The organism is Ilumatobacter sp., from assembly GCF_039969435.1.
Taxonomy (GTDB): Bacteria; Actinomycetota; Acidimicrobiia; order Acidimicrobiales; family Ilumatobacteraceae; genus Ilumatobacter_A.
This window is the reverse complement of sequence record NZ_JBDVNU010000028.1, coordinates 1-230686: the sequence shown is the minus strand read 5'-3', so window position 1 is coordinate 230686 and position 230686 is coordinate 1. Positions and strand designations below refer to the sequence as shown.

The window sequence follows — 230686 nt, the reverse complement described above, 5'->3', positions numbered from 1 at the left end:
CCATCCCGTCGACCATCGCAGTGACCCCTTTGCCGTACCGCCGCACGTATCGATGGTGCCACTGATGCGACGACGAGTCATCGGCGAGAATCGCGACCGTTCTGTCCCAGTCGTCGGGGTGGATGACGAGATCGATGTCACCGAACGTCCTCAGCGCTGGGTCGGCGAAGTCGAGGTGTGCGACCGCGGGACCCTTCGTGACCAGCCACCTGATGTCCGCTGCGTCCATCTGCTCGGCAACACGCACGAGGAGTGCCTCGAGTAACACGCAGGCGTGGAGTGCATCGTGCCAATCGTCGTCGATGGACGTCGCGATGTCGCCGGGTTCCTGCGCAGTCTCGATCACGATCTCGCCCGAACGCACCGCGTCTGCGAGCAGACCGCTGATCCGATCCGTGCGACAGAAGACGCGAACACCTTCCAGGTCATCCTCCTCGAGCACCACGGGTCGAGCAGAGGCGACGCCGCCGAACTCGGGGAGCGCGTGTCGAGCGGCCGCGATCACCGCGGGATGGTCACGGTTCGCGAACTGCACAACCGATCTCCTCCCATGCAGCGAGAGTCCGCAACGTGTCGGCTCGCACCTCGTCCTCGTCGGCCCGATACTCGGCGGCGAGTCGCGTCACGATCTCGTCCACGTCGATCGGTTCGGCATCAGCGCTCGGCAGCAGGTTCCACACCGCAGTGGCGGAGCCACTCGCACGGACACTTGTGCCGTCGATCGACGCCACCGTCACGAACCCCGGCACTGCACGCCACACCACGTCGCTTCCACGCCTGGTGCGCCCCCGGGTCACGACTCCATCATGTCCCCGGCTCATCGACTTCCCACGCTACTGACAGTAGAGTTGTCGGAAGTATGGGCTCGTCCGACACCCGCGAGATCGACCGTCGCACGCTCCTCGGGAAGCTTGCGGCCGCTGGAGCTGTGGGCTGGGTTGCTCCGACCATTCTCAGTAGTTCGCCGGCGGCCGCCGGCATCTTCACCGCCAAGTGTGCGCCCGGCAACGTCACGGCGACGAACGCGTTCGTCCCCGTCAATTGTCTGAACAACGGAAGCAACGTCACGATCACCATCACCTTCAACGGACCCTGCCCGTGCGGCGGTACGAGGATCTGGTGTTCGCAGCGCAACACGCCCACCACGTCCGCGAGTTCGACCGCCACGGTGTTGAGCTTCCTCCAGTTCGTACCGATCGGATCGGTCACGATCACCGGCAGGGTCGCGCTCGGCTGCACCGACCGCGACGGCGACACCCAGTTCGCACGCTACGACTGGTCGATGGTCGCGTTCGACAACGGGAACGCGTGCAACACGGCCATCAACTCGATCTCGGGGATGACGTTGAGCAACCGAACACTCGTCACCCAGCCTGCGTGCGCAACGATCGTGACCGCCGCTGCCGCACGTTCGGCTCAGGGTGAAGCTCCGACCGGCGCCACCCGACAAACCATCTGATTCTTCGGAAGCCAAGAATTCACCAGGAGGTCGCCGACGTGGCACGACCATCGCTCGCGCTGCCGAATTGCGAGGAGAACCTATGTCCTTGTGGGTGACATTGCTACCGTCTCATCGTGGATTCGGTGCAGGGAAGAGAGTTGGATCGTCGGGAGGTGCTGCGCCGACTCGCCGCAGCGGGTGCAGTGGGTTGGGCATCACCGATGATCATCAGCAGCCCCGCTTCCGCAGCGGGAGTGTTCACCGCCAAGTGCGCTCCCGGCGTCGTCACCGCAGGAGCACCCTCGTTCTCCCAGACCGGGTGCACGGGCACCGGGACCACGATCACCGTCACGATCACCTTCGCCGGACCGTGTCGATGCGGCGGCGTCTCGACATGGTGTGTGCAGAAGAACTCGCCCGGTGGTGTGGTGTCCTCGACCACGCCGACGATCTCGTTCTCCGTCTCGGTACCGATCAGTCAGACGATCACGATCAACGGCCGGGTCGCCCTCGGGTGCACGGATCGTGACGGCGATCGTCAGTTCGCCGTCTACAACTGGACGATGACCGCCCGGGACAACGGCACCGCGTGCACGACCGCCAGTTCGGTCACGCCGGTGGTGTTGACGGGTCGAACACTGGTCACGTCGATCGCGTGTCCATCACTCGCGTCGATGATGCCGACCTCCGCGCCAGCAACGTCGACGACTCGCTCCACCGGGACTCGACCACCCGGTTGACCCGTCGGCACCAGCCAGTCATCGCTCATCGAGCGCCGTACCGGACACTGCAGACCTCTCGCGGTGGCGGTGACACTACAGTGAGTGAACATGGAGCCGCCGGAGCGCATAGACCTCGACCGTCGGCAAGTGCTGCGCCGACTCGCCGCAGCCGGCGCAGTGGGGTGGGCATCCCCGGTCATCCTGAGCAGTTCACCTGCCGCAGCCGGAGTGTTCACCGCCAAGTGCGCTCCGGGCAGCGTCACGGCAACGGCTGCGGTGGAGTACACCGCCTGTCCCCTGGTGCTCGGAGACTTCACGTACAGAGTCACTCTGACGTTTATCGGATCCTGCCCGTGTGGCGGACCTTCGACCTGGTGCGCTCGCAAGGAGGCACCCGCACCGTTGGTTTCCTCAACGACCAACATTCTCGTGTTCAGTGCGAGTGCGCCTCGACTCACGACTCGCCCATACAGCGGTCGGGTCGCTCTCCGTTGCACCGACCGAGACGGCGACACGCAGTTTGCGATCTACAACTGGTCGCTCAATGTTCAGACCGGGCTCACGTGCATCCTCTTCGGAAATCCCACGGTGACGGTTCCGTCGGTCACCGGCCGGACGCTCGTGGACTCCGCGACGTGCCCCCTCACCTGACGGAACATCCCGTGCGATGTTGCGCACCTCCACTTCGAGGTGATGCGTCGGCAAGCCAACCTTCGTAGCGATTCGCGATGCCGTCGTGGACCAGACGACGGTCGAAGTGCTCCTCGACGTGCTCGCGTGCAGCGATGCCGAGTGTCATCGAGCGCGCGGGTTGCCCAGCGACATCGACCAGCGAGTCCCCGAGCGCCTGCCGGTCACCCGTCGGCACCAACACACCGGTGACGCCGTCGACCACGGCGTCGACCGTTCCGGTCGCGGCGTAGCCGACGACCGGAACGCCCGACGCCTGCGCTTCGAGCGGCGCGTTCGGCAGCCCCTCGCGATACGACGGGAACGCGAGCACGTCGGCGGCTCGGTACACGTCGCGGGTGTCGACGAGCCAGGTCACGTGATGGATCCGCTCGTCGCTGTCGATCGCCCGACGAGTCACGGCATCGAGTGGATCGGCCGACTCGAAGTCACCGACGAGGAGGAGCGACACGTCGTCGCGCCCGTCAAAGCGGGTCGTGAACACGTCGACCAGGTCGGCCACACCCTTGTCCTTCGTCAGCCGGCCGACGAATGCGATCACCGTGCCGTCGAGCCCGAGCGACGCACGTGCGGCGACACGCTCGGCCGGCGTCGATGGCGTGAACCACTCGACGTCCACGCCGTTGCCCGAACCGGCGCCGATCACCTCCCCCACGCCTGACGGCACGACGCCCTCGTCACGAGCGGCCCACAGCACGCTCTCGCTGTTCGCGACCACGTGAGTGGCGCACCGCACCGCGACCCACTCGGTCCCCCGCAGGATCCGGCGCTGCCATCCCGACGCCGTCTCGAATCGCAACCCACGGATGACGTACACCCGCACCCGCACCCGACAGAGCCGGGCCGCCACCGTGCCGAGGAGACCCGCCTTGGGAGTGGACGCGTTGACGATGTCGGGCCGCACCCGACGCAGGAGCCGGATCGTGGCGACGAGCGCCCGAAGATCGCGGAACACCGACATCTCCCGCACGAACGGGACGTGCTCGACGCACACTCCTGCGCCCCACCCGGGCGCGGACGAACCACCGACCGGCCCGGTGCAGGCCACGCCGACGGTCACGTCGAACCCGCGCTCCACCATGAATCCGAGTTGCCCGCGGACGAGGACACTCGAGATGTCGCTCGTCAGCAGGTGGACGATCCTCGGGCGTGCGCCGTCAGAGGACGTCGCCACGGAACTCCACATTGCGGAGGTGGTTCTTCGCGTCGAACACGAGCGGCGCGTGCTCGGCGATCACGTCGGGTTCGAACTCGGGGTGGTCGACGAGCACGACGACCAGATCCGAGTCGCCCAACTCGGCCGAGTCGAACGCCACCAGCGGGAAACGCAGTCCGGACTCGTTGATCTGCGGGATGTGCGGATCGCAGAACCGCACCTCGGCGCCGCTCGCGGCGAGACGATCCGCCACGGCCACCGACGGGCTCTCGCGCCAGTCGCTCGTCGAGCGCTTGTATGCCAGGCCGAGCAGCAGGACGCGACTTCCGTTGACCGACTTGCGCCGCTCGTTGAGCATGGCGGCCACCCGGTCGTGCACGTAGTCGGGCATGTGCTGGTTGACGTCGTTCGCCAGTTCCACGAACCGGAACGACCGACCCAGATGCTGCTTCACGCGCCAGGCGAGGTAGCTCGGGTCGATCGGCAGGCAGTGCCCGCCCACGCCGGGCCCCGGCGTGAACCTCATGAAACCGAACGGCTTCGTCGCCGCGGCGTCGATCGCACTCCACACGTCGACACCGAGCTCACGGGCGAACATGGCGATCTCGTTGACCAGTGCGATGTTGACGTGGCGGAACGTGTTCTCGAGCAGCTTGACCAGCTCGGCCTCGGCACACGAACCGACGGGGACCGTCGTGTCCACGAGCGTCGAGAAGAACGCATCGACGACCGCGAGCGAGTCGGCGTCGGTCCCACTCACCACCTTCGGCGTGTCGACGAGGCCGTGGTCGAGGTTGCCCGGATCGATCCGCTCCGGCGAGTACCCGAGGAAGAAGTCGCCGACCTCGACACCCGACGACGCCAGGAGCGGGCCGAGCACCTCGTCGGTGGTGCCGGGATACGTCGTGCTCTCCAACACGACGCACGCTCCGGGGCGGAGGCGTTCGGCCAGCATCGCCCCCGCCGACTCGACGGCCGTGAGATCCGGCAGACCGTCGACGAGCGGGGTCGGCACGCTGATCACCGCGACGTCGAAGTCGGCGAGCGACGCCGGGTCGTCGGTGGCCACGTATCCGGCGGCGAACGCACGCGCCAGGTGGTCGTCGCTCACGTCACCGACGTAGCTGTGTCCCGACCGCAGCGAGGCGATCCGGTCCTCGGACACGTCGAAGCCGACCACCTGGAAGCCGACCTCGGCGGCGCGGAGCGCGACCGGAAGCCCGACGTAGCCCTGCCCGACGACCACGACCCTGGCCGACCGGTCGGCGATCCTGCCCAGCGCCAGGTCCCTCATCGCGCTCCGTCCGATCGATCGAGTCGCACCGCGGGAACGCCCACCACCGTCGCTCCAGGATCGACGTCGCAGATCACGACGGCGCCCGCACCGACGAATGCGCCTGCGCCGATCGTGACCCCGGGCAGCACCGTCGCCCCCGACCCGATCGTCGCCGCATCACCGATGCGGACCGAGCCTCCGATGGTCGCACCGGGGAACACCGAGACGTGGTCGGCGAGGATCGAGTCGTGGCCGACGACCCCGTTCGTGTGGACCTGCACGTGATGGCCGAGCGTGACCGCATTCGAGATGCGTGCCCCCGGGAGGAGCAGCACGCCGCCGCCGATGATGCAGTTGCCACCGATCGTCACCGAGGCATCGACGATCGTGGCCCATGCGACCCGGGCCGGGCCGAGCCGCGCCTCGATCCGCGACGCGATCGACCGACGCGCCGCACCGTCGCCGATCGCGATGACGAGGGAGACATCGGGGCCGAGCGGCGTGTCGATCGGACCGAGCACGTCGGCCTGGAGTCGGGCGGCCGCTCGCGGATCGACGCTGTCGTCGAGATACCCGAGCAATCCGTCGACCACACGGGACGACACGGCGGCGTCGTAGGCCTCGCGACCGACCCCGCCGGCACCGACGATCACGAACTCGCCGGGCTCGGTTCTCGGCGACATCGGCAACAAGCTACCGCCGCCCCGCGGACGGTCGGAGGCCGGCGTGCTGCGCACCGGCGACAGTACGATCGGCGTCGAGATGACCGCCTGGCTCGCATCACCGTTGCGTCGTTCCATCGACGCAACCCTCGCCACGTCGCTCCTCGTCGTGCTCTCGATCCCGATGGTCGCCGTCGGACTCGCCGTGCGGATCGTGCACGGCAAGCCGGTCATCCTGCGTCAGACCCGAAGTGGTCGCGGCGGGCAGCCCTTCGTCGTCCACAAGTTCCGTTCGATGACCGACGAGCGGGGCCCCGACGGCGAACTGCTCGACGACGAACGGCGTCTCACCCCGTTCGGGACGTGGCTGCGCCAGAGCAGCCTGGACGAACTCCCCCAGCTCTGGAACGTCGTGCGCGGCGAGATGAGTCTGATCGGGCCGCGCCCGCTCCCGGCCGGCTACGACACCCGCTATTCGGCACACCAGGCCCGACGCCTCGACGCACTCCCGGGGATGAGCGGGTGGTCCCAGGTGAGCGGTCGCAACGAACTCTCCTGGCCCGACAAGCTCGACCTCGACGTGTGGTACGTCGACAACGCCACGTGGCGCATCGACGTCGACATCCTCCGGCGAACCGTCGGCACGATCGTCCGTCGAGGCGGCGTGAACGCCCTGGGGCACGCCACCGCTCCGGAGTTCCTCGGCGACCCGGTGGTGGCCGAGGACCCCCGGGACACGCTCACCCGGAGCTGAGCGCTCGGGTCATCGTCTCGATCACACGCTCCAGGTCGGCGCCGCCGAGCCCGCTCCCGGACGGCAGGCAGATGCCCCGATCGAAGATGTCCTCGCTCGTGCCGTCGAGACGCCCCGGCGCGGACGCGAAGGGTGCCTGCAGGTGCATCGGCTTCCACAGTGGACGCGATTCGATGTCGGCGGCGTCCAGCGCCTGGATCACCAGGTCGCGTCGCCGAACGTCGGTGAACGTGGCGCACGTGAGCCAGCCGTTCCAGTCCCCCCACGGAGCGAAGGGCATGAACGTGATGCCCTCGTCGTGGGCGAACGCCGCCCGGTAGCGGTCGGAGATCTCGCGCCGCCGCCGGATCATGTCGGTCAGCCGGGCGAGCTGCGCCCGACCCATCGCTGCGAGGAGGTTGGACAGCCGGTAGTTGTACCCGACACCGTCGTGCTCGAAGTGCCGGGCGGCCACCCGCGACTGGGTCGCGAGGTGCCGAGCGCGATCGGCCGTGTCCGTCGACGGAGCGATCAGGGCTCCACCGCCCGACGTGGTGACGATCTTGTTGCCGTTGAACGAGAAGACGCCGACGTCGCCGAGCGTGCCCGCCGCCCGGCCACCGTGCGTCGAGCCGAGCGCCTCGGCGGCATCCTCGATGATCGGCACCTCGTACCGCCGACACAGCGGGACGATCCGGTCGTAGTCGGCGCACTGCCCGTACAGGTCGACGACCATGACCGCAGCGGGCAACTCCCCGCGCCGGGCCCGCTCGTCGAGTTCCACCTCCAACAGGTCGGGGCTGATGTTCCACGACGTCGTCTCGCTGTCGACGAAGCACGGCCGCGCGTTGACGTAGCGCACCGCGTTGGCCGAGGCGACGAACGTCGCCGTGGGCACGAGAACGTCGTCACCGTCACCGACCCCGACGGCCAGCAGCGCGAGGTGCAGCGCAGCGGTGCCACTCGACAGTGCGACCGAACCCGGCCACCCGGTGAGCGCTGCCAGGTCGGACTCGAACGCCGTGAGTTCGGGCCCGACGGGAGCGATCCAGCCCGAATCGAACGCTCGCAGCAGGGCGTCCCGCTCGAGTGGCCCGACGTCGGGCGCACTGAGATGGATCCGCTCGATGCTCACGCGCCGCTCGTGGGACGCAGCCACGTCAGCGTCGGAGACGACGCGATCGACCGGATCTCCTCGGCGGTGATCCCCGTGCCGACCTGCAGGACCCGACCGACGCCCAGCGGCGGCACGACGACGTGACTGATCGACGGATGCACGCGCTGCTCGCCGATCTCGTCGCAGCCGATCAGCACCTCGTGCAACTTCTCGTTCTCGCGCAGACCCGTGAACACGATCTCGAGCGGCGGTTCGTGGCGACTCGCGAACCGCTGCGCCACGTCGAGGATCCGGACCGGCTCGCCCATGTCGAGCACGAGGACGTCGCCCGATGCGCCGATCGCACCGGCGAAGATCGTCAAGCGGGCGGCCTCCCCCACCGTCATGAAGTAGCGGGTCACGTCGCGATCGGTGACCGTGATCGGCCCGCCGCGCTGCGCCTGCGCCTCGAAGGTGGGCAGGAGCGATCCACTCGAACCGAGCACGTTGCCGAACCGGACGGACACGCACTCGGTGGGCCCGACACGCGCCGCGTCGGCCGTGAGACGTTCGGCGATCCGCTTGGTGCAGCCGAGCACGCTGATCGGATCGGCGGCCTTGTCGGTGCTGACGTTGACGAAGCGTCGCGTGCCGTGCGTGCGGGCCGCTTCGAGGAGGGTGCGGGTGCCCCACACGTTGGTCTTCCAGGCTTCCTCCGGGTTGCGTTCCAGGAGCGGGAGGTGCTTCAGCGCCGCAGCGTGGAAGACGACGTCGGGGCGCCACTCGGCGAACACGGCGTCGATCCGCGCCGGATCACGGATGTCGGCGAGGATCAGCGTCGGGTCGTCGAGCAACGCCGATCCCTCGATCGAGAGCTGCGTCGCGTGCAACCCGCCTTCGTTGCGATCGAGCATCAGCAGCGTCGACGGCCGGTAGGCGACCAGTTGGCGGCACAGTTCGCTGCCGATCGACCCGCCGGCGCCCGTGACCAGCACGCAGCGGCCCGTGATGTCGGCGGCGATCGCGGCGTGGTCGATCTCGGCGGGTCGACGCCCGAGGATCTCCTGCTCGGTGACCGGGTGGATGTCGGTCAGGCGCACCTGACCGAAGAGCTGCTCGACGGGCGGCAGGGTGTACACGTCGAGTCCCGCCGCTCGGCACCGCTCGGTCACCGCGGCGACGAACCCGGTATCGGCGGAGGGGACGGCGAGCAGCACCGCCGTTGCGTTCTTCGACTCGGCGATGCGGACCACGTCGTCGACGCGCCCTTCGACGCGCACGCCCCCGATGCGCAGGTTGCGCTTCCTCGGATCGTCGTCGACCAGCGCCACGGGGACGAAGGGGGTCTGGACGTCGGCCACCATCGTGCGCAGGACGAGGCCACCCGCATCACCGGCACCCACGACCACGACCCGCTCCACATCGGCTCGACCCGATCGCCGACGTCGCTCGGTGTACAGCCGCCACATCGAGCGGATGGTCACCTGGCCCAGCAGGCTCAAGCCCGCAGCGATCAGCGGGATCGACCGAGGAACGGCACGCTCGGCCGCACCGAGTTCCCACAGCCCGGCGGTCATCAGCACACCGACGACGAGAGTGGTGACGGCCACCGCCCCGACCTCGTCGAAGGTGCCGTAGCGCCAGCGGCGCCGGTACAACCCGCCGACCAGTCCGGCCAGCCCTTGGAGCACCACCGCAGCGACGACGGCGATCGCGACCTCGGCCTCCCAGACGTACGTGAATCCGATGTCGTAGCGCAGCACCACACCGACGGGCACGGCGATCGCCCAGATCGCGGCATCGACGACGAAGTGGACGAGCGGGATCCGGCGCTGTGCCCGCGCCAGCAGCGTCGCTCTGTTCGTGTCGTCGGTCACTTCAATCACCACGGGTGACGGTATCGCCGCCCGCCACGTCGAACCCGATGAACCGCTCGACACCCGACGACGTCCCCGCCGACACGATCATCTCACGACCGTCGGCGTCGACCACGGTGATCGACCGGGTCTCGTCGATGACGAGTGGCTGGGTGAACGCGACCAACCGGTGGGCGCCCGGTGCCGCCGACGGGAGTTCGCCGGCGAAGTCGATGGCGACCTCGAGGGTCCCGCCCGGGGGGATCGCGAGCGTGAGGGAGTTGACCGTCCACCCACCTTCGGTGCCGACGCGCATCGACACCGGTGCTCCGTCCACCTCGGCATCGACCACCGGCAGGGCGGAGAACACCGACAAGCGGGTCCGGTTGGTCCCGACCGGATCACCGGCGTAGTTCCCGATCGCTCCCTCGAGGAAGCCGCTCGTCGGCGCATCGTTGGTGACGGTGATGACGGCCGTGCCGTTCACCGCTCCGGTCTCCTCGTCGACCGTCGACCGGTACGACACCTGGCGGCCGAGGTAGGCGTCGAGCTTGTTCGCACCCACGTTGGTGAACACGACGCCGAGTCCGTCGCCCCCGTCGAGCGTCGGCAGCTCGCCGCTGAGGCCGATGTCGCGGAACAACTGCTGCTCCTCGGGATCGGCGGACCAGCCGAGCAAGCGACTCTCCCTCGTCAGCGGCGCGAGGTCACGGGCCACGACCGCGGGGTTGGGCAGTGCGCCGGCGAAGATCCGGGCGATCACCTCCTCGGACACGTCCTGGAGCAGGTCGACCCGGGCGTCGTCGTCCTCGGCGGCGTACTGGTCGACGAGCAGGAAGTCCACGACGTTCGAGGAGTCGAGTGACACGTCGGACCCGTCGACCGTGACCGGCCCCGTGTAGCCGAGCAGCGCACCGATCACCTCGGGATCCAGCGCGAACACGCCGTCGACCTCACCTCCCCCGCTCTGCGGATACAGCTCGGCGATCACCTGCGCCGTCGACGCGAAGTCCGCCGACAGCGTGATGTTCGACCACGGGTCCGCCGCCGTCGCCCCGTCACCGCCGGAGTCGAAGCCGAACCGGCCGTACTGGTCGAGGAAGTCGGTGGGGCCGGTGACCGTTCGTTCGTCGTCCCCGGCGCGGTTGAGGTCCCGTGTGCGACCCGACCGGGCGATCGAGAGCCGACCCTCGTTCGCCGACAGTTCGATCCAGTTCCCCATGAACCCCGCGATCCCGCGTGCCTCCGCCGGCGTCGTGACCGCCACGAAGTACCGGCGCTCACCCTCGCCGCCCAGCAGGCGAGGCGCCAGCGCCACCGCGTCGACCGCTGCATCGAGGCCCGGTCGGTTCGCGTCGAGATCCTCGCGCAGGTCGGCGAGGCGGGTCTCGATCGGTTCGACCAACCAGGGTGATCCGATCGACTCGATCGACTCGTCGAGTGCCGTCAACTCGGCCCGGATCGTCTCGAACGGTGCGCCGAGGATCGCCACCACGTCGAGGTCGAGGCGGCCGCCCTCCAGACGGAGTTGCTCGGGGTCGACGACGGCGAGGGCGGCGGCGAGCGCCTCGGACGCAGATGCGGCCCGGTCGGCCAGGTCGGTGACGGCACGACGGTTCTGGGCCACGACGGGCACGGCCGAACCGGCGGCCGACCACGGCGTCGTCAGCGAGTCGTGAGCACGCTCGAACTCGACGGAGGCGGTGGCGAACGACGCCGACGCTTCGAGGTAGTCCCCGCGTTCGACCGACGCGATGGCCTCGGTCGCACGGGCCTGACCGCTCTCCAGGTCGTCCTGCGCGGCGCGCGCACCCATCCCCGTGCCGATCGTGGCGGCCACCGCAGCGACGCCGACCACGGCGAACCCGACGGGGATCGATCGGCTCACGCGGTTGCGTCGGCGTCGCAGACCCAGGACGAGGAGCGGCAGGGAGGCTCCGATCCCGATCAGCGCCGACAAGCCGTGGAAACCGACCACGTCCGACGACAGCAGCACGACACAGGCGACCGCGGTGATCACCGACCGCTGCACCGACAGGTCCCGACGCTCCGACCCGACCCACCAGCTCGCAACGAGTGCGCCGAGCGCGACGGGGATCGTGATCCACGTCGTGGACAGGGCCACCGCGGCAGCGGCGAGGATCGAGATCGTCCACCACGGCGCCGTGCCGGCGGCCCACACCGTCACCGCCACGGAGACACCGACGATCACGACGTCGATCACCCTCGAACCGGTGGGCGCAGCGTCCGTCAGGCAGGCCACGACCACCGCGACCAGCGTGACGACACCGACCGCCTGTTCGTTGACGCGGTGGCGCTGCATGACGCGCGTCAATGTAGCCGTGCGGGCCGAGTGCGTCGGCTGCGCGGCGTGCTATGGTTCACGTCGTGATCGGAACGAACTTCGGCCTCCTCCTGCTTATGTAGGGCGATCGCTGTACTCACGCGCTCGCCCGCCCCCGCCCCTCCGGCCGGGGGCTCTTTCATTTTTCACGGCCTCGTTCGCTCACCCGCCAGCACCCGATTCCACTCCGGAGAACCCCATGCCCACCCAGACCCGCCCCGTTCCCACCGCCACGACGTCGATGCCGTTCGACAAGTACGCACCGTTCGTGCCGATCGTGCTCGAGGACCGCACCTGGCCGAACGTCACGATCACCACGGCGCCGACCTGGTGCTCCGTCGACCTGCGTGACGGCAACCAGGCGCTCATCGACCCGATGGACCCCGCCCGCAAGCTGCGTATGTTCACCGAACTCGTCGCCATGGGCTTCAAGGAGATCGAGATCGGGTTCCCGTCGGCGAGCCAGCCCGACTTCGACTTCCTGCGTCAACTGATCGAGGAGGACCTGATCCCCGACGACGTGTGGATCCAGGTGTTGGTGCAGTGCCGCGAGGAACTGATCGAACGCACCTACGAGGGCCTGGCCGGAGCACCCCGTGCGATCGTCCACTTCTACAACTCGACCAACCCGCTGCAGCGCGAGGTGGTGTTCCGGATGGACCGCGCCGGGATCAAGCAGGTCGCCGTCGACGGAGCGACGATGTGCAAGGCCGCCGAGTCACGCCTGCCCGCGCTCGCCGACGGATCGGCCACCGAGATCCGCTACGAGTACAGCCCGGAGAGCTTCACCCTCACCGAACCCGACTACGCGATCGAGGTGTGCGAAGCGGTGATGGACGTCATCGCGCCCAGCACCGACGACCCGATCATCCTCAACCTGCCGGCCACGGTCGAGTGCTACTCCCCCAACGTGTACGGCGACGTGATCGAGTGGTTCGGCCGCACGATCAAGGACCGCTCGTCGGTGCTCGTCTCGCTGCACCCGCACAACGACCGGGGCTGCGCCGTGGCCGCCGCCGAGTTCGGGGTGATGGCCGGCGCCGACCGCGTCGAGGGCACCCTGTTCGGCAACGGCGAACGCACCGGCAACGTCGACGTGGTCAACCTGGCGATGAACCTGTTCATGAACGGCGTCGACCCCGAACTCGACATCTCCGACATCGACAAGCTGCGCCGCGTCGCCGAGTACTGCAACCGGCTGCCCGTGTCGCCGCGGCATCCCTACGTCGGCGATCTCGTGTACACCGCCTTCTCCGGCAGCCACCAGGACGCGATCAAGAAGGGCCTCGACGCACTCGACGCGAAGCGCGACCCCGACACGGGTGAGTACGACATGTTCGCCGTGCCGTACCTCCCGATCGACCCCAAGCACGTGGGGCGCAGCTACGAAGCGGTGATCCGGGTCAACAGCCAGTCGGGCAAGGGCGGAGTCGCCTACGTCATGAAGACCGAGCACGGATTCGACCTGCCGCGTCGCCTCCAGATCGAGTTCTCCAAGACCATCCAGCACATCACCGAGGACACCGGCACCGAGATCGGGCCGGGCGTCATGTGGGACAACTTCCAGGCCGAGTACCTGCCGGCCGAGCCTCGCTTCGTGCTGCGCTCGCACGAGTTGAACACCAGCGCGTCCGACGACGACGGCCGGACGGTCATCCAGGCCCAGGTCGAGGTGGACGGCGCGGCATCGTCGATCCGCGGCGAAGGTGACGGACCGGTCGAAGCGTTCGTCGCGGCGCTCGTCGCCGAGTTCGGTGACAAGGTCGGCGACGACTTCGACGTGCTGGACTACGCCGAACACGCCATCGGCCAGGGAGCCAACACGATGGCCGTCGCCTACCTCGAGACGGTGCGCGCCGATGGCGAGATCCGCTGGGGGGTCGGGCGCAGTGCGAACATCACCACGGCATCGCTGCGCGCCGTGCTCGCCGCATTCGAACGCCAGACGTCCGACACCTGATCGGCTGCGGGTCAGGCAGCGAAGGTCTGACCCGCAGCGACCCGACCCGGTACTGTCGCAGTGATGGCATGGCTCACCACCGCACTCCGTCGCTCGCTGTTGCTCGTTCTGATCGCGGCGGCGGGCGGCGCGCTCTGGTCGTGGCGGCGCGACGCCGCCGACGCGTCGCCTCCGGGCCCCGCCGAGTGGCCGCCGCTCCCGCCACCGACCACGACGGCCGGACCCGACACCTCGAGCGAACCAGCCGCTCCGAGCGAACCAGTCGCTGCACCGACCGAGCCCGTTGCGTCGGTGGCCTCGTTCGTGAACGCGCTGGTGGACGCTCCCGACGCGCGAACCACCGACGGGGCCGTGGGCGGGTGGGCCGACCCGCTGGAGGACGGCTCGTGCCCCGACGGGTATCCGATCAAGGCGAACGACAACTCGGGCATCTTCCACGTGCCGGGCGGGCGCTTCTACGATCGCACGAAGCCGGAGCGCTGCTACTCCGACGCGGTAGCCGCCACGCGCGACGGCTACCGTCGGGCCAAGAGCTGACCCGTACGGCGTCACCGAACACTCACCGCAACACAGGGGCACACACCATGAAGGTTTCCGTCGACTTCGATCTCTGCGCTTCGACCGGCGCGTGCATGCAGGTGTGTCCGGAAGTGTTCGAGGTCCGCAGCGACGGCTACCTCTACGTCCTCCAGGAGGAGCCGCCGGCCGAACTGGCCGACAAGGTCAACGAAGCCGCCGACATGTGCCCCACCGCCGCCATCACCGTCACCTGATCATCCAAACGGTGTCAGACACCGTTTGACCGATCCGGACAGGCACCGGTTGTTTCCCATCGGACGGGCTTCGTCGGGTACGGTGTGTCGGCGGGCACACACCGATCGGGGATCGAACATGAGGGGTACACGCAAGATCGCGGCCATCGTCGCTGCATTCGCATCGGTCGCGCTGCCGACGGCGCTGACCGACGTCGGGCCGGTCGTCCAGGCGTCACCCGGCAACGGGCCGAAGGCGATCGTGTCGCTGGGCGACAGCTTCATCTCGGGTGAGGCCGGCCGGTGGAACGGCAACAGCGACAGTTCGTGGAAGACACGCAACGGAACCGACCGCGCCTACCGCACGTCGGGATGGCTGGGTTGGAAGTACGACAAGGAAGCCGTCTACCCCGGAACCGTGCAGAACGCATGCCATCGCAGCGACGTGGCGCCGATCCGTTCGAACACCATTCCGGTGCAGAACAAGATCAACCTCGCCTGTTCGGGAGCCGAGACCTCGGCGATCATCAACCAGACCTACAAGGGCGAGGCCCCGCAGGCCCAGCAGCTCGTACCGGTCGCGCAGGCGAACGACGTCGAGATGATCGTGCTGTCGATCGGCGGGAACGACCTCGGCTTCTCCGACATCATCGTGTCCTGCACACTGCAGTTCTCCACGTCGCCCAGCGCGAACCCGAACTACTGCAACGACGACCAGCAACAGGTCGTCGACCAGAACATGCCCGCAGCGATGGCCGGCGTGAACGCCTCGATCGCCTCGATCCGTGCGTCGATGAACACCGCCGGCTACGCGAACACCGACTACCGACTCGTTGTCGTCTCCTACCCGTCGCCCATCCCCCGCGGCGCCGAGATCCGCTACCAGCAGAGCGGCTACAGCCGACTGACCACGGGTGGCTGCCCCTTCTGGAACGCCGACGCCACGTGGGCCCGTGACAGCCTCGTCCCGCAGATCTCCGACAACCTGCGTGCGGTCGCCTCGGCCAACGGCGCCGAGTTCCTCGACTACCGCGACGCCTTCCAGGGCAACGAGAACTGCTCCAACCAGGCGCAGCGAGCGGGATCGAACGGGCCGAACGGCGCCACCGCCGAGTGGACGCGCTGGGTCGGGTCCGGAGCCCTGCAGGGCGACCTCGAGGAGAGCGTCCACCCGAACGCATACGGCCAGCAGGCCATGGGTCGCTGCCTGTCGCTGCTCTGGTCGCAAGCTCCTGGCGGACAGTTCCGCTGCACCAACACCCCGAACCAGGGTCCGAACGCCATGGTGCTCTCGCCCTGGTGAACCACGTCCGTCATCCGGTGGTCTGTCATCCGGTGTCTGACACCGTCTGACAGACACCGTTTGGTTCGACGGGTAGGTTCCTGGCGTGGGATTCCATGCGCAACTCGACCGGTCGTGGGCGGCGGCGGGGTCGATGCTGTGCGTCGGGCTCGACCCGGACCCGACCCGGTTTCCCGAGTCGATCGGCAACGGACCCGATGCGATCGAACGGTTCTGTCGGGCGATCATCGACGCCACCGCGGACATCGCCTGCGCATTCAAACCCCAGATCGCGTACTTCGCGAGCGTCGGGGCCGAAGGACCGCTCGAACGCATCTGTGAGTACATCCGCAGCGACCACCCCGACGTGACGCTGATCCTCGACGCGAAGCGTGGCGACATCGGCTCGACGGCCGACCACTACGCCCGTGAGGCGTTCCAGCGATACGGGGCGCACGCCGTGACCGTCAATCCGTACCTCGGAACCGATTCGATCGCGCCGTTCTTCGACCCCGCCAACAACCCCGACGGCGGTGGAGCGATCCTGCTGTGTCGGACGAGCAACCCCGGCGGCGACGACTTCCAGTCACTCGTGAGCGACGGCAGACCCCTGTACGTCCACGTCGCCGAGCGGGCGGCGAACGAGTGGTCCGACATGGGCGAGTGCGGCCTTGTCGTGGGTGCGACGTATCCGACGGAACTGGCCGACGTCCGCTCGATCGTGGGCGACATGCCGCTCCTCGTGCCCGGCGTCGGGGCCCAGGGCGGCGACGCGGCGACGGTGAAGGAACACGGGGCGTCGGCGCGCGGCCGGGGTCTGATCGTCAGTTCGTCGCGGGCGATCCTCTACGCAGGCAGCGGCGACGACTTCGCCGACGCCGCGCGGGCCGAAGCCGAACGCACCGCCGCATCCCTCGCCTGCTGAGCAGTCGGCCACGAGGTCCACACCGCATCCCAACGGCGTCCGACACCGAAAGCATCCATCCGGTGTCTGACACCGGATGGATTGACGCCGGATGGGTTCAGGCGTCGAGCGTGACGACTTCGATCATGCCGGGGGCGGCGCGCAGGGCAGCGAGTGCGGAATCGTCGATGCGGGCCGTGGGCGCGATGAGCATCACGGCGTTCTCGGTCTCGGGCACCCGGCTCACGGCCATGTCGGCGATGTTCACGCCGGCGTCACCGAGCAGGGTCCCCATGATGCCGATGACGCCCGGGCGGTCGTCGTTGGTGATGACCACCATGTGATCGGCCGGCGGCACGTCGAACGGCACGCCGTCGATGTTCACGATCCGCTGCTCGGCCTTGGGACCCGCCAACGTGGCGGCGATCGAGTGGCCGCCGCCGCGTACGGTCAGCAGGTTGACGTAGTCGGGCGAGGTCGCGCTGTTCACCTCGCGGACTTCGAGCCCGGCGTCCTTGGCCATCTGCGGCGCGTTGACGTAACTCACGGGATCCTCGGTGATCGACCCGAAGAAGCCCTTCAGGACGGCCAGTTCGAGGATGCGGGTGTCGTAGCCGGCGATGTCGCCCTCGACGCAGACCTCGAGCACGTCGGGTGCCGCACCGACCAGGGACTGGAACAGACTTCCCAGACGCTCGGCCAGCGGCAGGTACGGGCGGATCGTCTCGTTCGCCTCGGCCGCGTTCACGTTGACGGCGAAGGGGACGAAGTCACCGGCGAGAGCGAGCTCGACCATCGATGCGATCGTGTCGCCGGCCTTGTCCTGGGCCTCGCGGGTACTGGCACCGAGGTGCGGCGTGACCACCACGGACGGGATCGAGAACAACGGTGATTCCGTCATCGGCTCGGTCGAGAACACGTCGAGGGCGGCGCCCGCGACGATGCCGTCGTTCAGACAGTCCGCCAGGTCCTGCTCGTGGACGATGCCGCCGCGAGCGACGTTGACGATGCGCAGCGACGGCTTGGCCTTGAGCAACAGGTCGCGGTTGATGATGCCGAGCGTCTCGGGGGTCTTGGGGAGGTGCACGGTGAGGAAGTCGGCCTCGGCCACCAGTTGGTCGAGTTCCATCAACTCCACGCCCATCTGGCGCGCGCGTTCATCGGAGACGAAGGGGTCGTACGCCACGAGGCGCATGCCGAAGGCCTTCGCGCGATCGGCGACGAGCTTGCCGATGCGACCCAGCCCGACGACGCCGAGCGTCTTCTCGAACAGCTCCACGCCTTCCCACTTGCTGCGTTCCCAGCGACCGTCGACGAGTGCGGCGTGCGACTGCGCGACGTTGCGCGCCGACGCCAGGAGGAGCGCCATGGTGTGCTCGGCCGCCGACACGATGTTCGACTGCGGTGCGTTCACGACCATCACGCCCTGCACGGTGGCCCTCGCCACGTCGACGTTGTCCAGTCCGATCCCGGCGCGACCCACGACCATCAGGTCGGTGCCGGCGGCCAACACCTCGGCGGTGACCTGCGTGGCGGAGCGGATGATCAGCGCAGCGGCACCCGGGATGGTGGCGATCAGCTCCTCCGGCGACAGACCGAGCTGCACGTCGACCTCGTGGCCGGCGGACCGCAGACGATCGAGTCCTCCCTCAGCGATTTCTTCGGTGACCAGGATGCGTGCCATATCCGACATGCTTATCGCCGTTGCGGTCCGGCTTCCCACCCGTTGTACGAACCGTCAAGAGCAACGGTGTCACAGCTCCCAGGATCTACATTTCGCCTGATGAAGATCGGCGCTCGAAGATCCGGTGATCGCCGCGCCGTCGAGGGCTCGGGCGCAGCAGCCGACACGTCGCCGCCGACACCGTCCGACGCCACCCGCGCCGCCCCGGATCTGCGCGACATCGAGCACTGGTTCGTGGTGCGTGGCGTTCCGCACTTCGTCGAACGCAAGACCGACGGTTCGATGCTCGACGCCTGGACCCGGGCACTGCCGCTCCTCGTCGTGGCGTACCTGCTGCTCGGCCTCAACGCGCTCGACCTGGCCACTCAGACCCTCACCGAGAACCTCGTCGCGTCGGCGGCGGTGGTCGCCATCCTGATCGGAGCGTGGGCGATCAGCAACCGGCTCCGTGGCGTCCCCACCTTCGCCCGGCCGACCGACATCGACGCTCCCGAGCTCGCGCTGTTCCTGCTCGGACCAGCGATTCCCGCACTCGTCTACGGTCAGTACGGCGACGCCGCCCAGAGCGTGATCACCGCAGCGATCCTGTTGGTGCTGATCTACGTGTGGTCGGCGTACGGCATCGGGCCGCTGCTGCGGTGGGGGTCGCGCCGGGGCAGCCGGCAGATCGCCAGCCTCGGGTCGCTGGTGGCGCGAGCGCTTCCACTGCTCCTGCTGTTCAACACGTTCCTGTTCATCAACGCCGAGGTGTGGGAACTGGCCGGCACGCTAACCGGTCCGGCGTACTTCGTGGTGCTGTTCACGTTCTTCGCCCTCGGCGCCGCGTTCGCCCTCAGCCGGGTTCCCGGCACCATCCGCTCCGTGAACACCTTCGAGTCGTGGAGCGACATCGACCACCACGTGGGGGCCACTCCGGCCGCCAGGTTGGCTCCGGTGCGTCCGGGCGGCACAGCGATCGACGACCTCGGACCACAGGACCAACTCCGACTGCGCCAGCGCTTCAACATCGGGCTGGTCGTGCTGTTCGGCCAGGCCCTGCAGATCACACTCGTCACCGTGTCGCTCACCGTGTTCTTCGTCGGCTTCGGATTCTTCGGGATCACCGAGTCCACCTCGGTGGGTTGGACGCGACTCGACGACATCCACATCCTGTTCCAGGCGTCGTTCGGTGGCCGCGAGCTCATCCTGTCCGAACCGCTGATCCGCGTGGCCGCGTTCCTCGGCGCCTTCTCCGGCATGTACTTCACCGTCGTCCTCACGACCGACGACACGTACCGAACCGAGTTCAGCGACGACGTCGGCCCCGAGATTCGCGAGGCGCTCGCCGTGCGCACCGCGTACCGTGTTGCCCGTGGCACCTACCAGAGCGATCACGACGCAGGCCGGGGCGGTCGACCCGGGCGCGACACCGGAGAGGCCAGGCCACTGACATGAGCACGATCGATCTCGACGGATCCGGTGGGAACGAACCCATCGACCCGCACTCCGACACGACCGCCTCGCCACTCGACGGCATCGAGATCCGCACGCTGCACACCGCCGACGAGATGATCGAACTCGGCGAGGTGTTCCAGCAGGTGTGGGGGTCGGTGACCCAACTCGTCACGATCGAGATCCTGATGGCCGTCACGCACTCGGGCGGATACGTCAGCGCCGCGTACGAGACCCGCGGAGACGGGGAGCGGATGCTCGGAGCATCGGTGGCCATCCTCGCGCGGCATCACGGCAAGCCGGCCCTGCACAGCCACATCACCGGGCTGCTCCCCGGCGCGAGACGGTCGGGTCTCGGGCGGGCGATGAAGATGCACCAGCGTGACTGGGCCGCGACCAACGACATCGACTGGATCGTGTGGACGTTCGACCCGCTGGTTCGTCGCAACGCCTGGTTCAACCTGTCGGTGCTGGGCGCCGAAGCGCACGAATACCTGCCGTCGTTCTACGGGACGATGACCGACTCGATCAACGCCGGCGACGACTCGGATCGCCTGCTGCTCGCGTGGGCCGTCGACGGTGCCACACCCGGACCGATCGACCCCGCCGAGGTCGAGGCGAGCGATCATCTGCTCGTGCCGACTCCCGAGGACATCGTCGCCCTCCGTCGCACCGACCCGACCGAAGTGGCCCGCTGGCGTCGCGAGACGCGAGCCGCGCTCCAGTCGGCGCTCGACGGCGGCGGCCGGATCATCGGGTTCACCACCGCGGGCGAGTACGTGGTCGTCCCGAGCGACGCCGCGGAGCAGCCGTCGTGACCGAACTCGACGTGCTGCCTCCGGTCCGCGTCGAGCGGATCGAACTGCGACGCATCGCGATGCCGCTCGTCACGCCGTTCCGGACGAGCTTCGGTGTGGAAGCCGATCGGGACATCCTCCTGGTCAACGTGCTCGGCACGGTCGGCGGTGTGGCGGTCAGCGGGTGGGGTGAGTGCGTCGCCCTCGCCGACCCCACCTACTCCGCCGAATACGTCGACGGCGCCCAGCACGTCACCGAGGGCCATCTGCTCCCTCGCCTCACCGCCGTGCCCGAGCTCACCGCCGCCGACGTCGGCCGCATCCTCGCGCCCGTCCACGGGCACCCCATGGCCAAGGGCGCGATCGAAGCGGCCGTGCTCGACGCCCAACTGCGCGCCGCCGGCCGATCGTTCGCCGACCTGCTCGGCGTCGCCGCCGCCGACGACGGCTCACCTCGACGCATCCCGAGCGGCGTGAGCGTGGGCATCTTCGACGACGTCGAGGACCTGCTGGCCGCGGTGCAGGGCTACGTCGACGACGGCTACGTCCGGATCAAGTTGAAGATCGAACCGGGCGCCGACATCGACCACGTGGCGGCCGTGCGCGACCTGATCGGCCCCGACACGCCGCTCCAGGTCGACGCCAACACGGCCTACCGTCGCACCGACGGGCAGCACCTCGCCCGTCTCGACGAGTTCGACCTGCTGCTGATCGAGCAGCCGCTGCCCGAGGAGGACATCGTCGGCCACGCACGGCTGGCCGCCGAGGTCGAGACGCCGATCTGCCTCGACGAGTCCCTCGTGTCGGCCGCCGGCACCGCCGATGCGATCGAACTCGGAGCCTGCGAGATCGCGAACATCAAACCCGGCCGCGTCGGCGGCTACCTCGAGGCGATCCGCATCCACGATCTGTGCGTGCAGCGAGACATCCCCGTCTGGTGCGGCGGGATGGTCGAGACGGGCATCGGCCGGGCGGCCAACGCCGCTCTCGCGGCCCTGCCGGGCTTCACGTTGCCGGGCGACATCAGTGCGTCGACCCGGTTCTACGCGCAGGACATCGTCACCGACCCGATCCAGATCATCGGCGGCCACGTCACGGTTCCGACCGTGGCCGGCATGGGCTTCGACATCGACCTCGACGTCCTCGACTCCGTCACCACCTCCACCACGACGATCTCGTTCTGAGGAGCATCGAGCTCGACGTCGCGACCCTCGACGGAGGCACCCGCACATGAGGATCCCGTTCATCCCGAAGGTCGACGACCTCGCCGAGTCGGGCGTGGACCGTGGGCTCTGGACCTACATCGAGGACTCCCGAGGCGGAAGCGCGTTCCTGTTCGCCGGAGCGATCTTCTGGTTCGCCGTTTCCGCGACCGCTCTCCTCGGCGACGACGAATGGGTGAACGTCCTGCTCTACGGCGGGGTGTTCGTTCCCGTCGTCGGTTGGGCGATCGCCCGGAGCCAGGGTGCGCGGTTGTTCTCCGATGTTCGGTACGCCTCGCTTGCGGCACTCGCCGTGGCCACCGAACTCGCCGCACTGCCGGTCATGTTCCTGCTCCGTGACACCCGACCCGGAGTGCTCGTGGCGATCCTGATGATCGCCGACGGTGCTCATCTCCTGATCTTCATGTGGCTGCACCTCGACTACTGGTACTTCCTGGCGGCGAACACCAAGATCGTGCTCGGCGTGACGTTCCTGTTCGGTGCCCTGGTCGAGGACTCACCGGCAGCACAGGCCACCTCGAGCGGTGTCGTGTCCCTGGTCGTCGCACCGTTGATCTGGCGAGACAGTCGGCGCACCTCGACGCTGTACCACCGACGTTGACCTGACGGGCGTCGACATCGACGTCGCCACGTCGCTCGAGGTCGCCGACGCCGTGCTCACGCAGCGGTGTTCAGCCGCACCCTTCGAAATTGGCCTCGGTGCCGGCCAGGCCGAGTTCGCGGGCGCTCTCGCGAATCGACACGAACTCGGGGTAGCGGTCGAAGAATGCGTACTTGTCGGCGAGCGCCGGGTCGACCACCACGTCGTACACGTAGGCCGAGAAGGTCTCGGCGAAGTCCTCCTCGGGGTGGACGGCGGCGTACGAGCCGACGTAACCGGCATCGAGGTCGCACCGCTCGGACGCCTCCTCGGGGGTGCCGACGGAGCCGTCCGACGGCAGCGTGTCCCGGATCTCAGGCGGCCAGAACTCCTGGATCCAGGCCCACATGTAGGAGCCCCGGGTGAAGCAGCCGGCGCCGTTGAAGAACGTGTCACACCCCGCAGCGCTGGACACGCCGATGTCGAGTTGCTCCCCCGGCTTCTGGTTGAACACGTGGCTCAGCTCGTGCATCATCGTGAGGCGCAGTTCCTCGGGGTCGTCGGTGCCCGACACCACGTCGACCGCCAGGAGGAAGAACGTGGACTCGTCGTCGAGCGTCGTGACGAACGCCAGGGTGTCGCACGTCGAACACGGTTCGTACCCGGCGACCAGGCTGATGTCGGAGACCAGTTCGATCGGCGTGATCGCCACGAGCGACTCCCACGCAGCCACGAGTCGCGGATCGTCGTCGATCACCACCGGGTCGACATCGTCGCCTTCACCGAGTTGGTCGACGTAGCACGGCGACTGGAGCTGGCCCTGGACGACGAAGTGCATGGCCGTGACGATCCCGTCGTCGCGCACGTCGTCGGGGTCACAGAACCCCTGGGCAGCCAGGTCGGCGAGGAGCACGTCGATCTCCGCCTGAGTGAGCGGGGGCTGCTCGCCCCCCATGTCCGGCACATCGGTCGCCACGTCGTCGGGGACCCGAGAGTCGTCCTTCGGAATCGTGGACTGGCGACCCACGTCGGGCTCCGACGCGACGGGTTCGGTCGGGGCGGGTTCGGCCGGGTCCGGCGGGTCGGGAACCGCGACCGGGACCGACGTCGTGGTGGTCGTGGTGGTGGTGATCGCCTCGGAACGCGACGCGGTGACCCCCACGTCGGTGGACGTGCACGCAGCGACCGCCATGAGCAGGAGCGCAGCCCACCGTTGCGGGGCCCGGGTCGGTCGGCTCGCGCTCGATCGGCGTCGCCTTCCCGTACTCGCCCGTGCCGCCACGGCGCCGACGGTAATCGAGCGGGATGGCGATATCCCGCCGGATGAGTACAGTCGGGCCGCATATGGCGCACCCGTTCCTGTCACACGAATGGATGGACGCGGCACGCGCCATCCGCGAGAAGTACGCCGACGAGGTCCCCCAGGTCGATGCCGACCTGCGGATCAACGTCGCGGTCACCGACGTCCCGTTCGACGACGAGACCGTCCACGCCTACCTCGACACCACCTCGGGTGCGGTCGTGATGGAACTCGGAGCGCTCGACGAACCCGATGTGACCGTCACCACCGACTATCCGACCGCCCAGGCGCTGTTCGTCGACCAGGATCCGGCCATCGCGATGCAGGCGTTCATGAACGGCAAGGTCAAGGTGCAGGGCGACATGATGAAGCTGATGGCGATGCAGACGTCACTGCCCAGCAACGACTCCTCCGAGAAGATCGCTCAGGAGATCAAGGACATCACCGAACGCCCGCCCGCAGCGGACTGAGGCGGCCACGGCGCCCCGTGCGTTCAGGACGGGTTGGCCAGGGGCGCGAGTGCGGCCGCCAGGGTGTCGACGGTCCACCGCTCGGACTGCTCGACCGTCTCGGCCATCGCCCACGGCTCGACACGCTTCACCACTCCACCCTGGGAGAAGAACGTCTCGCCGTTGAACGGACACGTCTCGCCGCTGAGGTACGCCACGAGCGGCGACACGTTGGCAGGATCCCACTCGTCCAGCCCGCCCGCGGCCGGTGCCATGATGTCCTCGAGGCCCGGCGTGGCGAGCGTGAGTCGGGTGCGAGCGGCCGGAGCCACGCAGTTGCTCACGACGTCGTAGCGGGACAGTTCCTTCGCAGCGATCTGGCTGAACGTGGCGATGCCCGACTTGGCCGCCCCGTAGTTCGCCTGCCCCGGGTTGCTGAACAGCCCCGACGTGCTCGCCGTGTGGACGAGGTTGCGTCGCTTGGTGCGCCCGGCCTTGTGCTCGCTGCGCCAGTGCACCGCTGCGTGTCGCGTCGGCGCGAAGTGACCCTTCAGGTGGACCGCGATCACGTCGTCCCACTCGGCCTCGGTCATGTTGACGATCGTCCGGTCGCGCAGGATCCCAGCGTTGTTCACGACGATGTCCAGGTCACCGTATGCGTCGATCGCCGTGGCGACGAGGCGACCCGCACCGTCCCAGTCGGCCACGTCGTCGTCGTTCGCGACGGCCTCGCCGCCGGCGGCGCGGATCTCCTCGACGACCTCCTCGGCCGGCGACGCATCACTGCCCGAACCGTCGTTGTCGCCACCGTGGTCGTTGACGACGACACGAGCCCCGAGCGAAGCGAACAGCAGTGCGTGCTCGCGCCCGAGCCCACGGCCCGCTCCGGTGATGATGGCGACTCGCCCGTCCAGTGACGTCATGCGAGCACCGTAGTGACCCGCCCCGATCGATCCGCAATCCCGCGACGACCCCGACGGCTCATCACCGGCGACGCTCAGAGGAAGATCAGGTCGACGACCTGCTGTCGTCGGAACAACGCGCCCACCGCAGCGTCCTCACCGTCGACCGTCGCCTGAACGAACGTCCCGTCGGTGGTGCCGAGCAGGTTGCCGATCGCGAAGCCGTTCTCGATCAGGAGTGCCTCGGCATCGGCGTAGGTCAGCCCGTCGAGGTCGGGGAAGGCGATGCGGTCGGGGCCCTTGGACACCTGCACGGTGACGGTCCCACCCCGTTCGATCGAGGAGTCCGCAGCGAGGTCCTGGCTGACGATCACGCCGACCGGGACGTCCTCGCTGAACACGTCCTCGCCCTGTGACAGATCGAGTTGCACCGCCTCGAGCGCTGCCGCGGCCTGCTCGATCGTCTGACCGGCGAGGTCGGGCACCACACGCGGTTCGGGACCCATCGAGAGGGTCATCACGATCGTCTCGCCGGGGAGGATCTGGGCACCGGCGCGCATGCTGGCGTCGGCATCGCCCTGGACCTGCCAGGAGATCACCGCGTCGGGCGGCACGGTCTCGGAGAACTGCCGCTCGGGCGCCTCGATCCCCACGAGGCCGAGTGACGCCAGTTGCGTCACCGCGGCGTCGAACGTCACTTCGTCGAGTTCGGGGAGGATCCGGAACTCGGGTCCGGCGCTCAACACGAGGGTGAACGGCTCGCCTTCCTCGAGTTCGACCCCGGCCGCAGGGTCCGTGCGGATGACGGTGTCGGGCACCGGGAACGAGTCGCTGCGTTCGGTGACGACGGAGATCTCCCACTCGTTGCCGGCGATCTGGTTCATGGCTTCGTCGTCGGGCACGCCGGCCAACACCGGCACCTCGAACGACTTCGGCTGCAGGAGAAGTGAACCGGCGTAGCCGAGCGCACCGAGCCCGGCGAGGAGCAGCACGACCAGCAGGGCGACGGACGCGCGCGGACGCCGACGACGCTCGTCGTCGTAGAGCACCGGCTCCGACGGATCGACCGTGTCGTCGTGGGCGGCCACGACCGGAGCGACCGTCGTCGGCTGATCGGCGATCCTCCGACCATCGTCATCGTCATCGTCATCGTCATCGGCGTCGTCATCGTCTTCGGCATCGGCGTCGGGATCGGGATCGGGATCGTCCCGAGTGGTGGCGTCGGTCGTAGCGGCCACGCCGAGCACCGGACCGAGGACGGTCGGCGGTTCGGGAACGGTCGGTGGTTCGGGGACGGTCGACGGTTCGGGAACGGTCGGTTCCGCCACGACGACCGACGACTCGAGTGGGTCATCGGATGGTCGATCGGGACCGGTGGCCGACTCCGCGACCTCCGCGTCCGGTGTGTCCGACGCAACAACCTCTGCGGCAACGACCTCGCCTTCCCCCTCCGGTTCCTCGAGCGTCTCGGCCGACTCCGACGCAGCGGCGGTGTCGACGGGTTCAGCGGCCGACGTGGCCGCAGGCGCAACGGTCGTGGTCGCCGTCTCGGTCGTCGGTTCGTCGTCGGACTCCAGGCCGGGTTGAGTGAGGATCCGGTCCGACTCGGGCGGTCCGACGGTGGCAGCAGCGACGCCGGCAGCAGCAGCGGCGACTCCCGCAGCAGCGCCGATCGCCACGCCGGATTCGTCCACTCCGGACAGCCCGGGAACCGGAGCGGGCCGTTCGACGCCACCCGTCGGGTCGGTGGGGCGACGCATCGCCGTGGTGTCGAACCTGCCGCTCGTGATGATCGGGATCGGCTCGGGCTTGGACAGCCGCGGTGCAGCCTGGACGAGGGCCCTCCCGAACTCGGCGGCGGTGAAGCGATCCGGCGATTCCGGTCGGCCGGCGCGCTCGAGGACCGAGGCCAACGCGCCCAGGTCGGCCGACACCGGTAGCAGCTTGTCGACGCGCCCTGCGAGGGTCGCGACGGTGGAGTCGGCAGCGAACGGCACCACCCCGGTGACCGCCTCGATCATCACCAGCGCCAGGGCGTACACGTCGGTCTTCGCGTCGATCGGGAGCCCGAGAGCCTGTTCGGGCGACGCGTAGCGCGCCACGTGCGTGGGAACGGCGGACGCGTCGACCCACGCGGGTTCGGCGAGCAGCCGTGCCATGCCGAAGTCGACGACGCGCAGTCTGCGGTCGGCACCGAACACCATCTTCGACGGCGTGAGCTCGGTGTGGAACAGACCCTTCTGGTGTGCAGCGTCGAGCGCACGACACGCTTCGAGTCCGATGACGAGCGCCTGACCCGGCTCCAGCAGCCGTCCGCGATCGAGCAGATCGCGCAGGCTGCCGCCGCCGAGCGCATCGACGGTCCAGAAGACGGTGGACTCACCCGACAGTTCGATCTCTCCCCAGTCGGTCACCGACGCGATGTTCGGATGCGTGAGGGCGTTCGAGATCTCGGCGAGCCTGCGGAACTTGCGCCGGAACTCGGGTTCCACGGCGTGTTCGGGCCGCACGATCTTGACGGTGACCGGGCTGTCGGACTGGATGTCGATCGCGTCGATGATGACGGTGTTCGCTCCGGTGGACACCACACGGGCGACCCGATACCGGCCTGCGAGCACGTGCCCGTCGAGGGCGCCGCCGCTCGACTTCTCGCGTTTTCCGTCCACGTTCTCCACCTCGCGAGACGCTACCGCCTGCACGAACTTCGACGGTCCCAGGCACACTGAAGGTGTGAGCGACACGGACGTAGATCCCGTCGAAGGCGCCGACACCGACATCGGCACCGACGCAGCGGTGCCCGCCGTCCCCGACCTCGACGGCGACACCACGCCCGACGACCAGGGTGCGGAGCCCGGAGCGGCTCGTCGCCGCATCGACTGGGGACTCCTCGTCGCCTGTCTCGTGATCGCCGGTGGCCTCGTCGCCATCGCCTGGGGCGTCGGCTCCGCGATCACCGGCTCCGACGGCATCGACCGTCCCGACGCCATCGAGGACCTGTCGCCTGTCGAGAACGCACAGCAGGCGTTCCAGCAGGAACAGATCATGGTCGACCTCGAGTTCGGGTACGAGGCCGAGTTGATCGTCGACGGAATCGAACTCCCGACCTCCCGGATCGGTGAGTTCTCGGGCGACCTCACGCCCGAGAGCGCCGGGACGCAGGTGTCGGCCCCGCCCACTGCGGTCTTCGACCCCGGCAACTCGATCATCACCTTCCGCCCCAGCGACGATGCGCTGATCCAGAGCTACAGCGAAGGCCGGCACACGGTGCAGGTCGTCTTCTGGAAGACCGACGAGGGGCGCGAGAACGCTCGCAGCTACCGCTGGTCCTTCGACGTCGTCTGACCAGGATCTGCCTTGACAGCACTGCACCACGGCGTGATCCACCGACATTTGGATCGTGATACGATCCATTCTTCGTGCCGAGATCACTCCCCCGCGACCAACTGAACAGGTTCTTCGGGATCAGGTCCCGCACGGTGGCGCTCATCGTGGTGATCGGGTTCGGCGGCGGCGCGCTGGGCGCGGCGTACCTCTTCGTCCTGGACGTGCTGTCGGAGCACATCGGCCCCGAACAGTGGAACGATGGCGGTCAGATCGCCGTCCTCGTCGTGACCGGCGTGATCGTGAGCCTGCTCGTCAAGCTGCTCGGACGGACCGCCGACGTGGAACTGCTCGTCGGCAACATCCACGTCCCGGGCACGACCGATCCCGGGACGAGCGCCTCCGGTCCGGACTCCGGCGGGCGGCTGCGGGCGCTGATCCCCGTGTCGTTGCTCTGTATCGGTGCCGGTGGAACGCTCGGGCCCGAAGCGCCGCTCGTCACGATGACGGGCACGCTCGCCAGCCGCCTCGCTCGCCGATCGGGGCTGAACACGTCGGACCGGCGGGTTCTCGCCATCACCGGGATGGCCGCCGGTTTCACCGTGCTCTTCGGCGCTCCGCTGGGCGCAGCGGTCTTCGCCCTCGAGATCCCCCACCGCCGTGGGCTCGAGTACTACGAAGCGATCGTCCCGGCCGTGATCGGTGCCCTGTGCGGCTTCGCCGTCTCCACCACCTTCGGCGGGTTCGGCCTCGAACCGCTGTGGAACCTGCCGAGCGTCAACATGGTCGACGGCGTCGATCTGGCGTGGGCGGTGGTCGCCGGCGTCCTCGGCGCAGCGATCGGTCTCACCTTCACCCTGCTCGTCGGTGTCCTCCGACGTGTCACGATGCGGGTCCCTCCGTCGGTACGACCTGCCGCCGGTGGCCTCGTGCTCGGCACACTCGCCCTCGTGAGCCCCGGCGCGCTGACCAACGGCGAGGTCCAGATCATCGCGCTCGGTTCGACGGACCCGCTCACGGCGACGCTCTTGGTGGCGGGTCTCGCGAAGCTCGCAGCGGCAGCCGTGGCGCTGGTCACCGGATGGCGTGGCGGGTTCATCATCCCGCTCTTCTTCACCGGCTACACCCTGGGGCGGGTCGCGGCCGACTGGCTGGGGATCGATCACACGTGGATGTTCGTCGCCGCCACGATGGTCGCAGCCAACGTCGCGGTCACCAAGACGCCGATCGGCTCGACGCTCGTGGTCACCGAGATGTCGGGGCTCACGCTCGGCCCGGTCACCATCATCGGCGCCCTCACGAGCCTGGTCCTCACGTCACCGATCGGTCTCATCGACAACCAACGTCGGCGCTTCGACGTCTACGAACCCATGGGCGGCGAAACCGAATCGAGCACGGCGTGATCGATGCCGACCGGAGCGGGCACGACGAGGAACCGGGCGATCCGGGTGACCGGCTGCCGGTCGACCACGATCCGGCACTGACCGACGACGACTACCGATCCCTCGCCGAGTTCCGCCACGCACTGCGGCGGTTCCTCGCCTTCTCCGAGCGCGCCGCGCGCGATCACGACATCCCGCCCGCTCAACACCAGCTGCTCCTCGCGATCCGGGGATCCGCGCCCGGACGACACCCCTCGACGAGCGACCTCGCCGAGGTGCTCCAACTGCGGCTCCACTCCGTCGGCGAGTTGATCGACCGCGCCGAGTCCAACGGATTCGTCGAGCGTCAGGAGGATCCCGACGACGCGCGCCGCTCGCTGCTGGCCCTCACCGAACGCGGCCGGTCGGTGCTCGGTGCGCTCTCGGTCCTGCACCGCAGGGAGCTGCGAACGTTCCGCACCGAACTCGCGGCGATCCTCGACCAACTCGATTGAACGGGCACGCCCGACCCGACCTCACCGCGTGCCCGAGTGAACGCGTGCCCGAGTGCCGCCGGTCGACCGGGGTGGACCTGGCGGAGCGCACTCGGTTCCGGGAATCGATCGGCCCAATTGTCAGTCCAGCCTGACACGACGGTTGACGATGTCAGGTCAACCTGACATCCCGGTCATCAGGTACCTGGAGGTGAGGGCTCCTGGCGGGCGGAAGCAGTGTCGGGCTGATCTGGCAGCGAGTCGTCGGTCTCGTCGGTCTGATCGGGCGGGGCGTCGGCGGTGTCGGGGACGGCGTAGCGGTCGGGGAGGTCGCCGGTGTCGAGCAGCACGACGAACTCGGCTTCGTCGATCACCGGGACGCCGAGCGACTCGGCCTTGGTCATCTTGCTGGCCCCCGCCGATTCACCGGCCACGAGAGCGAACGTCTTCTTGCTCACGCTGCCCGGGCTCTTGCCCCCGCGCGAGGTGATCGCCTCGGCGGTCTCCTCCCGGTTGAAGCCCGAGAGCGTGCCGGTCACGACCACGGCGCGTCCTTCGAGCGTCTGCGGAATCGCCGCACGGGCGGCGGCTTCGCGTTCGGCCGCGTCGGGATCGCCGAAGTTGACGCCCGCCGACCGGAACTTCTCGATGTACGCCTGGTTGGCCTCCTGGGAGAACCATTCGGACACGGTCGTCGCGATCACGCCGCCGACCCCGTCGACCGCCGCCAACTCCTCGACCGACTTGGACGTGATCGAGTCGAGCGTGTGGAACGCGCCGGTCAGCGCCGCGGAGGCCGATGGGCCGAGGTGGCGGACGCCGAGCGCCGTGAGGAACTTGGGAAGCGGACGATCGACCGACTTCTGGATCTCGGCGACGAGGTTCTGTGCGCTCGTCTCGCCGACCCGGTCGAGCTCGACCAACTGTTCGACCGTGAGCGAGTAGAGGTCGGCGGAGTCGCGGACCAGCCCGGCTGCGGTCAGCTTCTCGACCATCTGCTCGCCCAGCCCCTCGATGTCCATCGCGCCGCGTGAGGCAAAGTAGGCGATCTTGCCGTCACGGGTGGCCGGGCAGTCGGGAGCCAGGCAACGGGTGTCAGCCTCGCCCTCGGGCTGGGTGAGCGGCGTGCCGCACGCCGGGCAGTCGTCGGGGAACCGCCACGGGACACTCCCCTCCGGTCGCTCGTTCGTGGCGGCCGGGCCGACGACCTCGGGGATCACGTCGCCCGCCTTGCGCACGATCACGGTGTCACCCGGCCGGACGTCCTTGACCTGCACCTGCTCGCGGTTGTGGAGTGTCGCCATGCCGACCGTCGAGCCGCCGACGAACACCGGATCGAGCACGGCGAACGGCGTCGCCCGTCCGGTCCGTCCGACCGACACCTGGATGTCGAGCAGCGTGGTGGTGCGTTCCTCGGGCGGGAACTTGTAGGCGATCGCCCAACGCGGCGCCCGCGAGGTGAACCCCAGGACGTCACGCTGGCGCAGGTCGTCGACCTTGATCACCACCCCGTCGATCTCGTAGTCCAGATCGTGACGATGCTCCTGCCAGTGCAGGCAGTGGTCGGCGACCTCGTCGACGGTGTCCAGGAACTTCACGTGCTCGTTCACCGGGAAACCGAGCGCACCGATGAACTCGAGTTGGGACCCGTGGCTCGCCAGATCGGGCGCATCTCCCGGCGGGTCGAACACGAGTTGGCCGAGTTGGTAGCTGAAGAAGGACAGCTCGCGGGCTGCGGTCTTCGCCGCATCCTTCTGGCGCAGGCTGCCGGCGGCGGAGTTGCGAGGGTTCACGAACGGCTTGTCGCCCGCTGCGGCGGCCCGTTCGTTCAACCGCTCGAACGCCGACTTGGCCATGTAGACCTCGCCGCGCACCTCGAGCACCCGTGGCGCCGGATGCTGCGCGTCGCCGACCTGGTGGGGGACGTCGTCGATCGTCCTGACGTTCGCGGTGACGTCCTCGCCCGTGCGACCGTCGCCTCGCGTGGCGGCGCGCACGAACGCCCCGTCCTCGTAGCGCAGACTCATCGCCAGGCCGTCGAACTTCAGCTCGCACACGAACCGCGGTGTCGAGCCGTCGAGCCCCTTGACCACACGGTCGGCCCACGAACGCAACTCGTCGCGGTCCATCGCGTTGTCGAGGCTCATCATCGGCACTTCGTGCTGCACCGGCTCGAACGTGGCGCTGATCGCTCCGCCGACCTGCTGGGTCGGCGAGTCCGGCGTGATGAGATCGGGGTTGTCGGCTTCGAGTTCGCGGAGCTCACGCACCAGCGCGTCGTAGTCGGCGTCGCTGATCTCGGGGTCGTCGAGCGTGTGGTACCGCTCGTTGTGGTGGGCGATCTGCGTGCGGAGGTCGTCGATCCTCACGGCGGGCTCGGGGCTCATCGGAGCCGACGGTACCTCGCCGATCGAGTCGCCCGTTCAGGCGCCGAGGGCGAGCTTGCTCGACGTCGCCTGAGTGCTGACCTTGTGACCGAGTTCCGATGCCAGGCGCGCCACTTTGCGAGCGCTCGACACCTGATGCCGGGAGAGTCCGCACTCGGGGGTCACCAGGGACTGGCGTCGGATCCGTCCGGCATCGACGCCGCGCTCCACCAGTTGACACCACACGTCGCTCAGTTGGTTCCAGTAGCGGTCCACGCGCACGGTGATCGGGCCGGTGGTCGGGATCGCCCCCCAGGCGACGACGCCACCCGTGTCGAGGAAGCGGCCGATGTATCCGGCGTAGTCGACGAGGTCGGTCGAGGCCGAGATCGAGAGCACCTGCGGCCCGGTCTCGAGCATCGTGGCGATGTCGGCGCGTCCGCAGCAGTGCACGCCGACGGCGACGTCCGGCCCGACGGCGGCCATGCCGGTCGAGACGAGATCGACGGCGACATCGGGCGGGATCGGGAAGTCGGGAGACATCAACTCGGTCATCCACGGTTCGTCGAGCAGAAGCAACTGCGGGCTGTTCGGCAGCGCCTCGCGCAGCGCGTCGGCGATCTGGCTCACGTGGTGGCGCACGGCGTTGGCCGCGATCGAGAAGGCCTGCGCGTTGCGGACCCCGGCGCGCTGGAGAGCCACGCCGAGCGTGACCGGCCCGACGAACTGCCACTTGATCGGCTGGCCGTCGAGGTTGATCTTCGCGGCCAGGTCGAGGAACGCGGTGAGCCCCGCGAAGGCGTCGGTGCCGAGACCTGTGGTGATCGGAACGTCGACGGTGAGGCCGACCGGGTCGATCGCGAAGCTGCCGTACTGGCCGAGCGACACACCGGGCAGCCCGGCGATCGCCTGCGCGATCATCCCCTCGGCCGGCGAACGCGTCGGCAACGACGGAACGGTCGCGATGTCGAACTCGGCAACCGAGAACGCTGCTGCGGCCGCTGCGTCGCGATGCGGCAAGCTGCCGATGCCCACCGACTTGCCGTTCGCGAACGCCGCGACCGATGCAGGCGCGTGCGCACCGACGGGTGCCGGGATCGGCGCGTTCGGCGACGTCATCGACACACGTTGCCCCTCGGGTGCCTCCGTCACCAAACTGTGGGATGGCCGATCCCCGATCCCCGTCGCAGTCCACGCCGCCCGGCCACGCCGGCGCGGACCGCAGCACGGGCCCCGGGCCGGGCACGTTGTCGGCACGTGTGGTCCCGTGGGCAGCGCGAGTCGCGTGGGTGCTGGTCGCCGTGGTCGGCGGCAGCGCCCTCGAAGCGGCCGTCGACGGGCGGAGTACGGCCGTGCGGTGGACCGTCGCCGTGGGCGGCTGGGGCGTGTTCGCGGCGATCGCCGTCGCGTTGTCGATCCCCTCGGTCCGTTCGCTCACCGTGGCCCGTCTCGGAACACCGCTCGCGCCGGTTGCGGCGGTCGTCGCTGCGGTCGCCGGGGCGCCCGGCGTCGACGTCGCATTGCTCGCCGCACCGGCGACCATCGCCGTGATCGCCGCGTTCAGTGCCGAGTTCGGCCGGTGCATGGTCCAGGCCTCGGCCTACGGCGACGAGGACCGACTCCCCTTGCGCAGCCCGGTGCCCGTGGGCACCGCCGCCGTCGCCTCCTGGGTGATCTGGGCCGCGGCCGTCGTGGCCGCCCCGCTCCTGCTCGCCGCGAAGAACTGGATCGGTGGCGTACCGCTCGCGGCACTCGCCGTGGCGGCGACCGTGCTGCTCGGGCCGCGCTGGCACAAGATGTCGCGGCGGTGGCTCGTGCTCGTGCCGGCGGGCATCGTCGTCCACGACCCCGTGGTGCTCGCCGACACGTTGATGGTCCGCACCGACCAGTTGCTCGGCATCGGACTCGCACGAACCGACACCCAGGCCGCCGACCTCACCGGCCCGGCGAGCGGCTACGCGGTGCAGATCGACACGAGCGAGACGGTGTCGACGGTCTTCGCCTTCACGCCACAGGAGCCGAACGGCAGGGCGATCCACATGACCGGCTTCCTCGTGGCTCCGAGTCGCCCCGGCGAGGCACTCCGCCTGGCCGCGGCCCGTCGGATCCCGATTCGCTGAGTCGTCGGCCCGCGTCAACGATCGACGACGCGCCACGCCGCGGGGAACAACACGCCCGCAGCCAGCATCTTCACCACGTCGCCCGCCAGGAACGGCCGGACACCGAGCGACCACGCCGTGGGATCGGAACCGAACACAGGGACGTCGACGACGTGGGCGAGCCACGCCGCACCGATCACGTACACGGCGAGGTTCGCGACGACGACCGCCGCCACGAACGTGACGACGTTGCGGTCGCGACCGCGTTCGGCGGCCGCGCCGACCAGCACCGCCATGAGCGGATACGCAACGAGGTATCCACCGGTCGCCCCCGTGAAGTACTCCCATCCGCCGTTCGCATCGGCGAAGAACGGGAGCCCGACGATCCCGGCGATCAGGAACAAGCCCATCGACGCGGCGCCGCGACGTGCGCCGAGCGACCCACCGACCAGAACGGCGACGAACGTGGCGAGGTTGATCGGGACGGGCGTGAAACCGAGCGGGATCCGCACCTGCGAGGCGGCGGCCATCAGCATCGAACCGGTGACGACGAGCAGGAGGCTCCGTTCACGCAGTGTGGGGATGACGTCGGCGAGCACGCTGGGTGCACGCGTCGGCAGAGGGAGGGTGGTGTCGGCCATGTCGAATCTCCTGGGGGGAGGGAGGGGGTGGGGGTGACGGATCGAAACTCTCAGGCGAGCGGTGTCCGCTCCAAATCCGTCGACGCCATGGACAGATGGTCAGAGACAGATGCCGCCGCCGAGCACCCGACGGTCGGTCTCGTCGTAGAACACGACGCTCTGGCCCGGCGCGATCCGACGCTGTGGCTGGTGCCACCTGACATCGACCCCGCCGTCCGACGACGGTGAGATGTCGGCGATCCGGGTCGCCCCGTGCGCACTCGCCTGCACCCGTACCCGGCCGTGCACCGCGCCGTTCACCCAACTCGTCCTGGTGACCTCGAGCGCCGGCCGGAGCAGATCGGCGTCGTCGCCGACCGTCACGACCTGATTGGCGACATCGACGTCGACGACGTACTGCTTCGGGCCACCGCCCGGCAGACCGAGGCCCTTGCGCTGGCCGATCGTGACCATCTCGACGGACTCCACCGCACCGACCCGGGTCCCGGCCGTGTCCACCACGTCGGCGGGGCGGAATGCGATGCGATCACCGAGGAACGACTCGCGTCCGTCGGACTTGGTGATGAAGCAGACGTCCTGGCTGTCGGGCTTGTCGGCGGTCCGCAGGTCGATCTCGGCCGCTCGGGCGCGGACCTCGGACTTGTCCATCCCACCGACCGGGAACATCGTGCGGGCCAGTTGCGTCTGGTCGAGCATGTGCACGACGTAGCTCTGGTCCTTCTTCGTGTCGTGTCCACGCTCGAGGGTCAGCGTGCCGTCGTCGAGCGAGCCGATCGCAGCGTGGTGACCGGTCGCCACCGCATCGAAGCCGAGCAGTTCGGCTCGTTCGGCGAGACGCGCGAACTTGACCTCCCGGTTGCACTCGATGCACGGGTTCGGTGTGACGCCGCTCGCATGGGCACGCACGTACGGCTCGACCACGTGGGTGTCGAAGTCGTCACCGAAGTTGAACACGAGGTGGTCGATGCCGAGTTGCTGGGCGACGCGGCGTGCGTCGTCGACGTCGGACACCGAGCAGCAACCGGTGTCGGAGGTGCCACCCCACAGCTTCATGGTGACTCCGACGACCTCGTGACCGGCCTGCGTGAGGAGGAGCGCGGCAACCGAGGAGTCGACTCCCCCACTCATCGCGCACATCACCTTCATGCCGACCAGGCTACGAACCATTCGGCGCCAGACACCGGCAGGTCTCGGGCCGGGACCGATCCCGGGGAACCGAACGGGCTTGCCGAACGTCACATGGGAGACGACGATGTACGTGCGCCGAACGACAGGACCCCGATGACCTTCGAATTCGATTCCATCACCAGCGAGCCCGAACGACCGGCCCGCCGGAAGCCTCGGGCACTCGCCGTGCTCGGCGCGTCGATGCTCGTGGCCGGTGCGGGCGGCATCGGGTTCGGTCTCGGGCACTCGGCCGACGACGCGGTGGCCCCGAGTGCCGCTCCCGTCACCGACACCGCAGCGACAGCCGACACTCCCGACGAACGTGCGCCCGAGACGCTCCCGCCGATCGAGCCGAACACCACCGGCGTGGCCGAGGGGGTGCCCGGGGTCGTGACCGTGGTGACGTCCGAGGAGATGGCCGGGGGCATGGACGGGGAGGTCGCCGGCGATGCCGTCGTCACCGAATCGTCGGGTGGTGGCGGGTGGACCATGTTCGGCGGCGAACCGATGACCCTCCTCACGGAACGCACCACGGATTCCGGTGTGGTCCTGCGCGCACACCTCGGGCAGGTCTGGGAACAGGACTTCTCCGGGTACGACGACTTCGGTGGGCCCGAGGGGTGGCGCCCTCCGGACTGGTGCTTCGAATCGGCTCAGGTGCGGATCGCGATGGGCGGCGGCGAGGCGACCGGCACGAGTGTGATCGACGTCGGCTCGGTGAGTTGGTGGACGACCCCGTTCGGCGGTCGATCCGTGAGTGCGCTCACGATGGGCACCGCCGACGCCAACCCTCATCGCGTCGTGTTCGTGCAGGCCCCGGCCTCGGTCGGCAACGTGACCGTGACGTTCGGTGACGGCGCATCCGACTCGACGGCACCGGTCGACGGCGTGGCGATCCTCGCGGTTCCCGGAGCGGGACCGTCGACGGACACGGGCGACGGCTGGGTCGGTCCGCCGACCGACTTCGACGTCGTGTTCGACGACTCGGCGGCCGAGGACGTCGTCGTCGACGGATCCCGCACCGGGTACAACGACCCCGAGTACCAGCAGTCCTGCTCGCCCCCGCCGCCGGCACTGCCCGAGCCGGGCGAGCAACCCGCCGACCCCGCCGCCGACGAGGCGACGATCGTCGACCTGATGGTCACGATCTACGGCGACGACGACGGCGGGAACGAGGCCCGCATCGACGACCCGACCGGCGTGGCCGAGGCCAGAGAGCAGGTGCGCGAGGGCGGTTTCGAGGAGGCCGCTGCGAACGCCGAGGCGATCGTCGAGGAACTCGTGTTCACGTCGCCGACCGACGCCTGGTTCCGCTATCGGATCGAGACCACCACCGGGATCTTCCCGGAGCGCTTCGGCATCGCGGTGAACGTCGACGGAACCTGGAAGATCACCCGGGCCACCATCTGCCAGGACCTGTCCCTCGCCGGCGGCAACTGCGGCAACGACACCGGTCAGATCCGCCCGCCCGGAAGTTGACCCGCCCGGTCGGCCGCAACAGGATTCCAGCGTTCTCCTACGGTTCGACGTCGCTCGGCGACGTCAGACCGTAGGAGAAGGCGACGTCAGCGGCGGAGGCGGGTGACGGCGCCCGTCACGGCGTCGATCCCGCGGTCGACGTCGGCCTCGGTGCTGGCGTGGCCGAGGCTGAGACGCAGAGCGCCCATCGCGACCGAGCGGTCGACGCCCATCGCCGCGAGCACGTGGCTCGGCTCCATCGCGCCACTGGCGCACGCCGACGCCGCCGATGCGCACACCTCGGCTTCGTCGAGCAGGAAGAGGAGCGACTCGGATTCGACGCCGGCGATGCACACGTGCGCCGACCCGGCGACCTTGTCCGCACGCGGCACGGTCTCGACCACGTCGTCGAGGCCGTCGAGCAACCCGTCGACCAGCGCGTCGCGCAGCGCGGCGATCCGGGGGATCTCGGTCGTCCGCTCCTCGTCGGTGAGTCGCAGCGCCGTCGCCATCGCCACGATCCCCGCGACGTTGTGGGTGCCGCTGCGTCGCTCTCGCTCCTGGCCGCCACCGATGATCAACGGGTCGATCCTCGGACCGCCGCGTTCGACCAACACGCCGACGCCCTTGGGCCCGCCGAACTTGTGCCCCGAGAGGGCGAGCAGGTCGACGTGGGGCGTCACGTCGCGCAGGTCGATCCAACTGGGCGCCTGCACCGCATCGGTGTGCACCAGCGCACCAGGTGCGAAGCGACGCACGATGCGCGCCACCTGTGCGATGTCGTTGATCGAGCCGACCTCGTTGTTGACCGTCATCACGCTGACGACCGCGACGTGGCGTCCCGCGTCGACGGCGTCCTGCAGCACCTGAGCCAGCAGGTCGAGATCCACGCGTCCCACCCCGTCGACGCCGACCACCAGACCACCGTGGTGTTCGACCACCTCGAGCACGGCGTGGTGTTCGTCGGCCGCGCACACGGCGACGCCCGGCGTCCGGGCGAGCGCCCCCGTAATGGCCATGTTGTCGCTCTCGGTTCCGCACCCGGTGAACACGACCTCGTTCGGTCGACACCCCAGCACCGATGCCACGACGTCGCGGGATTCGTCGACGGCCTTGCGTGCCTCACGTGCGAAGCGGTGCGAGCCCGACGGGTTGGCGTACGTGCCGGCGAGGAACGGCATCATCGCGTCGATCGCCTCCGGCCGCATCGGTGTCGAGGCGGCATGGTCGAGGTACGTGAGGGTCATCCGGGAATCGTGCCCGCCGACGACGCCGTCGCCACGTCCTTCACCGTCACGTCCTTCACCGTCACGTCCTGCGTCGGCACGTCCTGCGCCGGCACGGGCGTCACTGCCACGGGCCGGTCGTGACGGGTCCCTGGTACGCGCCGGGAGCCGTGGGCATGCCCGGATGGACGGGTCGGGACATCGACGCTGGTGCACCGGTGGCCCGGCCGGGTCCGTTGCGACGCTGGTACCGCGCCATCGCACAGATCAGGAAGACTTCCGGTGCGACGAAGTGCGGCGACTGATGACGGATCCGGGCGGCGAGACGGTTGGCCAGGTCTCGAGCGAGGGTCGCGCGGATCGGCGCCGACAGCGACGAGCCGCGTGTGAGGAACGAGCGGATCACGGTGTACTGGTCGACGGTGATCGAGGTGGGGTCGATCGTCTCAGCGTACTGCTCGAGGCCGGGTGGCGCACTGAACCAGAGGGCCGGTGTGCTCACGAACTTCTCCGGGTCGCGCACCACCATCGTCCCGGCGATCAGGTCACCGAGCCGTTGGTGTCGCGGCGTCAACATGACGAACAGTGCACCGGTCACGCCGCCGGGCGGGAGCAGTCGGTCGACCACTCCACCCATCGCCCGCAACGTCGCCTCCCGGAGCCGGATCGGTGCACCGTCGATGGTGACCGCCCGCAGGCCGAGCGCCATCTTGCCCGGCGTCCTCCCCCGCAGCCAGGTCTCGAACCCGATCGGATACCCGAACAGGACGAGGAACGTGGAGATCGCGAAGGCCGTGAGGACGCCCGAGTCGTCGCCCAGGAACGCGAGTGCGAGGAGGACGCCGATCATGAGCAGGAGCGCGAGCTGGATCACGAGGTCGAGCAGTCCGGCGAGGATCCGCGACGCGTACCCGGCCGCCTCGATGTCGAGCACCACGGCTTCGGGCGTGACGATGCCGCTGCGGAACTGATCGGGGGCGCCTGCGCCCTGCACCACGACGACGCTCATTCCAGCACTACCGTAGGCGGCCAATGGACATCGATGCGTTCGTCGCGACGCACCAGTACTCCTGGACACGCCTCGGCGACCTGACGCAGCGCGCCCGCAAACTGAAGTCCGTCTCCCCCGACGAACTCGACGAACTCGTCGGGCTCTACCAGCGGACCAGCAGCCACCTCGCTCACGCACGACTCGCCTACGGCGCCGACGACGCGATCGTCGGCCGGCTCACCTACCTGGTCGCCGGCGCCAACGGGATCCTGTACGGACGCCGCGAGACGAACGTCCGCCAGTCCGTCACCCGCTTCCTGGTGCTGACGTTTCCGGCGGCGGTCTGGCGGATCCGACGCTTCATCGTCGTCGCCGCTCTGCTCACGATCGTGCCGTGGGCCGTGATGCAGGTGTGGATCGGCGTCTCCCCCGACGCTTTCGACCTGACCGGCGACCCCGCCGTGACGGAGAGCTACATCGAGAACGACTTCGAGGCGTACTACTCGAGCCAGCCGGCCCAGAACTTCGCCGGTCAGGTCTTCCTGAACAACGTCCGCGTCGGAATCCTCGCCTTCGCCGCCGGCGCACTGCTGTGCGTGTTCACGGCCTTCATCCTCGTCTACAACGGCGCGAACGTCGGGATCGCCGGCGGGCTGTTCACCCACGTCGGCGAGTGGGAGCGCTTCTGGGGTCTGATCCTGCCCCACGGGCTGCTGGAGATCTCGGCGGTGATCGTGTCCGGCGCGGCCGGTCTGCGGATCGGTTGGACGGTCATCGCGCCCGGCGACCAGACCCGCTGGCAGGCGCTGTCCGCGCAGGGCCGCGACGTCGGCAACGTCGTGATCGGGCTGGTGGTCGCATTCGCGGTGGCCGGGCTGATCGAAGGGTTCGTCACGGGTCGCCCGTGGCCCACCTCGATCCGCGTCGGAATCGGAGCGATCGCGTTCGTCGCCTTCTGGGGGTGGACGATCCTCCACGGGCGCCGCGCCGACCAGATCCTCTCGGCCGAAGGCCCGCACACCTCGACGTGAGCCACACCCCGCCCTGGAGCGGGATCATCCTCACGCCGAACAGGGTGCCGACCTCGACGTGAGCCACGCCCCGCCCGGGAGCGGGATCATCCTCACGCCGAACAGGGTGTCGGGGGGTGGGGTGCGGAGTGGGATCGATGTCGAGGTCGTCGCGGCGGCTACTCGGGCGAGATGACATCGGGGCTCAGGGCTCGCAGCGCGACCGGATCGACCACGCGCGTGCGGCCGCGACCGAGAACGATCAGGCCCTCCTGCTCGAGCCGCTTCAACACGCGGTTCGCCGTCGGTCGGGTCGTTCCCGCCAGCGACGCCAGGTCCTCCTGGCGGACCGGGACGTCGACATCGCCGCCGTCGCCCCGATCGAAGAGGTCGGTCAGACGGATCAGGCTGCGGACGACGCGGTCCTCGACGGGCACGTAGAGCACCTCGAGCATCTGCTCGCTGAGACGACGAACCTGGCTCGCGAGGAGGCGGACCAGGAGGCCCTGCACGCTGGGCCGCGTCCGGCACAACTCGTCGAACGCCCGGCGATGCAGCATGCGCGTCTCGACCGCATCGAGTGCCACGACGCTCGCCGTGCGACGTGCGTCGTCGTTGATCAACGCCTGTTCGCCGAAGAAGTCGCCGGCTCCGAGGACGGCCAAGGTCAGTTCGTCACCGTCGGGGGTCGCAGTTCGCACGGCGACGCGACCTCGCTCGATGATGTGCAGGCTGTCGCCGACGTCTCCCTGGAGGAACAGCGCCTCGCGCATGGCGAAGGAGCGACGGACCAGTTGCCCGGTGACCAGGCGGCGATCGTCGTCGCTCAGCCCGCCGAAGAGGTCGATCGCCACGACTCGACTGTATGCAGCGTCCGGGTCGGCCATCGATCCGTGCGATCGATGGGGTTGTGTGTCGACGGCGACGGAACGTCGCTGCGGAGAAGCGGACACTCGACACATGCCTGCCATCGGATCGCTCCCGTCCCCACGCCTGACGCTGCGACGTCCCCGACGATCCGCCGTGGCCGCGCTCACCGCGATCTCGCTGCTGAGCGGCGCGACGGTCGCCACCGTCGTGCTGACCGATCAGCTCGCCTCGCCACCGGTCGCCCAGGCGCTCGACGCACCGATCGACTTCACTCAGCCACTGTCCGACGACTCACGCCGCGGCACCTATCTCGGGTCGCTCGACGACCAGCCCGACGTCTTCGTCTCGATCACCACCGACGAGGGACTCGTGCGCATCTACATCTGCGACGGCGACGAGTTCGGCCACTGGTTCGCCGGTGAGGTGTTCGCGAACTCGTTCGACATCACCACTCCGACCGGCGGACGAGTGACCGGCGCGTTCGCGAACGGTCGGGCGGTCGGCCTCTTCCACGCCACGGACGGCACCGTGTCGTCGTTCACCGCGTCGCTGCCCGAAGGAGACGGCGGCGTGTTCCGAGCCGATCAGACGGTCGGCGACCAACGCGTCGTGGCGGGTTGGATCGTGCAGGACGACGGCGACGTCCGCGGCGTGTCGACCGTGGTCGCTCCGGACGGCACCACCGTGACCGAGCCCGCTCCGGAGGTCGACGCGACCGACCTCCGCGTCGACCCGACCCAGACGATCCCCGTCGTCGACGAGGTACCCGTCGTGGAGATCACCCCCGAGAGCCTCACCGAAGCCGTGCCGACGGAGGCCTCGGCACCGGACACGCCGCCGGCCGAGGAAGCGGCCGAACCGCCCGCTCCTCCGCCCCCGCCGCCGGCTCCCACCACGACCGCGAGCGGCCCTGCCCCGACCGCCCCGTCCCCGGTGCTGCCGACCCAGAGCGACACGCCGCCGTCGTTGAGCTCGCAGTTCCGGCCGGGAGTCGTGGCGTCGGGTGGTACGTCGACGTGGACGGGCACGCTGTCCAACCCCGGCAAGGTCGACCTCGTCGACGTCGCCTTCGGGCTCGCGTTCCCCGATCCTGTCGTGCCCGACCTGACCTCGGTCACCACCACGTGCGCCGGATCGTTCGTGCCGATCGACCCGAAGCGCCGACTCGCCGGGGACCCCCAGGTCGTCGGGTCCGGCATCGTGCTGGCGCCCGGCGCGACGTGCACGCTCACGATCGACGTCGTCCCGGGTGACGGGGCGTTCACGGTGGTCTCCGGTGCGCCCGTGGCAGCGAACGCCCCGGGCGCCGGTTCCGTCGCCGTCGCGACGATCGAGGCCGCGAAGGTCACCGAGGCAACCCAGGTACTCGAGGAGTCGGCCGAGGAGTCGACTGGCGAGGACGGCGAGGTGCGAGGTCAGCCGGCCCCGGTCGCCCCGATCGCGATCGGCGAACCGCGTGAGCCCGACGCCCGCACGGCCGCCATCGAACCCGCACCGACCGCCGCCGCTGCCGCTGCGGTGGACTGGAACGCCTCCGTCGAGTTCGGGGTCACTCCGCTCGCGGTCCAGTTCGCTCCGTCGGAACGAGACGCCACACGCACGTTCGACAGCTGGACCGTCGTGTTCAGCGACGGCACCGGCCAGACCCGAGGGCGCGGCCCACTGACCACCGTGCCACACACGTTCGTCAACGACGGCGACGAGCCCGTCGTCTTCCATGCCGACCTCACCGCCGTCGAAGCGGACGGGAGCGTCACCCGCAGCCGACGATCCGTGACCGTGCTCCCGAAGGGATCCGACTCCGCGACCGTGGTCGCGGACACCTCGACACCGGCGACCCGTGGCGAATCCATCACACTGCCCGTGCTCGTCGTCAACCCGGGCACGAAGGTCCTCGAGGCACCGACGCTCACGCTGAAGGTGTCGGACGGGACACAGATCACCGCGAGCGCAGACGGCTGGCAGTGCACGGGCACCACCTGCACGACCGACGACGTTCCCCCGCTCGGATCGAGTCCGGTCCTGGACGTCACGCTCGGACCGATCCCACTGGCCGCACCGCCGACGATCCGGATCGATTCCGCTCTCGAGTCCCCCGGGCTCACGACCGTCTCGGGAACGATCCACCTGCGCGTCGAAGGTTTCGACGCCGACGCCGGACCCGATCAGACCGTCGACGCGACGCAACCGTCGAACACGGGCGAGCCCGTTGCCACGACCGTGATCCTCGACGGCAGCGGGTCCACCGCTGCGGTGGGGCGGCCGCGCACGTTCACCTGGCGCCAGACCGACGGACCGACCGTCGTCGTCGACACCGGGGCCGACCCCAGTGGGCAGCGCGCCCGCTTCACCGTGCCGGATCCCCTCACCGAGAACGCCACCTTCGTCTTCGAACTCACCGTGAGCGACGGCGTGAGCACCGACGTCGACACCGTCACCGTGACGGCCCTGCGCTCGAACGCGGCGCCGACGATCGCCATCGGGACCGGGTCGGCGAACCCCGCTGCGAACGGGGCGATCGTTCCACCCGTCCTGCTCGGCAGGATCTCCCTCACGGCGCAGGTGTCGGACCCCGACGGTGACGACGTGACGGTCACGTGGACGGCGGTCGGCGCACCGGACGTCCGACTGACCACGGCGGGCGACAACGTCTCGCTCCCCTGGCCGATCCCCGGCCGACCGTTCGTGTCGATCGAAGCGAAGGCGACGGATGCGTTCGGACTGACGAGCGTCGACACGATCTCGATCGGCACACCTCCGGTCCCGGTCACCCTCGCCGTCACCGCGTCGACCACCCAGGCGCCGGGCGGTTCGGTCGTCACGATGACCGCCCTGCCCAGCCGCACGAACCGTGTCACGATCGCCTGGACCCAGGTGAGCGGACCGTCGGTCACACTTCCGCGAACTGCCCCGTCTCCGCAGCGAGGTGCGACGGCACGGGTCACCCTCCCGAGCACGGTGCTCGGGCCCCAGACGATCGTCATCCGAGCCACGGCGACTCCCGCCGACGGCGCATCGCCGGCGAGCAGCGACATCTCCCTGCTGGCCACCCCGGCACCGCCGCTCTCGGTCGTCCTCGCACCCACGCAGCCGGTCGACCCCGGCCAGGAGGTGACCCTCGATGCCGTGATCGGTGGCCCCCAGGGTGCCACCGTGCAGTGGTCGCAGCTCGCCGGGCCGACCGTGGTGACGACCCGTCCGACCCAAGCCTCCGCCACGTTCACCGCACCCGACGCCGACACGCTCGTGGTCATGCGGGTCACGGTGACCGCCGGTGAACGGGTCGTCACCGCGGACCAGGCGATCGACGTCGGCACGCTCGAGCCCGCCGCACCGGTCGCCGGATGCGCAGACGGGTCCGTGCTCCAGCGCGTCGCCGACGGTGAGCGAGTGCTGCTGCTCGGGTCGAACTCGACGGTGCTGCTCGGCGACGTACCCGATGGGGGCGACGACTGCGATCCGGCGGCAACGCTCACCCACGAAGGGACCAGCGTCAACCTGTTCGACTTCATCCTCGGCGACGACCTGGCCGGAACCATCGACGACACGAAGGTCTGTTTCACGTCGGGCACGGTGCGACTGGCGTCGAAGTTCGACCTCCCCCCGATCACGATCGGCGCCATCCCGCTGTGCGTGGTGTACGCCTCGGTCGGAGGAGTGCAGAACCCGACACCGCAGGGGCTGGTGCGTCCGGCCGGTGAGCGGGGCCGAGTCGCGCAGCAGACGCCGTGTTCGTTCCCGCTGCTCGGTGATCTCCGCTGGGAAGGCGAGGTGCCGTTCTTCGACCTGCCGTCGGGTTTCACGCCCGGCACGACGATCCTCACGATCGAGTGCGACCGGCTCGCCCTCACGTCGGATGCAACGGTGGACGCAGCGGGTCGTCTCGAGTTCGCCGGCGAGATCACCGCCGACGGCGGCGGATCGACCCGTGTGACGGCGTCCGGCATCGAGCTGTTCGGAGGTTCGCTCGACGGTGAACTCCTGCTCGAGTACGACGGGTCCCTGGACGTGTCGGGAACCCTCGACGTCGTGGACCCCGACCTCGGCGTCGACGGACTGGACGTCGAACGGCTCGGCCTCTCGCTGGAGGACGGAACGCTTCGCCTGACGGGTCGGATGCTGCTCGGCGAGGCCGCGCCCCGCCTCGGGATCGAAGTCGACGGCAGCTTCACCTCACTCGACGAGTTCAGCGTCGCCGTCACCGCTGCGACCACGGAGCCGTGGGAGCCGTCGCCCGGGGTGGAACTTCCGGCCGGACAGATCGCCGGTGTCCTGGCACGGACCACCGATGGAGTCACCGTCGACATCGCCGCCACCACGAGCACACCGTGGTCGGTCGCCGCCGGTGTCACGGTCCGACAGATCGGTGTGCGCATCACCAACGCCGTCGCCCCGGACGAGTGCCCCACGATCGAGGAGGGCTCGCTGTTCATCACCCTCGGCGGCACTGCCGAGATCGAGATCCCCGATCGCTCCACGCTCACGTCCCAGGTCGAGGCCTGCCTCGGGCTCCCGTCGAACGACGACCCGGCGTTCAGCCTCCGGTCGGTCACGGCGCTCCCGCCGCTGTCACCGGACCCCGCGGTCGACTTCTCGATCGACCGCCTCGAACTGAGCGTGGAGTACGTGAGCGGTGAGATCGAGGCGAGCCTGCGAGGTGATGCACGGGTGCTGGGCATCTCGCTGTCGGCCAAGCTGCTGTTCCGCACGAGTCCGACGGGCGACGTGCTCGTCGCGCTCGCGACCGGTGACGTCCGGCCACTCGGTACGCCGATCTCGACGGGCACGATCGTCTTCTCGACGGCGAACCTGAACGACGTCGAGATCGACGACGGCCTCGTCGTGGACGTCGACGCCGGACTGTCGCTGATCGCCACCATCGACCTCGGCGAAGGGCAACGCCAACTGCTGAACGACGTGCTCTCGCCGCCGACCCCGATCGAGGGCACGCTGATCGTGTCGGCAACCCTCGGCGGATCGAGCCTCACGTTCACCGCGGCGATCGACTTCGGAGCGGACGGCATCGAGCTGTTCACGACGTGCCCGACCGCCCCGTGCGACCCCGATGCGGTGACCACCACCCGCTTCCAACTGAACTCGGGCTTCCTCAAGCTGCGGGTCGGGACGTCGGGCTTCCAACTCGGCGTCGGCGGCGAGGGTTCGCTGTTCCTCCCGCCCGCCGAGATCACCCCGACCGCCGAGCGCAGTCGGCTCGATCTGGCCGTCGAGGCGTTCTTCCGGCCACCCGCCGAGGTCGGCCTGTCGTTCTCGCTGCTCGCCGACGACGGATGGCCCGACGCCGTGGGGATCCCCGGGCTGACCGTCAACGCCCTGGTCGCTCAGGGATCGATCGACTTCACGGTGCCCAATGCCCCGGTCCCCTCGATCGGCATCCTCGCCGAGGTCAGCCGTCTCCCCGATCCGCTGGCGGAGCTCATCGGCTACACGAACAACGGTGAACCGGTCCGGATGGCGATCAACATCGCCCCGAAGAACCCGATCGTCGACATCTCGGTCGGAGTCCGTGACGAGCGTGCCGTCCTGAAGCCGCTGGCGGCGATCGACGGTGACGCCACCGACCTCGACGACGCCCTGACGATCGACAACGCGTCGATCGTGTTCGCCCCGCTCGGTGGGTCGATCGGATCGATCACGTACGAACCGGGGGTGTCGATGAGCTTCGGCGCCACCCTGCTCGGCACGCCGATCCAGGTCGACGCCAGCGTCGACGTCCCCGGGCTGCGGATCCAGGCCTCCGTCTTCGTCGGCACGTTCGAGATCAACGGCATCACCGTGAACGACACCGACGTGCTGTTCGATCTGCAGCCACTCGGATTCCGAGCGCGGATCTCCGGCGGGGTCGACATCCCCGACGGCCCGAGCGTCGCTGCGACCTTCGACGTCCAGGCGGGTGTACTCGAAGCGCTGGCACCCGCGTCGGCCCCGCTGCCGAGTACATCGCTCCCCCGACCGACCGCCGGACTCTTCGTGATCGTCGACATGGGCGCGGACACCTGGAACATCGCTCCGGGGACGTCGCTCCGGAACTTCGAGCTGCACGCAGAGGCCTCGCTCGACGCAGTGGAAGCCACGTTCGATGCGTCGTTCTCCGCACGGGCCGACGCCACGGTGATGGGCCAGGAGATGGCCTTCGAAGGTGAGGCGACGTTCGCCGACGGCAGCTTCGAGGAGATCCACATCCGTTTCAACCCGGGCAACATGAGCGTCAACGGCGTCGTGATCTTCGGCGACGGCCGCTGCCAGACCTCGCTGGTGGGAACTCCACCCCCGACGACCTCGACCGGAGGGCGAGGCGCTTTCAACGGACCGTTGACACCCACCGCTCCACCACGGCTCGGCACCTCCGGCGCGTGTTTCCAACTCGACTACGTCGCCGCCGCCAGTCCGCCGATCGCGATCGGTTTCAACGGCGAACTGGCAGCCGGTTCGGTGAAGGCCCAGGTGAAGGCGCTCGTCGACGGCCGGCTCGCGAGCTTCGAGGGAACCGTGGCCCTCGGCGCCCTCGGGAGCCTCGACGTCGACGGCACGCTGTTCCACGGTGCCGACGCTCTGCTCGCCGACCAGCGGGTGAGGGTGAAGGACGCCACCACGACCGTGCGGCCCTCGCCGGGGTCGTGGCGGATCGACGGACGATTCGACCAGGGCCGAGCACTCGGCGGCGTGTCGGCACCGTGGGCCTTCTCCGCCGGATCGGTCGACCCGTTCGGATCGCCGACCCGCACCACGTGGGGCCAACTCTCCGGAGCGGTCTCGCGGCCGGGGTTCAGCGTCACGGTCAAGGGTGACATCGTCTTCGTGAACGGCCAGATGCGGTACACCCTCGTCGGTCAGTCGGCACTCAGGGTCGACGAGAGCGCCCACGTCATCAACTCGAACCCCGACCCCAATCCGATCACCGGGGGCGACGCCGCAGCCAACTCGCTCCACTCTGCGATCCGATTGGCCGTGTTCGCAGCGGACCCGGCGCCGCCGTCGCATCAGAACGGTCCGTTGGAACAGGTCGTCGGACGCTTGTACGGCAGCGCGAGCTACCGGCTCGAGATCGAGGTCCGACACGACCGTGCGCCGAGATTCGACTTCGAAGGGGCGTCGGAGATCCTGTACTCCGAAGCCTTCAAGCGGGGTTCCTCCACGAGGTTCGTCGAGGAGACTCGGACCCGGTGGAACGCCCCGGTGAGTTTCCGGGTGGCGGTCAATTCCGCCACCGGCAGAGCCTGCTTCCGATGGGGCGAACCCGGCGACTTCGCCACCCAGCAGTGGGGAAGCTGCTGACAGTGCCGGGATTTCCCCGTTGTGTGTCGGGCATGACGGAACGTCGACTCCGCCGGGAGGACGATCGTTCCATGTCGGTCCTGCGCCCTCTCGCCGTGTTCCTCTTCGTCACCGTCGGGGTGTCGATCGCGCCCATCGCCGAGCCGATCGCCTCGGCGGCTCCCGTGTGCACCACCACCTGGGTCGGCCCCACCACCGGCGTGACGCCACTGACGACGCCGTCGTCCTGGAGCACCGGTGTGGCGCCGACGCCGGCCGACGTCGTGTGCTTCAGGTCGAACACCGCGATCCGCGTCCTGGGAGCAACGCTCACGGTGGCCGGGTGGGACATCACGGCGGGAGGTTCGGTTCGCCTCGAGAACGGATCCAACGTGACCGTCACCGGCGAGGCCGACCTCGGCGGCCTGACGCTCGCGAACAGCCGCGTGGTGCTCGGCGCCGATGCGTACGTCGAGAGTGGCGAGACCCTCGTCGCCGCCGCCAATCCCGCCAACATCGAGGCGACCGAGTCCGGACCGACACTGACGGTTCGCGAGGGTGGCCGATTCACGGTCGATGCGATCGCGAGGGCCGGCGTCGACATCGTCAACCAGGGGACCGTGACCGTGAACGGCCGATTCGCCCGCATCGGGATGCGACCCGGCACCAGCCTGAGCAACAGCGGCACGCTCGCACTGAACGGACCGACCACGATCAACGCAGAGCCCGGGTCGCCGGCACCGACGGCGCGCAACGAGCCCGGCGGCACCGTGCTCGTCGACGGTCCCGCATTCGTTCCGTTGTCGGTCGGTGGAATCGGAGATGCTGCCCAGTTCCTCGGCATCGGGTACACCAACGACGGCACGATGCACGTGCGCTCGGGGCAGGGTGCGCTCGGATCGGGCGGCACACACAACGGGACGTTCCGGGTCGACGCCGATGCGCAACTCGGCATCTCCGCTCCGTCGAACGTGTTCGGTCCCGACTCTGTCGTGGCGGGTGGCGGCACGGTCCGTGTCAGCGTGTTCGGCGTGTTGTCCGACACCACCTCGGTGACCGTCGATGCCGCGGCGGCCTTCGAGCCCGCCGAACTCCACCTGATGACCGGCCGGATGGTCGTCGACGGTGACCGGACCCTCCCGCTCGTTCGCATCGCAGGCGGCGCAGTGCTCGACGTGCGCAGCGACACCGTCGTCGGTGGTGGTCTCCTCGCGGTGCAGCCCGGGCAGTCGGCCGTCCTCGCCGGCACCGGTTCGGTGACGATCCCCGAGGGCTCGGCGATGACGCTGTCGGGCGGAAATGCGCTCTTCCTCCGTGACTCCGTCCGGTTGGTGAACGACGGCGAGATCCGTCAGGACGGTCCCACGATCGGCGTCGAAGGCTCGGCGAGAATCACCAACCGCGCGTCGTGGACGATCACGCAGAGTGCCGACGTGCGCTTGGGCTCCTCGACGGTCCTGCGCAACGAGGGGCGCATGACGATCGACGGCCCGGGCGACGCCCAGCTCGGTTTCTCGGGCACGCTCGACAACGTGGGGGAGATCGACGTGGGATCAGGACGCGTCGACTTCCGCTCGACGTCGGTGGCGCAGCATGTCGACGGGACCCTGGCCGGCGGTTCGTGGACGCTTGCCGAGGGGACGACCTGGTTGGGCTTCCCCTCCATCCGCACGATCGACGGTGCAACGGTGGCGCTTCGCGGTGACGCACGTCTGCTCCGCTTCAACGGCGGCGAAACCACCGCATTCGACGATCTCGAACGTATCGGACCCACGGGCCGCCTCGACCTGCTCGACGGCGCGACTCTCGACACGTCACGGCTCGCCGTGAACGGGCTGCGGGTCGACGGCGTGCTCTCGCTGTCGAAGGGTGCGACGGTGACCACCGACTCGCTCGCCGTCGGTATCGACGCCGGGATCCGACTCGAACTCGGCGAGACGTCGCCGGGCTCCGTCGCCGTGTCGGGAGTGGCCGACCTCGACGGTGCGATCGTGGCGACCCAGGGACCCGACGCGATCGTGGAGGCGACATACCCCTTCGTGACGTCGTCGTCGATCGTGGGCGCATTCGCCGGGGTGAGCGGTCCGGGTGATCCGCCGGTGACGGTGCGCCGGGTCGACTCGACGATCGAACTCGTCATCGGCGAGGCACCTGCACCGCCACTCCCCACTGCGTCGCTCGCAGGAGCGGTCGTCGACGAGGGATCGTCGTCGGACCCTGCGTCCGTGCGCATCGTCCTCGACGAACCCGCCGGCGTCGACGGCGTGACCGTCGACTACGAGACGTTCGATCCGGGCGACGCCTTCATCACCGCGGCGCGGCCCGGTGTCGACTTCGAGCCGGTCACCGCCGGGCGGGTGACGATCCCTCCCGGTGGCACGGAGGCGGCGTTGGCGGCGGTGGTGCTCGACGACGACATCCACGAGCAGCCGGAGCGACGCTCGGTCGGCGTCCGGGTGACCGGTGGAGCGACCATCGAGGTGGAGGCACAGGGCTTGCTCACCATCCTGGACGACGACCCACGTCCGCTGTTGTCGATGGACGACGCCGTGTTCACCGAGAGCGACGCCGACGGCGAGTTCACGCTGCCGCTCACCGGCGTCGGCGTCACCGACCGGGACCGATGCCTCACGGCGTTCGTCTTCTCGCCCGACCAGGGGACGATCACCGGCGACGTCGTCGCCGACGGCGGCGGATCGATCGGCGAGTTCTCGATCCCGGCGGGTGCGACCGCGGTCGACATCGGGGTCACCGTCGTCGGCGACGACGTCGCCGAGTCGACGGAATCGTTCGAGGTCAGGATCACCGATGGCTGTCCCGCAGCGGGCGACGACCCCGTGGTCGCCACTGCGACGATCGAGATCGTCGACGACGACGACGATCTTCTGGGATCGATCACCCCGTCCACGCTCACCATCGACGAGGGAACGGCAGCGACGTTCACGCTCGAACTCGTCGACGTGGCCCCGGCGGATCGCACGGTTCGCCTGGTCCTGTCCCCGCCGTTCTTCGGCTCCGTGGCCGACGCCGACGACTTCGATCCGCTCGCCGCCGACGGGGTCTTCGTCGTGCCCGCCGGTGCCTCGGTCGTCTCCCTCCCGACCCTGACGGCTCGCGCCGACGGTCGGTACGAGCGCACACAATCCACGTTCGTCGACGTCCTCGACGGCAACGCTCTCGTCGCCCGCGCCCGTCTCGACGTCGCCGACACCGATCCGCGACCGACGATCGCCGTCGTCGATCCTCGGCTGATCGACGGCACGGCGGACATTCGCGAAGGAACGTCGTCACTCGCCGGCGTGCGCGACTACACCGTCGATCTCGCCCTGAACATTCCGACCGAGGTGCCGCTGACGTTCGTGCTCGGACTGTCGAGAGGGACCGCGACGTCGCCGTACGACTCGACGTCGAACGTCGACTTCACCATTCCGACCGACGTCGTGTACTCCGTGCCCCCGGGTGATGGCCGGACCTCGATCACCATCGGGATCGTCGAGGACGGTCGGGCCGAGGCGGACGAGACCTTCGTGCTCGTGCCGGACCTCCTCCAGCCCGACCCGGAATCGGCCTCGGTCACCTACACGATCATCGACGACGACCCTCGGTTGCGCCTCGAGGAGTTTTCCCGGGTCGACGAAGGTGCGACGCTCCCCGTGATGCTCGACATCGGGTCACCGACAGATGTCGATCGGACGTTCGAGGTCAGACTCCTCGAGTCGGATGCGTCGGTGCCGGGGCTCGATCTGGACCTCGACGCGGAGCCCGACGACTACGTCGACACCGGTGGCGAGTTCGTCGTCCCGGCCGGCGTGACCGAGATCGAGCTCGCGTCGATCATCGCCGTGGCCGACGACATCGACGAACCGGTCCAGCGGTTCGACTACGTCGTGCTGGACGAGCAGAGGGCACTCGTCGACCTGCGCCGGATCGAGATCCGTGACACGAACCCGATCCCGACCGTGACGATCACGGGCACGACGAAGTTCACCGAGGGCAGCAGGGGTGTCACCCGGACGGAGGTCATCACGGCTCGACTGAACGGCGTCAGCGTCTTCGACGTCACGTATCCGGTGACGATCAAGGGCGATGTGATCCCGAACCTCCCGTCCTCCTTCCGGTTCCCTCCCGGCGTCACCGAGGCCACCCTGACGGTCGGCATCGTCGAGGACACCCTCGTCGAGTCCGATCAGTCGTTCACGATCGAGGCGACACTTCCCGAGACGCGGCCCGTCGACACGGCGACGTTCACGATCGAGGACGACGACGTCGAGGACCGCCCACTGCCGATCATCACCGAGGCGCGAGTCGAACCGGTGTTGCCTCCGGGCCAGGGAACCCTTCCACCGACGCCGATCGACAACATCGTGACCATCGAACTGACGAACCCGACGGGTCAGGCGATCGCGCTCGATGGACTGAGGTTGGCCGCAGCTCCACCCACCCTCTTCGACTCGGCGGCCACGGCAGAACTCGCAGTCGGTGGAACCTTGGGACCTGACGAATCGCGAGTGGTGTCCGTCGTCGTACGGGGGCCGGCCTCCGGACGCGTGACGAACGGAGTACTCGAGCCGAGCGGCCTCTGGTGGATTCACGTCGACCGCCCGAACACCGCCGCCTTCGCTGCGACGTTCCCCGTCCGCTTCGGAATCGGAATCGAGGGTGTCGAGCGACAGACACGCATGCGATCCGGGATGCGCGACCAACCCGCCGAGAGCATCGGGGCCTGCGTCATGCCTGCGTGTGGGGTGTTCACCGGGGTGTACGACGTCCGGCTCGGGGCTGCAATGGGCTCCCACCGGTTCGATCCCGACACGAGCGGTCCGACCATCGCCGTCCCACCCTCGATCTCGGTCGCTACGACATCGAACCAGGCCACCGTCCGTGTGAGCTATCCGTTCCCCGCACAGTCCGACGACTCCGAGATGCTCTTTCTCCTGCGCCCGCAGTGCACGCCGCGGTCGGGCTCGTCGTTCCCCATGAACGCAACGACTGTGGTCAGATGTACGTCCGAGGACATCTACGGCAACGTGTCGTCAGCGTCGTTCCCCGTGATCGTGAACCGCATCAACGCGATCGACCCCGGCATCACACCGGCCGGTCAGGTCATTCCGATCTCGGGCGGCGGATTCGTTCCGGGAGGTCGGGTGAGGATCGTGCTGCGCAGCGAGCCGATCGAGCTCGGCGACGTGACCGCCGATGGATCGGGACGGGTGTCGAGGACGGTGACGCTGCCGGCCGACACCGCGCCGGGCAGCCACACGATCACGCTGGAGGGCATCGCACCGGACGGCACATCCCGCCTGGTGGTCCACGAGATCGAGGTCGGTCGACCGTGCACGATCACGGGTTCGCCGCGGGCGGACCTGATCGTCGGCACGAACGGATCCGACGTGATCTGCTCCGGGAACGGAGACGACATCGTCTTCGCACTCGGGGGCGACGACCTGGTGTTCGGCGGGGCCGGCAGCGACATCCTCCTCGGCGGTGTCGGCGACGACCACGTCGATGGCGGAACCGGCCGCGACCTCGTGGTCGGCGGTGCCGGTCGAGACACGCTGATCGGAGAGGTCAGGGTGCAGTGAGTTGGTCGGCTCGGTTCAGCGGAGCGTCGGGCATCCACTCCGTGGCGCGGGCGATCACGGCATCGGCTCGTGGTTCCTCGCCGCGAGCGACGAGCAACTTCGCGAGTTCGAGCGAGACCAACCACCGCAGACCGGCACAGCCCTGCGTCGGGAGGCCGACGATCAGCTGCTCGAGTTCGGCGACCCCACGTCGCCGTCCCGGGATCGCATGGCGAGTCACGAACCGAGGGTTCCGCAGGACCGTCGTGAGCGGAACGGACACCTCGCGCGTCACGGCCCTCGCCCGGATGCTCGCCCGGTACACGCGGCCGAACGCCGCCAGGAGCAGGCTTCCGGCAGCCTCGGCCTGGGCGATGGAGTCGTCGAGTTGCGACATCCCTTCGGTCAGGTCTCCGTCGAGCACCGTCATCACTGCGAACCCCGACGAGGCCGCGAGGATCAGTCCGTCGAGGCCGAGCTTCGTACACGACTCGACGAGATCGGTGTGCAGCGCGCGTGCCTCGTCGACGGCGCTCGCTGCGACCAACCCGTGCACCGCCATCAACCGAGCCATGTCGCGATAGATCGGATCGGTCGCCGTCGCCACGGCGTCGCGTCCGAATCTGGCACTGGCCTCGGTGTCGGCGGTGACGGTGGCCGCCAGACTCAGGACCGACTGACCCATCGACGTCGCCCGGGTGCTTCCGGTCTCCGTGCCCGTCGCGATGAGCCAGTGGGCGGTCCGTCGAGCGTCGGCGAAGCGTCCCAGGCCGATGTGGGCGAGCCCCACGGCACCGGCGGACTTGATGCTGACGTACCGCTTGTCGGCGAGTCGGTCGAGCAACTCGTCGACGCGTTCGCCGTCGGCGAGAGCGCCTGCGTGCTGGCCACCGAGGAACCGCGCCCAGATGCGCCAGGTGTGAGCGTGCGCGAGCACCTCGACATCGTCGGCCTGTTCGCCGATGGCGACGGCGCGGTCGAGGAGCTCGAGCGCTTCACCGATCGAGGCTCGGGCGATCGCAGCGGAGAAACCACGCCAGGCGAATGCCATCCCCACCACCCGCGAGTCGCCACTCGCTTCGATGTCGACATCGTGCGTTGCGAGCAGATCGGTGGCGCTGCGCCACGTGCCGCGGTAGTAGTGGACGAGCACCCATTCGACGAGCAGCGAACCGAGATGCCGGTGCCGCTCCCCTCCGTCGGCCTCCTCGATCAGCATGCGATAGGCGATCGCGTACAACTGGTCGGCCTCGTCGATGGCGTATCGATCGAGCGCACGACGGGCAGCGATGCTCAGGTGCCGGACCGCCGGCTCGACGTCGCCGGCCAGGTGGTAGTGGAACCCGAGGACATCGGCCGACTCGATCGTTCGGCCCCCCGTCCGGGCCTCGATCGAGATCGCCGCAGCGCGGTGGAGCCGCCGCCGTTCGCCCTTGCTCAGGCTGCTCCGGACGACGTCGAGCGTGAGCGCGTGCTTGAACTCGTAGCGACCGGGAGCACCATCGGTTCCGCTGCCGCCCAGCGGCCGGACGAGGTCGGCACGGACCAGTGTCGCCAGAGCCTCCGACGGACTCGCGTCGGGGTCGAGGCTCCGCAGGTCCTCGGTCGTGAACGTCCGCCCGAACACCGCTGCGTGCCGTAGATGCGTTCGCGCCCGATCGGGAAGAGCGTCGAGACGTGCGGCGATCACCCCCTGGACGGTGCTCGGCACGTCGGCGTCGGAGGCATCGGCTCGGAGCACCCAGGTGTCGGACCGCTTCTCCAGTCCGGCCTGGTCGACGAGTCGGTTCGTCACCTCCTCCGCGAAGAACGGATTGCCGCCCGATCTCTCGGCGACCAGTCGGATCAGGTCGACGTCGGCTCTGCCTCCGAGCCGAGACTCGACCAGGGCACGGATCGATTCGAGGTCCAGATCGCGGAGCAACATGGCGACGTGGTCCTCGCCCACGGTGGTGGCGTCCGTGGGTCGACTGTTGAAGAGGAACAGGATGTGTTCGCGAAGTGACGGGACGACGGCACGCAGCAGCGCGAGCGTCGACGGGTCCACCCAGTGCAGGTCCTGCACGCAGACGACGGTCGGCCCCCGGCCGGATGCAGCGGTGAGCAACGCGGCGACGGCGTGGACGAGACGCGCCTGGTATCCCTCGCGGTCACGTGAGGCCTCGGTGGCGTCCTCGACGGCGAAGAGTCGGTTCAACGTACCGATCACGTCGTCGCCCTCGAGGTCGAGACCGGTGACGAGTCGAACGAGTCGTGACCGCAGTTCGTGGGCGTCATGACCCTCCTCGATGCCCGCCATCGATTCGATGATCTCGACGATCGGTGCGTAGGCGGTGGCGGTGGCCGTGGAGCGTCCTCGGCCCTCGTGCCAGGACACGTCGGCACCCCTTCCGGACGTGCACGAGAGGCGGACTTCGTGGAACAACCGCGACTTTCCGGCACCCGCTTCGGCGACCACCGTGACCGATGATCCGCGGCCATCGCCGACGAGCGACTCGACGGCGTTCGAGAGCGTCGCGAGTTCGCTCCCACGTCCGGCGAGCACGCTCAGACTCGGACCGATCGAGTCGGAGCGACGAAGTCCGACGAGCCGACTGACGTCCACCGGTTGTTCGATCCCCTTCATCGTGCGTTCGCCGAGCGATGCCAGCGTCGCGACACGCCGCACCAGGAGTGCGGTGGTCGGGCACACGAGGATCTCGTCGGCGCCGGCGAGCGACTGCAACCGGGCGGCGAGATTGACGACCGGCCCCATCGGCGCCGTGACACCCACCGGATTCCTCGCATCGGCGGTGACCGCCATTCCGGTGGCCAGTCCGAAGTGAGCGGTCTGGGCGCCGTCCCGTGATGCACCGAACGGCCGGAGCGAGTGCGTCGACGACCTGATGTCGACCGCAGCGCGCAGCGCACGCTCCGCATCGTCCTCTCGCGCGAGCGGGTCCCCGAACACCGCCAACACACCGTCGCCGAGGAACTGGTCGACACGCCCGCCCCACCCCTCGATCGCCTCGCGGGCGATCACGAGGAAGGAGTCGACGAGCGAGCGCACGTCCTCGGGTTCGAGCTGACCGGTCAACTCGGTGAATCCGCTCAGATCGGCGAACAGGACGGTCACCTGCCGTCGTTCCGGCTCGGAAGTCGACCGACCGGCCCTCGACTCGGCCGCGGTTCCTGGAACCGCACTCCCGTCGGAGACGCCGGCGCCGCACGAACTGCAGAACCGAGCGCCAGCGGTGATGACGGCGGTACAGGACGCGCATCGTTCGTTCGAGGCCTGATGGAACTCGGCGTCGCTCGACGGCTGGGTGTGCATAGAGGGGTGGAGGAAAACTACTCCCGCCACCCGGCCACGTCGACCGCCACCGCCCGCGCCCCGGCGGTCGGGCGAAGGTCGGAATCCACTCCGTCGGCGCCCGCCGTCGGGCGTAGATTCGTGCCGTGTCCACACCCGTTCTGCGTCCCGCCACGAGCGACGACCTGCCTGCGATCCACTCGGTCCTGCTGCGCGCCGAGGCCGCCGACGACGTCGCGCGGGTGATGGAGTTCGACGAGATGTGCGAGGAGCTCGACGACGCCCGCATCCCCTTCGCCACCCACGTCCGGGTCGCCGAAGTGCACGGTGACGTCGTCGGCTACGTGTACGCACTGCACCTGCCGAGCGAGGTCAAGGAGGAGCGGTGCTACCTGTTCGGCAACGTCGACCCGGCCCACCGCGGTCTCGGTGTCGGCCGCGCGCTGATGACCTGGGGCATCGGGCAGGCTCGCTCGCTGTTGGAGTCGACGGGGCGCGACCTGCCGCGCCACGTCCGCCTCCAGATCTCCGAATCGGCGACGTCGGCGCATGCGCTGATGGGGGCGATGGGATTCGGCATCGTGCGCTACATCGACGAGTTGATCCGCCCACTCGACGACGTGGCGGCGATGCCCGCACCAGCCGCCGTCGACGGGATCACGATCGTGCCGTGGCCCGACGGGCGTGACGAGGAGATCCGCCGGGAGAAGAACGATGCGTTCATGGACCACTGGGGCTCGACCCCCAGCAGCGTCGAGGACTGGCACGCGCAGGTCCACGGGTTCGGCGCACGACCCGACCTCTCGTTCGTCGCGCTCGACGACGAGGACCGAGTCGTCGCACACGCACTGAACCACCGGTACGAGGCCGACGACGAACTGCTCGGTCGCTCGGAGGCCTGGATCGACAGCCTGGGCACGCTCGAAGCGTGGCGCGGCAGAGGGGTGGCGTCGGCGTTGATCGTGCGATCGCTCCAGGCGTTCGCCGAGGCGGGCCTGACCCACGCTGCTCTGGCGGTCGACTCGGAGAACCCGACGGGAGCGTCGCGCCTCTACCGGTCGCTCGGGTTCGGGCCCTCGACGCGCAGCATCGTTCACGACCTCGCGGTCTGAACCCTGCCGACGGCCGTCGCGGTGGCGCCGATGGCCGGGAGCCGCAGGGTGAGGAGCCACGTGAGGACGACGGCCACTGTCGATCCGATCAGAGCGAGGGTGAGCCCTCCCCACAGGTAGAGCAGTCCCGAGAGCAGGGTGCCGACGAAACGACCGGTGGCGTTGGCCGAGTAGTAGAAGCCGACGTCGAGCGACACGTCGTCGTCGTCGGCATACGCCAGCACGAGGTAGCTGTGCAGTGACGAGTTGAGCGCGAACACGACACCGAACACCACGAGGCCACCCACGATCGCCACGGTCGTGGCGAACTCCACACCCACCGCGAGTGCGATGGCCGCCGACACGAGCGCCAGCACGAACGCCCACCGGCGGGCGGCGTGGATCTCGTCGAGGGCCACTCCTCTGCGTCGTCGCAACAGACGTGGAGCGGCGGTCTGGACGATGCCGTACCCGATCACCCACAGCGCGAGGAACGCCCCGATGCCCTGGTAGCTCCAGTCGAGTCGCTCGTCCAGGAACACCGGCAGGGCGACGACGAACCAGATGTCACGCGAGGCGAACAGGAAGAAGCGGGCGGCGGCGAGCCGGTTGATGGCCGACGACTTCGACAGGATCGAGCGCAGCGCCGGCTTGTTCTTCGAGCGACCGATGTCCTCGTCGAGCATCACCACCACCACGACCAGCGCGACGCCGACGAGTGAGGCGAGCGACCAGAGCGCCGCGTCGTAGCCGATCCAGGCGAGCAGTCCGGCCCCGATGAAGAAGCCGACGCCTTTCAACGCGTTCTTCGATCCGGTGAGGATCGCGACGAGCCGGAACAGCGCGCCGTCGGCGTCTCCGGCGACGAACTTGACGGCGCTCTTCGAACTCATCTTGGTCAGGTCCTTCGCGACGCCGGAGAGCGCCTGGGCTCCCATGACGAACACGACCGACACCCACTCGGCCCAACTCGTCTGCTGCACGGTGAGCGCGGCGAGCGCGATCACCTGCAGCCCGAGCCCGGCGACCAGCGTCCGGTTCAGACCGGTTCGCGCCCCCACCCAGCCGCCGACCAGGTTGGTGACGATGCCCATGAACTCGTACGCGAGGAACAGGAAGGCGAGTGAGATCGGCGAGTACCCGAGGTCGTGGAAGTACAGCAGCACCAGCATCCGCAGTGCGCCGTCGGTGATCGTGAACGCCCAGTAGCCGGCGGTGACGAGTGCGTAGTTGCGGACTTTCATCGGTCGCCGATCACAACGATGCTGCGATCTTCGAGGCGAGGTCGATCATGCGGTGCGCGTAGCCGTACTCGTTGTCGTACCAGACCAGCACCTTCACCATCCGGTCGTCGACCACCATCGTCGAGGCGCCGTCGACGATGCCGGACCGGGTGTCGTTGACGTAGTCGGCCGACACGAGCGGACGCTCCTCGAAGCCGAGGATCCCCTGCAACTCTCCGTCCGCTGCGTCGCACAGCAACCCGTTGACCTCGTCGACGGTGACGTCACGGACCATGGTGAACACGCAGTCGGTGAGCGATGCGTTCAACAGCGGTACGCGCACGGCGATGCCGTTCAGCTTGCCGGTCAGTTCCGGGTAGATCATCGTGATCGCCGTGGCCGATCCGGTCGACGTCGGGATCAGCGAGTTGAGCGCCGATCGTGCTCGACGCAGATCCTTGTGCGGTGCGTCGACGATGACCTGGGTGTTGGTGACGTCATGGATCGTGGTGATCGCGCCGCGCTCGATCCCGATCTGCTCGTGGAGCACCTTGACCACGGGAGCGAGGCAGTTCGTCGTGCACGAGGCAGCGGTGACGACGTGGTGCACCTCGTGGTCGTAGAGGTGGTCGTTGCAGCCCATCACGATGTTCAGCACACCCTCCGACTTCACCGGAGCGGCGACGATCACCTTGCGGACACTCTGCTCGAAGTACGGGTCGAGCGCCTCGGTGGACTTGAACCTTCCGGAACACTCGAGCACCACGTCGACGTCGTGGTCGCCCCACGGCACCTCGCCGGGCGACCCGTGCGACGAGTACGTGACCGCGTGCTCGTCGATCACCATCGACGAGCCGTTCGTGGCGACGCTGCCCTGGTAGCGGCCGTGCACCGTGTCGAACTCCAGCAGGTGCGCCGCCGTCGCCACGTCGCCTGCGGTCTCGTTGACGTGCGCGAGTTGCAGATCCGGTCGATCGCGCAGGGCCCGCACGGCCAGACGCCCGATGCGCCCGAAGCCGTTGATCCCGACCCGCACCGTCATGCCAGGATTCCGAGCGAGGCGATCAGGGCTTCGACGCGGGTCCGGATGTCGTCGCGGATCCCCGCGAGATCGTCGGCCGACCGTCCGGTCGGGCTCGGGATGTCCCAGTCCTGGTACTGCTTGCCGGGCAGGATCGGGCAGGCATCGCCGCAGCCCATCGACACGATCACGTCGACGGTCCGCACGACTTCGTCGGTCCACGGCATCGGATACTCCGTCGAGATGTCGATCCCGACCGCAGCCATCGCAGCCACGACGTCGGCGTTGCTGCTCGCAGCAGGCGTCGTCCCACCCGAGAACACGTCGACACGGTCACCGGCGAGGTGCCGCATCCAGCCGGCTGCGATCTGCGAGCGGCCTGCGTTGTGGACACAGAGGAACAGCACGGCGGGCTTGGTGGGATGCGAGTTGTCCAGCCGCGCAAGGGCGCGGAGTCGGTCGCGGGTGAGGCGTTCGACCAACACCGGGAGCCACATCGAGATCGTCGCCTGAGCGGTGAGCCGATCCTGGGACTCGACGATGAACCGTTCGATCGTCTCGGCGTTGAAGGTTCCCGCGAAGTCCCGCTGCAGTCGCTCGGCGGAGTGACGGACGAGGAGGACTTCGTCGGGGTCGAGGCTGACCCCCGTGGCTCGGTCGTTCGGTGTCGTCATGGCGTTGACCCTTTCGGTCGGTTTTCTGGTCGGCCCACCGGTGGGGGCCGTGGTTGGCGGTTGTGGTTCAGGTGGCGAGCGCGGCGAGGCGTGTCTCGATGTCGACGACGACCGCGTCGAACGCATCCGGCGTTCCGACGTCGACCGGATCCGAGATCGACCAGTGCCACCACGATTCGTGCGGATCGAGTTCTTCGTGCGCGCGGTCGCACACCGTCACGATCTGCACGCTCGGGTCGGCGGGCCCGAGTCGATGCGGTTGCGCTGCGGAGAGGTCGATCCCGACGCGCCGAGCGGCGGCCACCGCTCCCGGGTGGACTCGTTCGGCCGGATGTGTCCCCGCCGAGGCGGCGGGGGTGCCCACCCGGTCACGCCACAGTGCAGCAGCGAGCTGCGATCGTGCGGAGTTGTGCGTGCAGACGAAGAGCATCGATGTCGGCGCAGCGAGCGTCGGTGGGACGAGTGCGGACAGCGGCCCACGATCGAGGCGGACGTACCGACGGCGCCGATCGCCCGACGAGACGAACCGTTCGACGAGGCCGACTCGTTCGAGGACGTCGAGGTGGTGTGCGAGCAGATTGCCGGCCAACACGAATCGTTCGCAGAGCTCGCTCGGAGTGCGGTCGCTGACTCCCAGTTCGTCGACGATCGCCAGGCGCGTCGGATCCGCGAGTGCTGCGTGGACCGCGGCCCGGGTGTCGATTCGGTCGTCGTCCCACTGCCGCTTCACTCGTCCATCATTTCATCAATGAGTGTTGAATCAACGATCGCTGAATCGAATTCACCCGTTGTTCACCCGATCGAATGACCGCTCCTCGGTGCGCCGATGGCATAGGTTCCACACCAGGGGCCGACCACATGAGCAAGAAACCGACGATCACCAGAGCACCGTCCGTGGCGCGGTACGAGTACCGCGTCTGGGGCGAGCACCCCCGTGCCCGCAAGCTGTTGGAGCAGTTGGCGTCCACCGTGTCGGAGGAACGCGTGAAGGACTGCTACCTCCTCGCCGGCGACGGCTCCTGGAACGCCAAGGTCCGCAACAACCGACTGAAGGTCAAACAGTTGATCGCCGAGGACCGCGGCTTCGAGCGCTGGAGCGCCGACCGGCCGCGCTCGGCGGGTGACGCTCCACAACCCTTCGACGTGCTGTTCGAGCAACTCCGACTGGATCGGCCCCAGCGCGGCAAGTCCTACGATCTGTACGACGCCGTCGACCGGCTCGAAGCCGACCCGGACACCAAGGTCGTGTTCGTCGTCAAGCAGCGCAAGCGGTACACGGTGGGTCGGTTGCGCGCCGAGGCGACCGACATCGAGATCGTCGAGACCTCCGAGGTCATGCACACGCTCGCGATCGAAGGGGAGGATCTCGACGACCTGGTCGCCCTGCGCAAGAAACTCGGACTGAGCGACCAGCCGAATCTGGCCGTGCACACCGCGATCGCGCTGACCGGCGACTGATCAGTCGGTCGAGTCGGACGACCGGCTCCGCACGGCGATGATGCAGACGTCGTCGTCGGTGCGACCGTCGTCGGCCATGCGGTCGGCGATGCGATGCAGCGACGCCTCCAGATCGTCGTCGACACCGTCCATCAGTTCGCACAGTCGCGCCAGGCCCACGTCGAGGTCGGCGTCGGCGCGTTCGATCAGGCCGTCGGTGCACATCAACAGGACCGAACCGGGGGTGAGGTCGAACGTGGTGGACGTCCGGTCCGATGCAGCGATCTGGATCAGCGGCGCACTCCCCGCCGCCCAGACCACCTCGGCGTCGCGTCCGGGCCGTTTGACGACCGGCGGCACGTGTCCCGCTCGACAGAGTTCGACGGTGAGCGACTCGAGGTCGACGAGCGCGCAGATCGTGGTCGACGCGAACGCGTCGGGCACATCGGCCGCGTAGTCGTCGAGATGCGCCACCAGTTCGGCCGCCCTCGAGTGCTCCTTGGCCAACGCACGCGTGGCCGAGCGCAGCATCCCCGTGGCGCCGGCCGCCTCGACCCCTCGGCCCACGATGTCGCCGATCGTGAGGGCGAGGCGCCCGTCGGGCAACGTGAAGGCGTCGTACCAGTCTCCGCCCACGTCGACGTGGTCGGTGGCCTGGCGGTACACCGCCGCGATCTCGATGTTCGCGAGGGCCGGTAGTTCGCTCGGCAGCAGACTGCGTTGCAGGTGCTTCACCAGTTCCCGCTGGGTACCGACCGCGACACGCAGACGCGCGACCAGGCGCTCCTTGGTGCGCAGCGCCTCCTGTGTGCGCTCGTCGGCGGCCACACGCGCGGAGATGTCGATCGACGACAGGACGAGTGATGCGACCGTGCCGTCGTCGTCGAGGACCGGGACGATCTGGTAGTCGAACGGGACGATCGATCCGCTCACCGACGCCCGGATGTCGAAGCGACGGGTGGCTCTCGTGGCGATCGCCGTCTCCACCTCGGTACGCATCTGCTCGGCGACCTCGGCCGACCAGGTGACCGCCGGCGTCTCCCAGGCAGGTCGACCGATGACCAGATCCGGTGAGAGGCCGGTGGTCGAGGTGGACGTCGCGTTGAGGTCGACCAGGCGACCGTGCGCGTCGGCGAGGGCGATGTTCACGAACACCGAGTCGAGCACCGTGCGCAACTGAGCTCGCGTCGACTCGATCTCCTGACGTGCGATCGCCTGGCCCAGAGCCTGCGAGGCGAGGCTTCCGAGCGTGTACAACGCGAGACGCCGTGCCGGGTGGAACGCCGTCGGTTCGCGGTAGGTGAAGCCGAGTGCGCCGACAACGCCACCCGGTTCGATCAGCGGCAGCACCGCCCATGCGTGGTGCTCGCTCGATTCGATCGTCGAGGCGAAATGCGGATAGGACTCGACGAACGCTTCCCGTGACGTGAAGAACTGACCCGACTCGGACGTGACCGCGTCGGAGAACGGGTCGACACCGGGCTGCAACTCGAACCGCGCCCACGGCTCGACGAACTCCGCGGTGAGATCGGCGAAGTCGACCATCTCGAAGTGGTCGTCGACCCACCGCATCATCGATCCACCGTCGGCGCCGGCGACATGGAGTCCGTTGCCCATCAACTCCCGGCCGACCCGCTCGATCGATGCTGCGCCCACCAGCCCCGCCGACAGATCGCTCAACGCCCGCAGTTGCGACATGCCTCCGGCGAAGGCGCGGCCCTGCGGGCCGCGTTGCACGAGTGCGGAGATCTCGGTCGCGAACCTGACGGCAACGGCGATGTCGGGGCGACGGAAGCGGTCGACGGTGCCCGAGCCGAACACGAGAGCACCGACGCAACCGTCGTCGGTCACGATCGGGACGATCAGCGTCGACTCGACGTACTCCGCGACCACGTCGGGACCCGGCCGCCCCCAGATCGGATTCTCTCCCGACGGCGGCCCGATGAACGGCTCACCACTGCGCACGACCTGCGCATACGCGTGGTCCCCCGTGGTCTCGACGGAGAACGACGAGAACTCGGCGACGAGACGTTCGCCGATCGCCTCGTCGCGATGCGTGCCCGCCACCAGTTCCAGCCGACCGTCGACCTCGAGCCAGACCCCTGCACTGTCGGCGAAGCCCGCCGTGATCGGCCCGGCGCGTAGCGCATCGACAAGATTCTCTTCCGACCCGGGAGGGGTGCGGACCACATCGAGGGCCATTGCGCGGTGACCCTATTCCCCCGAAGTTCTCCGGGCAACCGGATCACGGAAGTGGCACCGGCCGTCGGATCACGCCGGATCGAGCGTGCACGTCGAGAGTCGCTCGATCCCGGCTTCGGTGACGAGGATCTGCTCCTCGAGTTTCACCGACTCCGTCCCGCCGGGCGGAGCGGCGAGCGCCTCCACGCACAACACCATGCCGGCCTCGATCTGGCCGTCGTACCCCCCCGTCGTCGAAGTGGTCACGGTTGAGGATCAACGGGTACTCGTTGCACAGCCCGATGCCGTGCGCCACGGCTGCGTTGGTGACCGAGTGGATGTCGTCGGGCGGAAGATGGCTGCGCTGCGAGATCTCCGCGAACGACGCCCCCGGTCGGAAGAGTTCCAGATTGCGCTCCAGTTGCTCGGTCGCAGCGTCGAACAGTCGCTGCTGGTCCGCGGTCGGAGCGACGCCGTCCGCGGTCCAGGTCCGCGAGATGTCCACCGAGTAGCCGCCGATCCCGACGAGGTCGGTGTCGAACGCGACGAGGTCGCCCGCTTCGATGACCTTGTCCGAGCACTCCTGGTACCACGGGTTGGTCCGCTGCCCGGACGTGAGGAGGCGGGTCTCGAGCCACTCCCCGCCTGCGGCGATGTTCGCGGCGTGCAACCGCGCCCACAGTTCCTGCTCCGTCATGCCCGGTGACATGTCGGCGCGCATCTGCGCCACCCCCGCCTCGCAGCCGGCGACGGCGGTGCGAATCAGCGCGAGCTCCTCGGGTGTCTTGATCATCCGGGCCCGGTTCGCGGTCGACTGGCCGTCGTGCAACCGGATGTCGTGGCGAGCGAGAGCATCGGCTCCGACAGGATCACACCGGTCGACGGTCAGGTCGCGAGCACCGGGGCCGAGCAGCGCCGCGATCTCGGCGGCCCACACGGTGGCGAACTCGGCGACCCGCGGCCCCGACACGAAGTGGTACCAACCGACGGCAGGGCGGACCTCGTCGACCATCGGATGCCCGATCGACAGGTGCTCGCACCCCTTGAACTCGAACAACACGATCGGGCCGACCGCCGGCACGAACACGTAGCGACACGCGTTGTGCAGCGAGTACACCTGCATGTTCGAGGTGCCGGTGGCGTAGCGGATGTTGACGGGGTCGTAGAACAGCCCGGCGTCGCACCCGTCGGCGGCGATCTCGGCGCGCAGGCGTTCCGCGCGACCGGTGTCGATCGCCGTGTGATCCCTGGTCGACGCAGCCCTGCTCGTCGCTGTGGAGCGCATCAGCGTGGCGGACGAAGCGCTCACAGGATCAGGCCGTCGGCCGACACCGCGGCCAGGGCCTCGGCCACCAGGTGCGCCTCGGTGACCCGTCCGTAGACCGCTCGGGTCCGATCGACCGGCCCGATCACCCCCGGCCGGTCCGCGTAGCTGAACACCATCACGTGGCGGTCGGTCACGCCGGCGGTCGGCGTGACCTGGTGCAGCGAGTACCGGCCGAGGAACAGTTGGAGGTCGCCGGGTTCGATCTCGACGGACCGGATCATCTCGGGGTGGTCACCCGACAACACGTCGGCCAGCCCCGCCAGGTTCTCGCTGTCCGGGCCGCGCAGGTCGGCGCAGTACTCGAACGTGCCGCCGACGTCGGGCTTGCGGGTCATGATCGTGGCGACGTACTCGTTGGTGTCGTAGTGCCACGGGTACGCGCCCGTCGGTGGCAGCACGGTGGCGACCAGGCCTGCCAACGGGTCGGCGTACTCGAACACCCGCTCGCGACGGGTGCATGCGGCGACGAACGCCTTGAAGTACGACGAGGCGTAGACCCGGTGTGCGACCGTGTACGGCGGGATCATGTCGCGTGTGACGTGACCCGCATGCCACGTCAGAGCTCGGATCCGCGGATCGTCGGCGGGGAGCGACATCTCGATGTCCTTGCGTGCGTACACGGTCGAGGAATGCCGACGGATGGAGACGTGCGATGCCATCTCGCCGATCTCCTCGGCAGCCAGTCGCAGCGCGGCGGGCAGGAGGAATCCGTCGAGCACGAGGCACCCGTCGTCGTCCAGTCGCTCGTGAGCCCGATCCAGCAGCTCGCACCACGCCCGGCTACCCGGTTCGTGGATCGGATACCGATCGAGATCGATCACGTCGGTCAGGTCTCCCGCCTCGGGGTTCGCCAACAGTTCGTGCAGAGTCGTCGTCATGTGATGTTCCTTCCCTTCCCATCTCATTCGCGGCGCCGTCCGACGCCACGGGTTCCAGTGAGACAGATCCGGCGACATGAGTCCAACGAATGCTGTGACATCACTTCCATGTACAGGATTCATGTATCGTCCAGGGGTGCCTCTCCAGCTCGACCTGCGCCACTACGAGACGGTCGTGGCCATCACCGAGCTCGGCACGATGACCGCGGCGGCGGAACTGCTGCACTCGTCGCAGTCGGCGCTCAGCCATCGCCTGGCCGAAGCCGAGCGCCGTCTCGGAACCGCGCTGTTCGAGCGCGGACCGCGGCGTCGGCTGCTGCCCACCCGGGCCGGCTTGATGGTGCACCAGGCGGCGGGCAGAGCGCTCGCAGATCTGGAGCGGACCGAACACCTGCTCCTGGCCGAGCAGCGGACGGTCACCGCCACGGTGAGGATCGCCGTCGGTTCCTACGACTGCTACCACTGGTTCCCCGCGTTCCTCCGCGACGTGCGGGCGCACCACCCCACGATCGACCTGCAGCTGGTCGTGATCGACGACCAGCCCTCCGCCCACCTCGCGACCGGATCGGCCGACCTCGTGATCGCGCCGGGCACGACCGAGGGGATCTTCGACACGCAGCCACTGTTCCTCGACGAACTCGTCCTGTGCGTGTCGCCGCAGCATCGACTCGCGGGACGCCGTTCGGTCGAGGCGACCGACCTCACGGACGAGTTCTACCTCACGTACAACCCCCGCCCTGCGCCGGGGTTCGAGTTCGATCGCTTCATCGGTCCCGCTGCCACGTACCCACGCACCGTCACCGTCGTCGAGCAGACCAATGCGATCGCCGAACTGGTCGCGGCCGACGCAGGTGTGAGCATCCTGAGCCGGTGGGCGTTGTCCCCGATGATCGACGCCGGACGCATCGTCGAGGTGCGCTGCGGCGAGGGTGGCCTGCCACTCGAGTGGAATGCGCTGGTGCGACCCAACGAGAAGGAAGGCTCACCGACGCGGCTGATCGCCGATGAACTCGCACGGCATCTCGACGACGTGGTCCTCCCGGAGCCGTGATCCCGACGGGTCAGCGACTCCAGGGTCGGTCGGCGTCGAACACGTGCAGGTCGAAGCCGTAGCCGTCGAGTCGCGGCGAGTACACCGCGAGGCCTCCCACCCCGGGGATCATGCCGACGATCCCGCCACGGCGGTGACCAGGATCGAACACTGCGGAAGTACACGTCGAGCGTGTCGTCCACCCGGTCGTCGATCACGCCCTGGTCGAGGAACAGGTAGGCGATGGCACGGTTGCGGTGCCCGGTGGATCGTTCGGATTCGAACACCCGTCGGTCGACGTCGGGGCGACGCCCGATGTAGCGCTCGACCAGTGACAGCACCACGTCGGTGCGCTCCCCCACATCGACACCCTCCACCATGATCGCGCCCGAGTTGACCATCGGGTTGGGAGCCGCGATGGAGGACGTCGTCGACCTCGATGGAGTTGAACGGGTTGCCCGTCGGCGCCACCCCGGCGCGCGCCAGGACGGCGTCACGACCGTGCGTCTCGAGGGCGAGGCCGTACAGCAGCAGCTTGGAGATGGACTCGACGGTGAAGGGAAGATCGTGGTCGCCCCGCAGCGTCGAGTCGCCGTCGAGGGTCACGGCGGCGATCCCGAACCTGTCCGGGTCGACACGTGAGAGTTCGGGGATGTACGACGCACATTCGCCGTCGGTGAGCCTCGGTCCCGATCCGCTGCCGCGGCCACGTCGGGATCCTCCGTGTGACGTTAGGCTTTCCTGACACGCCGCGACCACGGCCTCATCCCAGCTCGACCCCCCGAATGGAACCACCCGTGCGCCTCGCGATCACCCGACTCGCCGGCGGTGGCCAGCGAGGGTGGACCTCGGTCGCCGTCGTTGCCGCGATCGTGGTCGCCGTGCCGGTCCTGATGCTGGCGAGCAGCATCCTCACACCGAGCGGAGAGGTGTGGTCGCAGCAGTGGCGCACACGACTGCCGGGCGAACTGCGCGACACCGCGATCCTGCTCGTCGGCGTCGCCGTCGGAACCGTCGTGCTCGGGGCAGGACTCGCGTGGCTCGTGTCGGCGTACCGATTCCCTGGCTCGCGCCAGTTCGGGTGGATGTTGATCCTGCCACTCGCCATGCCGAGCTACATCCTGGGGTTCCTGACCCTGTCGAGCGTGGGACGCACCGGGCCGGTACAGGACTGGTGGCGCGACCGGTTCGGGACCGACGCATGGTTCCCCGACGTCGAGTCGCTCGGCGGTGCGATCGTGACCTTCACATTGGTGCTGTACCCCTACGTCTACCTGCTCGCTCGCGCCGCACTCCGCGACCAGGCCAGCGGCGCCTACCAGGCCGCGCGCACACTCGGCGCCACCCGGTCCGAAGCGAGTCGACGCATCGTGCTCCCCCTCGTCCGGCCGGCGATCGCCGCCGGGGTCGCGGTGGTGATGATGGAGACGTTGACCGACTTCGCCACCGTGCAGTACTTCGGCGTCGACACGGTGTCGGTCGGCGTGTTCCGGATCTGGCGGGGAACCTACGACCGCGATGCAGCGAGCCAGATCGCCACCCTCGTGCTCGCCTTCGCGCTGCTCGCGATCGGCCTGGAACGGGTCGCCCGCGGCCGCGCCCGCTTCAGTCAGACCGGCGCGACGGGCGCCGGCATCGAGCCGTCGAGACTTCGTGGGGGTCGCGCAGCACTCGCCACGGGCGCATGCACCGCGATGGTGCTCGCGGCCTTCGCCGGGCCGGTCGTCCGACTCGTCGTGTGGGCGGTGCAGGAGCAGCAGAGCGAACGCGGGACGCCCCTGATCGACCAATACCCGGAGTATCTGGCGAACAGCCTGCAACTCGTAGCGTTCACCGTCGTCGCCTGCATCGGCGTCGCCGTCGTGCTCGCCAACGCGCAGCGCTTCGGACGCCCGCGCATCACTCAGTGGGCCACGCGGGTCACCGCGATGGGGTACGCGGTTCCCGGGCCGGTGGTCGCGATCGGCGTCATCCTGGCGGTGGTGGGCCTCGACGAGCTGCTCGGTCGGGCCGGGCTGGCGTTGCCCGGTGCGGTGCGCACCGGCTCGTTGCTGATCCTGGTCTACGCCTACGTCGTGAGGTTCCTCGCTCCGGGGCTCACCGCGGTCGAGGCGGGGATGGGCCAGGTGAGCGAGGAGGTGACCGCGTCGGCACGCACCCTCGGCGCGCCACCGCTCGAGACGGCGCGTCGGATCCATCTCCCGCTCTCGCGGTCGTCGTTGCTGGCCGCCACCGTGTTGGTCGGGGTCGACGCACTCAAGGAACTGCCGATCGTGCTCCTCCTGCGCCCGTTCGGTTTCGACACCCTGCCCGTCTGGGTGTACAACCTGGCGTCGGAATCGCGTTTCCAACAGGCGGCGCTGCCGGCGCTCTCGATCATCGTGGTCGCACTGCTCCCGGTCGCACTGCTCGCGCGACGACTCGACCGGACCGACCCGTGAACCATCCCGCACTCTCCGTCACCGACGTGTCGAAGCACTTCGCCGAGGTACTGGCGGTCGACGACGTCTCGATCGACGTGGCCGATGCCGAACTCCTGGCGCTCGTCGGTCCCAGTGGCTGCGGGAAGTCGACGTTGCTGCGGATGATCGCCGGGCTGATCCCCATCGAGTCCGGACGGATCGAGCTCGGGGGCACGGTCGCCGACGACGGTCGCAGATCGCTGCCTCCCGAACAGCGCCACGTCGGGCTGGTGTTCCAGGAACATGCGCTGTTCCCCCATCTCTCGGTCGAGAGGAACATCGCATTCGGCGTGCGCACGACGAACGTCGAGCGTGCGAGCCGCGTCGCGGAGATGCTCGAACTGGTCGGGCTCGGTTCGCACGCCAAGCGGTACCCGCACGAACTGTCCGGAGGCGAGCGTCAACGCGTCGCACTCGCGCGAGCTCTCGCGCCCGACCCTGCACTCCTGCTCCTCGACGAACCGTTCGCGAGCCTCGACCCGAACCTGCGCGCCCAGGTGCGCAGCGAAGTGGTCGACGTGTTGCGATCCACCGGGACGGCAGCGGTGTTCGTCACGCACGACCAGGCCGAAGCGCTCGCCGTCGGCGACCGGATCGCCGTGATGCGCGACGGACGCACGTTGCAGGTCGACGATCCCGACGCGATCTTCCACCGACCCGCCGACCGCTTCGTTGCAGCGTTCATGGGCGAGGCCGACTTCATGACCGTGGCCGCCTTCCGCAGCGCCATCGCGCACACGGCCGATGGCACCGACGGCCTTCGGGGAGTCGCCGACGACGAGATCGTGATGCTCCGACCCGACGACATCGGCTTCGACGTCGACCCCACAGGACCCGCACGGATCGGCCACGCCGAGTTCCGAGGCTCGACGTGGTGCTACACGCTGGAACTCGCCGACGGCTCGACCGTGCGGTCGACGCGGTCACACGTCGACGCCTGTCCACTGGGCACGACGGTCACTCCGACGCTGGTGGCGCACCACCACCCGGTCGTCATCCCGACCAGGTGAGCTCCGGGAGTCGATCCGGGCGGTTGTCAGGCCGGCCTGACGCGAGGGGTGACGGCGTCAGGCCAGCCTGACAACTCGGGAATCGGAGACCCGGAACCGAGGGGCCGGAGCCGCTCCAGCACGTCAACCGGCGATCGCGGCGACCACGTCGCTCAGTCGCCGATCTGGGACTGGGTGTAGTTCTGGATTCCGATGTCGCGGATCATCGTGAGCTGGGTCTCGATCCAGTCGAGATGTTCTTCCTCGCCGACGACGAGGCGTTCGAGCAGGGCGTGCGTGCCCGGATCGCCCTCTTCCACGGAGAGCACCACCCCTCGCCGATACCGCTCGATCGCGGCGATCTCGAGGTCTCGGTCGACGTCGAGTTGCTCCTCCACCGTCTCACCGATGCGGACGCTGCCCAGACGCTGCATGTTGGGCATTCCATCGAGCAGGATGATGCGGTCCATCACGTGCTCGGCGTCACGCATCTCCTCGAAGGACTCCTCGCGGTACTTCTCGGCGAGCTTCTTCCACCCCCAGTTCTCGCACAGCTTGGAGTGGGCGAAGTACTGGTTGATGGCGGTGAGTTCAGCGGTGAGCGCTTCGTTGAGGAACTCGATGATCTTGGGTGATCCCTGCATGGCGACGAAACCTACCCGACGCTCAGGCGGCGACTCGGGCCACGACCCGGACCGGAGTGATCGCGTCGACGGAGGCGGATCGAACTGCGGCGGCTGCATCGAGCAACCGTTCGATCGATTCGTGACAACCGCCGCAGTGGCCACCGGCGCCGCAACGCTCGGTGACCTGCGCCACGGTCACGACGTCGCCGACGGCGATCTCCCGGATCGTGCGGTCGTTGACGAGTTCACAGTGGCAGACGACCATCGTCGACTCCTTCGGATGCGAGTGTGTCCGGGCACACCGTGATGCGGCGACCCTGGAGGCCGAGCGCCACGGCGATCCCGATCGGGACGGGGCGACAGTGAGGGAGGCGGTGACCGGTCACCTCCACCGAGGCGCTCCAACCGTCCGCATGCCGACAGAAGCGGATCAGGTGGACACGACGGACGCACCGCTCGAACCGTCGGGCACCTGACAGGGACGGGGTCGCCTCGAGGTCGAATCGGAGGGGCGCTCCGTCGGTCTCGACCGCCAACACGTACCGGTCCGGCGAATCGGTCAGTTCGAGGCGCGTCGAGCCGACGACGGTGGCGGTCAGCGTGGCCGCAGCGGACGACATCATGACCACATCGTAACGCGTGCTGATGACATCTGTAAAGGCGACCTAATGACGTCCCTTCGGGACCGACCGGACTCCGACCAGCTCCGAGCAGGGGCTTGACACCGCCGACCTGCATCCCTAACGTACAACCACATGGTTGTACGTGAAGCACTCTCCGACGACGACGTCGATCGCCTCTTCCGGGCGTTGGCCGATGCCACACGACGTGACATCGTGCGCCGGACCCTGGTCGACGACGCCTCGATCAGCGAACTGGCAGCGTCGTACGACATGAGCTTCGCCGCGGTGCAGAAGCACGTGGCCGTCCTCGGGGAGGCCCGTCTCGTGACCAAGGAAACTCGCGGACGCGAACGCATCGTTCGTGCCGACCCGGCCCGCATCGCACGCGCGCGCGAACTGCTCACCAGCCTGGAAGAGCTGTGGCTCGCCCGCTTCGGCCAGCTCGACGACGTCCTCGCCGGCCCCACCTGATCCACCACGACCCGCTCACACCACGACCCAGTCACACCACGCCCCACTCACACCAAGGAACCGTCATGCCCATCACCGATGTCACCTCCGATCCCACTGCGCTCACGCTCACCGTCACCGGCGAGTACACCGTGCCCGTCGAACGGCTGTGGCAGGCCTGGAGCGACCCCCGCCAGATCGAGAGATTCTGGGGTCCTCCGCAGTGGCCGGCGACGTTCACCCGTCACGACATGGTCGCCGGTGGGCGGTCCGACTACTTCATGACCGGTCCGGACGGCGAACGATCCGCCGGCTACTGGACCTTCGAGTCCGTCGACGAGGGCCGTGGCTTCACCGCCATCGACGGGTTCGCCGCCGACGACGGCACGGAGAACGACGAGATGCCCACGATGACCTTCGACGTCCACTTCGAGGCGACCGACGACGGCTGCCGATTCGTCAGCACGACCCGGTTCCCGAGCACCGAGGCGATGGAACAGTTGGTCGCGATGGGCATGGTCGACGGGGTGACGGCAGCGTGGGGTCAGATGCCCGACGTGCTCGCCGACCTCGCGTCGTTCGCTCACGGGGCAGGCACTCGGGTCGACGAGCTGACCGACACGACCGTCCGGGTGAGCCGCGTGGTGCGGGGCTCCGTGGAACAGGTCTGGCGCGCCCACCACGACGCCGAACTGGTCCAGCAGTGGATGCTGGGACCCGACGGTTGGACGATGCCCGTCTGTGAACCCGCACAGCAGGTCGGCGACTCGTACCGCTACGAGTGGGCCTCCGACGACGGCGAGAACCGGTTCGGTTTCGAGGGCGAACTCCTCGAATCCACGCCGCCGCGTCGCAGCGTGACCACCGAGGCGATGACCGGGATGGACGGCCCGTCCACGCGCAACGAGATGACGCTCACACCGGCATCCGGCGGCACGCTGCTCTCGATCGTGATCACCTATCCGACCACCGAACTACGCGACGAGATCCTCGCCACCGGCATGGTCGACGGGATGGAGACCTCCTACGCCCGACTCGAGACGGTCGTCTGATCCGGGGCGGACGACGTCAGTTCGCCGGTTGCCGATCCTCCGATCCGATCACGGTGACGACGACCGGGCAGCGAACCGGCGGCAGCTTCAGGCTACGTTCGCCGGCGATGCGACCCCGAGCCCACTCCCCCCGCCCGCCCACCGGATGGGGCGCCGTCGCCACGGCCGTCCTGGTGGTCGTGACGGCGTCGTCGGCGTGTTCGAGCAGCGATTCGACCGACGCGTCCGCCGTCGACCCGACCACGGCGGTGACCGACTCGACCGACCAGCCGACGACCCAGCCTGCTCCGGACACGACCGAGCCAGCCGCCGAGCCTGGTCGGGACACCACCGAGCCGAACGCCACCAACCCGGACACCGCCGAGCCCGTCGCCACCGAACCCGGCCCGGGGACCACCGAGACCGAACGGCCGGGGGTTGCTCCGGAGCGGTTCACCGGTACGGACGAGGAGTTCTACGCGCCGCCCGACCCGCTGCCCGCGGGTGAGCCGGGCGACCTGATCCGCATCATGGACCTCAGCGAGAACGACGGAACGGCGAGCGTCAAGGTGATGTACCACTCGCGCGACGCGCAGGATCGCGATCGGCCGGTGACGGGCGTGATCACGTACCCCACGGGCGAGGCGCCCACCGGCGGATGGCCGGTGGTGGCGACCGCTCCCGGCACCACCGGCATCGCAGCGCAGTGCGCGATCAGTCGCATCATCCAGGGCCAGCCGGCACCGGACTGGGGCGTCGACGGAGTGCGCGTGATCACGGACTACATCGGGCTCGGCCCCACCGGCGGCCCTCTGCACCCCTACCTGTCCAAGCCGAGCGAGGGCCACAGCGTGATCGACGGCGTGCGCGCCGCACGCAACCTCGCCGAGGCCCAGGCGGGCACCACCTGGCTCTCGGTCGGGCACTCCCAGGGTGGTCACGGTGCACTCTCGGCCAGCGAACTGGCAGCGGACTACGCCCCCGAACTCGAACTCGCCGGCACCCTCGCCCTCGCGCCCGCCGCGCTGCTCGATCGCGTGTACGGCGGCGCCGACCCGACCGTCACCGGGGTCCTCACCGCGATGAGTCTCTACGGCGGTGCGGGCGAGCACCCCAAGATCTCGATCGACGACTACGTCTCGCCGGAACTCGCGGCCGCCGCCGACGTGTTCGAGACCGGATGCCTCGCCGAGATCACCGGATCGCTGGCCGGACTCGCCGCCGGGGGACGACTCTTCACGAACGACCCTCGCACCACCGAACCGGCGAGTTCGGTGCTCCTCGCGAGCGACGTCGGCAACGTTGCCGTCGCGGCCCCGCTCTTCCTGGTGTCGGGGACGGCCGACGACCTCGTGGTCATCGACCGCTTCCAGGACACCTTCGCCCGGTTCTGCGCGGCCGGACAGGTCACCGAGTTGCTGGTGGTGGACGGAGCGACCCACGACAGCATCATCGGAGACACCGCCGATCAGACCGCAGCCTGGCTGAACGCCCGACTCGTCGACGATCAGCCCGTCGACTCCTGTACCGCACCCTCCTGATCGTCCACGGTCAGCCGGCTGCGACCGCGTCTTCCTCCGCGAAGTCGACCTCGTCGACTCCCAGCTTCGTGCCGGTGCCCGGTCCCCGAACGACGAGGATCACGAGTGCCACGGCGGCCATCACCACGCCGACCCACATCGACGAGACCCACCCGTCGACGAAGGCGTGCTGTGCGGCATCGATGATCCGCGGTGCGTCGGCGCCGGCGTTCTCGGCGGCGAGGTAGGCACTGCCGATGCCCTCGGACGCCTCTTGCACGACGTCGTCGGGCAACCCGACGAGCGACGGCGCGATCGCGCTGCGGTAACCCGAGCTGAGGATCGATCCGAGCAGTGCGACGCCGAGGGCGCCACCGACTTCGCGCGACGTGTCGTTCAGCGCCGATGCGACGCCCTGCTTCGCGGCGGGGAGAGTGGCGGTGATCGCTTCCGTCGCGGGCGTCATGGTGAGGCCCATGCCCAGGCCGATGATCATCAGGCCGGGAAGGACCGACAGATATCCGCCCTCGACCGACGCCCGCAGTGCGAGCGTGACCATGCCGGCACCGAAGATGGTGACGCCGGCCATCATCGTGCGCCGGGCTCCGAACCGACCGGCGATCCTCGGCGCGATGGTGGAGGTCGGCATCATCAGCGCCGCCATCGGCAACAGACCCGCCGCCGAGCGCAGCGCCGAGAACCCGACGACCGCCTGGAGGTACGGGAACAGCACGAGGAAGATGCCGAACATCACGGCGAACACGATCAGCAGCGTGCTGGAACCGGACGACAGGCCGCGGTCGCGGAATGCGGACATGTCGAGCAGCGGGTTCTCGTGCCGGCGTTCCCAGCGCACGAACGCCACGAGGGCGAGAACGCCGACGATCACGCCACCCAGGGCGATGGGGTCGGTCCAGCCTCGCTCAGGCCCTTCGTGGATGCCGAGCACGATCGCACCGATGGCCACCGCCGACAGGACCGAGCCGGTCAGGTCGAACCGGTGGCTGGACTCTTCGCGCGAGTTCGACACGAATGCGATCGTGGCCACGGCCGACACGACGACGAGCGAGATCGGCAGGACGAACAGCCAGCGCCACGTGAGCACGTCGACCATGAACGACGACACGAACAGGCCGAGGATGCCGCCGCTGCCGGCGAAGCCGGCCCAGATTCCGATCGCACGGGACCGGTCGGCGGGCGGGAAACTCGACGTGATGACCGACAGCGTGACCGGCATGATCATCGCCGCACCGGCACCCGCTGCGACTCGGGCGACCATCATCACGGCGACGCTCGGTGCGATCGCCGCCACGAAACTGGCGGAGCCGAACACGGCGAGGCCGGTGAGCAGGACGGGCTTGCGCCCCCAGCGGTCGCCGATCGCCCCGATCGGCAGCAGCAGGGCGGCCAGCGCGATCGTGTAGCTGTTGATGATCCACAGGATGCCGTTCTGGGAAGCGCCCAGATCGATCGCGAGGTCCTGCTGAGCGACGTTGAGACCCGAGACCGATGCGATCACGGCGATCAGCGCCGTACACATGGCGATGAGGATGTTCCGCTGTTCTCGCGGGTCGGTCGTGACGGTGCTGGAACCGCCCGATGCATCGATGGCTGACGACATGAAGGGATCTCCTGGAAGTGAAACGAAACTGTTTCGTAGCGATGCTACAGTGGACTTGCGCAACGTCAAGAGATTTCGTCAGTGTGTGACACGTGGCGCACGCGTCACGACGAAGGGAAGCGCACGCCCATGACCGACATCACCACCGACCGGAGCCGATCGTCCACCGAGACGTCGACGCGCACGTCGAAGAGTCGGCAGAAACTCCTGAGTGCGGCCACGGAATTGCTCGTGGAGTCGGGCCCTCGAGCGGTCACGGTCGACGCCGTGGCCGATGCGTCCGGAGTGGCCAAGTCCACGTTGTACCGGCACTGGTCGTCGCGCGACGAGATGCTCGTCGACGTGGTGCGATGCAATCTTCCCGACGACAGCGCACCCGACCTCTCGATCGGCTTCGAGGCGGCGCTGCACGCCTATGTCGCCGCTGCCGCCGACACCCTCGGCGATCCGCAGTGGTCGCGGATCCTTCCCGCGTTGCTCTCCCTGAAGACGAGCATGCCGGAACTGGCGGCGATGGTCGACGCCGACCGTGCCGCCAAGAGCGGAGCGCTCGTGTCGATCCTGCAACTGGGAGTCGCCGAAGGCGCTCTTCCCGCATCGGTCGACGCCGAGGACGTCGCGAGCCTGATGTTCGGGCCGCTGGCACTCGCGGCGATCACCGGCGACCACCATCGCGTGCGTCATCTCGCCGTCTACGTGGTCGACCGATTCATCGCCTCGTACCGGTCCTCGTAGGCTCGACACGGTGAAGATCCCCACCGCACCCGTCGTCGCCACCGGCCTGCTCGGCGGCTACCTCGTCGCCCGCGAGACCGAGATCCGCCCGCTCGGCGGTGCCGTTCTCGCCGCGGCGGGAGTCACCGCTGGACGACAGTGGCACCGGAGCGTCGGGCCGGTCGGCACCGCTCTGCTGAGCGCCGTGTACCTGGGCGGCTTCGGAGCCTCCCACCCACTGGCCAAGAAGATCGGTGCCTGGCCAGCCGTTGCGGCCGCGGCATCGCTCAGCGCAGGTGCGTCCTGGCTGATCTCCGACCGTCGCTCCTGATCCGGCCGGCGGGCTCGGACCCGGTCACGTCGTGATGGTCTCGAGGATCCCCAGCAAGTCGTTCGCGTGCTCCTCCTCGACGGCGAGGATCTCTTCGAGCATCCGACGAGTCGTGGGGTCGTTCGTGCCGAGCCACCCGATGATCTCGCTGTAGCTCTGGATCGCCACCCGCTCCGCGACGAGGTCCTCGCGGACCATGTCGAGCAGGTCGAGGCTGTCGTCGTACTCGGCGTGCGAGCGTGTGGCGAGGCCGGTCGGGTCGAAGTTCGGTTCGCCCTGCAACTGGGTGATCCGCAGTGCGATCTGATCTGCGTGACCCTGCTCCTCGGTGGCGTGCTGGAGGAACTCGGCCGCCACCGGCCCGGCGTTGAGCCCCGTCGCCGTGAAGTAGTGCCGCTTGTACCGCAACACGCACACCAACTCGGTCGCCAGCGCCTCGTTCAGGACGGCGATCACCCGCTCACGGTCGGCACCGTACGCGGACGTGATGGGACCCTGCTCGATGTTGGCCCGCGCCCGGGCTCGTAGTGTCTCCACGTCGGTCAGGAAATCAGCCATCGGATGCACCCTCCACGTCTCGGCCTCGTCGCGACGCACCGTAGCCGCCCGCGACGTCCATGTTCGACGTAGGGTCCGGTTGTCCGGACCAGGATGAGAACAGGGGATGCGATGACACTCGACCGGGACAGCCCGATGCCGCTCTGGGCGCAACTCGAATCGATGCTGCGAGATCGCCTCGACGCGGGCGAGTTCGAGGACCGGTTCCCGACCGATGCCGAACTCGTCGCCGAGTACGAGGTCAGCCGGCACACGGTGAGGGAGGCGATCCGCCATCTCAACGCCTCGGGCATCCTTCGCCGCGAACGGGGACGCGGCACGGTCATCAACCGGACGACGTTCGAGCAACCGCTCGGTGCGCTGTACAGCCTGTTCCGTTCCGTCGAGTCGTCGGGAGCGACCCAACGCAGTCACGTGCTCGAACTCCGCGAGGACCACGACCCGGTGATCGCTCGACACCTCGGGCTCGCGCCCGATGCGGCGCTGTTCCACCTCGCACGCATCCGCTGCGCCGACGACGAGCCACTCGCCCTCGACCGTTCGTGGTTGCCGCTCGAACTCGCACGCGGTCTCCTCACGAGCGACTTCGAGCGCACCGCGCTGTACGACGAACTCGAACGAACGGTCGGAACGCGACCCGATGCCGGCTGGGAGCGCATCTCCCCGGTGCTCCCGAACCCCGATCAGCGAGCGACGCTCCAGATGCGACGCGGCGAGGCGGCCTTCTCCCTCGAACGACTCGGCACTGCGAAGGGTCGGCCGATCGAGTGGCGCACCACCCTGATCCGCGGCGCCCGGTACCGATTCGTGTCGAACTTCGCAGCCGGGACGGCTCCCGCGATGACGGCGACGTCGAGCGACTGAGGAGTCGGTCGACGCGTCGGGTAATGTACGTACAATCGGCGGGCCCGCCCCGGAGGAGCAGACATGAACGTCATCACCATCGAGACCGCATCTCTCGGCGACCGGTCCTACGTCGTCCACGACGGCGAGGTCGCGCTGGTCGTCGATCCACAGCGCGACATCGACAGGGTGCTCGCCGCGGCCCACGCTGCGAGGGTCACGATCACCCACGTCGCCGAGACCCACGTGCACAACGACTACGTCAGCGGCGGGCTCACACTCGCTCGCGTCACCGGAGCCACCTACCTCCATGCCGCTGCGGAACCCCTGCGTTTCGACTACCACGCGGTGTCCGACGGCGACGCGGTGACCGTGGGCTCGATGCGCGTCGAGGTCCGCCACACGCCGGGCCACACCCCCCACCACCTCTCGTACGTCGTCACCGCCGACGGCGCCGCGCCGGCGGCGTTCACCGGCGGCTCGTTGCTGTACGGCACCGTCGGGCGCACCGACCTCATCGGTCCGGAGTCGACCGATGAACTGACCCACGCGCAGTACCGCTCGGTGCACGCGCTCGCCGACTCACTCCCCGACCAGACCCTCGTGTACCCCACGCACGGGTTCGGCAGCTTCTGTGCGTCGGCGGCGAGCGAGGAGGAGTCCGACGGCACGCTCGGAACGGAACGCACTGCCAACATCGCCCTCACCGCTCCCGACGAGGACCGCTTCGTCGCGCGATTGATCGCCGGACTCGACGCGTTCCCGAAGTACTACGCCCAGATGGGCCCGCTGAACACCGCGGGTGCCTCGGCCGCCGACCTCTCGGCACCCGCGGCCGTCGACCCGGTCGAACTCGCACGACGGATCCACCGAGGCGAATGGGTCGTCGACCTCCGCAACCGACGCGACTTCGCGGCATCGCATCTGGCCGGCACCATCGGCATCGAGCTCGCGACCAACTTCTCGACCTACCTCGGGTGGCTCCTGCCGTGGGGCATGCCGATCACGCTGCTCGCCGACTCCCGCGACGACATCGCCGAGGCACAGGCACAACTCGTGCGGATCGGCATCGACCGGCCCGCCGGCGCCGCCGACGGGGGGATCGACCGGTGGTCGCCCGACGCCGACCGCAGCGCCTACGCGGTCACCACCTTCGCCGAGATGACCGATCTCGACTCCCCCACGATCCTCGACACGCGTCGCAACGGCGAGTACGCGGCGGGCCACGTCGACGGGTCGACCCACATCCCGCTCCACGAACTCCTCGGCCGACTCGACGAGGTCCCCGCCGGCCTCGTGTACGTCCACTGCCAGAGCGGCTATCGGGCGAGCATCGCCGTGTCGCTTCTCGATCGCGCCGGCCACGACGCGGTTCTGATCGACGACAACTTCGCCAATGCCCGCAGCGGCGGCTTCACGCTCGTCGACTGAGTCGGTCGCAGGGCGACATCCGAACCCACCGCGAAACCGCCGCGAAACCACACGGTGTCCGACACCGAATGACAGTCGGGCACGTCGTGACTCCGTTGCCCAGATGCCGGCGTACCGTCACGATGCCGCCACCTGCCACGATGTCGTGGTCAGGACGACCGAAGAATGGACACGCGCATGAACGATCGACGTCAACCCGTGGTGACCGTGCTCGGAGGCGGGTCGTGGGGAACCACCGTGGCGTCGATCGCTGCGCGCAACACCCCGACGCTGCAGTGGCTGCGTGACGACGAGGTGGCCACGGCGATCAACGAGACGCACATGAACCCGCGCTACCTGCCCGACCTCGCACTGACGCCGACGTTGCGCGCCACCAGCGACCTCGAGTACGCGGTGTCCACCGCCGACGTCCTCGTCGTGGGCGTGCCGTCCCAGCACTACCGGTCGGTGCTCGAAGCCGCCGCGCCCTTCGTGCGGCCGTGGGTGCCCGTGATCAGCCTCGTCAAGGGACTCGAGCAGTCGACGCGCAAACGGATGACCGAGGTGGTCGCCGAGATCCTGCCCGGCCATCCCGCCGGCGTGTTGGCCGGACCGAACATCGCACGCGAGATCGTGCAGGGCTACGCCGCGGCCGCCACGATCGCGCTGCCCGACCACGGCACGGCGGTGATGTTGCAGAGCCTGTTCAACCACCAGCGGTTCCGCGTGTACACGTCGGAGGACGTGGTGGGCGTCGAGGCGGCAGGGGCGCTCAAGAACATCTATGCGATCGCCGTCGGGTTCGGCGACGGTCTCGGTGCGGGCGACAACACCCGCGCCATGGTCATCACCCGTTCGCTCCGCGAGATGTCGCGCATCGGCGTGGCGATGGGCGGCCGTGACGAGACGTTCTCCGGCCTGGCCGGGATGGGTGACCTGATCGCCACTGCGACGAGCCCGCACAGCCGGAACCGACACGTCGGCGTGGAACTCGGCAAGGGTGCGACCCTGGAGGAGATCACCACGTCGATGAACCAGGTCGCCGAAGGCATCAAGACCGCCGGTTCGGTCGTGGCCATCGCCGACGAGTTCTCGGTCGACGCGACGATCGCTTCCGAGGTCGACGCCGTGATCAACCACGGCCAACCCGTCACCGCCACATTCCGCGGCCTCCTGCGCCGCACACCGGGACACGAGGTCCACGGCACCGATTGGTGACCCGGAGTCGGAGGCGCTCGGAATCCAAATTTCTCCGGGATTTCTGTGCCGCTGAGGGGGCCGGAGCGGTCGGCTGGGCTGGTGTCGAGCCTCCAATCTCCGATCCGTCGATCGATCCCATCGTTGCGATCGCCGCCCGCGAGGCGGACGTTCGGACGGTCCTCACGGGAACGCGACTCCACTCGTTGCGTCGGTCGTCTCACGCGAGCATGGCGCGACCTGCTCGACCGCCGGTGCGAGACCTCGTCCGGCATCGTCATCGATCCGCACGCAGCCCTGCGAGCGATGATCCACGGCCGCGTGCGTCGCGTCGTCGTCGACTCGGACGGGGTGATCACCGATCTGGGCCGCTCGAGCCGACTGTTCGTCGGCACGCCTCGCGAGGCAGCCCAGTTGCTGGCGGTCACCTGCTACAAGAACGGCTGCGACGTCCCCGCCGAGTTCTGCGACGTCGACCATCTCCGACCGTGGAGCAACGACGGCCCCACCGACCAAGCCAACGGCGGCCCGCTCTGCGGCGTCCACGATCGCGAGAAGCACGCCAAGGGCCTCACGAGTCGGCACGCCGCCACCGGGCGGATCTACCAGATTCGCCCCGACGGCACGGTCGTCATGCCCGTCGGTGAAACGACTCCCGACTGGGCCGTTCCCGATCCGCCGGAGGCCCCGCCCCCGCAACCGCCAGCGGAACCCGAACACGATTTCGATCCACCGACCCGGCACATCGCGATGTTCGAGACCGTCGAATGGCGACACCGCCGACCTCTCACCCCGACGCTGAGCTTCACCGGGAGCGAAACGAAAGACTACCGTTTCGGAATGAGCCAGTCCGATGTCCTGACCGAGCCGAGCGCAGGGTCGTCTCCCACCGAAGCGGAGCGGGAGGCGATGCGGGAGAAGTACCGCATCGAACGCGACAAGCGCGTCCGGCCCGACGGGAACGAGCAGTACATCGAGGTCACCGGTGACTTCTCGAACTACGTCGACGACCCGTACGTCGACGCCCCCGTCGAGCGCGAACCGTCGACCCGCCTCGTCGACGTGGTCGTGGTCGGCGGCGGCTTCGGCGGACTGCTCGCCGCGGGTCGGCTCCGCGAAGCGGGCATCGACGACGTGATGATCATCGAGAAGGGCGGCGACTTCGGCGGCACCTGGTACTGGAACCGCTACCCCGGGGCGATGTGCGACGTCGAGTCCTACGTCTACCTCCCACTGCTCGAAGAGGTCGGCTACCTACCGACCGAAAAGTACGTCAAGGCTCGCGAGATCCTCGAACACAGCCGATCGATCGGCCGCCACTACGACCTGTTCGAACGGACGCTCTTCCAGACCGAGGTGACCGAGGCACGGTGGGACGACGACGACCACCGCTGGGTGATCGCCACCGATCGCGGTGACGCGATCCGGGCGCGCTTCGTCGCCATGGCCAACGGCCCGTTGCACCGACCGAAGCTGCCCGGGATCGAGGGGATCAACGACTACGCAGGCCACACGTTCCACACCAGCCGCTGGGACTACGACTACACGGGCGGCAACCCCGACGGCGGCCTCACCGGGCTCGCCGACAAGCGCGTCGGCATCATCGGCACCGGCGCCACCGCCGTGCAGTGCGTCCCTCACCTCGGCGAACATGCCGAACAGCTCGTCGTGTTCCAGCGCACGCCCTCGTCGGTCGACGTACGCGACAACCGTCCGACGGACCCCGAGTGGTCCGCCGGGCTGGAGCCGGGTTGGCAACGCGACCGGATGCAGAACTTCAACGCGCTCGTGTCGGGTCAGCCGCAGCGCGTCGACCTCGTCGACGACGGATGGACCGACATCGTCGGAAAGTTGATGACGATGATCCGCTCGGGCAGTGAGGTCGGCGACGAGCAGGCGCTGGGTGCGCTGATCGAACTCGCCGACCTGGAGAAGATGAACGAGGTCCGGTCGCGCGTCGAGGCGCTCGTCGACGACCCCGACACCGCCGAGTCGCTCAAGCCCTACTACCGCCAGTTCTGCAAGCGTCCCTGCTTCCACGACGAGTACCTCGACACGTTCAACCGACCGAACGTCACGCTCGTCGACACCGACGGACGCGGCATCGACCGCATCACCGAGCGGGGCATCGTGGCCAACGGTGTCGAGCACGAACTCGACTGCATCATCTTCGCCACCGGCTTCGAGGTGGGCACCGCCTACTCGCGTCGCGCCGGCTACGAGATCATCGGTCGCGACGACACGACGCTCACCCAGCATTGGGCCGATGGCGTGCGCACGATGCACGGCATGCACGTTTCCGGCTTCCCGAACAACTTCATCCTCGGTGCCGCTCAGGGCGGCTTCACCGTCAACTATCCGCACATGCTCGACGAGGTCGCGCAGCACGTCGCGCACGTCGTGGGCCACGCGCTCGACAACGACCTCGATCTGGTCGAGGTCACCGAGGAGGCGGAGCAGGCGTGGGTCGACGAGATCGTGGCCACCGCCCGGAACTCCGCCGCCTTCCAGGAGACGTGCACGCCCGGCTACTACAACAACGAGGGCCGACCCTCGCAGAGCGCTGCGCAGAACGGCGCCTACGGACGCGGTGCCATCGCGTTCTTCGAGATCCTCGAGAGCTGGCGCACGAACGGCGGGTTCGACGGACTCGACATGCGATGACCGACACCGCAGCCGCCCGGCCCGTCACCGAGCAGACACGAGGCACCGAGCACAGCCGCGGTCGCCCTCGCAGCGAAGCGGCCGATCAGGCGATCCTCACCGCCACGTTGCGGTCGCTCGCGTCGGTCGGATTCGCTGGGACGACCATGTCGGGGATCGCGCGGGAAGCAGGAGTGTCGACGGCGACTCTGTACCGCCGCTACGACGGCATCATCGCCGTGGTCATCGACGCGCTCGCCTCCCAGTCGCCGGACCGGCCGGTTCCCGACACCGGCAGCTTGCGCCACGATCTGGCCCTCTACCTCGACCGCCTCACTGCGTTCCTGGCATCGCGCCGCGGTGGGAGCCTGCTGTCGGCACTTCTCGACGAAGCGGGTCGAAACCCCGAACTCGCCGATGCTCTCTACGTGAACATCAGCCGACCGGCACGTGACCACCTCGCCACCGTGTTCCTCCGAGCGATCGAGCGCGGTGAGGCTCGTGGCGACCTCGACGTGGACCTGGCGATCGACATGGCGGTCGGGCCCCTCTACGTGCGGCGACTCGAAGCCGTGCGCCCGTTCGAGCCGGACCTGCCCGTACGACTCGCTCACATGGTCGCGGCTGCCGTGCAGTCCGAGCGTCCTGACTCCGAGTCGCCCTGACGTCTCACTGCGGCGCCGGAGACCGTCGCGCCGTCACCGGGCGCCGACCGGCGTGGCGAGTTCGCCCGTGAGCCACTCGATGCGCTCGCGCATCAGGTCGAGACCGGGCTGGGCCGGGCACTGCTGCACCGCCGAGATCGGTCGGTCGAACACCATGTGGCGCGGGTCGTCGACGTCGTACGCCGGCCAGTGCTCACGGCCCGGAGCATCGGGGACGCCGGTGGCGGCGAAGGCGAACCAACGATCACCCATGTCGCGAACGAGGAGGTGCGCATCCTCTGCGGCGGGAACGAGCGGGAACGACGTGTCGAACACGTAGAGCACCTCGGCTGCGTGGAACGCTCCGGCCGTCTGGCGCTTCGACGCCGGGACGGCACGGAAGTGGTAGCGGTAGACCGGGTGCCCCTGAGCCGCATGGCAGCGCGACGCATGGTCGACGTGAACTCCGAACATGTGGTCACCGGCGTGTCGACTGCTCGCCTCGAACTCTCCGGCTGCGAGACCCGGGTACTCCGCGAACAGACGGTCGACGTGTTCCCCGGTCGGGTACGAACGCTCGAAGGCCGCCCGGATCTGCGGCCGACCGACCGAGGCGCCGTCGGCGGGTGCCTCGAACTCCGCACCCGCCGGGTGCATGAACGTGGCGAGCAACGACCCCTCGTCGCTGTTGTACCCGATCAGCAACGGCACGTCGGCCTGGGCCCCGGCGGAGAACGCATTCATCGGCGCCGTCGGCAGGACGACGCCGTCGACGACTGGGTAGAAGTACCGCCCCAGGTCGGCGCGCTCCCGGTAGAGGTCGCTGAGCGCTTCGGGGTCCATCGCCCGAAGCCGCTCGACCTGGCCGCCACCGGCTCCGACCGCCGCGTCGGCGAACCGGCGACCGGCGTCGACGGCGGGATCGAAGTCGACGGCAGGGCGATCGAGATGGAGCCACCGTCCGCTGTCGCTCGGGCTCTGCGCGATCGCACGCTGGAACAACCCGCGGGCTCGCGGCGAGGTCATCAGGTTCAACACCGCCTCGCCACCGGCCGACTCGCCGAAGATCGTGACCGAACCGGGGTCACCACCGAAGTTCGCGATGTTGTCGCGCACCCATTCCAGCGCGGCGATCTGGTCGAGGAGGCCGTAGTTGCCCGACACCCCCTCGTCCGACTCCGCAGAGAGTTCGGGGTGGGCGAAGAACCCGAACAGCCCGAGCCGGTAGTTGATCGTGACCAGCACACATCCTCGCTCGGGGAACACGTTGCTCTGGTACATCGGCTCGGAGCCGCTGCCGTCGGTGTGGTCGCCACCGTGGATCCACACCATCACCGGCAGGCCACTGGCATGTGTGGGGGTGCGGATGTTCAGCGTGAGGCAGTCCTCGCTCTGCTTGGTCGGGGCGAGCTTGATCGCAGCGCCGAGCACCGTGCGTCGCACGACACCCAGACCCAGACCACGGACGAGGCCGTCGAAGAACTCCTCGAACCCGGCGACGCGCTGGTGAGCCGACGGTCCGAACCGCCGGCAGTCACGCACTCCCGACCACGGCTCGGCCGCGACGGGCGGCTTCCAGCGCCGATCTCCGATCGGTGGCGCCGCGTACGGCACGCCCTTGTAGACCGCGACCCGACCTGCCTCCTGAGCGGCACCGCGCACGCGGCCGGTGGTGGTGTTCGCTTCGATCCTGGTGCGTCCGAGTCTGCCCATCCGACGAGTCTTGCAATGTCGTCGCAGCAGCCCACGATCGAGTCGCCGGGTGTGCGAAGGCCACGAGGAACTCGGGATCCTCTTGGAGACACCTCGGGATATCCTGAGAGCCCAGTGCCCATCGATTCCCGAGATGGTCAGATCGGAACGGAAGATGAGTCACACGAAATTCTCAGGTGATTTCGAGGTTCAGCTGGGAACATTGCCGCCATGACACTGATCGAGATCGACCGGCAGCACCGCGCCGGTCGCGAGCGACTCGCACCGCGTGCGATCGCCACCCAGGCGGTGGTGATCACCTCGGCGTTCCTCGCCTACCTGGCCGTGCGCTGGGTCGCCAACGGGTCCGAGGAGGCGGCGTTCCGTCATGCCGCCCGCCTCCTCGACATCGAAGCCGCCCTCGGAATCGACGTCGAGAAGCAGGTGCAGGGCGCCGTGCTGCACCTTCCGGGTGTCATCGACTTCTTCAACTTCGTCTACGCCTGGACCTACTGGCCCTACATCATCTCGACGTTCGTGATCGCCTGGTTCTGGCGCCGGTCGGTGTTCACGCTGTACCGCAACGCGATGTTGATCTCGGGCACGGTCGGCTTGGTCGTGTTCTCCCTCCTCCCCGTCGCTCCGCCGCGGTTCCTTCCCGGCTTCATCGACACCGTCGGCCAATCGGGTGGGTCGGCCTTCGTCGGCCAACCCGACGGGTTCATCAACGAGTTCGCCGCTCTCCCCAGCTTCCACGTCGGATGGGTCGCGCTCGCCAGCGCGGCCATGATGCTCGGCACCGAACGCTGGTGGCTGCGGGTCGCACTGCTCGTGCCCGTGGTGCTCATGTCGGTGGCCGTGGTGGTCACCGCCAACCACTACATCCTGGACATCATCGTCGGCATCGGGCTGTCTCTGTCGTCGCTGGCCGTGGCGGCGAGACTCCAGCGTCGCTCCGCAGCACGCCGGGAGCCGATTCCCTGCGACGTCTGAGGTCGGCGCCCGGGTTGCCGGGTCAGGCGGCGGTCACCTCGACAGGGATTCCGTTGAGCGCACAGTTGCCCGACAGGTCGTCGAGCGCGGCGTCGTCGGTGAGTGCGTTCGAGTTGACACCGGGCTTGGTCTTCGCCGTGTGCATCTCGATGCCCGGCTCGTCGTAGCCCCAGCCGTGGGGAAGACACACCACACCGGGCATCACCTCGTCGGTCACCTCCACCGGAGCGACGACGGCTCCCACACGTGAACGGACGTTCGCCGATCCGCCGTCGACCAGCCCGAGCCGGGCGGCGTCGTCGGGATGGACCTGCAACGTGCAGTCGGTCCTGCCCTTGATCAGGACGTTCAGGTTGTGCATCCACGAGTTGACGGTCTTGAGGTGACGACGGCCGATCAGCACGAACTGCCCACCCGCCTGCTCACGCTGTGCGTCGTACTCGGCGAAACGAGCGCCCAGTCGCGCCATGTCGTCGACGATGGGGCGAGGGGCGAGTTCGACCGTTCCCGACACGGTCTTGATCGCATCGGGGAAGCGCGGCACGAGCGGCCCGAAGTCGGCGCCGCTGGGATGCTCGTCGATCAGCTTGCGCAACGTGAGCCCGTCGGGGTCGGCACCGAACGCGTCGCCGTGCTGTCCGACACGCAGCCGGAAGTCGATGATCTGCTCGGACCACTCCCACGGGGCGAGGGCCTCCAGGATCTCGGCCCGGTCGCGCCCGTGGATGCGTGACGACGCACGTCCCAGCTCGGCATCGACGAGTTGCTCCATCATCTGGTCGTGCACGATCACCGGGTCCGTGTCGACCGGCTGCCCCTGGATCACCAGCGCGAGGCGGCTCAGGATCTGCTCCTCGCTCGGGGCGTCCGTCTCGAACACCGCCGGCGAGTACTTCGCGAAGGATCGGATCATGTTCGCTTCGAATGCGAAGTCGTAGTGGCTGCGTTCGAGCGCCGACGTCGGCGGAAGGATCACGTGGGCGTGGCGACCCGTGGCCGTGACGTACGGGTCGACGACGACGAGGAGGTCGAGCTGTTGCAGTGCCTCGTCGATGCGTTCGCTGTTCGGGAACGAGCGGACGGGGTTGCACGCCAGCACGAAGAGCGCCTTGATGCCGTCACCCGGTGCGGTGATCTCCTCGGCCAAGGTGGCCGCAGGGAGTTCGCCCTTCACCTCCGGGCGACCCGATGCCCGGCCCGACCAGCGTCCGAGGGTGAAACCCCGGCCACCGGGTGTCGATGGAGCCATGTTCTGCGTCGGTGCGCAGTTGAACATCACTCCACCGGGTTCGTCGAGATTGCCGGTCAGCACGTTGAGCACGTCGGTCGCCCAACTCGCGATCGTGCCGAACTCGACGGTGTGCGCGCCCATCCGGCCGTAGACCGCCGCGGTCGGTGCCGCGGCGAGCTCACGGGCGATGCGCCGCGTCGTGTCGGCCGGGATCCCACAGCGTTCGGCCACTGCGTCCGCCGTGTACGCAGCGGTCATCTCGCGGACCTCGTCCACTCCGCTCACGTGCGATTCCAGCCGGCCGATGTCGACCAGGCCCTCGGAGAACAACGTGTCGATCAGCGCCATCAGCCAGTAGGCATCGGTGCCCGGAACGATCGTGAGGTGCTCCGACGCGTTCTCGGCGGTCTTCGTCCGGCGCGGGTCGACGACCACGAACGTGCCGCGTTCACGGATCGCTTCGAGGCGGCCGGGCATGTCGGGCGCGGTGAGCAGGCTGCCGTTCGATGCGTACGGATTCGCACCGAGCATCAGCAGGTAGTCCGTGCGGTCGAGGTCGGGGAGCGGGAACATGTCGGGTCGTCCCCACATCAGGCCGGCGCTGACGTGCTTGGGCATTTGATCCACGGTCGACGCGGAGAAGGCGTTGGTACTGCCGACCGCGGTCATCACCGGGCGGACGTAGAGCTGCCCACCCAGGTTGTGGGTGTTCGGGTTGCCGAGAACCGTGCCCAGCGCCTGACGCCCGTGCGCCTCCACGATCGGAGCGAGCCGCCGCTGGATCTCGGCGAATGCCTCGTCCCACGTCGCCTCCTTCCAGCCGTCGTCGGTGCGGATGCGCGGCGACGTGAGCCGGTCGGGGTCCTCGTGCAGCTGCTTGAGAGCAGACCCCTTCGGACAGATGAACCCCTTCGAGTACGGGTCGTCCATGTCGCCACGGATCCGCACGACCTGATCGCCCTTCGTGGTGATCTCGAGCCCGCAGCACGCTTCGCACAGTGGGCAGGAGCGATGGTGCGTCACCACCTCTTCGATCGTCGCATCGGTCACGTCGGCGGCAGGAGTTCCCATCCCGGCACAGTACGTGACCCGGTCGGAGAGGTTCCCAGTGGTGCACCGGCTTCCCCGCCGCACCACGGTCGCCGACCTCTCGGTGAACCGCACCTGCGAAGTACGGTGACGTGCCATGGACGGATCGCCACAGAGGGTCGTGACGTGACCGGTCTCGACCGTCTCGGGTTCTACACCCTGGCCGGAGCGCCCCGCTCGCCCCGCGATCTCATCGACGAGGTGCACGATGCCGAGCGTCTCGGGCTGGGCTGGACGTTCATCTCCGAACGGTTCAACATCAAGGAGGCGGCGACGATCTCGGGTGCGGTCGGTGCGGTGTCGTCGAAGATCAACATCGCCACCGCGGCCACCAACCACAACACCCGCCACCCGCTCGTCACCGCGGCGTACGCCACCACGATGCACCGCCTGACGGGAGGACGATTCACACTCGGCCTGGGCCGCGGGATCGCGCCACTCGTGAAGGCGCTCGGCCTGCCGGCGGTCACCACCGCTCAGCTCGAGGACTTCGCCGGGTTGATGCGGCGGCTGTGGCACGGCGAGACGATCCTCGACCACGACGGGCCCGCGGGGCGGTTCCCGTTCCTGCGTCTCGACAACGAGTTCGACGAGGACATCCCGCTGGGGATCACGGCGTTCGGCCCCAACACCCTCGAACTCGCGGGACGGGCGTTCGACCAGGTCGTCCTGCACACGTTCTTCACCGACGAGACGCTCCAGCGCTGCGTGCGCACCGTGAAGGAGTCGGCGGAACGGGCGGGTCGCGATCCGGCGTCGGTCAGCGTGTGGTCCTGCTACGCCACGATCGGCGACCACCTCCCCGAGCCGGTGCGGCTGAAGAAGACCGTCGGGCGCCTCGCCACCTACCTCCAGGCGTACGGCGACCTGATGGTGTCGACGAACGGCTGGGACCCCGCCGTGCTCGAACGGTTCCGGGCCGACCCGATGGTGGCCGGCTTCCGAGGTGCGCTCGACGACAAGGCCTCGACCGAGGAACTCGAACACGTCGCCACGCTGATCCCCGACGAGTGGCTCGCCCCGGCTGCGACCGGCTCGCCGGAGCAGTGCGCCGCCAAGGTCGGCGACCAGTTCGAGCTGGGAGCCGACGGCGTCATCCTCCACGGCGCCGCCCCGGTGGAGATCGAACCGATCGTCGACGCGTACAGCGCGCGGATCGGTCACGCACCGTCGACCTAGCCACTCGGAGCTGCGAGCGCGCCGTGGCCACTCCGATCGGAGTGTGTCCGCCGTCGGCGCACGGTCACGTCGCGAGCATTCCGCCGTCGACGGCGAGCGCGTGACCGGTCGTGAACGACGACGCATCGGAACACAACCACAGGGCAGCGTTCGCGATCTCGGACGGCTCGCCGAAACGCCCGAACCGACTCAACCGCTTCGCCACATCGTCGACGTCGCGACCTCGGCGCTCCATCGCCTGTCGCAGCATCGGCGTGTCGATCGCTCCCGGGCAGATCGCATTCACACGGATGCCGTGAACCGAGTAGTCCATCGCCGCGCTGCGGGTGAGACCGAGGACCGCATGTTTGCTCGCGGTGTAGGCGGGTTGGTCGTGTTGGGGCCTGAACGAGTTCGTCGACGCGATGTTCACGATCGACGCGCCGCCACCATGTCGTCCGCTCGCCGTGTCCAGCATCGCCCGCAGCTCGTGCTTCATCGACAGGAAGACGCCTCGGACGTTGACCGCCATCATCCGGTCGAAGTCGTCGTCGGCACAATCGGCGAGCGGCACCGTCTCGAACTCGATCGCTGCGGCGTTCACCGCACAGTCGAGTCGCCCGTGACGCGACGTCGCCTCGTCGACGACCGCAGCGACGTCGTCGGCGATCGACACGTCACCGGGGACGAACACGACACCGCCGGGCGCGTCGGCGGCGGACGCCAGCAGTGCGTCGGCGTGCCGATCGTCTCGATCGGTGGCGACGACGTTCGCTCCGGATCCGACCAGCGCGGCGACGATCGCCCGCCCCATTCCACCGGTCGCTCCGGTCACGACTGCGGTGCGACCGTCGAGGGTCGTCGTGCTGCTCATGGTTCGATTCTGTCAGTTGGTGGCGACGTGTCGTCCATGGGGGCGACGGCGACGACGCTCGTCGTCACCCGCCGGTCGGGGTGCAGCCTCCACCCGGCCGCCGATGATGCAACTCAGCCACCGACCCGCGCCGCCCAGCCGACGGATCCATCGGTGATCGCGTCGCCGACGACGTGGAAGCGACGGCCGGTCACCTCGACCGGGACGATGCGGACCCACGCCGACCGGTCGACGTCCACCCACGGGTAGAGCGCCAGCGTGTCGGCGTGCTCGATCTCCGGGGCGCTGTCGACGAAGCGACCGAAGCCCTTGACGAGGACGCTCCAGGCATCGCCGTGGCTCGGGTCGAAACCGTCGATCTCGAATGCGACGCGTTCGAGGCGCGGCGCGTCGTAGATCTTGCTGCCGGCGCGTGTACGGAACACGATCGACGATCCGTCGACCAGGTAGTTGATGGGATAGATCGCCGGTTGACCTTCGTGGTGGACGCCGAGCCGGCCGATCGAGGTCCGACGGAGACGCTCCCAGCACACGGTCTCGCTGAGGATCTCGCTGAGGATCTCGGTGCCGTTCTCTGAAGGTTCCATGCGTCGATCCCAGCACCGAACGCTCGCCACCGGAAGGGGCGAAGGTCCCGATCCGGACACGAGGCCGCTTCGCCTCCGGGGACCTTCGCCTCTACCGACGGGCCGGAACCGGTTCCATGGTGGAGTGATGCCCGAACGACCGACCGTGGATCTGGACCCGCTCTCCACCGGCGAGCGCGAACGGCGACCCGTTCGTCCCTTCGTCGTCGAGGACGTGGTGCGGGTTCCGCTCGACGAGACGTTGCGCGCCGTCGCCGTCGCACTCCGCGCCAGGGACGTCAGCTTCGCGGTGGTGGGAGAGGGTGACGACATCGACGGCGTGATCTCCGAGCGCGATCTGGTCGCAGCGATCGCATTCGGGCACGACCTCGATGCGACCACGGCGCGCGACATCGAGTCGCACTCGCTCAACTGGGCGTCGGCCGCCGCAGCGGTCGGTGACGTGGCCGAGGAGATGCTCGAGACCAACGTCCGCCACATCCTCGTCTGCCACGACGACGGCACGCTGGCCGGTGTCGTCTCGATGCGTGATCTGCTCGCTGCCCTCGTCATCTGACGGCAGGACCTTCGGCCCTGACGGTCGAGCGACGAGTCCGGCTGACTGGAGACGTGAGCGACGAACCGACCTCGACGAATGCAGATCATCCCGCGACCTCGCCCGGGTCCGGCCGTTGGATCGTGGGCATCGACGGATCGGAGTGCGGCCGTCACGCCGCCCTGTGGGCGGTGGCTCACGCGTCCGGGCGAGCGAGCGAACTGCGACTCGCCACCTCGTGGAGTCTTCCGGTGGCTTCGACCATGACCCCGATGAGTCCGCTGACGACCGCCGCCTCGTTCGACGGACTCGAGGAATCGGCGTTCGCGACCGTCGACGAACTCGCCGCACAGATCGAACCGTCGTTCGACGGTGTCGTGACCCGCTGCGTCGGCCGGGGAAGTGCTGCCTCACTGCTGCTCGACAGTGCCCGCGACAGCGATCTGCTGGTCGTGGGTTCGCGGGGTCGTGGAGGCTTCGCTCGGCTCCTGCTCGGATCCACCAGCGCGCAGTGCGCCACCCACTCCCCCGGTCCCGTGGCGGTGATTCCCGCCACGGCGGGCATCGGGCCGATCACGTCCATCTTGGTGGCCTTCGACGGGTCCGATCACTCGATCGCCGCGCTCTCCTGGGCGATCGGGTTCGCGTCCTGCGGCACGGTGATCGAATGCGCGAGCGTGTGGGACACCTCGCCCATCGCCGTCGGGAGCGACCGCTTCTTCTTCCCGGAAGCCACCGACCTCGCACGCCAACGCTCCGAACATCTCGTTGCCGCCACCGTCGATGCGAACGATCGCGACGACGTCGACGTCCGAGCGGTGTTCGTCGAAGGGCACCCGCGAACGGTGCTCGCGGAGCGAGCGGCCGACTCGGATCTGGTCGTGATGGGTGCCCGTGGTCACGGAGCGATCGGCGCCGCGGTGCTCGGTTCGGTGTCGACCTGGCTGCTCCACCACGTCGACGGTGCGATGGTGGTGGTCCGATCCTCGACCGCGGACGTCGCCGAGTCGGATCTCGTGGAACGATGACCGGACCCGGTCGGATCGCACCCCGTCGAGCCCGCTGACGACGGCGGTTCCGTCGCCGTCAGCGCTCGGTGGAGGCACTCCTGCTCAGCACGATCTTGAGAGCTCCGGTGTCGGCGGCACGCCCGAACACGTCGTACGCCTCAATCATGTCGTCGAGAGCGAAGCGATGAGTGACGAACTGGTCGGCGGCAATCTGCTTGCTGGTCGCCAGACGCAGCAGGGTGGGCGTCGAAGTGGCATCGACCAGGCCGGTCGTGATCGTGACGTCCTTGATCCACAGTGTCTCCAGGTGCAGGGTGACCGGCGTTCCGTGCACGCCGATGTTGGCGACGTGTCCGCCGGGTCGGACCAGTTCGGTGGCCAACTCGAACGTCGCAGGAACGCCGACGGCTTCGATCGTGACGTCGGCACCGAGCCCGCCGGTCAGTTCCCGGACGATCGCGAGAGCGTCGTCGGTGCTGTTGTTGATCGTGACGTCGGCACCGAACTGCTTCGCCGCGAGGAGCCGGGAGTCGGCCATGTCGATCGCGACGATATGACTGGGGCTGAACAGCCGAGCCCCCATGATGGCGGAGAGGCCGATCGGGCCGGCACCGACCACGACCACGACGTCACCGGGTCGGACGTGGCCGTTGAGGACGCCCACCTCGTACCCGGTGGGGAGGATGTCGGCCAGCATCAGCAGCGCTTCGTCCTCGATCCCGGCGGGTGCCGGGTAGGTCGAGGTGTCGGCGAACGGAACCCGCACGTACTCGGCCTGCGTCCCGTCGATCTCGTGGCCGAGGATCCACCCGCCGCCGCCGAGACACTGCCCCGGGCGTCCTTCTCGACAGAACCGACACGCAGCGCACGCGGTGATGCACGACACCAGGACGCGATCGCCGACCTTCGCGTTCTTCACGCCGGTCCCGACGGACTCGACGGTGCCGACGGCTTCGTGGCCGAGGATCCGGCCGTCGGTCACGGCGGGCACGTCGCCCTTCATGATGTGCAGGTCGGTTCCGCAGATCGTGGTGGCGTCGACCCGGACGACGGCGTCGGTGTCGGCCTGGACGCGGGGCTTCGGGACGTCCTCCCACGCCTTGGTGTCGGGGCCGTGGTACACCAGCGCCTTCATCGTGCTCGTGTCACCGGTCGGGCCGGTGGTCGGGTCGGTGGTCGGGTCACTGGTCATGATGTCCTCGTCGCTCGGGGGTCGGGATCGGGCTCCGGTTCGTCGCCCGCACCATCGACCCTCCACCCACCGACGGCCGTGCGCACAGTGCCGAAGGTCCCCCGATCGGCGCACACGGCCAGGACATCGTCAGGTCAGGTCTTTGTACCGTCGACGCCGACGCTCGATCGTGTGCAGTATCGAACGATGAACACGACAGCTCTCCTGGACGAGATCCCGATCGCCCGCGCCCAGAGGAGATGGCTCTACACGTTCGACGAGATCGACGAGGCGCAGGCCGACGTCGGCGGCGAGTGGGACGCGGTCCGATCGCTCCTGGGTGGCAAGGGAGCGAACCTCGGCGACATGACCCGGCTCGGCGTCCCTGTCCCACCCGGCTTCACGATCACGACCGCCGCGTGCAACGCCTTCTCCGACGGCGGCGGGGTCCTTCCTCCCGGGCTGTGGGACGACGTGATCGCGGCGATGGAGTACCTGGAGTCGACGACGGGCAAGGAATTCGGGGGCTCCGACGAGCCACTGCTCGTGGCGTGCCGTTCGGGCGCCAAGTTCTCGATGCCCGGGATGATGGACACCGTGCTGAACATCGGGCTCAACGACGACGTCGTGGAACGCATGATCGCGGCCACGGGCGACGAACGATTCGTGCTCGACTCGTATCGGCGATTGATCCAGATGTTCGGCGGCGTCGTGCTCGGCGTCGCCGACGAGCACTTCGAACACGTGCTGCGAGCGCGGCGTGACGCCGCCGGCGTGACCAGCGATGCCCAGTTGGCCGCCGCCGACCTGCGCGACGTGATCACGTCCTTCCACGCCGTGATCGATCGTCGTGCGTCGCAGCCGTTCCCGACCGATCCGTTCGTCCAACTGAGGATGGCGATCGAGGCGGTGTTCGAGAGTTGGCGCAGCAAGCGCGCCCACGACTATCGGGTCGCCGCCCACATCGATCACGACCTGGGCACCGCCGTGAACGTCGTGACGATGGTGTTCGGCAACACGGGCGACGACTCGGCGACCGGTGTGGCGATGAGTCGTGATGCGACGACGGGGGAAGCACGTCTCGAGGGCGACTACCTGATCAACGCCCAGGGCGAGGACGTGGTGGCCGGTATCCGCCCGACGCTGCCGATCGCACGACTCGCCGAGGACATGCCCGGCGTTGCCGCTCAATTCGCCGAGATCGCCGGCACCCTCGAACGGCACCACCGGGACATGCAGGACATGGAGTTCACGGTCGAGCGCGGTCGACTGTGGCTGCTGCAGACTCGCGACGGAAAGCGAACCGCTCAGGCCGCCGTTCGCATCGCGGTCGAACTCGCCGGCGAGGGGTTGATCAGCCGGGAGGAAGCGGTGATGCGGGTCTCGGCCGACCAACTCGACTTCTTCCTCCATCCGCAGTTCGATCGCGATGCGATCGCGTCGGCGACGGAGTTGACGACGGGGTTGAACGTCTCGCCGGGTGCTGCCGTCGGCGTGGCAGCATTCGATCCCGACCTCGCGCAACGCTGGGTCGAGGAAGGACGCCAGGTCGTGCTGGTGCGCCAGGAGACGAAGCCCGACGACGTCCACGGCATGCTGGCCGCCGCCGGCATCCTGACGGCGAGCGGCGGGCGGACCAGTCACGCCGCGCTCGTCGCCCGTCAGTTCGGCAAGCCCGCAGTCGTCGGTGCCTCCGAGATCGAGATCGACATGGCACTGCGTTCGTTCACCGTCGGCTCCACACAGGTGCACGAAGGAGACTGGATCTCCGTCGACGGGACGTCCGGGCACGTCTACTCGGGCCAGATCGCAACCGTCGCTCCGCACCTCGACGACGAGTGGGTCACGACCCTGCTCGAGTGGGCCGACGAGTTCCGCACGCTCGGCGTCCGGGCGAACGCCGACGACCCCGTCGAAGCGGAGCGGGCCCGTGCCTACGGGGCGACCGGGATCGGTCTGTGTCGAACCGAGCACATGTTCTTCGACCCCGAACGACTCCCCATCGTTCAGCGGATGATCACCGCACAGACGCTCGCCGAGCGCCGGGAGGCGGTCGACGCGCTGCTGCCGCTGCAGCGTGGTGATTTCGTCGGCATGCTCCGAGCGATGGCCGGCGATCCGGTGATCATCCGCCTCCTGGATCCGCCGCTGCACGAGTTCCTTCCCAGCTTCGACGATCTGAGCCGCTCGGCTGCCGATCTGCGGATCCGACTGGTGCACGCTCGCGACCTCCGACAGGTCGAGTCGCTGCTGGACGAGTTGACCGAGGTGCGCTCGATGCTCGACCGCGTCGACCGGATGCGGGAGACCAATCCGATGTTGGGTCTGCGTGGGGTCCGCCTCGGACTGCGGATCCCCGAACTGATCCGGATGCAGACCCGCGCGATCCTCGAGGCCGCGTTCCAGGTGCAGGCCGAAGGCGTCGACGTACGCCCCGAGATCATGGTTCCACTCGTCAGCCACGCCACCGAGATGGCAGCTGCTCGTGCACTGATCGAATCGGAGATGGCGGTGATCTTCGACGAGCAGGGAGCGACCCTCGACGTGCCGATCGGAGCGATGATCGAAGTACCACGGGCGGCCCTCACCGCCGGCGAGATCGCGGAGCACGCCGACTTCTTCTCGTTCGGCACCAACGACCTCACGCAGATGACCATGGGGGTCAGCCGCGACGACGCCGAGGCGAGCTTCCTGCTGGACTACCTGGCGAACGAGATCATCGTCGAGAATCCGTTCACCTCGATCGATGGCGCCGGGGTGGGCCGACTGATGGAGCTGGCCAGCGTCGAGGGTCGGGCGACGGACCCGAACCTCACCATCGGCATCTGCGGCGAACACGGCGGAGACCCCGCCTCGATCGCCCGCTGCCAGCGACTCGGACTCGACTACATCAGTTGCTCGGCCTATCGGGTCCCCGTCGCACGCCTGTCCGCAGCTCACGCAGCACTGTCGTCGTGACACGCGTCCCGGAGAGAGGGGCCACCGACGCCATCGCAGCCGGACCGGACGAAGCCATCGGGTCCACCGAGACCCACATCTCGCGTCTGTGGCTCTCCCCCGATCGCGTCTACAAGATGCTCAAACCGGTCGAGTTCGGGTTCCTCGACCTCAGCGATCGGTCGGACCGCCTGGCTGCTGCCGACCGCGAGTTGGAACTGAACCGCCGCTTCGCTCCCGACGTCTATCTCGGGTCGGCCGACGTCGTGGAAGAGGGTGACACCGTCGAGCGGATGATCGTCATGCGTCGACTTCCTGCCGACCGGCGCCTGTCCGCGATCGTGCACGATCCCGACTTCGACGCCTGCCTGCGTTCGATCGCTCGTCAGGTCGCAGGCTTCCACTCCGCGGCCGAACCGGTCGTCGACGCACCCATGGCAACCCGCGACCGGGTCGAGGCGAACTGGACGTCGAACTTCCTCACACTCGAAGCCCACGTGGGAACGATCATCGACCGCGACGAGTACGACCGGGTGCGACACCTCGCGACCCGCTACCTCGCCGGACGCGCCGACTTGTTCGACGCCCGGATCGCCGAGGGCTTCGTCGTCGACGGGCACGGCGACCTCACCGCCGACGACATCTACTGCCTCGCCGACGGACCGCGTCTCCTCGACTGTCTCGCGTTCGACGACGACCTCCGCATCGCCGACGTCCTCGCCGACATCGGATTCCTCGTCATGGACGTCCACCGACTCGCCGGCAGGCGAGCCGCGGTCCTGTTGATGGACGCCTACCACCAGTTCTCCAACGAGCAACACCCGTCGACGCTCGCCCACCACTACGTCGCCTACCGCGCTCACGTGCGAGCGAAGATCGCATGCCTCCGCGTGGCCCAAGGGGACACGACGCAGGTCGAACTCGCCCGCACCTACCATCACCTCGCACTGCACCATCTGGAACGTTCCCAGGTGCGGATGGTCCTCGTCGGTGGCGGACCCGGCGTCGGCAAGACGACCGTTGCGTCGGCGCTGGCCGGGCACACCGGCTACATCCACCTCTCGTCCGACGAGATCCGACGCGACGTCGCCGGCACTGCGCCAGGCGAGCACCACTTCGTCGAGCCGGGCACCGGCATGTACACACCCGAAGCAGTCGCCGACAACTACCGCGAACTCGAACGCGAGGCCGGAATCCTCCTGGCCGCCGGCAACGGCGTCGTCCTCGATGCGTCGTGGAGTCGCGAGGAGCACCGCCGTGCTGCTCGAACGATCGCCGGACGTCACGGCGCCGACGTGGTCGAGATCGAGTGCTCGCTGGACCCGGCCACGGCCCGCGAGCGCATCGCACGCCGGATGTCGAACCCCTGGGACCCCTCCGACGCCACACCCGACGTCGTCGACCACGTCGCGAGGCAGCACGAACCCTGGCCGGAGGCCGTGTCGATCTCCACCGCAGCGACGATCGACCACGTCACGGCCGTCGCGGTCTCGGTCGTCGACCGCTTGGCCCTTCCCGGTCGCGACGTCTCACCCCGGACGTCGGACGCGTTCCCGACGCCCGTTGTCACCCACGACGCATCTCCGTGATCGACGCCGGGAACCGAGCCTCGGGACGGGACCTCTGGCCCTGTCGCCGACGACGACGTCGGACGAATGTGGGACATGTCCAGGCGGTGCCTGGCAGCGACGAGGGAGCAACGAATGTCGAAAGTCCTGGACAACGAGAACCACGTGGACACCGCACCACCTCGCGTCGACGAGGTCGACCCCTCAGCCGGCGAACGGTCTCCGATCGAGTCGACGGTCGCGGGATACGCCGCAGCGGTGGCGCGACTCTCGATCGGCTTCGTCTTCCTGTGGGCGTTCCTCGACAAGCTGCTCGCGCTCGGGTACGCCACGGGAACCGATCGTGAAACCGGTGCGATCGATCGCTTCGGTGACGCCGCCTGGATCAACGGCGGCTCCCCGACGGCCGGGTTCCTGTCGGGCGTGAAGGGTCCGTTCCAGTGGCTGTTCGAGCCGATGGCCGGCCAGGCGTGGGCGGACTGGCTGTTCATGCTCGGACTGCTCGGCATCGGTGTCGCCCTGATGCTCGGCATCGGGATCCGGATCGCCGCCTTCAGTGGTGCACTGCTCCTGGTGTTCATGTGGATGGCATCACTCCCCCTCGACAACAACCCGTTCATGGACGACCACCTCGTGTACGCCGTGGTGTTGATCGGTCTCGCAGCGGTTCACGCCGGTGACGTCATCGGCTTCGGACACCGCTGGGGGCGCACCGGCCTCGTCGAACGCCATCCCGTCCTGCTGTGACGGCGGATGCCACGACCTCGACGTGAGACCGGGGGTGCCACCGGCGATCCGGTGGCACCCCCGATCCCTCGTTCGGTTCGCTCGGTAGGTTGACCCCGTGATCGACGGGCACAACGACCTGCCCTGGGCGATGCGCCGACACTTCGACGGAGATCTCGACGTCGCCGACCTGAGCGGGTCGGTCCCGGAGGTGCACACCGACATCCCCCGCCTGCGCAGCGGAGGAGTCACCGGCCAGTTCTGGTCGGTGTACGTGCCCTCGACGCTGCCTGGCCCCACGGCGGTGTCGACGACGCTCGCGCAGATCGACTTCGTCCACCGGATGATCGAGCGGTACCCCGACGACTTCGTCCTCGCGCTGTCGGCGAGTGACGTCGAGTCGGCGGCATCGACGGGACGGATCGCGTCGATGCTCGGGATGGAGGGCGGGCACTCGATCGACGAGTCGCTGTCGGTGTTGAGAATGATGTTCGATCTGGGGGTGCGATACATGACCTTGACGCACAACCACAACGTGTCCTGGGCCGACTCGGCCACCGACGATCGCGTGCTCGGCGGATTGAACGACTTCGGCCGCGACGTCGTTCGTGAGATGAACCGCATCGGCATGATCGTCGACCTCTCGCACGTGAGCACCGAGGTCATGCACCAAGCGCTCGAGACGAGCATCCGGCCGGTGATGTTCAGCCACTCGTCAGCGCGTTCGCTGTGCGACGTCGCACGCAACGTGCCTGACGACGTACTGGGCAGGCTGTCCACCAACGGCGGGGTCTGCATGGTCGCATTCGTCGCCGACTTCCTCTCCCCGGCGTTCGCCCGGTGGTTCGAGGAGTCCCAGGAGATGGTCGTCGCCGAGGGCGGCGATCCGCGACTCTCCGCCGACGTCGACGCCGTGATGGCCCGGCGCAGTCGGACGGACCCCCCGCCGACGGTCACGGTGCACGACGTCGCTGGTCACATCGAACACGTTCGTGACGTCGCCGGCATCGACCACGTGGGGATCGGCGGCGACTACGGAGGATCCACCCTGATGCCCGCCGACCTGCACGACGTGTCGACGTATCCGCTGCTGTTCGAGACGCTGAGAACGCGCGGTTGGTCGACACCCGACCTGGATCGTCTCCGTCGCGCCAACATCCTGCGCGTCATGCACGACAACGAACCGTCCTGACGCTGAGCCCGAGTCACCGGGACGATCGGTGTCAGGTCCGGTGTTCGTGCCAGACCATCGCCACGTAGGGCGACGTGGCGGCGCGCAGCAGGGCGGAGTACCCGGGCTCGAAGCGCACCGTGTCACCCGGAGACAACTCGGTACTCGTCCGCAGGACCAGATGATCGCTGCTCGCCGCGAGGACGGTCACGTCCCGTGCCGGGGTGAGGTCGCCGGGATCGATGTCCTGTCGACCGGCGGCGACGATCGTCTGCCAGATCTCGTCGGGATCGTCGGGTCCGCCCGTGCCCATCGGATCGGCGACGACACCGAATGCGGACTGGCCGGAATGACCGCGCGGCCTTGTCGGTTTCCGCTTCGACTCGATCACCTCGGCGACGAGGGTGACGGCATCGGTGTGGAGCCCGGCGATCGGGTCCCGGGTGAGCGGGTTCCGTCCGAGCACGATCGCCTCGCCGAGGCGGAGATCGTTCACCCGGCCGACATTCCCGGTGCCGCCCAGCCAGTCGAGGTTGGCCGAGTTGCCGCCCGAGACGATGTCGATCCCGATGCCGAACGTCTCCTCGACGGAGTCGACGAGACCGGAGAGTTCGGCCATGTTCTCGTCACCGGGTTCGATGCCGCTGCGGCACGCCAGGTTGGTTCCGACCCCGCGCAGTCGCAGCGTGGGCAGCGCCAGGACGTGACGCACCGTGTCCTGCAGTTCCTCGGGCATCACACCCTCGCGCAGATCGCCGAGCTCGACCATGACGACGACGTCGTGGACCCGACCCGAAGCCCGCGCGGACGCCGCCAACGCAGCGAGCACGTCGCGGTCGGTGTTGAAGCTGGTGCTGTTCGACTCGACGACTCGATCGATCTGGCTCGGCATCGGCGACCGGATGAGGAACATCGGCGCGTCGACGTCGGCGCGACGCATCCGTTCGATGTTCTCGAGACGCGAGTCGCCGATCCCAGTCACGCCGGCCGCCACGAGCGTGCAGGCGAGACGCGGTTCGCCGAGCAGCACCTTCGTGACGCCCGTGATCGACACGCCGCGCTGGGCCGCCCGGTCGACGAGATGCCGCGCGTTGGCACCGATCTTGTCCAGATCGATGTCGAGGCGGAGGCCGCTCAACGGGTGGCGGCCGTCCTCGCTCGGAGTTCCGGGAACGCAGCGAGCACCATCTCGACCAGCAGATCCGTGGGTCGCGTGAGGGCGTCGGTCGCCGGGATGCCGAGTTCGAGTTCGTAGAGCGCGATCGCAGCGGAGACCTCGCTGTCGGTCATGTTCTCGTGGTTGATCGTCAGCCCGATCACCTTGGTGTCGGCGAACGTCTCGATGAGTCGGATCTCGCTCGAAGGTGTCGGCATCGAGAAGGCGGGGAAGTCGCTGACCGTCGTGCGCGCCGGTGCGTGTTGGAGGATCACGGCTTCCGGACGGCTCCCGCGCAGGATCGCGGTCGAACTCAGATACGTCGGGTGGCTGAGAGCGCCCTGGCCTTCGACGATGATCACGTCGGGATCCTCCGCTTCGAACGCCGCCACGACGGCCGCTTCGAGTTCACCGGCGACGAACTGGGCCGGAACGGCGTCGAGCGCGACACCGTGGCGCGCGCCCTGGATCAGGCTGGTCTGACCGGTCCCGACCAGAACGGCGCAGACGCCACTCGCGTTGAGCGCTCGGGTGAGGATGGTTGCGGTCGTCCGCTTCCCGATCGCACCGTCGGTGCCCAGGACGGCGATCCGAGGGCACGCAACACCGAGGATGCTCCCGTCGAACATGTGCAGGTCGGCCTTGGCCTTGGGTCGTCGGACGTCGACGATCGCCACGTCGTTGATCGCAGCTGCGGCGGCGAACTCGGGATCGTCGTTCAGGAATTCGTGCAATCCGTTCACGATTCCGAGGCCACGGCTCATCGCATCGAGGAGGACCGCTCGCTCGATGGACGACAGCAGGCCGCTCGTCGGTGCGACCCCGACGATGAGCAGTTCCGGCATGAGACCGGCGGCTGCGATCGCTTCGTGGAGGTCGCTGCAGCACAGGATCCCGTTCGGTTCCGCGTCCAACACCTCCCCGGCGTCCCGGCCGGCCTGGGTGTGGTCGATGACGGCGATGATCTCGTACCGCTCGCTGTGTCGGACGAGGCCGTTCGCGGTCTTGCCGTCGATCCTGCCCAGCTGGGCGTCGCAGTAGACGATCGCTCGCGGTCGACGTGGGGCGGTGGACGCCGCTTCGGGGGTGCTGACAGGAACTTCGGACATGGGGTCTCCTCGAGATCGAACTCAGAGGAGGCATCGGATTGTTCGGCTCGGTCGATCGACGAGCGATGGAACCGGGTGTCAACGAGAAGTCCCCACCAAGAAGGTGGAACGCTCGTCCACGCTACGCCCATCGCGACCACAACGTCGCGGTCGTCGCATTCGGCGAGCGCCCCGGATCGGCTGCCGCCGAGGCCGTCGAACGAAGGGTTCGCTACGGTTCGACCGTGCAACGACGCCCCCTGACCACCGCTCTCCTCCTGACACTGGCCGGAGCAGCCGTCGCGTGCTCGTCGAGCGGTTCCGACTCGGACACCACCGCTTCCACCGGCATCGCACGCGGGACGACCGCAGCAATCGAGGTCACCACGCCGACCGAGACGGTCCCCGACTCCGTCTCGGGCCCTGCGCCGACCGAGCCGGTCTCGACCGACCCCGTCGTCAGCGAACCGACCAACACCGAACCCGTCGCGACCGAACCCACCGGCACCGAACCCACCGGCACGGAGCCGGGTGTCGAGTTCGAGTTGCTGACCTACAACGTCGCCGGTCTGCCTGCGGCACTCTCGGGCAGCGAGCCGGACGTCAACACCGCACTGATCGGCGAACGCATCAACGACTACGACGTCGTGCTGGTGCAGGAGTCGTGGCTCACCTTCGACGAGCCCGACGCTCCGGCGAGCACGTACCACCAGATCCTGCTCGATGCGTCGGAGCACCTGTTCACCTCCGAGTCCCTTGCCCAGCCGCGTGGCACCGACCCCGATCGTCCGACCGCTCAACTGAGCGACGGACTCAATCGGTTCAGCAATTTCGAGATCGGTGACGTCGAGCGCATTCGGTGGAACCAGTGCGGCGACGCATCCGCCGACTGTCTGTCACTCAAGGGCTTCTCGGTGTCGACGGTCGACATCGGCGGCGCCGAGGTCGATCTCTACAACCTGCACCTCGATGCCGGCCGGGAGGACTTCGCCGTGCGTGCCGACAACGTGGCCCAGTTGATCGCCCACATCGAGGCCGAAGCCTCCGGGCGGGCCGTGATCGTCGGCGGCGACTTCAACCTGCGTCTCGAACGCGACCCCGATGGAGACCAGTTCGCCGACCTGCTCGCGTCCGCCGGCCTCACCGACGTGTGCAGCGAACTCGACTGTCCGGAGCCCGGTCGCATCGACAAGGTGCTCTATCGCTCCTCCGAGGACATCGAGATCACCGCGCTCGAGTGGCGCAACGATTCCGAGATCTTCACGCGAGACGACGGCGCGCCGCTCAGCGACCACGATCCCGTCGTCGTGACCTTCGAGGTCGCGACCACCGACTGACGAGCGACCTCGTCGGGAATCACAGCACGCAGCGCGTGCGACGATCGGATCGGGAACCGGCCGGACGGGCGAGACGACGCCCGGCCGGTTCGAGAGGATCGGTCGGACGACTCGCTCAGTCGTCGTCGTCGTGATCGTCGCCACCGCCGTGTCCGGAGCGATCGTCTCCTCCGTCGTCGTCACCGCCACCGCCGTGTCCGGAGCGATCGTCGTCGTCGCCGCCACCGTGTCCGGAGCCGTCATCGTCGCCTCTACGTCCCCCGTGGTCGTCGTTCACGTCGTGACCGGCGCCGTCATCGTCGCCGCCGTGTCCGGAGCGATCGTCTCCGCCATGGTCGTCTCCGCCGTGTCCGGAGCGGTCGTCGTCGCCGCCGTGGTCGTCGATCGTGGTGCTCGGCGTCGAATTGCTCGGCACGGAGTTGCCCGGCGCGCTGTTGCTCGGTGCAGAGTTGCTCGGCGTCGAGATGCTCGGGGCGCTGTTGCTCGGCGCAGAGTTGCTCGGCGTCGAGATGCTGGGCGCGCTGGGGGGAGTCGCGACGTTCCGCACGGTGCGAGCCGGCCCGGTGGATGCCGGTGCGGTCGCCGGTGCCGTGGGCACGTTCGGTCGGCGGTTGACGAGGTCGTCGAACGACGTGTCGGACTGGTTCGCGGCGAAGACCGGAACGGCGAGGCCGATGGTGGCGATCCCGACGAGGGCGAAGGCGACTGGTTGTTTCATGGTGTGCTCCTGTGGTGAAGTGGTCGGACGGCTGTCCGTGATCTCCAGTCAGCCAGCACCGGTGGGCCGGTCGGTAGTGGACGTTGGTCCTAGGACCTCGGGCGGTGCAGGGCCGCGAGGTACTACGACCAAGGTCCACTGTCTCGCGATCGTCGAGGGCGTCAGAGTGGAGCCATGGCGATCAGGAGTTCGCGCGTCGTCGTGGCGGAATGCGCGAGCCGCGGCGGAAAGTACGGTGGGCACGATGTTTCCTCGCGGGCGTAACACGGTTGCTCGAGAGCCCGTGTCCGTGCGAGCGGTCATGCTGCGATTCGCGCTGACGGGGTTCGTCGCACTCGTGATCGTGTCGCTGGTGACCGCATGGGTCAGCCGCAGCGTGGGGACCAAGCAGGCCATCGACGACGCACAACGAGTCGCGTGGGTCAGCGCCCAGGGCATCGTCGCCCCCGTCCTCACCGATGACGTCATGGACCTCGACGCCGACGCGCTCGACGCCGTCGACGACGCGGTGCGCGAGTTCGTCCTGCGCGGATCGCTCGTGCGGGTCAAGATCTGGTCCGCCGACGGCACGATCGTCTACTCCGACGAACCCCGCCTGATCGGCGAACGGTTCGACCTCCCCGAGGACAAGCAGGAGGTCTTCGCCACCGGTGAGAGCCACGCCGAGATCTCCGCTCTCGACGGACCCGAGAACCGTTTCGAGGTCGAAGCGAAGTTGCTCGAGGTGTATTCGCCGATCTCGACCGTCGAGGGCACACCACTGTTGTTCGAGACGTACTTCCGCTACAGCGGGGTGACCGACGTCGGCCGCCGCCTGTGGGGCCAGTTCGCCCCGGTCGCGCTGGGAGCGCTCCTCGCGCTCCAGCTCGCGCAGTTGCCGTTCGCGTGGCGCATGGCAGCCCAGCTGCGCTCCGGGCAGGAGGAACGCGAACTGCTGCTCCGTCGAGCGCTCGACGCCTCGGATGCGGAACGGCGCCGGATCGCCAGTGACCTGCACGACGGTGTCGTCCAGGATCTGACCGGCGTGTCGCTCGGGCTCGCCGCTCTGGGACGGCAGGCACCGATCGAACCGGGCCAGGTGAACGATGCGTCGGCTGCGATCCGCAACAGCGTCAAGTCCCTGCGCTCACTGCTCGTCGAGATCTACCCGCCGAACCTCGCCGAGGAGGGTCTGGAGTCCGCCATCGGGGACCTGCTCAGCGGACTGCCGGCGCGCGGACTGGCGACCGACCTCGTGGTCGAACTCGGTGGCATCGTGCCCGGCGAGGACACTGCGGGCATCGTCTACCGAGTCGTGCAGGAAGCGATCAGGAACATTCTGAGCCATGCCGCAGCGAGTGCGGTTCGGGTGGAGATCCAGCGCACCGACGACGGTGTCGAGGTGCGCATCGATGACAATGGAAGAGGTTTCACGGTGGATGATGTCGCTGAACGATCACGCCGAGGTCACGTGGGGCTCCGTGCGCTCGGCGGACTCCTGGCCGATGCCGGCGGGACCTTCGACGTGTTGTCCGACCCGGCCACCGGCACGAGGGTCGCCGCAACCGTCCCGTTCACGATGGAGACGACGAGATGATCCGCGTGGTGATCGTCGATGATCACGCCGTCGTGCGTTCCGGCCTGGAACAGTTCCTCGCCACGACGGGCGACATCGAACTGGTCGGCACGGCCGCCGACGGTCTGGAGGGTGTCGAGGTGACCGCCGCGACGCTGCCCGACGTGGTCGTGATGGACCTCTCGATGCCGAAACTGGACGGTGTCGAAGCGACGCGTCGGATCACGACGGAGCATCCGTCCAGCCGTGTGCTCGTCCTCACGTCGTTCTCCGACCGCACGAGGATCATGGATGCGCTGTCGGCCGGAGCGGACGGCTACCTGCTCAAGCACTCGGATCCCGAAGCCATCGCCGCGGCCATTCGCAGCGTGCACACGGGCGAGTCCCCCCTTGACCCGAAGGCGGCTCGGGCACTCCTCGAGTCGCGTCGTGCCAGGTCGGAGGCATCGTCGCTGACCGATCGTGAACGCCAGGTGCTCGACCTCGTGCGTCAGGGGCTGGCGAACAAGCAGATCGCCCGTCAGCTCGGCATCAGCGAACGAACCGTCAAGGCACACCTCACCAGCGTGTTCTCGACGCTCGGTGTGAGTGATCGCACGCAAGCGGCCATCTGGGCCAACGAGCGCCTCGATCCCGCCTGAGCCGACCCGACGCCATGCCGATGCCGATGCTCACGCGCGCATCGGCTCACCGAGACCGCGCCGACACTCAGTCGTCGTCGATGTCGTCGGGTTCGTCGACGTCGTTGCGGTCGTCGGAACCCGAGCGGTCATCGCTCGAGCCCGACCCGCTGCCGCCCGATCCCGATCCACCGCCACTCGACCCGGACGAGTCGTCGTCACCGTCGGTCGTGGTCGGCGTCGAGCCGCCACCGGATCCCGATCCGCTGTTGCCGGACCTCGACTCGTCGTCGTCGTCGGTGGTGGTCGGTGAGGACGACCCGCTGTTCGGCGACGTCCCACCCGCCACCGTGGTGATGACCGGTTGATCGTCATCGTCGTCGTCGTCGTGGTCGTCGTCGATCGTGCCGTTCGACGGTGTCGTGCCGCTCTGCGGCGTCGTGACCGGCCCCGACGGCGTGCTCGATGGTGCCGTGGACTGCGGCCCGGTCTCCTTGGTCGTCTCGAGGGCAGCGATCGCGGCGGCGGTGTCGATGGTGGTCGTCGCGGCGATCGTGGTGGACGTCGAGGTCGTCGATGACGAGGTCGTGGTCGCGTCCGACGTCGCCGACGTACGTTCGGAGGTCCCCGGGTTCTGCCACACCGATCGGGTGGTGGCGTCGCCGCCCGCCGGGAACAGGGCGTCGCGCAGGGCGAGCGCGGAACCGGCCGAGCCGAGCGCGACGACGACGAGGAGGACGGTCCCCGTCGCTCGGCGAAGCCTCGTCGAGACGCGCGGCACCGTCACGCTCGGCCCTGGAGGACGGTCTGGTCGCATCCGGATGACGGGAGTCATCGTGGCCGCGGCAGAGTGGCCGCGCCGGGCCCAATCGCGACTGGCCTGAGTGCTCGGTCGCCCCCACGGGCTCGACGGGCTGGCGGGCGTCTCCATGACCTGATTCTGTGCGACGACCGGCGACCGTGCAATCGGACGATGGTCGTAGTACCTCGTCGCGCCGACACCCGTCGAGATGTCGGGGGTTCGTGATGCGGTCGTAGTACCAACGTCCGATGGCGGCTCGGATCCCCACGGGTGTTGCGTGGCGACATGTCCGATTCACCCCAGCGCTACCTGCTGTACAGCCACGACACGTACGGCCTCGGCCACTTCCGCCGCTCCGCGTTGATCGCCGGTGGCATCGTCGCCTCGTCGCCGACCGCTCAGGTGTTGATCGCGACGGGTTCGCCGCGCGCCCAGGCGTTCAGCCTTCCCGAGCGCGTCGACTCGCTGAAGTTGCCGTCGGTGACCAAGGACAGCAGTGGCCGTTACCAGCCGCGCAAGATCACCGCCGACATCGACGAGCTGGTCGACCTGCGGGCCGGCCTGCTGGTCGCTGCATGCGTGCAGTTCCGCCCTGACGTGATCGTCGTCGATCAGGCACCGACCGGCATGGCGGGCGAGCTGATCCCGATGTTGCGTGCCGCACGGCACCTGTCGACGACGCCTCGCCTGGTCCTCGGGCTCCGCGACGTCGTCGACGACGCCGCTGCGGTCGAGGCCCAGTGGTCCCGGCATCACGAGTGGGAGTGGCTCGAGCGATACGACGACGTCGCCGTCTACGCCGACGAGCACGTCCTGAGCACCGCAGCGGAACTGTCGCTGGCCTCGCGCCTGCCGGCGCGTGTCACCCACACCGGCTACGTCGCTCCGAACATGCCCGACCCCACCGACTGCGAGCCGTACGTCCTGGTCACGCCCGGCGGCGGGGGCGACGGTCAGATGTTGATCCGTCGCTACCTCGACGCCGTCGACGTGGTCGCTCGGGCCGGTCTCCGGTCGGTGATCGTGACCGGCCCGCTGATGTCGTCGTCACGTCGCGCCGAACTCACCGTGCGAAGCCACGGCGGGCCGGCGTCCGGATGATCGAGTTCTCCGACAACATGCGCCAGCTCGTCGCATCGTCGGTGGGCGTGGTGTCGATGGCCGGCTACAACACCGTCGTCGAGGAACTGGCGTCGGGAACGCCCTCGATGCTGGTTCCGCGCACGACGCCACGCCTGGAGCAGGACATCCGCGCCCGCCGACTCGGCCCGCACACGAACCTGGAGCGCTGTCCACTCGGTCGACTCACGCCCGCACGACTCGCGGCGTTCGTCGAGCGTGCGAGTCGCGGACGGGTCGTGTCCGAGCTGGATCTCGGTGGTGTGGAGCGGGTCGCATCGCTGCTGCCGGGCACGCCGGCCGAGCCGAAGGAGCCGGCCGGTGTCTGACCGCCTCCACGTCGGATACGTCCTCAAGCAGTACCCGAGGCTGTCCGAGACGTTCGTCCTGAACGAGATCCTCGGTGTCGAGCAACATGACGTGGAGGTGTCGATCTTCTCGCTGCGCCATGCGACCGAGGGCCGGTTCCATCCCGACATCGCCTCGGTGCGCGGCGATGTCCACTACCTGCCGGTGGCGGACAAGGCGGCGTTCCTCTCGGCCGTGCGTGCCTTGCCCGCACTGGACACGGACCGACTCACCGAGGTCTTCGAGTTCGTCGATCTCCTCCCCGCCGACCGTCGAGCTCGCGTCCTGCTCGACGCCGTCGACGTGGCCGATCGGGTGCGTGCCACGGGCATCGACCATCTGCATGCGCACTTCCTGACGGTCGCGGCGCACACGGCCCACATCGTGCATCTCCTCACCGGGGTCCCGTACACGGTGACGGCACACGCGAAGGACATCTATCGCCTCACCGTCGACTGGCCCCTCGCCCGGCGAGTGGCACGGGACGCCGCCGCGGTGATCACGGTGTGCGATGCGAATCTCGAGCATCTCGAGATGCGGCTCGGACCCGATGTCACGGTCCGGCGGATCTACAACGGTCTCGGCGTGCAACCGGTGCCGGCCGGTCTGTCGGACCGGACGCGGCATCTCGTCGTCGGCGTCGGTCGACTCGTCGAGAAGAAGGGATTCGACCTGATGCTCCGAGCCGTCGCCCGACTCGCCCCCGAACTGGACGATCTGCGCTGTGTGCTCGTCGGAGACGGCGACCAACGCCGTGCGCTCGAGGCCCTGGCCGTCCGACTGGGCATCGACGACCGCGTGCACTTCACGGGTCCGTTGCCGCAACCGCAGGTCGCGTCGTGGCTCCGCTGCGCCCATGTGATGGCAGCGCCGTGCCGCGTCGGCGACGACGGCAACCAGGACGCACTGCCCACGGTCCTGCTCGAAGCGCTCGGTGCCGGGCTTCCGGCCGTCACCACACCGATCGCCGGCATCCCCGAGATCATCGAGCACGGAGTCGAAGGGCTGATCGTCGGGGAGGACGACGAGAACGAGCTCGCCGCCGCACTCGCCGGCCTGATGAGCGACGATGCGACGTGGACTGCGATGTCCGATTCCGGCCCCCGCAAGCTCGCGGAGAGGTTCGATCGGGAGTCGACGATCCGTGATCTCGTCGGCGAGTTCGAGTCGGCGACGACCGGCTGTCGTCCACGACCGATCGGAGCCGGTCGATGACCACGCTGCGGATCGCTCAGGTGTGTGCCGATCGTGGGGTCGTACCCGGCGGCACGAAGGGCGCGTCGCAACACCTCCGCGGCATCGCGGGTGGGTTGATCGGCCTCGGCCAACACGTCGAGACCTTCGCAGCACGGGACACCGACGGCGACTTCCCAGCCAAGGTGCGTCGACTCGACGACCTGGCGTCGTGCGCTGATCTCGACGTCGTCTACGAACGCTATTCACTCGGCCATCGCGGCGGCTTGACGACGGCGCGACGCCTCGGCGTGCCGTTCGTCCTCGAGGTCAACGCTCCGCTCGTCGACGAAGCGACCACGCATCGTCCCGAGACCGTCGAGCCCGAACACGGCGAGACCGAACTCGAACTCCTCGAAGCTGCCGACGTGGTGATCACCGTCGCCGGCGAGCTGTCCGACTGGGTCGCGGATCGGCGAGGCGGACCGGTAATCACACAACCGAACGGGTTCGAACCGTCGTGGTTCACCTGGGCCGACGACCCGCACGATCGACCTCGTGGTGCAGCGTTCCCACTCGTGTTCCTCGGCCACCCCAAGCCATGGCACGGCGCAGACCGGATCCTGCCCCTGCTCTCGGAACTCGCGCGGACGGGGCACCGCCCGCGCACGCTCGTGATCGGCGGCGGCCCGGGTGCTGCCCGCCTGCTGGCCGCTGCCGATCACATCCACCTGAGAGGTCAAGTCGTCGTGACGGGTGCGCTCCCGCCCGCCGAGGCGTCGCGTCTGCTGTCCGAGGCTGCGATCGGCCTCGCCCCGTATCCGCGTCGGTCACCGTTCTACTTCTGCCCTCTCAAGGTCATCGACTACCTGGCCGCAGGACTCGCCGTCGTGTCGACCGATCAGGGCGACATCGCCGACCTGGTCGGGGATGCCGGCATCGTGATCGACGATCCCGACGACGACCGGGCACTCGCCGATGCCGTTCGCCTGCTCCTCGACGACGACGACCGCCGCGTCGCGATGGGCCGCGTCGGCCGACGCCGAGCCCGCGAGACGATGACCTGGGCGCACGTGAGCGCGACGACGCTCCAGGCCATCGACCGCGTCGTTCGCGTCGGCGATCTCCGTTCGCACGGAGCGAGCGCGTGAGCACGCGTCGTCGGCTCCTGACGGTCTCGCCGTCCGAACTCCGCCGGGTGTTCCGCGCGTTCAGACCTGCGCTGAGCGGCATGCGCTCGCCGATGCTCGGCGCCGTGATCCTCGCGCTCGCGGTCACCGCCCTCGAACTGTTGAAGCCGTGGCCGATCACGTGGGTCATCGACCACCTGACGAACGCCACCGAACCCGGGGCGATCACGATCGAACCGGTGATCGCGTTCGCTGCCGTCGCCTTCGCCGTACCGGCGCTCATGGGCCTCACCGAGGAACGACTCCAACTCGTCGTCGCCAGGATCAGCCGAAAGGCCACCGTCCGGATCCGCAGCGACGTGTTCGAGCACATCCATCGCCTCGACTACGCCGAGCACCAACGGCACTTCTCCGGTGACCTGCTGATTCGTCTGATGGGTGACGTCAACATGATCTGCGACCTGCTCTTCCCGAGTTGGTTGACGGTGCTCTCGCGCGGCTCGGTGGTCGTCGGCGGCACGATCGTCTTCGCACTGGTCGACTGGCGGCTGCTCAACGTTGCGCTGCTGCCGGTCCCGCTCTTGCTGCTGAGCGTGAAGCACACCTCGTCGAGGGTGAAGGCGGCTGCCGGCAAGTCCCGCAAGAAGGAGGGCGCGATGGCGTCCCGAGCGGCCGAGTCGATCCGGCAGGTCGGCATCGTCAAGGCGTTCTCGGCCGAGACCCGCACCGTCGACGACTTCCGCAGCCGCGCCCGCAGCGCCGAACGATCGACGATGGCTGCCGCGCGTCACGCCGCCCGGATGGGCCGGCTCACCGAGATCCTCACCGGCGCCGGGGTCGCCGCGGTCCTCGTCCTCGGAGCGATGCGCGTGCGCGACGGCTTCATCACTCCGGGCCAACTCGTCCTGGCCATCTCCTACACCCGCATGATCTACAAGCCGATCCGCAAGCTCACCGACGAGGCGGCACGACTCGCCAAGGCGACAGCCTGCGCGTTGCGCGTCCTCGACCTGCTCGAGCAGCCGGCGGAAGACCAGCACCGAGGTGAGCCGTGCACCACACTCGACGGCGACATCGAATTCGACGACATCGGACACCGGTACCACGACGGCCGAGTGTCGCTGACCGGGTTCTCCGCCACGATCCGCGCCGGGTCCCTGACCGCAGTCACGGGCGAGAACGGCACCGGAAAGTCGACGCTGATCGAGCTCCTCCTCCGTCTCCAACGCCCCACGGACGGAACCATCCGCATCGCAGGGCGCTCGATCGACGAGTACGAACTGAACGGATACCGCGAGCAGATCTCCTTCGTGCCCCAACAGCTGACCCTGTTCAGCGGCACGATCCGCGACAACATCGCCTTCGGCAACCCCGACGCGAGCGGCTCGGACATCCTCGCGGCTGCCGAAGCAGCACTCCTGCTCCCGGTCGTCGAGCGACTGCCCGATGGGATCGACACCCGACTCGACGAGGACGGCGCGTCGTTGTCGGGCGGGGAGGCCCGGCGCGTCATGCTCGCTCGCGCCGCCGTTCGACGAGCATCGATCCTGCTCCTGGACGAACCTCTCGTCGGGCTCGACCCCGATGCCCGCAGCCTGGTGGTCGCCGCGATCCGCAACATCGGAGTCTCACGGACCACCCTCATCGTCCATCACGGCGATCTCGACGAACTCGAACCCGACGACCACCTCGATCTCGACGCACGTCTCCGACCGGCCCCCACCCCGCTCGTCGCGGAGACGACCACGCTCGGAGTCCCGGTGTGAGCGTCCCCGCACGACTCGCCGAACTCCTCGACCCCGAAGCCGCCGGAGCCAAGTTCGCCCGCAGTGGCTTCGACGTGGCATGCGTCCGAGCCGACTACGTGCGGTACAAGCCGGACGACACCACCATCGTCAGCTACCTCCTCACGACCCCGCGGGGTGCGACCGAACGCGGCTACGTCCGCTGGTGCACCGACACCGCGGAGGCCGATCACATCGCCGCGAAGGCAGCGACGTTCAGGATGACGACGTCATCGCTCGGCGGTGCCACGACGCGTCTCGACGACCACAGCGTGTTCTATCCGTTCCCCAACGACGCCCGACTCCGACGAATGCGTTGGCACACGACGCCACGAAAGTGGAAACGCACCCTCGAACCGCTCGTCCCGCACCCGACGCAGCTCTCCGCGTCTCGGAGCAGTGTCGACATCCTCCGGTACAAACCCGAGCGCCGTGTCGTGGTCGCCGCGCATCTCGTCACCACGAACCAGCTCCGACGATCCGTACTCGTCCGGTACTCGACGTCCAACCTCGCGCCGTCCATGGCCGCAGTCGCCACGTCGCTCCGTGGATCCGGCGTCGACACACCGCGTCCCCTGATGCAACTCGACGACGGCCGGGTCGGGATCGACGAGTTCATCGACGCGGACGACCTCCGCACGGCGGTCGACGCGCATCGAGTATCGGCGGCAGACGTCGCCCAGGCGATCGGTGCATTCCACGAGGCCCGGGTCGATGCACTGCGCAGACGGGTCGTCGACGACCTCGCCCAGGCGCGAAGCGGCCTGGGCGGTCTCGCCCGGTGGTGTACCTCGACCCAGCGGCTCACCGACGTCATCGCCCGACGACTCGTGCGGTCGATGCCGACCGACACCGGATCCGACGTCCTGCTCCACGGCGACCTCCACGATCGGAACATCATGGTGCGCCCGAGCGGAGCGGTCACGTTCGTCGACCTCGAACGCGTCGCACGGGGGCCCGCGGCCATCGACCTCGGCCGGCTCCGCGGTGCCGGGATCGCCGCCTCCGTTCGCCACCCCGGACTCTCGCTGAACGCCTCGGCCTTCGTCGAACAGGTCATCGAGGACCGCCGGCGTGGACAGCGCCACCCGACGGGCGAGCGCGAGATCGCGTGGCACACGGCCGTCGCCCTCACCGCCCAGGCTCTCCTCGCAGCCCGACACCTCGAGACCGACTGGCGAACCAGCGTCCCCACGCTGCTCGAACTCGCCCTCGCCGAGCTCGATGGCCTCCCCGTCGCATGAACGACCTTCCGCCGATCTGGATGCGGCGGTGGCACACCGCGGCGCCGAGCCCCTCCGGCCCGTGGACCGTGACCGACGGCGACGACCACGGACTCCTGGACCCCGAACGGGGGGTCGTGACGGTCGTCGACCCCGCCGACGACCGCCGACTCCCGGGCCTCGCGGCCGCCCTCGCCGACGGGGGCCGCCTGGTTGCGTACCGACACCACCGTCGCGCCGTCACCCGTGACACGACCTCGTTCACCAAGGTCGTCCGTCCGGACCGAGCCGCCGGCATCGTCCGCAACCACGAGGTGCTGGTCGGTTCCCCCGGCTTCGAGACGCCCCGAGTGCTCCACGCGACCGACGACGGACGAGTCCAGATCGAAACCGTCGAGGGACCCAGCCTCCACGGCCTGCTCCGCGCCGACGTCGACGTCCCCATCCCGGCCGTGGCGACCGCCCTGTCGGCACTCCACGCCGTCTCCCCGTCGGCCACCGTTCCGCCGGCCGAGTTCGACGACCCTGCGCGTTGGATCGCGATCGTGACGCGCATGGAACCCGCTCGTCGCCGGTCGCTCCAGGCGGTGGCCGACGAGTTGCCGTCCGTCGACCCTGCGGGATCTGCCCTCGTCCACACCGACCTCCACGACAAGAACGTCATGTCGACACGGCGCGGCGTGCACTTCATCGACCTCGACGGCCTCGCCGTCGGAGCTCCGGAGATCGACGTCGTCAACCTGGCCGTCCACCTCGAACTCCGAGCGCTGCAGGCCGGGCTCGAAGCGGGTGAGGGGCGCCGCCGGTTCGAGAACCTGCTCACCGCCTACCAGCGCAGACGGCCGCTCGACGCGACCAACGTCTCGGCGATCGAACGGCACACCTGGTTCCGACTCGGCTGCCTGTACCTCTGTCGCCCCTCGGGGCGCCGACTTGCGCACGCGCTCCTCGACCGGGCGGCCCGTCGTGCGGAGCCACTCCCCGGGTGAGGGGACGCGGGTGCGTCGGGTGGGTCGCCGTCCGGTGGTCCTCCAGAACCCCCCCCCCGCTCCGACAGGCCGATCAGACCGGTTCGAGCCGAGCGGGAACCGACTTGTGCCACGGCGTGCCGGCGAAGCGATCGCGATGGAACGAGCCGGTGAGTTCGTTCGGCGCGACGCCGTCGATCACCCGGGCACCGTCGTGGACACGGTCGGTGCCCGTGCCGTTGGGCAGCGAGAGATGGCCGGGGTGCATCCCGCCGTCGACCGCGACCTCGATCGTCGCCTCGCCGCGTTCGGTCACGATGCGGACCCGGTCTCTGTCGGCCACGCCGAGGCGTTCGGCGTCGACGGTCGCGATCCGCAGCGCGTGCTGCCCGGCGCGCCGCCGCCACGCCGGATCGCGGAAGATCGTGTTCGCGGTGAACGACCGACGCTCTCCGGCCGACAACAGGAACGGCCACTCCTCGGTCGGCCCGGGCGGCACACCGAGGTCGTCGAGTTCGGACAACAGCTCGGGCATCGCCAGCTGCACGAGCCCGTCGGGAGTGGCGAGGCGCCGCCACGACGCGTCGTGGTCGTCGTCGGTGATGACGAGGCCGGACGGGCTGTCGATGATCGCGTCGAACAGCCGGTCGGCAGCGTCGGGCCCGTCACCGAAGCCCGCGCGCTGGACGCCCATCGGATTCATCTGCGTCATGCGCCGGGTCACGGCCCACAGGGCGGCGGCGGCGGACGCGCCGTGGGGCAGGGTGGGACCGAGGGTGCGATACAGCAGCACCGGGGCGACGACTCCGAGCGAGGGCGTGGCCGCCAGCGCCGCACCGAAAGCTTCTGCGAACTCGGTACGGCCGACCTCGGCTGCCGCTCGCAACGGAGCGACGTCATCGTCGGTGATCAAGCCGGCCGCCTCGAGGATGCGGGCGTGGATCTCGGGTTCGCCGAGGGGACCCGCCGGTGCTTCCACGACCGGGCGCCGGAGCTGGAAGACGTTCTTGGGGAACTCGAAGTTGAAGAAGGTGGACTCGAACTTCTCGAACTGGGTGGTCGCCGGCAACACGTAGTGCGCCTCGCGGGCCGTCTCGGTCATGAACACGTCGATGACGAGCACGAAGTCGAGCGCTCGCAGCGCTTCGCGCATTCGTGCACTGTCGGCGATCGAGTGGGCCGGGTTGCCGGATTCGACGATCATCGCCCGGTAGCGGTCGGGGTGGTCGGTGAGGATCTCCTCGGGGATCACGTTGCAGGGGACGAGCCCGCCGAGGATCCGCTCACCGGCGACCGGGCTCCGTGGGGCACGATCGGGGTCGAGTTCCGCGGTGGAGGCCTTGACCAGCGGCACCATCGACGACGGGATCTGTTGGCCCCCGTGGTTGGCGAAGTTGCCGGTGAGCGTCCACACGAGTTTCTCGAGGTAGCTGACCAGCGTCGAGTGCCGGTTCATCTGGGTGCCGAGATCCTCGAACACGGCGACACTCGATGCAGACGCGATCCGCCGGGTCGCCCGACGCACGAGGTCTTCGTCGACACCGGAGATCCGACAGTGGGCGGCGATGTCGATCGTGGAGAACCGCTCGACGACCGCCTCGAACCCGCTCGCGTGCTCCGCGAGCCAGGTGGTGGCGGACAGCCCCTCCTGGACGACGATGGCCACCATTGCCGAGAGCAGCCAGGCGTCGCGTCCTGGAGACACCTGGAGGTGGAAGTCGGCGAGCTCGGCGGTCTCGGTGACGCGGGGGTCGATCACGACCATGGACCGTGCGTCGTCGTTGGCGATCGCCTTCAGCGTCGTGCGAGCCCGAGGGACGCCGTGGCTCATCCACGGGTTCTTCCCGACGAAGAACGCGACCTCGCACTCGTCGAACTCGCCGCGCACGGCGTTGCCGAACATGACACCGTTGACCCACACCTCGCCGCTCTTCTCCTGGGCGATGGCACTGCTGCGGAACCGGCCGCCGAAGCCCCTGTGCATGGCGCCGCCGTACGCGCCACCCAGGTGGTTGCCCTGTCCACCACCGCCGTAGTACACGATCTTGTCGCCGCCGTACTCGTCGCGCACGGCGGCGAGACGTTCGGCCACCTCCCGCACCGCAGTGTCCCAGTCGACCTCTTCGTACGTGCCGTCATCGCGTCGTCGCAGCGGGTTCAGCACACGCTCCCCGCGGCCGTTCTGATAGTGGTCGAGACGCAGTGCCTTCTCACACGTGTAGCCCCGCGAGGCCGGGTGCGCCTTGTCGCCGCGGACTCGCTCGAACGTGTGCCCGTCGGTCCCGATGCGGATCTCGACACCGCAGTTGCACTCGCACAGGATGCACGCCGACGTGCGCCACGTCGATGCCCGGTCGGTCCCCGCGTCGGGTTGGGGTTCCGGTTCGATGCCGGTGCCGTCGGGTGCGGTCTCGTCGAGAATGGTCATGATCTGTACCTCGTGATTCTTCGGGTGGCGTTGTCCGGGTGGGGTTGAGGGTGGTGGAGCGGCGTCGACAGCGAGTCGGAGCGCGGCGCGTCGTCTCAGGTCGTCGCGACGGCTGCGCCGGCCTCGTCGACGAGCGACATCAGACGCTCGAGGTCGGCGATCTTGCGGTCGAAGTCGCCGTCGAGGCCGACCCGCAGGGTGGTCACACCGCTGCGCTCGTACTCGACGAGCCGGTCGCGGATCGTTGCGGGAGGGCCGACCAGGTTCGTCCCCGATCCGATCTCGATCGGGACACGGGCGGCGGCCGCCTCCCTGTCCCCGGCGGCCCACAGTCGTTGCACCTCGGCGACGTCGTCACCGAAACCCTGGCGGGCGAACGCATCGTTGTAGAAGTTCTTCGTCGCGGACCCCATCGCCCCGAAGGTGAACGCGTATCCGTCGGCATGACGACGCCCGGCGGCGGCGATCATGGCGGGATCGTCGGCGGTGAACTCCAGGCCGACGGCCACGACCCTGTCGATCGCTTCGGCCGAACGGCCCGCGATCGCAGCACCCTCCTCGATGGGGTCGAAGAAGGCGTCCGCAGTGGCCGGGAAGAACGAGTTGCCGATCCAGCCGTCGGCGAGTTCGCCTGTCAGGCGCAGATTGGTCGGGCCGAGCGAGGCGACGTAGATCGGGATCGGGGCCGTGTCCGCCCGTGACCGGATCGCCTTGCCCTGGCCGTCGGGCAAGGGCAGTCGGTACACGTCGCCGTCGTAGGACAGGCGCTCACCGGAGGTGATCATCCTGACGATCTCGATCGTCTCGCGTGTGCGTTGCACCGGTCGGTCGAACGGCACACCGTGCCAGCCCTCCATCACCTGCGGGCCGCTGGCGCCGATCCCGAGGATCATCCGCCCGTCGGACAGCGTCTGCACCCCCTGCGCCGTCATCGCCAGCATCGCCGGAGTCCGTGCGCCGAGCTGGGCGATCCCGGTGGCGAGCTTGATGCGTTCGGTCACCGCGGCCACGGCAGCGAGCGGTGTGAAGGCATCCGACGCCCAGAACTCCGCCACCCACACCGAGTCGATGCCGAGGCGCTCGGCCTCGCGAGCGAGATCGAGGAAGCGCGGCATCAGCGGGTCGATCGACAGGCCGATCCTGATGGTCATGACGTGGTTCCTCGCGTGGCGGATCGAGGGCTCGACGCGTTCGGTGCCGTGCGAGCCGGGCCTGCGACGTGACGCAGAGACCGAGGAGAACCGGCCCCGATCACGACGATCCTGCCGTCGACTCGGCGACGTCCTTGACGCCGTCCAGCACCGCCTTCATGTTCAGCTCGTGCTCCGCCATGCGATTGGCGACGATGCGCTCCTCCTTCTCCGGCATGCGGTCGATCGCGAAGTTCAGACCGCCTCGACCCGGACCCATCTGGAACCGGTGGCTCAACCTCACGTTGCCGTCGCCGAGGTCGTCGATCGTGTACCGCCAGATCGACGACACGGTGCCCTCGGTGCCGAGCACACTCCATTCGAAGAGACGTCCGGCCTCGAACCCGGTCACGACGCAGGTGGTGCTCCACTCACCGATCGCGTCGTGCGCGCTGTGCCCGACGAAGCGTGCGTCGAGCGACGGGCCGGCGTGACCCTCGACCCAGTCGGCGCCGCTCACCTCGGACGAGAACTTCGACGACAACTCGATGTCGGAGACGAGATCCCACACCACCGAGGCCGGTGCGGCGATGTCGATCGTCGTCTCGGTGGTGGGACAGTCGGCGTACTTCATCGGGGTTCCTCGTTGTCGGCGGGACCGCCATGCGAGTGACGGGTGTGGCGGTCGGGTTCGGCGTGCGGACTCCGAACGTAGTGCATTCCGTCATGGAACTCAAGGCGACGTCATCGGCGACGTCATCTCCGTGTTCGAGTCACCCTTCGCCGTCGACTATCGTTCGTTGCATGATGGAATCTACCACACGCGAGCACGGCGAACGTCACCCCCACGGTGGGGTCGGTACCGAGGTGGTCGACGATCACATCCTCGTCATCACCGTCGACCGAGTCGAGAAGAAGAATGCGTTCACGCCCAAGATCACCGCCGAGTTGGAGGACGCCCTGACCCGTCTCGACGACGACCCCGATCTGTTCGTGGGCGTGCTGACCTTCGCCGGCGACCACACCACGGCCGGTCTCGAGATGCCACTGTTCTTCACCGACGAGGCACGGGCTGCGGCGTCGGAACGCACACGGGCCCAGACCGCCGAGCCGGTCGACCCGTTCGGCCTCGGTCGACGTCTCACCAAGCCACGAATCACCGCGGTGCAGGGCATCACCTTCACGATCGGGATCGAGATCGCCTTGGCCGGCGACATCGTCATCGCCGCATCGGACCTGCGCATGTGCCAGCTCGAACCCAAGCGGGGCCTCGCACCGCTCGGAGGCGCCACCGTGCGATACGTGCAGCGCGCCGGGTGGGGCGACGCGATGTACCACCTGCTCCGCGCCGACGAGTTCGGCGCCGACGAGGCCCATCGGATCGGACTGGTGCAGGAGGTCGTCGAGCCCGGCGTCCAACGCGACCGGGCGATCGAGTTGGCCCGCGAGATGCTGCAGTGCTCGCCGTCCGCACTGCGTCACACGATCGCCAACGCCCGTCTCGCTCTCGACGACGGCGAGCCGGCAGCCATCGCCGCGATCCCGGCGATGTCGGCTGCGGTTCAGGCCACCGACGACTTCCAGGAAGGCTTGGCCTCGTTCGCGGAGCGACGTTCGGCGACGTTCACGGGTCGCTGACGGCCCGATCGAAGCGTCCACATCGACGAGACGTGTGTGTCGTCGCGTCTCGGGGCGTTCGTCGATGAGGATCACCGCCCGGTGGGTCGGTCGGTGGGTCAGATGGTGGCGGGACGATCGCGATCGGCTCGATAGCCGGGTCCGCGGCGCGCCTGCATCTCGCGCACGTCGATGGGGGCGTCACACTCGCTGCACACGACCACGGCCTGCATGTCGTGGTCGCACACGTTGTGGTGCAAGACCAGCGGCGTGCCCTCGGGGCCGCTGAGCCAACGCTCACCCCATGCCGCCATGGCGGCGAGGATCGGGTACACCTCACGACCCTGCTGGGTGAGTCGGTACTCCGAGCGGGGCGGCTTGTCCTGGTATTCGACTCGGCTCATCAGGCCTTCGTCGACGAGTTGGTTCAGCCGACGGGTCAAGATGTTGCGGCCGATCCCGAGCTCGCGTTGGAAGTCGTCGAAGCGACGGGTGCCGAGGCAGGCCTGGCGCACGAGCAGCAGGTTCCAGTGGTCCCCCAGCACCGCCGCACTCCGCGCGATCGTGCATGGCCAGTCGGAGGTGTCGACACGCTTCATCCCGTCAGCCTAGATCTTCGAGTTGCATCACGGAACGCAAGGCCGGCCCCACACCCACCGCCCCGTCGTGCGATCCGTGACACGCCTGTGCCTGGTGCGCTGGGTCAGGTCATCGCGGCAGTCGGCTCAGGAAGGTGAGGACCGTTTCGGAGAGCAGACCAGGTTGGTCCAGCGATGGGCAGTGAGCCGAGCCCGGGATCTCGACGTGTTCGGACAGTGGGATCGCCGCTGCGGTCTCGCTGCATTGCTTGCGGATACCAGGCAGATCGAACTCGCCCGCCACGACGAGGACGGGAACGTCGATGTGCGACAGCATCGGCCACGCCGGCGTTCGTTGCGACGAGTCGCCGATCGGCGCAGCGTGCAGAGCTCGTTCGTTCATGTCGAGGAACAGCTCTCGTGGTTCGCCACTCACGCGCCCTTCGGGCTGTTCGACGCCATCCAGCCAGTACCGAGTCTCCAGTCGGTTGAGGAGTTCCAGGTCCTCCGCCTTCTCGGCTGCGATCAGGAGCATGTCCTGTTCGTCCTCTGCCGCTGCGGTGGGCCAGTCGCTCTGGTCGTACCCGGACAACGACGGGGCGATCAGCACGAGGGCGGCCACCCGTTCGGGAGACGTGAGCGCGAGGTCGATCGCGATCCCGCCGCCGCGACTGTTCCCGATCACCACGGCAGTGTCGGTCGCCGTTGCGCTCATCACGGCGAGGAGGTCGTCGGCGTCGTCGTGAGGCTCGGGCGAGCTGTGGGTCCAACCGAATCCCCTGCGGTCGTAGGCGACGACCCGATATCCAGCTGCGACCCACCCGGGCGCACACGAGTTCCAGATTCGGCTGTCGCCGACTCCGGGATGCAGGGCGAGGAGTGTCGGGCCGGTCGTGCCCCACGTCGAGACATGCAACGTGGCGTTGCCGTTCGACACTTCCACGTTCTGTGCTTCCACGTTCGGGACGGTACATCGGCGCCATGCGGAGGCGCCGAGAGGTTTGCTCGGCCGGCGATCGTCCACCGTTCGTGACGAGATCGTCGAGCACCACCGTGCAGTCGTGCGCCGCTCTGTCGCGTCGAAAGTCGGTCGTCCGTCGTGGCGCCCGATGTCTAGCGTCGCGGATGTGGAAACGGCGTGGCTCGACACATTCCTCGCGACGCCCGGTGACGACGGCCGGGTGTTCTGCGGTGTGGTCGATGTGCGTCGCGACGGCGACGTGCTCTTCCAAGCTGCCCGCGGCCTGGCATCACCGCGGTGGGGTGTGCCCAACACGCTCGACATGCGCTTCGATGTCGCCTCGATCAGCAAGCTGTTCACCTCGGTTGCTGTGCTGCAGTTGGTCGCCGCTGGGAGCCTGGACCTGGATGCGTCGATCCACGAGTACGCCGACCTCACCGACACCACCATCGATTCGGCAGTCACGCTGCGCCATCTACTCACGCACACGAGCGGCATCGCCGACATCGCGGAGGAGGACGAAGGTGAGAACTACGCCGAGGTGTTCCGTGTGGTGCCGTGTCACACGATCACGACGCCGAGGGACTTCCTGCCCCTGTTCGCGAACAAGCCGCCACATTTCGCGCCCGGTGGCGGGTCTCGCTACTGCAACGCCGGTTACGTGGTCGCAGGCATGGCCGTCGAGCGGGCTTCGGGCGCCAGCTTCCAGGAGTACGTGGAGGCCGAGGTGCTCGCACGTGCCGACATGGCCTCCTCGGGGTACTTCGACAAGCGGTTCGCGTTTCCCGATCTCGCCGAGGGGTTCGACCCAGCGGAGGATGGACGCCTCGAACAGAACCTTTTCGCCTATCCACCCCGAGGCGCACCCGACGGCGGTGCGTTCTGTACCGCCGGAGACCTTCATGCGTTCCTCGCGGCGCTTCGCGAACTGCGGTTGTTGCCAGCGGACCTCACCGACGAGTTCTTCACTCCCCAGGTCGCCAGCGCCGACGGCGGTCGCTCCGGCCAGGGTTTCGGGCTCGAGTTCAACGACGTGGGCTACTTCAAGGACGGCGAGAGCGAGGGTGCGAGCGGCATCTTGTCCCACCTGTCGATCTGGAACGCCGACGTCGTGATCCTGAGCAACACGATGGACGGGACCTGGCCGCTCCTCGGCGAGTTCGTACGCCGCGCCCGCGACGATCGCAGCGACGACATCCACCCCCGATGACCCCGCCGCGAATCAGCAACTACTGTCAAGCCATGACCATGTCCGAGCGCACGAACGGAACCATCTCCGCAGGCACGATGGTCAACGAAGCCATCGCCGCCCGATTCGCTGCAGCTCTGATCGCACTCGGCACGATCGCTTCGGCGTGGGTGCTCGCAGCACGCACGTCCGTCGAAGGCGACGGCGCGGTGAGTCGGCCATTCGTCGGCCATGCCATCGCGATCGGAACCATCGGCTTCGGCCTCATCGCACTCCTTCTGTTCCTGGCGGCGTGGGCCGAAGCCTGGCGAGACACCCGGCTCTGATCGAGGATCACCGCGGATCCGTCGACGCTCGTCGTCGTACGCGACCCCGACCCGGTGTCGATGAAAGTTCTCGCCGGCGCCCGCAGTGAACGGCATCTGATCCAACTCCGTGGGTTGCTGGCTCGGGCGACGATGTTGCCCACGACTCCGGCCGACTACGACGACGCTGCATCGATGTATCGGTCCTGTCGCGCTCACGGCGACACCGTCCGCAAGCTCATCGACTGTCTGATCGGCGCGGTTGCCGTTCGCGCCGACGCTGAGATTCTCCACGCTGATGTCGACGACGCGACGCTCGCACGCCACACCGATGTGCGCCTGCACCCCGATTCACGAAACTGACTCCAGCGGCGAGCGACCGAGCGCTCGGGGCTGCCGGCAGGACGTCAGCGTGTCTGGGCCCGCTGGTCCGCGTGAGCCACTGCGGCGTCGATCCAGTCGTGCAGGACGACATCGTCGACGACCGCGTCGACGTCGACCCGGAGCCATCCTGGGCTCATTGCCTTGCCACGCATCTCAGCCGGTCGTGCACCTTGTCGACGAACGAGTCGGTCGGCCTCGTCGGGGGCGCACCGCAGCAGGAGCGAACCGTCCGACGCTGCGCAGACGGCGAGCTGATCGTGCACCATGAACGAGCGGCCGCCGAACATCGCGACTTCTCGAGCGTCGAGTCCAGCCAGGCGTTGTCGAATTCTCTCGGCGAGGTTCGCGTCGAACGGCACCCCGACATCTTGGCTCACCGGGCGGTTCCACTCGGTGGCGGGTCGCACTGTGGGTGGACGCACGACGGTCGAAGGCCCGGGTCCCGGACCGCCACAGGCCGACGATGCGATGTCCACACGACGACCCGCTGCAGGTACGGTCGGATCGTGTCTCCGGATGAGGTGAACGAACTCGTGCTGCTGAGGCGCGCGCGAGATTTCATGGATCGGAACTATCAGGATCGGTTGAGCGTGCCCGTCCTGGCCGAGCGCGCTGCGATGTCGCCGGCGCACTTCTCACGGCGGTTCCGCGCCGTGTACGGCGAGACGCCGTACGCGTACCTGATGACTCGGCGTATCGAGCGGGCGATGATGCTGCTACGGGGCGGGGCGACGGTGACCGACGCCTGCTTCGCGGTGGGGTGCGTGTCACTCGGTTCGTTCAGCTCGTCGTTTCGCGACATCGTCGGTGTGTCTCCATCGGAGTACCGGGAGCGTGATCACGGTGAGTTGGCGAGCCTTCCGCCGTGTGTCGCCAAACGTGCGACCCGGCCGCTGCGCACTGCCGTGTCCCGGTGACGATCCGACGATCGGGTCGCATCGAGCAGGATCGGAGAAGTCGCCGATCACTCGGGGTTCTACGGTTGCGGTCATGGCAGTCAACGTCTCGAAGATGTTCATCACCGTTCACGATCCGGACGAGGCGCTCGGCTTCTACCGGGACGCCCTGGGCCTCGAAGTGCGCCACGACGTCGAGAACAACGGCTTTCGATGGATCACCGTCGGCGCCCCGGGCCAGGACGTCGACATCGTGTTGTCGCAACCGCACGGCGGACGCTCACCGGCCGAAGGCGACGCGCTGTCGGCGCTGGTGACGCAGGGAGCGATCCAGGCGGCGATCTTCAGCGTCGACGATCTCGCAGCGACGTTCGACAAGCTGGTCGAGTCGGGCGCCGAAGTCCTCGAGGAACCGACCGATCAGTTCTGGGGAGTTCGTGACTGCGCGTTCCGCGATCCCTCCGGCAACCTCGTGCGGATCGCCCAGGCCTGAACGCCGTGCCCGTCACGTCGAAGCGGCCCGAAGTACGGAGGAGACCACGATGAACGACTACACGGACGTCGACGCCTACCTCGCGGACAGCGAGCAATGGCCCGACGAGATCACCGCGATCCGTCCGATCCTGCTGTCGTGCGGACTCACCGAGACGATCAAGTGGGGAAAGCCCTGCTACTGCGTCGACGACGACAACGTCGTCCTTCTCCAGGAATTCTCGGACCACCTCGCCCTGATGTTCTTCCAGGGGGTGTTGCTCGACGACCCAGCACAGGTGCTCCACGCGCAAGGACCCAACACGCACGGACCGAAGCGCATGAAGTTCACCACGGTCGACGACGTCGAATCGCTCGCCCAGGTCATCACGACGTACGTCGACGAAGCAATCCGCCACGCGCAGGCGGGCACGCAACTGCCACCACGACCTGACGAAGCGCTCGCCATCGAGCTGCAGGAGCGGCTGGCCGACGACGACGCACTCGCCGAGGCGTTCAACGAACTCACCCCTGGTCGCCAACGCGAGTACAACCTCCACATCTCCGACGCCAAGCAGTCCGACACGCGGCACCGACGGATCGACAAGGTCGTTCCCCGGATCCTCGAGGGCAAGGGTTTGCGCGACCGATGATCCGAGCCGGCGACACCGTCCTCGACGGCATCGACCGGAGCCTCCACCAACCGCCCGATCGGCACGTGAGGTCGGGGTGTCGTGATCAGATCGTGCTCGGGCCGACGTATCACGTCGGGCGGAGATGTCGCCCGACGCCGAGGTGTTCAGCGGTGTTCGATCCAGTCGAGGATGGCGGGGCGCAACCAGAGGCGCGGACGCCCACTTCCGAGATCGACGACTGGACGGGGCATGTCGGCGTAGCGGCGTTGATACAGGCTGACACTGTTCGGGTGCGCCAGTCCGAGGAGGGCGGCGAGTTCACGCGAGTCGATCAATTCGTCGGTGTTGACCATCGGTGCCACGGGCACATCCTACCCAAGGCTCGTCTCCACCCGTAGACATCGGCGTCTACACCCATAGACTGTTCTCCGTGAAGCTCAAGACGAACGATCCGTGCTGGTGCGGGAGCGGGCACAAGCACAAGCGATGCCACGGTGACCGACACGCACTCACGTACCCTCCCGTCACCCTCGGCCGCGTGTCCCCGCCGCGGGCCGTCCCCGACGGAATCGCACGACCGAGCTACGTCACGACCGGGATCGTCCCGCCCCAGACGCCGCAGATCCAGGATGCGGCGTCGCTGACACGGCTTCGCCGGGCCTGCGCAGTGGCTGCCGAGGTCCTGCTCCGCACCGGTGAACAGGTCGGCATCGGGGTGACCACCGACGACCTCGACCGCGTCGCTCACGATGTCTACGTCGAACTGGGCGCCTATCCGAGCGACCTCCACTATCGCGGATTTCCCAAGTCGATCTGCACGTCGGTCAACGGCGTCGTCTGCCACGGCATCCCCGACGACCGGCCGCTCGAAGAGGGCGACATCATCAACATCGACGTCACCGCATACATCGACGGCATGCACGGCGACACGTCAGCAACCTTCCACGTCGGCACGCCGACCGCCGCGCTCGCCGGTCTCGTCGACACCACACGCGACGCCACGCTGCGCGGCATCGCAGCGATTCGCCCGTTCGAGCCTCTCCAGAGAATCGCCGAGGCAATCGAACCGTTCGCTGAATCACGCGGCTACTCGGTCGTGCGCGAGTACGGCGGGCACGGCATCGGCGAGAGCTTCCACGGTGCGCCGCACGTGTCGCACCACGTCGACCGCCGCGACGATTCCATCGTCGTGCCCGGCATGACCTTCACCGTCGAGCCGATGCTGTGCTCCGGGCGAGCTCGGTTCCATCAGGCAGCCGACGGCTGGACCGAGCACGCCGACGACAACCGGCCCTCCGCCCAGTTCGAACACACCGTGCTCGTCACCGACACCGGCGCCGAGATCCTCACCGTCACCACCGACGGTCGAACCGCAGCCGGAACACTCGACACCGTGAACGCAGCGAGATCGTCCCCTCGAACCACCTGAGCTCATCGCTCGTGGTCGGCGAACCCGGTCGGTTCGGGTCGGGCACGCACTGCGGGTTTCGAGTTCTCAGCAGAATGATCAACGGACAGGACGGGCCGCCTCGCCCTCGATTGGAGAGGCGCACCGGCGAGCAACGCCCACATCGGGTCGGCGAGCTCGTGAACGATGTCAGGTGCGGTGCTTGACGAGCACGTACTCCTCGTACGTGATCCCGTGCTCGACGGTACGGATCAGTTGATCGGTCACGGTCCATCCCGCCTTCTCGTAGAACGAGATCGCTGGGACGTTGTCGACCCTGGTGTGGAGCTCGAACTCCGAATGGCCCGCGTCGGCGAGCATCGACTCGACCATCACCAGCAACCGTCGGCCCAGTCCCTGTCCGTGGTGTGCGGGCTCGATGAAGAGGTGGACGAGTCGGTTGCCGCTCACGGTGAAGTGGGCGATCGGAGCGCCATCGACGACGACCACACGGGTGTCGACGTCGGAGTCGGGTCGGAACCAGTCGCGGAACTGGCGCCTCATCCCATCCCGGTCGGGTGGCTCGACGTCACCGACGAGCAGTTGCGAGGCGTAGGTCTTCTCGAAGCATCGTGCGTGGTAGGCCTCCACTGCGTCGGCGTCGTCCGGAGTGGCCGGGCGGAGTTCGATCTCGTCCATCGGATCCATGGTGTCACGGACGGCGCTCGCTCGGTCTCGCAGATCGGTCCGCGGGCCAGGATTTCGATCCACGGAGTGTCCGACACGTCTCACGAAGCTCGCTCGGACGCATCCGCCATCGGGAGGACCACGTCGTCGCATCACCGACGCGAGCACCGCTCGTGACGAAACGCGTCGCCTCGGTGCTCGGCCCGTGTGGCACCGTTGCCGCGTGACTCACGACGACGGTCTGGCCAGGCAGCTCGCCGCATCGGATCAGCACACGGATCCGGCGATCGCGGCCGGGTACGACAGCGCGGCCGGAGCCGCGTTCACCCGAGAGCAGATCCAGCGCACCGCCGACGTGCTCACCGAGTTGGCCGACGGCGGGCCGGCCGTCGAGTTCGCGATCGGCACGGGTCGCATCGCTCTTCCGCTGACGGCGCGCGGCGTGACGGTGTCGGGGATGGACATCTCCGAGCGGATGCTCGCCGAGTTGCGCTCGAAACCCGGAGCCGACGCCATCGACACCATCGTCGGCGACATGACCTCGACGGTGATGCGAGGCGATGCCTCACTCGTCTACCTCGTCTACAACACGATCGGAAACCTGCGCACACAGGCGCAGCAGGTCGCATGCTTCCGCAATGCCGCCGCCCACCTCCGCCCGGGCGGACGATTCGTCATCGAGACCGGTGTGCCGAAGCTCCATCAGCTACCTCCCGGTCAGACGATTCGCCCGTTCGCGTGGACCGACGACCACCTCGGGTTCGACGAGTACGTCGACAGTGTCGGTCAGATCCTCGTCTCGCACCACTATCGCTTCGACGGCGACCGGGTCGATCGCATCACCGGAGCGTTCCGCTACGTCTGGCCGTCCGAACTCGACCTGATGGCCCAGCTCGCCGAGATGGAGTTCGAATCACGCTGGGCCGACTGGGACCGGAGCGAGTTCACCGCCGACTCTCCCTCCCACGTCTCCGTGTGGCGCCTCACGTGACAGGCCGTGTCGCGAACCTCTCCCGGGATCGGGCATTCCGCAGGACTCGCACGTCTGATCAGGCAGATCCGATCGGTCGGTCGACCACCGCCAGGCCGGTCGACGGGACGCGTGCTCCCCGGACTAGGGTGACGTTCGCAGATGCTCTTCCATCTGCCGACGCGTCGCTCCGGATCCCTGGTTGCGCGTTGAACCAGGAGGTTCGACGTGTTTCGACAGGTGACTTCGGACAGCACAGCTGATGGCTGCTTCGTCGAAGTGCGCGTCCGAGGCACGATTGGCGAGGTCGCGCATGGGGGCTGAGCGGCGACCAATGCTGGCCGAACGCGCACAGATCGACATGGCCACCGCCTTCGATCGGATTCGCATGATGTCCCGCAACACCAACACCAAGCTCACGGACCTCGCAACGCACATCGTCGACGGACGGGTCGACCTCACCACGCTCACCACCGGGCACCACCAGCACTGACCCGCAGCCGCTGCAGAGGCGGACGTTCAACGGAGACACCACCATGGCGCCGAGCCACACGAGCATCACCGATCCACGACTCCAACCTCTCGCCGATCTCGACGAGGCGGTCACGTGGGCGATGGTCGAGTCGTCTCCCGACGGCATGCTCCTCGCGGACGAACACGGCGTGCTCCTGCTCGTCAACACCCAGATCGAGACCCTGTTCGGTTACGACCGCGGCGAGTTGCTCGGTCTGACTGTCGAGAAGCTGATCACCGAACGGCACCGGAGTGCACACATGGCACACCGCACCCGCTACGCCGACGCGCCGCGTCCGCGAGCGATGGGCAGCGAACTCGCGCTGCAGGGCCGACGCCGAGACGGCACCGAGTTCGCCGTCGAGGTGTCCCTGAGTCCCATCACCACCGACCGGGGTCTGCGTGTCGTGGCCACCGTGCGCGACATCACCGAACGCCTCGCCGTCGACGACGCCCTGCAGCGCAACGAATCCCGACTCCGCATCCTCCACGACCGTGAACGCCTCGCGCGGGACATGCACGACACCGTCATCCAGCGGCTGTTCGGCGCCGGGATGGGTCTGCAGGCGGTCGTCGGATCGATCACCGATCCGCACGTCGCACAGCGGGTGTCGGACACCGTCGACGAACTCGACCGTACGATCTCGGACCTGCGCGTCGCCATCTTCGAGCTCACCAAGGTCACCACCGCAACGGTCACCGAGCAGATCCAGGAGATCGTCGACCACTCGGCCGATCACCTCGCGTGCACGCCGAGCATCGACACCGACGGCGACGTGGACTCGATCCGACCCGAACACACCGAGCAGTTGCTTCCCGTACTCACCGAGGCTCTCTCCAACGTCGCCCGCCACGCCCGAGCCACCGTGGTCGTCATCTCCCTGCGGGTCGCGAGGACGAGACGATCTCGCTGACCGTGACCGACGACGGCGTCGGGATGGCGCCGGACGGCCGCCGTGGCCATGGTCTCGACAACCTGTACTCGCGAGCACGTGGGGCCGGCGGAACCGTCACGATCGACAGCCGCCCGGACCACGGGACCGCGCCCGTCTGGGCCATCCCCCGCGGGCGCGTGTGAGCACGAACCACGGAGACTCGGACGCATCCGACTCGCGAACTGCCACCTCGGCGCGTCGATGGTGTTCCGAGCCCGGTCGACACCGGTGTCGGCGTCGTCCCGCGAACGGTGCCGAACGAACCCTGCCGACATGGTCGCGTCAACCTGCGAACAACGTACGAGCGATCGTGACGGTGTGAGGGACGACAGTGCCTCCCGCCTCTGACGACGACCTCGACCGACCGACCGGTCAGGATTCCCCCATGACGACAGACGATCCCGCTGTGACTCCTTCCCCGTCGCTCACCCCCGAGCGCCCGATGCATCCGGCGTGGCAGACACTGCACGAGCAGCGCGCTGCCGATGTCCAGCTCCGAGTCGCCGACGCGATCACCAAGTTCGCGGGATCGATGACATTCGTCTACCTCCACGCGATCACGTTCGCCGGGTGGATGCTCGTCGCCGAGAAGAGCCCGTGGCCGACGTTGACCCTCGTCGTGTCGCTGGAGGCGATCTTCCTGTCGACCTTCGTGATGATCGGGCAGAACCGGCAGGCCGCGTTCGCTCAGAAGAAGGCCGACCACGACTTCAACGAGCAGGAGCGGGAACTGCACGTCAACACCGATCTCACCAAACAGATCCACCAGTTGTCGACCGAGATGCATGCGCATCTGACGGGGGTCGGATGGACGATCCACGCCTCGGGCACCGACGAGACCCCGCCACGGCACGACTGACCCGCCACATCGGGACTCACACGTCCGACGAGATCGTCGGGGCGCTGCTCATCCGGCGGGTCTCCTTCGATGAAACCTCCGGACGTCAACGTCCCTGGTACGTCGAACGGTGAGCGAACAGCATGACACCGGTCGTGCGTGGCGTGACGACTCTCATCAGGGCTGCTTCGCGGCGTCGGCGGCAGCACCGACGGCGACGCCGACCCCTGCACCGATCGCGATTCCGATCGCGATACCGGCCCCGCCCGCAATCAACAGACCGAACACCACTCCAAGCCCTGCGCCGATGCCGGCGCCCACACCTGTCCACTGTGCTTCGGGTGCGGTCGTGCCCTTCGATTCGCGTGCTGGGCGTGCGGGCGTCATGGTTCAGACTCCTGGTGTGGGTGAGAGCGTCGTCGAGGACGGGAACGTGCCCGGGTCGGAGCTCGGCGGTGTCGGTGGAGGAAGCTCGGACGGATCACGGGCGTCGGGTTCGTTCCCGCCCTGGTCGAGCCGGAAGGGCGGATAGGTGTCCGTCATCAGTGCGACGTAGGCGATCACTCGGAAGATCCACCGGTTGAAGCCGACGATCAGATCGAACAACGCCTGGGGGTAACGGCCGGTGAACAGCAGCACGACCCCGGTCACGATCACGAGGATGCCGAGCAACCCGCCACCGCCGGTGATGTCGAAGCTGATCGAACTGCTGGTCGTGGTGAGTCCACGCACCGAGGCCCCACCGACCAGCAGGGCGACGATGATCAGGTGAGGGATCGCCAGCAGCCACTTCACGAACACCAGGCCGCGCGACAGTGACTCGGGATAGGCGATGTCCAAGCGGGCGGAGTCGCCGGGGTCGGCCTCCAAGCTGAACGGCGGATAGCGGTCGGTGCCGATCCCACCCGTGCTCGCATAGAAGTTCACACGCCACGACCACCGCAGAACCCCGACGTTGAAGTCGAAGATTCCACGCGGATACCGCCCGGTGAAGACGATCGCCACCGCCGCCACGACGCTCGACACGACGAATGCCACCCACAGGAACGCCAGCACGATGAAGTGCGGAATCGCGAGGAACCACTTCACCAGCCACTGCCAACGCGACAAGCCCGGGTCCAGGTGCGCCGTCAACGACACAGGATGTACGGGGAACCGTGCGACCGCAGCGGCCGACCAACCCTGATGGTCGTGCTCGATCAGGCCGGGATCCTCTTCGTCGTCGCCGTGTCGAACACGTGGACCTCGCCGGCTCGCGGCACCAGGTGCACCTGCTGGCCGCGCGTCACCTCACCACGGCCGAGGCGTGCGGACAGCCGATCGATTCCGGGACTGGAGAGGTACACGATCGCGTCGGCTCCGAGCACCTCGACCACGTCGACCGTGGCACGGAGCCCTCCGCACTCCCCGAGTGTCCAGGCCTCGGGGCGCACACCGATCGTCACGTGGTCCGTGCTGAGTTCTGCGATCTGGCGACGGCTCAACCGGTGTTCGATTCCGTCCGCCACCGCCACGCCGTTGCACACCCGCGCCGGCAGCAGGTTCATCGCCGGCGAACCGATGAAGCCGGCCACGAACTCGTCGACCGGCTCGTCGTACAACTCCATCGGTGGCGCACACTGCAACACCACCCCGTTGTCCTGCACCGCGACTCGGTCCCCGAGGGTCATTGCCTCGGTCTGGTCGTGGGTGACGTACATGGTCGTCGTGCCGAGCCGCTTCTGGAGCGTGGCGATCTCGGTCCGCATGTGGATCCGGAGCTTGGCGTCGAGATTCGAGAGCGGTTCGTCCATCAGGAAGACCTGGGGGCGGCGAATGAGCGCTCGCCCCATGGCGACGCGCTGACGCTGCCCTCCGGACAGCTTCGACGGTTTCAGGTGCAGGAGTTCGGTGATCCCGAGCAGTTCGGCGACATCGTCCACGCGACGCCGTATCTCAGCGGGCGGGTCCCCCTCGAGGAGGAGGTGGAATGCGATGTTCGCGGACACGGTCATGTGCGGGTACAGCGCGTAGGCCTGGAACACCATGGCGATGTCGCGCTCTCGCGACGGCACGTCGGTGACGTCGTCGCCGCCGATGAGGATCCGCCCGGCGTCGACCGGCTCGAGACCTGCCAGCATGCGAAGGACCGTCGACTTGCCGCAGCCCGAGGGTCCCACGAGCACGAGCAGTTCGCCATCGGCGATGTCGAGGTCGAAGCCGTCGACGGCAGGGTGGTCCATCTGCGGATAGATCCGCGTCACCTTGCGGAACTCCACCGTCGACATCAGAGCGCCACGTCGGGGTGGACGACGAGATCGTCGGCGGGGTGGTCGGGGATCACCACGACCGGGCATCGGGCGTGTGTGAGTGCATGACGCAACGGTTGCGCCGTGTGATGCCCGCGGTCCAGCATCGAACGGTGGCGACCCAGCACGAGCAGCACCGACCGGTCACTCGCTTCGTCCAGACGCAGCGTGGCAAGACCGGGAGGCGTCGACACCGTCATGTCGAGATCCGGGCCGCTGAGCGCCTGCATCACCTCCGCGAAGTGCCCGACGCGGCCGACCTCCCACGAAGCACGGTCGACCGCACCCACTTCGAAGCGAGCGAGATCGAGCGGCCCGTCGGCCTGGAACACCGGAGCGTCACCGAGGGCATGCAACAGTTCGATACCGACCCGTCGATCCCGAGCGAGGTGAGCGGCCCAGCGCACGGCACTGCGCGTCGCATCGCCGTGCCCGATGCCCACGACGACGTTGCCGCCATCGAGGCCGACGACGGCGACATCAGCGGGCACGACCACCACCGGATACTTCGTCGAACGCAGGAGGGCATTCGTCGAATGACCGATTCGCTTGACGACGCCTCCGATGCCGGTGATCCCGCGATGAGCGCCGACGACGATCGCGTCGGCGTGGTCGGCCCGCGCTGCGTCGTCGAGAGCGGTTGCCATCGCCGCCAGACTCGCCGATGTCACGAGTTCGCCGACGGCGAATCCCGGGCCGCTCGTCCACTGCTCGACGAGCGCCGACTCGATCACCTCCCGGTGCCCGACGGGGTCACCGGTGATCGTGTCGACGAGGGACTCGGTCCAGGGGTTCAGGGAGACGACTGCATGGAGTCGCCCTGCGATGCCGACCGTCTCTGCTGCCCAGGCGAGCGAGTGCAGCGACGCCTCGGTTCCGTCGACTCCGACGATCAGGTTCCTCACGAACGACCTCCTCGCCGCCATCGTGCGCACCTCGACCCTCGCCCGAACAGGGCCATTGGACCATCGGCCGACGCGCTCACGGGCGTTCGGTCCAAGACGCCCTCCAACGCGGATCCCCACGCTCACCCGACGACACCCGGGGTGTACACGGCCTCACCCCCGGCCTCTTCGCGACGTTCGAGGCGCCGACCTGACGTCACCCCAGCGCCTGAGTGCCCGGGGCGGGGTTCGAACCCGCACTCCACGTGAGTGGAAGGGGGGTTTAAGCCCCCCGCGTCTGCCAGTTTCGCCACCCGGGCAACTGCCGGGTCAGGCTACGCCTCGACCGTCGGTGGTCGAGCGGATCTCGTTCGACTCGACTTCCCTCCACAGTTCGTTGCGGAGTCGGTCGGCTTCGGGTGCCCGCAGACGGTTCGTGATGACGACACCTTCGATCATGTCGGCCAACACCGCCGCTCGCGGACGGCCTTTCACACGGATCGACACCACCGCTCCCCCGCCCTCGGCATCGGTGCGCCGGCGGATGGTGCGGTCCACTCCGACCAGACGGGGAGGGCAACGGAAGCTCGGGCCCGTGAGGCCCCGGCGGATCGCCGAACGCGTCAGACGCCGCGCAGCGTGGGCGAACTCGACGGTCGAGGCGAACTCCATGGACTCCATCTAAGCGAAGGGGTACCTCAGAGTTCGCCGGAGCAGCGTTGCGCTCGTTCGGACCCCGACCGTCAGCAGATCGTCGAGTTCGACGATGCCGTGCCGCCGTACTCGTTGACCCACCCGGATGTCGGAACGGCCTTCACGCCCTGCGCCCAAGCAGGCAGCCACACGAACTGGGTCTCACCAGCACCGATCGAACCGCTGTGCAGGACGTTCGATCCGACGCGCAGGTCGAAGGCATAGGTGCCGGTGCCGCCCTGTTCGTGACGCACTCGGAACCTGTAGAGCCCGCTCTCGCTGCCGGTTCCCGCGCACATCGCCGTGACTCGCACGAGAGCCGAGCGACGGTTGATCGTGATCCTCGAGCCCTGCAGCTCGACCGAACTCCCGACGAACGACCCCTGGTCCACCGTGACGATCGAGGCGTTGACCGCGACCCGAGAGGTCGGGGCGTAGACCGCACCGACGACCGTCAGCGTGCTGGTGGCCAACTGGATGCCGGTCTGGGCACATCCGTCCCGACCCGCCATCAGCGCAGGCAGGTCACCGGCGAACGGTGACAGGGCGATCTGGCTCGACCGGATCACGATGCTCCCCGTCGCCACGACCGTCACCTGGTTGAGCCGCGCAGTCCCCGCGTTGATCGTGACGTTCCCGTCGACGTAGTGGATTCCTGCAGCCAGGTCGACGCCGTTCCCGTTGATCGTCAGGCCACCGGGATGAGCGAAGTACGCCGAACCCGCTGCCGCAGCCCGCGATCCACCCGGAGCGAAGTCGGCGACGTCCCAGCCGAAGGGCACGGCCTGGACGTCGGTCTCGCGCACGGTTCCGCCGGCGGTCACGGTGCCCCAACCGAGGCCGAGTCGGTCCGCGTAGGACACCCTGCCGTCGAAGACCAGCGTCGAGCCCTGCACGTCGATGTCGTCGTTGGTACGCACGGCGGTACCCACGAAGAGGTCCGACGCGTTCACGCCGATCCGACCACTGCAGACGGCATCGCCCGTCGCGAAGATCGAGTGGGTGATGTCGGTCGGCCGGGGCGGAACCGGGATCTCGCACAGGTTCTCACTGCCGGGAGTCCCGAGGTCGCCGTTGCCCTGATCGGTCACCGCTGCACACCAGTTGACACCCGCGGCGTTGTCCAGAGCCGGGTTGCGCAGCGACATCGTCGCACCGGCCACCTTGGGGAATCCGTTCTCGGCGGTCCAGGCGACACGGTCGACGATCGCCAGGTCCGCGTCGAACAGCATCAGCTCGTCGGTCGTGTTGAAGTTGACGATCTCGATGCCGTACAGCACATCCATGTCGATGCCGCCGTTCAGCGACGCGTCGTTCCGTCCTGCGGTGACGTAGCCGTCCGCTCCGATGACGGAGCCGGCCGGGAACACGAAGGAGTCGACGTCGTCGTCGCGCAGCGTCCAGCCTCCGATGTCGATCGGCACGGCGCCGGTGTTGTGCAGTTCGATCCATTCGGCCTGCGCATCCGGCAACGCCAGCGGGTCGCGGTGGATCTCGTTGATCACGATCGCATGGCTCGGCGTCGGCGTGCAGGTGTTCGCTGCGCCCGGCGTACCGGTGTCACCGAGGCCGAACTGATCCGACGTGGTGCACCACGCGCTCGCATCGTCGGTCGGACCGAACGATGCGAGCGATGCCTCGGAACGCGACATCGATCCGCCGTTCGGCCGCGGCATCGGATCCGAGGGCATCCAACGGACCTCGTCGATCGATCGTCCGTGCTGGTCGTGCAGGCGGATCGCATCCTGACCGTTGTACAGCACCATGCCGCTGCCGACGACGAGGTCGACGGCGACGCCGCCGTTGACGCCGGTGTCGCCGGAACGACCGATCACGGCGAATCCCAACGGCGGGACCACGACCGACCGGCGGATCACGTAGCGCTCGGATCCGTCGTCGCTGATGCTCCAGTTGCGCAGGTCGACGGGGTCCGACGTCGGGTTGTGGACCTCGAACCATTCACCGGACGTGTCCGAGACGGCCGCCGGGTCGCGCATCACTTCGCTGATCATCAACGGCTGAGCGGGATCGGGCTCGTCACAGTTTCCGGCGATGCCAGGAGTCCCGAAGTCCTCGTCGTTGTAGCGGTCGATGGTGGCGCACCAGTTCGCGCCGAGGGCGTTGTCGGCGGTCGTCGATCCGAGCTCCATCGAACGGGCCTTCTCGAGCGGGAAGCCGCGCGTCAGCGAGTAGTCGACCCGGTCGACGGTCACGCCGTCGGCGGTGACGATCTCGAGCAGTCCGGCGGCGTTGAAGAGCGACAGGTCCGTGCCGTAGGCGTAGTCGACGGGCACGTCGCCGTTCGCGGTGCGATCGGCGAGCACCGCCAGCACGGCGCGTTCGCCGGATGGAATGGTGAGTGAGGACACCACGTGTTCCTCGGAGCGGGTGCGCAGCGAGTAGCCGTCGAGCACGGCGGGTTCGGAGCCGAGGTTGGCCACTTCGAACCACTCGCCGTCGCGTTCGCTCGGCGTCAGTTCGGGGTCGGCCATCACCTCGGTGATGACGACCAGCGGCACCTCCGTCACGTCGCAGCTGCCATCGGTTCCCGGGCTCCCGGTGTCGCCGACCGACCAGCGACGAGTCGACAGACACCAGTTGACCCCGTCGGCGTTGTCCGCGACCACCGCCGCCAGCTGCATGGACTGGCCGTTCGGATCGGGGAACGTGCGACCGTCGTCCCAACGCACGGCGTCCACCTGGATACCCCGCTCGTCGGTGACGACGAGTTCGTCGAACGTGTTGTGCAGGTTCATCTGCGACCCGTAGACCCAGTCCGCCGTGACGCCGCCGTTGACGGAGGGGTCGCCGTTGCGGGCGAACACCACGTTCGCCCCTGCCGGAACCGGCAGCGGCGAATCGATCGTGAACTTCTCACCGTCGTCGTCCTGCACCGAGAACCCCGCGAGGTCAATCGCCGCGCCGGTGTTGCGCAGCTCGAACCATTCGCCGACGCTGTCCGCAGTGGCGGACGGGTTGTTCATCACTTCGGTGATCACCAGCGCCGCCGTCGACCGCGCACACTGGTTCGGCGCCCCGGGGCTCCCGAAGTCGCCCGCCGGAAGCGTCGTGGTGGAGCGGCACCACGTGGCACCGCTGTCGTTCGCGACCTCGGCTGCCGCAGCGATGACCGGGCCGTACGAGATCGACCGACCCTCGGGACGAGTGAACCCGGGCAGGCCGTAGTCGACGACGTCGACGATCGAGCCGCTCGCGTTGCGCAGCACGATGCGGTCGCCGCCGTTGAAGAGCAGCACGGCGTCGCCGAACTCGTGGTCGACGACCACGCCGCCGTTGCGGGCCGGGTCGGCGACACGGCCGAGCACGACGCGGTCGCCGGGAGCGATGCTCAGATCGGAGATCGTGTGGATGTCGTACACCTCGTCACCGAAGGTCCATCCGCCGAGGTCGATGGTGCCACCGGTCGTGTTCACCACTTCGAACCACTCGCCGCGCGAGTCGTACACCACCGACGGGTCGAACATCACTTCGCTGATGACGACGCTGCCGCGCACCAGCGGGTCCTCGACACCGGTGGGACGGAGGAAGTCGGGCAACAGCGTCGCAGCCGCTTCCCCGATGCCGGCGATCGGAAGCGGCCCGTCCACCCCGCGTCCGACACCATCACCACCGGAGTCGTCGACGGGATCGCTTCCGGACTCGCTGATCCGACGGGCCTGCGCGAGGTCGCCAGCCGACGACGGGGCCACCACGGCCGCCCGTTCGATCGTGGTCGGTCCGCTCGGCGTCGCCACGACGGTGGTCGCGACGGCGGACACCGCGATGGCGGCGGCGATGGAGACGGTTCGGACGCGCATGACAACTGACTGTCGGTCTGTCGATTCCATTCTTGAGTGCTCACTGAACGCCTTGAGGAAATTCAGAGATTCGAACCTGACAGCCTCAAGGTCACATCATTTGTGACGAAGGAAAGGCTGTGCCCCTCATCGTGATCGCAGGCATCGCCGTGTGCGTCGCCCTGATCTCCCGTTGGCGACTGGAGTCGCTCGCTCATCGACGACGCGTCGACGGACTCGCCTGGAGGATCCACGTCAACGGCATCCGTGGCAAGTCCACCGTGTCGCGCATGATCGCCGGCATGCTGCGTGAACACGGCCTGGTCACCGTCGCCAAGTCGACCGGGACCTTCGCTGCGGTGATCAACCGCGACGGCGTCGACGAACCGATCGAACGCAGAGGTCCACCGACGATCCTCGAACAGATCGAGCTGTGCAGGAACTACGTCACCGATGACGTCGACGCCCTGGTCATCGAGTGCATGGCACTCAAGCCCGAGTACCAGAGAGTGTCGGAGCAGATGATCGTGCGCTCCAACATCGGCGTGATCACGAACGTTCGCGAGGACCACCAGGACGTGATGGGCGAGACGCTCCCCGAGATCGCACGTTCACTCCTGTCCACCTGCCCCCTCGACGGGATCCTCGTCACGTCGGAGTCGAACCCGGAGATCGTCGAGATCATGCGCGAGGTCGCGCACGCCAACGGGACGACGTTGATCGTCGCCGATCCGGAGCGGATCACGGACGAGGAGAACAACTCCTTCGACTTCATCAGCTTCAAGGAGAACGTGACCATCGCCCTGTCGGTCGCCGAGATCATCGGGATCCCCCGCGACGTGGCCATCCGCGGCATGGCGCGAGCCGAACCGGACCCGGGTGTGTTGCGCATGAAGCACCTCCGTCTCGGCACCGGCGACCGGATGAAGAAGGTCACCTGGGCGAACCTCTTCGCGGTCAACGACCGCGAATCGATGGTGGCGGCGATGGAGAAGCTCGAGCCCTTCACCATGCCCGAGACGCTCGTCGTCGGCATCCTCAACAACCGCGCCGACCGCGAACGTCGCGCGATCCAGTTCGCCGACGTGGCCGTGAACGACCTGGAGTTCGACCGTCTCGTCACGTTCGGCGCCTACGAGGGCCTCGTCACGGACCGCCTCCGATCGAACGGATACGACCCCGATCACATCGTCAACCTCGGTGACGAACACTCCTTCACGCAGGACGAGATCATCGAGCGGATGATCCTCGCCCAACCGGCGGCGCACATCCTCGTGGTCGGCTTCGTGAACATCCACACGCACCAGGCCGAGGAGATGCTCGAGTACTTCGAGCACGAGGCCGAACCATGGCACGACGACTTCGCCAACGAGGTCTTCGGGACGAGCGTTCCGGAGGCCGCAGCCTGACCGGCGCGAGCACACGATGCACGACTATCTGCTCTCGTCGGAATGGGTGCGCTTCGCCTTCGTGCTGGGCGTGGCGGTCTCGATGGTCATGTACGAGAAGCGCCACCTGACGACCGGGTCCATCGTCGTCCCCGGCTACATCGCGGTCTTCCTCATCCACCCGCTGGTGATCGTCGCGACCTTCCTCAATGCGTTCGCGACCTACCTCCTCGTCAATCGACTCCTGCGTCGCTACTTCCTGCTGTACGGACGCACGAAGTTCACGCTGCTCGCGATCATCTCCACGTCGATCCAGACGCTGATGCTCCGGCTCACCCCGTCCGGTTCCTGGTTGTGGGAGGCGGACATCCCGCTGTTCATCGGCGTCGGGTACGTCGTGCCGGCGCTCATCGCTCACGACATGGCCCGCCAGGGCGTGGCCAAGACGACCAAGTCGGTCCTGATGTCGGGCGTGATCGTCGCGATCCCGATCGGCATCGCGCTCGTCCTCGACCTTCCGGGCGTGAACGACCTGGCGCCCGTCAGCGGCTTCGGACGTCTCGCGCTCCCGGTGTCGTGGCTGCCGCTCGCCGTGATCCTGTCGATCCTCGCCTCGTGGGCCGTGGCGCACAACTACGACCTTCGCAGCGGTGGGTTCGTCGGCGCCGCCTTCGTCGGCATGTTCATGGCCGACCCGTGGCAGCTCGTGATCGCCGTGGTGATCGCGCTCGCGACGTTCGTGATCGTGGCGAAGTTCCTGATGAAGCACATGATCCTGTTCGGCCGCCGGAAGTTCTCGTCGATGCTGCTGGTGTCGGCGTCCATCTCGTGGTCCGGGCTGTGGATCGGCGACCGCTTCCTCGACGCGACGTGGCGGGAACACCTGGGGGTCGGATCCCTGGCACTCACCCCGCTGCTGTTGCCCGGGCTGCTCGCCAACGACGCTCAACGCACCAGCCCGAAGCGCGTGTTCCAGGGTCTCGTCGTCGCCGGACTCTTCGCGATGAGCACCACTCTCTGGATCCGCTCGATCTTCGTGGCCACACCCCTGCAACCCGCGTACGTGGCGATGTCCGCGGCGACCACGCTCCTGTTGTTCTTCCCGCAGATCGCTCCGATCCTGGATCGCATCCGCTCCGGCGCAGCGCACGACGGACACGCCGTCTCCGGCGTCGACCTCGCCGCGCAGGCTCCGTTGCCGTCGCCCCTGTCCGCCGCTGCGGCTGCAGCCGCTTCCGCCTGGACGCTGACGCCGTGGACGACGTGGGCGATCGAGCATCCGGAGGCGGCATCGAATGCCGAATCCTGGCTCGATCGGCAACTCTCCCGTTCCCGCGGGATGTTCGATGGTCCGCTGCCCGGAGCCGCCGCCACCGACGCATTCGACCGGATGTCGTCGGACGTGCTCCTCCACGCACTGGATGCGGGCCGCGGCATCGACACGACCCCCCGTCGTCCCGACGCCGACCGCACATCGGCACCCGCTCCTGCCCCCGCTCGCGTCCTCCTCGCCCCGTCGGCGACGCACTGAATCGGGCGATGTCCGTGGCCCGTCCGACACCGTCGACCCGAGTCGTGGCGAGTCAGGTCGACGCGTCGTGACACCCGAGAACGAGCCGACGGGTTCGGCGACGCACCTGGCGAAGCGCGCTGCGGCGGCGGCTCTGGCGATCTCGCTCGTCGGGGCGCTCGGGTGCGGAGCGTACGATCGCATGGAGAGCGACCCGCCCGGTGCGCCGACCGCCGTGGTCGTCGTCACGGTCGCCGACGAGGGAGGTCGTCCGCTCCCCGATGCCACCGTCACCGTCGGCGGCGAGGCGACCTTCGTCGATTCCCTCGGTCGCGTCGAGCTCGTGCTGGAGCGACCCGACGTCGCCGTGGTCGCCGCTCCCGGTCACCTCGACGAACCCGTCGCCGTGGCACCTCGTGACGGCGCGGTGTCGGTGGAACTCTGGAGCCGCACCGATGAGCGGGGTGGCTCGCGGGTCAGCATGACGTTCGGCGGCGATGTGATGCTCGGTCGGCGGTACCTCGATCCCGATCGGTCCACCCCGTTCATCGACGGCGCCGATTCCGCCCGCAAGATCGTCACCGACATCGCGCCGCTCTCGGCGACGTCCGATGCGACGATCGTCAACCTCGAGACCGTCGTCGGTGAACTCCCCGTCGAGCAATCACTCCCGGCGAAGCGGTTCCTGTTGCAGTCGTCTCCCTTCGTCGTGGAGACACTGGACGAGATGGGCGTCGACGTGGTGACGTTGGGCAACAACCATGCGTACGACTGGGGCGACGACGGCGTCCGGTCGACGATCGAGGCGCTCGACGACGCAGGGATCGAGCACGTCGGTGCGGGACAGACGGATGCCGACGCGACGCGCGGCCGGATCGTCGACGTGGAGGGAATGTCGCTGGGCCTCGTGTCGATGACCACGGTGAACGGCGACTACGTGAACGACCAGCTCCCGTCGCCCGACGAGGACCCACCCGCCGACCTCGCACCTGAGGACGACTGGCAGTACCAGCAGAGACTCTTCTCGCTGCGCGCACCGGTCGACGGCGATCGCTCGATCGACGACATCCGCGTCGCCCCGAGACCGATCCGGATCAGCGAAGCGTGGAACGTCGTGGAGGAAGCCGAACGCCGCTTCGCGGACGGGGAGGCGACCGACGTGTGGGTTGCCGCTGCGGATGCCTTCCCGGAACTGCAGGACTGGGTGGCCCGACGCGGGCACGGAGGTGCGGCGCAGTGGCGGCAGTCGGCGATGGAACGCGAGGTGAAGCGACTGCGCACGGCGGGCGCTGACTTCGTCGTGGTCCAGATCCATGGCGGGTACCAGTTCGCCGACGTGGGCAGTTCGTTCATCCAACAGGCGTCGCGCACCGCGATCGATGCCGGTGCCGACGCCGTGATCTCCCATCATCCACACGTGCTCCAGGGGGCCGAGTGGTATCGCGGCAAGCTGATCGCGTACAGCCTCGGGAACCTCGTCTTCGACCAGGACTTCCTCGCCACCTTCCCGAGCGCGTTGCTCCGAGTCGTCACCGACGGCGACGAGGTCCTCGACGTCCGCTTCCTCCCGCTCGTGCTCGACCGTTACCGCCCGACGCCGCTCACCGGCAACTCCGCTCAGCGGGTGATCCGAACCATCGACGCTCGTTCGGCTCTCGCCGGCAGCAGCGAGCGGGTCGTGGGGCCACGGGTCGGCACCGTGCTCGACGCACGTCGCACCGACGACGACGGCCGCCCACCCGATTCCGAACCGGCGGTCGTGCGCTTCGAGCGCAACAGCGGAGTGGTCGGACTCGGTCGCGCCGAATCCAGCGTCTCGATCGACCTCGACCCCGACGGGTCGGCACCGCTGCCTCCCTGCACGCTCGTTCGCACCGACCTCCTCGACGACGACGTCCAGATCGGCGTCGACCTGTTCGGTTGGGGCCACGTCGACCGCGACACGACGGATCAGCGACGCAACTCACCGGTCAACCTCCTCGTCCCCGCCGATCCCGGGAGATGGTCGACGTCGTCGGCAACCGACGACGACCCGTTCGATCTCGCGCTCGGTCTGCACAGCGACCCGAATGCGCCCGTCACCACGCGCCTGCTGGCGCTGGCCGACGTCGACGATCATCGTCTCTTCGACGACGCCGGGGCTCCGCTCGACGCGCCGGCCGACTACGAGATCCGGCTGCGGGCCCACCGCGAGCGCGGCGAACGTCCGGTGCTTGAGTTGGCGGTCTTCGACTTCGACGATTCCGATCCCACCGTGGAACCGACCACGGAACGAGTCGACGGAGTCGAGATCGCGCTCGACCTGCCCGACGACGGAGAATGGCACCGACTCACGGTCCCGGTTCCCGGGCGGCTGTCGAATCGAGAGGGGCCCGCCTTCAATGCAGCGGGCATCCGCATCGAGATGCCGCCCGCGCTGGTCGCACACCTGACGATCGACGAACTGGCGTTGATCGAATGGCGCGGCGCGACCGAATCGGACGCCGCCGTGTGGGGTCCCGCCGACATGGTGCGATCGACCTCCGCCGACGCCGTCGAACTCGTCGTCAGCGGTTGCTGAACGCCGGTCAGGTGTTCGCCGGTTGCTCGACCGAATCGGCGGGGACGGCCGGCGGTTCGGGCAGGTCACCCGGCCCGAGGTAGACGATCACCTTGGCCACGCCGATGCCGGCGACGGGCGGCGCTTCGCTCGAGGGCAGGATCGTGATCTCGGCGAGGTCGTACCCGAGGTCCTGGGCGACGACCTGGGCCTCGCCGAGGAACGGCTCGACGTAGTAGATCACCGTGGTCGCCGCGGCGACCGCGCCGACGACCCCACGGACGTCGAAGTAGCCGACGTCGTTGAGGCGGGCGATCACCGGCGGGATCCGCTCACCGACCGACGTGCCGTTGACGATCAGCACTCCGGTGAAGAAGCGGTCGGTCGGAGGAACCGACGTGGCCGGGATCGGAACGACCGTCGTCGTGGTGGTCGTGGTGGTCGTGGTCGTCGTGTCGGGGACCGTGGTCGTGGTCGTCGTGGTGGTCGTGGTCGTCTCGGGAATCGTCGTCGTCGTGGTCGTGGCGGGGACCGCGTCGGACTCGGTGGTCTCCTGGTAGAGCAACGTGGCGAGGAGGCCGGCGACGAGGACGCCGAGGATGATGTTCAGTGCGGTGGTCTTGGACATCGTGTGGCGTCGGCGGTGTTTCGAGTGGACGGGACCGACCACGGCTCGGGCCTCGTCTCGCCCGGCGAGGCTATCCCGTTCGGCGACGGTGGGCCCGGATGGCTCGGCCTACAGTGCGTCCGGTGAGCGACGTGGACCTCAACCCGGTGCAGCAGCGCACGCTCGATCGGCTGAGGCGCACCGGCGACCCGGTGGTCTTCGACCGTGACTTCGTGAACGACATCCGCGACGAGATGCAGGCTGCGCTCGACCACTTCGCCGGCCGACTCGAGGACCGCGAGGAGGTGTGGATCTCCAAACACAAGATCGCGTCGGTGCTCGACTGCGAGGAGCACTACCTGCAACCCGACGAGTTCGAGTGGACCGCGGCGAACGCGAAGGGGACCGTCGCCCATCGCGCGATCGAACTGCTGCTGTCGTGGCGGGGGGAGCCGACGCCGATCGACCTGGTCGACGAGGCCCTCAGCCGTCTGGCGAACGAGAACAGCGGGGTCGGGCTGTGGGTCGCGACGCTGGACGACGGCGACGAGGCCGACGTGCGCAGCCAGAGCGTGGAGCGTGTGACCGCGTTCCTCGAGAACTTCCCGCCACTGTCCAAGAAGTGGCGTCCGGTCACCGAAGCGTCGGTCAGATGGCCGAACCGGGGCCCGATCACGCTGGCGGGCAAGGTCGACCTGCTGTTCGGCGCTCCGTCCGGCGTGGAGAGCCGCAAGGTGATCATTGACCTCAAGACGGGGCGACCGAACACCCGCCATCGCCAGGACCTCGCGTTCTACGCGCTGTTGGAGACCCTCGTGAGAGAAGTGCCGCCACGCAAGGTCGCCACCTTCTACCTCGACGCCGCCGACGCCCATGCCGAGGACGTCACCGAAGCGATGCTCGAGACGGCGATGCGTCGCACGCTCGACGGCATCAATGCGGTCATCGAACTCGGCTCCGAAGGGCGAGCGCCGCGGCGTCGGGCCGGGGTGAGTTGCCGGTGGTGCCCCCTGCGCACCACGTGCGAGGTCGGCATCACCCACCTGGCTGCGGTCGCCGACCACTGATCGCCATCGTCCTTCCCGTGTCGCTCCGGGATCGGAGCCACCGGGTCGCACAAGTGTTCGTCGTTTGACATTCTTCCGATCCTTTGTTGCATTCCATCGACACTCGGCTATCCTCATCTCTACCGACTCCCCCTCCACCATGTCGACAGACTGCGATCGGAGGGACACGAATGAATTCGACGACAGCCGCCGGCGCAGCCTGGTGCGCTCTCTCCACGACCGATCCGTCCGATCTCGATCGGGACGGCATCGCCGATTTCCTGCGCTCGATCTCTGCGGTCCGCGCTGCGTGCGACGCAGCCGAGGTGCTCGCCGTTCGCCGCACTCGCGAGCTCAGTGCCGCCGGCCACTCCGGGCCAGCGGAGAACGTGCTCGCCGACCACACCGGTCGGTCGAGTCGAAGCGCTCGCGATGCAGCAGCCCGCGAGGAGGCGTGCCAACTGATGCCGGCGTTCGAATCGGCCCTCACCCACGGCCAGATCAGCGCCGGACACCTCGACGTCGCAGCCGCCGCCCATGCGCGGTTGACCGATGACGTCGCCGAACAGTTCGCCGCGTTCGCCGACGACCTCGTCGCACGCTCGCAGCAACTCGGCGTCGATGCGTTCGACCGCGAATGCCGCGATCTCGCACGGCACCTCGCCACGATGAACGACCGCAACGCCGAAGTCGACGAACTCGAACGCCAGCGGGCAGCTTCGAGCGTCAAGCGCTGGGTCGACCGTGGCACGGGGATGTGCAACACGCTCATCAGTCTCGACCCACTGCGCGACGCGACGATGTGGAAGGCCATCAACCAGCAGGTGGGTCGCGAGCGTGCTCGACGCCTCAGCGACGGGCAGCAACCGCTCACGTTCGCCGCGCTGCAGGCGCGAGCCGTGGTCGACATCGTCACGCGAAGACCGGCGCACACCGACTGCTCGGCATCCGACCCCGACGCCCGCCGCACCACGAACGCCTCCGGCATTCGTCTCCCGGAGATCTCGATCCTGTGCGATCTCGACACGTTGGTCACCGGTATCCGATCGACCGGCGCCATCTGCGAAACCGACGACGGGGTGGAGCTCCCTCCCGACGTCGTGCGACGCATGGCGTGCGATGCCCACATCATCCCGATCGTGCTCGGCACGAACGGCGAGGTACTCGACCAGGGCCGACGGGAGCGAACCGCCACACCTGCCCAGCGCAACGCTCTCGCTGCGATGCACCGGGGCTGCGCCTTCCCCGGCTGCACGGTCGGTTTCTCCGACTGCCGGATCCATCACGTGCGATGGTGGTGGGAGCACAACGGCCCCACCGACATCGACAATCTGCTCCCCGTCTGCGAGAAACACCATCACGTCGTTCACGAAGGCCGCTGGGGACTCACACTCGATTCGGAGCGAACCGCCACGTGGACACGACCCGACGGCAGCGTCCACCATCGAGGCACCACGATCGATCGTCGCCCCCGTCACGTTCCGCTCAGACGGTAGGCGAGATGGAACAAACGATCTGTCCGGCGCACCGAACCGACCGCCCACGCCGGGAACCAGCAAACCGGTAACCCGGCCGACCTCGACGGGCCCAGCCCGATTCCACCCGGAACCACGGTGGATAGCATCGCGCCCATGAGCGAGCCGGTGCAGTCGATCGATCGCCACTCCAGGGTCTTCGTGGCGGGCCATGGCGGACTCGTCGGCTCGGCGATCATGCGTCGACTCGAGGCCGACGGCTTCACGAACGTCCTCACCGCGACGCGTGCCCAACTCGATCTGCGAGACCAGGCCGCGGTGTCGACGTGGTTTCGTGACCACCGCCCCGACCACGTGTTCCTCGTCGCGGGAACCGTCGGCGGAATCATGGCCAACAGCACCCGACCGGCCGAGTTCATCTACGACAACATGATGATCCACGGCACGGTCGTGCACGCTGCCCACGAGACCGACGTGACCAAGCTGCTGTACCTCGGCTCGTCGTGCATCTACCCTCGCCAGGCCAACCAGCCGATCGACGAGGACCAGTTGCTCAACGGTCCCCTCGAGCCCACCAACGAGCCGTACGCGATCGCCAAGATCGCCGGGATCAAGGTGTGCCAGGCGTACCGTCAGCAGTACGGGCGGGACTTCATCTCGGCGATGCCGACCAACCTGTACGGGCCGAACGACAACTTCGACCTCACCTCCAGCCACGTGCTCCCGGCACTGATGCGCAAGTTCCACGAAGCCAAGTCCGCCGACGACCCGCGGGTGAACGTGTGGGGAACGGGTTCACCGATGCGCGAGTTCCTCCATGTCGACGACCTCGCCGACGCATGCCTGTTCCTGATGGACAACTACAGCGACCACGGCCACGTCAACGTCGGTACGGGCATCGACCTCCCGATCCGCGACCTGGCCGAGAAGATCCGCCAGGTCGTGTTCCCGGATGCCGAGTTGATCTTCGACCACACCAAACCCGACGGCATGCCGCGCAAGGTGCTCGACGTCGGCAAGCTCAACGCCTTGGGCTGGACCCCGTCGATCGGACTCGACGATGGCATCGCCTCCACCTACGCCTGGTTCCTCGACCACGTGGACACCGCCCGCGGCACGTGATTCGGGTGGGTGTCGAGCGGCGAGCCGACGAGGTTCGACCTGCGCCTGCCGGCCACTCCTGATCGCACCGACCGGGACCGACGCACATTCGCCGTGCCGCTTCCGCCCACCCGCGCGGGCGGCGCGTCCTCCGGCACGACACCATCGGGTCCGACGGACACCTGGCTCGTCACGTGGGGTGGGTCAGGCGTCGAAGTCGGTCTGGCCGACGGTGCCCGACACTGCGACGACCTCGGGTGCGACGAGTTGCCAGTTCTGGCCGCTGTGCGACATCTCCACCCGGATCACGCCACGCGACGGGATGGCTCGGTGGACGTCGACCACTCGGCCCCGCTCGGAGGCCGGCTCGTCGAGCGACGTCCGGGTGCATCCGGTCTCGGAGTCCTGGAACGTGCCGACGCCCGACGCCTCGAGGTCGGCACACGAATCGGCGAGGGTTCCGAGGGCGACCGAACGGGCCGACTCGACGTCGGCGCCTCCGTAGGACGTGAGTCGCACCTCGAGCGTCACCGCCTCCCCCGCCGACATGCCCGACATCGAACACATCGCCTGCTTGACCGACTCGCCACCCCTGACGTGCTGGTCCTCCACCGCCAGGCTCCACCGTTCCACCACGCTGGGCGGCACCAGCGAACACAGGTCTCCGGGCAGGTCGGCCGCCACGACCGGCGCCACCTCCTCGCTCGTCCCACACGCGGCGAGCGCCCCGGTCAACACCAGCGTCAGCCCCAGGGCCCGCACGGGCCCCACGATCGGCGAGCGCTGGTCCATCGGGCGCATCCTCATGGACTCAGCATGCCGCTCTCGCTCGGACCGAGACCAGGGGACGACTCCCCTGACGTCTCTCCTGACGCCTGGCCTGGCGTCTCTCCCGATGTCTCTCCCGATGTCTCTCCTGGAGCCCGGCCCGGCGTCTCTCGCGCCGCTCGCGAGGGCGCGAATCGGCTGACGAGGATGATGCCTGCGAGCGCCACCGACAGCGGCACCATCCACGCCACGGCGACCGCATCGCCGGCGGCCCACCCTGAGTCGTCGCCGAAGGCCACGATCGCTCCCACCACGCCGGTTCCCAGCGCGATGCCGAGGTTGTCGGACAGTTGCATCGAGGCGGTGGCCGAGCCGACCGCCTCGTCGGGCGCGCTGCGCAGGGTCAGTTGCGTGTGGGCCGCATAGGACAGACCCATCCCGAAGCCACCGAACACGGCGCCGACGTGGATCAGCCAGTACGGAACGGCATCGGGCTGCGCCCCGAGCGCGACGACTGCGATGCCCATCGCCAGCGAGCAGTAGCCGGCGCGGATGAAGCGGGCCTCGCCGAGGCGCACGATCCAGCGATCCTGGATCCAGGCTGCGCTGGTCCAACTGACCGTGACGACGGTGACAGCGACGCTGCCCACCAACGTCGAGAGCCCACGACCGTTGGTGATCGCGAACGGGACGAAGGCGTCGAGTCCGAAGAAGGCGAAGGTCAGCACGCCGCGAGACAGGATCACCGCCGGCAGACCGCGGGCCGCGCGTAGCGTCCCGGATGGCGTGAGTCGACGGAACGGTCCCGTCGCGAGGACGGCGCCGAGCACGAGGGCCGGCCCCAGCAGCACCCGATCGCCGGTGAATCCGGCAACGGCCACCGCCGCTCCCGCCGCCACGCGGGTGGCCTCCACGAGGCGACGCCGGAAGAACCTCACGCGCTGCGACGTACCACCGGTGACGGGGCCGAGCCGCATCATCGCGGGAAGCACGAGCGTGCCGGCGACCACCACCAGCGGGAGCAGGCCGAGGAACACCCAACGCCAGCCGACTCCGTCCGCGACGCGCTCGGCGACCACGGGCCCGACCAGGCCGGGAACGACCCATGCCGTGGAGAGGATCGCGAACATCCGCGGTCGCTGGGCGACGTCGAACGCGCGACCGATCGCGACGTAGCCGATCGCCGGGACGACACCCGCACCGAACCCCTGGACGAAACGCCCGAGCACGAGGACCGGCATGTCCGGCGCAGCCCCGCCGATCAGCAGACCGATCGCGAACAGGGTGAGTCCGATGGCGTACGGCACACCAGCACCCCGACGGTCGGCCTGGTCGCCGGCGAAGACGATCCCGATCATCGTCCCGAGGAAGAAGGCCGTGGTGACCCAGCCGTACCAGGCGATGCCGCCGAGGTCGTCCTCGATGTCGGGCAGGATCGTCGTGACCGCGAGCGATTCGAATGCGACGAGTGTGACGACGGCGACCAGCCCGATCTTCAGGGTGCGGAGGCCGGCCGTCGCACTGTCCCCGACGGCGGCCGCTGCGTTCTCCCGATGGCGGTCGGCCGTGTCGGCATCGATCGAGTCCGGTGCACGGGTGGCCTCAGCGGGAGTCGACTCGACACCGACCTCGCGATCGTCACCGTCGGTCCCCGCACTGCGCACGTTCGCACCGTACGACCTCGTGCGCGGCGCGGACACTGCGAACTCTCTCTCCGCAGCGCGCTCCTGCGTGACTTCCGTCAACTCGCGTGGCAACCCTTCTCCCGATGCGTAGTATTTCACGCAAGTATCCGTCATCCCCAAGGAGAACACCATGGCCACCGCCACCGCAACGAAGTCCGCCACGAAGTCCGCCACCGCCGCCACCAAGTCCGCCGCGAAGTCGGCCACCGCTGCCACGAAGCGCGTTGCGACGACCGCCCGGGATCAGCTCGACGCTGCTCCGGACGCGGCGAGCATCGCTCACCGGATCGAGACCCGCCTCGACGAGATCCAAGGCAACCTGCCGCGCATTCCGGCGAAGTGGCTGGAGCTGAACCGTGCGGTCGCCGACCGGACCATCTCGACCAACCGCCGCAACCTCGAACTGCTCCTCGGATCGGTCCAGACCGTCGCGAAGACCACCGACACCGGCGTGCGCACCGTGGCCGGCACCATCCGCTGGACCGTGAGCCAGACCGTCGATGCCGCCACCACCGGCGTGCGTCGCGTCACCGGCCAGACCAAGGCGCAGGTCAGGATCGCCGTCGACACGCTCGACGACCAGGTCTCCGACATCGCCGACGAGGTGGCCGACCGTCTCGACGCCACGATCGCGTCGACCAAGGCCGCCGACACCCGCGACGAGAAGGCCCACCTGAACGCCAAGACCAAGGACGAGCTGTACGAGCAGGCACAGCTGCTCGAGATCGACGGCCGCGCCGACATGACCAAGGCCCAACTGGTCAACGCCATCGCCAAGGCCGTCTGACCCCCGTTCGACCGGAACGACCGGCCGGATCGGGTCTGACCCACTCCGGCCGGTCCGCTCCGGACCCGTTGCGTGGGCTGTCGGGTCCTCTGGTCAGCCGAAGGCGATCGGAAGGATGACCGCCGACGTGGCGAGCGTCGAGAGGGTCAGTGGGAAACCGACCCGCGCGAAGTCGGAGAACCGGTACCCACCGAGTCCGAACACCATCAGATTGGTCTGATAGCCGACGGGCGACAGGAACGAGCACGACGCACCGATCAGCACGGCGATCGCCAGCATCCGGGGGTCCGCGCCGACGCCGTCCGCGACCGAGATCGCCACGGGCACCATCAGCGCCGCCGCCGCCGTGTTGGTCACCAGTTCCGTGAGCGCGATGGTCGCGAGCATCGTCACGACCACGATGCCGACGTTGCCGAAGCCCAGCGACTGCGACCGTTCCACCAGGTCCGCCACCTCGTCCGCGAGGCCACTGATCGACACCGCCGAACCGAGGCTGATCGCCACCGCCATCGTGGCCACGACGTTCACGTTGATCGCACGCAGGCCTTCGTTCATCGAGATCGCCCCACCGGCGACGACGACGATGGCGGCCAGCACTGCTGCTTCGAACAGGTTCAGTACGCCGAACGCTGCGAGCAGGATCATCCCGAGCGTGGCAGCCACGACCAACCCCGTCCGGTTGCGTCGCTCCGGCGGCGGATCGTCGACGGGCGCGACGAGGGAGAAGTCCGAGTCGTTCCTCCAGCGGCCGACGAACCCGTCGTCGGCGAGCACCAGCAGCACGTCACCGGCGCGCAGCGGGATCCGTCCGAGCTGACCACCGAGGTCGCCGTCGGCGCGGTGGATCGCCATCACCGCACCCCCGTACTGCCCGCGAAACGCCACCGAGCGCAGCGTCGAACCGACCAGTTCCGACGCAGGCGCCACCACTGCTTCGAACAGTCGGGTCCCGGGTCCCTCGGCGCTCGACACGTGATGTTCCTCGAGCGGCGTCAAACCGTCGAACGCATGGAGGTCCACGATGCGCGCCACGTCGCCCACGAAACAGCACACGTCCCCGGCACGCAGCACGGTGTCGGGCGACGCGGCGAGCGCGGTCGGGTCGGCGTGTGTGTCGTCGGCGCGTTCGACGAGAGCGAGGAACACGCCGTCGAGGCTGCGCAGCCCCGAATCGGCCACCGTGCGGCCCACCAGCGGACCGTCGGCGACGACGCGTGCCGCCACCTGGAACTCCCGCCCACGCTGTACGAGGTCGGGGGCCACCGCGGTGCGTTCGGGCAGCAGGCGGCGGCCGACCGTGGCGAGCAGCACGACACCGACGATCGCCACCGGGAGGCCGACGATGGTGATGTCGAACACTCCGAGCGGTTCCTCGCCGGCCTGGACGAGGAGGTCGGCCACGACGAGGTTGGTCGAGGTCCCGATCAGCGTGACGACACCGCCGAGGATGCTCGCGAACGAGAGCGGCAGCAGGAAACGGGAGGCGTTGGCGCCGCGGCGCTGCGCCCACCGCACCACCCGGGGGGCGAACATCGCCACCAGCGGTGTGTTCGGGACCACCGACGAGATCGCCGCGGTGGCCGCGGTGAAGGCGAGCATCGGCCGCTTGCTGTCGAGCAATCGGTCCACGACGTTCGCGAAGGTGCCCGTGGCCGTCACCGCTCCGGCGAGCACGTAGAGCGCGGCGATCGTGGCGGGCGCCGAAGCGGACAGTCCGCTCAACGCCACCGGCGTGTCGATCACGTCCGCGTACAGCAGGACGCCGACGGCACCGGCGAGCACGTAGACGGGTGCGAGTCGGTCGAGCACCAACACGCCCACGGTCACGACGAGCACCGCAAGGGTGACGACCGAGTCGGTGGTCACGGCATCGGGCCCGGAGGAGCGGCCACGGGGCGTGCGGGCGGTGCGAGACCGACCGACACGAGACCGACCGACACAAGACGGACCGACGCCTGCTCGACCGACACGAACCTGTCGGTCACGTCACGATGCCGCTGGCGCGGAGTGCCGCGATCACCTGGTCGGCGGCGTCCTCGGGCGCGGTGTTCGCCGAATCGATGTGCACGTCGGGCGCCTCGGGCGCCTCGTACGGCGAATCGATCCCCGTGAAGTTCGACAGTTCACCCGCGCGTGCCTTGGCGTACAGGCCCTTCGGGTCGCGGGACTCGGCCACGTCGACCGACGCGTCCACGTGGACCTCGATGAACTCGCCGTCGGCGACACGCTCGCGAGCGAGGCGGCGTTCGGCTGCGAACGGCGAGATGAACGACACCAGGACGACGAGGCCGGCGTCGACCATCAGCGCGGACACCTCGGCGATGCGCCGGATGTTCTCCACGCGGTCCGCGTCGGTGAAGCCGAGGTCGCGGTTGAGGCCGTGGCGCACGTTGTCGCCGTCGAGCAGGTACGTCCGCACGCCCATCGTGTGCAACTTGCTCTCCACGATGTTCGCGATCGTCGACTTCCCCGACCCGGACAGCCCGGTCAGCCACACCACACCGGGTCGATGGTCGTTCATCTCGGAGCGTGCGGCCTTGTCCACTCGCACGTCCTGCCAGTGGATGTTGTGCGAGCGGCGCAGCGCGAAGTGCAGCAGTCCGGCGCCGACGGTGGTCTGGGTGCGCTTGTCGATGATGATGAAACCCCCGGTGTCCCGGTTGCCCACCGCGCCGGTGTTGCCTTCGCCCAGTGCGAGGCCCGGGTACGGATCGAACGGGATCGTCCGGTCGAGCCCGATGTTGCACACCCCGATCTCGTTCAGCGCCAACGTGTCGGCCGCCAGGTGTTCGAGGGTGTTGACGTCGACGCGGTACTTCGGGTCGTCGATGGTGAGGCCGACCGTGCGGGCTCCGATCTTCATCAGGTACGGACGGCCCGGAAGCATCTCCTCCTCGTGCATCCACACGATGTGCGCCTCGAACTGGTCGGCCACTTCCGCCGGATCGTCGCCTGCGCAGATGATGTCGCCGCGCGACACGTCGACCTCGTCGGTGAGGGTGAGCGTGACCGACTGACCGGCCACGGCCACGTCGAGGTCGCCGTCCATCGTGACGATCCGGGCGACCGTGCTCGTGGTGCCGGCGGGCAGGATCCGAACGGGGTCACCCGGACGGACGGTGCCACCGACGATCTGACCCGAGAATCCACGGAAGTCGAGGTTCGGTCGGTTGACCCACTGCACGGGCATGCGCAACGGGCTTGCGGCGCGGTCGTCCTCGACCTCCACCGTCTCGAGGAACTCCATCAGCGTCGGCCCGTGGTACCACGCCGTGTTGTCGCTCGCGTCGACGATGTTGTCCCCCTTCAACGCGGACAGCGGGACGAAGGTGATGCGCCCTTCGTCCGCGAGACCGATCTGCGTGGCGAAGTCGAGATAGTCGTGGGAGATCGTCTCGAACGTCTCCTGGGAGTAGTCCACGAGGTCCATCTTGTTGACCGCCACGACCACGTTGCGGATGCCGAGCAGGCTGACCAGGTAGCTGTGGCGACGGGTCTGGGTGAGGACGCCCTTGCGCGCGTCGATCAGGATCACGGCCACATCGGCGGTGGAGGCACCGGTGACCATGTTGCGGGTGTACTGCTCGTGGCCGGGTGTGTCGGCCACGATGAACTTGCGCTTCTCGGTGGAGAAGAACCGGTAGGCCACGTCGATCGTGATGCCCTGCTCGCGTTCGGCGGTGAGGCCGTCGAGGAGGAGGGCGAAGTCGAGGTCGGTGCCCTGCGTGCCGACCTTGGCCGAGTCGGCTTCGAGTGCGGCGAGGTGGTCTTCGAACACCAGGTGCGACTCGTAGAGCAGTCGACCGATCAGGGTCGACTTGCCGTCGTCGACGGACCCGCAGGTGATGAAGCGGAGCAGCGACTTGTACTGGTGCGAGACGAGGTACGCCTCGATGTCCTCCGCGATGAGTTCCGACGAGTGCGCCATCAGAAAGAGCCCCTGTCATTCGGTGTCAGACACGGAATGGATGTCGACATGTTGGTTTCGAACATGTGGCGGTTCATTCCGTGTCTGACACCGAATGACATCGCCCGTGCGTGCGCCATCAGAAATAGCCTTCCTGCTTCTTCTTCTCCATCGAGCCGGCGGAGTCGGTGTCGATCAGGCGGCCCTGGCGCTCCGACGTGGTGGCCATCAACATCTCCTGCACCACGTCGAGCAGCGTCGTCGCGTCGGACTCGATCGCGCCCGAGAGCGGATAGCAGCCGAGCGTGCGGAAGCGGACGGACTTGATGTCGGGCACCTCGCCGTCGCGCAGTCGGAATCGGTCGTCGTCGACCATGATCATCGTGCCGTCGCGATCCACGACCGGGCGCGGCGCGGACAGGTACAGCGGCACGATCGGGATCTGCTCGAGGTGGACGTACTGCCACACGTCCAGTTCGGTCCAGTTCGAGATCGGGAACACTCGCAGCGTCTCGCCGGGGCTGCGGCGGCCGTTGTAGACCTGCCACAGTTCGGGGCGCTGGCGTTTCGGATCCCACTGGTGCTGCGGCGAACGCACGGAGAAGATCCGCTCCTTGGCTCGCGACTTCTCCTCGTCGCGCCGTGCCCCACCGAAGCACAGGTCGAACCGGTGCTCGTCGATCACCTGCTTGAGGCCCTCGGTCTTCCACATGTCGGTGTGCATCGCCGAGCCGTGGTCGAACGGGTTGATCCCCCGCTCGACGCATTCCGGGTTCTGATGGACGATCAGGTCCATGCCGACCTCGGCCGCCGTGCGATCGCGGAACGCGTACATCTCGCTGAACTTCCACGTGGTGTCGACGTGGACCAGGGGGAACGGCGGGATGCTCGGGAAGAACGCCTTGCGGGCCAGGTGCAGCATGACGGAGCTGTCCTTGCCGATCGAGTAGAGCATCGCCGGCCGGTCGGATTCGCTGACCGCCTCGCGCATGATCTGGATCGCCTCGGCCTCGAGCCGTTGCAAGTGCGTGAGCCGCACGTCGCCGATCAGCCCGGCTCCGTCCTCGTCCTCGACCTCGACCTCGACCTCGACCTCGACGATATTCTCCACCATGTCCGTAGAGAATAAGAACAACCTGCTGGGAACGCAACCTCCGCCACTTCCAGCGGTGAGTCTCCGTCGGGCCCACAGCTACCCAGACTCACCGCAACCTCCGCCACTTCCAGCGGTGAGTCTCCGTCGGGCCCACAGCGACCCAGACTCACCGCAACGACTCGGGTTCGGCCGGGCGCGCCGGAGTGGGCGTGATCAGCCGTGGCGTTCGGTGGTGTCGGATCGGTACTCGGTGGCGAGGTCGCACACGGCAGGAGGCAGGTCACCGGCGACGAGGTCAGCGATGGTGACCGTTTCGAGGACCCGGCGCAGGCTGCCCCGAACCGCCATCCACACCTGAGGCAACGCCTCGGCAGGAGCCGGGTACGACAGCGTGCGGACACTCTCGTCGTGGACGTCGGCGAGCGGACCGTCGATGGCCCGGAACACGTCGGCGATGGTGATCGACGCCGCCGAACGCGACAGCGTGAACCCGCCATCGGGACCCCGCTTGGAGCGGATCAGTTCGGCCCGTTTCAGATCTCGCAGGATGTCGAGCAGGTACTTGAGGGAGATGTCCTGACGGGTGGCGATGCCTTCGGCCTTCATCGGTGTGCCGTCACCGAGCGCGAGTTCGGCCGTGGCTCGAACGGCGTTGTCGACCCGCTCGGAGATCCGCATCGAAGGGACGTTACCCGTCACCCCGCGCACGACCTGACGGCGAACCGCCGGTGGGCCCCGTCGTCATCAGGGCGACAGGGACGCCGAGACCGACGCTCCCGCTGATCGTCGCGATCCGGCGACCCGGTTGGACCGCGTCCTTCGGCGCACTGATCCGGTCTGCGCCGATCCGTTCGCATGCGGCATCGAGGTCGTCGACGTTGATCACCACACCCCAGAAGCTCGCCGACCCCCCGTCGTCCGGACCATCCTCCACCCCGGCGTGCACCGCGTCGCCCTGCTCCACCACCTCGACGACCAGGCCACCTCGACCGATCCGATGGAAGCCCTGGCGCATGGACCCGACCTCCCGAATGCGCTTCAGTTCGCAGCCGGTCGCTGCGGCGATCGAGTCCGTGGTGCGCTCCAGATCGCTCGTCATCACCACCACGTGGTCGAGGCCCGATGCTCCCAGTTCGTGATGGGCGAACACCGGCCCCGCCGTCTCGACCTCCGTCGTCACGAGTCCGTCGATCAACGACCCGCTCCATGCGGGTTCGAGGCCGCTCAACGCCCACCCGACGATCCCTGCGGCGTCGTGGGCCTCGGGTTCGGTGATCTTCAGGCATGCGCCCATCAGCGGGACCAGGCCGTCGTCACCGACCACCAACCCCAGTGAGCGCCACACATCACGATCCCCCACCACTTCGAGCCACTCGACCTGTGCCGTCACGCTCCTGATCCTCGCAGAACCGACCCACGCTCGCACGATGGCGCTCCGAACCGGTCTGCGTGCTGTGCTCGAGACGACGAACGCAGGTCGCTCGACGGTCTCGAGATGACGGGCGCCGGTTCGGCACGTCAGGATCTGCCACACCCCGGACGCGACGAGGCGCCCGGGCTTCGACTCCGTGAGTCGTGCCGCGAGCGCCTGGACGTCAGCTGAATTGTGTGAGTGCGAACGTCAGCCGCGGCCCATGTTGGGGCGCTTGCCGTGGTTCGCCTTCGAGCGGCGGAGCCGGGCCTTGCGCTTCTTGGTCTTCTTCGACATAGCCGAGCACGCTACGTCCATCCGCCCGCGAACCCAACCGGACGGGCTCGTCCCCGTTCGACGTCACGTTCGGACATCTCCGGCCCGTCTCCTGCATCCTCGCGGAATGCGGCGGGTCAGTAACCGTCGCCTCCCGACGACCCGGCGAACGAGGCGACCACGATGTCCACCACCTGGTCGCACATGGCGGCGATCAGCTCCACCTGCTCGGCGAAGCGCCGCCGCGACGAGCCCGTCGGGTCCCACACGTCCTGGGCCTCGCTGCGCAGGTAGTCGGCCGCCGACCGATCGGCGGTCAGGTCCTGCATCCACGAACCGAGTGCGCGACCTTCGGCCATCGGGTCGCTCGCCGCCCGCGTCAGGAACTCCGGCAGCGTGAACGTCCGCCGGTACGCCGCCTGAGACACAGCGGCGAGCTCGACGACGTGGTCGCGCTCTGCGGTGAGGATCATGTCGGCAGGAGCGATCCGCTCGGCGGTGACCCTCCGGCTTCGATGTCCCGTGACGTCGAGCCCACGGCGTCGCATCGCCTCGACCGCGTCGTCGATCGCCGGCAGGTCCTCGGGGCCGAAGCCGAGTGACCGCACGACCGCCCGATCCTGCCCCAGTCGACGATCGAGCCCGGCCTGGATCATCGCCATCGACATCACCGAACGCGTCCGGTTGTGCGAGCACACGGTGAGGATCTTCAACAGGTCGCCCGCCACGTTCGTCATCCTGCCACCGGGCCGCTCCGGCCTCCACGCGCATCGTCCGCACTCGGCGTGCGCCTGCGGTCCGCTCCGAATGCGGCGCGGGCACCGGTCGCCTCACGTCTCGTCGAGCGCAGCGCCCCGGCTACGTTCTGGCGATGACCGAGATCCACGGAACCGTCGCCCCTGGCTTCGAAGGCGTGCGCGACGCCTTCGCCGCCAACTGGGAACACCACGGGGAGGTCGGAGCATCCGTCTGTGCGACCGTCGCGGGCGAGGTCGTCGTCGACCTCTGGGGCGGGACCGCCACGTTCGACGACGGTGACCACGACTGGCAGGAGGACACGATCATCAACGTCTGGTCCACCACCAAGACGATGTCGTTCCTGTGTTGCCTGCTGCTCGCCGACCGTGGCGAGCTGGACCTCTACGAGCCGGTCGCCACCTACTGGCCCGAGTTCGCAGCCGCCGGCAAGGAGAACATCGCCACTCGGCACATCCTCAGTCACTCGGCCGGTCTGTCCGGGTGGGACGAGCCGCTGCAGCGTGACGACCTGCTCGACCCGGCCAAGCTCGTACAACTGCACGCAGCCCAGGCTCCGTGGTGGGAGCCGGGAACCGCTTCGGGCTACCACGCGATCAGCCAGGGCTACCTGCTGGGCGAGATCGTGCAGCGCATCACGGGTGAGTCGCTCGGTCAGTTCTTCGCCGACGAGATCGCCGGGCCACTCGACGCCGACTTCCACATCGGCACCGGCCCCGAGCACGACGACCGCATCGCCCACGTGATCGCCCCCGATGCGCCACTCGGTGCCGACACCGGCGTCCTGCAACCCGGCTCGCTGGCCGTGCGTACCCTCGCCAACCCTGCGCTCGACGCGTCCTTCTCCTCCACCAAGCCGTGGCGACGCGCCGAGATCCCGGCGGCCGGCGGCCACGGCAACGCCCGCTCGGTCGCCGCGATCCACACGCTCACCGCCAACAACGGGGTCGCCAACGGCCAGCGGATCATCTCCGAGGAGGGGCTCGCCCGCATCTTCGACGAGCAGATCCGTGGCATGGACCAGGTGCTCGGCACCGACCTCGTGCTCGGTATGGGGTTCGGTCTGCCCGGGCCGATGCTCCCGCTGCCCAACCCACGGTCCTGCTACTGGGGCGGCTGGGGTGGATCGCTCGCCATCATCGACATGGACGCCAACATCAGCTTCAGCTACGTGATGAACAAGATGGAGTCGACCACCACCGGCGACCTGCGCGGCGCCGGCCCCCTCATGGCCACCTACGCCGCCCTCATGGCCTGACCGGCCGGCAGCCCGACCACGCGCGACACCCGGGGTCGGACACCGCAACAGGCGCGTGACACCCCGGTCGGGGTCAGGCGACCCAGGCGAGGAGTTCGTCGACGGGGAGGGTGTTGAGGATCCGGTCGATCGGGACGTCGCACTCGGCTGCACGATCGCAACCGAGCCCCTGCCATTCGAGTTGGCCGGTGGCGTGTGCATCGGTGTCGATCGTGAACCAGCAGCCGTGATCGACCGCCAGTCGGAGCAGCTCGCGCGGCGGGTCGAGGCGCTCGGGCCGGCAGTTGATCTCCACCGCCGTGCCGAACTGCGCGCACGCCGCGAACACGTAGTCGGCGTCGAAGTCGCTCGGCGGCCGCTTCCCGATCATCCGACCGGTGCAGTGCCCGAGGATGTCGACGTGGGGCGACGCGATCGCCTGCAGCATCCGCTCGGTCATCTGCTGCTTCTCCATGCGCAGCTTGGAATGCACGCTCGCCACCACCACGTCGAGGCGACCCAACATCTCGTCGGACAGATCGAGCGAGCCGTCGACGAGGATGTCGACCTCCATGCCCGACAGCACGCGGAAGTCGTGGCCGGCATCGGCGAGCGTGGCGTTGACCTCGGCCAACTGGTCGAGTTGTTCGGACAGTCGGTGTTCGTCGAGTCCGTGTGCGATCGTGAGGCGAGCCGAGTGGTCGGTCTGGACCATGTACTCGTGGCCGAGCGACATCGCCGTGATCGCCATCTGCTCGATCGGTGCTCCGCCGTCACTCCACGTCGAATGCAGGTGACAGTCGCCGCGCAACGCGTCACGGTACGGCCGGGCGCGCTCGCTCACCTTCACCTGCGTTGACGACTCCAGGTCGATCAGGTATTGCGGGGTCTCGCCCGCCAGTGACTCGGCGATCACACGTCCCGTCGACTCACCGATCCCGTCGAGGTCGGTGAGCGTCTTGGCACGCGCTCGACGCTCCAACTCGCCGGGTTCGACGGTGCGCACGACGTCGAGAGCACGAACGAACGCCTTGGTCTTGAATCCCGAGGCCCGAGACCGATCGAGGCAGTGGATCACACGCAGCAGCGCAGCTTCCGGCGTCATGCGATCCACGCTACTTCGCCGACGTTTCGCCGAACACTCGACCGTCGCGTGACGGGTTCGCGAACCGGGCGGCTGCAGACCGGCCGGTCGAGCGCGCAGCTATGTTCGTCGGATGGGTCGTCGCCGCGTTCTCGTGAGTGCCGTGACCGTGATGTCGACGCTGGCGGCATGTGGAGGCGACGGTCCGTCCGAGCCCGAGGTCCTCCTCGACTTCGGCGACGAAGCGCCCGGCACGAACGTGGCGTTGATCGCGGTCGAAGGTCCCGACGGTCGCACCGCCGAATGGATCGATCGCCTCGACGGCACCATCCAGCGCATCGACATCGACGAACCCGGCGACCCCGAAACGGTCGCCACCATCGAGGTCGGCACCGACGGCGAACAACGCGGCCTGCTGGGCCAGACACTGATCGACGGGCGTCGGTACGCCGCATGGACCAAGCCGGCCGGCCTCCTTGGTGACTTCGAGATCGTCGTCGGTGAAGTGGTCGACGGAGGCGAAGGCGAGATCGTGTGGTCCGGTGGCGCGGCGAGCGGTGGGGCGATCGGGGGCGTGCTCGACCAGTACGACGGGAGGATTCTCCTCGGTCTCGGCCGCAACACGGGGTGGGACGCCGAGACGATGGTTGGCGGTGCCATGCTCCTCATCGACCCGACCGGGCCGCCCGACCAGGAGGGCGAGGCCCTCAGCGTCGGCTACACGAACCCGTGGGCGTTCACCGTCACCGACGACGGGGCGCTGTGGTTCGCCGACAACGCCGCCGGGCCGGACCCCGACGACCCGTCGGTCGACGACATCGAGCGCGTCGGACGCGGTGACCTCATCGCCGACCGCAACGACGTGCCCCGCATCACCGACCCCAGTCGGGCCCCCACGTCGATGGCCGAGCTGCCCGACGGACGTCTCGGGATCTGCGGGTTCCTCGACAACGAACTGCGGGCGTACGAGGTCGTCGACACCGACGCCGGCAGTCGGACCGGTCTGGAACGTGCCGGCACGATCATGCCGTGCAACCTCGGCGTCGCCGTGTTCGACGACGGCACGATCGTGACCCTCGCTCAGGGCTCGGACGGCGAGACGCTCCAGATCCTCCGACCCTGACGCCATCGTCGCATCCTGGAGTCGTGCATCGTCGCGTCGCGGTTCCGGGTCTCGGAGGACGCGACTGGTGCGCTGTCGGAGACCCGGACGTGCGGACGACGCGGAGATCGGTTCGACGGCTTTCCCGTTCGGTCCGGCCGCGACCCACTGGTGGGCATGGACAGTCGCACCCGCGCACTCATCTGCACCCTTCTGCGACCCTGCGCGCTGACCGCGGCGTGCACCGCCGTCGTCGCGTGCTCGGGTCCGGCGCCGGACCGCGACGCAGTGAGCGACTGGTGCTGGCACCACTACCGGTTCGCCCCTCCCGGGGCATTGGCGTCGGATCCGGGTCCGGAATCGGCTGACGAGGCGGTCGCCTGGGACCGGTGGCTGGGATCGGACGCCGACGTACCGTCGGACCGAGTCGACGTTCACCGGGAGCAGCGGCGTCTGATCGACGTCATGGTCCGATCGGGCACGTGGAGCCGGACCGAACGGGCGAGCTATCTCGCCACGTCGCGCTCGGATCCGACGCCCGACACGGTGTGCGAGACGGTGGGTGCCCGCGTCGTCGTCGCACACGACGGATCTCTCCCCGCCGACTGGCAGATCCGCTTCCTCGATCCCGCCGATCCCGCGCACTCCGAACTCGCGGTCGATGCGAACACCGCCCGGCCGACGGATCTCGGCCGATGAGGAACGGGACCCGACGAACTGGCCGAGTCCTCGCCGTCGGCCTCGCAGCGGTCGCCGTCGGCTGCCTCACCTCGATCACCGGAGGCGGTTCGACGTCCCCCGTCGGCCCGCTCGGCGCGGACAGGGTCTCGGCGCGGGCACCCGACCCGTCGCTGTGCGGGTCGAACTCGGCGTTCTGCGGGGCGGTCCTGCGAGTCGAGTCGTCGACGGGTGTGATCGGATCGGTCGCTGCCGGCGCGCACTACGGACGAGCGTGGGGCATCCCGGCCAAGGCGAACGACGCAACAGGAATCGGCTGGTGCGTCGACGACACCCACACCGGCTTCCCGGCCGGGCCGATCGGTGAACGGCCGCTCCCCAGCCAGTGGTCCCGGGACGACCGACGGGTCGCAGCGGCGATCATCTCGCTGTACGGAGGAGACCGGGTCCTGCCGTACCAGCCACTGCCCATCGACGGCTCGGGTGAACTCGCGACCTCCCCCGTCGACGGAGCGACCCCGACGAGACTTCGACATGTCGCGGTCTGGCTCGCTCTGAGGTCGGTGCTCGTCGATCCCGCCGGGATCCCACGCATCGACCTCGCGACGGCGTCGACGTTCTCGGATCGTGGCGGACGCACTCCGTCCCCGGTCGGCAACGCCGCGATCCCGCTGGCCGTCGCGATGGTCGACACCGCTCGTCGCGTCGCCGCACAGGGAGGTGACCCGGTGGTCACCATCGCCGTCGGGGCCGCGGACCTGCGCGTGGAGCCCGGCAGCACGGTCTTCCTGCCCGTGCGGGTCACCGACCCGACCGGCCGAGCGATCCCGCACACGCCGGTGTGGCCCGGCGAGGTCGCGAACGTCGCGGTGACCGGACATCCGAGCGACGATCGTGCCAGTCTCACGGCGAACAGGAACGCCGTGCTCGCGGGGTGGCCGTCGTTCGACACGACCCGGACGCGGTCGAACGGCGTCGTCACCGACATGAACGGCGTGGCGTTGTTCAGCGTGCGTGTGCAGGCGGCCGGGGCGTGGTCGGCGTCGTTCGTCACCGAGACCGCACCGACGGGGCTGGCCCTGTGGGGCGACGACATCCGCGCTCAGAACAACGTCGCCCTGCGCGGAGGGACGTCGACATCGGCGGGAGCGACCGTGGCGGGCGATGCGACTCTGCGATACGTCCGCGTCCGCAAGACGAGCACCGACACGTCGTTCTCCGTCGCCGGAGCGACCTTCGCATTGATCGACGCCGACGGCACCGAGGTCGCCAGGGCGACGACCGCGGCCGACGGAATCGTTGACTTCACCATCGGGCGCGGCCATCGCGAACCGTTGCGGGTCCGGGAAGTCGCAGCGCCCCCGGGGCTTCGCCTCCGGTCGGGCGACGTCGCCGTCACCCTTCCCGGCGCCGCAGTGTCGACCGACCGTCGCCGACCCACCACGGTCACCGTCGTCAACACGCCGGTGGAGTACGAGGTCACGATCCAGAAGAGGGTGGTCGGCCCACCCGACGGGTCGACCGACCTGTCGGGTTTCACCTTCCAGTTCCGACGTCACACCGCCTCGACTGCGGACCCGACGCCGATCGGCACGAACGTCGTCACCGGCCCCGACGGTCGAACGCCGATCATGAGACTCCCTGCCGGCGACTACGACGTGATCGAGATCTCACGCCCCGCGTGGTGGCCGACCGGCGACCCACTGCCGGCCCCGGCGGTCGTGTCGATCCCTCTCGGCCAGGTCGATGACGACGAACCGATGGTGGTCACCGTCGACAACGTCTTCCCGGCACCTCCCACGAGCACGACGACCACCACCGTCGCGTCCACCGTGCCGCACGAGCCGCCACCGACGTCGGTCGCACCTCCCACGACGCCACCGCCGCCCACCACCGCCCCGCCCGAGTCGACCACCACGTCCACCACCACCACGACGACCACCACGACCACGACGCCGCCCACCACGACGACCACGACGGCGGTCGCACCCACGACCGTGCCACCACCGACCGTCCCGACGGCCGGCACTCCACCGAGACTCCCCCGCACGGGCGGTGCGCCGTGGCACGTCTGGTCTCGCGTCGGCGCATGGATCGTGTTCGCGGGTGCTGCACTGAGCTTCGTGTCGACCATGGGTCTCGGACTCGGGTGGGGCACCGGCCGGACCCGGGGCACCGCCGGCACCGATCCGGACAGGACGTCGAGGACGGCCCCGGTCGACCCCCGGGAGCCGTGACGAACACCCGCTGCGACCCGCACCCAACAGTGGCACAGCCACGGGATCGCGCACATGCGCCTGCTTCTGCACGATGCACCGGAGCGGCGGGAGGCGTCGGCGTTCGTCCACACGATGATTTCCCTTCCGGCGCCCTCACGACCCACTGGTCGGGTGCATGAGACTCCTCGACCTCGACACGATCGCTCGCCGGCAACACGGTGTCGTGACCAGAACGCAGGCCTCGTTGTCCGCCGCTGCATGGCGGCGTGCGATCGACGCCGGCACGCTCGTCGCCCTCCACCCCGACGTGGCACGCCTGGTCGGAACGCCCGACACGCCACGGCAGTCGATCGCGGCCGCCCTCCTGGCGGCCGGTACCGGTGCGCTCGCATCACACCGCTCGGCGGCTCTCCTCCACGGCATTCCGATCGCCGATCCTCCGCCGGTCGACATCATCGTCCCGCATCGAGGTGTTCACGACACCCCCGACAGCCGGGGACGTACAGCGAACGCGTTCCACGGCGTGTGCATCCACCGGCCGCGCGATCTGGAACACACCACACCGCACCGCATCGACGGCATCGCGTGCACCGACATCCTGCGAACACTCGTGGACCTCGGTGCCGTCGATGCCGATGCCGTCCGGGGCGCGGTGGGTCACGCCCTGACGAACGGCCTCGCCACCCTCGACTCGATCGGGACCACCCTCGCAGGACACGCCCGTTCGCGGGGTCGCGGCGTCGTGGCACTCCGGCGAGCACTCGACGACTGGTCACTCGATGCCCGGCCCGCCGATTCGGTGCTCGAACCGGCGATGCGCCGCCTCCTCGCCCGGTACGGCCTCCCACCCGCCGAGTTCCGTGCTCGCGTCGGCGGGCGCGACGTCGACTTCCAGGTGACCGGTACGCCGATCGTCATCGAGTGCGACGGCTGGACCCATCACGGCCGGGACCGTCGCCGGATCGAGCGCGACCGCCTCGACGACGCCGAGTTCGCGGCGCACGGGTGGACCGTCCTGCGGTTCACGTACCGCAGGATCACCACCCGCCCGGCCGAGGTCGCCGACCGGATCCGCCGCACGATCGACCGTTGGGCCCACGCATCGGTCGCCTGAACCGACCCGTCGCCCGAGCCGTCCGAGGCCACGTGCTTCCGGGTCTCCCCGGACGTGGATCTCGTGACGGCGCCGACCCGGACCACGAATCGCCGGGAGCGACATCACCGCGCCAGTAGCCTCCACGCCGCATGGAACGCTTCGGTCTGGTCGGTCTTCCCAACGCGGGCAAGAGCTCGCTGTACAACGCTCTCACCGGTGGCGGTGCGCTCGCCGCCCCCTACCCGTTCGCCACGAAGGACCCGAACATCGGCGTGGCGATGGTGCCCGACGAACGCCTCGACAAGTTGGCGGTGATGTCGAAGTCGAAGAAGGTCGTCCACGCCCAGGTCGAAGTCGTCGACATCGGCGGACTCGTGGAGGGCGCCAGCACCGGGGAGGGCCTCGGCAACAAGTTCCTCGCCAACATCCGCGAGGTCGACGCCATCGTGTTCGTCCTGCGCGCATTCGAGGACGACGACGTCGTCGGCCCGTCCGACCCGATCGAACACCTTCGGATCGTCGAGATCGAACTCGCACTGGCCGACCTCGAGACCGTCGAGAAGCGACTCAACTCGATCAAACGTGCGTCGAAGCTCGACAAGACCCTCGGCGCCGAGACCGAGGCGCTGCAACTCGCATACGACAGCCTCGCCGAAGGACTCCCTCTCTACCGCGCCGGCCTCAAGGACGACGTCCGCAAGGAACTCGAGCCCTACTTCCTGCTGACCAACCGTCGCGTGCTCGCCGTGGTCAACGTCGGCGAGGACGACATCGAATCGATCCCCGAGAAGGAGGCGCTCGTCCAGGCCGAGTTCAACAGTGCGGGTGACAACGTCGAGGTGATCGGCATGTGCATCCAGATGGAGGCCGAGGCCGCTGCGATCGAGGATCCCGAGGAACGGCGTGAGATCCTCGAAGGCTTCGGCCTCGGTGAAGGCGCTCTGTTCCGGATGGTCCGAAGTGCCTACCACCTGCTCGGACTGCGGACGTATCTCACGACCGGCGAGCAGGAGTCGCGAGCGTGGACGTTCCACGAGGGGTCGACCGCTCCCGTGTGCGCCGGGCGCATCCACGGTGACTTCCAACGCGGCTTCATCAAGGCCGAGGTCATCCAGTGGGACGAGTTGCTCGAACTCGGTTCGTGGAACGCCGCCAAGGACGTCGGCAAGATGAGGGTGGAGGGCAAGGACTACATCGCCCAGGACGGCGACGTGATGGAGTTCCGTTTCAACGTGTGATCGCTGTCCGTTCGGGCGTGCGGCGTGACATGCTCCTCGCATGGCCTGGCTGGTGACGAACGCACGGGTCCTCGCATCGGCCGAAACGGCCACCACCCGCTCGGAGAAGCGCAAGGGTCTGCTGGGGCGTGACGGACTGGAGGGAGCGATCGTCATCGACGGCTGCCGCTGGGTCCACACGATCGGGATGCGGTTCGCCATCGACGTCGCATTCCTCGATGCCGACGGCCTGATCATCCGCACGGTGCAGATGCCACGCCATCGTCTGGGGATGCCCGTCGTGCGGGCGAGATCGGTGATCGAGGCCGAGGCCGGCAAATTCGCCCGCTGGGGGGTCCACGTCGGCGACGTGATCGAAGTCCGCGAGCACGCCGACCGATGAGCACCCTGTGGCTCGTCGCCACACCGATCGGCAACCTCGGCGATCTCGCCCCGCGAGCCGTCGAGGTCCTGGCGTCGGTGGCGCTGGTGTGCTGCGAGGACACGCGACGGACCGGCAAGCTCCTGCAACACGCCGGCATCCGCGCCGAGCGGTTGGCGGTGTGCAACGAACACACCGAGTTCGATCGGATCGGCGAGGTGCTCGACGTGCTGGCGTCGGGTCGTGGCGTGGCGGTGGTCAGCGACGCGGGAACCCCTGGGATCTCCGACCCGGGCGAACGACTCGTGGCAGCGGCGATCGAGGCGGGCCACGTCGTCTCGGCCGTGCCCGGACCGGCTGCGGCCACGATGGCCGTGACGATCAGCGGTTTCGTGAGCGGCCGCTACGTGTACGAGGGATTCCTGCCGCGCAAGGGCCGCGATCGCGCGGCCCGACTCGCCGACGTCGCTGCCGAGCACCGCACCGTCGTGCTCTACGAGGCCCCGCACCGGATCGAACGGACGCTCGCCGACCTTCTCGACGTGTGCGGACCCGACCGTGCGGTCGCCGTCAGCCGCGAACTGACCAAGCTGCACGAGGAGACCGTGCGCGGAACGCTCGGTTCGCTCGACATCGGCGAGCCGCGGGGCGAGTACGTGATCGTGCTCGGGCCGGTCGAGCCCGCCGTCGACGAGGCGACCGACGATGCCGTGCGATCGCTGCTCGTCGAGGCGATCGGCCGCGGCGCGTCGACCAGGGACGCGGCGACGAGTGTTGCCGAACAGACCGGCCGCCGTCGGCGCGACGTCTACCAGCTCGCCGTCGACCTCGACGTCTGAGACGCTCTGCGGCGCTGGTGACGGCGGCCACTCGATCCCGGCCCGGCTGGAGACGGTGGCACACTGAGTCGATGAGCGAGTACGTGGCGGTCACCGGCTCGAGTACGAGCGCGGCGTTCTTCGACCTCGATCGGACGCTCATCTCCGGCTCGTCCGCGTTCACCCTGGCGATCCAGGCGCGCAAGGTCGGACTCGTTCCCACCCGCGAGTTCGTGCGCGACGCGGGCGGCGCACTGGCGTTCAAGCTGTTCGGTGCCAGCGACGACACCTCCGACGAGGTCCGCAAGCGCATCCTCGGTGCGGTGGTCGGTCAACGCCAGGCCGACCTCCAGGGGCTCAACGCCGAGATCCTGCCCCGTCTCATGGAGCGTGTCCGCCCGGAAGCCAAACGTCTCCTGGAGCGCCACCGGCGGGCGGGTCGTGACACGTTCATCGTGTCGGCCGCACCCCAGGAGATGGTCGAGCCGCTCGCCCATGCGCTCGGCATGACGGGCGGGATCGGGACCCGCAGCGTCGTCGACAACGGCGTGTACACGGGTGAGTTGGACGGACCGTTCTGCTACGGAGTCGGCAAGGTCGAGGCGATGCAGTCGCTCGCCCGGTGGAACGGATACGACCTCGCGCACAGCTACGCGTACTCGGACTCGGCGAGCGATCTGCCGATGCTCGACGCCGTCGGTCACCCCGTGGCGGTCAACCCCGACTCCCGCCTGGAGCGCCACGCCCGACGCAACGGCTGGCCGATCGTGATCTTCAGCCAGCGCACCAAGTCGGTCATCCGCCGCACCCTGTCGACCGTGGCCACGGTGGGCGTCGGCCTCGGCGGCTTCGCCCTCGGCACCCAGGTCAACCGCAAACAGGGCTTTCTCCGCCGCTGAGATCAGGCGAGGTCGGAACCCGAACGGTTCAGCGCGGGGTGAGCGCGAGTTGGCGGGACTGGCAGACGAGGGCGCCCGCCGAGTCCCAGATCTCGCCTTCTTCGTCGAGCAGTCCGTCGTGGATGAACCGGGACCGGAACGCGCACCGGAGCGGACCGCGCGCCGGAACGCCACGGACGTGGACGGTGAGTTCGACAGTCGGGGCCCAGGCGACCGGGAGCCCCGAGTTGAACACCGGTGGCGGGAATGCGTCGGCAGCGAGCATCAGCGCGATCGCGTCGATGGGCTCCTCGCCCGCGAGTGCGAACCAACCTCGGACCTGTGCGGTGCCCGACGGAGCGCCTCTGCGGAATCCACTGTCCTCGGGGTGCATCCGGATGTCGATCCGGTTCATCAACTCGGGCCGGGGACCCTTGAGCGCCGACGGAGCGGCCGCACTCTCCTCGAACGGAGGAAGGTCGACCGGGCCGGACATCTGGCGACTCGGGCCACCCGGCGTCTGCTCCCCGAAGGTGGCCAACAACGTCAGTGTCGCCTTGCCGTCGATGGTCAGGGTGGCCGATGCCGTCGCCAGCCGCCGCCCCGAACGGATCGTGGTGACCTCGATCTCGCACTCCCCCGCCGGCGCGGGACGCAGGTAGTGACCGGTGACGGTGAGCGGCGGCCGACCGATCGTGTCGGTCATCGCCCGCACAGCGATCGCCATCAGGTAGCCGCCGTTGGCGTTGCCCCCGATGTCCCAACCGGGGTGCACCGTGGCGTCGAATCGACCCTCGCCGACGGGGTGGACGGCGGTGGCGGTCGCGAAGTGCACGTTCGCCAACGTAGACAGCACCGAGTCGAGGGTGGGCAATCGGGTCGCTGTGATCGATGACACCCGCGGACGGTCCGCGGACGTGACGAGGCTGCAGAATCGGGCACCGGTCGGCATCGACCTCGCCAGTAGCGTGGCCACGGTGAGCCGGACGTACGTGACGACACCGATCTACTACGTGAACGCGGAGCCCCACCTCGGGCATGCGTACACGACGATCATCGGTGATGCGATCACCCGCTGGAGCAGGCTGATGGGAACCCCCACCAAGTTCCTCACCGGCACCGACGAACACGGCCTGAAGATCCAGCAGGCCGCCGAGGCCGAGGGCGTGACGCCCCAGGAGTTCACCGATCGGATCGCACCGAAGTTCGCGGCGGCCTGGGAGAAACTGAACATCGCGAACGACGACTTCATCCGCACGACCGAGCAGCGCCACAAGGACGCCGTGGCCGAACTCCTCCAACGCTGCTACGACGCCGGAGACATCGAACTCGACACGTTCGCAGGCAAGTACTGCGTGGCGTGCGAGGAGTACTACCAGGACGACGAACTGATCGAGGTCGACGGACACGCCGATTGCTGCCCGATCCACCAGCGCCCGGTGCAGTACTTCGAGGAGGAGAACTACTTCTTCCGCCTCAGCCGCTTCCAGGACCGACTCCTCGACTGGTACGCCGCCCACCCGAACGCGCTGACGCCGGAGCACCGGGGCAACGAGGCGCTCGGCCTGATCCGCAGCGGCCTGCGCGACTTCTCGATCAGTCGCACGTCGCTCGAATGGGGCATCCCGCTGCCGTGGGACGAGAAGCACGTCACGTACGTGTGGTTCGACGCGCTGACCAACTACCTCGCTGCGGTCGGGTTCGGGTCCAGCGGCGAGGACGCGCAGGACTACACCGACTGGTGGCCGGCAACGCACCTGATCGGCAAGGACATCGTCCGCCAGCACTGCGTCTACTGGCCCGCGATGCTGATGTCGGCCGGCGTCGAACTGCCCCAGCGGTGGGCGATCGGCGGGTGGCTGCTCGTGGGCGGCGAGAAGATGAGCAAGACCTCGGGCAACGTGGTCAACCCCCTCGACCTGATCGACGACATCGGCCTCGACGGGTTCCGCTACTACGTGCTCGCCGAGACCGCCTACGGCAACGACGGTGACTTCACCTACGAGGGCCTCGTCGGGAAGTACAACTCCGACCTCGCCAACAACCTCGGCAACCTCGCGGCACGCGTCGCCACCGTCGTGGAGAAGAAGTGCGGCGGAATCGGCACCCCGCCGGATCCCGACAGCGCGCTCCGCGAGGCCGCCCGGTCCGCGTTCGCCGACACCGCGAAGTTCTGGGACGACCTCCAACCGAGCCGGGCGCTCGATGCCACGTGGGGGCTGATCCGAGCGACCAACGGCTACCTGGAACAGCACGAGCCGTGGAAGGCCGAGCCCGGCACCGCAGTCGACACCGTGATGGGCGACGCGCTGGAAGCACTCCGGATCGTGGCCATCCTCTGCTCGCCTGCGATCCCCGACACCGCGCAGGCCGTCTGGGAGCGCATCGGCATGCGCGGACGCGTCGACGACCAACGCCTCCCCGACGCAGCGGCGTGGGGTCGGTACGAACCCGGCAACACCGTCGTCAAGGGCGACCCCCTCTTCCCGCGGATCAAGCTGTGACGACCCGCCCCGTCCGTCCCACCGACACTCCGCCAGGTCGGGCTCGATGACCGCGGCGGGGCTCTCCTGGATCGATTCGCACTGTCACATCCACGACGAGCGCATCCCCGACGGCCCCGACGGCGCAGTCTCTGCAGCCGGTGGGATGGGCGTCGACATCCTCGTGACCGTGGGATGCGACCGCGCCACGTCGCTCGCCGCGATCGAACTGGCGGGACGCCACGACAACGTCTTCGCGACCGTCGGCCTCCATCCGCACGACGCGAAGAACGGCACCGATTCGATCGTCGACCTGCTGGACACGCCCGGCATCGTCGCCATCGGCGAAGCCGGCCTCGACTTCTTCTACGAGCACTCTCCCCGAGACGAGCAGCGGCGGGTGTTCGCCGAACACATCCGACTCGCTCACGAGCGCGACCTCACACTCGTGATCCACTCGCGTGACGCGTGGGACGAGACCTTCGAGATCCTCGACGCCGAGGGCACGCCGGAGCGCACGATCTTCCACTGCTTCACCGGCGGGCCCGACGAGGCCGAGCGCGGACTGGAACGCGGGATCTTCCTGTCGTTCTCGGGCATCGTCACGTTCAACTCGGCCAAGCCGACGCAGGAGGCAGCCCTGCTGTGTCCGGGCGACAGGATGCTCGTCGAGACCGACAGCCCCTACCTCGCTCCGGTGCCGCACCGCGGCAAGCAGAACCGGCCCGCCTGGGTCCCCCACGTCGGCCAGTTCCTCGCCGACCTGCGGGACGAACCCGTCGCCGATCTCGCGTCCGCCACCGTCGCTGCCACGCACGCCGCCTTCGGTCACCGCCTCGTCTGACGACCGTCCGGCGCGCGGATCGGGCGGTGGGGCTGGGGGATAGCCTCGGCGTCGGACATCAACCATGGCTTTCGAGGACTCCGACCGACGACGCACCTCGGTGCTGCTGATCCTGACGATCATCGCTCTGCCCGTGATCTTCTTCGTCACCCGTGCCGACAGCACCGACGACGGCGCGGCCGTGGATCCGACGACCGGCGAGGTGATCGCCGTCGACGACGGAACCACCGGCGCCGCCGACGGTCCGAACCGGCCGCCGCTCGTGGCGTCCGATGCCGAACCGACGTTCCTCGACGGTCCGTCGGTCGATCCGGAGCCCCGGGTGGCCGAGGTCGCCGTTCCCGTGCGCCCGGAGACCGCACCGATGCGCCTGTCGGCCAGCTACCGCAGCACGGTCCCGGGCGACCGGACGTGTCTCGTCCAGGGGCTCGAGTCGGGGCTGACCGTCACGGTCAAGAACCTCGACAACGGCCGGGCCGTCGCCTGCGTCACCGAGGTCGCCCCGTTCTCCCAGACCGCCGACATCGTCCTGCACACCGACGCGTTCTCCCGTCTCGCCGACGTCACCGAAGCACCGATCACCGTCGAGCTGACCCAGTAGCGGTGCCCCGGTGACCCACTCCCGCCCGGCCATCCGCGAACTCCTCCTCGACCACGGTCTGGCGCCGCGTCGTGACCTCGGCCAGAACTTCGTCACCGACCCGAACACCGTGCGTCGGATCGCCGAACTGGCACGAGTCGGCCCCGGCGACCACGTCGTGGAGATCGGCGCCGGGCTCGGATCGCTCACGCTGGCGCTGGCCGAGACCGGAGCCGACGTCACCGCCGTGGAGATCGACCGCGGCGTCGTGCCGGTGCTTCGCCAGATCGTCACCGACGCCGGCCCGGCAGCCGCCAACGTCACCGTCGTCGAGGCGAACGCGATGGAGGTCGACTGGAACGAGTTGATCGACCCCGGCGTCGTCGGCGGATGGACGCTGGTGGCCAACCTGCCCTACAACGTCGGCACCCCGCTCGTGTGCGACGTGCTCGACGGGGTCCCCCACGTCACCCGCATCCTGGTGATGGTGCAACGCGAGGTCGCCGAACGCTTCGCTGCGTCACCCGGCGACAGCCAGTACGGGGCGATCAGCGTCAAGGCGGCCTACTGGGGACGGGCACGCATCGTCGGACACGTTCCGGCGACGGTGTTCTTCCCCTCGCCGAACGTGGAGTCGGCCCTCGTCGAGATCACGCGTCGCACGCCCCCTGCAGCCGATCCCACCGCCCTGTTCCCGCTGGTGCGCACGGCCTTCGGCCAGCGCCGCAAGATGCTCCGCAAGTCGCTGTCCGGCCTCGTCACCCCCGAGCAGTTCGTGGCCGCCGACGTGGCCGAGACGGCCCGCCCCGAGGAACTCGGCGTGGACGCCTGGGTCCGTCTCACGAACGCCCTCACCAGCCGATGACCGAACCTCTGTTGATCCGTCCCGGACAGAACAACAGAGGTTCGCTCGACGAGGTCGTCACCATCCGGGCCCACGCCAAGCTGACCCGGACGCTGAAGCTCACGGGGGTGCGCAGCGACGGCTTCCACCTGCTCGACGCCGAGATGGTCAGCCTGGAGCTGCACGACCTCGTCACCGTCGACCCGTCGGGGTCGGGGATCACCGTCACCGGGCCGTACGCCGCCGGCGTACCGACCGACGGGTCGAACCTCGTCGCTCGAGCTCTCGACATGGCCGGACGGACGGCGCACGTCACGATCGACAAGCGGATCCCGCACGGAGGCGGACTCGGAGGGGGTTCCACCGACGCCGCCGCGATCCTGCACTGGGCCGGCTTCGGAACCGATCCCGATTCTCTCGGACGCGCCTCGACGCTGGGAGCCGACATCTCGTTCTGTCTCGTCGGTGGTCGAGCACGGGTGACCGGCATCGGCGAGATCGTCGAGCCGCTCGATCACCTCGATCGACGCATCACCCTCGTCATCCCGCCGCTGGCCGTGTCCACTCCGGCCGCGTACCGCGCCTGGGACGACCTCGGCGCGCCCACCGGTGACGGCCCCAACGACCTCGAAGCAGCCGCCATCGCCGTCGAACCCCGCATGGCGTGGTGGCGCGACGCCATCGCCGCCGCCGTCGGCGTCGCACCCGTCCTCGCCGGAAGTGGCGCGACCTGGTTCGTCGAACTCGACGGCACCGGCGCTGCGCCGTCCGATCGGGAGCGCGCAAACGCCCTCGGCGAACTGGTCGACGAGGGCGCTCGAATCGTGGAGACGCGGACTACGGCCGAGCCGCTGCGCGTGTCCGATGTCAGTTGAGATGTACTACTTGCGACGCTGGTGACGCGTCCGACGAAGCATCTTCTTGTGCTTCTTCTTCCGCATCCGCTTGCGACGCTTCTTGATCAGAGAACCCATAAGGCCAGCAACGCTATCGGGCGTCGCCGACGGCGCCACGCGGCGCTACCGTGACGCCCGGCTGCGATCGGGTCAGCCGCCCGTCCCGGGTCGTCTAACGGTAAGACAGCGGTTTTTGGTGCCGAGAATGGGGGTTCGATTCCTCCCCCGGGAACAGGAAGTACCCTCACCGGCATGAGCGTCTCGGCGATTGTCCTGGCTGCAGGTGAAGGGACTCGCATGCGGTCGTCCCGACCCAAGCCGCTGCACATGATCTGCGGACGGGCCATGGTGATGCACGTCATCCACGCGCTCGAGAAGCTCGCTCCGGAACGCACGGCGCTCGTGGTCGGTCACGGTGCCGAGCAGGTCACCAAGAAGGTCCAGGCGATGGCGCCGGCGTGGGCGAACGTCGCGTTCGTCGAGCAGCTCGAACAGAACGGCACCGGTGATGCGGCTGCCATCGGCATGACGGCGTTCGACGGCGACGACTACGACGACGACGCCACCATCGTCGTACTGAACGGCGACGCCCCGCTCCTGCGCCCCGACACGCTCGACGAACTCGTCGCCACGCACGTCGCCAACGGCAACGCGGCCACGCTGCTCACCTCCGTCATGGCTGATCCGACCGGCTACGGACGCGTCGTGCGCAAGAAGGACGGTCAGGTGCTGCGCGTCGTCGAACAGCGCGACGCCACGCCGGACGAACTCGACATCAAGGAGTGGAACACCGGGATCTACGCATTCCGACGTGACCTGCTCGGCCCGGCGCTGCGCAGCCTGACGACCGACAACACACAGGGCGAGTACTACCTGACCGACGTCGTCGCCTCGCTCGCCGTCATGGGGCACCGGATCGGCTGCGTCCAGGCTCCGACCGAGGAGACCCAGGGTGTGAACGACCGTTGGCAGCTCGCGCTCGCCGAACGCGAGTTGCGCAACCGGACGAACCGCCGATGGCTGCTCAACGGCGTGACGATGCTCGACCCGCGCCAGACCTTCATCGACGTCACCGTCACCATCGGGCGTGACGTCACGCTCTACCCGGGGACGATGCTCCAGGGTTCCACGACGATCGGCGACGGATGCGAGATCGGGCCCGACGTACGGCTGACCGACTGTGCCGTGGGCAGCGATGCGACCGTCACGCACACCGTGGGCACCGATGCCGAGGTCGGGCCCGGCGCCGTGGTCGGCCCGTACGCACACCTCCCGTCGGGCTCCTCGGTCACTTCGGAAACCTCGACGGGTGCGTTCTACACTGCGCCCGTCGGCTGATCACGCCGGCTCGTCGCTCCACATGACCCGCTTCGCGCGGGAGAGGGTTCCTCCACCATGGAAAAGGTCACCACCAAGCGGCTCGCGCTCTACACCGGTCGCACCCACCCCGCCCTGGCCCAGGAGGTGGCGACCCATCTGAACATCGAGGTCGGCACGGACAACCTGGTCGAGTTCGCCAACGGGGAGGTCCGCTGCAGCTTCGGCGAATCCGTTCGCGGGACCGACGTGTTCATCATGCAGCCGCACTACGGCGTCGACGGCCGTTCGGTCAACGATTCGCTGATGGAGCACCTGATCATGATCGACGCTGCGTCGCGCGCGTCGGCCAAGCGGATCACCGCCGTCTGCCCGTTCTACGGATACGCCCGCCAGGACCGCAAGGCCGCCGGACGCGAACCGATCACCGCCCGCCTGATCGCCGACATGCTCAAGGACGCCGGTGCCAAGCGGATGATCTCGATCGACCTGCACTCGGGTCAGATCCAGGGCTTCTTCGACGGACCCGTCGACCACTTGACGGCGATGCCCGTCCTCGAGAAGTACGTGCGGGAGAACGCCGTCGAGCCCGTGATCGTGTCGCCCGACGCCGGACGCATCAAGGTCGCCGAGCGCATGGCGCAACACCTCGGCGACATCGGTGCCGACCTCGCGTTCATCTACAAGAAGCGCCCGAAGGGCACGACCAACGTGGCCGAGGCCGCCGAGGTGATGGGTGACGTCGCCGGGCGTACCTGTGTGGTGACCGACGACATGATCGACACGGGCGGCACCATCGTGGCTGCCGCGGAACTCTTGAAGAAGCGTGGGGCCAAGGAGGTGTGGGCGATGGCCACGCACGGCCTGCTGTCGGGTCCGGCCGTCGACCGACTGAAGAACTCGTCGATCGAGCGCCTGGTCCTCACCAACACCCTGCCGCTGCCACCCGAGAAGCAGCTCCCGAACCTCGAGGTGTTGTCGGTCGCCCCGCTGATCGCCGAAGCCCTCGGCGCGGTCTTCGACGACACCAGCGTGAGCGACATCTTCGACGGCGAGAACCTCGCCTGACCCCGACGCCCGCCCGCCCTCGTCGAAATCTTCCCGGTCGGCGTCGCTGAGCGACGTCAACCCGGACGAGAACCATCGAGTTCGTCGCGGCGGCGCCGATACACGGCGGCGACCCGTCGGGCAGCGCCGGGGAGGTCCCGCCGGAACGACTCGTCCAGGCGGATCACCATCCAGCCGACCTCGTTGCACGCGAGGTCCCGATCGTGATCCTTGCGCTGGCCCGCATCTCCACCGTGGTACCACGACGCGCCCGGCTCGACCGCGAGGCGGACGTCGGGCCACGCGATGTCGAGCTTCACCACTTCGGCGTTCGCCAGCGTCAGTCGGTGCTGGCGGACGATCGGTGGGAGCACCCGTTCCAACGCTGCGATCACGTCCTGCTCGAACCCGCTCTGCGCCGGCAGGTGTCGGTCACCGCATCGCTCGAGGAACGCTTCGAGGCGCGCCACTCCGTCACGGCCACGCTTGCGATTCGCGGCGAGGTATGCGGCCATCGCGGTCGGATCGGTCAGATCGCGGTGCCACGCGTCCTCCGCGGCGCGGTCGAACCGGAACTGGTTCACGTCGCCGGCCAACCCGAACAGCATCCGTAGCGGTGTGGCCACGACAAGGCCGTTCGGGAGCACCTCTCGGTCCACAACGGCGTCGTACCAGCTCGACCGGTCGAGGTGCATCCACCACGGACCGCAACGACCGTTGCCCGCCGGGATCGTGAAGTGCACGCGGTCCGAGTTCATCCTCCTCAGGCCACGGAGTCGACACGCCGACCACGAGCTCACGAAGCCGTCGCCCTTCGCCCACAGCTGGGCCGACATGCATCGGGCCTCGAAGGTCTCGGCGCCGGACGCGAGGCGGTAGGTGCCCCGCGCCAGCGCGACGAGCACGCCGGACCTCGTCATCCGCGCCACGCTCGATGGCCCGATGCCGAGGTCGCCGACGAGCTGGGAGCGTCCCACGACGCCGAACTGTTCACCTGCGAGCAGGAGGAGTGCCGGGTCGATCACACTCCGTCAATGGGTCGCGACGACAACGGAAGGGAAATCTTGCGGGTTGGCGTCGCTCAGCGACGTCAACCCGTACGAGAACCACTGGTCGCGAGACGGCCACATCGCGGACGGCGTCCGATAGCGTTGCCCGCTGCTGTATTTCGATTCGGTGGCACTTGACGATGATCGGATTCGTCAGGCACCCGCCGCACACGTCTGGAAACCACCACCATGTCAGAGACCATCCTCAACGCAACCACGGGCCGCACGCTCGGCAGCTCGTCGGCCCGCCGCCTCCGGGCACAGGATCAGATTCCCGCCGTCGTCTACGGACTCGGGATGGAGCCGCTCAGCGTCAGCGTCGACCGTCGCGAACTGCGCCAGGCCGTGTCCGGCGGTTCGGGCCTCAACACGATCCTCGACCTCACCATCGACGGCAAGATGTACCCGTCGATCATCAAGGACGTGCAGCGCCACCCGGTGCGCCTGAACATCACGCACCTCGACTTCATCCAGGTGGACCTCAACGCCCAGATCGTGGTCAACATCCCGATCCACCTCACCGGTGAGTCCGAGGAGGTCCAGAACAACAAGGGCCTCATCGACCAGATCATGACCGAGCTCGAAGTGTCGACCACGCCTCGGAACATTCCGGAGGAGGTCGTCGTCGACATCTCCGCGATGGACATGGACTCGACGATCCAGGTGGCCGACCTGCAGCTTCCCGACGGCGTCACGGCCACCGCCGAGCCGGATCGCACCGTCGTCACGGTGTCGATCATGCGTGCGGCGGATCTCGACGAGGACGCCACCGACGCTGAGGCTGGCGAGGGCGACGGTGAGGGCGAAGGCGGAGAGTCCGACGACGCAGCGGCCGACGCCGCCGGCGACGACTCGGACGACTGAACCACGCGGCGGTCCGTCGCTGTGCCGCACACATCCTGTGAACGACCCGGTGCGTCGCACCGGGTCGTTCCGCGTCGGGGGTCCATTCTCCGAGTCGACCCGACACCGTTCTGTCACCGTTCGATCAGCGTGCGCTGCCCGACGGCGGATGGTTGGTCCGGTTTGCCGCCAGACTCGGACCCATGGGACTGTTCGGACGCGATGGCAAGGGGAACCCGTTCGACTGGCTCGTCATCGGTCTCGGCAACCCGGGCGAGAAGTACGCGAACACCCGTCACAACGTCGGTGAGGACGCGCTGCGGCTGCTCGCCCAGCGGCGTGGCGAGACGTTGAAGGGCGGCAAGGACAACGCCCTGCTCGCCGAGACCCGCTTCGGCCCGCCGGGCAACGACCAGCGTGTGGCGCTCGCATTTCCGATCACGTTCATGAACGAGTCGGGACGTGCCGTCGGTGCTCTCGCTCGCCGCTTCCGCATCGAGTCACCTGAACGGATCATCGTCATCCAGGACGAGCTCGACCTCCCGCCCGGCGAGATGAAGCTGAAGTCGGGCGGCGGCCTGGCCGGTCACAACGGGTTGCGCTCGATCACCCAGCATCTCGGCACCCAGGACTTCCTGCGGGTGAGGATCGGCGTCGGCAAGCCCGACAGTGCGCACGTCGGCAAGGTCCACGTCCTGGCGAAGATCCCCAAGCGCCAGCGCGAGATCCTCGACGTTGCGATCGTCGACGCCGCCGACGCCGTCGAGATGATCATCGCCGACGGCATCGACGCCGCGATGCAGCGCTACAACCGCCGATAGTCATCGCCCCCCACCCGTCGGCCGACGTCGGACCCGAGGCTGGTGGCTGTGGCCTGGACGCATGCTGCGGCGAGTCGGTCCGATCCATTCGGAGCCAGACGGACCGACTCTGGTCGAGCGGGCCGAGGTCACGGCGGGACACCCCCTTCGCGACGGTTGAATGGCGGGCTTGAGCGACGATCAGGTTTCCGCCGCGCCCCTTCGGTCACTCGCACCCCTGCTGCGATCCGAACCGGGGCTGACGCGCGCCTTCGGCGAGCCCGACGCACGTCTCGCAGTGGTCGAGGTGGCCCGACCGATCTCGATCGCCGCACTCGGACAACTGTCGAACCGGCGCCCCGTGCTCGTGGCGTGCCCGACCGGCACGATGGCGCGCCAACTGCACGACGACCTGTCGCAGTTCCTCGACGAGGAGGAACTCGCGCTCTTCCCCGGCTGGGAGACCTTGCCCTTCGAGCGGGTCAGCCCGAACGTCGAGACCATGGGGCAGCGCCTCGAGGTGCTGTGGCGGCTCCAACGTCCGGACCGCTGCCCGAAGGTGATCGTCGCCGGTGTCCGCGGCCTGCTCCAGAAGCTCGGCCCAGGTGTGCGCGACATCGAACCGATCGTCGTGCGGCCCGGCGGCGAGGTCGACCCCGACGAACTCGCCGCGCGACTCGTCGCCTTCGGATACCGGCGCGAGGAGGTCGTGGAGCATCGCGGCGAGTTTGCACGGCGGGGCGCGATCGTCGACGTGTACCCGGCGTGTGCCGACGCTCCCGTCCGCATCGACCTGTGGGGTGACGAGGTCGACCGGTTGACCCGCTTCAGCGTCAACGACCAACGTTCCACGACGGACCTCGATCTCGTCCACGTCTTCCCGGCGCGTGAACTCACGCCGACCGAGGGAGTCCGACAGAGGGCCGAGAAGCTCGTCGCGAGCGAGCCCTGGGGCCGCGAACAGTGGGAGCGCCTGGCCGAAGGTGCTCACTTCGACGGCATGGAATCGTGGCTGCCGTGGCTGGTCGACGACGCGCCGGGGGCCCCGCACCTGATCACCGACGTGTTGCCCGAGACCGCCAAGATCCTGCTCGTCGAACCGAGGCGCATGCGCGACCGGGCCGCCGACCTGATCGCCGAGGAGGACGACCTCGCCCGCACCCTGGCGTCCACCTGGGCGCGTGACCCCGACAAGACCTTCCCGCGCCTCCACGCCGATCCCGACGTGCTGCTGGCCGACGCGCCCGGCGGCTCGTTCTGGTCGATCGACTCCACTCCCGAATCACCCGACACCCCGATGGTCCAGGCGATGGGCTGGGGGCCGGTCGTCGGCGACGGGACCGGCCTGACCGACCGGCTGGTCGAGCTGATCGGGGACGGATATCGCGTCGTGGTGGCCGCTGACGGCGAGGGCTCGGCACGACGACTCAAGTCGATGCTCCTCGACCAAGGCCTCGACTTCAAGCTCCGCCTCGAGACGCCACCCGCCGACCGCGACGGCTCCGACGACATCGCACGTCGCGGCGACGACCTCCCGCCGGGCGGGTCGATCGTGGTGGCGCCGCTGCACCGAGGCGTGACGCTGACGAATGCGAAGATCGCGATCGTCGCGGAGTCCGACCTGACCGGACGTCGACGCGCGCACCGCAAGGCGCGCACGCGCAAGCGGGGCGAGACGGCGAGCACCTTCGAAGACCTCAAGACCGGCAGCTACGTCGTCCACCACCAGCACGGCGTCGGGATGTACGAGGGGATGGTCAAGCGGGCGATCGGTGGGATCGAGCGCGACTACCTCCTGCTCAGCTACAAGGGTGGCGACAAGCTGTACATCCCGTCGGATCAGATCGACACGATCCGCCAGTACGTCGGCGGCGAAGCCCCCAAGCTGCACAAGCTCGGCGGTTCCGACTTCGCGAAGACCAAGGCCCGGGTCAAGACCGAGGTCCGCCAGATCGCTCAGGAACTGGTGTTGCTCTACCAGCAGCGGGTGACCGCCGAAGGGCACCAGTTCGCACAGGACACGCCGTGGCAGGCCGAGATGGAGGACTCGTTCCCGTTCGTCGAGACCCCGGACCAGGCCAGGGCGATCGTCGAGATCAAGGCCGACATGGAGCGCGAGTTCCCGATGGACCGCCTGGTGTGCGGTGACGTCGGTTTCGGGAAGACGGAGATCGCGATCCGTGCCGCGTTCAAGGCGATCCAGGACGGCAAGCAGGTGGCGGTCCTCGCGCCGACCACGCTCCTGGCGACACAACACGGCAACACGTTCGCCGACCGGTTCGCCGGATACCCGATCCGAGTCGAAGTGCTGAGCCGGTTCCTGACCGCGGGGCAGGCGAAGAAGGTGATCGCCGACGTGAAGTCCGGCGAGGTCGACTGCATCATCGGCACCCACCGTCTCCTCGCCGCCGACATCAACTTCAAGGACCTCGGGCTGCTGGTGGTCGACGAGGAACAGCGCTTCGGGGTGCAGCACAAGGAGAAGATGAAGAAGCTGAAGACGAACGTCGACGTCCTCACGCTCTCCGCCACACCGATCCCGCGCACGCTCGAGATGAGCCTGGTCGGCATCCGCGACCTCTCCCTGCTGCAGACTCCGCCCGCCGAGCGCCAGCCGATCCTCACCTACGTCGGCGAGTACGACGAGCGGGTCGCCGTCGAGGCGATCCGCCGTGAACTGTTGCGCGAAGGGCAGGTGTTCTGGGTCCACAACCGGGTCCGGTCGATCGAGACCGCGGCACGCCGGTTACGCGAACTGGTGCCCGAGGCACGCATCGCGATCGCCCACGGTCAGCTCGACGAAGGCTCGCTCGAAACCGTGGTGCAGGACTTCTGGGACGGCCAGTACGACGTCCTGGTGTGCACCACGATCATCGAGTCGGGAATCGACATGCCGTCGGTGAACACCCTCGTCGTCGAGCGCGCCGACCTGCTCGGGTTGGGTCAGATGCACCAGATCCGTGGTCGCGTCGGCCGTTCCGGTCAGCGCGCGTACGCGTACCTGTTCCACCCGGTCGACAAGACGCTCACCGAGGAGGCCTACGAACGGCTGCGCACCATCGGCGAGGCCACCGAGCTGGGGTCGGGCTTCAAGATCGCCATGCGCGACCTCGAGATCCGCGGTGCCGGCTCGTTGCTGGGCGAGAGCCAGTCGGGCCACATCGCGGCCGTCGGATACGACCTGTACTGCCAGATGGTGACCGAGGCGGTGAGCGAGATGAAGGGCGAGCCCGCCAAGAAGCCGCCGGCCGAGATCAAGCTCGACGTCCCCACCGACTCCTTCCTCCCCGAGGACTACGTCGAGAAGGAGGAGCTGCGGCTCGAGGCGTACCGCCGCCTCGCCGACGTCACCACGCAGGCACAGGTCGACGACATCCGTACCGAGTGGGAGGACCGCTACGGCCCACTGCCCGCCCCCGCCGAGTCGCTGCTGCAGGTCGGCTACCTGCGCGCCGAGTGCCACCGCCTCGGCGTGCGCGACCTGCAGATCACGTCGAGCGACGCACGTGTGCAGCCGATCGAACTGCCCATGAGCGCCACGATCCGACTGCGCCGGCTGTCTCGCGGAGCCAAGTACAAGGAAGACCTCCACCAGCTCGTGGTCCCCTTACCGAAGGGCAAGGACGCCGCGACCTTCCTCGTCACCTTCTTCCGCGACCTGGTTCCGGTCGCGTAGCCACCCGCTGCGCTGGTCCGCGCCGAGTCGGGGAGGGCCGCGACTGCGTCGGGGCTCGGTCTGACCCGGCCGCTAGCCTGCTGGCTGTGCATCGCCGAGCTCAGACGATCCTGACCGTTGTCGCCCTGGCGTCCGTCGCCGCCGGGTGCTCGTCGCTCGACACCGACACGGTGGCCCGGGTGGACGGCACCGAGTTCACGCAGGACGAACTCGACGAACTGCTCGACGCCCAGCAGGCAGGCGGCAACGCCGACGCCGCCCGTGCCGAGATCTCGAACTGGATCTTCGAGACCACCGTGGAGAAGGGTCTCGTCACCGAGGAGCTGCTCGCCGGGCTGCCCGACGATCAACTGGTTCCCAGCTACGACGACGGCATCGCCCTGTCCGGTGTCATGTGCCCCACGATCATGGTCGCGGCGTCGGCCGAAGCGGGCGACGCCGCGGTCGAGCAGCTCGCAGCAGGCACCGACGTGCTCGACGTCCTCGCCGAGTTCAACATCGACCCGCAACTCGGCGACGCCGGTGGGCGGGCCGGATGCTTCCCCGCCGAACAGTTCGACCCGGCCACCTCCGACACGCCCGAGGTCCAGGCACTGTTCTCCGTGAACGCCGACGACCCCTACGCCACGGCCCCGACTCCCGGGCCCGACGGGACGACCGCGGCGCTGGTGATCGGGTTCCGGCCGTTCGAGGACCTCGACCCGACCGAGGCCGAGCAGGTCCTGCAGGCCCTGCGTCAGACCGTCGGGCTGCGCGTCCTCGTGGAGGACATCGACATCGATGTCGACTCCCGCTACGGGACGTTCGACGTGGACCGCGGCGGGGTCGTCGCCCTCGGCTGAGGTGCGACGCGTGTCCCCACCGCACCCGACGGGCGAGCGATCGGAGATGTCGACGATCACCGTCGTCGGACTCGGGCCGGGAGCCGACGATCACGTCACGGTCGACACGCTCCGATCGATCGAGCACATCGCTCGACGGCATCTGCGCACGGCCGTGCACCCCTCGGCGCATCTCGTGCTCGACGCGCCGAGCGGTGCCGTCACCCACGACGACCTCTACGAATCGGCCGACACGTTCGACGACGTCTACGCCGAGATCGCCGAGCGTCTGATCGCCGACGCAGCCGTTCACGGCGACATCCTCTACGCCGTTCCGGGTTCGCCGTTGGTGCTGGAACGAACCGTGCGACTGCTCCGTGAGCGCAGCGCCGGAGCCGCTGCGCACTTCACCGTCGACCTCCGCCCGGCGATGTCGTTCCTCGACGTGGCGTGGGCGCGACTCGGCATCGACCCGGTCGAAGCGGGTGTCCGCCTCGTCGACGGGCACGAGTTCGCCACTGCGGCCGCCGATCAGGCCGGCCCGCTGCTCATCGCCCACACCCATGCCAACTGGGTCCTGTCGGACATCAAACTCGCCGTGGAGTCGGCGACGGGTGACGAGGCGGTGGTGATCCTGCATGCGCTCGGGACCGCCGACGAACAGATCGTGCACACGACGTGGTCCGAGCTCGATCGCACGGTCGACGCCGACCACCTGACCTCGGTCTACGTCCCTCACCTCGCCACACCGGTCGGGTACCACTACACCCGCTTCCACCGCCTCGCACGGACGCTACGCGAGCAGTGCCCGTGGGACGTGGAGCAGACCCACCGGTCGCTGATCCCGTACCTGTTGGAGGAGACCTACGAGGTCGTCGACGCGATCCAGGCGTTGGAGGCAGGCGACGATACCGCGGCGCCCGACGCAACGTCCGAGGCGACGGCCGATCCCGACGCCGACCTGATCGAGGAACTCGGCGACCTGCTCTATCAGATCGAGTTCCACGCCACGATCGCCGAGCAGGAGGGCCGCTTCACGATCGCCGACGTCGCCGACGGCATCCACGACAAGCTGGTCAGGCGCCACCCGCACGTGTTCGGTGCCGACACGGCCCACTCCACCGGCGACGCGTCGTCCGGAGCCGACACTCCGCTCGACTCGACGACCGTGTTGGCGAACTGGGACGAGATCAAGCGAGTCGAGAAGGGCCGTACGTCGGTCTTCGACGGCATCCCACGCTCGATGCCTGCGCTCGCCTACGCGGCGAAGGTCGGCCGCAAGGCGTCCAAGGTGGGGTTCGACTGGACCGACGTGTCGGGAGCGATCCCGAAGGTCGTCGAGGAGACGGGCGAACTGGTCGAGGCGATCGATGCCGACGACGCACGGGAGATCGACGCCGAACTGGGTGACCTGCTGTTCGCCGTGGTCAACGTGGCGCGCCACGTCGGAGTGGACCCCGAGCTGGCACTGCGGCAGGCGGCGGACAAGTTCCGCACCCGTTTCGAGGGCGTCGAGGCGCTGGCGACCGATCGGTCGATCGACCTCCGCGATGCCACGCTGGCCACGCTCGACGAGTTGTGGGACGAGGTCAAGCGGGTGGAGCGTTCGCAGCACTGAACGGTGCCGTGTTCGGTGCCATCAGGCTCGCCGCGAAGGCGGTCATCTCGGTCGGTTCGAGCGCCTCTCGCACGGCCCGACCGTGGGTGTGGACCACGCCCGAATCCAGAGACCTCATCGCCCGACGGGCGAACACGAGCCACGTGACCCACGGGAGCACGAGCGAGGCGACCCACAGCGCAGCGATCTCGAGCGATGGTCCGGCCGTGGCGGTGCCGGCGCGTTCGTCGGCGGAGGAGGCGAGCCGCACCAGGCCCTGCGCGGCCGCGGCGACGGCCACGGCGACGAGTGGCGCCATGAACCACCGACGGACGTGAGCGCTGTCGGCACGTGCGGTCGTGGCGCACCTCGCCAACACGGCGTACGGCTGGTAGGCAGCGACGAGCACTGCGGCGACGGCCACGACCGCTGCTGCAGCCAGGCCGACGAGTCGCGGTCCCTCGTCCTCGAAGCCGGCCGCAGCCGTCCAGGATCCGACCGCGGAGAGTCCCACTGCCGCTCCCACGGCGACCACCGGCGCGGCCACCCAGGCCGCGACCGACGAGGCCGGGTGCGGCGCCCGGACGCGCTGCGATCGGCCGTGTTGCACCGGAGGGCACGCGCGGCGCACGTTCACGGCGGTCACCGCCGACCATGCGACCAGCGCCAGGAAACCGACGATCACGAGTGCCGCGCCGACGAGATCACCGACGAACGCCCCGGGACCGGCCGCCGCGACCGCCCACAGTGCGACGTGACGCAACCAGGTCGAACGCACCAGGGCACCCGGCGCAGCGTGGAGTTGCCGTCGGTGATCTGCATCGTCGACGGATGCCGCACGGGCCGACGCGGCGCCCGCTCCGGTCGGCGGGGTCGCAGTGACGAACGTCGAGGTCCAGCTGGCCACCGAGCCCGAACCCGAGGCGGGGCTCGCCTCGTCGGTGTCGATCGTCGTGCGGGACGGGCCCGACGAGGCGGGCAGCGTCGGAGTGAAGAGCGGCGTCGTCGGAGGCAGGGTCGCCAGACGGGGTACGGACGGTTCGAGCATCACGTCGGTCGAACGGTCGGGGTCACTGGGTGACACGGTCGAGGTCGACGGGTCGAACGAACCGGACATCAACCGAACGCGCCGGTCGGCGGCGGCGGGACCGGCGCAGACGCTGCGACCATCGAGGGCATCGGAGGGGCTGCCTGCACCGGACGTCCCGTCGGCGGTCGGACGAACGGCGCCCCCGAATCGGGCGGGGCGTCGCGGGGGGTCCGTTGGTCGACCAGGAAGTTGTGCTTGTCGGCCATGGCGGCCGCACCGTCCGCGACGAGGTGACTCGAATCGGTGATGGCGATCGTGGCGATCAGTTCGAGCAGCGCGGCCAGGGCGAGGTAGCCAGCGAGGCGACCGAACCGGTCGACCTCGGTGATCTCGACGATCGTCGGCAGCCCGCCGAGTCCCTGCACGTGGATCAACAGCACCGCGGACACGGCGAACGTCAGACGCAGCGGCCCACGCCGCGCACCGACGGCCACGGCCGCACGTTCCAGGAAGAAGATCGGCACGTACAAAGCGGCGATCTGCAGCGCATAGACGGCGAGTGCATCGACGGCGGTGTCGGCCGTCTCGAGTCGCAGCCCGAACCACCAGATCCCATACGCAGCTGCGGGCCAGGCAGCGGCGGCGAGGACGGGGTTGCGGCGTCGGCCACTTGCGATCCTGGCGCTCAGCACGCTGACGAACGACCAGATCGTGGCGATGCCGATCAGGCCGACGGCGAGCCACCGTTCGAGTGTCTGCAACCCACCGAGGGCGGTCCAGGCACGGTCGCGTTGCGACGGCAGGAGGGTGCCGTCGCCCGACTCGCGCCAGAACATGAACATCACCAGCGCACCGACGATGCTGACGAGGGTGAGCGCCGCGACGGTGGTCATCAGGGCGAGTCGCAGGATGTCGGCACCCGGGACGATGCGGATCCGCTTGCGCGTGTCGAGGGCGATGGCAGGTCGGGCGTCGGCGCGCAGTGCACGCGTGAACAGCCCGAGCTTGCCGCGGCCGACGCCGGACGCATCACGGCCCGTGCGACGATCGAATGCGAATCCGACGGCGTCCTCGACGGCGCGGCCGCCGCGCCAGGCGAGCATCAGCAGGATCATCAGCGGAGGAAGCGTGACGACCCCCAGCGCCCAGGCGGGCGCCACACCGGCGAAGTCGTCGCCGTAGGCACCCCCGGCTCGCAGACCCACGAGGGTCGCCGCGCCGGCGATGACGAGCGAGATCGGGACCCAGATCCAACCCGCGAGTGCACCCGACGCCGAGCCGAGGCGCCGCATGATCGACGAGAGCATGGACAGGGGTCGGTAGGACACCAGCATCGCGGTCACGACGAACGACAGCGCGATGGCCAGGGGGACGGCCGAGGTCGTGTCCGAGTCGGCGGTGTTGAGGCGGCTCTCGAGATAGCTGACCGACGTCGCTGCAGCTGCGATGACCAGGAGGGGCATCGCCCACGCCGCTGCGACCGCACTCGGCACGGGAGGCTCGGTCGTGCGTCCTGCGTCGAGCAGGCGTCGCGCGTTCTCGACCACCATCCACGTCCACAGGACGATGCCGACCGCCGCGAGGACCGCCAGAGCGAGCTGGAGCGGGGCCACGCCGGCGAGGCGTTCCCGGCCCGTCATCACCCGACCCATCTGCACGGCGGCGATCGTCGCCGAGAACGCTGCGCAGCCGATCGTGGCGGTGAGCACCCAGGTGGTCCTGATCCGGGGCGGGACCTCGGGGGTCGGAGGGCGTTGGACGTGCGGCGACATCGGAGGCGCCAGCGCGACGCCGTCGGTCGCATTGATCACATCGAGTTCGGTCACGCCGTGTGTTTCGTCACGTCTTGCCACCCACTTGAATTTTCGATTGCGGCCACGCCCGCTCGGCCAGACTGGTGCCATGCGCCTCCAGATCGCCACGCCGTCGGAGCACCCTCACATCGCCTCACTCCCCTTCACCGAACGGCTCGACGACTGGACTCTGCCCGACATGCACGGGGTGCTGGGGCTGCATCGACACGTGGTGCGCCTGATCGAACTCGACGGCACGAGCTACGTGATCAAGGAACTCCCCGACGACCTCGTCACCCGCGAGTACCGCCTGCTGCGCGAACTGGCGGACGCCGGCCTGCCCACGGCTGAGGTCGTGGCAGCGGTGACCGGCAAGGCGGACCGCGTCGACGGCATGCTCGTGACGCGTCACCTCGACTACTCCATCCCGTACCGGACACTGCTCGCGGGTCGAGGGCTGACGATCCCGTACCTCGGCGAGCGCGTCCTCGACGCCCTCGTCGGTCTGCTCGTACGCCTCCACCTCGCCGGGTTCTTCTGGGGGGACTGCTCGCTGTCCAACACGCTCTTCCGACGCGACGCGGGCGCGTTGTCGGCGTACGCGATCGACATGGAGACCGGCGAACTGCACCGGGAGCTGTCGCCCGGGCAGCGCACGCTCGACCTGCAGATGGCCACGGAGAACGTGGCGGGCGGCCTGCTGGACCTGCAGGCCGGGAACCGGTTGCAGGCCGACATCGACCCGATGGACATCGCTCTGCAGATCACCGACCGATACCACCGACTGTGGGACGAGTTGACCGCAGCGCAGGAATTCGGGCCGGGTGAGACGTTCAAGATCGACCAGCGCCTCGAACGGTTGCACGACCTCGGATTCGACGTCGAGGAGATGGACATCGTCGACGACGGAGAGGGTGACCGGTACCGGTACATCCCCCGGGTGGTCGAGCACGGCTTCCATCGCGACCGCCTCAAGCGCCTGACCGGTCTGGAGGCGACCGAGAACCAGGCGCGGCGACTGCTCGACGACATCCGTTCGTTCGGCGGCGAGATGCAACGAGAGCGACAGAGCAAGATCGAACAGGGCCTCCCGACCGGTCACGGCGGTCCCTCCGTGCGCAACCTTCCCGACAACGTGGTCGCCGTCCGGTGGCTCGACGACCGGTTCGAGCCACTGATGGCCCGCGTCCCCGAGCCGATGTTCGACAAGCTCGAAGCAGCCGAACTGTTCCATCAACTGATGGAACACCGATGGTTCCTCAGCGAGAAGGCCGGCAGCGACGTGACCCTCGACGTGGCACTGGAGTCGTACCTCGCCGACGTGCTCGCCGGTGCGCCCGACGAACGTGACATCGCCCGCGAGGCACCACTCCGGGCCGGGGGCGACGAAACGGGCGAGCTGTCACGGGACGATCTCTGAACCTGCAGGGGCCGTCGTCCCATCGACGGTCGAATCGGTGCGGCAGGGGTCTGACCCACTCCACACCCCTCGACCCACCCGGTGTGGCAGGGGTCTGACCCACTCCACACCCCTCGACCCACCCGGTGTGGCAGGGGTCTGACCCACTCCACACCCCTCGACCCACCTGGTGTGGCAGGGGTCTGACCCACTCCACACCTTTCGACCCACGTCATCCCGGTGCGAAGGGATCGCCGGGTGCGGTACGTTCCTCGCACATGAGTGAGATCATCGCAATCACCGGCCGAGAGATCCTCGACAGTCGTGGCAACCCCACCGTGGAGGTGGAGGTGCTGCTCGACTCCGGGGCCGAGGGCCGAGCTGCGGTGCCGTCCGGCGCATCGACCGGCGAGCACGAGGCCGTCGAGTTGCGTGACGGTGGCGATCGCTACGGCGGCAAGGGCGTGCTGTCCGCTGTCGGCTTCGTCAACGAGGAGATCGCCGACGAGCTGGTCGGCCACGACGCGCTCGACCAGCGCCTGATCGACCAGGTGATGATCGACCTCGACGGCACCGACAACAAGGCCCGCCTCGGCGCGAACGCGATCCTCGGCACCAGCCTCGCGGTCGCGAAGGCCGCCTCGATCGAACTCGACATGCCGCTCTACCAGTACGTCGGCGGGCCGAACGCCCACGTGCTCCCCGTCCCGATGATGAACGTCATCAACGGCGGCTCGCATGCCGACAACTCGATCGACTTCCAGGAGTTCATGGTGATGCCGATCGGAGCACCGTCGTTCTCCGAGGCGCTGCGGTGGGGCACCGAGACGTACCACGTCCTCAAGAAGGTGCTCCACGATCGAGGACTGTCGACGGCCGTGGGCGACGAGGGAGGCTTCGCGCCGAACCTGTCGTCGAACGAGGAGGCGATCACCACGCTGCTCGAGGCGATCGAGAAGGCCGGCTTCACCCCCGGCGAGGACATCTCGATCGCCCTCGACCCGGCCGTGTCGGAGATCTTCTCCGACGGGGCCTACCACCTGACCCACGAGGGCAAGGTCCTCTCCCCCGACGAGATGGCGGGCTACTGGACCGAGATGGTCGACAAGTACCCGATCGTGTCGCTCGAGGACGCGATGGACGAGAACGACTGGGACGGATGGGCAGCGCTCACGAAGGCGGTCGGCCGCAAGACCCAACTGGTCGGTGACGACCTGTTCGTCACCAACTCGGTGCGGCTCCAGCGCGGCATCGACACCGACGTCGCGAACTCGATCCTGATCAAGGTCAACCAGATCGGCTCGCTCACCGAGACGCTCAACACGGTGCAACTCGCCACCCGCCACGGCTACACGTCGGTGATGAGCCACCGGTCGGGAGAGACCGAGGACGCCACGATCGCCGACCTCGCCGTCGCCACGAACTGCGGACAGATCAAGACCGGCGCACCGTGCCGTTCGGACCGCGTCGCCAAGTACAACCAGCTGCTGCGCATCGAATCGATGCTCGGCGAGCAGGCCGCCTACCGCGGTGCCGGCGCACTGGCGCCGCTGCGCTGAGGCCGGTCACCCGTTTGGGTGTCCCCGATCGGGGAACACCGGGAATCGTGAAGTACCTCGGACGAATTGCCCAAGTCGGCGCCGCGTGTTGGATCCTCAACGTCTGGTTCAACCGGTTCGATCGGGACACCGGCTACCGCGGTGGTGATGCGAAGAACATGAAGGAGGAGTTCGCCGTGTACGGCTTCTCCGAGAAGCAGATGTACGCCGTGGGCGCCACCAAGGTCGGCCTCGCACTGGCTCTCCTGATCGGATTGTTCGTCCCGAAGATCGTCCGACCGGCTGCGATCGGCTTGGCTGCGTTCATGGTCGGTGCGATCGGGATGCACGTCAAGGTCGGCGATCCGCTGAAGCGGGCGGCGCCGGCGATCACCGTGCTCGGCATGTCGAGCGTCGCTGCGTTCCTCGCCGACGAGCGCTGACGGTCGGCTCTCGGCAGCGCCGTTTCAGCGCAGCAGGAATAGCACGACGAGGACGCCGTTCACGGCGGCGAGTGACGTGGCGGGGATCCGCAGCCTCCACGGGTCTCGGAGGCGGTGTCGAACGATGAGTCCGAGGATCATCTGGACGCACAGTCCGAACGCCGCGGTGGCGCCGAGCAGTGGAAACACGAGTCCGAGGAGGACACCGCCGGCACCGAACAACTGCAGCGTTCCGTTGAGGACGCGCAGGTGCGGGATCCCGTACCTGCGGTACTCCTGACGTGAACGCGACGACGTGAGGCATCGCAGCCCGTACCAGAAGAAGGCGATCGCCGATGTGAGGCTGCACAGCACGAGCATCGCGACCATCGACGACGACCTTACGGACGGATCACGGGGGTCGATGCGCTGCGGTGCCATGTCCAAGGCGGTGAGCCTTCGTCGCCCGGAGGCCGACCGAGTCTCACCGATCACCTCTGCTCGGCCCGCTCGACGACTCCCCGGGCCGCAGTGCGGTGCATACTTCACGGGTGGGAGCGGGACATCGCACTGTCGGGGCGGACCAAGCAGCAGGCGCGTCGCATCCCAGGTCGGCTGCGACGAAGCGGGCGTGGATCGCCATGCACGCCGCCGTCGGGGCGGCGATCCTGTTCGTGGCATGTTCGTCGGGGAGCGACGACACCGCCTCGGAGCCTGTGCCACCAGCGACGTCCGAGGAGTCCGTCGACACGTCGGTGCCCGACGCCACGTCGACGACCGGCGTGCCCGCATCGTCCGACTCAATCGAGGCCGACGATCCGGCCGTTTCCCCCGCGATCTCCTTCGCGAGCGATGTCCAGCCGATCCTGGAGGACAACTGCGCTTCGTGCCACACGGCCGACGGGCCGGGTACCGCCCACCTCGCGATGGAGACGGCGGGCGACGTCGACGGGTTCGACGCCGAGTACATCGACGCCGTGATCGACGTCGGTTACATGCCACCGTGGCCCGCTGCCGACGGCGACGTCGCCTTCCACGACGACCGCCGCCTCGACCCAGCGGACATCGCCACCGTCGCCGCCTGGGTGGCCGACGGCAGCCCACTCGACGTCGACCCGACGACTCCGATCGAGCCCACCCGCACGACCCGCACGGTGATCGACCGCGACATCGTGTTGCAGGCCGAGCCGTACAAGGGCGACACGACCGATCCCGACGACTACCGGTGCCAGATCTACGACCCCGGCCTGACCGAGCAGAGTTGGGTGCAGGGCTACGGGATCGAAGCCGACGTCGCCGAAGTGGTGCACCACGCGCTCCTGTTCCGGGCGAGCGCCGACGCACGAGAATCCGCCGAGGCCAGCGATGCCGCCGACCCGGCTGTGGGGTGGTCGTGTACAGGGCTGGCCGGCATCGGCGGCCGGGGCGCGGTGAACCAGATCCTCAGCTGGGCCCCCGGCCAGGACCCCACGCAACTGCCGGCCGACACCGGCATCGAGATGCAGCCGGGCGACTTCTTCGTCATGCAGATCCACTACCACTACGAGCCGGTCTTCGCCGACCTCGCTCCCGACCTGTCGACACTCGTGGTCGACATGGCCGACCAGGCCGCCATCGACGCGGCCGGCGGAGCGCTCGACCCGATCGACCTGCGGATCTACCTCGGCCCGGCCGAGATCCCGTGTTCCACCGAGGAGGTCGGCCCGCTGTGCGACCGTGACGCATCGGTCACCGAGCTGCAGAGTCGCTCCGGCACGCTCGGGGCGTTCGCTGCGGACGGCCTGAACGCAGCCTGCGGCACGACGCCCGCCGACTACGCCCACATGACGACGGGCATCGCGTCGTCGACCTGCACGCTGCCGACCCAGACGGGACGCATCGTGTCGATCTGGGGGCACCAACACGAGCTCGGCAAGTCGGTCAAGATGACCCTCAATCCGGGCACGCCGGGCGAGCGCGTGCTGCTCGACATCCCGAACTGGGACTTCGACTGGCAACTCGACTACCGACCGATCGAGGACATCGTCCTGGTGCCGGGCGACCGGGTGCAGATCGACTGCGTGTGGGACCGGTCGCGGATGGACGAGGATGCGGAGCCGCGCTACGTGCTGTGGGCCGAGGGCACCGACGACGAGATGTGCTACTTCCAGATCGTCACCCGCCCGGCCTGACGACGTCGGACCGCGCGTGAAGCTGCGGCTCGTGTGGCATCGGACACGATGCGTGCGGCTAGTTTGCTCCTGAGGGCCGAACGGCCCGTCTTCACGAGAGACACACGAGAACAACCGAGAAACAAGGGGTACACGTGGCCGGTGCAAGCATTCTGGGAACACGAGTCCAGCGCAAGGAAGATCCGAAGTTCCTCACCACGGGTGGCGTGTACTCCGACGATGTCTCCGATCCCCGCCTCGAGGGAGCGGTGTACGCGGTGTTCGTCCGCTCGACGGTGGCGCACGGTGTGATCGAGTCGATCGACGTCGACGGGGCCAAGGAGATGCCCGGCGTGCTCGCCGTGCACACCGCCGAGACACTCGGCCTCGAACCGATCCCGTCGCCGTTCAACCCGGGCGCCGCACGGTCGCTGCTCGCGAGCGACAAGGTCCGCCACGTCGGTGAGCCGGTTGCCGTGGTGGTCGCCGAGACCCTGCAGCAGGCCACCGACGCAGCCGAGATGGTGTTCGTCGACTACGAGTTCCTGCCCGCCCTCGTCGACATCGAGGCCGCACTCGCGTCCGACACGCTGATCTACGAGGCCGCCGGATCGAACGGCGTGTTCGACACCACGGCGCTCGGCATCCCCGAGAACACCGACACCGACGAGTACTTCGCCGACTGCGAGGTCACCGTCACCGGTCGCTTCGTCAACCAGCGCGTGGCTCCGTGCCCGCTCGAAGTGCGCGCCTCGGCAGCGGTGTGGGACGGCGACACGCTCGTCCAGTGGCTGTCCACCCAGGGAGCCCAGGGTGACAAGGTCCACTTCGTCGCAGCCAACGGTGGCGAGGGCACGAAGGTCCACCTCATCACGCCTGACGTCGGTGGCGGATTCGGCGCCAAGATCGATGCGTACCCCGAGGAGATGCTGCTCGGTTCGCTCGCCAAGGACGTCGGCCGACCGGTCCGTTTCGTCGAGACCCGCAGCGAGTCGATGATGACCCTCGGTCACGGTCGCGCACAGATCCAGTACGTCACGATGGGCGGAACGAAGGAGGGCAAGGTCACGCACTACCAGATGCACGCCCTCCAGGATTCGGGTGCCTTCGTGGGCATGGGATCGATCCTCGCCCCGTTCATGACCCGCCCGATGGCGTCGGGTGTGTACGACATCCCCAACATGGAGGTGCGCACCACCTCGGTCGTCACCAACACCACGCCCACCACGGCGTACCGCGGCGCCGGTCGCCCCGAGGCCACCGCCGCGATCGAGCGCGCGATGGACCTCTTCGCCGCCGAGATCGGCAAGGACCCCGTCGACGTCCGCCGCATGAACCTGATCCCCAAGTTCATGGAGCCGCACACCACGGCCGTTGCGCAGAGCTACGACGTGGGCGACTACGAGGCATCGCTCGACAAGGTGCTCGAGGCTGCCGACTACACCAAGCTGCGGCAGGAACAGCAGGCGCGGCGTGACTCGGGTGACGCGAAGCAGTTGGGCATCGGCGTGTGCATCTACGTCGAGATCACCGGTGGCGTCGACCCGAAGCAGGAGGACGCCAAGATCGAGGTCAACGACGACGGCACCGCCACCGTGTACACGGGCACCACGCCACAGGGCCAGGGCCACGACACGGCATGGTCGATGATCGCGAACGCCGAGACCGGCATCCCGATCGACCGGATCACACTGGTCTTCGGTGACACCGAGAAGACCCCGGTCGGCGGCGGAACGATGGGATCGCGCTCGTTGCAGCAGGGCGGCGTCGCCGTCAACAAGGCTGCGGTCGAGCTGGTCGAGAAGGCCAAGAAGACCGCTGCGAAGTTGCTCGAGGCCGACGAGGCCGACGTGGTGATCGACACGGACAACGGCGTCTTCCACGTCGCCGGCACGCCGGCGGTGTCGAAGTCGTGGGCCGACATCGCCGTGGCCGCTCGCCAGGACGGAGACGACATGACGGTCAGCACCACGTTCGTCGCCGAGATGGCCACGTTCCCGTTCGGTGCGCACATCGCCGTGGTCGAGGTCGACACGGGCACCGGCCAGGTCAAGCACCTGCGCCAGATCGCCTGTGACGATGCTGGTCGGGTGCTCAATCCCATGCTGCTCGACGGCCAGATCCACGGTGGAATCGCCCAAGGCACGGCACAGGCGTTGCTCGAGGAGGTCCGCTACGACGAGGACGGCAACCCGGTCACGTCGAACCTGGCCGACTACGGCATGATCTCGGCGACCGAACTGCCGAGCTTCGAGGTGATCCACATGGAGACCCCCACGTTCGTCAACCCGCTCGGCGCGAAGGGCATCGGCGAGTCCGGCACCATCGGCTCGACCCCCGCCGTCCAGTCCGCAGTGTGTGACGCCGTGAGCCACCTCGGCGTGAAGCACATCGACATGCCCGCCACCAGCGAGCGTGTCTGGCAAGCAATCCAAGCCGCCCAACGCTGACCGGTGGTGTGGCAGGGGTCTGACCCACTCCACACCCCGGCGACCGATTCCATGCCCGGAGTCCACACGATGTGGAGCGGGTGGTGTGGAGTGGGTCAGACCCCTGCCACACCCAGTCAAGGAGCACTCACATGACCGACATCGCAGAACCGACCGCCGAAACGGCCCACGCCGCAGGGGAGATCTTCCGGGCGACGTTCACGTCGTTCGAGGAGTCCACCGCCGAGGAGTGGGCCAGGATCATCCCGCAGCTCGAGGTCACGCAGTCCCACGTCGCCGACCGCGTGATCGGACTCCTGCGTGATCTCGAGAGCGATCACGGCGGGTTCCCGGTCGATCGACTGGAGCACAGCCTGCAGACGGCCACGCGCGCCGAGAAGGCGGGCAAGGACGACGAGTACGTGTTCTGCGCGCTGATCCACGACATCGGCGACACGCTCAGCCCGTACAACCACCCCGACATCGCGGCGGGCATCGTCAAGCCGTTCGTGTCCGAGGCGAACTACTTCATGGTGAAGCACCACGGCGAGTTCCAGGGCTACTACTTCTGGGACTACATCGGACTCGACGGCCAGGCCCGCGAGCAGTACCGTGACAGCCCGCACTTCGACCACACGGTCGAGTTCTGCGGTGAGTACGACCAGACCGCGTTCGACCCGTCATACACGAGCAACCCGCTCGAGCACTACGAACCACTGATTCGTCAGATCCTCCGCGGCGCCTGACGTCGCCAGCGCAGCCGGGCTCGAGCTCGCACCCTGAAGGCGGACGCGGTCAGCTGGTTCCTTCGTTCAGTCGGCGCCCGTATTCCTCGACGTCGATCTCACCGCCGGCACCGGCTGCGCGACCCCGATCCGATTCGGCGAGGAACGGCTGGATCATGTCGATCCGCTTCCAGGCCGGATACGGCTGGCCACCATCGGCGTCGGGCACGTACTCCGACGATCGGACGCGCGCGTGTGGGTGGATGTAGCGGGCGCAGTTGACGAAGGTGTTCTCGACGTGCGCACGCACGATCAGTTCCGCGCCGGGAAAGTGTTCGAGCGCCGGGTCGTCGGTGTGAACCGTGGCGGTCGCGTGGAGGCGGAGGCGGTTCGGTGTCTCGAAGTCGATGAACAGCAAGCCGATCCTGCCGCTCGCCTCGACGTTGCCCATCGACAGGAACATCCCGTTGCCGTCGTAGCTCGGGAAGACGATCGTGCGCTCGTCCTCGACACGGACGACGCCCGTCGGCCCGCCCTTGTACGACACGGTCGGCCACCCGTCGGAATCGACAGTGGAGAGGAAGAAGAAGTCGCGTGACTCGATGAACGCCTTGCGGTCCTCGTCGATTCCGTCGGCGACGATCGACATCCGATGCACATCGGCGAGGCGGCGGGTGTCGAACTCGTCCTGCAACGCACGCTGCTCATCGGTGTAGAAGTCGGACTGTGGATCGGGCTCGGTCACGTCCCGGATTCTGACAGCTCGTGGATCACGCGGCGCCCTCGGGCGCGTGGGGCTCATCGCCGACGTGGTCCCGGACCCCTCCCTCACGCTCTCCCTTCACACCCTTCCTCACACGACCGAGATCGCGGTTCAGCCCTCCATGCCGTCCATCTCCGAGTGGTCCGTGTCCTCCACGTCGGAGTGGTCCGTGTCCTCCATGTCGTCCATGCCCTCCATGTCGTCGCCGATCGCGCGGACCGGTGCCGAGAACGAGACGGGGTCGTCGCCTTCGATCTCCAGCGTGACCTCGACCTGGTCGGTCGGGAAGGTGGCGGAATCGATGTCGAGCAGCATGATGTGCGGGCCGCCGGGCTCGAAGACGAACTGGCCGCCGGCCGGGACGACGTACCCTTCCTCGACCTCTCTCATCGACATCGCGCCGCTGTCGGACACGGTCGTCTCGTGCAGTTCGACGTCGCTGCTCACGCTCGAGGTCGCGCGCAGGATCCGTACGTCGGCGTCGCCCGGGTTGGTGACCGTTCCGTACACGACTCCGACGTCCTGCCCTTCGGCCGGCTCTCGGGACCACGCATCGCTCACGGTCAGCGTGGCAGGCGACGCGTCGTCGACGGCGGACTCGCTGGTCGCGGGGCCGGTGTCCGTCGAGTTCGAGTCGCTGCCGCACGCGGCGAGAGTGATCGCTGCCAGCAGCGCGATCGGGAGCGATGTGGAGATGCGGAGATGCTTCATGCCCCTTCGGGTCGTCGCTCGTTCCCCGCTGGTTCCCGAGCCGCTGCGAGACGCGGATGCGACCGTGTGACGCGCGTCGAGCCATCGGACGCGAGAAACGCCGCGCCGGTTTGGCACGATGTTCCGATGCCTGATGCCAGCCTTCCGATCGTCGCCGAAGGTCTGCAGCGGTACTTCGGTTCGGGCGAGGAACAGGTCAAGGCCGTGGACGGTGTCGATCTGCGGATCGAACCGGGTGAGGTGTTCGGGTTCCTCGGACCGAACGGCGCAGGGAAGTCGACGACGGTGAGGATGCTGACGACGCTGCTGCGTCCGTCGGGCGGATCGGCCCGGGTGGCCGGCTTCGACGTCGTGAACGAAGCGAACGAGGTACGCCGCAACATCGGCGTGGCGCTCCAGGACGCGGCGATCGATCCGCTCATGACGGGAGCCGAACTGCTCAAGCTGCAAGCCGTGCTGTACGGGCTGCCCAAGACGCAGCACGCCACCAAGGCCGGCGAACTGCTCGAACGGGTCGGCCTCACCGCAGCGGGCGATCGCCGGGTCGGCACGTACTCGGGCGGCATGAGACGGCGCCTCGATCTGGCACTGTCACTGATCCACGAACCGTCCGTCCTGTTCCTCGACGAACCCACGACCGGTCTGGACCCGATGAGCCGGATCTCCCTGTGGGAGGAGATCCGGCGACTGAACAACGACGGCACCACGGTTCTCCTCACCACCCAGTACCTCGAGGAGGCCGACCAGTTGGCCGAGCGGATCGCGATCATCGACCACGGGGTGATCGTGCGCAAGGGTCGTCCCGCCGAGCTGAAGGCCGAGGTCGGGAGCCCGACGCTGTTCGTGAGCGTCGATACGTCGGCAGCCGACCAGGCGAACACGCTGCTGGCGACCTTCGGCGATCTGCGTCCGAGCCCGGAGGGAACGCTGGGAGTCGGGCTCGACGACGGGCCGGCAGCGGTGTCGAACGTGGTTCGCACACTCGACGAAGCCGGGATCACGGTCAAGAACCTCGAACTCCGCGAGCCGAGCCTGGACGACGTGTTCGCCGAGGCCACCGGTCACCGCCTGGAAGGCGCCGACTCGTGAGCGCGGTGCCCGTGTCGGCCGGCACATCGTCGCGCCCCACACTCCAGCCGTCGAACGTGGCCCAGACGTGGGAGATGTCGAAGCGGTCGGTGCTCGCCCTGTGGCGCCAGCCGTCCCTCGTGGTGCCGTCGCTGATCTTCCCCCTGTTCTTCGCGGCGCTCGGCACCGCTTCGTTCTCCCGGGCGACGTCACTGCCCGGGTTCCCGGCGGTCGACTCCTACCTCGACTTCGCTCTCGCCGGCGCCGTGGTGCAGGGCATCCTGTTCGGCTCGACCGTCGGAGCGACCGCGCTGGCCACCGACATCGAGAACGGATTCTTCGACCGACTGCTCAGTTCGCCGTCGACGCGCTCGGGCATCATCATCGGTCGGATGGCGGGCGGCATGGTGTTCGGCGGCGCCCAGACACTCTTCTTCATCGTCGTCCTGCTCCCGTTCGGACTCACGATCCGGGGCGGAGTCCTGGGCGTTCTGGCCATGGCGGTCGGAGGCACGATCCTCGCCCTCGCCGTCGGCGCGCTGATGTCGGCCATGGCCATCAAGACCGGCTCGTCGGAGGCGGTGCAGGGAGCGTTCCCCCTCCTCTTCATCGGCCTGTTCTTCTCCTCGGCGTTCTTCCCGCGCGAGACGATGAGCGGGGTCTACGGCAACCTCGCCGACGTCAACCCGATCTCGCATCTCGTCGAAGGGTTCCGGGACCTGACCATCGACGGACTCACCGGGTCGGCGGTCGTGAGGGCGATCCTCATCCCGGCCGGACTCGCCGTCCTCACGGTCTCGCTCGCACTGCGCACACTCCGCTCACGCCTGGGGGCACGATGACCACGCTCGAGGATCCGCGATCCGGCCCGACTGCCCCCACGTCGCGACGTTCCGTCGCGACCACCCACACGTGGCCGGCATCGGTCGGGCTGATGCGGCGCAGCCTCGTCAACATCGTCCGGCTGCCGTCGGCGTTCATCCCGTCGATCATGATGCCGATCTTCCAGGCGATCGCCTTCTCCGGCACCTTCTTCGCGATCATCCAGATCCCGGGGTTCCCCACGGACCGGTCGATCAACTGGTTCCTCCCGCTCGGCGTGGTGATGGGCTCGGGGTTCGCCGGCATCGGCATCGGCTTCGCCACGATCCGCGACCTCGAAGGCGGGTTCTACGATCGGCTCCGTCTCACGCCGGCGCCGCGCATGTCGCTCGTGACCGGACCGCTCCTCGCCGCACTGTTCCGCTCGGCGATCGTCACCACCGTCGTCTTCGTCGTCGGTTCGCTGTTCGGGGCACGCCTCGAACACGGCCCGCTCGGTCTGCTCCCGCTGTACGCCGCCGGTCTCGGGATCTCGGCCATCGGCACCGGTTGGGGACTCGGCCTGGCGTACCGCTTCCGCGACATGCGAGCGGCGGCGATCATGCAGTTGACGTTCTTCCTCGTGATCTTCCTCACCGAAGCCCAGACCCCGCTGTTCATCATGCGGGGCTGGCTCGAAGGAGTGACGCGGATCAACCCCTTCAACAACGTGATCCGACTCTCCCGCCTCGGCTTCCTCGACGCTCCGATGACCTGGGACCACACGTGGGGCGGACTGCTCGCCCTCGCCGGCTTCATCGCGCTGACGATGCTGTTCGCCCGCCGTGGCCTCTCCAGACTCTCCGACGGCTGACCGGGTCGGTCCGACTGGTTCTGAACGGATCGGACCGACCGGTCAGCGCGCAGCGAGGTGTGTGGAGAGTCCCTTCATGCCCTGCTTGAAGCCGAGAGCACCGAGCTTGCCGACGACCGGGGCGAGGAACTGTGGGACGAAGCGGACCGTCACGTCCTCGAACCAGTCGAGCCTCGATCCGACGCCGTCGGGAACGACCGTGAAACCGGCCCTGCCCCGGAGCACGGGTCCGAGCTTCTCGACCTCGCAGTCGCCCGACGAGTTCGCCTCGTCCCAGTCGCACTTCGACACCCGCATGCGATCCTCGAGCGACAGCGGACCGGGGCCGGTCCATGCCGTGAACTCGTGGCCCACGTCGGTCGGCGCGCCGTCGCCGTCCTTCACCCTCGTCATCGGGATCCAGTTCTCGTGGGACTTCCAGTCGACGAGGTCGTCCCACACGGTGCGGGCGTCCTGGTCGAATCGATGCTGGACGTCGAACGTGATCCGGGCCATGCTCGATGTTCGCACGCTCCCCCACCGATGCACACCCGTACGGCCAGATGACACATCGCTGTACCTGCCGGTCGAAGGAGCGGCATGACGCAGTGACGCTCACCCGAAGGTCGATTCGACGGGTGGAGGCCGACGACGCAGTAGCGTCCGCTCACGATGAGATCGACCGCCGACCGACTTCGTGTCGCCCTCGGCATGCTCGCTGCGGTCACGGTCTTCGGCACGATCGGGTACCTCGCCTTCGGGTTCACGCTGCTCGACGCGCTCTACCAGACCGTCACGACCATCACCACGGTCGGGTTCCGCGAACTCGCCGAGTTCGGACCGGGCCTCAAGATCTTCACGATCGTGCTCATCGTGGTCGGCGTGTCGACCGTGCTGTACAGCTTCACGCTCATCGCGCAACTGGTGGTCGAAGGTCACCTCGGAGAATTCGTCGGGAGGCGCCGCATGGACAGACAGATCAACAAACTCACCGGGCACACGATCGTGTGTGGATGGGGGCGCGTCGGCGAGGCCGTGGCGCACGACCTGGACCTCGCCGGCCACCAGGTGGTCGTGATCGACCAGAGTGCTGACCGCGTCGCGGACCTCGAGTTCCCCACCATCGTGGGCGACGCCACACGCGACGACACGCTCAGGGCCGCCGGGATCGAACGGGCGCGGGCGTTGATCGCGGCGCTCGACAGCGACGCCGACAACCTGTTCGTCACGCTGTCCGGACGCGACCTCGTGCCCGACCTGTTCATCGTCGCCCGCGCACGTGCCGACGAGAGCATCCCGAAGCTCGAACACGCCGGCGCCGATCGGGTCGTCAACCCTCAGGAACTGGGGGCCGCACGCATGGCGTCGTTCGTCGCGAGCCCGAACGTCGCGGAGTTCATCGACGTCGTGATGCACGACCGATCGCTCGAGTTCCGGATGCGAGAGTTCGTGATCCCCGCCGACTCCCCCGTCGCTGGGAAGACCCTCCGACAGGCAAACCTGCGCGAGGAGAGCGGTGCGCTCGTGCTCGCGCTGCGCGCTCCCGGCGGAGACTTCACCACCAATCCCACCGGCGACACACGGCTGGAACCCGACCATGTGATCATCGCCGTGGGCACCGACGAGGACTTCGACCGATTGACCAGATTCGCCACGCCGCACGCCGGCAAGTAGCTCACACTCACGATCACGGAACCACGGATGAACACACCCACCACCCACGTCCTGCTCGACCTCGACGGAACCATCTCGGACTCCGAGGCCGGCATCGGACGGTCGCTCGTCCACGCCTTCACCGAATGCGGCTACGACGTGCCCGATCGGGAGACGATCCGGTCCATGATCGGCCCGCCGTTCGAGGTGAGTTTCCCGAAGGTCGGCATCCACGTCGACGACATCGAGCGGGTGATCGCCGCCTACCGCGTCCGCTACGAGGACGTCGGTCTGTTCGAGAACGAGATGTACGAGGGCGTGCCGGAGATGATGGAGGCGTTGCGTTCGGCGGGCCACACGATCTCGCTCGCCACGGCCAAGCCTCAGGACACCGCGATCCGCATCGTCGAGCACTTCGGGCTGACCCACTTCTTCGCACGCCAGGTCGGCGCCACCCACGAGATCGGTGGACGGCGCACGAAGGGCGAGGTGATCACGCACGCGATGCACCTCCTCGGCGTCAGCCCCCACGACCGGATCGCACTCGACCACGTGATCATGGTCGGCGACCGCGACCACGACGTCGAAGGTGCCCACCTCAACGCCGTCGACTGCATCGGGGTGTCGTGGGGCTTCGGCTCGCGTGACGAGTTGATCGACGCCGGTGCCGTGACCGTTGTCGACCATCCCGGAGAAGTTGCCGGAGCGGTCGCTGCCGCGTACCGTTCCCACGAGACATGAGCACCACGGCCGACCCCAACACGAACGACGGTCTCCTGGGTGCGACGTCGGCCGAGGAGGCCGTCGATCCGCTCGCGGGCGCCGCTCCCGAAGCGCAGCGGTCGAACTCGGCGACGGATCGCTTCATGCGTCGACTGCTCCGCCTGTCCGATGCGCCGAAGATGTCGGCGGCACAGGCTCGGTCCGCGTTCCAGAAGTCGTTGGCGTTCACTGCGGCCCGCTGCCTGCTGATGTACATCGTGTTCCCGTTCGTGCTGCCTCCGCTCGGGATCGCCCTCGGCGTCGGCGAGCCCGTGGCGATCGCCATCGGCCTGCTGGCGATGGTGTCGATCGTCTACTCGATCCGCCGGTTCTGGCGAGCCGACCATTCCAAGCGCTGGCACTACACGGTGTTCGGGACGACGATCATCGCGTTCCTCGTGTGGGCCACGATCGCCGACACGATCCGTCTCTTCAGCTGACCGCCGATGCGGATCGTCTCGCTCATTCCGTCGGCCACCGAGATCGTGTTCGCGCTCGGCCTGGCCGACGAGTTGGTCGGCGTGACCTTCGAGTGCGACTTCCCGCCCGACCCACGCCGCGATCGCCACGTGGTGGTCGGCGGTCTCGACACCCAGGGGCTGTCTCCCGAGAGCATCGACCGACTGGTCCGCGAGAAGATCGCCGCAGGCGACGACCTCTACCGACTCGACGAGGACCGGTTCCTGTCGTGCGACCCGACTCACGTCCTCACCCAGGATCTGTGCAGGGTGTGCGCTCTCCCCTCGGGTGAGGCCGATGCTGCTCTCGAGCGACTCGGCTGCGATGCCGACGTGACCACGCTCGACCCGCACACCCTCGACGACGTCCTCGCGACGATCGTCGAGGCGGGACGAACGCTGGGGGTCGACGATCGGGCCGCTCGACTGGTCGACGATCTGAGGTCGCGCATCGACGCGGTGACGCAACGGGTCGGCGATCGTGAACGACCGAGCGTGTTCGTGCTCGAATGGTCGGACCCGCCCTTCCTGTCGGGACACTGGGTGCCCGACCTCGTCGTCGCCGCAGGAGCCACGCCGGTCCTCGCCGAGACCGGTGGCCGCTCCGTCCCGACCGAGTGGGACACGATCGCCGAGCACGATCCGGACATCGTGGTCGTCGCTCCGTGCGGGTTCGGCCTCGACGGTGCGTCCGAACAGGCGACGGCCGTCCTCGATCGTCTGCCCCCGCGGGCTCAGGTCTGGGCGATCGATGCGGACGGACTCGTCGTGCGACCCGGTCCACGACTCGTCGACGGCATCGACGCCCTGGCCACGATCTTCCACCCCGACCTGTTCGACGGTCCCCACCCGTCGGTCCGCCGCATCCGCTGACACGGCGACGCCGTCGTCGTCCATCCGACCACCTCACCTACGATCGCCCAGATGTCGAACTCGAACCCAACGCCGGCGAATCTGCCGGCATCCACCCCGGACGGACGGCACGACGTCGGATGCGGGACGCGAGCACCTCGTGGCCGCTGACATCGGCCTGATCGGGCTGGCGGTCATGGGCCGCAACCTCGTGCTGAACATGGCCCGCAACGGGTTCGACGTCGCGGTGTACAACCGGACCACCTCGAAGACGACCGACTTCATCGGGGGTGACGCCGCCGAAACGAGCGTGACCGGTCACGAACGACTCGACGACTTCGTGGCTTCGCTGGATTCACCGCGACGGATCATGCTGATGGTGCAGGCCGGTCGGCCCGTGGACGCCGTGCTCGACGAGCTGCTCCCGTTGCTCGCCGAGGGCGACATCGTGATCGACGGTGGCAACTCCGACTACAAGGACACCGAGCGGCGCGTCGCTCGCCTGCAGGAGGCCGGCATGCACTTCGTGGGCGCGGGTGTCTCCGGCGGCGAAGAAGGCGCACTGAACGGTCCGTCGATCATGCCGGGCGGCTCGGCGGACGCGTGGCCGCACATCGAACCGATCCTGCAGGCCATCGCCGCCGAGGCCCACGACGGCGAACCCTGCTGCCGATGGCTCGGGCGAGGTGGCGCAGGCCACTTCGTGAAGATGGTCCACAACGGCATCGAGTACGGCGACATGCAACTGATCGCCGAGATCTACGACCTGATGTCGGCCACGGGCATGAGCAATGCCGAGATGGCCGAGGCGTTCGCCGCATGGAACACGGGACGCCTCGAATCGTTCCTGGTGGAGATCACCGCCGACATCCTCGCGACCACGTCACCCGACGGCGAGGCCGTGATCGACGTGATCGTCGACGCCGCCGGCCAGAAGGGCACCGGTCGGTGGACGGCAATGTACGGCTTCGAACTCGGCCAACCGATCGGCTTGATCGCGGAGGCCGTGATCGCGCGCGTCGTGTCGGCACTCATCGACGAACGTGGACGCGCCTCGGAGATCCTCGGCGACCCCGGCCCACGGAACGCACCTGCGATCGGACTCGACGACCTGGAGGCGTCGCTCTACGCGGCCAAGATCGTGTCGTATGCGCAGGGCTTCGCGATGCTCGCTTCGGCGAGCCGCGAGCACGACTGGGGCCTCGACCTGGCCGCCATCGCGTCGATCTGGCGTGGCGGCTGCATCGTTCGCGCCCGATTCCTCGACGACATCGCTCGGGTGTTCACCGACACGCCCGACATCGACAGCCTCCTGATCGCGGACGTGTTCGCCGAAGCTCTCGCGAGTGACGGCCAACGAGGCTGGCGGGACACCGTTCGAACCGCCGTCGGAGCGGGCGTGCCGGTGCCGGCGCTGAGCTCGGCGCTCGCCTTCTTCGACGGGTACCGCTCCGCTCGCCTGCCGGCGAATCTGATCCAAGCGCAGCGCGACTACTTCGGAGCGCACGGGTACCAGCGTCTCGACCGGGATCGCAGCGAGGACTTCCACACCGACTGGATCGGCGACGGACGCGAGACCTCGATGGACAGCTACAACGCCTGACGGGCACCGACCGCACCGACGGCCGGTGCGACACCGACGGCAGGCGAGGGGCACGGCCGGTCGCGCATCGCACGGCACGGGTTCGCGGCGCGACGGTGTGGCACGATGCGCTGATGTCGACGACCGCACTGGTGACCGGGGTCGGCCGAGGTCTTGGTCGGGAGATCGCCCGTCGACTGGCCACCGCTGGAACCGACGTGTGGGGCACGACGCGAGACGGATCGATCGACGCCGAACTCGGCCGATCGTTGGCCGGCTGTGTCGCCGTCGACCTCGCCGACGAGTCGTCGATCGTGGCGGGTGTGTCCGTCCTCTCCAGCTCGGTCGAGTCGCTCGATCTGCTGGTGAACAGCGCCGGTACCGACGCCCGGTCGTTCGGATCAGCCGACGACGAGCGCGGTCCGTTCGACTTCGACTCCGCGACGTTCGAGGCCGTGATGTCCGTCAACGTCACGGGTCCGATGCTCGTCACCCGCCATGCGCTGCCGCTCCTGCGTCGGGGCAGCGGACCGATGATCGTGAACATCAGCTCACAGTTGGGTTCCATGCAGGTCGCAGCACGCACGGGTCGCGACACGGCGTACTGCGTGTCGAAGGCGGCGCTGAACATGCTCGGTGTGAAGTCGGCCGATGCACTTCGTCCGGACGGCATCGGTGTCGTGATGCTCCACCCCGGCTGGGTCCAGACGGACATGGGTGGCGGGAGCGCGCCGATGACCGTCGAGGAATCGAGTAGTGCCATCGTCGCCACGATCGCCGCGTTGACCATGGCCGACACCGGCCGGTTCATCCGCTGGGACGGTCACGACCACCCGTGGTGAGAGCCGGCCCTGACGAGATCGGGTCGGATGAGATCAGGCCAGGACGGCGGTGGCGACGACGTCGCCGGTCGAGTTCGCGATGTCGATCTGCGCGGTGTCGGCTCGCATCATCGCCGTGTTGAAGCGGCATCGCACGAGTACGTCGGGCACCGACACGCGTCGCCGGGCCCGCCTCAGGTCGCGTCGGGGCCCTTGGCTCGAACGTCGTCGACCGCCGTCATCGCGGTCCGGAGCTCGGTGAGCCACTCATCGGTGTTCTGTCCGACGAGGCGAACGCACCAGGCGAGGGCGTCGGCGCGCGAACGGGCGACGTTCGCGGCGACGAGCGTGTCGAGCACGAGGCGCTCCGGCTGGCGGAGGCGGGTCATCACCGGCACCGCGATGTGCGTGAAGAGTTCGGTACGTCCACCGACCTCCACCGCCCATGCGACCTTGCGACCGAAGCGGTGTTCGGCGTCGCGTGCGATGGCCATCCGCTGGTCTCGGGTGTCCTCGCGGAATCCGGTGATGCGACCGGCGACGGATTCTGCCCGGTCGGCGTCACTCGCTCCGTCGGCGAGGGAGGGCTCGGTGACCGAGATGGTGATGGTGATCTCCTCGCGGTCGATCACGATCGACGGTGGCGCCGTGGCGGTCCAGTCGGTGGGAATGCGCCCGGTGAGCCAGGCGTCGATGGTGGAGTCTGCCGTGTCGTGCATGAGCAGAATCTACTTCCAGTCATTACATGATTACAACGTTGCACACGAGTCCGAAGGAACCGCAGGTCGGTGACCCGCTCGAGATCCCACCGCACCACGCTGAGGCCCGTCGCAGCACCGATCCCCGGATTCGCGAGCCGATCCGGGCCTGCGTTCGCCGCACCGCACGCGATGAGGCATGATGGAGACGCGCGTCACAGGGACACGCACTTCTTTCACGAATCACTTCGACACCACTTGGGGGTCTCATGGACGTCACGGTCACGATCAACGGCCAGGAACACACGCACGACGTCGAGCCGCGCACGCTGCTCGTCCACTACATCCGTGAGCACGCCGGGTTGACGGGGACGAACATCGGCTGCGACACGTCGTCGTGCGGTGCGTGCTCGATCCACTTCAACGGCGAGGCGGTCAAGAGCTGCACGTTGCTGGCCGTCCAGGCCGACGGGCAGCAGATCCGCACCATCGAAGGCATGGCCGACGCCGACGGCACGCTGCACCCGATGCAGCAGGCGTTCATGGAGAACCACGGCCTGCAGTGCGGCTACTGCACCCCGGGCATGGTCATGGCCGCCACCAGCCTGCTGGAGGAGAACGCCAACCCGACCGAGCAGGAGGTCCGCATCGGCCTCGAAGGCAACCTGTGCCGCTGCACCGGCTACCACAACATCGTCAAGTCGGTCCTCGCCGCTGCGAACGCCTGACACCTCGAGATCGCCTCACGTCCTGCACTTCGGGGGACACCGGCGAGCACTCGGGAACGTCGAGTCGGTCCGATCCGTCCAGAACCGAACGGACCGACTCGCACGCAATCCACTGCGACATCGAGAACGTGTCGCTCACATGAACTGGGGGTTCATGAAATGACAGTCATCGACGACATGGAAGCCAGCACCGAGTCGATCGCCGCCGGCAACGGCGTGCTCGGCCAGCGGATGTTGCGCAAGGAGGATCCCGCACTGCTCACGGGCGAAGCGGTCTTCACCAACGACATGAAGGTCCCGGGTGCACTGCACCTGGCGATCCTGCGCAGCCCGTACGCGCACGCCAAGATCCTGTCGGTCGACGTGTCGGCCGCCCTCGAGATCCCGGGCGTCCTGCACGCGTACAGCGGCGCCGACCTGGCCGATCAGTGGGCGGCGCCGATGCCGTGTGCGTGGCCGGTCACCGACGACATGAAGAACCCGGCGCACTACCCGCTCGCGGTGAGCAAGGCTGCGTACGTGGGCGACGGTGTGGCCTGCGTGCTCGCCACTTCCGACGCAGTGGCGCGTGACGCGATCGAAGCGATCGAGGTCGAGTACGAACCGCTCCCTGCGGTGATCGATCTCGAGGCAGCCCTTTCCGACGAGGTCGTCATCCACGACGAACTCGGCACGAACAAGAGCTACACGTGGCCGCTCGTCATCGAGGAGACCGAAGGCGACTGCCAGCGGGCGATGGACGAGTCGGCCTACGTGGTGAAGGAGCGCTACGTCCAGCAGCGCCTGCTCCCGATGGCGATGGAACCGCGCGCGGTGGTGGCGATGCCCCAGCCGTTCGGCGGCGACATGACCCTCTATTCGTCCACCCAGGTGCCACACATCCTGAAGGTGATGACCGCGCTCACGCTCGGCATCCCCGAGCAGCAGATGCGCGTCGTGTGCCCGGCGGTCGGTGGAGGCTTCGGCTCGAAGCTGAACGTGTACGCGGAGGAACTGCTCTGCGTCCAACTCGCCCGCACCCTGAAGGTCCCCGTCCGTTGGAACGAGGAGCGCGGCGAGAACACCCAGGCGACCATCCACGGCCGCGCCCAGATCCAGGACATCGAACTGGCTGCCGACGAGAACGGCAAGATCACCGGGCTGCGGGTCCGACTGATCGGCGACATGGGTGCCTACCTCCAACTCGTCACCCCCGGTGTGCCCCTGCTCGGAGCGTTCCTCTACGGCGGCGTGTACGAGATCCCCAAGGCGTTCGACTTCTCGTGCACCTCGGTGTTCACGACGATGACGCCGACCGACGCGTACCGCGGCGCCGGTCGCCCCGAGGCCACGTACGCGATCGAGCACGCGATGGATGCCCTGGCCCGCAAGATGGGCATCGACCCGTTGGAGCTCCGACGTCGCAACTTCATCCCCAAGGAGTCCTTCCCCTACGAGGCGTACACCGGGCTCACCTACGACTCGGGCGACCACGACAAGGCCGCCACGATCGCCGAGGACATCCTCGGATACGCCGCCATGCGTGCCAGGCAGGCCGAGCAGAACACGCCCGATGCGACGAAACGTCTGGGTATCGGCGTGTCGACCTACTTCGAGATGTGCGGCCTGGCTCCGTCCCGCGTGCTCGCCTCGCTGAACTACTCCGCCGGTGGCTGGGAGTCGGCCACCGTGCGCGTCCTGCCGACGAACAAGATCCAGGTGGTCACGGGGACGGCGCCGCACGGCCAGGGCCACGAGACGGCCTGGTCGATGATCGCCGCCGACAAGTTCGGCGTCGACCCCGCCGACGTCGACGTCCTGCACTCCGACACCGCGATCGCCCCGCTCGGTCTCGACACCTACGGGTCGCGTTCGCTGCCGGTCGGCGGCGTGGCGATCGCCATGGCGTGCGACAAGGTGATCGACAAGGCCCGCAAGATCGCCGCCCACCAGATGGAGGCCAACGAGGACGACCTCGAGTTCGCCGGCGGGATGTTCACGGTGAAGGGGTCACCCGACAAGGAGATGCCGCTCGCTGCGATCGCCTTCGAGGCGTTCACGGCGCACAACCTGCCCGACGATCTCGAACCGAACCTCGAGGTGCAGCTCACCTACGACCCGCCGAACTTCTCGTGGCCGTTCGGCACGCACATGTGCGTCGTGGAGATCGACGTCGAAACGGGCGCGACCGAGGTGCTGGAGTACGTCGCGGTCGACGACTGCGGTAACAAGGTCAACCCGCTGATCGTCGACGGCCAGGTCCACGGCGGTGTCATCCAGGGTCTTGCTCAAGCCCTCTACGAGGAGGCGGCGTACGACGAGGACGGCAACCTGCGCTCGACGAGTCTCGCCGAGTACCTCGTTCCCGCCGCGAGTGACGTCCCGTCGATCACCACCGGGGAGAGCATCACCCCGTCACCGACCAACCCGCTCGGCGTGAAGGGTGTCGGCGAGGCCGGCACGATCGGCGCCGCGCCGTGCATCATGAACGCCGTGGTCGACGCACTGTCGGGCCTCGGCGTCCAGGACATCCAGATGCCCGCCAGCCCCCTCAAGGTCTGGACCGCCATCCAGGAGGCCCGCGCATGACCAGGTGTCCGACACGCGCAACACCTGCGCACCACCTCGGTCCGATCGCACCGTCCGGGTTCGACTCACCGAGCAGTCGACCAACCGTCTACCTTTCCTTCCGCACCACCTCTCACCTCCAGGAGAACCACCAGTGATCCCCGCAGCATTCGACTACGTCCGCGCCGAGTCCGCCGAGGAGGCGATCAGCCTCATCGGTCAGCACGGTGACGAGTCCAAGTTCCTCGCCGGCGGCCACAGCCTCCTGCCACTGATGAAACTGCGCCTCGCGCAGCCCACGGTGCTGATCGACATCGGTCGGCTGAGCGACCTGTCCTACATCCGTGAGGACGGCGACGTCATCGCGATCGGTGCGATGACGCGTCACATGGACGTCGAGACCTCCGACGTCCTGAAGGAGCACGTGCCGCTCCTCGCCCACGCGGCATCCCACGTCGGTGACCCCCAGGTCCGCCACCGCGGCACGATCGGTGGATCGATCGCCCACAGCGACTCCGCATCGGACCTCCCCGCCACCACGCTCGCCCTCGGCGCCACGTACGTGGCCCAGGGTCCGAACGGCACCCGCGAGATCGCCGCCGGCGACTTCTACAAGGGCTTCCTCACGACCGACCTCGCGCCCGACGAGATGCTGACCGAGATCCGCGTGCCGAAGATGCAGGGTGCGGGCTGGTCGTTCCAGAAGTTCAACCGTCGCGCCCAGGACTGGGCGATCGTCGGCGTGGCTGCGTGGCGTCGCAACGGCGACTCCGGCGTCGGGCTCGTGAACATGGGCTCCGTGCCGATCCTCGCCACCGCTGTGTCGACGGCACTCTCCGGCGGCGCAACGATCGAGGACGCGTCGGCACAGGCCGCCGAGGGCTGCGACCCCACCGCCGACCTGAACGCCAGCATCGAGTACCGCGAGCACCTCGCCCGCATCCTCACCAAGCGCGCGCTCGAAGAAGCCAGCGCCTGACGGTCAGGGGTTCGTCCCCCGTCCTCATCCCGGACCTGCTCCCGGCCGACCGTGTCGGCTGGATAGCGTCGGGCCGTGCTCGACGACGACATCACCGGGGTCGCCGCACGATCGAACCCGCCGGTGCGCGTCGCGACGCACCCCATCGCTCCGCTCGCTGCGGTCGGCGCGATCGTCACCGTGCTCCGCCTGCTCGTCTCGGGTTCCCGCACGACGTACTCGATCTGGCCCGACGAACCTGCGCAACTGGCCATGGCGCGGTTCCTCGCGGGCGGAACCCGCTGGAACATGCACGACCACAGCACCTGGAGACCGGCGTACGCCCTCCTCATCTCGCCGGTGTACTGGTTCACCGACGACGCGACGACGGTGTTCCGCTCCGCGATGGTCGTCAACGCCGCCCTCGGCGGTGTGGCCGCCGTCCTGCTCGTGCTGCTCACCCGCCGGTTGACGACTCTGTCGGCCTGGGCCTCCGCCGTCACCGCCGGCGTGGTGATGACGGCTCCGGCCAGCCTGTTCGTCACCGACTTCGTGTGGTCGGAGTCGCTGGTCGTCGTCCTCTTCCTCGCCACGCTGCTGGCGTTCGTGCGTTTCGACGAGGCGCCCGATCTGGCCCGAGGGGCAGTCGCCGTCGCTGCGGCCACAGCAGCGTTCGCGACGCACAGTCGGATGCTGCCGCTCGTCGCCGTCGGCATCGGCATCGTGCTCGTCGCATGGCGGCAGGGGCGCACCGACGTCCGTGTCGTCGCTGTCTGTTCGGCGGCGGCCATCGCCGGTGCCGGCTTCGTGCAGTGGGCGTCGGGAGCCATCGTCGATCGACTCTGGCGCGACGCCGCAGAGACGAACACCGTCGGTGCAGTGGCCGAACGCGCCGGTGACCTGGGGCCGCTCGTGGTCGCAGCCGCCGGCCAGTGGTGGTACCTCGTCGTGAGTTCGCTCGGGATCGTCGGCCTCGGCGTCTGGGACATCGTCCGGAGGATCGCGGATGGGCACGACGAGCAACGCCGGGCAACTGCGATCGTCGCCGTGTCGACCCTCGGTTGTGTGGCGCTGTCGGTGGTGTTCATGTCCGAGCGGGTCCGCGCCGACCGCATCGTGTACGGCCGCTACAACGATGCTGTGATCGCTCCGGTGCTCGTCGTGGGGATCGCGGTCCTCGTCGGCTCGATCGGCACTCGGCGCATCGCGGCCGTCTCCGGCGCCGTCGGTGCTTCGGTCGTGATGGCCGCCGTCGTGCTCACCGCGTTCCGCTCCGAACCCCTCGCGGGAGACAACGGCGTCGAGCCGATGATCCTCGGCCTGCAGCCGTTCGTGTCCGGCCGATCGTCCATCGACGTCGTGCCGATCACCCTGGCTGCGCTGGTCCTCGGCACCGCCGTCGTCGCCGCCTCCCGGTTGCCTCGAGCGGGCGGGCCTCGACACGTCTCGGCCGCCGGGCTGATCGGGTTGCTCCTGGTGGTCGGCGGCATCCGTACCGCCGACGTGATCGCTCGAGGCTGGAACGACACCACCGACATCGAGCCCATCCAGGCGCTCGCCGACGGGCCGCTGGCGGGAGGCGAACCCGTCGACTTCTACGTCCGACCGGGCTCCGACGACACCAAGGCGTTGATGGTGTACCAGTTCGTCCTTCCCCAGAGTGCATTCACCGTGACCGAGGCACTCGACGACGGCGACGCTCGCTACGTCGTGGCACCCAGCGACTCGGACTGGCCCGCGGATCACCCCGCCCGGTCCGTGTGGAGCGACTCACTCCGCGGCATCTCCCTCTGGGAACGTGCCCGACACGGACAGTGACGGAACCGCCACTTCGGGTCATCTTCCCACGGTGTACTACCTTGCAGCTCGGCACGGCGGACCTCGTACGTGCGAAGCAATGGAGGTTGTCATGGCAAGGTTCTCCCGTTCGGGTCTGACGGCTCTCGGTGTCGCAACGGCGATGGTGGCGGCGATGGGTGTCGGGGTACTCACCACGGCCTCCGCATCGTCGGGCTCACCGTCGTCACTCGTACCGATCGCTCCCTCACGGATCCTCGACACCCGCACCGATGTCGGATTGCCCGATCGGTTCGTCTCACCGACGGCTCGCACGCTGCAGGTGACGGGCGCCGTTGCGACGACATCGGGGACGACCACAGTGGTCCCCGATGGGGCGACGGCCGTCGTCGTCACGGTCACCGTGGTCGAGCCGGACGCGTCGGGTTTCGTCGCCGTCGGAGCTGGAGCGGACGTCATGACGAGCAACGTGAACGTCGTGGCCGACGCGACCGTCGCGAACGCGGTGACCGTGGCGTTGCCGGACGACGGTGCGATCGACGTCGTGTACACCGCGTTCGGCGCGACCGGGCCGACCGCTGACGTCCTCGTCGACGTCAACGGCTACTACGTGGCCGGAGGCGCCGGTGAACCCGGACCCCAGGGCGACCCCGGACCCCAGGGCGTGCCGGGCGATGACGGCGCCGACGGCGCGCAGGGCATCGCCGGGCCTCCCGGAGTCGCCGGAATCCCCGGGCCGGTCGGGCCCGCCGGACCGGCAGCGTCGGTCGACCACGGCTACGTCTACAACGTGGGCGCTCAGATCGTCCCCATCGAGGCCGACGTGAGCTTCGACTCGAACGGCGTCAGCACGAGCAGCATCACCCACACGCCCGGAACAGCCGGCATCGTCGTGACCGAGGCCGGAACGTACGCGATCGAGTTCTCGGTCAGCGCCGTCGAGCCGAACCAGTTCGCACTGTTCGTCAACGGTGCTGGCCTCGCCGGCGGTGTGTTCGGATCGGGCGCCGGCACCCAGCAGAACTCGGGCAAGGTGATCGCGGTGATGACCGCGGGTGACGTGCTGACGCTGCGCAACCATTCGTCCGCCGCCGCGATCACGCTGCAGACCCTGGCAGGCGGCACCCAGATGAACGTGAACGCATCCATCACGATCGAACGCCTCGACTGACGCACGTTCGAAGGCCGCCACCGCGGACGACTCGACTCGTTCGCTGCTCGGGACGAGGCCGTCCTCGACGTCGCGATCGACGGATGTGGTCCGACTCCGAGATCAGGCCGCGTCGTCGGCCGGTGGACCGTCGGGAGCCGCTGCCGGCGCGGCGAGGTCGCTGCGCCGCGTGCGCAAGCGCAGGTCCTCGAGGACGCGACGGTTGGCGGCCTGGAGGTCGGCGAGGAACGCCACACTCCAGATCTGCACGGCGACCAGGATCAACCCGATCCCCGACAGCAGGCTCGGCAACCGGCTGCGATAGTCGTCGGCGAGGAAGTAGAACGCGAGCCACCGCAGGAGCAGGAGCGATCCGATCAGGAACGGGACGCTCCCGACGAGGAAGAAGAAGCGGAACGGCTTGTACAGCGCGAAGCTGCGCACGATCGACTGCCCCGAGCGGGACAGGTACTGCGGCACGCTCTTGACGAGACGCGAGTCGCGGGTCTTGGCGTTGACGCCGATGGGGACCGACACGACGTGGATCCCGTTCCAGCCCGCCTGGATGATCGTCTCCATGGTGTAGGAGTACCGGCCGAACACCTGGACTCGCATCGCGGTGTCACGCGAGTAGGCGCGGAAACCGCTCGCCGCGTCGCGCACACCCGTGCCCGAGAAGCGTCGCACGACCGAACTCCCGACGCGCTGCAGGATCTTCTTCGAGCGGGAGAAGTCGTCGATGTGTTCGATCGGCCGCTCCCCCACCACCATGTCGGCCTCGCCGTCCAGCACAGGAGCCACCAGGTTCGCGATCGACCCGCCGTCGTACTGGTTGTCGGCGTCGGTGTTGACGATCACATCCGCTCCGGCCCACAGGCACGCCTCGAGACCGGTGAGGAACGCAGCAGCGAGACCACGATTGTGCGGGTGGGACACGACGTGGTCCACGCCGAGACGACGGGCGACCTCGACGGTCGCATCGCTGCTGCCGTCGTCGATCACGAGCCATTCGACGACGTCGACCCCCGGGACCTCACGGGGAAGGTCGGCGATCGTGAGGGGAAGCGTCTCCTCCTCGTTGAAGCAGGGGATCTGGATGATCAGCTTGACGGGCCGTGGCATCAGGCGGCGATCCTAGCGAAGAGTGGCGATGTGCCCGCCGCGACCACGTCGACGAGGATCGACACGATGCGGCTCGTGATCGCCACCGACAGCGCGACCCCTGCGCCGAGCGGCCCGGTCAAGGCGGACACCAGCACCGCTTCGCGGACCCCGATGCCACCCGGGAGACCGATCACCACGAACCCGGCCATCCACGACAACGTGGAGGCGAACAGCACCTCCAACACGGCGCGCGTCGACGGCGACCCGTCGAGGGCGATCACGACCGCCACGTTCATCGCACCGAAGAGCAACCACACGGGCAGGTGGCGCAGCGTCTGAACGGTCAGGAACCGCCCGGCGGGCAGCGCGACCGACCGACGAACGATCGTTGCGATCCACGACTCGAGACGTCGTCGACCTGCGTCCGCCCACAGGATGCCGAGCGCGGACACGAGTGCCAGGCCGATCGCCGCTGCGATCCACCGGCGATCCGACGTGGTGACCACGCCGGTGATCGATGCGAACGCGGCGGCTCCGGTGAGCGTGGCGATCATCGACGTCGCCGTGGCCGTGTACGCATCGCGCCGCACCACCCCTCCGCGCACCGCGAGTTCGGCCTGGCCGACCACGGGCCAGATCCCGCCGGGCACGTACTTGCCGAGTTGCCCCACGAAGAACCACGCGAAGCCGCTCGGCGTCGCGACGTGCGCCCCGCGGCCGCGCAGCAGTGCGACCCAGTTCACGGCGATCACCGACATGGCAGCCGTCCCGCACACGAAGGCGACCAGCGCCCACTGCGGATCGGTGTCGGCGAATGCCGTGGTCACCTCGTCCCAGTCCCGGGAGAGACGCAGCGCGAGGAAACCCACGCCGAGCACGCCGATCGCGACGCCCGCCAGAGAAGCGAGTCGCTGGCGACTCATCGGATCCGGCGAGTCACGGCGTGCGCCGCTGTGCGCGGATCATCGTCCACGGCAGTGGTGACGCCACGTCGGCGACGTCGAAGCGGGTCGCGACGAAACGCGAGAACGAACGTCGCGAGAAGTGGTTGACGTGGCCCGGCGTGTTGCCCAGGTCGCGCAGGTACCGACCGCGCGCCATGTTCCCGATCCGCCAGATCGGCTCGAAGGGCACGGATGCGACGAGCGTCCCGGAGCAGACGCGCGCGATCTCGGCGAGGGCAGCGCCGGTGTCGTCGAAGTGCTCGAACACCTCGATCGCGAGCACGAGGTCGAACGAGGAATCGGGATACGGCAGTCGCGTCACGTCACCGAACACGCAGTCCAGGTCGCGGCTGCGCCAGTGGGCCGCGAGTTCGGGATCGGGCAGGTCGAGTCCGACGATCGACGAGTCGACGAATCGCTCGCGCAACCGTGTCGTGACGACGCCCTCACCGATTCCCACTTCGAGGATCCGCTTCGGGGCATCGACCGCTCCGACGAAGCGGTCGAACGCGTCGAAGAAGCCGCGCATCATCCGCTGTTCGATCGGATTGGTCGTCGCGTACTTGTCGTAGGTGTTGCCCGTGGGGACCGCTGCGGCCCCGCTCGTGTCGACGGGTGTGTCGACGTTGTCGCCGGTGTGGTTGCTCATGACGCGTCGTCCTGGGTCTCGATCGGGGTGGCACCGGCTGCGGGGATCCTCCAGAGGATCCACGTGGGGTCGGACCAGATCTCCACGAAGCCGGCCGTGGCGGCCTCGTCGATGTCGGGTTGCCACGCGGTGTCGCGGCGGCGCTGAGCAAGATAGTCGGCTCCGATGGCCACCCGGTCGATGTCCTTGGTCTGGAACGACCGGCGGTCGGTGAGCAGCGTCATCGTGCGGGCACGGAAGAAGGCCACGGTCGCGCCGGGCGGGGTCAGCTCGCGCACCGCTTCGTACACGGGTGCCACCGTGGGCTCGGTCGGACCCGAGAGCACCCGGCCGGCATCGTCGAACTCGCGCACGTCGGCGATGTGACCGGGGAGCACCACGCAATGAGCCACGACGAGTGCAGCGAGCGGCGCCGCCGCGACGAGCGACACGAGTCGTTCCCGATGCCGGAGTGCAGCGCCGGCGGCGGCGATCAGGGCCACCGCCACGAAGTACACGACCCACGGCGTGATCTGGAACCAGTAGCGCTCGACCTTGCGGAAGTGGGTGCCGATCGTGAGCGCACTGAGGACGGCGATCGCGAGCAACATGCCGTCGAGGTGTGGTCGGGAGCGAACGCCGATCACGACGCCGACCACGGCGACCAGCAGGATCATCACCCCGACCGCCGGATGCTCGCCGAATCCGAGTTGCGTCGCGAGGATCCGTGGATACTCCCCGAATCGGTCGTCGATGTTCGAGCGGGAGTTGTCGTTGTCGGGCAGCAGTGCCGTCGGCAGGAGCAACTGGAACACCACGACCGCCGTGACGAACGATGCGAGTGGGGTGACCAGGGAGCGGACGTGCGTCCGGGTGACCTCGACGACCTCGGACGGTCGTCGCCAACGCCGCTCCATGGGTCGCCGCCCGCCATCGTGACGAGCCCGATGCGCTCCGACGTCGTCTCGCCGGTCGTCGGTCGGTCGGGTGGCCGACGCGTCGTCGGCGTCGGGGTTCGACCGCAACAGTTCGAACGATTGGATCGCCACGGTCGCCAGGATCAGTGCGAGTCCTTCACGCCGGACGTTGAACGACAGTGCGCCGAGCACTCCGAGCACGGACAGATCGAAGATCCGCGCCGTCAGCAGCGCACCGCGGAGACGGACGCGGTCGAACCACCACACGAACAGCGTGACGCTCGCGAGGTGGGGGATCTCGGTGATCAGTTGCTCGGTGTGCTGCAGATAGGCGAACGACGTGGCGAAGACCGCGGCGACCGCGAGAGCCACCGGACGGCCCACCCGACGCCGGACGATTCCGTGGAGCAGCGCCACCCAGACACACATCGCGGCGACTTCGATCAGCTTCAGGCGGTCGTAGTCGAGCCCCCAGAACCGGACGAAGGGTGACAACACCAACGGCCAGACCCACGGGTACCCGGTCGGGCTGAACCCGCTGTCGGAGTTCACGACGGCGAACCGGTTGTCGGCGATGACCTCCGCCGGGTTGCCCTCGAAGATGCTGCGCGCCTGACGCAGATAGAGCGCGAAGTCGTCGCCCTGGGTGTGCCCCTGGCGGTGCAGCGACACGGCGAGTACCGCGGTTGCGACGATCACGACGGGCAGAGCGAGTCGGGCACCCACGGAGGTACCGCCGGCGGTCCGTGCGAGCATGGCGAAACGATAGGGCGCCGAGCGCCAACCCGACCATCGCGTGGTCACTCGGCCCGCGGGTCCCACGACCCCGACCGCGACGGGACGTGGATAGCGTTTCGCCGATGTTGCTGGGGCTGGCCTCGGGCGGCCTGTGGTCGGTCTGGTGGATCGCCCTGGCGGTCGTCCTGGTCGTCGGCGGACTCTCGGCGATCCTGCGCAGTGCAGGCCTCGAATGGGTGCGGATCCGTCGGATCCTGATCGGCGTCTACGCCATCGGATACGTGTCCTGGTTCGCGATCAACGGCATCATCATCGACCGCATCTCGGTGCTCCTGTCGTTCGCGATCTTCCTCGGTGTCGCGAGCGTCGGCAGGTCGCGGGACGCGTGGCGACGCACGGCGACCGATCTCGGGCTGTTCGTCATGATGTGGGTTGCCTACGACGAGTCGCGTGGCGTCGCCGACGAGTTGGGGATGCCGATCCAGGTCGAATCGGTACGCGACATCGACCGCTTCCTGCTGTTCGGCCGCGATGGTTCCGTCGCGCTCCAGGAACGGTTCCTGGCGCCCGTCGGCACGGTGCGCTGGTACGACGTCGTCGCGTCGTGCGTGTACTACTCCCACTTCATCGTGCCGCCGATCGCTCTCGGCGTCCTGTGGTGGCGGAACCGTGACGAGTGGGTCCGCTACATGCGTCGCTTCGCCACCCTGATGCTCGTCGCGTGCACCATGTTCGTGCTCCTGCCGACCGCACCGCCGTGGATGGCGGCGGGCGGGAGCACCCGACCCGGGTTCCGTTTCGACGCACTGCCCGCGCTGAGGCGACCGACCGGCAACGGGTGGGAGCACATCGGACTGCGCAACTTCGTGGAGGCGTGGGACACCGGTCGTGACTGGGCCAACGACGTCGCCGCGATGCCGTCGCTGCACGCGGCGTACGCACTGTTCGTCGTCGCGTTCTTCTGGCCGAAGATCCGCAGCCCATGGATCCGTGCCGCTCTCGTGGCGTATCCGACGTCGATGGCGGCCGCACTCGTGTACTTCGGCGAGCACTACCTGACCGACGCACTCGTGGGGTGGGCCGTCGTCGGTCTGTCGTTCCTCGTGTGGAACCGCGTCGAGACCCGACATCGGTCGAGCGGCGACGTCGACACGGAGAACGGGGCCAACTCCGACGTCGACGACGAGCACAACGCCCCCGTCGCCGTGGCCGTCGCAGACGGTGGGACGGATGGCGGTGTCGCTCAGACCTCAGCGGGCGAAGGATCGGCAGCGGAAGTCGCCGCCGACGGCACCGTTCCGTCGGTCAGCGCCTTGCGGTAGGACGCAACGGTCGCTGCGATCTGAGCGTCGAGTGGCGTAGCGCGCAGACCGAAGACATCGGTGGTGTCGGTTGCGTCGATCACGAACGGTCGGTCGAACTGGTACAGCATCTCGACCACCGCCCGCAGGTCGGCGGAGAACAGACCGGCGGCGCGCAGCGCGAGCCGCGGGATCCGACGCACCTTCTGACGCTCGACCCCGGCGGCGTCGCAGATCGCGTCGGCCATCTGCGTCGCCGTCATCGGTGCCACCGTCGGAACGTGCCACGCACGGCCGAGGGCACGGTCGTCGTTCCCCAGGGCGGCGACGGCATCGCAGACGTCCTCGATGTACGTCCAACTGTGGGCCTGGTCCGTGCGTCCGACCATCGACACGCTCGTGGAGGCGAGCAGGCGGGGAACGAAGCGACTCCCGAGGTGCGCGCTCGCTCCGAGGCGCGGTCCGAAGAAGTCCGACGCTCGCACCTCGGTCGTGCGGATCCGCCCGGCCCGGTCCGCCTCGATCGCGTCGCGCCACATCGCGGCACGGATCGCCCCCTTCGTCGTCGGCGGATCGAGAGGGTCGGTGGCGGCCATCGGCGACGAGTCGCTCCCGGAGGCGTAGAGGTTGCCCATGGCGACGAGTCGCGCACCGGTCGCCTCCGCGGCAGCGATCAGAGCGGCTTGGAACGGCGGCCACACGGACGCCCACGTCGAGTAGCTCGGATTGGCACAGTTGAAGATCGCGTGCGCTCCGACCGCGAGTTCGGTCAGTCGCCGTGCGTCGGATCCGTCGGCGGCCACCCGCTCGATGCGACCATGCTCGGGACCCGACCCGGCACGGGTGACGATCCGGACGTCGTGGCCCGCGTCGGCGAGACGAGTCGCCACGCCCGACCCCACGACACCTGCGCCGACGACCACGTGGAACCGCCGGGGCGCGGCCGGAACGTCCGGCACCTCCCCCTCCGCCGCGTCGTCGCCGTGTTCGCCGTCGATCCGTGTGTTGTTCATCTGGTCCTCCGAGTTGTCGAGATGGAAACGAGAGCACCGCTCTCATTCGTTCAGTATGCACCCGATCACTCCGTGAAACAAGAGCACTGATCTCCTTTGTGACATCTGTTCTCGAATCCGGTCCGCCCGTCGACGGATCGGCCACAATGTGGCGATGACCGACGAGGAACCCCGAGGGATCAGAGCGCGGGCACGAGCAGAGTTGCTGCGCGACGTGAGCCGGATCGCACGGTCTCACCTCGCCGCGTCCGGGGCAGCCGAACTGTCGGTGCGGGCGATCGCTCGCGAACTGGGGCTGGCATCGAGTGCGCTGTACCGCTACTACCCGAGCCGCGACGCACTGCTCACGCAGTTGATCATCGATACCTACGACGAGCTCGGCGCCGCCGTGGAGGGAGCCGAAGCCGACGTCGACCGGTCCGACGTCGCCGGACGGTTCGCGGCCATCTGCCACGCCGTGCGTGACTGGGCTCGGGCCAATCCACACGAGTACGCGCTCATCTACGGATCACCCGTGCTCGGCTACGCAGCCCCCGACGACACGATCGAATCGGCCCTGCGTGTCGCTCGTGTCCTGATCGTCCTCGCCGCCGACATCGATCCGTCCGGCCCACTCCTGCGCTCTCGCGCACCATTGGATCCCACGCTGGCCGAGCAGCTCGCCGGCGCGAATGACCTCGCCGGGGTGGACGCCGACCTCGATGTGCTCGCCCTCGGGGTCGAACTCTGGGCGCAGCTCTTCGGCTTCGTCAGCTTCGAGTTGTTCGGCACGTTCCACAACGCATTCGATCCCGCCGACGCGCTCTTCGAGCATCAGGTCGCCATGGCGATCCAGGCGTTCGGACTCGATCGATGACGGCGTCGCTGCGTCGATCGACTCGACTCGACTCGGGACGGAACCGATCGGTCAGAGCAGCCCGCCGTACGAGCCCCCGTCGACGTGGAGTTGGAGCCCGTTGACGAACGTCGCCTGCTCGCTGCAGAGGAAGGCGACGACGGAGCCGAAGTCGTCGGCGTCACCCATCCGCACCTGCGCCTTCTGCTCCGACGTGTAGAGGGAGTCGAGGCGCGGTGTGTCATGGATGCCGGGTTGCACCGTGTTCACCGTGACCCCGTCGCCGGCCACCTCGAGGGCGAGCGTCTTCAGGAAGGCCGTGGCACCGGCGCGAGCCGTGTTCGACAGGATGATGTTCGGGATCGGCTGACGCACCGACACCGACGTGATTGCCACGACGCGACCCCACCCACGCTCCTGCATCCCGGGGACCGCGGCCTTGCACATCGCCACGATCGACAGCAGGTTGAGGTCGAGCGCTCCGGCGTACGCGTCCACCTCCGTCGACGCGAAGTTGCCCGCGGGCGGCCCACCCGCATTGGGGACGAGGATGTCGATCGGGCCGCCGAGTGCCTCGGTCGCGAGGTCCACGAACCGGGCACCGCCGTCGGCCGTGCCGACGTCGCACACGAGCGGCACGGCACCGTGTCCGAGGTCGGCCACCGCGCGGTCGAGCCGGTCCGCATCACGACCGCAGATCGCCACCTGTGCGCCCTCGGCCAACAACGCCCGTGCGCTGCCGAGCCCGAGGCCCGATGATCCAGCGGCGACTGCCGCACGACGTCCAGCGATTCCGAGGTCCATCCCCCGAACCTATGCGGCCGCGTCCGCCAGGACGACGATCGAACGGGGCGCGACGACCACCGGCGAACCGGCCGGAGACGGCTCGGCGAAGCCGGATTCGTCCGCCGTGTCGATCATGCGCCGCCACGGGCCCGGGGCCTGCACGGCGAAGTCGAGCGGCTCCCACCACATGTTGACCATCACGTACAGGCCGTCGAGGTGCCATGCGAGTGAGCGTGAGTGGTCGCCGCAGTCGGGTGCACCCGACACCCCGAACCACTCGACGTCGCTCCCCCACCAGTCGACCTGCGTCAGCACCGGATGCGCGGCACGGAAGTCGGTGAGGCGCTGCACGAATCGTTCGAGATCGAGCCAGTCGTTGCGTCGCGACCAGTCGGTCCAGGTCGTCTCGTCGTCCTGGTTGTACGGGTTGTTGTTGCCGCCCTGGGTCCGGCCGAACTCGTCGCCGGACACGGCCATCGGCGTGCCGTGGCTGAGCATCAGGAGCGTCCAGGCGTTGCGGAGTTGCCGACGACGCAGCGCTCTCACCTCGTCGGACGCTCCGGCTTCGCCCTCCCAACCGCAGTTCCACGAACGGTTGTCGTCGGTGCCGTCGGTGCCGTTCCAGCCGTTCGCATCGTTGTGCTTGCGGTCGTGGGCGACCAGGTCGAACATGGTGAACCCATCGTGGGCCGTGAGGAAGTTCACCGACTTCCACGGCGCGTCGAACAGGTCCGGGCTGCCCTGCAGTCGCTGCATCACCGCCGGCACGAGTCCGGCCTCACCACGCAGGAAGCCGCGCATGTCGTCGCGGTACCGGCCGTTCCACTGCATCCACCGCGGGTCCGGCCACGACCGGCCGACCTGGTAGCGCACCACGTCCCACGCTTCGGCCACCAGCCTCACCCCTCGGTCGGCCGCCCAGTCCCCGATCGAGCGGACGAAATCGGGGTGCCGGCCGAGCACGGTGGCGAGGTCGAAGCGGAACCCGTCCACACCGAGATCGGCGAAACGGTCGAGGGTCGACATGATCAGTTCTCTGGACGCCGAGGAGTGCGTGTCGACGATGTTCCCGCAGCCCGCGTCGTCGACGTAGAAGCCGTCGTCGTGGAGTGCGTACCACCGCGCGTCGGCCAGACCGCGCAGGTTGTACGTCGGACCCGCTTCGTCCTCCTCGGTGGTGTGGTTGAACACGACGTCGAGCCACACCTCGATGTCGTGTGCGTGCGCCGCTGCGACGAGGTCGCCGAGCTCCCGGTTGGCGTCGTCGCCTGCGGCGTACTGACGATGCACCGCGCCGAACACCATCGGCATGTACCCCCAGTAGTTGCCCTCGTCGGGGTCGAACTGGTGCACGGGGAGGAGTTCGATCACCGAGACGCCGACGGCTCCGAGACGAGGAAGCTCGTCGATCAACGCGAGGTAGGTGCCGGCGTCGACACGCTCGCGTCGCCGGGTCATGCCGCGCACGTGGACCTCGTGCACGACGAGAGGTCGCGACGTGTGATGCTGCGGGCGGGGCGCCGGCCACTCCGTCGCCACGGCCCGCGGCGCGATGCGATGGTTCGGACCCGCTCCGGGTCGGGCTGCGTCGCGCCGGTGCTCGTCGTGGAACCACACCTCGGTCGCCTCGGGATCGACGAGTGTCCGGTCGTCACGGAACCGGGTTCCGGGCGGTCCCGATGCGATCAGGCCGTAGCGCTGCCCGAGTTCGACCTCGCCGACCCAGTGGTCGCCGTGTCGATCGAGTGGACGATCGCCCGAGTCGGAGGTGAGGCGCACCGAGGTCGCGTCGGGAGCGAAGACACGGATCTCCATGCGCTGCATCGTGCCACGCCCGGGTGACCGGGCGTCGCGATCCGGGAGACGTCCTCGACCCGTCCGAGACGGAACGCCCGACGAGTCGTCGCAGTCGGATGCGTGTGGATCGTCGGACCTCTCAGGGCTGCAGGGATCGCTCGTAGCTGACCTGCCGGTCGAGCGGCTCGATCCGGATCGAGAACGTCGCGACAGCGTTGTCGTCCCCGATCGTCATCGTGATCACTGCGGTCTCGGCCTGTTCGGAGGCCAGGTCAGCCTCCGTGAAGCCGACGCTCTGCACCCACGCGGTGAACGCCGCAGGGTCGTCGGTCCGGAGCCGGGCGAGGTCGAGGGTCTGGACCGCCGTGGCCCGCGTTCCGGACTCGTTGCCTCCACTCTGGTTCCCCAGGGTCACCGAGGTGTCGGTGATCGCGAATCCGATCGACTCGGGCACCAACCGGTCCTGGGTCAGCGGCGAGTCCACGGCCACCGGCGATCCGGCACGATCCTGTTCGTTCGCACCGTCCCACGTCGTTCCTGCTGCGTCGACGAACACGGCCGACACCACGAGGGTCGGATCGACGTCGAAACTCGGAGTCGACGCCGGCGGCTCACCCCCCGCCGTGACCGCGTCCGCCGAGCCCACGGCGTCCTGCAGGGTGGGTGCCTGCTGCGCCTGCTCGTCCTCACGCAGGCTCGACACGCCGAACGCCAGCACGGTCGCCGAGCCGCAGACGAGCAGCACGACGCGTGCCGTCCTGCTCAGACCCTTGCGCGTCTCCGGTTCGTCGTTCCGTGGGGGGTCGCTCCGAGGGTTGGGAGGGGTCGGGTCC

200 protein-coding genes and 2 tRNA genes (1 of these 202 cut by a window edge) are annotated in these 230686 nt (G+C 68.5%); 118 read left to right on the top strand and 84 right to left on the bottom strand.

Translation table 11 applies throughout. From position 1 onward, the window contains the following. On the bottom strand, nt 1-505 hold the beginning of the coding sequence (locus ABJK40_RS14545) for a nucleotidyltransferase family protein (protein WP_348479609.1). The gene continues 512 nt to the left of window position 1, outside the view; the window shows 505 of its 1017 coding nt (coding positions 1-505); it begins with the start codon at nt 503-505; its stop codon lies beyond the left edge, outside the window. A 10-nt stretch (nt 506-515) separates the two neighbouring features. Continuing rightward, nucleotides 516-821 (bottom strand): PqqD family protein, encoded by a 306-nt coding sequence (locus ABJK40_RS14540; RefSeq protein ID WP_348510330.1) that lies wholly within the window; start codon nt 819-821, stop codon nt 516-518. A gap of 38 nt (nt 822-859) precedes the next feature. Here ABJK40_RS14540 and ABJK40_RS14535 point away from each other — a divergent pair, with 38 nt between their 5' ends. Both ABJK40_RS14535 and ABJK40_RS14530 read left to right on the top strand, forming a co-directional pair. Beyond that, complete coding sequence (locus tag ABJK40_RS14535) at nt 860-1459, top strand: hypothetical protein (protein WP_348479607.1); 600 nt, start codon at nt 860-862, stop codon at nt 1457-1459. 116 nt (nt 1460-1575) lie between these two features. Further along, nucleotides 1576-2181, top strand: a complete 606-nt coding sequence (locus ABJK40_RS14530; protein ID WP_348479606.1) for a hypothetical protein — start codon at nt 1576-1578, stop codon at nt 2179-2181. A gap of 625 nt (nt 2182-2806) precedes the next feature. On the opposite strand, the gene ABJK40_RS14525 is transcribed toward ABJK40_RS14530, so the two are convergent. Genes ABJK40_RS14525 through ABJK40_RS14515 form a run of 3 tightly spaced genes read right to left on the bottom strand, consistent with a single transcriptional unit; the run spans nt 2807 to nt 5968 of the window. After that, a complete protein-coding gene (locus tag ABJK40_RS14525; RefSeq protein WP_348479605.1) occupies nt 2807-4027 on the bottom strand; it encodes a glycosyltransferase in 1221 nt (406 codons plus the stop codon). Next, a complete protein-coding gene (locus ABJK40_RS14520; RefSeq protein WP_348479604.1) occupies nt 4011-5303 on the bottom strand; it encodes a nucleotide sugar dehydrogenase in 1293 nt (430 codons plus the stop codon). The genes ABJK40_RS14525 and ABJK40_RS14520 overlap by 17 nt, the downstream gene beginning before the upstream one ends. Beyond that, the gene (locus tag ABJK40_RS14515) at nt 5300-5968 is read right to left on the bottom strand and encodes a hypothetical protein (protein ID WP_348479603.1); all 669 of its coding nucleotides are present in this window, start codon (nt 5966-5968) and stop codon (nt 5300-5302) included. Before ABJK40_RS14515 ends, ABJK40_RS14520 begins: the two co-directional genes overlap by 4 nt. A gap of 79 nt (nt 5969-6047) precedes the next feature. Here ABJK40_RS14515 and ABJK40_RS14510 point away from each other — a divergent pair, with 79 nt between their 5' ends. Then, on the top strand, nt 6048-6701 hold the full coding sequence (locus tag ABJK40_RS14510; protein ID WP_348479602.1) for a sugar transferase: 654 nt from the start codon (nt 6048-6050) through the stop codon (nt 6699-6701). Here ABJK40_RS14510 and ABJK40_RS14505 read toward each other — a convergent pair. The 3 genes from ABJK40_RS14505 to ABJK40_RS14495 are packed head-to-tail and all read right to left on the bottom strand — an operon-like array spanning nt 6688 to nt 11955. Continuing rightward, entirely contained in the window at nt 6688-7815 is a 1128-nt protein-coding gene (locus ABJK40_RS14505; protein ID WP_348479601.1) for a DegT/DnrJ/EryC1/StrS family aminotransferase, read from the bottom strand. The genes ABJK40_RS14510 and ABJK40_RS14505 overlap by 14 nt on opposite strands. Continuing rightward, complete coding sequence (locus ABJK40_RS14500; protein WP_348479600.1) at nt 7812-9662, bottom strand: nucleoside-diphosphate sugar epimerase/dehydratase; 1851 nt, start codon at nt 9660-9662, stop codon at nt 7812-7814. Before ABJK40_RS14500 ends, ABJK40_RS14505 begins: the two co-directional genes overlap by 4 nt. Next, on the bottom strand, nt 9655-11955 hold the full coding sequence (locus ABJK40_RS14495; protein WP_348479599.1) for a DUF4012 domain-containing protein: 2301 nt from the start codon (nt 11953-11955) through the stop codon (nt 9655-9657). The genes ABJK40_RS14500 and ABJK40_RS14495 overlap by 8 nt, the downstream gene beginning before the upstream one ends. A gap of 262 nt (nt 11956-12217) precedes the next feature. On the opposite strand from ABJK40_RS14495, the gene leuA reads away from it, so the two are divergent. The 5 genes from leuA (at nt 12218) to pyrF (ending at nt 16895) form a co-directional block, all read left to right on the top strand. Beyond that, complete coding sequence (gene leuA, locus ABJK40_RS14490; RefSeq protein WP_348479649.1) at nt 12218-13936, top strand: 2-isopropylmalate synthase; 1719 nt, start codon at nt 12218-12220, stop codon at nt 13934-13936. Nucleotides 13937-13999: 63 nt separating this feature from the next. Next, nucleotides 14000-14473, top strand: coding sequence for a hypothetical protein (locus tag ABJK40_RS14485; RefSeq protein ID WP_348510329.1), 474 nt, complete (start codon nt 14000-14002; stop codon nt 14471-14473). A 47-nt stretch (nt 14474-14520) separates the two neighbouring features. Further along, nucleotides 14521-14709, top strand: a complete 189-nt coding sequence (locus ABJK40_RS14480; RefSeq protein WP_348479721.1) for a ferredoxin — start codon at nt 14521-14523, stop codon at nt 14707-14709. A 118-nt stretch (nt 14710-14827) separates the two neighbouring features. Beyond that, a complete protein-coding gene (locus ABJK40_RS14475; RefSeq protein WP_348479720.1) occupies nt 14828-15991 on the top strand; it encodes an SGNH/GDSL hydrolase family protein in 1164 nt (387 codons plus the stop codon). A gap of 85 nt (nt 15992-16076) precedes the next feature. Continuing rightward, nucleotides 16077-16895 carry an orotidine-5'-phosphate decarboxylase gene (gene pyrF / locus ABJK40_RS14470; protein WP_348479719.1) on the top strand — a complete coding sequence of 273 codons (819 nt, stop codon included), beginning with the start codon at nt 16077-16079 and terminating at the stop codon, nt 16893-16895. 97 nt (nt 16896-16992) lie between these two features. Here the strand turns inward: pyrF and serA are convergent, their stop codons facing one another. After that, nucleotides 16993-18558, bottom strand: a complete 1566-nt coding sequence (serA, locus tag ABJK40_RS14465) for a phosphoglycerate dehydrogenase (protein WP_348479718.1) — start codon at nt 18556-18558, stop codon at nt 16993-16995. A gap of 99 nt (nt 18559-18657) precedes the next feature. Between serA and ABJK40_RS14460 the strand changes: the two genes are divergently transcribed. From ABJK40_RS14460 to ABJK40_RS14445, 4 genes are read left to right on the top strand one after another with little or no spacing between them, the layout of a single operon-like run. Continuing rightward, nucleotides 18658-19992 (top strand): hypothetical protein, encoded by a 1335-nt coding sequence (locus ABJK40_RS14460; RefSeq protein ID WP_348479717.1) that lies wholly within the window; start codon nt 18658-18660, stop codon nt 19990-19992. Next, nucleotides 19989-20807 carry a GNAT family N-acetyltransferase gene (locus ABJK40_RS14455; protein WP_348479716.1) on the top strand — a complete coding sequence of 273 codons (819 nt, stop codon included), beginning with the start codon at nt 19989-19991 and terminating at the stop codon, nt 20805-20807. The genes ABJK40_RS14460 and ABJK40_RS14455 overlap by 4 nt, the downstream gene beginning before the upstream one ends. Before the next feature lie 59 nt (nt 20808-20866). After that, on the top strand, nt 20867-21970 hold the full coding sequence (gene menC, locus ABJK40_RS14450; RefSeq protein WP_348479722.1) for an o-succinylbenzoate synthase: 1104 nt from the start codon (nt 20867-20869) through the stop codon (nt 21968-21970). 46 nt (nt 21971-22016) lie between these two features. Further along, complete coding sequence (locus ABJK40_RS14445) at nt 22017-22610, top strand: hypothetical protein (protein ID WP_348479715.1); 594 nt, start codon at nt 22017-22019, stop codon at nt 22608-22610. Nucleotides 22611-22680: 70 nt separating this feature from the next. On the opposite strand, the gene ABJK40_RS14440 is transcribed toward ABJK40_RS14445, so the two are convergent. Beyond that, nucleotides 22681-23781, bottom strand: a complete 1101-nt coding sequence (locus tag ABJK40_RS14440; RefSeq protein WP_348479714.1) for a hypothetical protein — start codon at nt 23779-23781, stop codon at nt 22681-22683. Between the two features lie 152 nt (nt 23782-23933). Here ABJK40_RS14440 and ABJK40_RS14435 point away from each other — a divergent pair, with 152 nt between their 5' ends. Further along, complete coding sequence (locus ABJK40_RS14435; RefSeq protein ID WP_348479713.1) at nt 23934-24359, top strand: SCP2 sterol-binding domain-containing protein; 426 nt, start codon at nt 23934-23936, stop codon at nt 24357-24359. Between the two features lie 23 nt (nt 24360-24382). Here the strand turns inward: ABJK40_RS14435 and ABJK40_RS14430 are convergent, their stop codons facing one another. Both ABJK40_RS14430 and ABJK40_RS14425 read right to left on the bottom strand, forming a co-directional pair. Next, the gene (locus ABJK40_RS14430; protein ID WP_348479712.1) at nt 24383-25261 is read right to left on the bottom strand and encodes an SDR family oxidoreductase; all 879 of its coding nucleotides are present in this window, start codon (nt 25259-25261) and stop codon (nt 24383-24385) included. 74 nt (nt 25262-25335) lie between these two features. Next, nucleotides 25336-27915 (bottom strand): PASTA domain-containing protein, encoded by a 2580-nt coding sequence (locus ABJK40_RS14425; RefSeq protein WP_348479711.1) that lies wholly within the window; start codon nt 27913-27915, stop codon nt 25336-25338. 55 nt (nt 27916-27970) lie between these two features. On the opposite strand from ABJK40_RS14425, the gene ABJK40_RS14420 reads away from it, so the two are divergent. The 3 genes from ABJK40_RS14420 to ABJK40_RS14410 all read left to right on the top strand — a co-directional run bounded on the left by ABJK40_RS14420 (nt 27971) and on the right by ABJK40_RS14410 (nt 30437). Beyond that, complete coding sequence (locus ABJK40_RS14420) at nt 27971-28582, top strand: hypothetical protein (RefSeq protein WP_348479710.1); 612 nt, start codon at nt 27971-27973, stop codon at nt 28580-28582. 74 nt (nt 28583-28656) lie between these two features. Further along, complete coding sequence (locus ABJK40_RS14415; RefSeq protein WP_348479709.1) at nt 28657-29964, top strand: chloride channel protein; 1308 nt, start codon at nt 28657-28659, stop codon at nt 29962-29964. Further along, nucleotides 29961-30437, top strand: a complete 477-nt coding sequence (locus ABJK40_RS14410) for a MarR family transcriptional regulator (protein WP_348479708.1) — start codon at nt 29961-29963, stop codon at nt 30435-30437. The genes ABJK40_RS14415 and ABJK40_RS14410 overlap by 4 nt, the downstream gene beginning before the upstream one ends. A 176-nt stretch (nt 30438-30613) precedes the next feature. Here ABJK40_RS14410 and ligA read toward each other — a convergent pair whose 3' ends face one another. Together ligA and ABJK40_RS14400 are read right to left on the bottom strand one after the other, a co-directional pair. Then, nucleotides 30614-32803 carry an NAD-dependent DNA ligase LigA gene (gene ligA, locus ABJK40_RS14405; protein ID WP_348479707.1) on the bottom strand — a complete coding sequence of 730 codons (2190 nt, stop codon included), beginning with the start codon at nt 32801-32803 and terminating at the stop codon, nt 30614-30616. A 36-nt stretch (nt 32804-32839) separates the two neighbouring features. Continuing rightward, a complete protein-coding gene (locus ABJK40_RS14400) occupies nt 32840-33901 on the bottom strand; it encodes a hypothetical protein (RefSeq protein WP_348479706.1) in 1062 nt (353 codons plus the stop codon). A gap of 44 nt (nt 33902-33945) precedes the next feature. Between ABJK40_RS14400 and ABJK40_RS14395 the strand changes: the two genes are divergently transcribed. Next, nucleotides 33946-34902, top strand: coding sequence for a hypothetical protein (locus tag ABJK40_RS14395; protein WP_348479705.1), 957 nt, complete (start codon nt 33946-33948; stop codon nt 34900-34902). Nucleotides 34903-34916: 14 nt separating this feature from the next. Here ABJK40_RS14395 and ABJK40_RS14390 read toward each other — a convergent pair whose 3' ends face one another. Both ABJK40_RS14390 and mnmA read right to left on the bottom strand, forming a co-directional pair. Then, entirely contained in the window at nt 34917-35522 is a 606-nt protein-coding gene (locus ABJK40_RS14390; RefSeq protein WP_348479704.1) for a biotin transporter BioY, read from the bottom strand. Between the two features lie 99 nt (nt 35523-35621). Further along, the gene (mnmA, locus tag ABJK40_RS14385; protein WP_348479703.1) at nt 35622-36668 is read right to left on the bottom strand and encodes a tRNA 2-thiouridine(34) synthase MnmA; all 1047 of its coding nucleotides are present in this window, start codon (nt 36666-36668) and stop codon (nt 35622-35624) included. 135 nt (nt 36669-36803) lie between these two features. Between mnmA and ABJK40_RS14380 the strand changes: the two genes are divergently transcribed. Continuing rightward, nucleotides 36804-38168, top strand: coding sequence for a hypothetical protein (locus ABJK40_RS14380; protein WP_348479702.1), 1365 nt, complete (start codon nt 36804-36806; stop codon nt 38166-38168). An 86-nt stretch (nt 38169-38254) separates the two neighbouring features. Here the strand turns inward: ABJK40_RS14380 and ABJK40_RS14375 are convergent, their stop codons facing one another. Then, nucleotides 38255-39394, bottom strand: coding sequence for a cysteine desulfurase family protein (locus ABJK40_RS14375; protein ID WP_348479701.1), 1140 nt, complete (start codon nt 39392-39394; stop codon nt 38255-38257). A 100-nt stretch (nt 39395-39494) separates the two neighbouring features. Then, nucleotides 39495-40382, bottom strand: coding sequence for an RDD family protein (locus ABJK40_RS14370; protein ID WP_348479700.1), 888 nt, complete (start codon nt 40380-40382; stop codon nt 39495-39497). Nucleotides 40383-40405: 23 nt separating this feature from the next. Between ABJK40_RS14370 and ABJK40_RS14365 the strand changes: the two genes are divergently transcribed. Further along, nucleotides 40406-41395 carry a stage II sporulation protein M gene (locus tag ABJK40_RS14365; protein ID WP_348479699.1) on the top strand — a complete coding sequence of 330 codons (990 nt, stop codon included), beginning with the start codon at nt 40406-40408 and terminating at the stop codon, nt 41393-41395. A 158-nt stretch (nt 41396-41553) separates the two neighbouring features. Here the strand turns inward: ABJK40_RS14365 and ABJK40_RS14360 are convergent, their stop codons facing one another. Then, nucleotides 41554-42228 carry a Crp/Fnr family transcriptional regulator gene (locus ABJK40_RS14360; protein WP_348479698.1) on the bottom strand — a complete coding sequence of 225 codons (675 nt, stop codon included), beginning with the start codon at nt 42226-42228 and terminating at the stop codon, nt 41554-41556. A gap of 106 nt (nt 42229-42334) precedes the next feature. On the opposite strand from ABJK40_RS14360, the gene ABJK40_RS14355 reads away from it, so the two are divergent. After that, nucleotides 42335-49537, top strand: coding sequence for a hypothetical protein (locus ABJK40_RS14355; protein WP_348510328.1), 7203 nt, complete (start codon nt 42335-42337; stop codon nt 49535-49537). A 71-nt stretch (nt 49538-49608) separates the two neighbouring features. After that, nucleotides 49609-55098 carry a Calx-beta domain-containing protein gene (locus tag ABJK40_RS14350; RefSeq protein ID WP_348480910.1) on the top strand — a complete coding sequence of 1830 codons (5490 nt, stop codon included), beginning with the start codon at nt 49609-49611 and terminating at the stop codon, nt 55096-55098. Here the strand turns inward: ABJK40_RS14350 and ABJK40_RS14345 are convergent. After that, on the bottom strand, nt 55085-58390 hold the full coding sequence (locus tag ABJK40_RS14345) for an AAA family ATPase (RefSeq protein WP_348510327.1): 3306 nt from the start codon (nt 58388-58390) through the stop codon (nt 55085-55087). The two genes, ABJK40_RS14350 and ABJK40_RS14345, sit on opposite strands and share 14 nt — an antisense overlap. 125 nt (nt 58391-58515) lie before the next feature. Between ABJK40_RS14345 and ABJK40_RS14340 the strand changes: the two genes are divergently transcribed. Then, the gene (locus ABJK40_RS14340; protein ID WP_348478981.1) at nt 58516-59481 is read left to right on the top strand and encodes a GNAT family N-acetyltransferase; all 966 of its coding nucleotides are present in this window, start codon (nt 58516-58518) and stop codon (nt 59479-59481) included. Here the strand turns inward: ABJK40_RS14340 and arsJ are convergent. From arsJ to ABJK40_RS14320, 4 genes are all read right to left on the bottom strand, one after another. After that, nucleotides 59463-60704, bottom strand: coding sequence for an organoarsenical effux MFS transporter ArsJ (gene arsJ, locus ABJK40_RS14335; protein WP_348478980.1), 1242 nt, complete (start codon nt 60702-60704; stop codon nt 59463-59465). The two genes, ABJK40_RS14340 and arsJ, sit on opposite strands and share 19 nt — an antisense overlap. A 10-nt stretch (nt 60705-60714) precedes the next feature. After that, complete coding sequence (locus tag ABJK40_RS14330) at nt 60715-61725, bottom strand: ArsJ-associated glyceraldehyde-3-phosphate dehydrogenase (protein WP_348478979.1); 1011 nt, start codon at nt 61723-61725, stop codon at nt 60715-60717. Next, the gene (locus ABJK40_RS14325; protein ID WP_348478978.1) at nt 61722-62378 is read right to left on the bottom strand and encodes an arsenate reductase ArsC; all 657 of its coding nucleotides are present in this window, start codon (nt 62376-62378) and stop codon (nt 61722-61724) included. Before ABJK40_RS14325 ends, ABJK40_RS14330 begins: the two co-directional genes overlap by 4 nt. Before the next feature lie 67 nt (nt 62379-62445). Beyond that, nucleotides 62446-63108, bottom strand: coding sequence for a helix-turn-helix domain-containing protein (locus ABJK40_RS14320; RefSeq protein WP_348478977.1), 663 nt, complete (start codon nt 63106-63108; stop codon nt 62446-62448). A 128-nt stretch (nt 63109-63236) separates the two neighbouring features. Between ABJK40_RS14320 and ABJK40_RS14315 the strand changes: the two genes are divergently transcribed. Then, nucleotides 63237-63836 (top strand): hypothetical protein, encoded by a 600-nt coding sequence (locus ABJK40_RS14315; protein ID WP_348478976.1) that lies wholly within the window; start codon nt 63237-63239, stop codon nt 63834-63836. Here ABJK40_RS14315 and ABJK40_RS14310 read toward each other — a convergent pair whose 3' ends face one another. From ABJK40_RS14310 to ABJK40_RS14300, 3 genes are read right to left on the bottom strand one after another with little or no spacing between them, the layout of a single operon-like run. Beyond that, nucleotides 63837-66017 (bottom strand): SpoIIE family protein phosphatase, encoded by a 2181-nt coding sequence (locus ABJK40_RS14310; protein WP_348478975.1) that lies wholly within the window; start codon nt 66015-66017, stop codon nt 63837-63839. Between the two features lie 43 nt (nt 66018-66060). After that, entirely contained in the window at nt 66061-67305 is a 1245-nt protein-coding gene (locus ABJK40_RS14305) for a Xaa-Pro peptidase family protein (protein WP_348478974.1), read from the bottom strand. Continuing rightward, on the bottom strand, nt 67302-68201 hold the full coding sequence (locus tag ABJK40_RS14300; RefSeq protein ID WP_348478973.1) for a hypothetical protein: 900 nt from the start codon (nt 68199-68201) through the stop codon (nt 67302-67304). The genes ABJK40_RS14305 and ABJK40_RS14300 overlap by 4 nt, the downstream gene beginning before the upstream one ends. 136 nt (nt 68202-68337) lie before the next feature. On the opposite strand from ABJK40_RS14300, the gene ABJK40_RS14295 reads away from it, so the two are divergent. The 4 genes from ABJK40_RS14295 (at nt 68338) to ABJK40_RS14280 (ending at nt 72703) form a co-directional block, all read left to right on the top strand. After that, nucleotides 68338-69252, top strand: a complete 915-nt coding sequence (locus ABJK40_RS14295) for a LysR family transcriptional regulator (RefSeq protein WP_348478972.1) — start codon at nt 68338-68340, stop codon at nt 69250-69252. Nucleotides 69253-69609: 357 nt separating this feature from the next. Then, nucleotides 69610-69873 carry a hypothetical protein gene (locus ABJK40_RS14290; protein WP_348478971.1) on the top strand — a complete coding sequence of 88 codons (264 nt, stop codon included), beginning with the start codon at nt 69610-69612 and terminating at the stop codon, nt 69871-69873. A gap of 155 nt (nt 69874-70028) precedes the next feature. Next, the gene (locus ABJK40_RS14285) at nt 70029-71672 is read left to right on the top strand and encodes an iron ABC transporter permease (protein ID WP_348510326.1); all 1644 of its coding nucleotides are present in this window, start codon (nt 70029-70031) and stop codon (nt 71670-71672) included. After that, a complete protein-coding gene (locus ABJK40_RS14280) occupies nt 71669-72703 on the top strand; it encodes an ABC transporter ATP-binding protein (RefSeq protein ID WP_348478969.1) in 1035 nt (344 codons plus the stop codon). Before ABJK40_RS14285 ends, ABJK40_RS14280 begins: the two co-directional genes overlap by 4 nt. 152 nt (nt 72704-72855) lie before the next feature. Here the strand turns inward: ABJK40_RS14280 and bfr are convergent, their stop codons facing one another. Genes bfr through ABJK40_RS14265 form a run of 3 tightly spaced genes read right to left on the bottom strand, consistent with a single transcriptional unit; the run spans nt 72856 to nt 73931 of the window. Further along, the gene (gene bfr, locus ABJK40_RS14275) at nt 72856-73326 is read right to left on the bottom strand and encodes a bacterioferritin (RefSeq protein ID WP_348478968.1); all 471 of its coding nucleotides are present in this window, start codon (nt 73324-73326) and stop codon (nt 72856-72858) included. Between the two features lie 22 nt (nt 73327-73348). Continuing rightward, nucleotides 73349-73573, bottom strand: a complete 225-nt coding sequence (locus ABJK40_RS14270; RefSeq protein ID WP_348478967.1) for a (2Fe-2S)-binding protein — start codon at nt 73571-73573, stop codon at nt 73349-73351. Further along, on the bottom strand, nt 73554-73931 hold the full coding sequence (locus tag ABJK40_RS14265) for a hypothetical protein (protein ID WP_348478966.1): 378 nt from the start codon (nt 73929-73931) through the stop codon (nt 73554-73556). Before ABJK40_RS14265 ends, ABJK40_RS14270 begins: the two co-directional genes overlap by 20 nt. A 132-nt stretch (nt 73932-74063) precedes the next feature. Between ABJK40_RS14265 and ABJK40_RS14260 the strand changes: the two genes are divergently transcribed. The 3 genes from ABJK40_RS14260 (at nt 74064) to ABJK40_RS14250 (ending at nt 76953) form a co-directional block, all read left to right on the top strand. Then, nucleotides 74064-74402 (top strand): metalloregulator ArsR/SmtB family transcription factor, encoded by a 339-nt coding sequence (locus ABJK40_RS14260; protein WP_348478965.1) that lies wholly within the window; start codon nt 74064-74066, stop codon nt 74400-74402. 65 nt (nt 74403-74467) lie between these two features. Continuing rightward, on the top strand, nt 74468-75433 hold the full coding sequence (locus ABJK40_RS14255; RefSeq protein ID WP_348478964.1) for an SRPBCC domain-containing protein: 966 nt from the start codon (nt 74468-74470) through the stop codon (nt 75431-75433). A 107-nt stretch (nt 75434-75540) separates the two neighbouring features. Then, complete coding sequence (locus tag ABJK40_RS14250) at nt 75541-76953, top strand: lipase family protein (RefSeq protein ID WP_348478963.1); 1413 nt, start codon at nt 75541-75543, stop codon at nt 76951-76953. 10 nt (nt 76954-76963) lie between these two features. Here the strand turns inward: ABJK40_RS14250 and ABJK40_RS14245 are convergent, their stop codons facing one another. Beyond that, a complete protein-coding gene (locus ABJK40_RS14245) occupies nt 76964-78553 on the bottom strand; it encodes a DHA2 family efflux MFS transporter permease subunit (RefSeq protein WP_348478962.1) in 1590 nt (529 codons plus the stop codon). A 129-nt stretch (nt 78554-78682) separates the two neighbouring features. Between ABJK40_RS14245 and ABJK40_RS14240 the strand changes: the two genes are divergently transcribed. Both ABJK40_RS14240 and ABJK40_RS14235 read left to right on the top strand, forming a co-directional pair. Further along, a complete protein-coding gene (locus ABJK40_RS14240; RefSeq protein ID WP_348478961.1) occupies nt 78683-79288 on the top strand; it encodes a TetR/AcrR family transcriptional regulator in 606 nt (201 codons plus the stop codon). Nucleotides 79289-79298: 10 nt separating this feature from the next. Continuing rightward, the gene (locus tag ABJK40_RS14235; protein WP_348478960.1) at nt 79299-79598 is read left to right on the top strand and encodes a hypothetical protein; all 300 of its coding nucleotides are present in this window, start codon (nt 79299-79301) and stop codon (nt 79596-79598) included. 24 nt (nt 79599-79622) lie between these two features. Here ABJK40_RS14235 and ABJK40_RS14230 read toward each other — a convergent pair whose 3' ends face one another. Beyond that, complete coding sequence (locus tag ABJK40_RS14230) at nt 79623-80156, bottom strand: ferritin-like domain-containing protein (RefSeq protein ID WP_348478959.1); 534 nt, start codon at nt 80154-80156, stop codon at nt 79623-79625. Between the two features lie 111 nt (nt 80157-80267). Between ABJK40_RS14230 and ABJK40_RS14225 the strand changes: the two genes are divergently transcribed. The 5 genes from ABJK40_RS14225 to ABJK40_RS14205 all read left to right on the top strand — a co-directional run bounded on the left by ABJK40_RS14225 (nt 80268) and on the right by ABJK40_RS14205 (nt 86914). Then, nucleotides 80268-81020: a GntR family transcriptional regulator gene (locus tag ABJK40_RS14225; protein ID WP_348478958.1), complete on the top strand. Its 753-nt coding sequence runs from the start codon at nt 80268-80270 to the stop codon at nt 81018-81020. A 63-nt stretch (nt 81021-81083) separates the two neighbouring features. Beyond that, a complete protein-coding gene (locus tag ABJK40_RS14220; RefSeq protein WP_348478957.1) occupies nt 81084-82430 on the top strand; it encodes an MBL fold metallo-hydrolase in 1347 nt (448 codons plus the stop codon). A gap of 177 nt (nt 82431-82607) precedes the next feature. Continuing rightward, nucleotides 82608-83627 (top strand): NAD(P)H-dependent glycerol-3-phosphate dehydrogenase, encoded by a 1020-nt coding sequence (locus ABJK40_RS14215; protein ID WP_348478956.1) that lies wholly within the window; start codon nt 82608-82610, stop codon nt 83625-83627. An 888-nt stretch (nt 83628-84515) separates the two neighbouring features. After that, a complete protein-coding gene (locus ABJK40_RS14210) occupies nt 84516-86270 on the top strand; it encodes an NAD(P)/FAD-dependent oxidoreductase (protein WP_348478987.1) in 1755 nt (584 codons plus the stop codon). Next, entirely contained in the window at nt 86267-86914 is a 648-nt protein-coding gene (locus tag ABJK40_RS14205; RefSeq protein WP_348478955.1) for a TetR/AcrR family transcriptional regulator, read from the top strand. The genes ABJK40_RS14210 and ABJK40_RS14205 overlap by 4 nt, the downstream gene beginning before the upstream one ends. A 33-nt stretch (nt 86915-86947) precedes the next feature. Here ABJK40_RS14205 and ABJK40_RS14200 read toward each other — a convergent pair whose 3' ends face one another. Beyond that, nucleotides 86948-88606 carry a carboxylesterase family protein gene (locus tag ABJK40_RS14200; protein ID WP_348478954.1) on the bottom strand — a complete coding sequence of 553 codons (1659 nt, stop codon included), beginning with the start codon at nt 88604-88606 and terminating at the stop codon, nt 86948-86950. Nucleotides 88607-88816: 210 nt separating this feature from the next. Here ABJK40_RS14200 and ABJK40_RS14195 point away from each other — a divergent pair, with 210 nt between their 5' ends. Then, on the top strand, nt 88817-89578 hold the full coding sequence (locus tag ABJK40_RS14195; protein ID WP_348478953.1) for a phosphatase PAP2 family protein: 762 nt from the start codon (nt 88817-88819) through the stop codon (nt 89576-89578). A 22-nt stretch (nt 89579-89600) separates the two neighbouring features. Here the strand turns inward: ABJK40_RS14195 and ABJK40_RS14190 are convergent, their stop codons facing one another. Next, nucleotides 89601-91880, bottom strand: a complete 2280-nt coding sequence (locus tag ABJK40_RS14190; protein WP_348478952.1) for a molybdopterin-dependent oxidoreductase — start codon at nt 91878-91880, stop codon at nt 89601-89603. Between the two features lie 144 nt (nt 91881-92024). On the opposite strand from ABJK40_RS14190, the gene ABJK40_RS14185 reads away from it, so the two are divergent. Next, the gene (locus ABJK40_RS14185) at nt 92025-93077 is read left to right on the top strand and encodes a TIGR03857 family LLM class F420-dependent oxidoreductase (RefSeq protein ID WP_348478951.1); all 1053 of its coding nucleotides are present in this window, start codon (nt 92025-92027) and stop codon (nt 93075-93077) included. A gap of 64 nt (nt 93078-93141) precedes the next feature. On the opposite strand, the gene ABJK40_RS14180 is transcribed toward ABJK40_RS14185, so the two are convergent. Both ABJK40_RS14180 and ABJK40_RS14175 read right to left on the bottom strand, forming a co-directional pair. Continuing rightward, on the bottom strand, nt 93142-93930 hold the full coding sequence (locus ABJK40_RS14180; protein ID WP_348478950.1) for a glucose 1-dehydrogenase: 789 nt from the start codon (nt 93928-93930) through the stop codon (nt 93142-93144). Between the two features lie 113 nt (nt 93931-94043). Then, on the bottom strand, nt 94044-94517 hold the full coding sequence (locus ABJK40_RS14175; protein ID WP_348478949.1) for a pyridoxamine 5'-phosphate oxidase family protein: 474 nt from the start codon (nt 94515-94517) through the stop codon (nt 94044-94046). 127 nt (nt 94518-94644) lie between these two features. Here ABJK40_RS14175 and ABJK40_RS14170 point away from each other — a divergent pair, with 127 nt between their 5' ends. Both ABJK40_RS14170 and ABJK40_RS14165 read left to right on the top strand, forming a co-directional pair. Further along, nucleotides 94645-95073, top strand: a complete 429-nt coding sequence (locus ABJK40_RS14170; RefSeq protein WP_348478948.1) for a CBS domain-containing protein — start codon at nt 94645-94647, stop codon at nt 95071-95073. A 53-nt stretch (nt 95074-95126) separates the two neighbouring features. Continuing rightward, nucleotides 95127-96080 carry a universal stress protein gene (locus ABJK40_RS14165; protein ID WP_348478947.1) on the top strand — a complete coding sequence of 318 codons (954 nt, stop codon included), beginning with the start codon at nt 95127-95129 and terminating at the stop codon, nt 96078-96080. A gap of 58 nt (nt 96081-96138) precedes the next feature. Here the strand turns inward: ABJK40_RS14165 and ABJK40_RS14160 are convergent, their stop codons facing one another. Beyond that, nucleotides 96139-97197, bottom strand: coding sequence for a zinc-dependent alcohol dehydrogenase family protein (locus tag ABJK40_RS14160; RefSeq protein ID WP_348478986.1), 1059 nt, complete (start codon nt 97195-97197; stop codon nt 96139-96141). A 243-nt stretch (nt 97198-97440) separates the two neighbouring features. Here ABJK40_RS14160 and ppdK point away from each other — a divergent pair, with 243 nt between their 5' ends. The 4 genes from ppdK to ABJK40_RS14140 all read left to right on the top strand — a co-directional run bounded on the left by ppdK (nt 97441) and on the right by ABJK40_RS14140 (nt 103656). Continuing rightward, entirely contained in the window at nt 97441-100191 is a 2751-nt protein-coding gene (ppdK, locus tag ABJK40_RS14155; protein WP_348478946.1) for a pyruvate, phosphate dikinase, read from the top strand. After that, nucleotides 100188-101759: an AAA family ATPase gene (locus ABJK40_RS14150; protein ID WP_348478945.1), complete on the top strand. Its 1572-nt coding sequence runs from the start codon at nt 100188-100190 to the stop codon at nt 101757-101759. Before ppdK ends, ABJK40_RS14150 begins: the two co-directional genes overlap by 4 nt. Nucleotides 101760-101873: 114 nt before the next feature. Continuing rightward, nucleotides 101874-102485, top strand: a complete 612-nt coding sequence (locus tag ABJK40_RS14145) for a hypothetical protein (protein ID WP_348478944.1) — start codon at nt 101874-101876, stop codon at nt 102483-102485. Nucleotides 102486-102582: 97 nt separating this feature from the next. Continuing rightward, nucleotides 102583-103656 (top strand): dipeptidase, encoded by a 1074-nt coding sequence (locus ABJK40_RS14140; RefSeq protein ID WP_348478943.1) that lies wholly within the window; start codon nt 102583-102585, stop codon nt 103654-103656. 31 nt (nt 103657-103687) lie between these two features. Here the strand turns inward: ABJK40_RS14140 and ABJK40_RS14135 are convergent, their stop codons facing one another. Continuing rightward, nucleotides 103688-104773, bottom strand: a complete 1086-nt coding sequence (locus ABJK40_RS14135) for an alanine/ornithine racemase family PLP-dependent enzyme (protein ID WP_348478942.1) — start codon at nt 104771-104773, stop codon at nt 103688-103690. Then, nucleotides 104770-105900, bottom strand: a complete 1131-nt coding sequence (locus ABJK40_RS14130; RefSeq protein WP_348478941.1) for a DUF1611 domain-containing protein — start codon at nt 105898-105900, stop codon at nt 104770-104772. Before ABJK40_RS14130 ends, ABJK40_RS14135 begins: the two co-directional genes overlap by 4 nt. A gap of 224 nt (nt 105901-106124) precedes the next feature. Here ABJK40_RS14130 and ABJK40_RS14125 point away from each other — a divergent pair, with 224 nt between their 5' ends. Continuing rightward, the gene (locus tag ABJK40_RS14125) at nt 106125-107216 is read left to right on the top strand and encodes an endonuclease/exonuclease/phosphatase family protein (protein WP_348478940.1); all 1092 of its coding nucleotides are present in this window, start codon (nt 106125-106127) and stop codon (nt 107214-107216) included. Nucleotides 107217-107331: 115 nt separating this feature from the next. Here ABJK40_RS14125 and ABJK40_RS14120 read toward each other — a convergent pair whose 3' ends face one another. Next, nucleotides 107332-107934, bottom strand: a complete 603-nt coding sequence (locus ABJK40_RS14120; RefSeq protein WP_348478939.1) for a hypothetical protein — start codon at nt 107932-107934, stop codon at nt 107332-107334. Between the two features lie 301 nt (nt 107935-108235). Here ABJK40_RS14120 and ABJK40_RS14115 point away from each other — a divergent pair, with 301 nt between their 5' ends. Beyond that, nucleotides 108236-109510 (top strand): ATP-binding protein, encoded by a 1275-nt coding sequence (locus ABJK40_RS14115; RefSeq protein ID WP_348478938.1) that lies wholly within the window; start codon nt 108236-108238, stop codon nt 109508-109510. Next, nucleotides 109507-110130: a response regulator transcription factor gene (locus ABJK40_RS14110; protein ID WP_348478937.1), complete on the top strand. Its 624-nt coding sequence runs from the start codon at nt 109507-109509 to the stop codon at nt 110128-110130. Before ABJK40_RS14115 ends, ABJK40_RS14110 begins: the two co-directional genes overlap by 4 nt. A gap of 67 nt (nt 110131-110197) precedes the next feature. Here ABJK40_RS14110 and ABJK40_RS14105 read toward each other — a convergent pair whose 3' ends face one another. Continuing rightward, nucleotides 110198-110896, bottom strand: a complete 699-nt coding sequence (locus ABJK40_RS14105) for a hypothetical protein (RefSeq protein ID WP_348478936.1) — start codon at nt 110894-110896, stop codon at nt 110198-110200. Between the two features lie 300 nt (nt 110897-111196). On the opposite strand from ABJK40_RS14105, the gene ABJK40_RS14100 reads away from it, so the two are divergent. Genes ABJK40_RS14100 through ABJK40_RS14070 form a run of 7 tightly spaced genes read left to right on the top strand, consistent with a single transcriptional unit; the run spans nt 111197 to nt 118677 of the window. Beyond that, on the top strand, nt 111197-112012 hold the full coding sequence (locus ABJK40_RS14100; protein ID WP_348478935.1) for a hypothetical protein: 816 nt from the start codon (nt 111197-111199) through the stop codon (nt 112010-112012). Beyond that, on the top strand, nt 112009-112359 hold the full coding sequence (locus tag ABJK40_RS14095) for a glycosyltransferase (RefSeq protein WP_348478934.1): 351 nt from the start codon (nt 112009-112011) through the stop codon (nt 112357-112359). Before ABJK40_RS14100 ends, ABJK40_RS14095 begins: the two co-directional genes overlap by 4 nt. Continuing rightward, complete coding sequence (locus ABJK40_RS14090; protein WP_348478933.1) at nt 112352-113593, top strand: glycosyltransferase family 4 protein; 1242 nt, start codon at nt 112352-112354, stop codon at nt 113591-113593. Before ABJK40_RS14095 ends, ABJK40_RS14090 begins: the two co-directional genes overlap by 8 nt. Continuing rightward, entirely contained in the window at nt 113590-114702 is a 1113-nt protein-coding gene (locus ABJK40_RS14085; protein WP_348478932.1) for a glycosyltransferase, read from the top strand. The genes ABJK40_RS14090 and ABJK40_RS14085 overlap by 4 nt, the downstream gene beginning before the upstream one ends. After that, nucleotides 114699-116447 carry an ABC transporter ATP-binding protein gene (locus ABJK40_RS14080; protein WP_348478931.1) on the top strand — a complete coding sequence of 583 codons (1749 nt, stop codon included), beginning with the start codon at nt 114699-114701 and terminating at the stop codon, nt 116445-116447. The genes ABJK40_RS14085 and ABJK40_RS14080 overlap by 4 nt, the downstream gene beginning before the upstream one ends. Then, a complete protein-coding gene (locus ABJK40_RS14075; protein WP_348478930.1) occupies nt 116444-117709 on the top strand; it encodes an aminoglycoside phosphotransferase family protein in 1266 nt (421 codons plus the stop codon). Before ABJK40_RS14080 ends, ABJK40_RS14075 begins: the two co-directional genes overlap by 4 nt. Then, on the top strand, nt 117706-118677 hold the full coding sequence (locus ABJK40_RS14070) for a phosphotransferase (protein WP_348478929.1): 972 nt from the start codon (nt 117706-117708) through the stop codon (nt 118675-118677). Before ABJK40_RS14075 ends, ABJK40_RS14070 begins: the two co-directional genes overlap by 4 nt. A gap of 73 nt (nt 118678-118750) precedes the next feature. On the opposite strand, the gene ABJK40_RS14065 is transcribed toward ABJK40_RS14070, so the two are convergent. The 3 genes from ABJK40_RS14065 to ABJK40_RS14055 form a co-directional block, all read right to left on the bottom strand. Then, nucleotides 118751-121084, bottom strand: a complete 2334-nt coding sequence (locus ABJK40_RS14065; protein WP_348478928.1) for a molybdopterin-dependent oxidoreductase — start codon at nt 121082-121084, stop codon at nt 118751-118753. Between the two features lie 95 nt (nt 121085-121179). Beyond that, nucleotides 121180-122235 carry an LLM class flavin-dependent oxidoreductase gene (locus tag ABJK40_RS14060; RefSeq protein ID WP_348478927.1) on the bottom strand — a complete coding sequence of 352 codons (1056 nt, stop codon included), beginning with the start codon at nt 122233-122235 and terminating at the stop codon, nt 121180-121182. A 100-nt stretch (nt 122236-122335) separates the two neighbouring features. Beyond that, entirely contained in the window at nt 122336-122848 is a 513-nt protein-coding gene (locus tag ABJK40_RS14055; protein ID WP_348478926.1) for an SRPBCC family protein, read from the bottom strand. Nucleotides 122849-123018: 170 nt separating this feature from the next. Between ABJK40_RS14055 and ABJK40_RS14050 the strand changes: the two genes are divergently transcribed. Next, a complete protein-coding gene (locus tag ABJK40_RS14050; RefSeq protein WP_348478925.1) occupies nt 123019-123852 on the top strand; it encodes a crotonase/enoyl-CoA hydratase family protein in 834 nt (277 codons plus the stop codon). 98 nt (nt 123853-123950) lie between these two features. On the opposite strand, the gene ABJK40_RS14045 is transcribed toward ABJK40_RS14050, so the two are convergent. Together ABJK40_RS14045 and ABJK40_RS14040 are read right to left on the bottom strand one after the other, a co-directional pair. Then, complete coding sequence (locus tag ABJK40_RS14045; protein ID WP_348478924.1) at nt 123951-124430, bottom strand: helix-turn-helix domain-containing protein; 480 nt, start codon at nt 124428-124430, stop codon at nt 123951-123953. Nucleotides 124431-124539: 109 nt separating this feature from the next. Then, nucleotides 124540-125367 (bottom strand): alpha/beta hydrolase, encoded by an 828-nt coding sequence (locus ABJK40_RS14040; RefSeq protein WP_348478923.1) that lies wholly within the window; start codon nt 125365-125367, stop codon nt 124540-124542. A 169-nt stretch (nt 125368-125536) separates the two neighbouring features. Between ABJK40_RS14040 and ABJK40_RS14035 the strand changes: the two genes are divergently transcribed. The 3 genes from ABJK40_RS14035 to ABJK40_RS14025 are packed head-to-tail and all read left to right on the top strand — an operon-like array spanning nt 125537 to nt 127227. Beyond that, nucleotides 125537-126580, top strand: coding sequence for a serine hydrolase domain-containing protein (locus ABJK40_RS14035; protein WP_348478922.1), 1044 nt, complete (start codon nt 125537-125539; stop codon nt 126578-126580). A gap of 32 nt (nt 126581-126612) precedes the next feature. Then, entirely contained in the window at nt 126613-126885 is a 273-nt protein-coding gene (locus tag ABJK40_RS14030; RefSeq protein ID WP_348478921.1) for a hypothetical protein, read from the top strand. A 60-nt stretch (nt 126886-126945) separates the two neighbouring features. Beyond that, on the top strand, nt 126946-127227 hold the full coding sequence (locus tag ABJK40_RS14025; RefSeq protein WP_348478920.1) for a hypothetical protein: 282 nt from the start codon (nt 126946-126948) through the stop codon (nt 127225-127227). A 44-nt stretch (nt 127228-127271) separates the two neighbouring features. Here the strand turns inward: ABJK40_RS14025 and ABJK40_RS14020 are convergent, their stop codons facing one another. After that, on the bottom strand, nt 127272-127607 hold the full coding sequence (locus tag ABJK40_RS14020) for a TfoX/Sxy family protein (RefSeq protein ID WP_348478919.1): 336 nt from the start codon (nt 127605-127607) through the stop codon (nt 127272-127274). Between the two features lie 147 nt (nt 127608-127754). Between ABJK40_RS14020 and ABJK40_RS14015 the strand changes: the two genes are divergently transcribed. The 3 genes from ABJK40_RS14015 to ABJK40_RS14005 all read left to right on the top strand — a co-directional run bounded on the left by ABJK40_RS14015 (nt 127755) and on the right by ABJK40_RS14005 (nt 129268). Next, nucleotides 127755-128165 carry a helix-turn-helix transcriptional regulator gene (locus ABJK40_RS14015; protein ID WP_348478918.1) on the top strand — a complete coding sequence of 137 codons (411 nt, stop codon included), beginning with the start codon at nt 127755-127757 and terminating at the stop codon, nt 128163-128165. 73 nt (nt 128166-128238) lie between these two features. Continuing rightward, complete coding sequence (locus tag ABJK40_RS14010; RefSeq protein WP_348478917.1) at nt 128239-128637, top strand: VOC family protein; 399 nt, start codon at nt 128239-128241, stop codon at nt 128635-128637. A 49-nt stretch (nt 128638-128686) separates the two neighbouring features. Then, nucleotides 128687-129268 carry a YdeI/OmpD-associated family protein gene (locus tag ABJK40_RS14005; protein WP_348478916.1) on the top strand — a complete coding sequence of 194 codons (582 nt, stop codon included), beginning with the start codon at nt 128687-128689 and terminating at the stop codon, nt 129266-129268. Nucleotides 129269-129414: 146 nt separating this feature from the next. Here ABJK40_RS14005 and ABJK40_RS14000 read toward each other — a convergent pair whose 3' ends face one another. Then, nucleotides 129415-129603 carry a hypothetical protein gene (locus ABJK40_RS14000; RefSeq protein WP_348478985.1) on the bottom strand — a complete coding sequence of 63 codons (189 nt, stop codon included), beginning with the start codon at nt 129601-129603 and terminating at the stop codon, nt 129415-129417. Between the two features lie 77 nt (nt 129604-129680). Between ABJK40_RS14000 and map the strand changes: the two genes are divergently transcribed. Next, a complete protein-coding gene (map, locus tag ABJK40_RS13995; protein WP_348478915.1) occupies nt 129681-130679 on the top strand; it encodes a type I methionyl aminopeptidase in 999 nt (332 codons plus the stop codon). Between the two features lie 168 nt (nt 130680-130847). Here the strand turns inward: map and ABJK40_RS13990 are convergent, their stop codons facing one another. Continuing rightward, nucleotides 130848-131336 carry a GNAT family N-acetyltransferase gene (locus ABJK40_RS13990; RefSeq protein WP_348478914.1) on the bottom strand — a complete coding sequence of 163 codons (489 nt, stop codon included), beginning with the start codon at nt 131334-131336 and terminating at the stop codon, nt 130848-130850. 211 nt (nt 131337-131547) lie between these two features. Here ABJK40_RS13990 and ABJK40_RS13985 point away from each other — a divergent pair, with 211 nt between their 5' ends. From ABJK40_RS13985 to ABJK40_RS13970, 4 genes are all read left to right on the top strand, one after another. Beyond that, entirely contained in the window at nt 131548-132315 is a 768-nt protein-coding gene (locus ABJK40_RS13985; RefSeq protein ID WP_348478913.1) for a class I SAM-dependent methyltransferase, read from the top strand. Nucleotides 132316-132628: 313 nt separating this feature from the next. After that, nucleotides 132629-132787 (top strand): ANTAR domain-containing protein, encoded by a 159-nt coding sequence (locus ABJK40_RS13980; RefSeq protein ID WP_348478912.1) that lies wholly within the window; start codon nt 132629-132631, stop codon nt 132785-132787. 43 nt (nt 132788-132830) lie between these two features. Beyond that, on the top strand, nt 132831-133721 hold the full coding sequence (locus ABJK40_RS13975) for a PAS domain S-box protein (protein ID WP_348478911.1): 891 nt from the start codon (nt 132831-132833) through the stop codon (nt 133719-133721). A gap of 463 nt (nt 133722-134184) precedes the next feature. Beyond that, nucleotides 134185-134601 carry a DUF1003 domain-containing protein gene (locus ABJK40_RS13970; protein WP_348478984.1) on the top strand — a complete coding sequence of 139 codons (417 nt, stop codon included), beginning with the start codon at nt 134185-134187 and terminating at the stop codon, nt 134599-134601. 156 nt (nt 134602-134757) lie between these two features. Here the strand turns inward: ABJK40_RS13970 and ABJK40_RS13965 are convergent, their stop codons facing one another. The 7 genes from ABJK40_RS13965 to ABJK40_RS13935 form a co-directional block, all read right to left on the bottom strand. After that, on the bottom strand, nt 134758-134967 hold the full coding sequence (locus ABJK40_RS13965; protein WP_348478910.1) for a hypothetical protein: 210 nt from the start codon (nt 134965-134967) through the stop codon (nt 134758-134760). A 3-nt stretch (nt 134968-134970) separates the two neighbouring features. Continuing rightward, nucleotides 134971-135720, bottom strand: a complete 750-nt coding sequence (locus tag ABJK40_RS13960; RefSeq protein WP_348478909.1) for a DUF4389 domain-containing protein — start codon at nt 135718-135720, stop codon at nt 134971-134973. A gap of 59 nt (nt 135721-135779) precedes the next feature. Continuing rightward, on the bottom strand, nt 135780-136847 hold the full coding sequence (locus tag ABJK40_RS13955; protein ID WP_348478908.1) for an ABC transporter ATP-binding protein: 1068 nt from the start codon (nt 136845-136847) through the stop codon (nt 135780-135782). After that, nucleotides 136847-137773 carry a universal stress protein gene (locus ABJK40_RS13950; RefSeq protein WP_348478907.1) on the bottom strand — a complete coding sequence of 309 codons (927 nt, stop codon included), beginning with the start codon at nt 137771-137773 and terminating at the stop codon, nt 136847-136849. Before ABJK40_RS13950 ends, ABJK40_RS13955 begins: the two co-directional genes overlap by 1 nt. Before the next feature lie 213 nt (nt 137774-137986). Beyond that, nucleotides 137987-138072, bottom strand: a tRNA-Leu gene (locus tag ABJK40_RS13945). Between the two features lie 10 nt (nt 138073-138082). Further along, nucleotides 138083-138424, bottom strand: a complete 342-nt coding sequence (locus tag ABJK40_RS13940) for a hypothetical protein (RefSeq protein WP_348510325.1) — start codon at nt 138422-138424, stop codon at nt 138083-138085. A gap of 71 nt (nt 138425-138495) precedes the next feature. Then, entirely contained in the window at nt 138496-142263 is a 3768-nt protein-coding gene (locus ABJK40_RS13935) for a lamin tail domain-containing protein (RefSeq protein ID WP_348478905.1), read from the bottom strand. Between the two features lie 119 nt (nt 142264-142382). On the opposite strand from ABJK40_RS13935, the gene pgsB reads away from it, so the two are divergent. The 3 genes from pgsB (at nt 142383) to ABJK40_RS13920 (ending at nt 147700) form a co-directional block, all read left to right on the top strand. After that, the gene (gene pgsB / locus ABJK40_RS13930) at nt 142383-143651 is read left to right on the top strand and encodes a poly-gamma-glutamate synthase PgsB (protein ID WP_348478904.1); all 1269 of its coding nucleotides are present in this window, start codon (nt 142383-142385) and stop codon (nt 143649-143651) included. A gap of 16 nt (nt 143652-143667) precedes the next feature. Further along, nucleotides 143668-145161, top strand: a complete 1494-nt coding sequence (locus tag ABJK40_RS13925) for a poly-gamma-glutamate biosynthesis protein PgsC/CapC (RefSeq protein WP_348478903.1) — start codon at nt 143668-143670, stop codon at nt 145159-145161. A gap of 67 nt (nt 145162-145228) precedes the next feature. Further along, a complete protein-coding gene (locus ABJK40_RS13920) occupies nt 145229-147700 on the top strand; it encodes a CapA family protein (RefSeq protein ID WP_348478902.1) in 2472 nt (823 codons plus the stop codon). Between the two features lie 7 nt (nt 147701-147707). On the opposite strand, the gene ABJK40_RS13915 is transcribed toward ABJK40_RS13920, so the two are convergent. Next, a complete protein-coding gene (locus ABJK40_RS13915; RefSeq protein ID WP_348478901.1) occupies nt 147708-148307 on the bottom strand; it encodes a hypothetical protein in 600 nt (199 codons plus the stop codon). Between the two features lie 122 nt (nt 148308-148429). Between ABJK40_RS13915 and ABJK40_RS13910 the strand changes: the two genes are divergently transcribed. The 3 genes from ABJK40_RS13910 (at nt 148430) to ABJK40_RS13900 (ending at nt 151929) form a co-directional block, all read left to right on the top strand. Next, a complete protein-coding gene (locus tag ABJK40_RS13910) occupies nt 148430-149353 on the top strand; it encodes a PD-(D/E)XK nuclease family protein (RefSeq protein ID WP_348478900.1) in 924 nt (307 codons plus the stop codon). Between the two features lie 170 nt (nt 149354-149523). Beyond that, complete coding sequence (locus ABJK40_RS13905) at nt 149524-150828, top strand: HNH endonuclease signature motif containing protein (protein WP_348478899.1); 1305 nt, start codon at nt 149524-149526, stop codon at nt 150826-150828. Nucleotides 150829-150963: 135 nt separating this feature from the next. After that, on the top strand, nt 150964-151929 hold the full coding sequence (locus tag ABJK40_RS13900; RefSeq protein WP_348478898.1) for a GDP-L-fucose synthase: 966 nt from the start codon (nt 150964-150966) through the stop codon (nt 151927-151929). 183 nt (nt 151930-152112) lie between these two features. Here the strand turns inward: ABJK40_RS13900 and ABJK40_RS13895 are convergent, their stop codons facing one another. Together ABJK40_RS13895 and ABJK40_RS13890 are read right to left on the bottom strand one after the other, a co-directional pair. Further along, nucleotides 152113-152715: a hypothetical protein gene (locus ABJK40_RS13895; RefSeq protein ID WP_348478897.1), complete on the bottom strand. Its 603-nt coding sequence runs from the start codon at nt 152713-152715 to the stop codon at nt 152113-152115. Further along, entirely contained in the window at nt 152712-154340 is a 1629-nt protein-coding gene (locus ABJK40_RS13890; RefSeq protein ID WP_348478896.1) for an MFS transporter, read from the bottom strand. The genes ABJK40_RS13895 and ABJK40_RS13890 overlap by 4 nt, the downstream gene beginning before the upstream one ends. Before the next feature lie 151 nt (nt 154341-154491). On the opposite strand from ABJK40_RS13890, the gene ABJK40_RS13885 reads away from it, so the two are divergent. After that, nucleotides 154492-155148, top strand: a complete 657-nt coding sequence (locus ABJK40_RS13885; RefSeq protein ID WP_348478895.1) for a Rho termination factor N-terminal domain-containing protein — start codon at nt 154492-154494, stop codon at nt 155146-155148. 93 nt (nt 155149-155241) lie between these two features. On the opposite strand, the gene ABJK40_RS13880 is transcribed toward ABJK40_RS13885, so the two are convergent. The 6 genes from ABJK40_RS13880 to ABJK40_RS13855 all read right to left on the bottom strand — a co-directional run bounded on the left by ABJK40_RS13880 (nt 155242) and on the right by ABJK40_RS13855 (nt 162575). Then, the gene (locus ABJK40_RS13880; RefSeq protein ID WP_348478894.1) at nt 155242-157014 is read right to left on the bottom strand and encodes an SLC13 family permease; all 1773 of its coding nucleotides are present in this window, start codon (nt 157012-157014) and stop codon (nt 155242-155244) included. 115 nt (nt 157015-157129) lie between these two features. Next, nucleotides 157130-159076: a sulfate adenylyltransferase subunit CysN gene (cysN, locus tag ABJK40_RS13875; protein WP_348478893.1), complete on the bottom strand. Its 1947-nt coding sequence runs from the start codon at nt 159074-159076 to the stop codon at nt 157130-157132. 118 nt (nt 159077-159194) lie between these two features. Further along, nucleotides 159195-160103: a sulfate adenylyltransferase subunit CysD gene (gene cysD / locus ABJK40_RS13870; protein WP_348478983.1), complete on the bottom strand. Its 909-nt coding sequence runs from the start codon at nt 160101-160103 to the stop codon at nt 159195-159197. A 261-nt stretch (nt 160104-160364) separates the two neighbouring features. Continuing rightward, nucleotides 160365-160829, bottom strand: a complete 465-nt coding sequence (locus ABJK40_RS13865; RefSeq protein ID WP_348478892.1) for an Rrf2 family transcriptional regulator — start codon at nt 160827-160829, stop codon at nt 160365-160367. Between the two features lie 10 nt (nt 160830-160839). Next, complete coding sequence (locus ABJK40_RS13860) at nt 160840-161541, bottom strand: VOC family protein (protein WP_348478891.1); 702 nt, start codon at nt 161539-161541, stop codon at nt 160840-160842. Nucleotides 161542-161975: 434 nt separating this feature from the next. Further along, the gene (locus ABJK40_RS13855) at nt 161976-162575 is read right to left on the bottom strand and encodes a hypothetical protein (RefSeq protein WP_348478890.1); all 600 of its coding nucleotides are present in this window, start codon (nt 162573-162575) and stop codon (nt 161976-161978) included. 134 nt (nt 162576-162709) lie between these two features. Here ABJK40_RS13855 and ABJK40_RS13850 point away from each other — a divergent pair, with 134 nt between their 5' ends. Then, a complete protein-coding gene (locus ABJK40_RS13850) occupies nt 162710-163852 on the top strand; it encodes a serine hydrolase domain-containing protein (RefSeq protein ID WP_348478889.1) in 1143 nt (380 codons plus the stop codon). Between the two features lie 73 nt (nt 163853-163925). On the opposite strand, the gene ABJK40_RS13845 is transcribed toward ABJK40_RS13850, so the two are convergent. Then, complete coding sequence (locus tag ABJK40_RS13845) at nt 163926-164936, bottom strand: PHP domain-containing protein (protein ID WP_348478888.1); 1011 nt, start codon at nt 164934-164936, stop codon at nt 163926-163928. Between the two features lie 112 nt (nt 164937-165048). Here ABJK40_RS13845 and ABJK40_RS13840 point away from each other — a divergent pair, with 112 nt between their 5' ends. From ABJK40_RS13840 to ABJK40_RS13805, 8 genes are all read left to right on the top strand, one after another. Further along, on the top strand, nt 165049-166038 hold the full coding sequence (locus tag ABJK40_RS13840) for a hypothetical protein (protein ID WP_348478887.1): 990 nt from the start codon (nt 165049-165051) through the stop codon (nt 166036-166038). Nucleotides 166039-166194: 156 nt separating this feature from the next. Beyond that, on the top strand, nt 166195-166716 hold the full coding sequence (locus ABJK40_RS13835) for a hypothetical protein (RefSeq protein WP_348478886.1): 522 nt from the start codon (nt 166195-166197) through the stop codon (nt 166714-166716). Continuing rightward, nucleotides 166713-168932 carry a SpaA isopeptide-forming pilin-related protein gene (locus tag ABJK40_RS13830; protein WP_348478885.1) on the top strand — a complete coding sequence of 740 codons (2220 nt, stop codon included), beginning with the start codon at nt 166713-166715 and terminating at the stop codon, nt 168930-168932. The genes ABJK40_RS13835 and ABJK40_RS13830 overlap by 4 nt, the downstream gene beginning before the upstream one ends. A gap of 157 nt (nt 168933-169089) precedes the next feature. Continuing rightward, nucleotides 169090-170028 carry a DUF559 domain-containing protein gene (locus ABJK40_RS13825; RefSeq protein WP_348478884.1) on the top strand — a complete coding sequence of 313 codons (939 nt, stop codon included), beginning with the start codon at nt 169090-169092 and terminating at the stop codon, nt 170026-170028. Between the two features lie 131 nt (nt 170029-170159). Then, nucleotides 170160-171248: a redox-regulated ATPase YchF gene (gene ychF / locus ABJK40_RS13820; RefSeq protein WP_348478883.1), complete on the top strand. Its 1089-nt coding sequence runs from the start codon at nt 170160-170162 to the stop codon at nt 171246-171248. Between the two features lie 40 nt (nt 171249-171288). Further along, entirely contained in the window at nt 171289-171630 is a 342-nt protein-coding gene (locus ABJK40_RS13815; RefSeq protein ID WP_348478882.1) for a DUF192 domain-containing protein, read from the top strand. After that, on the top strand, nt 171627-172448 hold the full coding sequence (gene rsmI, locus ABJK40_RS13810) for a 16S rRNA (cytidine(1402)-2'-O)-methyltransferase (RefSeq protein WP_348478881.1): 822 nt from the start codon (nt 171627-171629) through the stop codon (nt 172446-172448). Before ABJK40_RS13815 ends, rsmI begins: the two co-directional genes overlap by 4 nt. A gap of 71 nt (nt 172449-172519) precedes the next feature. After that, nucleotides 172520-173326, top strand: a complete 807-nt coding sequence (locus ABJK40_RS13805; RefSeq protein ID WP_348478880.1) for an HAD family hydrolase — start codon at nt 172520-172522, stop codon at nt 173324-173326. A 28-nt stretch (nt 173327-173354) separates the two neighbouring features. On the opposite strand, the gene ABJK40_RS13800 is transcribed toward ABJK40_RS13805, so the two are convergent. After that, on the bottom strand, nt 173355-174140 hold the full coding sequence (locus ABJK40_RS13800) for a thioesterase family protein (protein ID WP_348478879.1): 786 nt from the start codon (nt 174138-174140) through the stop codon (nt 173355-173357). Between the two features lie 82 nt (nt 174141-174222). Here ABJK40_RS13800 and metG point away from each other — a divergent pair, with 82 nt between their 5' ends. The 5 genes from metG (at nt 174223) to ABJK40_RS13775 (ending at nt 178931) form a co-directional block, all read left to right on the top strand. Then, the gene (gene metG, locus ABJK40_RS13795; RefSeq protein ID WP_348478878.1) at nt 174223-175809 is read left to right on the top strand and encodes a methionine--tRNA ligase; all 1587 of its coding nucleotides are present in this window, start codon (nt 174223-174225) and stop codon (nt 175807-175809) included. A gap of 46 nt (nt 175810-175855) precedes the next feature. Continuing rightward, nucleotides 175856-176632 carry a TatD family hydrolase gene (locus ABJK40_RS13790; RefSeq protein WP_348478877.1) on the top strand — a complete coding sequence of 259 codons (777 nt, stop codon included), beginning with the start codon at nt 175856-175858 and terminating at the stop codon, nt 176630-176632. A 64-nt stretch (nt 176633-176696) separates the two neighbouring features. After that, nucleotides 176697-177233 (top strand): hypothetical protein, encoded by a 537-nt coding sequence (locus ABJK40_RS13785; RefSeq protein ID WP_348478876.1) that lies wholly within the window; start codon nt 176697-176699, stop codon nt 177231-177233. A gap of 10 nt (nt 177234-177243) precedes the next feature. Further along, complete coding sequence (gene rsmA / locus ABJK40_RS13780; RefSeq protein WP_348510324.1) at nt 177244-178077, top strand: 16S rRNA (adenine(1518)-N(6)/adenine(1519)-N(6))-dimethyltransferase RsmA; 834 nt, start codon at nt 177244-177246, stop codon at nt 178075-178077. Continuing rightward, entirely contained in the window at nt 178074-178931 is an 858-nt protein-coding gene (locus ABJK40_RS13775; protein ID WP_348482419.1) for a 4-(cytidine 5'-diphospho)-2-C-methyl-D-erythritol kinase, read from the top strand. Before rsmA ends, ABJK40_RS13775 begins: the two co-directional genes overlap by 4 nt. A gap of 6 nt (nt 178932-178937) precedes the next feature. On the opposite strand, the gene ABJK40_RS13770 is transcribed toward ABJK40_RS13775, so the two are convergent. Beyond that, nucleotides 178938-179030, bottom strand: a complete 93-nt coding sequence (locus ABJK40_RS13770) for an AURKAIP1/COX24 domain-containing protein (protein WP_015442868.1) — start codon at nt 179028-179030, stop codon at nt 178938-178940. An 83-nt stretch (nt 179031-179113) separates the two neighbouring features. On the opposite strand from ABJK40_RS13770, the gene ABJK40_RS13765 reads away from it, so the two are divergent. The 3 genes from ABJK40_RS13765 (at nt 179114) to ABJK40_RS13755 (ending at nt 181337) form a co-directional block, all read left to right on the top strand. Beyond that, a tRNA-Gln gene (locus tag ABJK40_RS13765) sits at nt 179114-179184 on the top strand. 20 nt (nt 179185-179204) lie between these two features. After that, the gene (locus ABJK40_RS13760; RefSeq protein WP_348482421.1) at nt 179205-180290 is read left to right on the top strand and encodes an NTP transferase domain-containing protein; all 1086 of its coding nucleotides are present in this window, start codon (nt 179205-179207) and stop codon (nt 180288-180290) included. Between the two features lie 57 nt (nt 180291-180347). Beyond that, entirely contained in the window at nt 180348-181337 is a 990-nt protein-coding gene (locus ABJK40_RS13755) for a ribose-phosphate diphosphokinase (protein WP_348482423.1), read from the top strand. Nucleotides 181338-181393: 56 nt separating this feature from the next. On the opposite strand, the gene ABJK40_RS13750 is transcribed toward ABJK40_RS13755, so the two are convergent. Further along, nucleotides 181394-182341 carry a type IV toxin-antitoxin system AbiEi family antitoxin domain-containing protein gene (locus ABJK40_RS13750; RefSeq protein WP_348482425.1) on the bottom strand — a complete coding sequence of 316 codons (948 nt, stop codon included), beginning with the start codon at nt 182339-182341 and terminating at the stop codon, nt 181394-181396. Between the two features lie 213 nt (nt 182342-182554). On the opposite strand from ABJK40_RS13750, the gene ABJK40_RS13745 reads away from it, so the two are divergent. The 5 genes from ABJK40_RS13745 (at nt 182555) to mazG (ending at nt 190123) form a co-directional block, all read left to right on the top strand. Continuing rightward, entirely contained in the window at nt 182555-183229 is a 675-nt protein-coding gene (locus ABJK40_RS13745) for a 50S ribosomal protein L25 (RefSeq protein ID WP_348482427.1), read from the top strand. A 182-nt stretch (nt 183230-183411) separates the two neighbouring features. Beyond that, complete coding sequence (pth, locus tag ABJK40_RS13740; RefSeq protein WP_348482429.1) at nt 183412-184029, top strand: aminoacyl-tRNA hydrolase; 618 nt, start codon at nt 183412-183414, stop codon at nt 184027-184029. Between the two features lie 169 nt (nt 184030-184198). Next, complete coding sequence (gene mfd / locus ABJK40_RS13735; RefSeq protein ID WP_348482431.1) at nt 184199-187684, top strand: transcription-repair coupling factor; 3486 nt, start codon at nt 184199-184201, stop codon at nt 187682-187684. Nucleotides 187685-187770: 86 nt separating this feature from the next. Beyond that, nucleotides 187771-188526, top strand: a complete 756-nt coding sequence (locus ABJK40_RS13730; RefSeq protein WP_348482433.1) for a hypothetical protein — start codon at nt 187771-187773, stop codon at nt 188524-188526. A 46-nt stretch (nt 188527-188572) separates the two neighbouring features. Then, nucleotides 188573-190123: a nucleoside triphosphate pyrophosphohydrolase gene (gene mazG, locus ABJK40_RS13725; RefSeq protein ID WP_348482435.1), complete on the top strand. Its 1551-nt coding sequence runs from the start codon at nt 188573-188575 to the stop codon at nt 190121-190123. On the opposite strand, the gene ABJK40_RS13720 is transcribed toward mazG, so the two are convergent. Together ABJK40_RS13720 and ABJK40_RS13715 are read right to left on the bottom strand one after the other, a co-directional pair. After that, a complete protein-coding gene (locus tag ABJK40_RS13720) occupies nt 190095-191219 on the bottom strand; it encodes a hypothetical protein (RefSeq protein WP_348482437.1) in 1125 nt (374 codons plus the stop codon). The two genes, mazG and ABJK40_RS13720, sit on opposite strands and share 29 nt — an antisense overlap. Continuing rightward, nucleotides 191219-192958 carry a hypothetical protein gene (locus ABJK40_RS13715; RefSeq protein WP_348482438.1) on the bottom strand — a complete coding sequence of 580 codons (1740 nt, stop codon included), beginning with the start codon at nt 192956-192958 and terminating at the stop codon, nt 191219-191221. Before ABJK40_RS13715 ends, ABJK40_RS13720 begins: the two co-directional genes overlap by 1 nt. Before the next feature lie 76 nt (nt 192959-193034). On the opposite strand from ABJK40_RS13715, the gene ABJK40_RS13710 reads away from it, so the two are divergent. The 3 genes from ABJK40_RS13710 to ABJK40_RS13700 all read left to right on the top strand — a co-directional run bounded on the left by ABJK40_RS13710 (nt 193035) and on the right by ABJK40_RS13700 (nt 196305). Next, nucleotides 193035-194345 (top strand): DUF4032 domain-containing protein, encoded by a 1311-nt coding sequence (locus ABJK40_RS13710; protein WP_348482440.1) that lies wholly within the window; start codon nt 193035-193037, stop codon nt 194343-194345. A gap of 257 nt (nt 194346-194602) precedes the next feature. Further along, nucleotides 194603-195883: a phosphopyruvate hydratase gene (gene eno, locus ABJK40_RS13705; RefSeq protein WP_348482442.1), complete on the top strand. Its 1281-nt coding sequence runs from the start codon at nt 194603-194605 to the stop codon at nt 195881-195883. Nucleotides 195884-195930: 47 nt separating this feature from the next. After that, the gene (locus ABJK40_RS13700) at nt 195931-196305 is read left to right on the top strand and encodes a DoxX family protein (RefSeq protein ID WP_348482444.1); all 375 of its coding nucleotides are present in this window, start codon (nt 195931-195933) and stop codon (nt 196303-196305) included. A gap of 24 nt (nt 196306-196329) precedes the next feature. Here the strand turns inward: ABJK40_RS13700 and ABJK40_RS13695 are convergent, their stop codons facing one another. Further along, nucleotides 196330-196674 (bottom strand): DoxX family protein, encoded by a 345-nt coding sequence (locus tag ABJK40_RS13695; RefSeq protein ID WP_348482446.1) that lies wholly within the window; start codon nt 196672-196674, stop codon nt 196330-196332. A 161-nt stretch (nt 196675-196835) separates the two neighbouring features. Here ABJK40_RS13695 and ABJK40_RS13690 point away from each other — a divergent pair, with 161 nt between their 5' ends. The 3 genes from ABJK40_RS13690 to ABJK40_RS13680 all read left to right on the top strand — a co-directional run bounded on the left by ABJK40_RS13690 (nt 196836) and on the right by ABJK40_RS13680 (nt 201609). Beyond that, entirely contained in the window at nt 196836-198455 is a 1620-nt protein-coding gene (locus ABJK40_RS13690) for a c-type cytochrome (RefSeq protein ID WP_348510323.1), read from the top strand. 134 nt (nt 198456-198589) lie between these two features. Beyond that, nucleotides 198590-200884 (top strand): xanthine dehydrogenase family protein molybdopterin-binding subunit, encoded by a 2295-nt coding sequence (locus tag ABJK40_RS13685; RefSeq protein WP_348482450.1) that lies wholly within the window; start codon nt 198590-198592, stop codon nt 200882-200884. A 131-nt stretch (nt 200885-201015) separates the two neighbouring features. After that, nucleotides 201016-201609 carry an HD domain-containing protein gene (locus ABJK40_RS13680; protein WP_348482452.1) on the top strand — a complete coding sequence of 198 codons (594 nt, stop codon included), beginning with the start codon at nt 201016-201018 and terminating at the stop codon, nt 201607-201609. 49 nt (nt 201610-201658) lie between these two features. Here the strand turns inward: ABJK40_RS13680 and ABJK40_RS13675 are convergent, their stop codons facing one another. Together ABJK40_RS13675 and ABJK40_RS13670 are read right to left on the bottom strand one after the other, a co-directional pair. Then, a complete protein-coding gene (locus ABJK40_RS13675) occupies nt 201659-202333 on the bottom strand; it encodes a pyridoxamine 5'-phosphate oxidase family protein (RefSeq protein WP_348482454.1) in 675 nt (224 codons plus the stop codon). 129 nt (nt 202334-202462) lie between these two features. After that, a complete protein-coding gene (locus ABJK40_RS13670; RefSeq protein WP_348482456.1) occupies nt 202463-203062 on the bottom strand; it encodes a copper chaperone PCu(A)C in 600 nt (199 codons plus the stop codon). Between the two features lie 126 nt (nt 203063-203188). Between ABJK40_RS13670 and ABJK40_RS13665 the strand changes: the two genes are divergently transcribed. The 3 genes from ABJK40_RS13665 to ABJK40_RS13655 are packed head-to-tail and all read left to right on the top strand — an operon-like array spanning nt 203189 to nt 205805. Beyond that, complete coding sequence (locus ABJK40_RS13665; protein WP_348482458.1) at nt 203189-204151, top strand: ATP-binding cassette domain-containing protein; 963 nt, start codon at nt 203189-203191, stop codon at nt 204149-204151. Beyond that, nucleotides 204148-204972 (top strand): ABC transporter permease, encoded by an 825-nt coding sequence (locus ABJK40_RS13660; RefSeq protein WP_348482460.1) that lies wholly within the window; start codon nt 204148-204150, stop codon nt 204970-204972. Before ABJK40_RS13665 ends, ABJK40_RS13660 begins: the two co-directional genes overlap by 4 nt. Then, complete coding sequence (locus tag ABJK40_RS13655) at nt 204969-205805, top strand: ABC transporter permease (protein ID WP_348482462.1); 837 nt, start codon at nt 204969-204971, stop codon at nt 205803-205805. Before ABJK40_RS13660 ends, ABJK40_RS13655 begins: the two co-directional genes overlap by 4 nt. Before the next feature lie 42 nt (nt 205806-205847). Here the strand turns inward: ABJK40_RS13655 and ABJK40_RS13650 are convergent, their stop codons facing one another. Continuing rightward, nucleotides 205848-206300, bottom strand: a complete 453-nt coding sequence (locus ABJK40_RS13650; protein WP_348482464.1) for an SRPBCC family protein — start codon at nt 206298-206300, stop codon at nt 205848-205850. Nucleotides 206301-206456: 156 nt separating this feature from the next. Here ABJK40_RS13650 and ABJK40_RS13645 point away from each other — a divergent pair, with 156 nt between their 5' ends. From ABJK40_RS13645 to ABJK40_RS13620, 6 genes are all read left to right on the top strand, one after another. Next, a complete protein-coding gene (locus tag ABJK40_RS13645) occupies nt 206457-207458 on the top strand; it encodes a potassium channel protein (protein WP_348482466.1) in 1002 nt (333 codons plus the stop codon). A 27-nt stretch (nt 207459-207485) separates the two neighbouring features. Continuing rightward, entirely contained in the window at nt 207486-208178 is a 693-nt protein-coding gene (locus ABJK40_RS13640; protein ID WP_348482468.1) for an HAD hydrolase-like protein, read from the top strand. Continuing rightward, entirely contained in the window at nt 208175-208639 is a 465-nt protein-coding gene (locus ABJK40_RS13635) for a hypothetical protein (RefSeq protein ID WP_348482470.1), read from the top strand. The genes ABJK40_RS13640 and ABJK40_RS13635 overlap by 4 nt, the downstream gene beginning before the upstream one ends. 6 nt (nt 208640-208645) lie before the next feature. After that, complete coding sequence (locus ABJK40_RS13630) at nt 208646-209530, top strand: ABC transporter substrate-binding protein (RefSeq protein ID WP_348482471.1); 885 nt, start codon at nt 208646-208648, stop codon at nt 209528-209530. A gap of 139 nt (nt 209531-209669) precedes the next feature. Then, entirely contained in the window at nt 209670-211112 is a 1443-nt protein-coding gene (gene gnd / locus ABJK40_RS13625) for a decarboxylating NADP(+)-dependent phosphogluconate dehydrogenase (protein WP_348482473.1), read from the top strand. Nucleotides 211113-211225: 113 nt separating this feature from the next. Further along, nucleotides 211226-211933, top strand: a complete 708-nt coding sequence (locus ABJK40_RS13620; RefSeq protein ID WP_348482475.1) for an SDR family NAD(P)-dependent oxidoreductase — start codon at nt 211226-211228, stop codon at nt 211931-211933. A 173-nt stretch (nt 211934-212106) separates the two neighbouring features. Here ABJK40_RS13620 and ABJK40_RS13615 read toward each other — a convergent pair whose 3' ends face one another. Next, nucleotides 212107-212631, bottom strand: a complete 525-nt coding sequence (locus tag ABJK40_RS13615; protein ID WP_348482477.1) for a hypothetical protein — start codon at nt 212629-212631, stop codon at nt 212107-212109. Nucleotides 212632-212879: 248 nt separating this feature from the next. On the opposite strand from ABJK40_RS13615, the gene ABJK40_RS13610 reads away from it, so the two are divergent. The 5 genes from ABJK40_RS13610 (at nt 212880) to ABJK40_RS13590 (ending at nt 219811) form a co-directional block, all read left to right on the top strand. Continuing rightward, the gene (locus tag ABJK40_RS13610) at nt 212880-213338 is read left to right on the top strand and encodes a (2Fe-2S)-binding protein (RefSeq protein WP_348482479.1); all 459 of its coding nucleotides are present in this window, start codon (nt 212880-212882) and stop codon (nt 213336-213338) included. A 177-nt stretch (nt 213339-213515) separates the two neighbouring features. Further along, nucleotides 213516-215906, top strand: coding sequence for a molybdopterin cofactor-binding domain-containing protein (locus ABJK40_RS13605; protein ID WP_348510322.1), 2391 nt, complete (start codon nt 213516-213518; stop codon nt 215904-215906). Nucleotides 215907-216039: 133 nt separating this feature from the next. Further along, nucleotides 216040-216864: a xanthine dehydrogenase family protein subunit M gene (locus ABJK40_RS13600; RefSeq protein ID WP_348482482.1), complete on the top strand. Its 825-nt coding sequence runs from the start codon at nt 216040-216042 to the stop codon at nt 216862-216864. A 75-nt stretch (nt 216865-216939) separates the two neighbouring features. After that, nucleotides 216940-218661, top strand: a complete 1722-nt coding sequence (locus ABJK40_RS13595) for a hypothetical protein (protein WP_348482484.1) — start codon at nt 216940-216942, stop codon at nt 218659-218661. A 91-nt stretch (nt 218662-218752) separates the two neighbouring features. Then, complete coding sequence (locus ABJK40_RS13590; RefSeq protein WP_348510321.1) at nt 218753-219811, top strand: collagen-like protein; 1059 nt, start codon at nt 218753-218755, stop codon at nt 219809-219811. A 102-nt stretch (nt 219812-219913) separates the two neighbouring features. Here ABJK40_RS13590 and ABJK40_RS13585 read toward each other — a convergent pair whose 3' ends face one another. From ABJK40_RS13585 to ABJK40_RS13570, 4 genes are read right to left on the bottom strand one after another with little or no spacing between them, the layout of a single operon-like run. Continuing rightward, nucleotides 219914-220912 carry a glycosyltransferase family 2 protein gene (locus tag ABJK40_RS13585; RefSeq protein WP_348482307.1) on the bottom strand — a complete coding sequence of 333 codons (999 nt, stop codon included), beginning with the start codon at nt 220910-220912 and terminating at the stop codon, nt 219914-219916. After that, nucleotides 220912-221817 (bottom strand): lysylphosphatidylglycerol synthase domain-containing protein, encoded by a 906-nt coding sequence (locus tag ABJK40_RS13580; RefSeq protein WP_348482309.1) that lies wholly within the window; start codon nt 221815-221817, stop codon nt 220912-220914. Before ABJK40_RS13580 ends, ABJK40_RS13585 begins: the two co-directional genes overlap by 1 nt. Nucleotides 221818-221830: 13 nt before the next feature. Next, nucleotides 221831-222487: a class I SAM-dependent methyltransferase gene (locus ABJK40_RS13575; protein WP_348482311.1), complete on the bottom strand. Its 657-nt coding sequence runs from the start codon at nt 222485-222487 to the stop codon at nt 221831-221833. Continuing rightward, nucleotides 222484-224139, bottom strand: a complete 1656-nt coding sequence (locus ABJK40_RS13570) for a hypothetical protein (RefSeq protein ID WP_348482312.1) — start codon at nt 224137-224139, stop codon at nt 222484-222486. The genes ABJK40_RS13575 and ABJK40_RS13570 overlap by 4 nt, the downstream gene beginning before the upstream one ends. Nucleotides 224140-224243: 104 nt before the next feature. Here ABJK40_RS13570 and ABJK40_RS13565 point away from each other — a divergent pair, with 104 nt between their 5' ends. Then, nucleotides 224244-225443 carry a phosphatase PAP2 family protein gene (locus ABJK40_RS13565; protein ID WP_348482314.1) on the top strand — a complete coding sequence of 400 codons (1200 nt, stop codon included), beginning with the start codon at nt 224244-224246 and terminating at the stop codon, nt 225441-225443. Here ABJK40_RS13565 and ABJK40_RS13560 read toward each other — a convergent pair. Then, the gene (locus ABJK40_RS13560; RefSeq protein WP_348482316.1) at nt 225365-226435 is read right to left on the bottom strand and encodes an NAD-dependent epimerase/dehydratase family protein; all 1071 of its coding nucleotides are present in this window, start codon (nt 226433-226435) and stop codon (nt 225365-225367) included. The two genes, ABJK40_RS13565 and ABJK40_RS13560, sit on opposite strands and share 79 nt — an antisense overlap. Before the next feature lie 154 nt (nt 226436-226589). Between ABJK40_RS13560 and ABJK40_RS13555 the strand changes: the two genes are divergently transcribed. Beyond that, nucleotides 226590-227291 (top strand): TetR/AcrR family transcriptional regulator, encoded by a 702-nt coding sequence (locus ABJK40_RS13555; RefSeq protein ID WP_348482318.1) that lies wholly within the window; start codon nt 226590-226592, stop codon nt 227289-227291. 51 nt (nt 227292-227342) lie between these two features. Here the strand turns inward: ABJK40_RS13555 and ABJK40_RS13550 are convergent, their stop codons facing one another. The 3 genes from ABJK40_RS13550 to ABJK40_RS13540 form a co-directional block, all read right to left on the bottom strand. Continuing rightward, on the bottom strand, nt 227343-228074 hold the full coding sequence (locus ABJK40_RS13550) for an SDR family oxidoreductase (protein WP_348482320.1): 732 nt from the start codon (nt 228072-228074) through the stop codon (nt 227343-227345). Nucleotides 228075-228083: 9 nt separating this feature from the next. Beyond that, nucleotides 228084-229871 (bottom strand): alpha-amylase family glycosyl hydrolase, encoded by a 1788-nt coding sequence (locus ABJK40_RS13545; RefSeq protein WP_348482322.1) that lies wholly within the window; start codon nt 229869-229871, stop codon nt 228084-228086. A 121-nt stretch (nt 229872-229992) separates the two neighbouring features. Beyond that, the coding region (locus ABJK40_RS13540) for a hypothetical protein (protein WP_348510320.1) at nt 229993-230686 on the bottom strand (694 nt) is incomplete at its 5' end.

What these genes read in the sequence shown, in the direction of transcription:
- ABJK40_RS14120 (WP_348478939.1), bottom strand. Translation starts at nt 107,934, where the DNA reads ATGAAACAACCAGTCGCCTTCGCCCTCGTCGGGATCGCCACCATCGGC.
- ABJK40_RS14315 (WP_348478976.1), top strand. Translation starts at nt 63,237, where the DNA reads ATGAGCAAGAAACCGACGATCACCAGAGCACCGTCCGTGGCGCGGTAC.
- ABJK40_RS14475 (WP_348479720.1), top strand. Translation starts at nt 14,828, where the DNA reads ATGAGGGGTACACGCAAGATCGCGGCCATCGTCGCTGCATTCGCATCG.
- ABJK40_RS13590 (WP_348510321.1), top strand. Translation starts at nt 218,753, where the DNA reads ATGGCAAGGTTCTCCCGTTCGGGTCTGACGGCTCTCGGTGTCGCAACG.
- ABJK40_RS13825 (WP_348478884.1), top strand. Translation starts at nt 169,090, where the DNA reads ATGAGACTCCTCGACCTCGACACGATCGCTCGCCGGCAACACGGTGTC.
- ABJK40_RS14535 (WP_348479607.1), top strand. Translation starts at nt 860, where the DNA reads ATGGGCTCGTCCGACACCCGCGAGATCGACCGTCGCACGCTCCTCGGG.
- ABJK40_RS14345 (WP_348510327.1), bottom strand. Translation starts at nt 58,390, where the DNA reads ATGCACACCCAGCCGTCGAGCGACGCCGAGTTCCATCAGGCCTCGAAC.
- ABJK40_RS13855 (WP_348478890.1), bottom strand. Translation starts at nt 162,575, where the DNA reads ATGACGAACGTGGCGGGCGACCTGTTGAAGATCCTCACCGTGTGCTCG.
- pth (WP_348482429.1), top strand. Translation starts at nt 183,412, where the DNA reads ATGGGACTGTTCGGACGCGATGGCAAGGGGAACCCGTTCGACTGGCTC.
- ABJK40_RS13565 (WP_348482314.1), top strand. Translation starts at nt 224,244, where the DNA reads ATGTTGCTGGGGCTGGCCTCGGGCGGCCTGTGGTCGGTCTGGTGGATC.
- ABJK40_RS13635 (WP_348482470.1), top strand. Translation starts at nt 208,175, where the DNA reads ATGAGCACCACGGCCGACCCCAACACGAACGACGGTCTCCTGGGTGCG.
- ABJK40_RS14225 (WP_348478958.1), top strand. Translation starts at nt 80,268, where the DNA reads ATGACACTCGACCGGGACAGCCCGATGCCGCTCTGGGCGCAACTCGAA.
- ABJK40_RS13560 (WP_348482316.1), bottom strand. Translation starts at nt 226,435, where the DNA reads ATGAACAACACACGGATCGACGGCGAACACGGCGACGACGCGGCGGAG.
- ABJK40_RS13940 (WP_348510325.1), bottom strand. Translation starts at nt 138,424, where the DNA reads ATGGAGTTCGCCTCGACCGTCGAGTTCGCCCACGCTGCGCGGCGTCTG.
- ABJK40_RS14260 (WP_348478965.1), top strand. Translation starts at nt 74,064, where the DNA reads ATGGTTGTACGTGAAGCACTCTCCGACGACGACGTCGATCGCCTCTTC.
- ABJK40_RS13975 (WP_348478911.1), top strand. Translation starts at nt 132,831, where the DNA reads ATGGCGCCGAGCCACACGAGCATCACCGATCCACGACTCCAACCTCTC.
- ABJK40_RS14200 (WP_348478954.1), bottom strand. Translation starts at nt 88,606, where the DNA reads ATGGGCAGACTCGGACGCACCAGGATCGAAGCGAACACCACCACCGGC.
- ABJK40_RS14455 (WP_348479716.1), top strand. Translation starts at nt 19,989, where the DNA reads ATGAGCACGATCGATCTCGACGGATCCGGTGGGAACGAACCCATCGAC.
- ABJK40_RS13980 (WP_348478912.1), top strand. Translation starts at nt 132,629, where the DNA reads ATGCTGGCCGAACGCGCACAGATCGACATGGCCACCGCCTTCGATCGG.
- rsmI (WP_348478881.1), top strand. Translation starts at nt 171,627, where the DNA reads ATGAGCACCCTGTGGCTCGTCGCCACACCGATCGGCAACCTCGGCGAT.
- ABJK40_RS13580 (WP_348482309.1), bottom strand. Translation starts at nt 221,817, where the DNA reads ATGAGTCGCCAGCGACTCGCTTCTCTGGCGGGCGTCGCGATCGGCGTG.
- ABJK40_RS14085 (WP_348478932.1), top strand. Translation starts at nt 113,590, where the DNA reads ATGACCACGCTGCGGATCGCTCAGGTGTGTGCCGATCGTGGGGTCGTA.
- ABJK40_RS13805 (WP_348478880.1), top strand. Translation starts at nt 172,520, where the DNA reads ATGAGCGAGTACGTGGCGGTCACCGGCTCGAGTACGAGCGCGGCGTTC.
- ABJK40_RS13545 (WP_348482322.1), bottom strand. Translation starts at nt 229,871, where the DNA reads ATGGAGATCCGTGTCTTCGCTCCCGACGCGACCTCGGTGCGCCTCACC.
- ABJK40_RS14100 (WP_348478935.1), top strand. Translation starts at nt 111,197, where the DNA reads ATGTCCGATTCACCCCAGCGCTACCTGCTGTACAGCCACGACACGTAC.
- ABJK40_RS14215 (WP_348478956.1), top strand. Translation starts at nt 82,608, where the DNA reads ATGAACGATCGACGTCAACCCGTGGTGACCGTGCTCGGAGGCGGGTCG.
- ABJK40_RS13935 (WP_348478905.1), bottom strand. Translation starts at nt 142,263, where the DNA reads ATGCGCGTCCGAACCGTCTCCATCGCCGCCGCCATCGCGGTGTCCGCC.
- ABJK40_RS13710 (WP_348482440.1), top strand. Translation starts at nt 193,035, where the DNA reads ATGCGCCTCCAGATCGCCACGCCGTCGGAGCACCCTCACATCGCCTCA.
- ABJK40_RS14070 (WP_348478929.1), top strand. Translation starts at nt 117,706, where the DNA reads ATGAACGACCTTCCGCCGATCTGGATGCGGCGGTGGCACACCGCGGCG.
- ABJK40_RS14380 (WP_348479702.1), top strand. Translation starts at nt 36,804, where the DNA reads ATGACCTTCGAATTCGATTCCATCACCAGCGAGCCCGAACGACCGGCC.
- ABJK40_RS13680 (WP_348482452.1), top strand. Translation starts at nt 201,016, where the DNA reads ATGACCGACATCGCAGAACCGACCGCCGAAACGGCCCACGCCGCAGGG.
- ABJK40_RS13760 (WP_348482421.1), top strand. Translation starts at nt 179,205, where the DNA reads ATGAGCGTCTCGGCGATTGTCCTGGCTGCAGGTGAAGGGACTCGCATG.
- ABJK40_RS14430 (WP_348479712.1), bottom strand. Translation starts at nt 25,261, where the DNA reads ATGACGTCACTGGACGGGCGAGTCGCCATCATCACCGGAGCGGGCCGT.
- ABJK40_RS13575 (WP_348482311.1), bottom strand. Translation starts at nt 222,487, where the DNA reads ATGAGCAACCACACCGGCGACAACGTCGACACACCCGTCGACACGAGC.
- ABJK40_RS14370 (WP_348479700.1), bottom strand. Translation starts at nt 40,382, where the DNA reads ATGAGCGTCGTCGTGGTGCAGGGCGCAGGCGCCCCCGATCAGTTCCGC.
- ppdK (WP_348478946.1), top strand. Translation starts at nt 97,441, where the DNA reads ATGAACACGACAGCTCTCCTGGACGAGATCCCGATCGCCCGCGCCCAG.
- ABJK40_RS14300 (WP_348478973.1), bottom strand. Translation starts at nt 68,201, where the DNA reads ATGACGACGACTCTGCACGAACTGTTGGCGAACCCCGAGGCGGGAGAC.
- ABJK40_RS13645 (WP_348482466.1), top strand. Translation starts at nt 206,457, where the DNA reads ATGAGATCGACCGCCGACCGACTTCGTGTCGCCCTCGGCATGCTCGCT.
- ABJK40_RS14310 (WP_348478975.1), bottom strand. Translation starts at nt 66,017, where the DNA reads ATGGCCCTCGATGTGGTCCGCACCCCTCCCGGGTCGGAAGAGAATCTT.
- ABJK40_RS14265 (WP_348478966.1), bottom strand. Translation starts at nt 73,931, where the DNA reads ATGATGTCGTCCGCTGCGGCCACGCTGACCGCCACCGTCGTCGGCTCG.
- ABJK40_RS13605 (WP_348510322.1), top strand. Translation starts at nt 213,516, where the DNA reads ATGGAAGCCAGCACCGAGTCGATCGCCGCCGGCAACGGCGTGCTCGGC.
- ABJK40_RS14220 (WP_348478957.1), top strand. Translation starts at nt 81,084, where the DNA reads ATGAACGTCATCACCATCGAGACCGCATCTCTCGGCGACCGGTCCTAC.
- eno (WP_348482442.1), top strand. Translation starts at nt 194,603, where the DNA reads ATGAGTGAGATCATCGCAATCACCGGCCGAGAGATCCTCGACAGTCGT.
- menC (WP_348479722.1), top strand. Translation starts at nt 20,867, where the DNA reads ATGCCGCTCGTCACGCCGTTCCGGACGAGCTTCGGTGTGGAAGCCGAT.
- ABJK40_RS14205 (WP_348478955.1), top strand. Translation starts at nt 86,267, where the DNA reads ATGACCGACACCGCAGCCGCCCGGCCCGTCACCGAGCAGACACGAGGC.
- ABJK40_RS14230 (WP_348478959.1), bottom strand. Translation starts at nt 80,156, where the DNA reads ATGGCTGATTTCCTGACCGACGTGGAGACACTACGAGCCCGGGCGCGG.
- ABJK40_RS14445 (WP_348479715.1), top strand. Translation starts at nt 22,017, where the DNA reads ATGAGGATCCCGTTCATCCCGAAGGTCGACGACCTCGCCGAGTCGGGC.
- ABJK40_RS14390 (WP_348479704.1), bottom strand. Translation starts at nt 35,522, where the DNA reads ATGGCCGACACCACCCTCCCTCTGCCGACGCGTGCACCCAGCGTGCTC.
- ABJK40_RS13840 (WP_348478887.1), top strand. Translation starts at nt 165,049, where the DNA reads ATGGGTCGTCGCCGCGTTCTCGTGAGTGCCGTGACCGTGATGTCGACG.
- ABJK40_RS13655 (WP_348482462.1), top strand. Translation starts at nt 204,969, where the DNA reads ATGACCACGCTCGAGGATCCGCGATCCGGCCCGACTGCCCCCACGTCG.
- ABJK40_RS13670 (WP_348482456.1), bottom strand. Translation starts at nt 203,062, where the DNA reads ATGAAGCATCTCCGCATCTCCACATCGCTCCCGATCGCGCTGCTGGCA.
- ABJK40_RS14045 (WP_348478924.1), bottom strand. Translation starts at nt 124,430, where the DNA reads ATGAAGCGTGTCGACACCTCCGACTGGCCATGCACGATCGCGCGGAGT.
- ABJK40_RS14010 (WP_348478917.1), top strand. Translation starts at nt 128,239, where the DNA reads ATGGCAGTCAACGTCTCGAAGATGTTCATCACCGTTCACGATCCGGAC.
- ABJK40_RS14110 (WP_348478937.1), top strand. Translation starts at nt 109,507, where the DNA reads ATGATCCGCGTGGTGATCGTCGATGATCACGCCGTCGTGCGTTCCGGC.
- ABJK40_RS13770 (WP_015442868.1), bottom strand. Translation starts at nt 179,030, where the DNA reads ATGGGTTCTCTGATCAAGAAGCGTCGCAAGCGGATGCGGAAGAAGAAG.
- ABJK40_RS13775 (WP_348482419.1), top strand. Translation starts at nt 178,074, where the DNA reads ATGACCGAACCTCTGTTGATCCGTCCCGGACAGAACAACAGAGGTTCG.
- ABJK40_RS13925 (WP_348478903.1), top strand. Translation starts at nt 143,668, where the DNA reads ATGCACGACTATCTGCTCTCGTCGGAATGGGTGCGCTTCGCCTTCGTG.
- ABJK40_RS13610 (WP_348482479.1), top strand. Translation starts at nt 212,880, where the DNA reads ATGGACGTCACGGTCACGATCAACGGCCAGGAACACACGCACGACGTC.
- leuA (WP_348479649.1), top strand. Translation starts at nt 12,218, where the DNA reads ATGCCGTTCGACAAGTACGCACCGTTCGTGCCGATCGTGCTCGAGGAC.
- ABJK40_RS13620 (WP_348482475.1), top strand. Translation starts at nt 211,226, where the DNA reads ATGTCGACGACCGCACTGGTGACCGGGGTCGGCCGAGGTCTTGGTCGG.
- ABJK40_RS14115 (WP_348478938.1), top strand. Translation starts at nt 108,236, where the DNA reads ATGCTGCGATTCGCGCTGACGGGGTTCGTCGCACTCGTGATCGTGTCG.
- ABJK40_RS14055 (WP_348478926.1), bottom strand. Translation starts at nt 122,848, where the DNA reads ATGAAGTACGCCGACTGTCCCACCACCGAGACGACGATCGACATCGCC.
- ABJK40_RS14365 (WP_348479699.1), top strand. Translation starts at nt 40,406, where the DNA reads ATGGACATCGATGCGTTCGTCGCGACGCACCAGTACTCCTGGACACGC.
- ABJK40_RS13550 (WP_348482320.1), bottom strand. Translation starts at nt 228,074, where the DNA reads ATGGACCTCGGAATCGCTGGACGTCGTGCGGCAGTCGCCGCTGGATCA.
- ABJK40_RS14325 (WP_348478978.1), bottom strand. Translation starts at nt 62,378, where the DNA reads ATGACGACACCGAACGACCGAGCCACGGGGGTCAGCCTCGACCCCGAC.
- cysN (WP_348478893.1), bottom strand. Translation starts at nt 159,076, where the DNA reads ATGGCGCACTCGTCGGAACTCATCGCGGAGGACATCGAGGCGTACCTC.
- ABJK40_RS13965 (WP_348478910.1), bottom strand. Translation starts at nt 134,967, where the DNA reads ATGACGCCCGCACGCCCAGCACGCGAATCGAAGGGCACGACCGCACCC.
- ABJK40_RS14495 (WP_348479599.1), bottom strand. Translation starts at nt 11,955, where the DNA reads ATGCAGCGCCACCGCGTCAACGAACAGGCGGTCGGTGTCGTCACGCTG.
- ABJK40_RS13615 (WP_348482477.1), bottom strand. Translation starts at nt 212,631, where the DNA reads ATGCACGACACGGCAGACTCCACCATCGACGCCTGGCTCACCGGGCGC.
- ABJK40_RS13815 (WP_348478882.1), top strand. Translation starts at nt 171,289, where the DNA reads ATGGCCTGGCTGGTGACGAACGCACGGGTCCTCGCATCGGCCGAAACG.
- ABJK40_RS14180 (WP_348478950.1), bottom strand. Translation starts at nt 93,930, where the DNA reads ATGAGCAGCACGACGACCCTCGACGGTCGCACCGCAGTCGTGACCGGA.
- ABJK40_RS13755 (WP_348482423.1), top strand. Translation starts at nt 180,348, where the DNA reads ATGGAAAAGGTCACCACCAAGCGGCTCGCGCTCTACACCGGTCGCACC.
- ABJK40_RS14375 (WP_348479701.1), bottom strand. Translation starts at nt 39,394, where the DNA reads ATGACCCTCACGTACCTCGACCATGCCGCCTCGACACCGATGCGGCCG.
- ABJK40_RS13785 (WP_348478876.1), top strand. Translation starts at nt 176,697, where the DNA reads ATGGCTTTCGAGGACTCCGACCGACGACGCACCTCGGTGCTGCTGATC.
- ABJK40_RS14400 (WP_348479706.1), bottom strand. Translation starts at nt 33,901, where the DNA reads ATGACGTCGCCGAACGCGCCGATCCCGGCACCCGTCGGTGCGCACGCG.
- ABJK40_RS14255 (WP_348478964.1), top strand. Translation starts at nt 74,468, where the DNA reads ATGCCCATCACCGATGTCACCTCCGATCCCACTGCGCTCACGCTCACC.
- ABJK40_RS14270 (WP_348478967.1), bottom strand. Translation starts at nt 73,573, where the DNA reads ATGGTCGTCTGCCACTGTGAACTCGTCAACGACCGCACGATCCGGGAG.
- ABJK40_RS14290 (WP_348478971.1), top strand. Translation starts at nt 69,610, where the DNA reads ATGATCGCGCCCGAGTTGACCATCGGGTTGGGAGCCGCGATGGAGGAC.
- ABJK40_RS13650 (WP_348482464.1), bottom strand. Translation starts at nt 206,300, where the DNA reads ATGGCCCGGATCACGTTCGACGTCCAGCATCGATTCGACCAGGACGCC.
- ABJK40_RS13915 (WP_348478901.1), bottom strand. Translation starts at nt 148,307, where the DNA reads ATGTCCAAGACCACCGCACTGAACATCATCCTCGGCGTCCTCGTCGCC.
- serA (WP_348479718.1), bottom strand. Translation starts at nt 18,558, where the DNA reads ATGGCACGCATCCTGGTCACCGAAGAAATCGCTGAGGGAGGACTCGAT.
- ABJK40_RS14130 (WP_348478941.1), bottom strand. Translation starts at nt 105,900, where the DNA reads ATGTCCGAAGTTCCTGTCAGCACCCCCGAAGCGGCGTCCACCGCCCCA.
- ABJK40_RS14000 (WP_348478985.1), bottom strand. Translation starts at nt 129,603, where the DNA reads ATGGTCAACACCGACGAATTGATCGACTCGCGTGAACTCGCCGCCCTC.
- ABJK40_RS14250 (WP_348478963.1), top strand. Translation starts at nt 75,541, where the DNA reads ATGCGACCCCGAGCCCACTCCCCCCGCCCGCCCACCGGATGGGGCGCC.
- ABJK40_RS13830 (WP_348478885.1), top strand. Translation starts at nt 166,713, where the DNA reads ATGAGGAACGGGACCCGACGAACTGGCCGAGTCCTCGCCGTCGGCCTC.
- ABJK40_RS14065 (WP_348478928.1), bottom strand. Translation starts at nt 121,084, where the DNA reads ATGACCATTCTCGACGAGACCGCACCCGACGGCACCGGCATCGAACCG.
- ABJK40_RS14210 (WP_348478987.1), top strand. Translation starts at nt 84,516, where the DNA reads ATGCGGGAGAAGTACCGCATCGAACGCGACAAGCGCGTCCGGCCCGAC.
- ABJK40_RS14145 (WP_348478944.1), top strand. Translation starts at nt 101,874, where the DNA reads ATGTCGAAAGTCCTGGACAACGAGAACCACGTGGACACCGCACCACCT.
- mazG (WP_348482435.1), top strand. Translation starts at nt 188,573, where the DNA reads ATGTCGACGATCACCGTCGTCGGACTCGGGCCGGGAGCCGACGATCAC.
- ABJK40_RS14480 (WP_348479721.1), top strand. Translation starts at nt 14,521, where the DNA reads ATGAAGGTTTCCGTCGACTTCGATCTCTGCGCTTCGACCGGCGCGTGC.
- ABJK40_RS13640 (WP_348482468.1), top strand. Translation starts at nt 207,486, where the DNA reads ATGAACACACCCACCACCCACGTCCTGCTCGACCTCGACGGAACCATC.
- ABJK40_RS13585 (WP_348482307.1), bottom strand. Translation starts at nt 220,912, where the DNA reads ATGCCACGGCCCGTCAAGCTGATCATCCAGATCCCCTGCTTCAACGAG.
- ABJK40_RS14395 (WP_348479705.1), top strand. Translation starts at nt 33,946, where the DNA reads ATGGCCGATCCCCGATCCCCGTCGCAGTCCACGCCGCCCGGCCACGCC.
- ABJK40_RS14330 (WP_348478979.1), bottom strand. Translation starts at nt 61,725, where the DNA reads ATGACGGTGCGGGTCGGGATCAACGGCTTCGGGCGCATCGGGCGTCTG.
- ABJK40_RS13865 (WP_348478892.1), bottom strand. Translation starts at nt 160,829, where the DNA reads ATGCGGATCTCCGAGCGGGTCGACAACGCCGTTCGAGCCACGGCCGAA.
- ABJK40_RS13665 (WP_348482458.1), top strand. Translation starts at nt 203,189, where the DNA reads ATGCCTGATGCCAGCCTTCCGATCGTCGCCGAAGGTCTGCAGCGGTAC.
- ABJK40_RS14030 (WP_348478921.1), top strand. Translation starts at nt 126,613, where the DNA reads ATGACCATGTCCGAGCGCACGAACGGAACCATCTCCGCAGGCACGATG.
- ABJK40_RS14240 (WP_348478961.1), top strand. Translation starts at nt 78,683, where the DNA reads ATGACCGACATCACCACCGACCGGAGCCGATCGTCCACCGAGACGTCG.
- ABJK40_RS13695 (WP_348482446.1), bottom strand. Translation starts at nt 196,674, where the DNA reads ATGGTCGCGATGCTCGTGCTGTGCAGCCTCACATCGGCGATCGCCTTC.
- ABJK40_RS14005 (WP_348478916.1), top strand. Translation starts at nt 128,687, where the DNA reads ATGAACGACTACACGGACGTCGACGCCTACCTCGCGGACAGCGAGCAA.
- ABJK40_RS14170 (WP_348478948.1), top strand. Translation starts at nt 94,645, where the DNA reads ATGCCCGAACGACCGACCGTGGATCTGGACCCGCTCTCCACCGGCGAG.
- ABJK40_RS13790 (WP_348478877.1), top strand. Translation starts at nt 175,856, where the DNA reads ATGACCGCGGCGGGGCTCTCCTGGATCGATTCGCACTGTCACATCCAC.
- bfr (WP_348478968.1), bottom strand. Translation starts at nt 73,326, where the DNA reads ATGCAGGGATCACCCAAGATCATCGAGTTCCTCAACGAAGCGCTCACC.
- ABJK40_RS14435 (WP_348479713.1), top strand. Translation starts at nt 23,934, where the DNA reads ATGGCGCACCCGTTCCTGTCACACGAATGGATGGACGCGGCACGCGCC.
- ABJK40_RS14515 (WP_348479603.1), bottom strand. Translation starts at nt 5,968, where the DNA reads ATGTCGCCGAGAACCGAGCCCGGCGAGTTCGTGATCGTCGGTGCCGGC.
- ABJK40_RS13900 (WP_348478898.1), top strand. Translation starts at nt 150,964, where the DNA reads ATGAGCGAGCCGGTGCAGTCGATCGATCGCCACTCCAGGGTCTTCGTG.
- ABJK40_RS13570 (WP_348482312.1), bottom strand. Translation starts at nt 224,139, where the DNA reads ATGCTCGCACGGACCGCCGGCGGTACCTCCGTGGGTGCCCGACTCGCT.
- ABJK40_RS14520 (WP_348479604.1), bottom strand. Translation starts at nt 5,303, where the DNA reads ATGAGGGACCTGGCGCTGGGCAGGATCGCCGACCGGTCGGCCAGGGTC.
- ABJK40_RS13895 (WP_348478897.1), bottom strand. Translation starts at nt 152,715, where the DNA reads ATGAGGATGCGCCCGATGGACCAGCGCTCGCCGATCGTGGGGCCCGTG.
- ABJK40_RS14095 (WP_348478934.1), top strand. Translation starts at nt 112,009, where the DNA reads ATGATCGAGTTCTCCGACAACATGCGCCAGCTCGTCGCATCGTCGGTG.
- ABJK40_RS14050 (WP_348478925.1), top strand. Translation starts at nt 123,019, where the DNA reads ATGATGGAATCTACCACACGCGAGCACGGCGAACGTCACCCCCACGGT.
- ABJK40_RS13835 (WP_348478886.1), top strand. Translation starts at nt 166,195, where the DNA reads ATGGACAGTCGCACCCGCGCACTCATCTGCACCCTTCTGCGACCCTGC.
- ABJK40_RS14245 (WP_348478962.1), bottom strand. Translation starts at nt 78,553, where the DNA reads ATGTCGTCAGCCATCGATGCATCGGGCGGTTCCAGCACCGTCACGACC.
- ABJK40_RS13850 (WP_348478889.1), top strand. Translation starts at nt 162,710, where the DNA reads ATGACCGAGATCCACGGAACCGTCGCCCCTGGCTTCGAAGGCGTGCGC.
- ABJK40_RS13745 (WP_348482427.1), top strand. Translation starts at nt 182,555, where the DNA reads ATGTCAGAGACCATCCTCAACGCAACCACGGGCCGCACGCTCGGCAGC.
- ABJK40_RS14025 (WP_348478920.1), top strand. Translation starts at nt 126,946, where the DNA reads ATGAAAGTTCTCGCCGGCGCCCGCAGTGAACGGCATCTGATCCAACTC.
- ABJK40_RS14485 (WP_348510329.1), top strand. Translation starts at nt 14,000, where the DNA reads ATGGCATGGCTCACCACCGCACTCCGTCGCTCGCTGTTGCTCGTTCTG.
- ligA (WP_348479707.1), bottom strand. Translation starts at nt 32,803, where the DNA reads ATGAGCCCCGAGCCCGCCGTGAGGATCGACGACCTCCGCACGCAGATC.
- ABJK40_RS14460 (WP_348479717.1), top strand. Translation starts at nt 18,658, where the DNA reads ATGAAGATCGGCGCTCGAAGATCCGGTGATCGCCGCGCCGTCGAGGGC.
- ABJK40_RS13555 (WP_348482318.1), top strand. Translation starts at nt 226,590, where the DNA reads ATGACCGACGAGGAACCCCGAGGGATCAGAGCGCGGGCACGAGCAGAG.
- ABJK40_RS14510 (WP_348479602.1), top strand. Translation starts at nt 6,048, where the DNA reads ATGACCGCCTGGCTCGCATCACCGTTGCGTCGTTCCATCGACGCAACC.
- ABJK40_RS13720 (WP_348482437.1), bottom strand. Translation starts at nt 191,219, where the DNA reads ATGTCCGGTTCGTTCGACCCGTCGACCTCGACCGTGTCACCCAGTGAC.
- mnmA (WP_348479703.1), bottom strand. Translation starts at nt 36,668, where the DNA reads ATGAAGGTGATGTGCGCGATGAGTGGGGGAGTCGACTCCTCGGTTGCC.
- ABJK40_RS13630 (WP_348482471.1), top strand. Translation starts at nt 208,646, where the DNA reads ATGCGGATCGTCTCGCTCATTCCGTCGGCCACCGAGATCGTGTTCGCG.
- ABJK40_RS13845 (WP_348478888.1), bottom strand. Translation starts at nt 164,936, where the DNA reads ATGACGCCGGAAGCTGCGCTGCTGCGTGTGATCCACTGCCTCGATCGG.
- ABJK40_RS14190 (WP_348478952.1), bottom strand. Translation starts at nt 91,880, where the DNA reads ATGGGAACTCCTGCCGCCGACGTGACCGATGCGACGATCGAAGAGGTG.
- ABJK40_RS13990 (WP_348478914.1), bottom strand. Translation starts at nt 131,336, where the DNA reads ATGGACGAGATCGAACTCCGCCCGGCCACTCCGGACGACGCCGACGCA.
- ABJK40_RS14175 (WP_348478949.1), bottom strand. Translation starts at nt 94,517, where the DNA reads ATGGAACCTTCAGAGAACGGCACCGAGATCCTCAGCGAGATCCTCAGC.
- arsJ (WP_348478980.1), bottom strand. Translation starts at nt 60,704, where the DNA reads ATGAAAGTCCGCAACTACGCACTCGTCACCGCCGGCTACTGGGCGTTC.
- ABJK40_RS14355 (WP_348510328.1), top strand. Translation starts at nt 42,335, where the DNA reads ATGCCTGCCATCGGATCGCTCCCGTCCCCACGCCTGACGCTGCGACGT.
- ychF (WP_348478883.1), top strand. Translation starts at nt 170,160, where the DNA reads ATGGAACGCTTCGGTCTGGTCGGTCTTCCCAACGCGGGCAAGAGCTCG.
- ABJK40_RS13955 (WP_348478908.1), bottom strand. Translation starts at nt 136,847, where the DNA reads ATGTCGACGGTGGAGTTCCGCAAGGTGACGCGGATCTATCCGCAGATG.
- ABJK40_RS14160 (WP_348478986.1), bottom strand. Translation starts at nt 97,197, where the DNA reads ATGAAGGCGCTGGTGTACCACGGCCCCGACACCAAGGCGTGGGAGGAC.
- ABJK40_RS14440 (WP_348479714.1), bottom strand. Translation starts at nt 23,781, where the DNA reads ATGGCGGTCGCTGCGTGCACGTCCACCGACGTGGGGGTCACCGCGTCG.
- ABJK40_RS14540 (WP_348510330.1), bottom strand. Translation starts at nt 821, where the DNA reads ATGAGCCGGGGACATGATGGAGTCGTGACCCGGGGGCGCACCAGGCGT.
- ABJK40_RS14060 (WP_348478927.1), bottom strand. Translation starts at nt 122,235, where the DNA reads ATGACCATCAGGATCGGCCTGTCGATCGACCCGCTGATGCCGCGCTTC.
- ABJK40_RS13970 (WP_348478984.1), top strand. Translation starts at nt 134,185, where the DNA reads ATGCATCCGGCGTGGCAGACACTGCACGAGCAGCGCGCTGCCGATGTC.
- ABJK40_RS13885 (WP_348478895.1), top strand. Translation starts at nt 154,492, where the DNA reads ATGGCCACCGCCACCGCAACGAAGTCCGCCACGAAGTCCGCCACCGCC.
- ABJK40_RS13905 (WP_348478899.1), top strand. Translation starts at nt 149,524, where the DNA reads ATGAATTCGACGACAGCCGCCGGCGCAGCCTGGTGCGCTCTCTCCACG.
- ABJK40_RS14195 (WP_348478953.1), top strand. Translation starts at nt 88,817, where the DNA reads ATGACACTGATCGAGATCGACCGGCAGCACCGCGCCGGTCGCGAGCGA.
- ABJK40_RS14350 (WP_348480910.1), top strand. Translation starts at nt 49,609, where the DNA reads ATGTCGGTCCTGCGCCCTCTCGCCGTGTTCCTCTTCGTCACCGTCGGG.